The sequence below is a fragment of the Microbacterium sp. LWH11-1.2 genome (assembly GCF_038397745.1).
GTDB lineage: Bacteria > Actinomycetota > Actinomycetes > Actinomycetales > Microbacteriaceae > Microbacterium.
Map to the genome: position 1 here is coordinate 2459221 of NZ_CP151636.1, position 225199 is coordinate 2684419.

Here is a 225199-nt window from a genome sequence, read left to right on the forward strand (position 1 = left end):
CGACGGACCGTGCTGCGGATGCTCGTGATCGCCGGTGTGCTCCCTCCGGTGATCGGCGCGCATCCCGGGATCGCATCGGCGGCGGCCACGGAGATCACGACGGTCGGCGGCGTCTATCCGGACGCACTGCGTCGGCTGGACAAGCCGAACCTCGCCTTCGCCCAGGTCGCGCAGCTGGAGGGCGAGAACCACCGGATGACGTTCTTCCAGGCCACCTGGGACGGCGGAGCCACCATCGTCCGAGACCTCGAGGTGAGACACGACGGAGGCTGGCTGCCGCTCACCGATCCCGAGCACCGCTTCGACGAGCAGTGGGTCGTCTTCGAGGGGACGCTGCCATCCGGGAGCGCACCGGAGCTCTACGGTCCCCTGGCTCCGAGCTGGCTGGGGTTCACCTCCTTCCAGGTGCTCGGCCCGCAGGCGATCGAGCTGTCCACCAGCACCGACGACGTCGACCTGGTCGTGCGCTGGCGGCTCGAAGGGGCCAATCCGGAGGCTCATCACGTGCTGACGGCCAAGACCGCCGGCGACTACATCGTCGGCTATCAGAGCCAGGACGCCAAGTCCCTCGACGAGATGGCCGAGGTGCTGTGCGGCTCCTACCAGCACGCGCTCTCGGTGCTGGACGGATCGGCACCGCTCGGTGCATGGGAGCTCTTCGCACCGATGGCTCTCACGCAGTACGCCGTCGGCGACCTCGCGGTCACTTCGGGCGTGTACCTGCCCGCCGAGGTGGCCGAGTTCGCACACGAGCGTCAGCTGATGTCGGATCGGCAGCCGTACGGGATGAGCCTGCGCAGCGACAGCCTCGACATCGTGCCCTGCATGTACTCGCCGCAGCCCGGGCTCCGCACGGTCATGGCGGTCGGAGAGCAGCGCGGCTTCGCGTTCGGCGTCGCTGCCCGCGTCGACACGCTCTACGGCACCTACGCGCACCTGTGCCGGAGCGAGTACGGTCTCGCCGCCTATCGGCAGAACGTCTACGACCGTTCGCTCACGGATGCCGTGCATGCGATGGCGGCGCTGATCGCCGTGGAGCCGGACGGCGACGACTCGGTCGACTACATCCCGTCGTTCTCGGGCTGGTGGAACCGGGCCAAGGGCTTCGTCGACGTGGAGAACGAGGATGCCGTGCGCGCGGCCGCCAGCGGCGTCGTGCTCGCCGCCCACTATCTGACCGGAACGGGCGACAGCACGCTCTACGACAGACGTGCGCGTCCCCTCATCGAGTACCAGCTCTCCCGGAAGGGCATCGGGCACTCGCCCGTCATCGGCAGTCCGGTGTACAACGACACGACGCAGTACCGGATCGGCAGGATACCGACGGATGCCGTGAACCTCACGTCCCTGTATCAGCTCACGCACGGTCGCAACGCGGGGATCCAGCGTCTCGCGCTGCAGGCCACCAAGGCCGGCGTCGTCGGTCAGAGCCGTGCCCCCTTCTCGAACGCGCTGGCGACGTATCGGGCGACGGACGATCCGGCCTATCTGGCCGAGGCGACGCTGATCGCCCGGCGCTACGTGCAGGAGCAGATCCTCACGCCGTATCGTGGCAACGGCCAGCCGCCCGGCGGGTTCGCCTACAGCTTCTCGAAGTACTGGGTCGACCTTCTCGAGATGTTCGAGGCGACGGGGGAGGCGGAGTTCCTCGCAGGCGCCTATCGCGAGGTGCAGCGATTCATCACGCAGACGGCGGTCCGCCCTGTGCCCGATCAGACGGTCACCGTTCCCGAGGGGCACATCATCACCCAGCAGTACGACTGGGAGTCGCGCAGCTCGCTGCCGTCCTATCCCACCACCGACGTCCCGACCGAGACGGTGCCGGCCTGGTACGTCTCGCCCTCGGGTCTCACGTTCGAGGCGCTGTCCTCGTTCAAGCTCGGGGTCAGCACGCTGACGGACCCCGGCGGCGGCTACGTGTTCAACCCCTGCTGGGCGGGCGCGCTCCTGCGGCTGGCGCATCACACCGGCGACGCGCTGCTGGCCGACGTGGCGCACAACATGGTCATCGGCCGATTCGCCACGTATCCCGGCTACTACGGTCGCCAGTTCCAGGTGGCCCACATGAAGCCGGACTTCGCCACGAGCGGTCCGGTGGGGATCACCGGGTACTACTTCCATCACGCGCCCGCCCAGCTCGGCCTCGCGATGGACTATCTGATCAGCGAGAGCTTCTACCGGAGCGGGGGCAGCATCGATTTCCCGCACGTGTTCGAGGCGGACTTCGCCTACTTCAAGTTCTTCGCCTACGGCCACGCTCCCGGCACGTTCTTCGGCGAGGACGGTGTCTGGCCGTACTTCCCTGCGGGGCTGATCGCGCTCGACAACCCGCTGGTCAACTGGATCGCCGGCGTCGGCAACGACTCGCTCTACATCAGTCTCACCAACTCGGCGGGTACCGACCAGCAGGTCGTCGTCGATCTCGCCACTGAACTGACCGGCGCGCACCGCGCGGCGGCGCTTCCCGTCGAGGTCATCGCCGCCGACGGAAGCCGTTCGAACCGGGCGGCGCGAAGAGGGCAGATCGCCGTGACCGTGCCTGCTCGCGGACTCGTCGCCCTCGTGGTGCGGACCCTCGCCGTGCAGCGGCCCGCTCTGCCATCCGATGACATCGTCGACCACGGAGCCGACAGCTTCCATGAGGTGGACGCGGATCCCGCCACCGAGTACGGCATCGCGCGAGGTCTGCTGCTGGTGCGTCCTGGCGGTCAGGGATACGACGCCTACGTGCAGATCGATACCGAGCAGCCGGCGACCCTGTCCTACCGGATCGGCGACGGGGCAGCACAGCAGGCTCCGGCGAAGGAGTTCCCCTACGAGTGGACCATCGGCGTCGACGACATCGAGCAGACGTTCCGCTACACGATCTCGTTCGGCGGCGCGACGACGGAGGAGGTCACGCTCCGCCTCCCGGCGAGGATCACCGGCGCCAACCCCGGAGTGGCGGGAGACGTGGTCGCCCAGGCGAGCGGAACCGCCGGCGACCGGGTGCCGCTCACGATCGAGGTGCGGAACGCGACCGACGATCCGGTCACCGGCGATGTGGCCGTGACGCTGCCGAGCGGCTGGCAGCTCGAGGGCGCCGTGCCCGCGATCACCGTGCCGGCAGAGGGCGTCGCGCGCGTGGAGGCGGCGGCCGTCATCGCCGCCTCCGCCGCCCTCGGCGAGGTGAAGGTCACGGCGAAGCTGTCGATCGCCGGCGAGGACCCCGTGACGCTCCGCCCTGCCACGATCGAGGTCATCGACCGACGCCGGCTGGTGTCGCTGACGACCGACACCGACATCATCAGCGGACCCGGCGCGGTGGTCCAGCTGACCGCGCTCGTCATCAACACCGGGGTGACGCCGATGCAGGGCACGCTCTCGCTGTACGGGACCTCCGGATGGAGCATCGGGCAACGGGACGCGGTCGTCACCGTGCCGCCGCGTTCCGATCTGACGCACACCTGGACCGTCACCGCCGGTTCGGGCATCGCGCCGGGGTCGTCGACCCGGTTCGAGGCGCGGCTCGATCAGAACCTGCGCCGCGGCGTGCTGGTCCGGGTCGCCGACGAAGGCGTGATCGCGCACACCCAGTCGCCCTGGCCCGGATACCTGGAGGCGGGCACGTGGTACCCGAGCGGCCTCTCCGGGTGGAACGGCACCAGGACGCGATACAGCGACTCCGACTCGGTGGGCAGCACGGTCACCTGGAACGTGTCCCTTCCGCAGGCCGGGCTCTATCGGGTGTCGGTCTGGTATCCCACGAATCCGACGACCACGACGTCGGCCGCCTACGTAGTCGAGCATCAGGGCGGGAGCTCGGAGGTCATCGTCGATCAGACGCAGGGCGCCGCGGCCTGGCGCTCGCTGGGCACGTTCCGATACGACGCGGGCGCGACGGGAGTGGTGCGGCTCGAAGTCCGCAACACCAGCATCCACCGGGTCAGCGCCGCGCAGTTCGTCCGCGTCGGGGACTGACGCGGAACGGGTGGGTGGGGCCAGAGTGAAGACTCCGGCCCCACCCACCCGTTCTGTCGTCGTGGGCGGTGCGGCGCGCTCAGTGCCGCACGTACTCCTGGATGGCCGCTTCGTCGACGGTCACGCCGAGGCCAGGGCCGGTCGGGACGAGGAATCCGCCGTCCGGGCGCACCTCGAGCGGGCTGGTGAGCAGACGGTTGGCGACCGGCAGGGTGAACGGCTGGTACTCGAACGCGAGCAGCGAGGCCGCGCTCGCCGCGACGTGCACGCCTGCGGCCATCGCGATGCCGAAGGCCGCGGAGTGGTGCGGCGCCACCGGCACGTGGAAGGCATCGGCGACGGCGGTGATCGCGAGTCCCTCCGTGATGCCCGTGCGACCGATGTCGGGCTGGGCGACGCCGAGGGCGCGGCGGGCGAGCCAGTCCGTGAACTCGAAGCGGCTGCGCATGGCCTCGCCGACGGCGATCGGCGTGGCGAGAGCGACGGCGAGGTCTCGGTGCCCCTCGACGTCCTCGGGCGCCAGGGGTGCCTCGAAGAACCAGGCCCTCCGGTCATCCAGCTCCCGACCGAGCGCGCGCGCCTCGCCGAGACGGTACGTCCAGTGCGCGTCGAGCGCGACGTCGAGGTCGGGATGCACGGCGCGGATCGCGTCGAAGGTCGCGAGATCGGTGCGGATGTCGACGCCGAGGTGCAGCTTGATCCGTCGGACGCCGCCTTCGACCAGCTCGGCGGCCTTCTCGGCGCGCTCGACGTCATCGACGCCGCGGATGCCGGACACGTAGGCGGGCAGGACCTCGTGGAAGCGTCCTCCCGCGAGCTCGGACATCGAGAGCCCGGTCGCGTGACCCCAGAGGTCCCAGAGTGCGATGTCGACGGCGGCCATCGCGTCGGCCTGGTGGCCGGTGAGGTGTCCGCGCTCGCGCATCGACTCCGACATGCGGTGCCAGAGGGTGCGGACGGAGCGCGGGTCCTCTCCGAGGATGAGCGGCGTGAGCAGATTGTCGACGATGGCGGCGGCGACGACCGGGGCGACGGGGGCGAGGGCCTCGCCCCAGCCGACGAGACCGTCATCGGTCTCGATCTTGACCAGCAGCGTCTCGTATCCGGGGGAGTAGAGGCTCCGCCACGGCGGACGGATGACGTAGCCGCGATGCTCCACGCCCGTGTCGCCGGCGTAGGAGTTGTTCGCATCCTCCTTGGAGAGGTAGAGCGGGAAGGTTTGGACGCGCGTGATTCTCACAGGGGTCTCCAAAGACATCGATGGGCGAGAAGCCGGCGGCGTGTGCCGCGGCAGAAGGATCGGGGTGCCGCGGTCCGCCGCGGCGGGGGCTCAGAGCGTCGCGAACGCGGTGGCGGTGCGGGAGGGGCTGTAGCCGAGGGCGACGGAGATCTCGTCCGCGGCCTCGATGAGCTGCAGGGCCAGCTCCTGGTGCGGGGCGTGGAGATCCAGCACCGAGAGCGGGCCGCTGGCGGAGAGGCCGGCGACGATCTCCCCTGCGCGGTTGTGGATGGGGGCGGCGATGCACGCGCGGCCGAAGGCGAGCTCCTCGATCTCGGTCGCGTAGCCGCGGCTGCGGGTCTCGTCGAGCGCGACCTGCATGGCGTCGCGGTCGACGATCGTGTGCGGGGTGAATCGCTGGGGGGTCTGAGCGAAGTACTCGTCCACCTTGTCGGAAGTCATCCCGGACAGCAGGGCCTTGCCGAGGCCCGTGGCGTGCAGCGGACCGGTGCGGCCCGCCATGGCGAACGACTTGGGGGCGAGGGCGCCCTCGAAGTTGCAGAGGTAGGTGAACGTGAAGCCGCTGAGCTCGGCGACGTTCACGCCGATCTCGATCTTGCGGGCCAGGTTCTGCGCGATCTGCCGCGAGGCGCGGAAGATCGGCGAGCCGTTCAGGGCGATCGTGCCGAGCGAGACGGCTGCGGGGCCGAGTCGGTAGAGTCCCGTGCGGCCGTCCTGGACCACGAACTTCATCCGGTCGAGCGCGGACATCATGCGCGAGACGGTGGACTGACCGAGCCCGGTGAGCGTGCACAGCTCCGAGACCCTCAGCTCACCCGACTCCTCGGTGAAGCAGGCGAGCAAGGACATCGCCCGTTCGACGGTCTGGGTGCCGCCCACCGATTCCGATGCCATCGTGACTCCTCCTCCATACGGTCGCCGCTCCGCGACGCTGCGGCTCGTCACCGCTGCCAGTCATCCTAATGAGAGAAATGGCGGCGAGCAACACAAATGTGGGTGTCTTATGCATTTTGTGGATTTCGCATCCGCAATGTGGTTGACTTGCGGCACGTCGACGTCGACGACTGTGACGACGACGCGCAGGGCCCCATCCGGGGTCGTCCCTACTGGAAAGCGACTGCAATGCAACAAGCCATCCTCGAGCGGCCCGCGAAGAGCGAGCAGGCCGAGCCACGTTCCGGGCGGCGCTCCACGCTGGGCGCGAAGGACCGCACCTTCGGTTTCATGATCGCACTTCCCGCGGTCCTCCTGTTCCTCGTGATCGCGATCTTCCCGCTCGTGTCGAGCATCGGCACCAGCCTCTACGATCAGTCGCTGCTGCGCCCGGAGCGCACCTTCGTGGGGCTCGGCAACTACGCCGCGATCTGGGACGAGTTCTTCGCCCGCCTCGGCACGACGCTGATCTTCGCCTCGCTGTCCACCGTCTTCCCGCTCGTGCTCGGCGTCGCCCTCGCCCTGCTGCTGAACGCACGACTGCGCGGACGGAACATCCTGCGCGGCGCCCTGATGCTGCCGTGGCTGCTCCCCGGCGTCGTCGTCTCCTTCCTCTGGGCGTGGATCTTCAACGACAGCTACGGCGTCGTCAACCACGTGCTCGCGATCTTCGGGATGCCGGAGGTCAGCATGCTCGGCAACCCGGTCGGTGCGATGGCCGCGGTGGTCATCGCCAAGACCTGGCACTCGTTCCCCTGGATCATGGTCGTCGCACTCGCGGTGCTCCAGACGCTGCCGAGCGAGCAGATCGAGGCCGCCACCATCGACGGCGCGACACGAGCGCAGCGCTTCCGCTACATCTCCCTGCCGCACATCGCCGGCCCGGTCACGCTCGTCGCCGTGCTGGAGTTCATCTACAACTTCGGCAACTTCGACACGATCTTCGTCATGACCGGCGGCGGCCCGGGTAACTCGACCACGACCCTCGCGGTCAGCCTCTACCACCTGGCCTTCGGCAGCTACGAGCTCGGGAAGGCCTCAGCGATGGGCGCCCTCTGGCTCGTGCTCCTCGCCATCATCTCGAGCGGATACCTGCTCCTCAACCGACGACTGGAGAAGTGATGCGCCGTTCCCGCGACATCGGCGAGTCGATCATCCGCCCCCACCTTTCCATCCCCGGGCGCGTCCTGCTCCTGCTGCTCGCCCTGTTCGGGCTGCTGCCGATCTACTGGCTCACGGCGACCGCGTTCACGAAGAAGGAGGATGTCTTCGCAGTGGATCGGCCGTTCTTCCCGGTCGATCCCACGCTCGAGAACTTCATCGGCTTCTTCCAGAACGACGCGCTGCTGAAGAACCTCCTGAACAGCGTCATCGTCTCGACCGGAACCGCGGTCCTCGCGGTCCTGGTCGGCGGGCTCATGGCGTACTCGCTGTCGAAGTTCCGCTACCGCGGACGCAACGCGATCATGTTCATGTTCCTGATCGGGCAGCTGATCCCCGGCGCCCTCCTGCTCATCTCGCTGTACCTGATGCTGAGCTCGGCCGGACTGCTGTACACGTACACCGCCCTGATCATCTCGTTCACGACGTTCACGCTGCCGCTCGCGGTGTTCCTGCTGAAGGGCATCATCGACGGTCTCCCCGACGACATCCTCGAGGCGGCGAAGGTCGACGGACTCTCCCGCACGGGCACCATGTTCCGCATCGTGTTCCCGCTCGTCGTGCCGGGACTCATCACGGCGGCGATGTTCGCGTTCATGCGGGGCTGGAGCGATCTGCTGTTCGCGCTCACGCTCGCCGGACCCGACAAGCAGACGCTCCCCGCGGGCCTCACCCAGGCGTTCATCCGCGAGGGCACCGCCGACTGGCCGGCCCTCATGGCCGCGTCGCTCGTGACGTCCCTGCCGCTCGTCCTCATCTTCATCCTCCTGCAGCGCTACTTCGTCTCCGGTCTCGCGGCCGGTGCGGTCAAGGGGTAGCCATGCACCGCCGAACAGCTCGACCCCCACACCTCGAAGAAGGAGCAGTCACCATGAACATCTCGAACTCGCAGCTGAGCCGTCGCGCCTTCCTCGGCGGCGGCACGGCACTTGCCGCCTTCGGCGCGCTCGCCCTCGCGGGCTGCGCGACGCCCGCGGCCCCCGGCACCGGCGCCGGGAGCACCGCGAATGCGGCGACCAAGGCCAAGACCATCAACTTCTACGGCAACTCGCTCGGCGAGGAGGCGCTGAAGCCCGCGTGGCAGGGCATCCTCGACGGCTTCGCCAAGGACTCCGGCGCGACCGTCGCACCCGTGATCTACCCCTACGACCAGGCCGCCACCCAGCTCGCCCTGACCGGCCGCTCCGGCAAGCTCCTGGGCGTCGGGCAGTCCGGCGGGTGGCAGGTGCTCACGCCCATGGACGTGCTCGCCGACCTGACGGACCTCGCGAAGGGCCTCGGCATCCCGCAGGGCGTCCTCGACTCGTACACGATGGACGGGAAGCTCCTCGTGCTTCCGCTGACAGCCGCAGGCATCGGCATCATCACGAACGGCGAGATCGCGAAGAGCGTCGGGATCAAATCGGGCATGACGGTCGAGCAGTTCGCGACCGCACTCGAGAAGATCAAGGCGCAGGACGCCTCGCTCATCCCGTACGCCGCGGTGACCAAGAACCCCGATCTGAAGGATGCCGTGCACTGGATGTGGGGTTTCGGCAGCGAGGTCGTCACCGACGACTTCACCTGCACGATCGGCGACGCCGAGAGCGTCAAGGCCATGACCTGGTACAAGTCGCTCCAGGATGAGGGCCTCACGCAGACGAACGTCGCCCGGAGCGACGCGCGCATCCTGTTCGCGAGCGGCCGGGCCGCGCTGTACGACGATGCTCCGCTCGCCTCGACCTTCGTCAAGACGAACGGCGCGCCGCAGAACATCATCGACAACATCGGTGCCATCGCCCGCCCGACCTCGGGCAAGAACAAGTCCTACAACCGCGCCTGGGGCTCCGGCCTCTTCGCGAGCGCGGGCGAGGGCGAGCTCACCAGCCGCGACTTCATCACGTACGCGGCGACCAACGTGAAGGCGGCGACGGCCCTGTACGAGCGCTCGGCGGTGGCTCCGGCGGCGAAGTCGGTCGCGGACCAGATCCCCGCGCTCGCGGCGGACAAGTTCCAGACCGCCTTCCGCACGGAGGTCTCCGAGCACGCGCGCGGTGCCGCCTGGGACCGGGTCGCCGTGACGGCGCAGATCGATGCCGCGATCGGCGGCGGAGTCGCGACCATCCTCGCCGGACAGGTCGACGTGCAGGCGGGCCTCAACGCCCTGAAGAAGGAAGTGCAGGGTCTGCTCGACGCCAACTCCTGAGCGTCGCCCCTCTGCACGCGATCGCCGTACCCGGTCCTCGGGTGCGGCGATCGCGTGCGTCCGGTCGCTGTGGCGGCGAGAGAGAGCCCAGAGGCACCGGGTGAGACGCCACTGGCCCCGAGGCGTCGTGGACGACGGCTCAGGGCCAGGTGTGGTCGCTGTCGGGTGTGTGTCAGAGCCAGCGTTCGCGCAACGCGGGCTTGAGCCAGGCGGCCGGCGACGAGATCGACAGGCCGCCGTCGACCGCGATCGACGTGCCGGTCACGAACGAGGCGGCATCGGAGGCGAGGAACGCCACGACGGCGGCGACCTCCTCCGGACGCCCGATGCGGCCGAGGGGGTAGCCCTCGCTCTCGCCGGTGTCGGTCGCGGAGATGCTCCCCGGCTGCACGGCGTTGACGCGGATGCCGCGCGGGCCGTAGTCGAGCGCCAGCTGCCGCACGAGCCCGTCGACCCCGGCCTTGGCGGCGGCGTACGCGGGGAGCGCGGGAGCGGCGAGCGAGGAGTTCACCGAGGTCACCGCGACGATCGATGAGCCCGGTGCGAGACGGGGGAGCGCGGCGCGGGCCACGAAGAACGCCGAGTCCAGCGTCGCGCCGATGGCGCCGCGCCAGTCCTCGTCGCTCGTCGCGTCCGCCCGGCCGATCGGCATGCGAGCGGCGGCGAGCACGACGACGTCGATGCGGCCCAGGGCCGCCTCGGCATCCGCGACGGCGAGATCCGCGGCATCCGGTCGGCTGCAGTCGGCGACGAGGTACTGCTCGAAGACGGGGTCCGTCGAGTGCTCGAGTCCGACGCCGACGACCGCATCCCCGCTCTCCGTGAAGGCGCGGGCGATCGCGAGCCCGATGTCGGAGCCGCCGCCGATCAGCAGCACGCCACGGCGGCTCACACGCGCACCGTGGTCGGCACCGGCGGGAGGTCCAGTTCCTCGATCACGAGCTTGACCGCCGCGCGGCTGCCGGCGTCGAGGCGCGAGGCGGGGTAGCGCACCGTGGCGTGCTCGATCACGCCGCGCGCGACGAGCACCTCCTTGTGCACCGCCCACGCGATGCCGCCCTGCAGACCGATGAGCACGAGAGGGAGCATACGACGGAAGTCCGCCCGCGCCTCCTCGACGCGCCCCTCGACGAACTGCGCGAGCACGGGAGCGAGGAGGTCGGGGAACTCACATGCGGGCATCGTGCCGACCGCGCCGCGGGCATACTCCTCGAGGCAGAACTGCGCGTTCTGCCCGCCCAGCACCGCGAAGCGGCTGTCGCCGATAGCATCGACGACAGCGCCGACCTTGGGGGCCGTCGGGGGCGCTTCGACCTTCACGGAGTCGACGCCGTCGAGACGGGCCAGCTCCGCGATCAGCGCGGGTGTCATGGCGACTCCGGTGACGCCGGGGGCGTCCTGCACCATGACCGACAGCGAGGTGGCGGCGGCGACGTCGCCGTAGAAGTCGACGAGGGTTCCGGCGGGAGGCTTGACCATGAACGGCGGCAGCACCATCAGCGCGTCGGCGCCGCCCTCTTCGGCCAGGAGCGCCTGCTCGATCGAGGTGGCCGTGGAGGTGCCGTTGACGCCGGCGATCACGGGGACGCGTCCGTCGACGAGCTGCACGACGTCGTCGAGGATGGCTCGGCGCTCCTCCGTCGTGAGGGCGAACCCTTCGCTCGCCATCCCGAAGACGGCGACGCCGTCGACTCCGGAGGCGAGCTGGAACTCGACCAGGCGGCGCAGGCCGGCGCGGTCGAGGGCGCCCGTCTCGTCGAACGGCGTCGCCAGGATGGGCATCAGGCCCTGGAGTGTCGGAGCCATCGGCTTCTTCCCCGCTTCTTCATCGTGTGCGCAATTCTCGCAAGTGTTATGCATATTGTGAGATAGTCTGCCACATAACGGTTATGACCTACCACTGAAAGATGACACGGATGTCACGTTCCCCGCTCTCCCGCACCGTCGAGATCCTCTCCGACGCGAGATACGTCCAGGCCGAGTCGCCGCGCTGGGACGGCCGCGACGGCGGCCTCGCCTGGATCGACATGGCAACCGGCGCGTTCCACCGCGGCCGCCTCGAGCAGGGGAGAGTCGTCCCGGAATCCGCCGTGCGCGTGGGGGACCAGATCGGTGCGCCCGTCCCGCTCGCCGCGCCGGGGACCGGCTGGGCGGTCGCGGTCGACCGGGGCGTCGTCCACGTGAGCGATGCCGGCGTCGTCTCGCCGCTCGTGACGGATGTCGCGGCTCCCGGCCACTACATGAACGACGGCGGTGCAGATCCCTCCGGCCGGTTCTGGGTCGGCAGCCAGTCCATGCCGCGTGCACCGCACTGCGCGCTCTGGAGCCTCGAGCCCGACGGGACCATGACAGAGCGCCTCGCCGGGGTGACGGTCTCGAACGGGCTCGCGTTCGATCGGACAGGATCGACCCTCTACTACATCGACACGCTCCCGCACCGGAGTATCGAGGCGTTCGACGTCGCACCCGACGGGCGTCTCTCGCGTCGTCGCACCGTCTGCGAGGTCGACGGCGGCAACCCCGACGGCATGACGATCGACGACGAGGGCATGCTGTGGGTGGCGGTGTGGGATGCCGGCGAGGTGCGACGCTACTCGCCGACCGGGCTGCTGCTCGAGACGGTCGCTCTTCCCGCGCGTCGACCGACGGCTGTCGCGCTCGTCGATCGCCTGCTGGTGATCACGACGGCGAGCATCGGGCTGTCGCAGCCCACCGACGCGGATGGTGCGCTGCTCGGCGTCGAAGTCGAGGTCGGCGGTTCGCCGGCGTCGCCGTGGAGCGGGGAGCCGGTGCGATGAGTGTGGTCGACAACCAGCAGCTGCGGGAGCGGATCGATGCGGAGCGCATCGTCGCGATCCTCCGGGGGACCGATGTCGATGCCACGGTCGACGCGGCGCTGACGCTGATCGACGCCGGCATCCTCACCCTGGAGATCGCCCTCACCCTGGAGGGTGCGGAAGAGGCGATCGCCCAGGTCGTGCAGACTGCTCGGCCGGAAGCGCTCATCGGCGCGGGCACGGTCCTCACCGAGGCGGACGCAGATCGCGCGCTGTCGGCCGGCGCGCAGTTCCTCGTCACGCCCACGCTCGCCGCGTCGGTGGAGTACGCCGTCCGGCAGGGCGTCGGCGTCCTGCCCGGTGTCTACACGCCGACCGAGATCCAGCGCGGCCTGGACCTGGGCGCTGCGGCGGTGAAGCTCTTCCCGGCCTCGGCTCTCGGGCCGGGGTTCATCCGCGCGGTCCGCGACCCGTTCCCGGAAGCCCGGATCATCCCCGTCGGCGGAGTGGGCGTCGACACCATAGGCGGGTACTTCGCCGCAGGAGCCTTCGCGGTCGGCGTCGGGGGACCGCTCGTCGGCGACGCGGCGACTCCCGGGGGAGATCGGATCGCGCTCGCCGCGAGAGCGCGGGAGTTCGTCGCGGCCGTCCGCAGATGAGAGAAGGGCCGGGCACCCGCAGGTGCCCGGCCCTTCCCGATCGGATGCCGATCAGTGCGTGTCTTCCGCCTCGATCTCGGTGCGGTCGCCCGACCACTGCGTGTGGAAGGTGCCCGGCTTGTCGATGCGCTTGTAGGTGTGCGCGCCGAAGAAGTCGCGCTGGCCCTGCACGAGGGCAGCGGGGAGGCGGTCGGCGCGGATGCCGTCGTAGTACGACAGCGACGACGAGAACGCCGGGGCCGGGATGCCGGCCTGCGCGGCCGCGACGACCACGCGACGCCACGGCGCCTGAGCACGCGTGATCGCTTCGGTGAAGTACGGAGCGGTCAGCAGCACGGGCAGGCCGGGTTCTGCGGCGTAGGCGTCGGCGATGCGGTTCAGGAACTGGGCGCGGATGATGCAGCCGCCGCGCCAGATCTTCGAGATCGCGCCGAGGTCGATGTTCCAGCCGTACTCGGCGGCGCCGGCACGGATCTCGTCGAAGCCCTGCGAGTACGCGACGATCTTCGACGCGTACAGCGCCAGGCGGACGTCCTCGATGAACGCGGCCTCGTCGGAGACGACGAACTCCTCGTCGGGGCCGGGCAGGGCCGTGGCGACCTCGCGCTGCTCCGGGTGCGAGGAGAGCGAACGGGCGAAGGTGGCCTCCGCGATGCCCGAGACGGGCACACCGAGGGACAGGGCGGTCTGCACGGTCCACGCGCCGGTGCCCTTGGCGCCGGCCTGGTCGAGGATGACGTCGACGAGCGGCTTGCCGGTCTCGGCGTCGACCTGGCGGAGCACCTCGGCGGTGATCTCGATCAGGTACGACTCCAGCTCGCCCCGGTTCCACTCGGCGAAGATGTCGGCGATCTCGGCGGGGGTCTTGCCCGTGCCGCGGCGGATGAGGTCGTAGGCCTCGGCGATGAGCTGCATGTCGGCGTACTCGATGCCGTTGTGCACCATCTTGACGAAGTGTCCTGCGCCGTCGTGGCCGACGTGCGTGACGCACGGCTCGCCCTCGGCGACCGCGGCGATGGACTTCAGGATCGGGCCGAGCGTGACCCACGACTCGTCCGAGCCGCCGGGCATGATCGAGGGACCCGTGAGGGCGCCCTCCTCGCCACCGGAGATCCCGGCGCCGACGAAGTTGATGCCGGTCTCGCGGACCGCCTTCTCGCGGCGGATCGTGTCGGGGAAGTAGGCGTTGCCACCGTCGACGATGATGTCGCCCGGTTCGAAGACCTCGACCAGCGAGTCGATCACGGCATCCGTCGGGCCGCCGGCCTTGACCATGATGATCGCGGTCCGCGGCTTCTGCAGCGAATCGGCGAACTCCTGATAGGTCTGCGCGGGGACGAACCCGGCTTCCGGGTGCTCGTCGAGGAGCGTGCGGGTCTTCTCATAGCTGCGGTTGAAGATCGCCACGGTGTTGCCCTCGCGGCTGGCGAGGTTGCGGGCGAGATTCGAACCCATGACGGCGAGTCCGACGACTCCGATGTTCGCTGATGCTTCGGGCACAGAAGGCTCCTCGATCGTGAAGAAGGGGTCCTTTTAGCGTATCGCTGTGTCACGGGTCGTTGCGCCCTGTGACATCCGCCCGCGCACGGCCCCTACGCTGGTCGGATCGAGACGTTCCGAGGAGGATCAGCGTGGGAGAGACCGAGACCAGACTGCGAGCGGTCGTGGCGGTGCCGCTGCCGGAGGAGCTGTGCGTGCTCATCGAGGAGCTCGAGCCGCGCCTGGAGGTCATCCGCGATCATTCGCTGACGCATCCCGCGCGGTGGGCCGCCGACTGGTCCGGCGACCCGGAGCACACGCGCACACCGGCCGAGCAGCAGGCCTTCGACGCGATGGTCGACTCGGCCGACGTCCTCTTCGGTGCTCCCGACGTCGACGCCGACGCGCTCGCGCGCACGATCGCGGCGAACCCGAGACTGCGCTGGGTCATGACGACGGCGGCGGGCGGCGGGAGCACCGTGAAGGCCGCGGGTCTCTCTCGCGCCGACCTCGACCGGGTCGTCTTCAGCACGAGTGCCGGCGTGCACGGCGGAACGCTCGCCGAGTTCTCCGTCTTCGCGGTGCTGGCCGGCGCGAAGGGGCTTCCCCGTCTGCTGGCCGACCAGCGCAGCCGGACCTGGCCCGACCGATGGCAGATGCGGCAGCTCGACGAGATGACGGTGCTGATCGTGGGGCTCGGCGGCATCGGAGCGGAGTGCGCGCGACGCTTCCACGCCCTCGGTGCTCGGGTCTGGGGGACGACGCGCTCGGGCGAGCCCGTCGACGGCGTGGACAGGCTCGTCCCGCTCGACCGGCTCACGGACGCGGTCGGCGAGGTCGACGCGATCGTCGTGACGCTCCCCGGTACGGCGCAGACACATCACCTCATCGGGGAGGAGGTCCTCGCCGCCGTGAAGCCCGGCATGATCCTCACGAACGTGGGTCGGGGCACGGTCGTCGACGAGGTCGCCCTGCTCGAGGCGCTCGACGACGGCAGGGTGGCGTTCGCCGGTCTCGACGTGTTCGAGAACGAACCCCTCGACGCCGCATCCCCGCTGTGGGATCACCCTGGCGTGCTCGTGAGTCCGCACACGGCGGCGATCAACTCGAACGAGGAGGAGCGCATCGCGCGTCGGTTCGCCGAGAACGCCACGCGACTTCTCGACGGCCTGCCGCTGCGCGCCGTGGTCGACACGGTCGAGTTCTACTGAGAGGGCGCCGAGGCGCCCGAGGGCTCAGTCCTTGCGGTAGCCGGAACGGCCGAGAGAGAACAGGGCGGCGAAGCTGCCGACGACGGCGCACACGCTCATCGCACCGATCAGCCACAGGAGTACGTGCGAGAGGAAGGCGCCGTCGAGCATGGGGTTCTCCGTGATCTGCAGATAAGGACCGGTGTCATCAGCCTATCGGGTGATCCGGTACCATTGATCTCGTACCTCGGCGAGGGATGCTTCTGCGCGTGCGCTGGCATCCGTTATCGACGCGGCGAAGCAAGCCCGGTGGCTTTCCTCACGCGTCTGCGTTCGAGCTCACAATTCCAAGACCACCGCGCGGCGCCTTCGCTGCGTTTCCTGAAGGAGAACCGCATGTCTGAAGACACCAAGGTCCACGCCGAGCTCCGCGAGAGCTTCGGCAAGGGCTTCGCCCGTCGCCTCCGCGCCGCCGGCAAGATCCCCGCCGTCATCTACGGCCACGGCACCGAGCCGGTGCACGTCGCACTGCCGGGCCACCAGGTCTCGCTCATCATCCGCCGCGCCAACGCGCTGCTGGAGCTCGACATCGAGGGCAAGGAGCAGCTCGCCCTGGTCAAGGACGTCCAGAAGGACCCCGTGCACCAGATCATCGAGCACATCGACCTGCTCGTGGTGAAGAAGGGCGAGAAGGTCACGATCGACGTCCCCGTCATCGTCACCGGCGAGTCCGCTCCCGGCACGATCGTCAACCAGGACGCCAACACCCTGTCGATCGAGGCCGAGGCCACGCACATCCCGCAGAACCTCGAGGTCTCCGTCGAGGGGCTCGAGGAGGGCGCGCACATCACCGCCGCCGACGTGAAGCTCCCCAAGGGCTCGACCCTGCTCGCCGACCCCGAGGTCCTCGTCGTCGCGATCTCCGTGCCGGCTGAGCAGGACCTGGGCGAGGACGACGCCGCCGCCGAGAGCACCGAGGGTGCTGCCGAGGGCGAAGCAGCAGCCGAGGAGGCCGCTGCGGAGTGATCTCCGACAGTTTCAGGACAGAGGGGACGCGATCGGATCGCGTCCCCTCTGTCGTATCCTGACCGGGCCCCGCACAGGACCCGGCGCGAAAGGACGAGGACATGTCATCCACGTGGCTGGTGGTGGGGCTCGGCAATCCGGGCCCGCGCTACGAGGCGACCCGGCACAACATCGGTCAGATGGTCGTCGACGAGCTCGCGGCACGTCGCAGCGAAGCCTTCCGCGAGCACAAGGGCGGCGCACGCGTCGTCGAGACGTGGCTCAAGCCGGGCGCCGACAAGCTGGTCCTCGCCAAGCCGAACACGTTCATGAACGTGTCGGGGACCCCCGTCGCGGCACTCGCGCGCTTCTATTCGGTGCCGGTCGAGCAGGTCGTCGTCGTGCACGACGAGCTGGACATCTCCTTCGACACGGTGAAGCTCAAGACCGGTGGGGGGCACGGCGGGCACAACGGAGTGCGCGATGTCGCGCGCGCTCTCGGGACCGCCGACTTCCCGCGCGTGCGGGTGGGCATCGGCCGGCCGGCGGGACGCCAGGATCCGGCCGACTGGGTGCTCGCGCCCTTCGGCAAGGAGGAACGGCCGAACCTGCCGATCCTCATCTCGGACGCGGCGGACGCGGTCGAACTGCTCGTGGCTGAAGGCCTTCTGGCCGCCCAGCAGAAGCATCACGCCCCGCGCTGAGCCGCTGCACGGGGGCGAGGCGAGCGTCAGCTCGCGAAGTCGATGAACCCGGCTGCGCTGCCCGCGGAGAACGCGAAGAGCAGCACGACGAAGAAGATCATCGGGGCGATCACTGCGACGACCAGCGCGCCGATGCCCGCGCCGCGTCCCTGCTTCTTGCGGATGGCGATGATGCCGATCACGATCGCCGCGATGCCGAGGATCGTGCCGGTCCAGAACGACAGCTCTGCCCACAGCACCTGGTCGCGGGCGGGGGAGAGCGCGCTCAGGACGTCGTCGGTCGTCGTGGAGACGCCTTCGGGCAGACGGCGCCCGATCTCGAATCCGGCGACGCCGACGACGATCGGCGTGACGACGGCGGCGACGACCGCGAAGATCAGCGCGAGGATGCCGAGGAAGCCGGATGCGCGCGGGGCCGCGTCGGGGACCGTGTAGGCCCCGGTCGGGACGGCGTAGCCGCCGACGGGCACCTGGTAGGCCCCCGGAGGCGCCGCCTGGGGAGCGGGTGCCACGGGGTAGGCCGGAGCGGTCTGGTAGGCGGGCGGTGCCGGAGGAATGACCGGGGCCTGATACGCCGGCGGTGCCGGAGGAGCTGCCGCCGGTGCCGGCGGCGCCGCGGGGAACGCCGGGGGAGGCGGGGGGACCGCACCGAACGGCGCAGGCGGAACGGGAGGAACGGCGCCGGACGGAGGTGGCAGCTGCGGATCGGTCACGACCCCCATCCTAGAGGCGTGCTCAGACGCGGCGGAGCAGACCCACCCGGTCGTAGACGTCGGACAGGGTCGCGTCGGCGACGGCATCCGCTCGTCCGGCGTTGTCCGCCAGGATGCGGTCGAGCTCGGCGGGGTCGTCGAGGAGCTCGAGGGCGCGGGCGCGCACCGGCTCGAACTCGTTCACCACGACCTCGGCGAGGCCCTTCTTGAAGTCGCCGTACCCGCGGCCGGCGTAATCGTCCTCGATCGCGGCGACCTGACGGCCCGTGAGGGCCGCGTAGATCGTCAGCAGGTTCGAGACGCCCGGCTTGTTCTCGCGGTCGAAGCGCACGGATCCTTCGTTGTCGGTCACGGCGCGCATGATCTTCTTCGCGGACTTCGCCGGGTCGTCGAGCATCCACAGCACGCCCGCGTCGCTCTCCGCCGACTTCGACATCTTCGACGTCGGGTTCTGCAGATCGTAGATCCGCGCCGTCTCCTTCTGGATCACCGGCATCGGCACCGTGAACGTGGCCCCGAAGCGGGAGTTGAATCGCTCGGCGAGGTCGCGCGTCAGCTCGACGTGCTGCTTCTGGTCGTCGCCCACCGGCACCACATCGGTCTGGTACAGCAGGATGTCGGCCGCCATGAGGACCGGGTACGTGAACAGGCCGACGCTGGTCGCGTCCTGTCCGTATCGGGCCGACTTGTCCTTGAACTGGGTCATCCGGCCGGCCTCGCCGAAACCCGTGATGGTGCTGAGGATCCACGCCAGCTCGGCGTGCGCGCGCACGTGCGACTGCACGTACAGCGTCGACAGCGACGGCTCGATGCCCGCCGCGATGTACTGGGCTGCGGTGCGTCGGGTCTTCTCGCGCAGCTCCTTCGGGTCCTGTGCGACGGTGAGCGCGTGCAGGTCGACGACCGAGAAGTAGGCGTCATAGGACGTCTGCAGGTCCCGCCACTGGAGGAGCGCGCCGATGTAGTTGCCGATCTGGAGGGAGTCGGCGGAGGGCTGCATTCCGGAGTACAGGCGAGGTTTCGTCACGACATCAATCCTATGGGGATGCCGGTGGCCGATCTGCGCGTCGGGGCGTTCTACGCTGTGGGCATGATGTTCGCCGCTCTTCGGACCTCCCGCACCCCGCGACGGCAAGACCGCGCCGTCTACGTCGAGATCCTCATCGACGCGCCGATCGAGACGATCTGGGACCTCACCCAGACGCCCGAGCAGCATGCGCGGTGGGACGGACGGTTCTCCGCCATCATCCCGACGCGGGAGCGGGCGAACGGTGCGCAGGAGTTCCGCTACGAGCTCGATCTCGGGATCCACACGATCCGCGGCACCGGCGTCTCGCTCGGCGACCGACGAGGGAAGGCGGGTGAGCGCACGTCGGCCCTCGCCTTCGACACGTCCGACCGGCTGTCCCCGCTCGGAGCTGGTCGCGGGTACTGGCGATACGTGCCGACGCCCGAGGGCGTCCGGTTCCTCACCGGCTACGACTACGCGCCGGGATGGGGGCTCATCGGCCGCGTGCTCGACCCGCTCGTCACCCGCCGCTTCGTCTGGTGGCTCACGGCGTGGAGCTTCGATCGCCTTCGTCTGTGGGCCGAGGACGGCGTCCCACCGGAGGAGACCGGCTGGTGGCGCTCGCTCCGACCAGGACGGCGCCCGCGCGCCCGCGCCCGCCGGTGCCGGAAGCGCCCTGCCCGGACGGGCGGCAGGACCATCATGCAGAACGCGCCGGCGACGTTGACGGAGATCGCCGCATGAGCGCGCAGGGCGTGTTCGAACGCGCTCTCGGCGACGACTTCGCGCGCCTGCACCCGCAGATGAGGAAGCGCTTCGGCGTCGGGGTCGGTGCCGGCTACGGCTGCATCGGCCGCGGGGTGATGACCGAGGTCCGGCGCGGGCCCTGGTGGACGCTTCCCTTCCTCATGATCGGGACGATGCGCAACATCATGTTCCCCGAGCGGGGTCGCGACATCCCCTTCCAGATCGACAATCACGCCTACATCGACAGCCTCGGCAGGGAGACCGTCACCTTCGTGCGGACGATGACGATCCGGCCGGGCAGGCGACGCCGGTTCGACGCGACGATGATCTTCAGCGAGAAGCGGGGGAGGATCGTCGACTATCTCGGCACGCATCAGCACCTCGCCGTCGACCTCGACCTCGCCGTCACCGACGAGGGGGGCCTCCGGCTGTCGTCGGGTCCCCAGCGCTTCTATGAGGGCCCCCTCGCCTTCCGCTTCCCGATGCTCTTCAGCGGACGAGCGCACTTGGCCGAGCGCTTCGACGACGAGCGGGGGTGTTTCGTGATCGACCTCGAGGTGCGCAACGACCTGCTGGGGTTCCTCTTCGGCTATCGCGGCACCTTCGTCTGCGAGTTCCCGGAGGGCGCGGAGGTGCCCGAGACGGTGAAGCCCACCCGCGAGGAGGTGCGCGAGTGACCGCCAGGGGCGAGGTCTTCCTCGCGGCGCTGGGACCGGATGCCGAGCGCCTGCACCCGGAGATCCTCGCGCAGATGCGGGCCCCGGCGGCGGTCGACCGCGCAGAGGGCGTGTTCACGGTCGCGGGCAGCCGCTTCGGGCGGCTCGGCATCCTCGCTCTGCCGGTGGTGGGACCGCGGATGCTGGTCACCCGCTTCGGGCGGGATGTGCCCTTCTCGCTCCGGACGCGTGCCGGTCGCACGTCGTCCGGGCGCGCGACACTCGACACGACCAGGGAGTTCCGCTTCCCCGGCACGACGCAGTTCATCTCCGACAGGCTCACCGTGAGCGTGGTGCCCGGCCTCGTGCGCAATCTGCTGGGCGCGCGGGAGCGCGTCGAGCTCATCGAGGAGTGCAGTGTGACGGCGCAGGGCGCGCTGCGGATGCGGACGCGCCGGATCGCCCTGCGCCTGTGGGGCCGTCGCTTCGCTCTGCGCGGCATCCTCGGCATCTCGGTCGATCTCGAGGACGGCTGGGACGAGGCGCAGAAGCGGCGCACGATCGAGATGCGCGCTACGAACCCGCTGGTGGGGACCATCCTCGAGTACCGCGGCTGGTACCGGCACCGCGACGAAGATCAGCCGACCCCGCAATAGGAGAAGACGGTGGTGGTCGGGTGCGCCGACTGCGAGACTTCCTGCATGTCCTCCACGCAGAGCCCTGCCGTCGGAGGCGGTGTGCGGATCGTCGGCATCGTCCTGACCGTCCTCGTCGGCGTGCCCTTCCTCTTCTTCGCCTGGATCGCACTGAGCAGCCGATTCGCGTCGGGCAGCGCGGATCCGCACGGATACGCACTCATCTTCGGCACGTTCCTGGCACTCGTCGCGGGAATCGCGCTCGCGCTCGTCGTCCCGCTGATGTTCCGCTCCGGACAGCGCGGTTCCGCCTACCTCGGGAGCCTGATCGTCTACGTGCTCGTCGCGGCCGCGCTGATCATCTCTCTGATCACGGCCTGACGCGCGGCGGTCGGAGTCGACCGGATCGCGGTCAGAAGGTGTAGTCGACGACCACCGGCGCGTGGTCGCTCCAGCGCTGGTCGTAGGCGGCGGCCCGAGCGACGTGGTACGTCTGCACGCGCTCCGCCAGTGCCGGCGTCGCGAGGTGGTAGTCGATGCGCCACCCGGAGTCGTTGTCGAACGCCTGGCCCCGCATCGACCACCACGTGTACGGGCCGTCGACCTCGCCGTGGAAGCGACGTCCGACGTCGACCCAGCCGAGGCCGGTGCCCACCGAGCCGTCGACGCCCGTCACCTGTGCGCCGGCCTCACCCAGGAAGCGGTCGAAGTAGGCCCGCTCGCGGGGGAGGAAGCCCGCCTTCTTGCGGTTGCCGCGCCAGTTCTTGATGTCGAGCTCGCGGTGCCCCACGTTGAGGTCGCCGGTCACCAGCGCCAACGCGCGGTCGGCACCCAGCTCGGCGAGACGAGTGCCGAAGGCGTCGAGGAACTTCCACTTCTCCTCCTGCTTCGGGGTGTCGGCCTCGCCCGAGTGCACGTATGCGCTCACGACGGTGATCGGACGATCACCGATGCGGAAGTCGGCTTCGATCCAGCGCCCCTTCGAGTCGAAGTCGTCGGGACCGAGCGTGGTGCGCGAGGCGAGGGCCGGCGTGCGGCTGGCGATCGCGACGCCCGCGCGACCCTTGGCGGTGGCCTCGTCGTGCACGAAGGACCAGCCCGGCAGTGCGGCCTCGAGATGCTCGTCCTGTCCGCGGACCTCCTGCAGCGTGAGGATGTCGATGTCGGCGGCGTCGAGCCACGAGCTCATGCCGTTTCGAGCGGCCGCTCGGATTCCGTTGACGTTGACCGAGGCGATACGCAGATGGGGCATGGACACAAGCCTAACGAGCGCCGCCGACATCCCGAGACGGCCGGTGCAGGTCCGTCAGGAGGCGCTGAGCGAGCGGCGTCGGCTCCGGCGAGGGAGGCGCAGACGCCTCGAGCGCCGCGAGCTCCGCCTCGGCATCCCGCACCGCTCGTCCCGCCTGCCAGGCGCGGTACCAGGGCGCGCCGTCACGAGCGACCTCCGCCTCGCGCAGGCGGATGCGCGCGGCCGACACCAGCGTCCGATGCTCCGCGGCGCGTCGTTCCGCCTCGGTCTGCGACAGCAGCGGGAGATCGCGGTCCAGCGCGGTGACCGCGATCCAGGAGGACGCCACCAGCATCACCACGCCGTTCACGCGGAACCACAGCAGGAGGCCGATGAAGATCGCGAAGGTGGCGAGCAGCGGATTCGACGGCGTGTAGCTCAGCAGGAACCCCGCACCGTACTGGAGGATCGTCATCGCGCCGCCGCCGAGGAGAGCGCCCGGCCAGATGACGCGCCAGTCCAGCGACGTCCCGGTGAGGAACCGCACCATGGCGGCCAGGGCCGAGGAGAGCAACGCGAACGAGACGAGCACGGTGCCGAGGCGGATGCTGATGTTGATGCCGTCGGAACCGGAGTCCCAGTCGAGCAGGCTGAGCGCCCAGCTCAGGGCCGCAGCGCTCGCGGAGCTGAGGATCGAGCCGACGATGAGGGCGACTCCGAACAGGAGCGCCGCCAGCAGGTCGCGCGCCTTGAGGAGCACGTAGCTGCGCAGGTCCGGCGGCAGGCCGAAGATGTCCCTGGTCGCGCGCCGCGAGAACGTCACCCATCCGATGGCCGTCCAGATCACGGTGCCGAGGGCGATCAGACCCGTGACGCTGAGCACCCCGGTCGTGCTCGCGGCGATCTCCTTCACCTGCTCGGGGGTGAACACTCCGCCCTGCTCCTCGATCAGGTGGGGGATGTAGCTGTTGATGATCTCGATCATGCCGTCGACGGCCTCGGTGCTTCCCCCGAGCCAGAGACCCGCGATGGCGAAGGCGAGATAGATCGCCGCGAAGATCGCGAACAGGGCCTGATAGCTCACGCCCGCCGCGAGGAGGAAGCCGTTGTGCTGGAGGAAGTGACGCCACACCCGCACGGGGAACAGGCCGAGCGTCCGCTGCGTCAGCGCCGTCGCGCGCTCGACGGCGGCATCGAGGCGACCGGGCTCGGCTGCGGCGCGATCGGGATCAGACACGCTCTCACCCTATCCACACAGCGAGAACGGGCGGGCTCCCGAAGGAGTCCGCCCGTTCTCGTCCGACGATGCGCCGCGTCAGGGGCGGCCGCGGAGCACGGCCTGCTTGACCTCGGCGATGGCCTTGGTGACCTCGATGCCACGAGGGCAGGCCTCGGAGCAGTTGAAGGTCGTGCGGCAGCGCCAGACGCCTTCCTTGTCGTTGAGGATGTCGAGACGCACGGCGGCGTTGTCGTCGCGCGAGTCGAAGATGAAGCGGTGGGCGTTCACGATCGCCGCCGGGCCGAAGTACTGTCCGTCGGTCCAGAACACCGGGCACGACGAGGTGCACGCGGCGCACAGGATGCACTTGGTGGTGTCGTCGAAGATCTCGCGGTCGGCGATGGTCTGGACGCGCTCCTTGCCCTTCTCCGGCACGGAGCTCGCGACGAGGAACGGCTGCACCTCGCGGTACGACGCGAAGAAAGGCTCCATGTCGACGACGAGGTCCTTCTCCAGCGGCAGTCCCTTGATCGCCTCGACGTAGATCGGCTTCGAGATGTCGAGGTCCTTGATCAGGGTCTTGCAGGCGAGGCGGTTGCGTCCGTTGATGCGCATGGCGTCGGAACCGCAGATGCCGTGGGCGCAGGAGCGGCGGAACGTGAGCGACCCGTCGACCTCCCACTTGATCTTGTGCAGGGCGTCGAGCACGCGGTCGGTGGAGTAGAGCTCCACGTCGTAGTCGACCCAGTGCGGCTCGGCGTCGACCTCGGGGTCGAACCGGCGGATGTTGAACGTGACGATGAAGGACTGGATGCCGGTCTCTTCGGTCGTGCTCGCGGGGGATTCTGCGATGGCGGTGGACATGCTCAGTACTTCCTCTCCATCGGCGGGTAGTTGAACTCGCCCTGCTCGTTCTTCGTGAACACGACGGGCTTCCAGTCCAGCTTGATGTGGTCGCTCGGCGTCGAGGAGTGCGGGTCTCCCGTCAGATACGCCATCGTGTGCTTCATGTACTTCTCGTCGTCGCGCTTCGGGAAGTCGTCGCGCATGTGGCCGCCGCGGCTCTCCTGGCGGTTCTGGGCGGCGTAGACGACGACCTCGGCGATGTCGAGGAGGAAGCCCAGCTCGACGGCCTCGAGCAGGTCGGTGTTGAACCGCTGGCCCTTGTCGTCGACGTGCACGTTCATGTAGCGGTCGCGCAGCTCCTTGATGACGCCCAGCACGTGCTCGAGGGACTCGTGCGTGCGGAAGACCTGCGCGCCCTTGTCCATCTCGTCCTGCAGGGCCTTGCGGAGCACGGCGATGCGTTCGGTGCCCTGGTTGTTGCGCAGGCCCTCGAGCATGCCGGAGACGAAGGCCGCCGGGTTCTCGGGGAGCGGTACGAACTCGGCCGTCTTGACGTACTCGACGGCCTTGCGGCCGGCGCGCTTGCCGAACACGTTGATGTCGAGCAGCGAGTTGGTGCCCAGTCGGTTGGCGCCGTGCACCGAGACGCAGGCGCACTCGCCGGCGGCGTACAGGCCCGGCACGACGGTGTCGTTGTCGGCCAGCACCTCGGCGTCGTTGTTGGTGGGGATGCCGCCCATCGCGTAGTGCGCGGTCGGCATCACCGGCACCGGTTCGACGACCGGGTCGACACCCAGGTACGTGCGGGCGAACTCCGTGATGTCCGGGAGCTTGGTCTCGAGCACCTCGGCACCCAGGTGGGTGCAGTCGAGGAGCACGTAGTCCTTGTGGGGACCGGCGCCGCGGCCTTCCGCGACCTCCTGGACCATGCAGCGGGCGACGATGTCACGCGGGGCGAGGTCCTTGATCGTGGGGGCGTACCGCTCCATGAAGCGCTCGCCCGAGGCGTTGCGGAGGATCGCGCCCTCGCCTCGCGCGCCCTCGGTGAGGAGGATGCCGAGTCCGGCGAGTCCGGTCGGATGGAACTGGAAGAACTCGAGGTCCTCGAGGGGGAGGCCCTTGCGCCAGACGATGCCGACGCCGTCCCCGGTCAGGGTGTGCGCGTTCGAGGTCGTCTTGAAGATCTTGCCGAATCCGCCGGTCGCGAAGATCACGGCCTTCGCCTGGAAGACGTGCAGCTCGCCGGTGGCGAGGTCGTAGGCGACGACGCCGGAGACCTGCGTCTTGCCGTCGGCATCCTTCACCGTCAGCAGGTCGAGCACGTAGTACTCGTTGAAGAAGTTGATGCCGAGCTTGACGCAGTTCTGGAAGAGCGTCTGCAGGATCATGTGGCCCGTGCGGTCGGCGGCGTAGCAGGCGCGGCGGACCGGGGTCTTGCCGTGCTCGGCGGTGTGGCCGCCGAATCGGCGCTGGTCGATCTTGCCCTCGGGGGTGCGGTTGAACGGCAGACCCATGTTCTCGAGGTCGATGACCGCGTCGATGGCCTCCTTCGCGAGGATCTCGGCCGCGTCCTGGTCGACGAGGTAGTCGCCGCCCTTGACGGTGTCGAAGGTGTGCCACTCCCAGGAGTCCTCCTCGACGTTCGCGAGCGCCGCCGCCATACCGCCCTGCGCCGCACCGGTGTGCGAACGGGTGGGGTAGAGCTTGGAGATCACCGCGGTCTTCGCGCCGGGTCCGGCCTCGATCGCCGCACGCATGCCGGCGCCGCCGGCGCCCACGATCACGATGTCGAACTGGTGGTAGTGCACCCCGTCGCGCACGACGGAATCCTGGGTCTCGGTAGTCACTTCTTCTTCAGCCTTCTTCTCAGTTCCCGACCAGCGCGGCGCATTCGGTCCAGAGGGTGCTGTCCTCTGTGACGCCCAGGCACGGGTCGAACGTGAACACGACGAGCGTGCCGAGGATGATCAGGAGGCCGGCGGCGAGGCCGAGCGCCCAGATCAGCGCCTTGCGGGCAGTGTTGTTCGTGACGTAGTCGTTGACGATCGTGCGCATGCCGTTCGCGCCGTGGATCAGCGCCAGCCACAGCATCAGCACGTCCCACCACTGCCAGAACGGCGTGGCGAACTTGCCGGCGATGAAGGCGAAGTCGAGGGCGTGGATGCCCTCGCCGACCATGAGGTTGATGAAGAGGTGGCCGAAGATCAGCACGACGAGCACGATGCCCGAGAGCCGCATGAAGAGCCAGCCCCACTTCTCGAGGTTGAATCCGCGCTGACGGCGGACGGGGGCGGCGACGGTCTGCGTGGCCATCAGTGACCCCCTCCGAACCCGGCGAACGCGAGCATCAGGTGGCGCGGCACGAAGCCGGCCATGATGACGACCCACACCGCGAGCACACCCCAGAACAGCTGACGCTGGTACTTGGCGCCCTTCGACCAGAAGTCGACCGCGATGATGCGCAGGCCGTTCATGGCGTGGAACACGATGCCGGCGACCAGCACGACCTCGCCGAGCGCCATGATCGGGTTCTTGTATGTGCCGATGACGGCGTTGTACGCCTCCGGCGACACCCTGATCAGCGCCGTGTCGAGCACGTGCACCAACAGGAAGAAGAAGATGGCGACTCCGGTGATGCGATGAAGCACCCACGACCACATGCCTTCGCGACCCCGGTAGAGGGTGCCGCGGGGGGTCTTGGACGTGGTTTCCGAAATCGACGGTGTCAAGCGAGCGCTTGTGGACACGGTCGTCCTCCCTGGATCGATGTGACTCGGTCGCGTGCTGCGCAAGTGTCAGGCACGCCCGATCGGTGTCCATCCTATTCCCGTCTGCAGCGGGGGAGCGACGAAGGGGAGCCTAAGTATCTCGATGTCGAGAGAGCCGGCCGTGGGCGATCAGCCGATCTGACTCATCCCGTTCCAGCCGCTGCCGATGGTCCTGGTCGCGAGGAATCCTCCGCGGCCGTTGCCGCCGTAGAGGAGGAGCGCGCCGGCCGACGTCCGGGCGACGATGTCCTGCGTGCCGCTGCCGTCGAAGTCGCCCGCGCCGAACACGGCGGTGAGAGACGCCCACCCCACGCCGATCTGCGACGGCGAGCCCCAGCTGCCGCGTCCTGTCGTCGGGTAGATCCAGAGGGTTCCGTCGAGCCTGCGGGCGATGATGTCGCCGCGCGCATCGCCGTTGAAGTCGCCGGCGTGGAACATCGTGTCCATCGTCTGCCAGCCGTTGCCGATCCTCGTGCCGCCGGCGAGCCAGCCGCTTCGTCCGTTGCCCGGATAGAGGAAGAGGTCGCCGCCGGGCGTTCTGCCGATGACGTCGGGGATCTGATCGCCGGAGAAGTCGATGCCGCCGATGAGCTGCGAGAACATCGTCCAGCCGTTGCCGATCTGCACGGGGGCGAGGAAGCCGCCCCTTCCGTTCCCGGCGTGGAGCATGAGTCTGCCGTCGGCCTCGGTGCGCGCGGTGTCCGGGATGCCGTCGCCGGAGAAGTCCCCGAGCGTCGTGAACGGGCGGTCTCCCCACCCCGCGGCGGCGGTGACCGGGCCCTGGAACCCGCCCGCCCCGTTGCCGGGGTAGATGAGGAGGTCTCCGGTCGCCGTGCGGGCGAGGATGTCGGCGGCCCGGTCGCCGGTGAGGTCGCCCGCCCCGCCGGAGAGACGCTTCACCGGGGTGCCGATGCCGAAGATCTGCACCCAGTAGGTCCGGTAGCAGGTGCCGGTCGCGTAGCCGACGCCGAGGCCCGTGTACCGCGAGTCGAGGATGTTGGCGCGGTGGCCGCTGGAGTTCATCCAGCCGCTGACCACGGCGGCGGCATCCGGCTGACCTGCCGCGATGTTCTCGCCCGTCGAGACCCACCCGAAGGCGGCGACCCGCGAGCTCCGCCATGTCGAGCTGCTGTGCTCGAAGGTGCACGTCGACGCCAGATGCTGTGCCCACTCCGCAGCGGCCGCGTCGAGCGCGGCATCCGACACGAGCGCGGGGAGTCCGGCCTGGGTGCGCTGGGCGTTCGTCAGCGTGAACACCTCGCCGGCGGGTCCGCCGGCCGCGGACGCGGCGGCGGGGGCGAGGACAGCGGCCCCGATCATCACGGCGATCGCCGCGGCGATCGCGCGGCCGGTGCGGACGAGCTTTCGACGGGGGGACGGGCGCATGGCGTCACCATAGTGGCTGTGCTGCACGCCGCGCAGAATATCGGAGCGGGGCAGGCTGCCGGGTTCCACACGACGGGCCCCGATACGCTGACACGATGACCTCGCCCATCCAGGACTTCTACGCGGTGATCCCCGCCGGCGGCATCGGCAGCAGGCTGTGGCCGCTCTCGCGCGCCGACGCCCCCAAGTTCCTCCACGACCTCACCGGGTCCGGGCACTCTCTGCTGCGCGACACCTGGGATCGGCTGGTCCCTCTCACAGGCCCTGACCGCATCGCGGTCGTCACCGGCCGCGCGCATCGTGCCGCAGTCGAGGCGGAGCTGCCCGGCATCGCCGATCTCAACGTCTTCCTGGAGTCGGAGCCGCGCGAATCCGCCGCCGCGATCGGGCTGGCCGCAGCGATCCTGCACCGCCGCGACCCCGATGTGATCATCGGCTCGTTCAGCGCCGACCACGTGATCCGCGGCACCCGCGTGTTCGAGTTCGCCGTCCGCGACGCCGTCGAGGTCGCCCGCGAGGGGTACATCTGCACGATCGGCATCGCGCCCACCGAGCCGGCGATCGGATTCGGCTATATCAAGAAGGGGCCGGAGCTCGTCGTCGAGCGCGCCCGCGAGGCGGCTCTCGTCGAGAGCTTCGTCGAGAAGCCGGACCTGGAGACCGCGAAGGCCTATCTCGCCGATCGCGGCTATCTCTGGAACGCCGGCATGTTCATCGCCAAGGCCAGCGTGCTGCTGGAGGAGCTCGCAGCCAACGAGCCCGAGCTGCACGCCGGACTGCTCGAGCTCGCCGAGGCCTGGGACGACCGCGACCGGCGCGGACCCGCCGTCGACCGGATCTGGCCGCGCCTGAAGAAGATCGCGATCGACTACGCGGTCGCGGAGCCTGCCGCCCGCCGCGGGCGCCTGGCGGTCGTGCCGGGACACTTCGACTGGGACGACGTCGGCGACTTCGCCTCCCTCACCAAGCTCATCACGAATGGCCGGAAGAACGATCTGGCCGTCCTCGGGCCGAACGCCCGGGTGCTCTCGGACGCCGCGAGCGGCATCCTCGTCAGCCAGACGTCCCGGGTGATCAGCCTGGTCGGCGTCCAGGACATCGTCGTCGTCGACACCCCCGATGCCCTGCTGGTCACGACCGTCCAGCACGCGCAGCGGGTGAAGGGCGTCGTGGAGTCGCTCAAGCTGAACGGGCAGGGCGACGTGCTCTGATGAGCGCCGCCGGATGCTCATCGGCTGGGTTGGTTTCAGCTTTGTAACCTTTCGCCAGCACGTGCGGGGCGAGTGTGCACAAAAGGTGAAACAGTAGGTAACTTTGATCGATCCGCGATGGCCGCGGTTTCGTTGAGGGAGGCATCAGTTGACCATCTCCACCACCAAGAAGCTGCTCGGCGCGACAGTCGCCGCGGGCGTCATCTTCGCACTCGCCGGTTGCGGCCAGGCCCCGACCGACGAGGCCGGCTCGGAGGGCCCTGCGGACTCCGACTTCCTCCCCTGCCTCGTCTCCGACGCGGGCGGGTGGAACGACAAGTCGTTCAACCAGTCGGCGAAGGAAGGCATGGACGCCGCTGCGGAGGAGCTCGACGTCAAGCCGCTCGAGTTCGAGTCCGCGAACGACAACGACTACGCGCCGAACCTCGAGACCGCGGTCTCGGAAGGCTGCTCGCTGATCGTCGCCGTCGGCTTCAAGCTGGCCGCCGCGACGGTCGAGTCGGCGCTCGCGAACCCCGAGATCGACTACGCGATCATCGATGACTACGCCGACACCGACTTCGACGGCACCACCGATGCTCCGAACATCAAGCCGCTCGTCTTCGACACGGCTCAGGCCGCCTACCTCGGCGGCTACGCCGCGGCCGGTTGGTCCGCACAGAGCGGCGTGAACAAGGTCGGCACCTTCGGCGGAATGCAGATCCCGTCCGTCGCCGTGTTCATGGACGGCTTCTCGCTCGGCGTCGACAAGTACAACGAGGACAAGTCGGCCGCCGTCCAGGTGTTCGGCTGGGACGTCGCCACGCAGGAAGGCTCCTTCACGGGCGGCTTCGACGCGAACGACACCGCCAAGCAGACCGCTCAGGGCGTGCTCGACCAGGGCGTCGACGTCATTCTTCCCGTCGGTGGCCCGGTCTACCAGAGCGCTGCGGCGGCGATCGCCGACAGCGGCAAGGACACGCTCATGATCGGTGTCGACAGCGACCTCGCGGTTGCCGACCCGAGCGTCGCGGGCGTCACGATGTTCTCGATCATGAAGGCGATCAACGTCGCCGTGAAGGACGCGACCATCGCAGCAGCCGCGGGCGATTTCGACCCGGCTCCGTACGTCGGAACGCTCGAGAACGAGGGCGTCAAGCTCTCCGGCTTCGGCGACTTCGAGGCCGAGCTCCCGGACGGGCTCCTCGACGAGATCGCGGCGCTCCAGGAGCAGATCATCGCCGGTGACATCACGGTGGAGTCGAAGAACTCCCCGTAAGTCGCAGCCGGTCCAAGTGCGGGGCGAGTGGTGTGCAGGATGCCACTCGCCCCGCACTGTGATCGGACGAAGATCCTTCTGGACGACTCTTCTGGATAAGGTGCAGATATGAAGCTCGAACTTCGCGGCATCACCAAGCGATTCGGTACTCTCGTCGCCAACGACCACATCGATCTGGTGGTCGAACCGGGGCAGATCCACGCGCTGCTCGGTGAGAACGGCGCAGGCAAGTCCACGCTGATGAACGTCCTCTACGGCCTCTATCAGGCCGACGAGGGCGAGATCCTCCTCGACGATGTCGTGCAGCGCTTCCGCGGCCCCGGTGACGCGATGGCGGCGGGGATCGGCATGGTGCACCAGCACTTCATGCTCGTCCCGGTCTTCACGGTCGCCGAGAACGTGATGCTCGGCCACGAGCAGACCAAGGCCCTCGGCACGCTCGACATCGCGAAGGCGCGAGAGCACGTGCGATCCGTGGCAGCGCGGTTCGGCTTCGACATCGACCCCGACGCGCTCGTCGGCGACCTCCCGGTGGGCGTCCAGCAGCGCGTCGAGATCATCAAGGCGCTCTCCCGCGATGCCAAGGTGCTCGTCTTCGACGAGCCGACGGCCGTGCTCACCCCGCAGGAGACGGACGAGCTCATGGGCATCATGCGCCAGCTCCGCGACGAGGGCACGGCGATCGTCTTCATCACCCACAAGCTGCGCGAGGTGCGCGAAGTCGCCGACAAGATCACGATCGTCCGTCTCGGACGCGTCGTCGGCGAGGCATCGCCTTCGGCGACGAACGCCGAGCTCGCTTCGCTCATGGTCGGACGCGCCGTCGAGCTCACGGTGCACAAGGACGCGCCCCGTGTCGGCGACGGCGGGCTGGAGATCTCCGGGCTGCGGGTGCTCACACCCGGCGGTGCGATCGTCGTCGACGGCATCGACTTCGCGGTGCGCCCCGGTGAGGTCCTCGCGATCGCCGGCGTGCAGGGGAACGGCCAGACGGAGCTGGTGGAGGCCATCGTCGGCCTCGCCGCGCGCGTGGAGGGGAGCATCACGCTCGACGGGACCGAACTCGTCGGCAAGAGCGTGCGCGCGATCCTCGATGCCGGCGTGGGCTTCGTCCCCGAGGACCGGACCGAAGACGGATTGGTCGCCGGTTTCTCCGTCGCGGAGAACCTCATCCTCGACCGCACCGACGACCGCACCTTCAGCCGCGGGGGAACCATCCTGCGGGGTGTGCTCGACGCCTTCGCCAAGGAGCGCATTCGCGAGTACGACATCCGCACGCAGGGGCCGGACACTCCGGCGGGCACGCTCTCCGGCGGCAACCAGCAGAAGGTCGTCATCGCGCGCGAGATGAGCCGTGAGCTGCGGCTGCTGGTCGCCGCCCAGCCGACCCGCGGCGTCGACGTCGGCTCGATCGAGTTCATCCACAAGCGGATCATCGAGACGCGCGACTCGGGCGTCCCGGTGATCGTCGTCTCCACCGAGCTCGACGAGGTCGCCGCCCTCGCCGACCGGATCGCGGTCATGTACCGCGGAGCGATCGTCGGCATCGTGCCGGGCGACACGCCCAGAGAGACACTCGGACTCATGATGGCCGGAGCGGCCGAAGGAGAGGTGGCGGCGTGAGCGGATCGACGCCCGGCGCGGGAGACGTGACCAAGGGCATCCCCCCGGAGCAGCTCGGCACGCCGACCGGCACGGTGCCCCGCGACTCCGCCGACGTGCCGCCGCCGCCCCGCGGCAACATCATCCTCAAGGAGATGCTGCGCGGCAGCGCCGTCACGACGATCCTCGCGATCGTCCTGGCGCTCATCGTCGGCGGCATCCTGATCGCCTCCACCAACGAAGACGTGCAGGAGGCGTCCGGCTACTTCTTCGCGAAGCCCGGCGACACGTTCGCCGCCGCCTGGAACGCGGTCTACAACGGGTACGAGGCGCTGTTCCGCGGTGCCATCTTCAACGCCCGTGGCGCCGATTTCGCGGCGCAGATCCGTCCGCTCACCAACACCCTCGGTTTCGCCGCGCCCCTGATCGCTGCCGGCCTCGGCGTCGCACTCGCGTTCCGGGTGGGACTGTTCAACATCGGTGCACGCGGCCAGATGCTCATCGGTGTCGCGGTCGCCGCCCTGCTGACCTTCTCGCTCGACCTGCCGCTCTGGCTGCACATCCCCGTGACGCTGATCGCCGGTATCGCGGGCGGCGCGCTCTGGGGTGCCATCGCCGGCCTCATCAAGGCGCGCACCGGTGCCCACGAGGTGATCCTCACGATCATGCTCAACTACATCGCGTACTACCTGCTGCTCTGGATGATCCGTACACCGGGCCTGCTGCAGAAGCCGGGGACGAACCAGGCACTGGGTTCGGCCACGCCGGAGAGCGCGCAGTTCCCGACGCTGCTCGGGCCGCAGTTCCCCCTGCTCGATCTCGGATTCGTGATCGTGGTCGTGGCCACGCTGTTCGTCTGGTGGCTCATCGAGCGGTCGTCGCTCGGCATGCGGATGCGCGCCGTCGGCGAGAACCCGCACGCGGCGCGCGCCGCGGGCATCAGCGTGCAGCGGGTCTACGTCTACGCGATGCTGTTCGCCGGAGGCCTCGCGGGTCTCGCGGGCATGAACCAGATCCAGGGAGCCGTCACGACCGGCGTCACCGAGACGATCGACGCCGGCATCGGATTCGATGCGATCACCGTCGCGCTCCTCGGACGCAGCCGCGCCTGGGGCACCTTCGCCGCCGGCATCCTGTTCGGCGCTCTCAAGGCGGGGTCGTTCTCGATGCAGGCCCAGGACATCCCGGTCGACATCGTCCTGGTCGTGCAGTCCCTGGTCGTGCTCTTCATCGCCGCACCGCCGCTGCTGCGCGCGGTGTTCTTCCTGCCCAAGACCGACATCGAGAAGGCGGCCAGGCTCCGAGCCAAGGCCGCGAAGAAGGCGGTGGCGGCATGATGTCCCTCGTGCAGACCGAGGCAGCCGACGGCACGGTGCAGCTCGCGACCGTGAAGCAGCGGCACCTCAAGGCGCCGATCGTGCTGGCTGTCGCCGCTGCGCTCCTCGCGCTCCTGTTCGTGTTCGTGCCGCGCGACGGCACCAGCACCTTCCGCCTCTCCGACCAGTCGTCGGCGCTCGCGCTGCCCGACGTCGCCCTGCCGACGGCCTCGACCTTCTGGGTCGTGTTCGGCATCCTCGTCGTCCTGACGGTCGGAGCGTTCCTGCGTGCCTGGACGTATCGCAAGCCGTCGCTGTGGCTGGTCGTGGCCTTCAGCACGCTCGCCGTCTTCGCGTTCCTCGTCTGGGCATCCGCCGGGGGACTCGTCCCCGTCACGAGCCTGCTGTTCGGTGCCGTGTCGCTCTCGGTGCCGCTGGTGTTCGGTGCCCTGGGCGGTGTCATCGGCGAACGCGCCGGCGTCGTGAACGTCGCGATCGAAGGGCAGCTGCTGCTCGGCGCCTTCTCCGCCGCGCTGCTCTCCAGCATCACCGGCAACCCGTTCGTCGGACTGGTCGGAGCGATGATCGGCGGCGTCCTCGTGGCCAGCGTGCTCGCCGCGTTCGCGATCAAGTACCTCGTCGAGCAGGTCATCGTCGGTGTCGTGCTCAATGTGCTCGTCACCGGTCTCACCGGCTTCCTCTACGGCGCACTTCTCGCACCGAACGAGGCGACGCTGAACACCCCGGTGCGCTTCCCGCGCATCGAGATCCCCGTGCTGAGCGACATCCCGATCATCGGCCCGGTGCTCTTCAATCAGACGTTCATCGGCTACCTGATGTTCCTCACCGTCGCCGTGGTGGCCTGGGGCCTGTACCGGACCCGGTGGGGTCTGCGTCTCCGCGCCGTGGGCGAGCACCCGCAGGCCGCCGACACCGTGGGCATCAAGGTCAACCCGACCCGGTTCTGGAACGTGCTCCTGGCCGGCGCAATCGCCGGCATGGGCGGTGCGTACTTCACGCTCGTCTCGGTGCCGCAGTTCGGCAAGGACATGACGGCGGGCCTCGGCTTCATCGCCCTCGCCGCCGTGATCTTCGGCCGGTGGGACCCGATCCGTGCGACGCTCGCCGCGCTGCTCTTCGGCTTCGCGACGAACCTGCAGAACCTGCTCTCGATCCTGAAGACGCCGATCCCCGGCGAGTTCATGCTGATGCTGCCGTATCTGGTGACGCTGCTGGCGGTCGCCGGATTCGCCGGACAGATCAAGGCGCCCGCGGCAGACGGCAAGCCGTACATCAAGTCCTAGCCGAGTCCGGAAGAAGGAAGCTCCACAATGACTGACATCGACTGGGACGAGCTCCGTCAGGTCGCGACCGATGCCATGACGAAGGCCTACGCGCCGTACTCGCGGTATCGCGTCGGTGCCGCGGCGCTCGTCGGCGACGGACGGATCGTCGCCGGCTGCAACGTCGAGAACGCCTCCTACGGCGTGACGCTGTGCGCCGAGTGCGCGCTCGTCGGCGACCTGCACATGTCCGGCGGCGGTCAGCTGGTCGCCTTCGTCTGCGTCAACAACGACGGGCAGACGATCATGCCCTGCGGTCGCTGCCGCCAGCTGCTCTTCGAGCACGCCATGCCCGGGATGCTGCTGGAGACCGTCTCCGGCATCCGCACGATCGACGAGGTGCTGCCGGATGCGTTCGGCCCCCGAGACCTGGAGGACGCCCGATGAGCATCGAGCCTTTCGACGCGGTGGATGTCATCCGCGCCAAGCGAGACGGCGGCGCCGTGCCGGAGAAGGCGCTGCGGTGGATGGTCGACGCCTACACCCGCGGCTACGTCTCGGATGCGCAGATGGCGTCGTTCGCGATGGCGATCTTCCAGCGCGGCATGGAGCGCGACGAGATCCGCGTCCTGACGGACGCGATGATCGCGTCGGGGGAGCGGATGAGCTTCGCCGCGCTCGGCAAGAAGACCGTCGACAAGCACTCCACGGGTGGCGTCGGAGACAAGATCACGCTTCCCCTTGCTCCGCTGGTCGCCTCGTTCGGCGTGGCCGTGCCGCAACTCAGTGGACGTGGCCTCGGCCACACGGGCGGCACGCTCGACAAGCTCGAATCCATCCCCGGCTGGCGCGCCGCGCTCAGCAATGAGGAGATGTTCGCGCAGATGCAGGGCGACGTCGGGGCCGTCATCTGCGCGGCGGGCTCAGGACTCGCTCCCGCCGACAAGAAGCTCTACGCACTGCGCGACGTGACCGGCACGGTCGAGGCGATCCCGCTGATCGCATCGAGCATCATGTCGAAGAAGATCGCGGAGGGCACGGATGCGCTCGTCCTCGACGTCAAGTTCGGCTCCGGCGCCTTCATGCAGGACATCGACCGCGCCCGTGAGCTCGCCCGCACGATGGTCGCGCTCGGCACCGACTCCGGTGTCGCGACGACCGCGCTGCTCACCGACATGAACGTCCCGCTGGGCTTCGCGATCGGCAACGCCAACGAGGTCCGCGAATCCGTGGAGATCCTCGCCGGCGGCGGCCCCTCCGACGTGCGGGAGCTGACGATCGCGCTCGCGCAGGAGATGCTCGCCCTCGCGGGGAAGCCGGATGCCGACGTGGAGGCCGCCCTCGACGACGGCCGCGCGATGGACAGCTGGAAGGCGATGATCCGCGCCCAGGGCGGCGATCCGGATGCCGAGCTGCCGACCGCTCGCGAGACGCATGTCGTGACGGCTCCGACCGACGGCGTCGTCACCCGCATGGACGCGCTGCCGTTCGGCATCGCGGCCTGGCGACTCGGCGCGGGCCGCGCCAGGGCCGAGGATCCCGTGGTCTTCGAGGCCGGCATCGATCTGCACGCCAAGCCGGGCGATCGTGTCGACGCCGGACAGCCGCTGTTCACGCTGTCCGCAGCCGATGCGGCGCGGTTCCCGCGTGCGCTCGAGGCGCTCGAGGGCTCGTGGGCGCTCGGGGACAAGGCTCCGGCCGCCGGTCCCATCGTGCGCGAGCGCATCACGGCCTGACGGGACCGCTAACCTGAACTGAGCATTTCCGCCACCGAGAGGATCACCATGTCGATCGATGCGAACGGCGACGTCACCATCCAGGGGATCTCCCTCCGCGGCCTGCCCAAGGTCTCGCTGCACGACCACCTCGACGGCGCCCTGCGTCCGGCCACGATCATCGAGCTGGCGGACGAGATCGGTCTCGACGTGCCGGAGTCCGATCCCGCCGCTCTCGGCCGCTGGTTCGCGAAGCAGAGCGACTCCGGCTCGCTCGTCGAGTACCTGAAGACCTTCGACCTGACGACCGCCGTGATGCAGACCCAGGAGGGACTCACGCGTGTCGCGCGAGAGTTCGTCCAGGACCTGGCAGCGGACGGCGTGATCTACGGCGAGGTGCGCTGGGCTCCGGAGCAGCATCTCACGCGCGGACTCACGCTCGAACAGACCGTCGAGGCCGTTCAGCAGGGCATCGAGGAGGGCGAGGACGCGGCGGACCGCGACGGGCGGAGCATCCGCGTCGGCCAGCTGATCACGGCGATGCGCCATACGGATCGGGCGCTCGAGATCGCCGAGCTCGCGGTCGATTTCCGCGGTCGTGGTGCCGTGGGCTTCGACATCGCCGGGCCCGAGGACGGCTTCCCGCCCTCGAACCACCGCAAGGCGTTCGACTACCTCGCCGAGAACTTCTTCCCCGTGACCGTGCACGCCGGCGAAGCCGCAGGTCCCGCGTCGATCCGTTCGGCGCTGCTCGACGGCCGTGCGCTGCGTCTCGGCCACGGCGTGCGCATCGCGGAGGATCTCCAGGTCGTGACCCAGGAGGGTGACGAGGTGCAGGTGCAGTTCGGAGAACTGGCCCGCTGGGTGCGCGATCGCGAGATCCCGCTGGAACTCTCCCCGTCGTCGAACCTGCAGACCGGCGCGATCGCCGCGTGGGGCACGACGATGGCCGACCACCCGTTCGATTTGCTGTATCAGCTCGGCTTCGCGGTGACGGTCAACGTGGACAACCGCACGATGAGCGCCACCTCGCTCACGCGCGAGCTCGCCCTGCTCGTCGAGGCCTTCGAGTACGACCTCGACGACCTCGAGACGTTCCAGTTCAATGCGGCCGCGGCCGCCTTCCTCCCGGTCGAGGAGCGCGAAGAGCTCGTCGAGATGATCGCCGAAGGATTCAACGACTGACATGTCCCAGAAGAGTCGACGCCGGGTGAGCGTTCTCGCCGTGATCGTGAGCGCCGCCGTCGTCCTCCTGGGCGGGGGTGCGGTCGCCGCATTCGTCTGGACGAACGGCACGCCGAACGGCCAGAAGCCGGCGGCGACCGAGACGGAGAAGCCGCTCCCGACACCGGAATCCGAGCCGGAACCCCTCTCACCGGCCGAGCAGCTGCTCGCCGACGCCGACAATCCGCTGGCCTGCGCGGTGTCGTTCGCCGGTGACGGCGTCGTGCAGGACCCGATGCTGCAGTGGCAGAACGGCCTCTATCAGTCGCTGCCGATCCCTGCGGCGGACGGGCGCGTGTTCGCCGGCTGGTATGCGACCGCGGACGATGCTGCGGCGTTCAGCCCGGAGGCCCGTATCAACGGCGCCGATCCGGTGACGTGCACCGACCAGCAGATCGAGCTCCACGGAGCCTGGAAGACGCCGGAGGAGAACGTCGCGGCGAACACGCAGGTCCCGATCCTGATGTACCACCAGTTCACGACGAACCCCGACGGCGAGTCCGGCTGGCTGCGCGGCAACTACGCCTACATCGGCGACTTCGACGCGCAGATGAACCACATCGCCACCACCGGCTTCTATCTGCCGACGTGGGACGAGCTGAGCGCGTTCATCGACGGGCGGCTGTTCCTGCCCCCGCGTTCGGTGATCATCACGGATGACGATGCCGATCAGACCTGGTTCGACCTCGCGGCGCCGCTCGTGGAGAAGTACGAGCTGCTCACGACCTCGTTCATGGTCACGGCGTACCGCTCCGACCCGCCCCCGTCCATCTACGTCCTGCGCCGTTCGCACACGCACGACATGCACCAGGCCGGAGCCAACGGCCAGGGACGCATCGTCAACTGGACGCCGGACGAGGTCGCCGCCGACCTCAACATGTCGGGTGACATCCTCGGCGTGCGCGAGGTCATCGCGTACCCCTTCGGACACTACAACGACACAGCCAAGCAGGGTGTGCTGCAGGCGGGCTACGAGATGGCGCGCACGATCGAGCCCGGCTATGTCGTGATCGGCACCGACAAGCTCGCTCTCCCCGTCGTGCGCATCGACTACGGGATGGGGCTGGACGCGCTGATCAAGCGCATCGGCTGAGACCCGACGAGCGGGCAGGATGGTCGCATGCCTGCTTCCGTCCTCATCGTCGGCCCTGCCTCGTGGAACACCATCGTCGTCCTCGACCGGCTCCCCGAGCCTGTCCCGCACATGCAGTTCGCCGAGGACACGTGGGAGACGGTCGGCGGGACGAGTGCAGGGAAGGCTCTCAGCCTCACGGCGCTCGGGCGCGCGACGACGCTGTGCGCGCAGGCGGGTGACGATGAGCACGGTGCCAGGCTCCGCGACGCGCTGCGCGCGGCCGGCGTGCACGCGCGGTGGGCGGAGGGCCTGACGGAGCGGCACCTCAACCTGATGACCCGCCGCGGCGAGCGGGTCTCGCTGTACCTCGCCGCACCGCGACCGACAGGGGGCGAGCAGGATGAGTCCCTGCGGGCGGCGATGGCGGCGGCCGACGCGGTCGTGCTGGACCTCGGAGCCGAGTCCGAGCGGCTGCTGCCGCTCGCGCGTGAGGTCGGAACGCCGATCTGGGTCGACGTGCACGACTACGACGGGGAGTCCGATTTCCACCGGCCGTTCCTTGCGGTGGCGGATGCCGTCTTCTGCAACGCCGATCGCCTCGACGACCCGGTGGCCTTCCTCCGCGGATGCATCGGGGGCGGAGCACGCCTCGCCGTCTGCACCCTCGGGGCGGAGGGAGCGGTGGCGATCGACGAGGACGGTGCGGAGCATCGGGTGGCGGCGGTGCCGGTCGACGTCACCGACACGAACGGCGCGGGGGACGCGTTCCTCGCCGGTGTGCTCGACGCCCGGCTGTCGGGGGCAGCTGTCGGTGACGCGCTCGCCGCGGGTGCGACGTCGGCGTCCGCCGTGCTGCGCACGCGGCACCTGCATCCGCTGCTGGATGCCGTGCTGCCGCTGCCGCGGTGAGCAGCGCTCAGTTCAGGAGCACGGCGCGGCTCAGCGGGGGAGAGCCTCGAGGAAGGCGCCTGCTCGCTCCGTGACCTCGGCGTGCATGTCCTCCGTCGAGATCGTGGGGGTGCCGTCGCCCGCCTGCGGGCCGTAGTCGCCGAAGGAGGCGTGGGCTGCGCCCTCGATCTCGACCATCTCCGCATCGGCGGGGAGCTGATCTCGCGCGGCATCGATCTTCTCCGGAGTGGAGAGCCCGTCATCGCTGCCGGCGAGACTGAGCACAGGCAGGCCGCTCGCCGAGAGGTCCGTCGCGCAGTAGGACCCGAAGAGGATGAGGGCATCCGCATCGGCCGCGAGCTGACAGGCGCGCACGCCGCCGAGCGAGTGACCGCCGACGCCCCAGACCTCGACATCGGGCGCAGCCGACGTGAAGGAGCCGAGTCCGCGCGGATCGAAGAAGGCGAGGTTCAGCCAGGGACGCGTGATCACGACCGTCACGCCCTCCTCGGCGAGCCCCTGCAGGATCGCGGCGTACGCCCAGGGGTCGACCTTGGCGCCGGGGACGAACACCAGCCCGAGCTCGGACTCGCCGTCGGCCGGAGCGAGGACGATCCCCTGCTCGGCATCCTCCACGGTGATGGCGGCGTTCTCGCGGACGCCGGCCAGGGGAGCCGGCTCGGCGGGCATGACGCCGATCTGACTCCAGGCGACGATCCCGCCGACGCCGAGGAGCAGCAGGATCGCGAGACTCCCGAGCACCCGCTTCAGGACGCGACGACCCCGTTTCCTCTGCACACGTCAACGCTACTCCGTCGCCCGGCCCCTTCCCTGAGCGGCGCCGACCGACGGGTGGGTGGCGAGGTACTCCTCGAACGCCTCGCGCGTGGTGCGCGTCGGGACGAAGCCGAACTCCTCCTTGAGCCGCGTGTTCGCCAGGACCGGTCGATAGCGCAGGAAGGGCACCTTCTCCGGTCCGTGCTCCGTGAGGCGCAGCATCCGTCCGATCCGCAGCGCGGCGGCGAGCGCCCAGGCGGGGAGCACGAGCTGGCGTCTGCCCAGCCGCTCCGCGATCTCGGGCACCGTCATCCGGCCGTCTCCCGCGACGTTGAAGACTCCGGCCGGACCGTCGGTCGCCGCCCGCACCATTGCGGCGGCGACATCGTCCACCCACACGAAGACGAAGGGGGAGTCGGAGCCGGCGATGCGGAGGATCCGGCGGCCGTCCCAGAGCGCGGTGATCTGATTCCGGACCGAAGGCCCTAGGATCGTGCCGATGCGGAACACCACCTGCTCCAGGTCCGGATGCGTCGCGCGGTGCTCGGCGAGCATCTCCTCGACGAGGCGCTTGTGCCGTGAGTACGGGAAGGCGTCGTTGCCGCGGAGCGGCTGGTCCTCGTCGATCCATTCCGGATTGTCGGCGTGGTAGCCGTAGGCGGCGCCGGAGCTGGACACCACGATCCGGCGCACCCCCGTCGCGACGCACGCCGCGAGCACGTTCGCCGACCCGTCGACGTCGACCCGGTACTCCCGATCGACGTCGCGCCCCGGATTGACGATCGCAGCGAGGTGCACGACGGTGTCGATGCGGTGTTCGCGAAGGAGGGGAGCGATCACTGCCGCGTCCTGCACGTCGAGCACGACGTCGAGGATCCCGGGCCGTGCGGTGCCGGTGCGCACATCCGCGGAGACCACGAGCTCGACGTCGTCTCGGGCTGCCAGCGCCTGCGCGACGTGCGAGCCGAGGAACCCGCCGCCCCCGGTGATGAGCACCCGCGTCACGGCGACGCCTCGGTCACCGTGCGCCCGCTGGCATCGCCGCTCGCCGAGCCCGTGCGTCTCTTCGTGTGCCGCGCCCAGAGCCCTGCCAGGATCAGGCCCGCGATGATGTCCCAGATGCCCCACCACCCGGCGACGATCGCCATGCCGCCGAGGCCGTCGAAGAACAGGAAGACCAGGCCGAGACCGAGGCCGGCGTTGCGGATGCCGACCTCGAAGGTCATCGCCTTGCGCTCGCGGGTGCCGAGGCCGCCGACGACCGCGGTTCCGTAGCCGAGAGCCAGCGCCACGGCGTCGTGCACCGTGACGACGATCAGGATCACGCCGAGGACCTGCACGAAGACCGCCCAGTTGCCGACGAGCGCGGCGATGATGAAGCCGAGCAGGGCGATGAGGCTGAACCACTTCACGAACGGCTGCACGCGGGCGGCGAATCCGGGTGTCTTCGCCCGCAGCAGGAGGCCGAGCGCGAAGGGCAGTCCGACGATGAGCAGGATCTCCAGCAGCATCCGCCACGGGTCGAGAGCGACCTCGCGGAGCAGCGTGCGGGCGGTGGGATGCAGCGAGCCCCAGAACGTGATGCTCAGCGGCATGGCGACGATGTAGAGGAGATTGCCGACCGCGGTCAGCGACACCGAGAGCGCGACATTCCCGCCGGCCCGGTGTGTGAGCACCTGGGAGATGTTGCCGGGCGGACAGCAGGCGACCAGCAGCATGCCGAGCGCCATCGACGGCGGGACAGGGAGCACCAGCGTCAGCAGGAACGTCGCGATCGGCAGCAGGAGCAGCTGGGCGAGGAGGGCGATGACGAAGGGCTTCGGATGCTTCGCCACGACACGGAAGTCGCTCGGGGCCGTGTCGAGGGCGATCCCGAACATGATCAGGCCCAGCACCACGTTCAGGATCGTCAGCGTGCCGGGCGTGAACGAGAGGACGACGTCGTCGACGTTCATGCCGACGCCTCCAGCGCGCTCTTCTCGCGGCGGACGGCGCCGCGGTAGGCGTCCTTGTTCACGTAGTACGCCATCCGGTCCAGCCCGAGGTAGTGGTATCCGCCGGTCAGGTCCGGCCAGGGCGCGGCCGTGACGCGGTCGCGGAATCGGGCAGCGCGCGACGCATCGTGCTCGACGGCGTCGAGATAGGCGGCGAGGAGGTCGGCCTGCTCGGCGCGGCCCTGCCAGCCGATGCCGGAGGCCTCGATCATGCCCATGACGTACAGCCCGTTGAACGACGCGGGGAAGAGGTTGAGGAACAGGCGCGGCGAGGCGCCCTGCCAGTGAAGGTGCTCCCGGTCGACGAAGGGATAGTCGAGGGTGTATCCGGTGGCCAGGAGCACGAGGTCGTAGTCGTCTGCGCTGCCGTCGCGGAAGCGCACGGTGCTGCCGTCGAAGCGTTCGACGTCGGCGCGGATGCGCAGGTCTCCCTGGCCGAGGTGGTTGAGGATCATGGTGTTCACGATGGGATGGGACTCGTAGATGCGGTACCGGGGCTTCGGGAAGCCGAAGCGCACGGGATCGCCCGTGAAGGCCCGCAGCACCCGGCTGTCGACCGCCTGCTTGATCCTCGCGGGCAGCGGGCGCCCCTGGTTGAGCGTGTCGCTCGGCCTGCCGAACAGGTAGCGGGGCACGAAGTAGTACCCGCGCCGCACGCTCATGTCGACGGAAGCCGCGTGGTGCACGGCATCCACCGCGATGTCGCAGCCGGAGTTGCCCGCACCGATCAGGAGCACCCTCTTGCCCGAGAGCTGCTCGGCCGTCTTGTAGGCGCTGGTGTGCAGCACCTCGCCGGAGAAGCTGCCGGGGAAGGTCGGGATGTTCGGCTCCGCGAGCGTCCCGTTCGCGAGCACGACACCGGCGTACCATCGCGTCTGCGTGCCCTCGGAGCCGTCGCTCGTGAGATCCCATCCGCCGTCTCGCGGTTCGAGACGCGTGACCCTCGTGTCGAACCGGAAGAGCTCGGCGAGACCGAAGTGGTCCGCGTAGTCCCGGAAGTACTCCCGCATCACCCGGTGGCCCGGATAGTCGACCGTGGAGCGCATCGGGAACTCCGTGAACTCCGTCGTCGTGCGCGACGAGATCAGGTGCGCCGACTCGTACATCGTGCTGCGCGGATTGGCGATGTCCCAGAGGCCGCCGACGCCGTGGGAGGCCTCGTACCCGTCCACCGCGATGCCGCGCTTCTGCAGCGCGCGGGCCGTGGCCAGCCCCGACGGGCCCGCGCCGATCACGGCGTATCTGTTCATGCTGCTCCCTGCACGTCACTGTGCGCGAAAAGGCGATGCTCGAAAAGGCGGTGCTCGAAAGGGGCGCTCGCGAAAGCGCCCCCGCTCCCGATCGTATCGGGTGGGCGAGGGCGCTCCGGCACGGCGCGGGATCAGGCCTCGCGGAGCGTCTGCTGCCGCTCCTCGACGGCCTCGCGGACAGCGGCGAACAGCGGATGCTCCGGATCGAGTCCGGTGACGAGGGCGGTCAGCGCCCTCGCGTCCTCCGAGCGCAGCAGCCGCTGGAGCTCGACCGACTGCTCGTCGTCGGCGTCGTCGAACTCGAGCGCCGCGGCGACGGCCGCGACCAGGGCATCGGCGGGCAGGCCGCGCTCGGCGGCCATGGCCGCGGGGCCGATGAACCGCTCGTGCCGCGAGATCTTGCGCAGCGGCTGACGTCCGACGCGCTGCACCGTGTCGATCAGCGCCGGGTTGCGGAACCGCTCGAGGATCGTCGCGCGATACGACGCGAGGTCGGCGGGATCCAGCCCGTGTTCGGCCACCAGCACCGCGGACGTCTCCTCGAGTGCCGCCGACACGCGCGCGGCGATGTCGGGGTCGGCCAAGGCGTCCGAGATGCGCTCGACTCCGGCGCGGGCGCCGAAGTAGGCGGTGGCCGCGTGTCCCGTGTTCACCGTGAAGAGCTTGCGCTCGATGAACGGGGCGAGGTCCTCGACGAAGTGCGCTCCCGGGATGCTCGGGAGGTCGTCGCCGAACGGGCCGGCTTCGATCGCCCACTCGAAGTACGGCTCGACCGTGACGTCCACCCCTCCGTCGGCGGGCTGGGCCGGCACGATGCGGTCGACCGCGGTGTTCGCGAACACCGCGCGCGACAGCAGGTCTCCGGCATCCGCCCCGGCGGCCGCCTGGATCTCCGAACGGAGCAGGTCCGTCGCGCCGATCGCGTTCTCGCACGCCATCACCTGCAGAGGTGCGGCGTCGGGGGAGCGCTGCGCGAGACCCGCGACGATCGCCGGTGCGACGAAGCGCAGCACGGTGGGACCGACCGCGGTCGTGACGACATCCGCCGTCGCGATCTCGCGGGTGAGGGCCTCCGGGTCGGTGCGACTGTTGACCGCGCGGAACCCGGTGACGACGTGGTCGACGCCCCCGGGTCCCGCCTCGTGCACGGTGTACTCGTCGACCGCGTTGATGGCGTCCACGAGGGCGTCGGCGACATCGGAGAACACGACCTCGTACCCGCCCTCGTGCAGCAGCAGGCCCACGAAGCCGCGCCCGATGTTGCCGGCGCCGAAGTGGACGGCCTTCATCCCTCGTCCACCACCCATCACTCGTTGACCGCGGAGAGCAGCGCGAACAGCTCGTCCGGTGTCTGCGCCGCGTTGAGCTTCTCGACGTCGTCCTCGTCGGAGAAGAGGATCGCGATCTGCGACAGGATCTCCAGGTGCTCGTCACCGCGACCGGCGATGCCGATCACGAACGTCGCCTGCTCGCCCGCCCAGTCGACGCCGCCGTCGTAGCGGACCACCGAGAGGGCGGAGCCGAGGATCGCGTCCTTGGTCTCGTTCGTGCCGTGCGGGATCGCGAGACCGTTGCCCATGTAGGTCGAGACCGTCTCCTCGCGCTGACGCATCGCGTCGACGTACGCGGGTGTGACGGCGCCGGCGGACACGAGGATGTCGGTGGCCTCCTGAAGGGCGGCCTCCTGCGTGCTGCTGCCCGAGTGGATGCGGACCTGGCCGATGGTCAGAACGCTCATGGTGTTTCCTCTCGCTGGTCGCGGACCATCTCGACGACCTCTTCGTACTTCGGGGAGTTCATGAAGTTGTCGACGGAGACGTGGATCGAGTTCGGCGACTGGGCCTTCGCGCGATCCGTCAGCTGCTGCTGGGTGATCACGAGGTCGGCCGTGCCGTCGAGGTTCGCGATGGCCTGGTTCGTGACCGTGACGCCCTCGACTCCCGCCTTCTTGAACTTGTTGCGCAGCACGCTCGCGCCCATGGCAGACGATCCCATCCCGGCGTCGCACGCGAACACGACGCTCTCGATGCGGCGATCCGTCGCGACGCCGCCCGCCGCGCCGGCGGCCGCAGCACCCGAGGAGGCGCGCAGGGCGTCCATGGCTGCGGACGACTTGCCCTTGTTGGCCTCGGTCTGTGCGATCGCGGCGCCGAAGCTGTCGCCCTCGGCGGCGAGGTCGCGCTTGCGCGAGGCCCGCAGGATGACGCCCGTGATCAGGAAGGTGACCACGGCGGCGATGACCACCGAGAGGTACACGACGAGGAGGTTGCCGACGCCGCCGCCGACGGCGGCCGCCGTCACGGCGATGATGCTGCCCGGAGCTGCCGGGAAGCCGAGGCCGCCGCCGAGCACCATGTTCGTCGTGACGCCCGCTGCACCACCGGCGATCAGAGCGAGGATCGTGGTGGGCTTGCTCAGCGCGTACGGGAAGTAGATCTCGTGGATGCCGCCGAAGAACTGGATGATCGCCGCACCCGGAGCCGAGGCCTTGGCCGCGCCGACGCCGAAGAAGGTGAACGCGAGCAGCAGCCCGAGGCCGGGGCCGGGGTTCGCCTCGATGAGGAAGAGGATCGACTTGCCGGTCTCGGCGGCCTGCTCGATGCCGAGCGGCGTGAACACTCCGTGGTTGATGGCGTTGTTCAGGAACAGCACCTTCGCCGGCTCGACGATGATCGACACCAGCGGCAGGAGGTTCAGCGACACCAGCCAGTCGACCGCTGCGCCGAGGACGGCGCTGATGCCCAGCATGACGGGGCCGAAGGCGAAGAAGCCGACGATCGCGAGGATCATGCCGAGGATGCCGGCCGAGAAGTTGTTGACGAGCATCTCGAAGCCGGGGCGGATCCTGCCGTCCCACAGCCGGTCCATCTGCTTCGTGATCCATGCGGCGAGCGGCCCCATGATCATGGCCCCGAGGAACATCGGGATGTTGGTGCCGACGATGACACCCATCGTGGCGATCGTCGCGACGACACCGCCGCGCTCGCCGTAGACCATGCGGCCGGCGGTGTTGGCGATGAGCAGCGGGAGCAGGTAGGTCACCATCGGCCCGACGAGACCGACGTACGCGAAGAAGTTCCCGCCTTCGCCTTCGGCCAGCGCCGTCATCGCGCCCTGCCAGCCGATGGTGGCGGAGTCGCCTCCGCCGCCGATGATCTCGGCGACCGGGGCCCAGTGCCAGCCGAAGGGGCTGTCCGCGCCGAAGAATCCGGCCGGGATGAACAGCATGGTGATGAAGCCCCACGCGATGAAGGCCGCGATGTTGGGCATGATCATTCCGGACAGGAACGTGCCGAAGCGCTGCACGCCTGTTCGGAGGCCGCCCGTTCTCTGGGCGGCGGGTGACGTCGTCGTCATGATGTCGTCTCTTTCTGGTGAGGGGAGAGGGCGGCTGTGGCGTCGGCCACGGCCTTGCGGGCACCGGCGGCGTCGTCCGCCGCCAGCGCGACCTGTGCGAGGCTGCGGGCCTCGTCGAGGGTGCGTTCGGAAAGGGTGTGCCTGACGTCGGCCAGGGCGGAGGGAGCCATCGACAGGCTCGTCGCGCCGAGGCCGACGAGGACGACGGCGAGGAGCGGATCAGCAGCGGCCTCGCCGCAGATCCCGACCGGCTTGCCGAGTCGCGATCCGGCATCCCCGACCTCGCGCACCAGACGGAGCACGGCGGGGTGCCAGGGATCCTGCAGCCCGGCCACCGAGCCGAGCATCCGGTCGGCGGCCATCGTGTACTGCGTGAGGTCGTTGGTGCCGATCGAGGCGAAGTCGGCGTGCGCCAGCACACGATCCGCCAGCAGGGCGCTCGCCGGGACCTCGACCATGACACCGGCGGTCTTCAGCCCGTAGTCGCGGGCGAGCGCCGTGAAGTACACGGTCTCCTCGACGGTCGCCACCATCGGCGCCATGACCCACAGGTCGGCATCGGTCTCGGCATCCGCCTCGGCGAGAGCGGTCAGCTGCTCGCGGAGGATGTCCTCGCTGGCGCGCAGGGCCCGGATGCCGCGGAGTCCCAGTGCGGGATTCTCCTCGTGCGCGTCGTTGAGGAACGCGAGCGGCTTGTCGGCTCCGGCGTCGAGCATCCGCACGACGACCTTCTTGCCGGGGAATGCCTCGAGCAGCTCGCGATACGACTCGCGCTGCTGTGCGATCGTCGGCGCCTGCGATGACGACAGGAACAGGAACTCGGTGCGGAAGAGCCCGACGCCCTCGGCCCCCCGTTCGACCGCATCGGCCGCGTCCGCGGGTTTCCCCAGGTTCGCCAGCAGCGCGATCGGCGTGCCGTCGGCGAGGGCGCCGGGTGTCAGAGGAGCGCTGTCGGCCGACCGGCGGGCAGCGGCGCGCTGTGCGGCGCGATCCTTCTCGTCCGCCGTCGGGTCGACCGTCACGACGCCGGCGGCCGCGTCCACGATCACCGTGTCGCCGTTCGCCAGCGAGAAACCGTCGGCGACGCCGACGATCGCGACGATGCCCTTCTCGCGGGCGAGGATCGCCGTGTGCGAGGTCGGCCCGCCGTCGACGGTGATCAGCGCGAGCACCTTGTCCAGGTCGAGCAGCGCGGTGTCTGCCGGAGCGAGGTCGCGCGCGACGAGGACGAACGGATGCCCGGGGTCGGGGACGCCGGGGGCGTCGACGCCGCGCAGCCGGGCGAGCACCCGCTGGGCGATGTCGTCGAGGTCGGCGGCGCGCTCGCCGAGGTAGCCCCCGACGGCCTCGAGCGTCGCGCGGAAGCCGGCGAAGGCGTCGTGCACGGCCCGCTCGGCGGTCGATCCCGCGTCGATCCGTCCGTCGACCTCGTCCTGCAGTGTCGGGTCCTCCGCGATCATGGCCTGCGCCTCGAGCACCTCCTGCGCCGAGCCGCCCGCGGTCTCGCCGCGCGCGGTCAGCTCCTGGGCGACGATCGAGATGGCGTCGCGGACCCTGGCGCGCTCCGCCTCGGCGCCGATGCTGCTCGGGGTGTCGTCGGGCGCGGGCAGGGCCTCGGTCATCCGGACGACGGGGCCCTGGGCGACACCGAGGCCGATCCCCACGCCGCGCAGCTCGCTCATCCGGCGGCGTCCTGGTCGTGGTCGGTCGTGAGCAGCTCGGTGAGGGTGTCGAGCACGCCCTCTGCGCCGTCTCCGTCTGCGGTCAGGGTCACGTAGTCGCCGTACTCGACGGCGAGGGAGATGACGCCCAGGATGCTGGCGGCGTTCACCGGCTTGCCGGAGTCCTTGGCGATGGTGACGGCCAGGCCGGACTCCTTCGCCGCCTGGGCGAAGAGCTTCGCAGGACGGGCGTGCAGGCCGTGGGAGGAGCCGATCCGAACGGTGCGTGTGGCGGTCATGATGTTCCTTTCGGGGAGTTCCTGAGCTCGGTGAGGAAGTCGCGGACGAGCGCGAGGGTGGATGACCCGTCGCGGTCGGCGAACACGTCGTCGGGAAGGACGACCACGGGCGAATGCGCGTGATCGCGGATGGCGTCGAGGCGATCGGCCAGATGCGGCCCCACCAGGATGAGGTCGTGGTCGCTGGCGGCGACGGAGTGCTCCATCCCGGCTGACGCGTCCCAGTCGAGTCCGGCGTTGGTCGCCGCCCGACGGAGTCGCTGAGCGACGAACGTGCTCGACGCGCCGGCGCCGCACACCACGAGGATCTTCATCGATGCCACCTTCCTGAGAACAGTCTGTGAACGCGGGCCCCGGTCGCGCCAACACGTTCCTTTCCGCCCCCGCGGAACAGCGGCTTCCGCGCGCGGGTCTCCGGTAGCTGACATCATGGAGGTCACGCCAGGACAGTGCAGTCAGCACGTGGGGAAGTCGGAGGGATCATGTCGCGCCAGCGTCAGGACCAGCTCCTCTCCACCCTGCTCCGGCAGGAGGGGTGGGCGACCGCGGCGAGTCTCGCCGACGTTCTCGGCGTCACACCGCGCAGCATCCGCTCCTATGTCGCCGCGCTGAACGCCCGCACGCCGGGAGCCGGCGTCATCGAATCGGGGCCGGCGGGATATCGCGCGGGCCCCGGCGCCCGCGGCGCCATCCGGATGCGGCAGACGGGGGAGTCGGCACCGCGCGACCGGCTGCATGCGCTCGTGCGGACTCTGCTGGATCTGCCCTCCGGCATCGACGTGTTCGACACGGCCGACGAGCTGCACGTCAGCGAGGCCACCCTGGAGGCGGATCTCGTGCGCGTGCGTGGGCTGCTCGACGGCACGGAGCTCGCACTGGAGCGCGACCGTGAGACAGTGCGGCTGCGGGGGAACGAGGCCGCGCAGCGACGGCTGCTCAGCAGGCTGGCGCACGACGAGATGGACGACGCGTCGTTCCACCCGGAGACCTTCCGCCGCGCGCTCTCCGGCAGCGCCGTCGCCGCGCACGCCGTCGGGCCGTTCAAGACCGCGCTGGTGCGCGAGCTGGGCGAGCTCGGCTACTACGTGAACGAGCTGGCGATCGCCGACGTGCTGCTGCACATCGCGATCGCCGCCGAACGCGTGGCGGCGGGTCACGCGCTCGACTCCTCGCCTGCGGGCGCCAGGGAGGAGATCCCCCGGGTGGGAGCCGTCATCGCCCGTCTGGCGTCCGAGCACTTCGATGTCGCACTCGGCGAGGGCGACAGCGGCCACCTCGCCTCGCTGGTACTCACGCGCATCGTCGCCCCCGGCGAGGATGCCGCCCGCGATGTCGCGCGCAGCGGCGTGGATCCCGCGGTGGAGGCCGCCGTGCGGGCCGAGATCACCCGGGCCGCCGAGGACTACCAGGTCGACCTCGTCGACGAGACCTTCGTCCTGCGCCTCGCGCTGCACGTGCAGAACCTGCTGCGTCGCGCCGAGGAGAGCGCGCTGACGCGCAACCCGCTCACGCGCTCGCTCAAGACGTCGTACCCGATGATCTTCGAGGTCGCCGTCTCGATCGCGAGCGGGCTGCACGATCGGGTCGGCACTCCGATCCACGACGACGAGATCGCGTACATCGCCATGCACGTGGGTGGCCGCCTCGAGCGCAGCAGGAAGGCGGAGTCGATCCTGACCGCGACGATCGTCTGCCCCGGCTACTACGAGCTGCACGAGCTGCTGCGCTCCAGCGTCGACCGGTCGCTCGGGTCGGCCATCGAGGTCACCAGCGTCGTCACCAACGTCGATCCCGACTGGGCGTCGTTCGACACCGATCTGGTGCTCAGCACGATCGAGCCGGGATCGGCGGGTGACCGCTTCGTGCGCATCCAGCCGTTCCTCACCGACGCCGACGTCGACCGCATCCAGCAGGCGGCCGCCCGTCTCCGCCGCGGTCGCCGCCTCACGCGGCTCCGCGGCGAGCTCGCCCGTTACTTCGACGCGGACGCCTACGTCTTCCCCCTCCCCGACGAGGGCGAGGAGGCGATCATCCGGCGGCTCGGCGGCCTGCTCGTCACGGCGGGCCTGATCGGCGAGGACTACGTCGAGAACACGATCGCCCGTGAGCGGATGTCCTCGACCGCCTTCACGGATGCACTGGCGGTGCCGCACGCCCTGCAGATGACGGCGACTCGCACGGCCATCGCGATCGGGGTCACCGACGGCTCGGCCGCGTGGGGCGGCGGTCGCGTGCAGGTGGTCGCTCTCGCAGCGTTCAGTGAGAGCGACCGCGCGGCGTTCCAGACCGTCTTCGAGCAGCTCGTCGAGGTGTTCAGCGAACGTGAGAGCGTGCAGCGCATCGTGCGGCGCGGGACGACGTTCGAGGCGTTCCTCGACGAGCTCGTCGCCGTCATCGACGGCTGAGCGCGGCGATCAGGAGCGCGGGGCCAGCACCTCCGCGAGCTGATCCAGCACCGCGTCGGCGGACGCCGAATCCGCCGTCTCCAGCACCACCGCGTCGCCGGGGCCGATCGCGAGGTCCATCACCGCGAGCACGCTGCTCAGGTCCACGATCGAGCCGTCGGCGGTGCGCAGCGTGATCGTCGAGCCGTGCGACTGCGCGAGGCGCACGAGCTCGGCGACCGGACGCGCGTGCACGCCGTTGTGGGTGCTGACGATGATCCGCCGGGTCGGCATGGTCAGGAGCGCTCGTCGAGCAGCGCGCGCACGCCCGCCTCGATCTCGGTCACGGCCTCGGCAGCGCCCTCGGCGGAGTCGGCGCGCGCATCGATGTAGATCTTGAGCTTGGGCTCGGTGCCGCTCGGACGCACGATGACCCGCGACCCGTCGGTGAGACGGTACCGGAGCACATCGCCCGACGGCTGGCCGTCGCGGCCCTGCAGCAGATCCTCGGCCGAGACGATCGAGCGCCCGGCGATCTGCGTCGGCGGCAGGGTGCGCAGGGCGAGCATCACGTTGCCGATTACGGCGAGATCCTCGACGCGCACCGAGACCTGCCCGCTGGCGAAGTGGCCGTAGGTGTCGCCCAGCTCGCGGAGCAGGTCGGCGAGGGTGGCACCGCGTCCGTGGGCCTCGGCGGCGAGTCCGAGGATGGCGATCGCTGCCGAGATGCCGTCCTTGTCGCGGACGGTCTCCGGGTTCACGAGGTACCCGAGGGCCTCCTCGAATCCGAACACGATGCCGGGTGCCCGCGAGATCCACTTGAAGCCGGTCAGCGTCTCGTGGAAGTCCAGGCCGTGGTGCGCGGCGACCGCGGCGAGGCCGGGTGAGGAGACCAGGGAGCAGGCGAGCGATGCGCCGGGTGTGCCGGCGGCTGCCCGGGCGGCCCTGGCGCCGAGCAGGAGGCCGACCTCGTTGCCCGTCAGGCGACGCCAGCCGTCGGCTGCCGCCTCGTCGGGGATCGCGAGGGCCAGGCGGTCGGCATCCGGGTCGTTCGCCAGGATGAAGTCGGCCTTGGCCCGCCGCGCCGTCGCGAATGAGAGATCCATCGCCCCCGGCTCCTCCGGGTTCGGGAACGAGACCGTGCGGAACGTGGCATCGGGCGCCAGCTGCTCATCCACGACCGAGGGCTGCGGGTAGCCGGCCGCTCGGAGGATACGCGACAGCGTCTCCCACCCGACCCCGTGCATCGCCGTGTACACCCAGCGGAGGTCCGACGCGCCCTCGGGGGCCGGGGCCACGGCCGCGGTCGCCGCGATGTAGGCCTCGACGATGTCCTCGCCGGCCGTCTCGTAGGCGGTGGAGCGGGGGAGGGCTGCCGCATCGGCGGCATCCGCGATCCGCTGGATGTGCGCGGCGATCTCGGCATCCGCCGGCGCCACGATCTGCGATCCCTGGTCCGCCCCGCCGAGGTACACCTTGTAGCCGTTGTCGTTCGGCGGGTTGTGGCTCGCGGTCACCATCACGCCGGCGTCTGCGCCGAGCTGGCGCACGGCGAAGGCGAGCACGGGCGTCGGCAGCAGCCGCGGGAGCAGGATCGCCCGGAGCCCTGCCCCGGCGAACAGCTCGGCGGAGTCGGTGGCGAAGACCCGCGAGTTGCGACGACCGTCGTAGCCGATCACGACGGTCGGCGTGCCGCCTCCCGCCTTCTCGCGGAGATAGGCGGCGAAACCGGCGGCCGCCTGTGCGACGAGCACGCGGTTCATCCGGTTGCTGCCGGCGCCGAGCTCACCGCGCAGACCGGCGGTGCCGAACGCGAGTCGCGTGCGGAACCGGTCGTCGAGGTCGGCGATCGCGGCGGGGTCGCCCCCGCCTGCCCGGGTGATCAGGCCCGCGAGCTCATCCCGGGTCTCGTGGTCGGGGTCCTGCCGCAGCCAGGCGCGCGCCTCTGCGAGCCGCTCGTCGCTCACAGGGCCTCGACCACCCTGGCGAGGAGGGCGGAGATCACCGGCTCCGCCTCGCGTCCCGCCTCGATGACCTCGGCGTGGCTGAGGGGGGTCTGCTGGATGCCGGCGGCGAGGTTCGTGATGAGCGAGAAGCCGAGGATCTCCATGCCGGCCTCGCGCGCCGCGATGGCCTCGAGGGCGGTCGACATGCCGACGATGTGGCCGCCGATCACCTTCGCCATCTGCACCTCGGCAGGGGTCTCGTAGTGCGGACCGCGGAACTGCGTGTACACGCCCTCGTCGAGGCTCGGATCGATCGTGCGCGCGATGTCGCGCAGGCGCTTCGCATAGAGGTCGGTGAGATCGATGAACGTCGCCCCTTCGAGCGGCGAATCGGCCGTGAGGTTGATGTGGTCGCTGATCAGCACCGGCTGGCCCGGCTTCCAGGTCTCGCGGATGCCGCCGGCGCCGTTGGTGAGCACCATGATCTTCGCCCCCGTGGCGGCGGCGGTGCGGACGCTGTGCACGACGCGGCGCACGCCGTGGTCCTCGTAGTAGTGGGTGCGGGCGCCGATCACGAGCACGTTCTTCCCACCGGGGGTGCGGATGCTGCGGAGCGTGCCGACGTGGCCCTCCAGCGCGGGCTTCGAGAACCCGGTCACCTCGGTGGCGGGGATGGTCGCGACGGTCTCGCCGATGATGTCGGCGGCCTTGCCCCAGCCGCTGCCGAGCGTGAGGGCGATGTCGTGGTTCTCGACGCCGGTCAGGCGCGCGATGTCGGCGGCGGCCTGCGCGGCCACCTCGAACGGGTTCGCGGTCGGGTCGTCGAGGGGGTTGCTGTGGTTTTCGGGCATGGATCCACTCTAGGAAGGTGCAGGCTCGGGGGCCAGGATTGCGGAAGAATGGATTCCATGACTTCCACCCCTTTCGAGCGCACTCAGCGCGTCGCCGTCCTCGGCGGCGGTCCCGGCGGATACGAGGCGGCCCTGGCGGCCGCTCAGCTCGGAGCCGAGGTGACGCTGATCGAGCGCGTGGGCGTCGGCGGTGCCGCCGTCCTGACGGATGTCGTGCCGTCGAAGAGCCTCATCGCCACGGCGGACGCCGCCGTCGCGATCTCCGAGGCGAGCGACCTCGGCGTGAACTTCTACGCGAAGGGCGACCACGGGAAGCCGCTCAAGCCCGAGATCGCGATCAACCTCGCCGCGGTGAACAAGCGTCTCCTCGCTCTCGCCGGCCAGCAGTCGGAGGACATGCGCACCACCCTGCTCGAGGCGGGCGTGCGGATGCTCTCGGGACACGGCCGGCTCGAAGGAGCCAACGCCATCATCGTGTCCACCGGCCAGGGCGGCACCGACTTCGACCGCGTCGAGGCCGACACGATCATCGTGGCCGTCGGCGCCGCGCCGCGCGAGCTGGATTCCGCGAAGCCGGACGGCAAGCGCATCCTGACCTGGACCCAGCTGTACGACATGAAGGCGCTCCCCGAGCACCTGATCGTGGTCGGGTCGGGCGTCACGGGCGCCGAGTTCGCCTCCGCCTACATGAACCTCGGCGCCAAGGTCACACTCGTCTCGAGCCGTGACCAGGTGCTCCCCGGCGAGGACAAGGATGCGGCGAGCGTGCTCGAGAAGGTCTTCAAGCGCGGCGGGATGACCGTGCTGTCGAAGTCCCGTGCCGACAGGGTCGAGGCCACGAAGGACGGCGTCACCGTCACCCTGTCCGACGGACGCACCGTCGAGGGAAGCCACTGCCTGATGGCGGTCGGCTCGATCCCGAACACCGCGGGCATCGGTCTCGAGGAGGCGGGCGTGGAGCTCAACGAATCGGGCCACGTCCGCGTGAACAAGGTCGCGCGCACGTCGGTGCCGAACGTGTACGCCGTCGGCGACTGCACGAACTTCTTCCCGCTCGCCTCCGTCGCGTCCATGCAGGGGCGCACGGCCGTCTTCCACGCGCTGGGCGACATCGTGATCCCGCTCGAGCTGATCAAGATCACCTCGAACATCTTCACCGCCCCCGAGATCGCCACGGTCGGCTACTCGGAGAAGGACGTCGAGGACGGCGTCGCCGACGGACTCGTCTACAAGCTGCCGCTCGCCGCCAACCCCCGCGCGAAGATGATGGGGATCAAGGACGGCTTCGTGAAGATCATCGCCCGCAAGGGCTCGGGCACCGTGATCGGCGGCGTCATCGTGGCGCCGAAGGCCTCGGAGCTCATCTACCCGATCGCGGTCGCCGTCGAACGTCGGCTCACGGTCGATCAGGTCTCCCGGGTCTTCGCCGCGTACCCGTCGCTGTCGAGCAGCATCACCGACGCGAGCCGCGCGATGCACCTCGGCTACATCTCCTGACGGCCCTTCGACAGGCTCAGGGACCCAGGTGCGTGGGTCGCTGAGCCTGTCGAAGCGTCGCCGCGTGGGTCGCTGAGCCCGTCGAAACGCGCGGTCAGCTGATGGTGAGCAGCTGATGCCCCGCCGAGACCGTGGTCCCGGCATCCGCGTTGATGTTGCCCACGACGCCGTCCTTGTGCGCCTGCAGAGGCTGCTCCATCTTCATCGCCTCGAGCACGACGACCAGGTCGCCCTTGACGACCTGCTGGCCTTCCTCGACCGCGATCTTGACGATCGTCGCCTGCATGGGCGACTTCACGGCGTCGCCCGACGCGCCGGCGTTGACCGTCGTGGCGTGGCTGCGACGCGACGGCGGCACCGCCGCCGGACGACCGGCCGTGCCTGCGGCGACGGCCACGCGGTCGGGGAGACTGACCTCGAGGCGCTTGCCCGCGACCTCGACGACCACGGTGTGGCGGGAGCCGGCCGACGTCGGCGATTCGAGCTCGCCGTCCCACGCGGGGATGTCGTTCACGAACTCGGTCTCGATCCACCGGGTGAAGATCCCGAACTCGCCGTTCTCGGCTGTGAAGGCGGGGTCGCGCACGACCTTGCGGTGGAAGGGGAGGACGGTCGGCATGCCGGCGACCTCGAACTCGTCGAGCGCGCGGCGTGAGCGCTCGAGGGCCTCTGCGCGGTCCTTGCCGGTCACGATGATCTTCGCGAGCAGCGAGTCGAATGCGCCGGAGACCGAGTCGCCGGCGGTCACGCCGGAGTCGAGACGGATGCCGGGGCCGCCGAAGGTCTTGAAGACGTGGATCGGGCCGGGCTGGGGGAGGAACCCGCGGCCCGGGTCCTCGCCGTTGATGCGGAACTCGATCGAGTGCCCCTGCGGCGTCGGGTCCTCGTAGTCGATGATGCCGCCGGCGGCGATGCGGAACTGCTCGCGCACCAGGTCGATGCCCGTGACCTCTTCGGAGACGGGGTGCTCCACCTGCAGGCGCGTGTTCACCTCGAGGAACGAGACGGTGCCGTCGGCGCCGATCAGGAACTCGCAGGTGCCGGCGCCGACGTAGCCGACCTCCTTCAGGATCGCCTTGGACGCCGAGTAGAGCAGATCGTTCTGCTCAGCCGTGAGGAAGGGCGCCGGGGCCTCCTCGACGAGCTTCTGGTGGCGACGCTGCAGCGAGCAGTCGCGCGTCGAGATCACGACGACGTTGCCCTCGGCATCCGCCAGGCACTGGGTCTCGACGTGTCGCGGCTTGTCCAGGTACTTCTCGACGAAGCACTCGCCGCGACCGAAGGCTGCGACGGCCTCGCGCGTGGCGGATTCGAAGAGCTCGGCGACCTCGTCGAGCTCGCGGGCGACCTTGAGTCCGCGACCGCCGCCGCCGTAGGCCGCCTTGATGGCGATCGGCAGGCCGAACTCCTCGGCGAATGCGACGACCTCGTCGGCGGTCTCGACCGGACCGGGGGTGCCGGGGGCCAGCGGCGCACCGACCTTCTCGGCCACGTGACGGGCCGTCACCTTGTCGCCGAGAGCCTCGATGGCGGCGGGCGACGGGCCGATCCAGATCATGCCGGCGTCGATCACGGCGCGGGCGAACTCGGCGTTCTCCGCGAGGAAGCCGTACCCCGGGTGCACGGCGTCGGCACCGCTGCGTCGGGCCACCGAGAGGATCTTCTCGATCTGGAGATAGGTCTCGGCGCTGGTCGCGCCGCCGAGCGCGTACGCCTCGTCGGCGAGCCGCGTGTGCAGAGCGTCACGATCCTGATCGGCGTAGACGGCGACCGAGGCGATTCCCGAGTCTCGAGCGGCACGGATGATGCGGACGGCGATCTCGCCGCGGTTGGCGATGAGCACCTTGGCGATAGCAGGCATGGTTGCCAGCCTAGCGAGAAGCCCCTCGATCCATTTGACGACCCTCCACAAGAAAGCGGCGAAAACGTCGACGAGAGTCTACGACCAGAGATCGGTCCAACGGATGCCGAGGTCGCCGGCCAGGCGACGGATCGTCGACAGGGACATGCCCACCACGGTGGAGGGGTCCCCGTCCACCCGGGTGATGAACGCGCCGCCGAGACTGTCGACCGTGAAGGCGCCGGCCACATGCAGCGGCTCTCCCGAGGCGACGTAGGCAGCGATCTCCTCGTCGCCGATGTCCTCCGCGAAGGTCACGGCTGCGGCCGCGACCGCCGTGGCCTCGACGGGAGCGGCGCCGGGGGAGACCAGGAAGATGGAGTGCCCGGAGTGCAGGATGCCGGTGGCACCGCGCATCTCCTGCCAGCGCCGGGTCGCCTCCTCGGGGGTGTAGGGCTTGCCGTAGACGCGGCCGCCGAGCGCGAACATCGAGTCGCCGCCGATGACTAGACCGTGGAATTCCCCTTCCTCGGACAGTCGTCGTGCGACGTCCGCGGCCTTGGCGCGCGCGAGCAGCAGCACGAGATCCTCGGGAGGGAGGTCGGCTCCCCGTTCCGCTGCCGCCGCGGCGGCGACGGCATCCTCGTCGACGTCGGGTGACAGGGTGAGAGGCTCGATGCCGGCCTGTCGCAGCAGCATCAGGCGGGCGGGAGAGGTCGAGGCGAGGCAGACGCGCATGTTCACCACCGTATCCTCGAAGGATGACTTCCTCCCCAGCCGACGTGCTCGAGCTCGACATCACCGGGATCGCGCACGGTGGCACGTTCATCGCCCGCCATGAAGGTCGGGTGGTGTTCGTGTCGGACGCGGTCCCGGGGGAGCGCGTGCGTGCGCGGCTCCTCGAGCCGCAGGAGGGCGGGGATGCGTCGACCCGCAGCTTCTGGCGTGCCGAGACCGTCGAGGTCCTCGAGGTCTCACCGCATCGCCGCCCGCACATCTGGCCGGCGGCGGACATCGCGCGCGACCCGGCTGACCGGCCCGGCGGCGCCGACCTCGGTCACATCGACCTGAGCCACCAGCGCACCCTGAAGCGTCAGGTGCTCACCGAGGCGCTCGACCGCTTCGCGGGCGCCGGACTCGAGGCGCCGGAGATCGAGGCCGTCGAGTCCGGCGACGGCACGGGCTGGCGCACCCGCGTCACCCTGCACGTCGATGACGCCGGCGAGGTGGGGCCGTTCGCGGCCCGCAGCCACCGCGTCATCCCCGTCACCTCCTACCCGCTCTCGCGTCCGGCCATCGCCGAGGCCGCGCTCGCGCTGCACGGCGAGGCCCCCGGCCGCATCGAGCTCGTCGAGCCCGCCGACGGGCAGGTGCGCATCATCCGGCGTGAGGAGACGGAGCGCCCCGCCCGCGTCGCACGCGGCTTCCGGCGCCGCCCCGCTCCCGAGGTGATCCAGGAGGTCGTCGGCGATCGACGCTTCCAGGTCGACTCGACGGGGTTCTGGCAGATCCACCCGCGGGCGGCATCCGTGCTCGACGCCGCGGTGTACGGCATCCTCGACGGCCACGTCGACGAGGACAGGACGCACTACGACCTCTACGGCGGAGTCGGACTGTTCGCCGCGACCCTGGCCGACCTCGGCGGTACCGACATCGTCACGGTCGAGTCGAGCGCACGCGCCACCGCGCACGCGGCCGCGAACCTCGCCTCCCTCGGCGCGACCGCGGTGACCGCGCGCGTCGACGGCTTCCTCTCCTCTCGCAAGAGCGCCGGCCGCACCGGAGCCGTCATCCTCGATCCGCCGCGTGCAGGTGCCGGACGCCAGGTGGTCGACGCGGTGCACGCCCTCGCGCCGGAGGCGATCGCCTACGTGGCCTGCGATCCGGTCGCGCTGGCCCGCGACCTCGGAACCTTCCGGACTCTGGGCTGGAACGTCGACCGCCTCCGCGGATTCGATCTCTTCCCCCATTCGCACCACTTCGAGGTCGTCGCGCTGCTCACCCGGTGACCCGCTCGCGGGCCCTCGCCCGTGGACTCACTAGGCTGGGCGGATGAGCACGGTCGCACTCATCGACGATCACGAGTCCGTTCGCCTCGGCCTCGAAGCCGCCTGCGCGCGCGATGGGCAGACGGTGGTGTTCTCCGGGAGCACCGTCGGCTCGTACCTCGAGTGGCGGCGCGCGACCGGTGCGCCCCCGGCGGATGTCGTCGTGCTGGACCTCACCCTCGGCGACGGGACCACCGTCACCGAGAACGTGCGTGCGCTCGTCGGCGATGGCGCGAGCGTCGTGATCCACAGCGTCGCCGACCGTCCTGCCGCCGTGCGCGAGGCGCTGTCCGCGGGTGCCGCGGGAGTGGTCAGCAAGTCGTCCGCGCTCGACGACGTGCTCGACGCGATCCGCACGGTCGCGCAGGGCGAGGCTCTGAACAACGTCGAGTGGGCGAGCGCCGTCGACGGCGACCGCGCCTTCGCCGACGCGCAGCTCTCGACGCGGGAGCGCGAGGTGCTCCGGCTGTACGCCACCGGCCTGCCCCTGAAGGCGGTCGCGGAGCGTCTCGGCGTCGCGTACTCCACGGCGAAGGAGAACATCACGCGGATCCGGGTGAAGTACGTCGAGGTGGGCCGCCCCGCTCCGACGAAGGTCGACCTCCTCCGCCGGGCGATAGAGGACGGCATCGTCGCCGCCGACGGGGCCACGAGTGCCCGTTGACCCGCTCAGCATCCGCGACGCCTGGAGCAAGATCCCCTCTCCCGGCGCGGCGGAGACCGAGTTCGAGCGCTTCACGGGCAAGCGCATGGAGCGGATCCTCGCGATCGTCGTCGCGATCGGATCCGCGGCGCTCGGCGCGCAGGCGCTGATCGCGGCCATCGGCACGCTGTCCGCCGCCGACGTCGCGCACGTCGCCGCCGTCGTGGCGGTGTTCGCGCCGCTGGCCCTGATGCTCCTCGCGTGCGTGATCGGGCGCGGCGTCCGCATCGCGTCCGGAGTCTTCGCCATCGTCTACGTGCTCGCGCTCGCCGCCTGGCCACTGGTCGTCGACCCCTTCGACAAGGTCGCGGACGACCAGCCGTGGATCTTCTTCCTCGTCAACGTCGGCGTCGTCGCCGCCATGCTCGCGTTCCCGGTGCGCATCCAGTTCGCCTGGGCCTTCGGGATGCCGTTCGTCTACGGATACGTGCGCCTCGTGCAGGGAGAGTTCTCCCGCGAGTTCTGGGTGACCACGGCGTTCGACGTGTCGTTCACCCTCATCCTCGGAGTCGTCATCATCTCGCTCGGGTGGATGTTCCGCTCGGTCGCCGCCGGTGTCGACGAGGCGCGGGGACAGGCCGTCGCCTCCTATGCGGCCGCAGCTGCGGCCGCGGCCGCCGAGGAGGAGCGGGTCGCGATGTCGGCCCTCATGCACGACAGCGTGCTGGCGGCCCTGATCGCCGGGGAGCGCGCGGAGGGCGAGCGCGCGCGCGAACTCGCGGTGGCGATGGCGCGCGAGGCGCTCACCCGTCTCGCCAACACCGAGGGCGCCGTGGCGCAGGAGGGGAGCGACGAGCCGGTCGGCACCGCGCAGATCGTCGTCGAGCTGCGGCGCTCGCTCTCCGAGCTCGGCGCCGACGCGATCGTGGAGGAACGCGGCGGCATCGGCCTGATCCCGGGCCGTGCCGCTCGCGCACTCGTGCTGGCCGCCCGGCAGGCGATCGGCAATGCGGTGTCGCACGCCGGCGGACGCGGGCTGCACATCGTCGCCGAGGGGCATGGCGACGAGGGCATCCGCGTGACGATCTCGGACGCCGGACCGGGATTCGACATCGACGAGATCGGCGCCGACCGCCTCGGCATCCGCGCCTCGATCTTCGCGCGGATGGCCGGCGTCGCCGGCACAGCGGGCATCGACTCCGGCGAGCACGGGACGACCGTGACCCTCGGATGGGAGCGCTCGTGAACCGCACCGTCCGCAGCGTCGCCACCTCTCTCGCCGTCGGCTTCGCCATGTACTTCGTGGCCCGCGGCGTGTGGTGGATAGAGCAGCCCACCGCGCCGCTGCTGATGGTGCTGGCGATCGGGCTGTATCTCGCCGTCGTGAACATCGCGATCCTGGCGGATTCGGTGTCGGTGCGGATGCCGCTGTGGGCGGCGGTGCTCGCGGCGGTCTCCAGCATCCTGATCCCGGTGCTGGTCACCTTCTCGCTCGATCCCGCTGATCGCACCGAGCCGTTCGCCACCTGGTACATCGGCGGCCTGGGGCTGCTCGGCGTGGTGTGCGTCGTCCGCCGCCGGTTCCTGATCGGGTGGCTCACGCTGGCGATGCTGATCGCGACCTCGTCGGCGTACCTGGGGCTCGTCGTCTCGCTGAACCTCGGGCTGGTCGGCTCGATCATGTGGGTCGTCATCGCTCAGCTGCTCGTGATGTTCTGGGACCGCGCCGTCCGAGACACCGAGCGGCTCGCCGAGATCCAGCAGGCCGTGTCCGCATGGCATGCGACGCAGCTGGTCCGTCAGCGCGAACGACGACTGCGCACGCAGTTCGCGCTGGCCGTCGCCGGCCCCGTGCTGAGCCGCGTCGTCGCCTCTCGAGGCGCCCTCGACGAGCACGAGCGGCTGGAGGCGCGGCTCGCCGAGGGACGGCTGCGCGATGAGCTGCGTGGCGCGGATCTGCTCAACGACGCGGTCCGCGACGCGATCGAGTCCGCGCGTCGGCGCGGCGTCGTCGTCACCGTGTTCGACGAGGGCGGTCTCGACGGCGTGGAGGAGCAGCGTCGGATCGAGATCCGCGACGAGCTCGCCGCGACGCTGGCCCATGCCGAGGCGGGCCGCCTCATCATCCGCTCCGCGAGGGATCCGCGGGTCGCCGTCACCGTCGTCGGCCGGCCGGGCGGGCGATCCTCCGGTGATGACGACTCCGTCGAGCTCTGGCACGAGATCCTGCGATGACGGCAGGAGAGGAGTGGGCGAGGGGCGGCGGCCGTGCCGCCTGCCCCTCGCCGTGCGGACAGTTACCCGAAAACCATCCGCCGGTGGCTGATCAGCGTCTGTCTACCCTGGGACAGAGAGACCAGCCGAACGCGAAGCGTCTCCCTCAGTCTGGTCGGTCGTCAAGAACTTGTCTGTAGGTATTTTGGGGGACACGAATTCGGCGGCGATGAGGGATCATAAGACGATGGGAATGCGTCGCGGAACCAATCTCCCGCGGATGGGCGATTTCAATCAGTCCGTGATCCTGGAGGCCATCCGGCGCTCCGGAGAGGGATTGAGTCGGATCGAGCTCGTCGAGGCGACGGGCCTGTCCGCTCAGACCGTCACGAACATCACGCGCCGACTCCTCGATGACGGATTCATCCGCGAAGCCGGGCGCACGATCAACGGCCCGGGAAAGCCGCGGGTGACGCTGCGCCTCGTGGCGGAGAGCCGGTTCTCGGTCGGCGTGCACCTCGATCCCGCCGTCATGACCTTCGTGCTCCTCGATCTGTCCGGAGCCGTCGTGCGCCGGATGGCGGTGCGCACCCCGAAGAAGGATCCGCGTCGGATCGTGGAGGCCATGGCGTCCACGATCGACTCCCTGATCACCGCAGCCGGGGTGGACCGCTCGCGCATCGAGGGGGTGGGGGTCGCCGCCCCCGGTCCGCTGGATCCGGCCAAGGGGACCGTGATCGATCCGCCGAAGCTGCTCGGCTGGCACCGCGTGCCGCTGCGCTCCGTCCTGGCCGAGGCGACGGGATTCCCGGTGACCCTCGAGAAGGACACGACGGCGGCCGCCGTGGGAGAGCTCTGGACCCGTCACGGCTCGTCCGACGACTCGTTCGTCTTCGTCTACCTCGGGACCGGGATCGGCGCCGCGCTCGCCAGGAGCGGCGACGTGGTGCGCGGAAGCACGCAGAACCTCGGCGAGATCGGGCACATCGTCGTCGATCCTGACGGTCCCGCCTGCCTGTGCGGATCGCGCGGCTGTGTCGAGGTCGTCTGCACGCCGCAGGCGATCGTCGAGCAGGCCGAGCATGCCGGTGTGTTCCCTGACGACCGCGAGGCGAGCGACGTCGAGGCCGTCGAGGCGCGCTTCACGCAGCTGTGCGAGCGCGCGGCGGCCGGTGAGGCCCCTGCCGCGCGCGTGCTCCGTCAGGCAGCCGGTCACATGGCGGTGCTGACCGCGGTGCTGACCAACCTGCTCGACGTGGACCGGGTCGTGTACGGCGGTCCGTTCTGGCCGCGCCTGTCCGAGGTGTACCTGGGCGAGATCCCCGGACGGCTCGAGCGGCTGAGCGCCACGCGCGCGGTGCGGGCGCTTCCGGTCGCCGGCACGGTCGTCGGCGTCGACGTCGGCGCCGTGGGGGCCGGCTGCGTGGTCCTCGACTCGGTGCTGACGCCGCGCACGACGCATCTGCTGCTGGAGGACTGAGCGCCGGACATGAGTCGTCCGGGATCTCCGCGCGGGCTCTTGTCGGATTAACTCCAATCGATGTACTATCTGTGATCACCCCCAGCGATCGGATCACCGATGCATGACAACTCGGCCCTCGTCGAAGCGCGCATCCAGCGCTTCGTGCAGGAGCGTCTCCACCCCGCCGTGTACGCGCGGGCGCAGGAGCTGAAGCTCCGGTCGTGGACCGCCCCGGGGGAGCCCGTGTCGTTCGACCACGCCGTGGCGCAGGCTTTCGAGCCCTTCTCCGTCGGCGGTCCGTGGGGCCGCGCCTGGAGCACGATGTGGCTGCACGTGACCGGTGTCGTCCCGCAGGTCGCCGACGGGCAGCGGGCCGAGCTGGTGTTCGACCTCGGGTTCAACGACGCGGAGCCGGGTTTCCAGGCCGAGGGCACCGTGTACCGGCCGGACGGATCCATCGTGAAGGCCGTCGAGCCGAGGAACGCCCACGTGCCCCTGGAGGGGGCCGCGGGCGACCCGATCGATCTCTACCTCGAGGCGGCTGCGAATCCCGACGTCGCCGCGGCGTGGACCTTCGCGCCGACGCCCCTCGGGCAGTGGGAATCCGCGGGGGAGGATCCGCTCTACGTGCTCCGCCGGGCGGAGATCGCGATCCTCGATGTCACGGTCTGGGAGCTGCTGCAGGATGTGGCGGTGCTGCGAGGGCTGATGGGCGCCCTGCCGACGGAGTCGCCGCGCCGCGCCGAGATCCTCCGCGCGCTGGAGCGGATGATCGACGTGACCGACCCGGAGGACGTCGCAGGCACCGCCGCCGAGGCGCGGGCGGAACTCGTCGGGGTCCTCGCGCGCCCGGCATCCGCCTCCGCTCATTCCCTGCACGCCGTGGGGCATGCGCACATCGACTCCGCCTGGCTGTGGCCCGTCCGCGAGACGCAGCGCAAGGTGGCCAGGACGTTCTCGAACGTCCTGGCGCTGCAGCAGGAGGACCCCGACTTCGCCTTCGCCGCGTCTTCCGCCCAGCAGTACGCCTGGATGAAGCGGTTCCAGCCCGAGCTGTTCGCGCGCATGCGCGACGCGGTCGCCGCAGGGCGCTTCGTGCCGGCCGGCGGCATGTGGGTCGAATCCGACACGAACATGCCGGGTGGTGAGGCGCTGGCGAGGCAGTTCGTGCGCGGCAAGCGTTTCTTCCTGGAGGAGTTCGGCGTCGAACCGCTCGACGTCTGGCTCCCGGATTCCTTCGGCTATTCCGCGGCGCTCCCGCAGATCGCGAAGGCCGCCGGATCGCGGTGGATGCTGACGCAGAAGATGTCATGGAACGAGACCAACGTCATGCCGCACCACACATTCCTGTGGGAGGGCATCGACGGCACGCGGATCTTCACCCATTTCCCGCCGGTCGACACCTACAACGCGCAGCTCACCGGCGAGGAGCTGGCCCGCGCGGAGCGCCAGTACGCCGAGAAGGGCGCCGCGAACACCTCGCTCGTCCCGTTCGGCTACGGCGACGGAGGGGGCGGTCCGAATCGGGAGATGGTCGCGGCGGCGGCGCGGCTGCGGTCTCTCGAGGGCTCGCCGACCGTCACCCTGTCGACGCCGCGTCGCTTCTTCGAGGCGGCAGAGGCGGAGTACACGTCCCCGCCGGTGTGGTCAGGGGAGATGTACCTCGAGTTCCACCGGGGGACCTACACCTCGCAGTCCCGCACGAAGCGCGGGAACCGCCGCAGCGAGCATGCGCTGCGCGAGGCCGAGTTCTGGGCCACCTCCGCCGCGCTGCGCGGCGCGGACTACCCGTACGACGAGCTGGATGCCGCGTGGGAGACCGTGCTGCTGCAGCAGTTCCATGACATCCTCCCCGGCAGCTCGATCAGCTGGGTGCACCGGGAGGCCGAACGACGCTACGCCGAGGTGCTCGCCTCGACGGAGCGCATCATCGCAGGGTCGCTGGCCGTCGTGGCCGGCTCGGGAGACACCGAGCTGGTCGCCGACGCCGGGCCCTACGCAAGGGAGGGAACGGCGGCGATGGGGATCACCGCCGTGCAGGGTGCTGGGGTCCCTGCGGCGGTCGCGCGGACGACGGGCGGCTTCGTGCTGGAGAACGAGCACCTCACGGTCTCGATCGACGACGCGGGCCTGGTGACGTCACTCGTCACCCGCGCGACCGGGAGGGATGCGATTGCGGCGGGGGAGCGGGGGAACCTCCTCCAGCTGCATCGCGATACGCCCAGCCGATGGGATGCCTGGGATATCGACGAGCACTACCGCCGTCACGTCATCGACGTGACGGACGTGGTCTCGATCGACATCGTCCCGCATCCGTCGGCGGCGATCGTCTGCGTGGTCCGTGCGCTGGGGGGCTCACGGATCACGCAGGCTCTGACCCTCGCCTCCGGCGGGCGCGCTCTCGACATCGAGACGACGGTCGACTGGCACGAGCGCCAGAAGCTCCTGAAGCTCGCCTTCCCGTTCGACGTGCACACCGATCGCGCGACGTCGGAGATCCAGTTCGGGCACGTGCACCGCCCGACGCACACGAACACGTCCTGGGATGCGGCGCGGTTCGAGACCGTGGCGCATCGCTGGGTGCATGTGGGCGAGCCCGGCTTCGGCGTCGCCGTGGCCAATGACGCCACCTACGGCCATGACATCACGCGGACATCGCGCAGCGGCGGCGGCACCGCGACGACCGTGCGTCTGTCGCTGCTCCGCGCACCGCTCTTCCCCGATCCCGATGCGGATCAGGGGGAGCACACCTTCCGGGTGAGCGTGCGCCCGGATGCGTCCATCGCCGATGCGGTCCGCGAGGGCTACCGACTGAACCTGCCCGTGCGGGCGCTCTCCGGTGCGGGACCCGTGGCGCCGCTGCTGAGCGTGTCGTCCGACGCCGTCGTCGTCGAAGCGGTCAAGCTCGCCGAGGATCGCAGCGGAGACGTGATCGTGCGCCTGTACGAGGCGCACGGCGGGCGGGCCGCGGCGACCCTCTCGACGGCCTTCGCGTTCGGCACGGTCGTGGAGACCGACCTTCTCGAGCGCGAGGTGGATGCCGCGGCGGTCCGAGCGATCGACGGAAGCGCTGTCGACCTGGAGCTTCGCGCGTTCCAGCTCGTGACGCTCCGCTTCCGCGAGGCCGCGCTCGCGACGGCTCAGCCGGAGTAGCGTCCCCAGGGGATGTCGCGGCGCAGCGGCGTGCGGAGCGGGCGCTGCGTGCGGGTCCATGCCGAGACGCTCGGCTCGGCGGCCACGGCATCCGCGGCCTCCGACGCATACGCATCGCTGATCACGGCGATGAGAGCGGCCAGCTCCTCCTCGGTCGCGGCGCCCTGCGTGATCTCGAGAGTCGGCGGCAGCTCGTCCGGCGTCTCCGCGTGAGTGGTCGGCTCGGTCACAGCGGGATGTTCCCGTGCTTCTTCGGCGGCAGCTCGGCGCGCTTGCCGCGCAGGGCGCGCAGCGCCTTCGCGATCGAGACGCGGGTCGTCGCCGGCTCGATGATGCCGTCGAGCTCACCGCGCTCCGCAGCGAGGAACGGAGAGGCGACGTTGTACGTGTACTCGTTGGCGAGGCGCGTGCGGACCGCGGCCACGTCTTCGCCGGCCTCCTCCGCCTTCTTGATCTCGCCGCGGTAGAGGATGTTGACCGCGCCCTGTCCGCCCATGACCGCGATCTCGGCCGTCGGCCAGGCGAGGTTGACGTCGGCGCCGAGCTGCTTGGAGCCCATGACGATGTACGCGCCGCCGTAGGCCTTGCGCAGGATCACGGTGACGAGGGGCACGGTCGCCTCGGCGTAGGCGTAGAGGAGCTTCGCACCGCGGCGGATGACGCCGGTCCACTCCTGGTCGGTGCCGGGGAGGTAGCCGGGAACGTCGACGAGCGTCACGATCGGGATGGAGAAGGCGTCGCAGAACCGCACGAAGCGACTGGCCTTCTCGCCCGCCTCGATGTTCAGCGTGCCGGCCATCTGCGACGGCTGGTTCGCGATGATGCCGACCGAGCGGCCCTCGATACGGCCGAAGCCGATGACGATGTTGGGCGCGAAGAGCGGCTGGACCTCGAGGAAGTCGCCCTGGTCGACGACGTGCTCGATGACGGTCTTGATGTCGTACGGCTGGTTCGCCGAGTCCGGGACGATCGTGTTCAGCGTGCGATCGGCATCCGTCGTCTCGAACTCGAAAGCGCTCTCGTACGACGGCAGCTCGGCCATGTTGTTGTCCGGGAGGAAGCCGAGGAGCGTGCGCGCGTAGTCGATCGCGTCGTCCTCGTCCTCGGCGAGGTAGTGCGCCACGCCCGAGCGCGTGTTGTGGGTGTACGCCCCGCCGAGCTCCTCCATGCCGACGTCCTCGCCGGTCACGGTCTTGATCACGTCCGGGCCGGTGACGAACATCTGGCTGGTCTTGTCGACCATGATGACGAAGTCCGTGAGGGCGGGGGAGTACACCGCTCCACCCGCGGCCGGGCCCATGATGATCGAGATCTGCGGGATCACGCCGGATGCGCGGGTGTTCAGTCGGAAGATCTCGCCGTACTTGCCGAGAGCGACGACGCCCTCCTGGATTCGCGCGCCACCCGAGTCGAGGATGCCGATGCACGGCATGCCGCCGGCCAGCGCGAACTCCATGATCTTGATGATCTTCTCGCCGGCGACCTCGCCGAGCGAGCCGCCGAAGGTCGAGAAGTCCTGCGAGTACACGGCGACGGTGCGGCCGTGGATGGTGCCGACGCCCGTGACGACCGAGTCGCCGTAGGGACGGGACCGGTCCATCCCGAACGCGGTCGTGCGGTGGCGCACGTACTCGTCGAACTCGACGAAGCTCCCCGGGTCGACGAGGAGCTCGATGCGCTCGCGGGCCGTCATCTTGCCCTTGGCGTGCTGCTTCTCCTTCGCCTTCTCCTCGGCGTCGACGACGGCCTCGGTGTAGCGAGCGCGAAGATCCGCGATCTTGCCGGCAGTGGTAAAGAGGTCGGGCTTGTCCGTCACGGATTCCACCCTAGCGCCGGGTCGGCCCCGTCCGTTGGATGCTCGGCACAACGGGCCGCCCGATCCTTTGGCGCTCTTCTGAGTGTCGAGCCGGATGAACCTTTCCCTGCTCGATCGCGTCACTCCTCATGACCGGACTCGCCGAGGCCGGCGACCAGAATCAGGAGGACCACCATGAAGCGCACGATCGCTCTCGCCCTTTCCACCGTCTCCCTCGCCGCCGGCGCCGTGGCGCTCGGTGCCCTTCCGGCACAGGCCGACACCGGCTGCGACGCCGGCGCCGTGTGCTACGTGCTGGACGGCGTCATCCAGGCCGAGGTCCGCCCCGGTGTCAAGCCGTCGTCATCGTTCGACCAGGTCATCAACAACTCGTCGTCGAGCGTGCGCATCAGCTGGGCCGGCTTCGGCGAGAGCTCGTTCATCGAGGGGTACACCGTCTCCACCATGTCCAACGACCTCGTGCGACCCGGCTCGACCCTCGACCTCGGTGCCGCCACCGCGACGACGGTCTACAGCATCCGGATCATCCGCTGATCGTGTGTCTCGGCCGGGCGCCGCGTGACAGCTCGACCCGGTCGAGACCGCGGGCGGGATCCTCAGCCGGTGGGGGTACCTGAGGAGGAGTCGAGCCCGGAGAGATCGTGACCGCCACGCGCTCCCTCGTCTCCGCCGCGCTCGAGTTCCGGTGCGTCGTGTCGGTGACCGCGTCGCGTCGTCACCTCACCGACCTTGCGGCCGGCCCAGCCGACCCCGCGCACAGCGGTGCCGGCGGCACCCGCGACGGCGCTCCCGGCGAACCGCGCACCGCGCAGCATGCGAAGCTCGAGCTTCTCGGCGCCCTCGACCGGTTCGAGCTCGAGAGGCAGGTCGACGGGAGCAGCGCCGAACGCCTTGTGCGATGTCGTGAGCACGCGACGGCCGAGGATGTGGTTGCCCGTGCCGCCGATCGCGGCACCGATCCCGAACGGGAGCGCCTTGCCGATGACCGAAGCTCCTCCCTTCGCCGCGAACTGCTTGACGAACATGCTCTTGAGCCGGTCGACCAGCGGGCCGACGGCAGCGCGCGGGAGCGACTTGGTCACCAGTTCGCCCCAGTAGGACGATCGGCTTCCGCCGCGGCCGGCGACCTGACCGGCGAGCTGGCCGACGAGTTCCACGCCCTCCTTGCCCAGCATCAGGGTCATCACCAGGGCGCGGGCGCGATCGGGATTCGCGATCGCGATGCCGTGCACCTCGGCGACGGACTGGGCGAACAGCGCCGTCGATTCGACGAAGCCGACCGTCTCGACGCCCGAGAGTGCGAGCGTGACCCCGGTGCCGATGCCCGGGACGACCGCCGTCGCGCCGACCGCCGCGCCACCCGTCGTGACGGCGGCGAGGTACCGCCGCTCGAGGATGCGGATGATCTCGGCCGGTGTCGCGTGCGGGTTGCGGAGGCGGATGCTGCGGATGTGGGCGAGCACGAGGGGGCGCTGGATGGAGAGCACACGATCGAGCCCGCGCACCATCATCGGATGCTCGGGGGATCCGGCCGGTGGCACGCCCTTGTCCCAGGGAGAGTCATCCGGCAAGGAGTGGATCTTGTGCACCTTGGGGGCCATGACCTGATCCTACGAAGTCAGACCGCGAAAACGCCGAACGCCCGGATCCTGGTGGGGATACGGGCGTTCGGGAGAGGCGATCAGACGAAGAGGTTCGCCCGCTCGAGGTCTTCCGCGAAGTCGATCTCGACCGCGTAGAGGTCGGAGACGTCCATCGGCTCGAGGAGCAGGCCGTCTTCGGCGATCGCGAGTTCGAGACCGCGCTCGAAGTAGTCCTGGTCCTCGACGCGCTGAAGCTGGCGCATGAACGCCTTCTTGTTCGCCGCGGAGATGTAGTTGATGCCGACGGCTTCACCGAGTCCGCCCTTGACGGTCTTGGACAGCTCGTTGATGAAGCCTTCCGCCGTGACGGTGTACTTCACCTCTTCGTCGCTGACCTTCGAGGTGTTGACCGTGACGAACGACTGGTCGCGCTCGATGTACGCGGCCGCACGGCCGAGGATCATCGGGTCGAAGACCACGTCGCCGTTCATCCACAGCACGCCGTTCTTGCCGGTGGCGGCAAGCGCACGGAGCAGGCTCTTCGAGGTGTTGGTCTCGTCGTAGCGCTCGTTGTGGACGTAGTTGACGGTCGGGAAAGCCTCGATGATCGTCTCGGCACGGTATCCGACGACCGTGGTGATGCGTGCGTCGGAGCCGAAGGCGGCCCGGATGTTGTCGTGCTGCTGGCGCATGATCGTGCGGCCGTCGCTCAGCTCGGTCAGCGGCTTCGGCAGCGCGCGACCCAGGCGTGAGCCCATGCCTGCTGCGAGAATGACGGTTTGAAGAGTCACGAGTGCTCCTAAGGGGAAGTTGTGTTCACGGCCGGTTCACCGGCCAGACACCTCATCGTGCCGCGTTCATGGTATCGATTCCGGCTGGGAAGCCCCGGGGATCGATGGCCCCGTTGTCATTTCGTGATCGACTACACACGCAACACTCAGGGTAGACGAACACGCCCGATGTGCGCGGAATCTGCGAGATCCGAGCGCGGATTGTGTCGCTGCGCCATCGGCGGAGGGCAACCCATTGATACCGTAGGACGGTGACTCCTTCCCCTGACGACCGCACCGACCAGGTGGACGATTCCGAGACCCCGCCGAAGAAGGCATCATCGGCGCGTGCGTCGACGGCGAAGCCGGGCGCCGCGGGTCGCCCCGCGACCAAGAAGGCGCCGGCCAAGAAGGCGCCGGCCGCGCGGACTCCTGCCAGGAAGACGACGCCGCGGACGCCGGCGAAGGCCTCGGCGGAGACCGCTGCCCCGACCGGCGAGGTCGTGATCGAACCCGCCGTCAAGCTGGTGGTCGATGCACCGACGCAGACCGCCGCGGCGGCGCGCACCACCGCCGCTGCCCGCGCGGCGGCAGCGAAGAACACCGCGGCCAGGTCAGCCGCGGCGAAGTCCACCAAGCCCGCGGCGCGCGCGGCCACGGCGAGGGCCGCGGCCACGAAGCCGGCGGTCTCAGGTGCCAAGGCGCCGGCAGCCAAGGCACCGACCGCCAAGCAGACGAGTGCGAAGACCTCCGCGGCCAAGACCGTCGCCGCGAAGTCCGCCGCGGCGAAGTCGGCGGCGGCCAAGACGACCGCTCGCACGGCATCGGCACGCTCGGCCTCGGCGAAGACAGCCGCGGCGAAGGCGGCGGCAGCCAAGGCGACCGCGGCCAAGGCTGCGGCGGCCGAGAAGGCGGCAGAGGAGAAGGCTGCAGCAGACGAGCTCGATTCGAGCCTGTCTCCGGTCGTCGAGGGCGCTCCGTCCGTCGACGATGCGACGTCCGCTCCCGAACCCGCTCGTGCTGAGGAGGCGCCGACGCCGCAGGAGCTGGTCGTCGAGGCGTCGGCCCCGGCCGAGCCTGTGGTCGAGGAGCCTGTCGCAGCCGCATCGGACGTCGAGGATCCCGCCGCCGAGCCCGCGGTCGAGGAGCTCGTGGTCGAAGAGCCGTCCGTAGAGGAGGCGGAGCTGGAAGAGGCGCTCGCCGATGCCTCCGTCGCGGACGAGGCCGTCGTCGAGACACCGGCCGACGCCGTCTCCGGAGCGGACGCGGAGTCCGACGACGCGGCATCCGACGCCGTGGGCCCGTTCGGCGAGGCGGCCGCCACCGTCGCGATCAGCATCCGCGGACTCGTCAAGCAGTTCGGCGACAACCACGCCGTCGACGGGATCGACCTCACGGTTCCCGCCGGCTCGTTCTACGGGATCGTCGGTCCGAACGGTGCGGGCAAGACCACGACCCTGTCCATCGTCGCCGGCCTCCTGCGTCCGGACGCGGGCAGCGTGGTGATCTGCGGCATCGACCAGGCCAGGCAGCCGCTCGCGGCGAAGCGGGTGATGGGTGTCCTGCCGGATCGGCTCCGCACGTTCGACCGGCTCACGGGCCGTCAGCTCCTCTACTACTACGGCCTTCTGCGCGGCCTGGCCGCGGACGTCATCGAGAAGCGTGCCGCCGACCTCGCACGCGCCTTCGACCTCGGCGATGCCCTGAGCCGTGTCGTCTCCGACTACTCGGCGGGCATGACGAAGAAGATCATGCTCGCAGGGGCCATGATCCACTCGCCGCGCGTCCTGGTGCTCGACGAGCCGTTCGAGTCGGTCGACCCCGTCTCCTCGGCGGTCATCCTCGACATCCTCCGCGCCTACGTGTCGCACGGCGGCACCGTGATCCTCTCCAGCCACGGGATGGATCTCGTCGAGCGCGTGTGCTCCCGGGTCGCGATCATCGTCGGCGGTGAGGTGCTCGCCGAGGGCACGATCGACGAGGTGCGGGCCGGGCAGACGCTCGAGTCGCGCTTCGTCGAGCTCGCCGGCTCCAGCGGAGAGGTGGAGGGGCTCGAGTGGCTGCACACGTTCTCCGACTGAGGTTCGCACTTCTGATCGGATCGCTGCGCGGAGAACGTCGGGTGCGCACCCTCGTCACCTTCGCCGCGGTCGTCGCGGTCACGGTGGCCGTGTGCCTCGCCGTCTTCAGCCTCGCCGACGCTCCGGTGCCGGTCGCCCGCGCCGTCACCGTGCTCGGGGGAGCAGCGCTCCTGCTCGGCTTCCTCGTCGGACCGATCCTCGTCGGCGCGGTGGACCAGCTCGATCCGCGCCGGTTCGCCGTCTTCGGCGTCGACGAGCGACGGATGCCCTGGGTCCTCACCCTCGCCGCCTTCGTGAGCGTGCCGAGCCTGGCGCTCCTCGCCGTGTACATCAGCGTCTGCATCGTCGCCATCGAACTGGGCGCCCCGTGGCCGCTGGCCGTGCTCATGACGATCGTCGGCGTGGTCACCACGGTGCTCACGGCTCGCGTCGGCATGGCGATCAACGCGCTGCTGCTCCCGGAGCGCCGTTCCCGCGAGCTCACCGCACTGTTCGCGCTCGCTCTCATCGTGATCGCCTTCCCCGTGGCGGTCTTCTTCGCCTCACTGCGCTGGGACGGACACGTTCCGGCATCGCTAGCAGCGCTGACCACCAGTGTCGGATTCACTCCGCTCGCCGCGTCGCCCGGCTTCCTCTTCGCGGTCGCCGCCGACGCCTCGGCGATGGCCTGGATCAGTGGGCTCGTCGCCGTGGCGACCGCGATTCTGCTGTGGGTCGTGTGGGCCTGGCTCGTCCGCCGTCTCCTGACGACCACCGAACGTCCCGTGGCATCCCGCGAGCGGACCGGTCTCGGCTGGTTCGGGCTTCTCCCTTCGAACGCCTTCGGCGCGATCGCCGCACGCAGCCTCGTCTACTGGCTGCGTGACCGCCGATACATCATGAACACCATCGTGGTCCCCGTGGCGGGCGTGCTGACGATCCTCCCGCTGATCGTCGCCGGCGTTCCTCTCGAGATCGCCGCGCTCGTCCCGGTCCCCGTGATGGCGCTGTTCTTCGGATGGCTGCCGCACAACGACGTCGCCTACGACTCCACCGCGCTGTGGACGCATGTCGCCAGCGGCATCCGCGGCCTCCCGGATCGGCTCGGCCGACTCGTGCCGGTGCTGCTGGTGGCCATCCCCGTGCTCGCGATCGCCATCCCGCTCACGCTGCTGCTGATCGGGGACTGGCGTCTGCTGCTGCCGCTCACCGGTCTCGCCGGCAGCCTGCTGTTCTCCGCGCTCGGCATCTCGAGCATCGTCTCCGTCGTCGCTCCCTACGCCGTGTCGCGACCGGGCGACAGCCCGTTCCAGCAGCCGCAGCGGCCGACCTCGCGCGGCATCTACGGCCCGGCGGCCGCCTTCCTCGGCGCGATCGTGCTGAGCCTGCCGACCGCCTGGCTGTTCGCTCTGACGATCGCCGAGGGCTCGTCGTACGCGCCGGCCGCTTTCTGGGTCGGGCTGCTGTCGGGCCTGGTCGTGCTCTGGCTCGGCGCCGTCATCGGCGGACGCATCTTCGAGCGCAGCGGGGAGCGGTTGATGGAGTTCGTCGAGACCGCGTGACGACCGCCCGCAGGCGACTCGACGCGGCTAGACTCACGGGATGAGTACTCCGCTGGACAGCCCCGATCAGGGCGGCGTGGCAACGCTTGATCGCGAACTGGAAGAGCTTCTCCGCGAGGAGAACCTCGAACCGGGCGACCATGAGCGCTTCTCGCATTATGTGAAGAAGGACAAGATCCTCGAGTCGGCGATCACCGGCAAGCCGGTGCGCGCCCTGTGCGGCAAGAAGTGGACGCCGGGTCGTGACCCGGAGAAGTTCCCGATCTGCCCCACGTGCAAGGAGATCTACGAGTCGATGGTCGGCTGAGCCGACCCGATTCAGCGCGCCTCGACGTAGACCGTCGGGATCGCCGGGTCCGACTTGCTGAGGGCGAGAGCCCGCACCGGGAGCTCCTCGCGCACGCGCAGATGATGCGCGCGCGCCGCAGCGGTACCGGCCACGCCCTCGTGAGCGGTGTCGATGTCGCCCGCCTCGACGAACGTCACCTGCAGCGGACGACCGTCCGGATGCTCGGCAGGCGTGTCCAGCTCTTCGAATCCATCGGAGACGACCACGGTCTCCGCAGAGGCGACGCCGTCGGCGAGGGTGCGGAACGCCGCCTTCCGTCCGCCATACGAGGCCTTGTCGGCCGAGGCCTTCGCCACCCCGATCCAGGCGCCGGTGGAGTCCTGCCTGGCCACGAGCTTGTAGACCATGCTCGCGGTCGGGTAGCCCGAGCCCGTCACGACGGAGGTACCCACGCCGTAGGCGTCGACAGGCGAGGCCGCGAGGGCCGCGATCGCGTACTCGTCGAGATCGCTGGTCACGGTGATGCGCGTGTTCGTGGCGCCGAGCTCGTCGAGCTGCGCGCGGACCTCTCCGGCCACGATCGGAAGGTCGCCGGAGTCGATGCGCACACCGCCCAGGTCGGTGCCCGCGATGCGGATCGCGGTCTCGACGCCCGTGCGGATGTCGTAGGTGTCGACGAGGAGAGTCGTGCCTACGCCCATGCTCTCGACCTGCGCGCGGAAGGCGTCCTCCTCGGAGTCGTGCAGCAGAGTCCAGGAGTGCGCGGCGGTGCCCATCGTGGGGATGCCCCAGCTGCGGCCGGCCTCGAGGTTGCTGGTCGCACCGAAGCCGGCGATGTAGGCGGCACGCGCCGCGGCGACGGCGGACCGCTCGGCGGCGCGACGGGAACCCATCTCGGCCAGCGGGCGCTCTCCGGCGGCGATGCTCATGCGCGCGGCGGCGGTCGCCACGGCGGAGTCGTGGTTGAGCACGCTCAAGGCGAGGGTCTCGAGGATCACGGCGTCGGCGAAGGTGCCCTCGACGGTGAGGATCGGCGACCCGGGGAAGTAGAGCTCGCCCTCGCGGTAGCCGCTGATCGACCCCGTGAAGCGGTAGTCCTCGAGGTGCTTCAGCGACGCGGCATCCACGACCTCCTCGTCGCGCAGGAACCGCAGCTCGTCGTCGCCGAAGCGGAACTCACGGAGCAGTCCGAGCAGGCGCCCGGTTCCGGCCACCACACCGAAGCGGCGGCCGCCGGAGAGGCGGCGGGAGAACAGCTCGAAGACGCTCGGACGGAAGGCCGTCCCGTCCCGGAGCGAGGCCGCGAGCATCGTGAGCTCATAGCGATCGGTGAGCAGCGCCGTCGACGTGGTCATGCGCTCAGCATAGTGAGGCCCGGTAGGCTGGGGAGTCATGAACGACGCGCCGATCGGAATCTTCGACTCCGGTGTCGGCGGGCTCACGGTGGCCAGAGCCATCCGCGCCCAGCTGCCCCGTGAATCGTTCGTGTACATCGGCGACACGGCGCACTCGCCGTACGGCCCGAAGCCCATCGCCGACGTGCGCCGCTACGCTCTCGAGGTGCTCGACACGCTCGTCGATCAGGGCGTGAAGATGCTCGTGATCGCCTGCAACACGGCATCCGCCGCCATGCTGCGCGATGCTCGCGAGCGCTACGACATCCCCGTCGTCGAGGTGATCGGCCCGGCGGTGCGCCGCGCGGTGTCGACGACGCGCAACGGGCGCGTCGGAGTGATCGGTACCGTCGGCACGATCGGTTCGCGCGCGTACCAGGACATGCTCGAGGTGAACGAGCGCTTGGAGGTGTTCACGGCGGCATGCCCGCGGTTCGTCGAGTTCGTCGAGGCCGGGATCACGGGAACCCCTGAGGTGCTCGCCGTCGCCGAGGAGTATCTCGCGCCGCTGCGGGACGCCGGTGTCGACACGCTTGTGCTCGGCTGCACCCACTACCCGTTCCTGCGTGGGGCGATCAGCTACGTCATGGGCGAGGGCGTCACGCTCGTCTCGAGCGACGACGAGACGGCGGGGGATGTCTACCGGCAGCTGGTCCGCGGCGACCTGCTGGCCTCGCCGGATGCGGCCTCGACCTACGTCTACGAGGCGACCGGAGCGTCCGCCGACGACTTCACCGCCCTGGCGAACCGACTGATGGGCCGCGAGGTCCGCGACGTGCAGCTCGTGCAGACCGGCGTGATCACTCTTCCCGAGTCCGTCTCCGAATCCCTCTGATCCGGCTCGACCACCCCTACCCGAAAGAAGCACATGACCGACATCGTCCGGGCCGACGGCCGCTCCACCGACCAGCTCCGCGAGATCACGATCGAGCGCGGCTGGAGCGCGCACGCCGAAGGCTCCGCACTGATCAGCTTCGGCGGCACGAAGGTGCTGTGCACGGCATCCTTCACCAACGGCGTGCCGCGCTGGCTCACCGGCAAGGGCAAGGGCTGGGTCACGGCCGAGTACTCGATGCTGCCGCGCGCCACGAACAGCCGCAACGACCGCGAGAGCGTGAAGGGCCGCATCGGCGGACGCACGCACGAGATCTCCCGGCTCATCGGCCGGGCCCTGCGCGCGGTCGTCGACACCAAGGCGCTCGGCGAGAACACGATCGTCATCGACTGCGATGTGCTGCAGGCCGACGGCGGCACCCGGACCGCGGCGATCACCGGCGCCTACGTCGCCCTCGCGGACGCGATCGAGTGGGGTCGCGAGAAGAAGTTCATCGGCAAGAACTCGACCCCTCTGCTCGACTCCGTCGCTGCGGTGTCCGTCGGCATCATCGACGGCGAGCCGATGCTCGATCTGGCCTATGTCGAAGACGTGCGCGCCGAGACCGACATGAACGTGGTCGTCACCGGCCGCGGTCTCTTCGTCGAGGTGCAGGGCACGGCCGAGGGCGCTCCCTTCGACAAGCGCGAGCTGGATGCGCTGCTCGAGCTCGGCCTCGCCGGCTGCGCCGACCTGAAGGATCACCAGCTGACGGCGCTGGCCGCCGCGGCAGGCGAATGACGATGAAGGTCGTCCTCGCGACCCACAACCCGCACAAGGTCGCGGAGTTCCAGCAGATCGTCGCGCAGACGCGTCCGGATCTCGAGATCGTCGGCTACGACGGTCCCGAGCCGGTCGAAGACGGCGTGACGTTCGCCGCGAACGCGCTGATCAAGGCGCGCGCCGCGGCAGCCCACACCGGCCTCGCCGCGCTGGCCGACGACTCCGGGATCTGCGTCGATGTGCTCGGCGGATCTCCCGGCGTGTTCTCCGCGTACTGGGCGGGGCAGAAGAAGGATGCCGCGGCGAACCTGGAGCTGCTCCTGGACCAGCTGCGCGACGTCGCCGATCCGCACCGCACTGCGCACTTCACGTCGACCATCGCCCTCGTCACGCCCGACGGTCGCGAGGAGGTCGTCGAAGGCCTCTGGCCGGGGCGGCTCGCGCACTCCGCGTCCGGCGGCGGAGGGTTCGGCTACGACCCGATCTTCGTCCCCGACGGCCAGCCTGAGGGGAAGGAGCGCACGGTGGGCGATTTCACGGCGGAGGAGAAGCAGGCGCAGTCGCACCGCGCACGGGCATTCGCCGAGCTGATGCCGCTGCTGGAGGGGCTCTGAGGGGAGCGAGCTCCTGCTGAGACTGGTTCTCGTTACCCTTCCCGACTAGGCGGAATCGCCCTCTGGGCCCTCTCTGCCGGTCTAGCCTGGGGGCATGCACGATCACGCACCCGCCGCCGGCGGCATCCGCTCGGCGAGCAGCAGACGCCTCCTGGCGATCTCGCTGTCGCTGACCGCGACCGTCATGATCGTGCAGGTCGTCGGAGCGATCCTCACCGGCTCCCTCGCGCTGCTCGCCGACGCGGCGCACATGTTCACGGATGCTTCGGCGCTCGTGATCGCGCTCATCGCGGCATCCGTCGCCGCGCGTCCGGCCGATGACCGGCGCACGTTCGGCTATCAGCGGGCCGAGGTCTTCGGCGCTCTGATCAACGCCGTGATCCTGATCGCCCTGGCGGCCTGGGTCGCCGTCGAGGGCATCGGGCGCCTCATCGATCCGAGCGAGGTCGAGGTCGCCGGCGGGCTCATGCTCGTCGTCGCCGTCGTGGGTCTGATCGCCAACGCGATCTCGATGTGGCTGCTGAGCCGCGCCCAGCGCACCAGCATCAACGTGCGCGGCGCGTACCTGGAGGTCATGGGCGACCTGATCGGCTCTGCCGCGGTCATCGTGGCCGCGGTGATCATCCTGACCACGGGATGGATGGCGGCGGACGCCATCGCCTCGCTGTTCATCGCCGCGATGATCATCCCTCGGGCGATCGCGCTGCTACGCGAGGTGTTCTCGGTGCTCGCCGAGTCCGCGCCGAAAGGCACGGCGGTGAGCGAGATCCGCACGCACCTGCTCGCGTACGAGGGCGTCACCGGCGTGCACGACGTGCACGTCTGGCAGCTCACCCGTGGCGCCCCGGTGTTCACGGCGCACGTCAGCGTGGATCCGGCGCTCCTGGCCGATGGGCGCTCGGCGAAGCTGCTCTCCGAGATGCAGGCCTGCCTCGCGGATCATTTCGACGTGGAGCATTCGACGTTCCAGATCGAACCGGCCGAGCAGTCCGACTGCGAGCCGCACCACGCCTGACCGTCGTCAGGGTTCGACGACGATCTCGTCGGCTGTCTTGTCGGGCCGCAGACCTCGCCACCGCGCGTGCCGGAGAACGCCGTCGGGCGTCCAGTTCGCGAACTCGACTTCCCCGACGAGCTCCGGCCGCACCCACAGTGCATCGGAGGCATCGGGCGCCGGCACCCCGTCGAGCGGGGCAGAGGGCACGCGCAGCGGTTCGAGGCGGGTGAGGAGATCGCGCAGGATGCGCTCGGTGAACCCCGTGCCCACGCGTCCGACGTAGCGCAGCTCGCGACCGTTCGCTGGGTCCGGCACCGCGAGCAGCAGCGAGCCGAGCGTGCTCTCCCTGTCGCCCTTGCCGGGACGGATGCCGACGATCACGGCCTCCTGCATGCGCGTGTGCTTGAGCTTCAGCCAGGAGGGCGATCGCAGTCCCGGCCGGTACCGCGATGCCGGGTCCTTCGCGACGACACCCTCGAGACCGAACTGCTCACTGGCCGCGAGGGCGGCGTCGACGTCGTCGAAGACCGGCGGGACCTGGATCGGCGCGTCCAGGTCGGCGACGAGGTCCTCCAGCAGGGTGCGGCGCTGGTGCAGCGGCATCGACGTCAGGTCGTGCCCGTCGAGGCGCAGCAGGTCGAACAGCATGTAGACGATCGGCGTGCGCACCACCTCCCGCTCGATCTCGCGCAGTCGCGTGAGGTGCATCCGGTTCTGCAGCAGGGAGAAGCTCGGCCGGCACTGAGCGTCGAAGGCGACGATCTCACCGTCGACCAGGGCGTCCGTGGCAGGGAAGAACGGAGCGCCATCGGCGGTGAGTTCGGGGTAGCGCGCCGTGATGTCGGTTCCGCGGCGCGCGTGCAGCAGCATCCGTCCGTCCGCCCACGTTCCCATCGCGCGGATGCCGTCCCATTTGACCTCGACCCACGACGGGTCGCTGAGTGCGCGGGCGAGCGCGGGGGTGCCGTTCTCGGCGAGCATGGGCGCGAGAGTGGCGGTGGTCGTCCCGGACGCCGGTGCGGCGGCGATCCGCGGATGTCGCGAGGACCGTCGGGGAACGGCGGGCGCCGCCGCCGGAGCGGATGCCGGGGGAGAGGCCGGGACCACGGGCTCCGGCCGTAACGCCGCCAGCGGGTCGATGCCGTCCGCGGCGCGGGAGAGCACCTCGTCGATGTCGAGCTGCGCCAGGTCGGGATCGTCGAGCTCGTCCCAGGTGCGTGGGGCGGCGACCCACGGCTGCGCGCGGCCGCGCAGCGAATAGGGCGAGATCGTCGTCTTCTTGCCGTTGTTCTGGCTCCAGTCGAGGAACACCTTTCCGCCGCGGACCGCCTTCGACATGACGCTCGTCGCGAGGTCGGGGTGCTCGTTCTCGATGAGCCGCGCGAGCTCCTTCACCACGGCCGAGATCTCGTGGCTGGTCTGCTCGCCGGGAAGGGCGGCGTACAGGTGGATGCCCTTGCTGCCGCTCGTGACGGGAAGAGGGTCGAGCCCCATGTCGGAGAGGATGCCGCGGGCGATGCGGGCGACCTCGGCGCACTGCGCGAGACCCACGCCCGGCCCCGGATCGAGGTCGAGCACGAGTCGGTCGGGACGTCCGGGGAGGCCATCGGGGGCGAAGCGCCATTGGGGAACGTGCAGCTCGATCGCGGCGACCTGCGCGAGCCACACCAGAGTCGGCACGTCTTCGACGAGCGGATACTCCTTGGGTCCGTCGGAGTGCTGGATCGCCTGCCGCGGGATCCACTCCGGGGCTCCCGGCTCGAGCTGCTTCGTGAAGAACGCGTCGGCCGGAGCATCCGCCGTTCCGACCCCCTCCACCCACCGCTTGCGCGTGACCGGGCGGCCGTCGAGGAGGGGGAGCAGAAGCGGAGCGATCGCGGAGTAGTACGCGATGACCTCGCCCTTGGTGGTGCCGGTCTCGGGGTAGACGACCTTGTCGAGATTGGTCACGCGCAGACGGCGGCCGTCGACCTGCACCACCTGCGCTTCTCCGACCATGGAGCAAGCGTAGCCAGCCGCCGTCGTCAAGGGCTGGCCGTGACGGGTGTGGCTGGTGTTCACTGGGGGAATGAGGACGATCTGGAAGGGCGCGTTGACGTTCGGGCTCGTGAACGTGCCGGTGAAGGTGTATTCGGCGACGGAGGACCACGACGTGCCGCTGCATCAGGTGCACGAGAAGGACGGCGGGCGCATCCGCTACCAGCGCACGTGCGAGGTGTGCGGAGAGACCGTCGCCTACGCCGACATCGACAAGGCGTATGTCGAGGAGGGGCAGACGGTCGTGCTCACCAAGGACGACCTCGCCGCGCTGCCGGCGGAGAAGAGCCGCGAGATCGACGTCGTCGAGTTCGTGCCCTCCGATCAGGTCGATCTGCTGACGCTCGACAAGCCGTACTACCTCGAGCCCGACTCGAAGTCGGCGAAGGCCTACGTGCTGCTGCGCAAGACGCTCGAGCAGACCGACCGGACCGCGATCGTGCGCTTCACGCTGCGGCAGAAGACCCGGCTCGCGGCCCTGCGCGTGCGCGGAAAGGTGCTCGTGCTGCAGACCCTGCTCTGGGCTGACGAGGTGCGCGAGGCCGAGTTCCCCGCGCTCGACGAGGACGTGCGGATCTCGAAGAAGGAGCTCGAGATGTCGGCCGCCCTGGTCGACAGCTACTCGGCCGACTTCGATCCCGAAGCCTTCGTCGACGAGTACCAGAAGGAGCTGCGCACCCTCATCGACGCGAAGATCGAGGCAGGCGAGAGCTTCGAGATCGCCGACAGCTTCGGCGAAGCGGATGCCGACAGCAAGGGCGGCGAGGTCATCGACCTCATGGAGGCGCTGCGCGAGAGCGTCGCGCGATCCAAGGAGAAGCGCGCGAGCGAGAAGCCGGCGAAGGCGAAGAAGCCGGCGAAGAAGACCGGCTGACCGCGCCGGCGGGCCTCAGTGCTTGCCGTCGCCGTCCAGGTCGGGAGCCCGCTCGAACACCTCGGGGTTCAGGGCGAGTTCCTCGGCCTCCCCGGCATCCGTCGTGACGTCTTCGCCCGCCGCCGCAGCCTTCTTGGCCTTGTGGCGCTCGGAGAAGTAGTGCCAGAGCGTGACCAGTGCCGTACCGCCGACCGCTGCGAGCAGGATCAGGTCGATGTAGCTCTCGACGAACGTCGCCACCGGCGGGATGAAGCCGATGAGGTATCCGAACATCGTCAGACCGAAGCCCCAGAGGATCGCGCCGATGAGGTTGTAGAGCGTGTACTTGCGCCACGGCATGTGACCGACGCCCGCCGCGACCGGCGCGAACGTGCGCACGATCGGCACGAAGCGGGCGAGGATGACGGTGATGCCGCCGAAGCGCTCGAAGAACGCGTTGGTGCGCTCGACGTTCTTCTTGCTGAAGAGACCGGATTCCTTGCGCTCGAAGACCGCGGGTCCGCCCTTGTGGCCGATGACGTAGCCGACCTCTCCACCCACGAAGGCCGCGAGGCCGATCAGCAGGGCGACGATCCAGACGTTGACGCCGAAGACACCGTGCTCCGAGCCGGCGATCGGGTGCGAGAGCAGCCCCGAGATCACGAGCAGCGTGTCGCCCGGCAGCAGGAAGCCCACGAGGAGGCCGGTCTCGGCGAAGACGATGAAGCACACCACGAGGAGCGCCCAGGGACCTGCGGTACCGATGATCGTCGCGGGGTCGAGCCAGGGGATGAGGGCGTTGGGTGCGTGCAGCATGGTTTCGAGCACTGGGAGTCCCGTCGGTCGTTATTGGTCGGCGGTGTAACGGTGAGGATGCAGAAGCAGCCGTCGTGCGGAAGGTGGGACTTGAACCCACACGCCCTAGGGCACAGGAACCTAAATCCTGCGTGTCTGCCAATTTCACCACTCCCGCGCGGTGGAATCAGTCTACTGATCGGACAAACACGGATTCTGGAGATCAGCCCGCAGTTCCGGAGCGCTTCCGTTCTCCCTCTGTCGGGGTCTCTTCCACGTCGAGGAGCCAGCCGACGCAAGATCGTCGCGGGCGGTCGGTTGGCGCACCGTCGAGTTCCGCGCGCCGCGCGACGACCCGGTCGACGGGCAGCCGCACACCGGCGACCGCCTGGAGTCGAGTCGTGTCGGGAACGGGCTCGAACGTCACCGACTCGTGCGGGCATCCCGGCCTCGATGAGACCTGGATCGTCCGCTCCACGACCTCGTGCGTCACCTCCTGCACCGCGGCGACCCTGCCGCGCACACGGTCCGCGTACTCGTGCTCATGGTGCGATTCCAGAGCGTCCACGGACGACGCCAGTTCGGTGCCGAGCGCGTCGACCAGAAGCACGGACTCGCGCGACCGGATGCCGAAGTCGACCTCGTCTCCGACCGCGAACGGGTCGCCGCAGCAGGCCCACTCCCACGGCGTCAACCACACACGCGTCATGCAGCGAGACTAACGCCGGTCTATCGGATCGCGTGCGACCACGTCGCGTCAGGCCAACGGGCCGGAGCCGGGGATGAGCGGCTCCTCCGGGTTCGGTGCCAGAGGCTCCTCCGGATGCGGGGCGAGCGGCTCCTGCGGCGTCGGGGTCAGCGGTTCGTTCGGGTGGGTCGGCGACGGCTCGTCGGGGAACGCGGGCGACGGCTGCGAGGGCGAGGGGACGGCGGGTCCGGGCGGGGTCTGTCCAGGGTCGGCGGGGCCGGGGCCGGTCGGCTGCTCGCCGGGCACAGAGGGGACGGGCGGGCCGGGAACAGGGGAGGAGTCGGTCATGACGGTTCCTTTCGCTGAGGTGATGCTCACGTTCCGGTCAGTCCACCACCGCGGGTCCGAGAGGTCTGGCCCCTTGCGCTTCGCGGTGCGATGTGCGGGTCGTCGATCGCTCTGTGGATAACTTCCGAGGTGCACGCACGATTCTTGGCATGATGCCCGGGTGAGTCATCCGTCTGCCCTCGTCGCCGAACGCGTGCGATCGCGGTTGCGGGTCGAGGGTGTGGATCCGTCGATCGATCCGGATACAGCTCGACGCATCGCCCAGGCGGAGGTGCGTCGTCATGACGACCATGCACTGGCCCGCGGCGAGGCCTTGATCGACGACGAGGTCGCCTGCGTGCGCGATGTGCTCGCGGCGGTGAGCGGGATCGGACCCCTGCAGCCGTTCCTGGACGACGCAGAGATCGAGGAGATCTGGGTGAACGGCGACGGTCACGTGCACGTCGCGCGCGGCGGAGTGACGGAGCGCACCGGACTGCGGCTCGCCGACACGACGGTGCGCGATCTGGTGGAGCGGATGCTGCAGCCCACCGGGCGCCGGGTGGACATCAGCCAGCCCTTCGTCGACGCCTCCCTGCCTGACGGCTCGCGACTGCACGTCGCGATCGCGGATGTCGTTCGAGGCTCCTGGGTGGTGAACATCCGCAAGTTCCTGCCTCGATACCGCACCCTGGACGCGCTGACGGCACAGGGCGCGATGCCGGTCGCGATCGCCGACCTGCTGCGTGACGCGATGCGGGGCGGTCGCAGCGTGATCGTGTCCGGCGCGACACACGCCGGCAAGACGACACTGCTCGGTGCGCTTCTGGCCTCCTGCGCGGACTCCCAGCGCATCATCACTGTCGAGGAGACCTTCGAGCTCGCTGTCGAGGGGACCGATCTCGTCGCTCTTCAGGGACGGCAGGCCGGCCTCGAAGGCACCGGGGAGATCACTCTGCGGCGGCTCGTGAAAGAGGCGCTGCGCATGCGCCCGGACCGGCTGGTCGTCGGCGAGGTGCGCGATGCGGAGGCGCTCGACCTCGTCCTCGCACTCAACACCGGGGTTCCCGGGGCGGGAACCGTGCACGCGAACTCGGCAACGGAAGCCTTGGAGAAGCTCGCGATCCTGCCGTTGCTCGCCGGACGGAACATCGATCGCACCTTCATCGCACCCGCGCTCGCCGCGGCGATCGACCTGGTCGTGCACTGTGCACGTGACGCGTCCGGACAGCGCCGCGTGCAGGAGATCGTCGCTCCGACCGGTGAGGTCGTCGAGGGAAGGATCAGGACTCGCACGCTCTATGACGCGGCGCGTCGAAGCGGGGTCGCGTCGTGACCGTCCTCATGGGCGCGCTGCTCGCCGCGGGCGTCCTGCTGAGCCTGTCGCCGTGGATGTGGCCCGTGCACGACCGGGAGATGCACGCCGTCCGGAAGGGCCGTCTCGCGCGCCTGCTGGAAGAGGCCGGTGCGGATGCCGTGGCCCCGCGGGTCCTGATCGCCGTGATGCTCGCGGCAGCCCTGCTGGTCGCATCCGCCGTCTGGCTCGTCACCGGCATCGCCGTCCTGGCGGCCCTCGCCGGTGCGGCCGCGGGTGCGGCGCCTGTGATGTGGCTGCGAGGGCGCCGGCTGAGGCTGCGCCGCCTGCGTCGGCAGCTGTGGCCGGATGTCTGCGACCTGCTCATCGCCGCGATCCGCGTCGGTCTCTCCCTGCCTGACGCGGTGGCGGGGCTGGCGGAGTCGTCGCCGGCGATGCTTCGTCCCGCCTTCGTGGTGTTCGCGCGCGACCTGCGCGCCACGGGACGATTCGAGACCAGCCTCGACCGGTTGAAGACGTCGCTGGCAGACCCGATCGGCGACCGGATCGTGGAGACGCTGCGCATGGCGCGACAGGTCGGCGGCACCGAGCTCATCTCCGTGCTGCGCGCGCTCTCCTCGTCGGTGCGAGCGGATGCCGCGCTGCGGGGAGAGGTGGAGGCGCGCCAGTCCTGGATCCGCGGTGCTGCGGTGCTGGGGGCGATCGCACCGTGGGTCGTGCTCGGTCTCCTCGTCATGAGGCCCGAGGGTGCCTCGGCCTACGGCACGCCAGAGGGCGTCATCGTGATCTGTGTCGGCGCCGCCGTCTCGGTCCTCGCCTTCCGGATCATGATCCGGATCGGCAGGCTGCCGGAGCCTCGGAGATGGTTCGGATGAGCGGACTCTCGGTTCTCGCGAGCGCGGTGCTGATCGGCGGAACCCTCGCGGCGGGGCTGCTGTGCATCCTGGCGGCGCTGCCACGGTGGCGGGCTGTCTCGCTGACCGTGCGCATCGCGCCGTATGTGCGCGACGTCGTCGCCGACGAGGACATGCCCCGTGGTCTGCTGCGGGGCGCGGGGATGCTTCCGGCAGGGAACCGGGGGCTCTGGCAGCGCGCGCAGCAGGGATTCGACCGGATGCTGGGTGGCGGGGAGATCCTCCGGCTTCGGCTGGCCCAGGCCGGGCTGTCCGCGGACCCTGTCGCGTTCCGGGGTCGACAGCTGGGATGGCTGCTCGCCGGAATCAGCGTAGGAGCGCTCGCCGTGATCGCGCTGGCCGTCGCCGGCAGGATGTCCGCGCCGGTCGTCGCGATCCCGATCCTCGCCGGGGCGACAGCCGCGGTCGGCTACGACATGCAGCTCTCGGTGCGGGCCAAGGCCCGCCGCGGTCGGCTCACCGACGAGCTCCCGACGACGCTCGAGTTCCTGGCCCTCTGTCTGTCGGCGGGTGAGGGCTTCCTCGATTCGCTGCGGCGGGTCGCCGCCGTCGGCTCCGGGGAACTCAGCGCAGAGCTGCGACAAGTCGTCCTCGCCGCGGGAACGGGTTCTCCTCTCGCGGATGCGCTGAGCGAGATGGCGACGCGCCTGCAGCTCCCCGGACTCGCGCGCGCCGTGGATCAGGTCATCTCCGCGCTCGAGCACGGTGCGCCACTCGCCGGCGTGCTGCACGCACAGGCAGGCGATGCTCGCGAAGACGCGAAGCGCACCCTCATCGAGCAGGCGGGGCGCAAGGAGATCCTGATGCTCCTGCCGCTGGTGTTCCTCATCCTCCCGCTGTCGGTGCTCTTCGCGATCTACCCGGGACTCTTCATCCTCCGGCTCGGCATCGGCTGACCGTTCACGAAAGGACGACCATGACGATACGCACGCACGACCTCCGGCGAGGGGATCACCACACGCGCTGGTGGTGCGGAACACGCGGCTGGTTTCGCGACCTCGCCCGGGATGAGCGCGGGGACGTCCCCGGCTGGGTGCTGGTCACACTGATGACCGCAGGACTGGTCGTGCTGATCTGGGCGGTCGCGGGGCCCGCGCTCACCGCGCTGTTCGAGCAGGCGATCCAGCGGGTGTCCGGTCTCTGAGATGTGTGGCCCTCGGGTGCTGCACGACGAGCGAGGTTCGAGCCCGGTCGAGTTCGTGCTGGTCGGCACGCTCCTCACCGTGCTCACGCTGGCGGTGCTGCAGCTGGCGCTGGCCGTATACGTGCGCAACGTCGTCCATGATGCGGCCGTCGAAGGGGCGTATCACGCCGCACTCGCCGACACGAGCCTGGAAGAGGGCGCGGAGCGGTCGCGGTCGGTGATCACCCGGGCGGTCGGCGCAGCGTATGCGGGGGACGTCATCGTCGGCACCTCGGAGGAACTCGGCCACGAGACCGTCGATGTGCGCATCCGCACGTCTCTCCCCGTGCTCGGGCTCATCGGAGTCCCCTACGCGCTGGAGGTGGAAGCGCATGCACCGGTGGAGAGCCTGGGCGAGGAATGACGAGGGGTCTGCGGCGCTTGAGTTCATCACCGTCGGCGTCATCCTGCTCGTCCCGCTCGTCTACCTGGTGATCGCGCTGGGCGCGATCCAGGAGCAGACGCTCGGCGCGGAGGCGGCCGCACGCCACACGGCACGCGCGATCGCGATGGCGCCCGATGCCGCCGCGGCCGCGGCGAACGGAGAGGCCGTTCTGGCGGGGATCATCGCGGAGTACGGGCTCGACCCGGAAGCGGTCGACGTCTCGCTCTCCTGCTCGCCCGCGGGCGTCGGCTGTCCGTCGGCGGGGGCGACGCTCATCGTGACCGTCGCCGCTCGCGTGCGACTGCCGCTGGTGCCCCCGATCTTCGGCCTCGACCGCGCGGCTTCCGTCACCGTGCAGGCAGCAGCCGCGCAGAAGGTGTCCCGGCTGTGGGGTGTGGGATGACCGCAGATCGCGCTCGCCGTGAGGGTGAGGAGGGGAGCGTCCTGCTCCTCACCCTCGGTTACGTGCTCCTGGCGGTAGCGGTCGTCTTCGTCTGCGTGTGCGCCACCGACCTGTACATCGCTCAGAAGCGGCTGGACGCGCTCGCCGACGCGGCCGCGCTCGCCGGAGCCGACGGCTTCACCCTGCAGGTGAGCGGTGACGACGTGCGCGCCGAGCTGACGGGTGCCGGTGTGCGCGAGCAGGCTTCGGCCCTGATGGACGCGCTCCCCGGTGACGCCGCGCTCGCCGCCGCCAGCACTCCCGACGGCGTCTCGGCTCGCGTCACGCTCACGACGACCTGGCATCCGCCGTTGCTCTCGCCCTTCGTGCCCGAAGGCGTGGAGTTGGCGTCGACGGCGACGAGCCGCACGGCGCTCGAATGATCACCGCAGGCTAGCGCTGCGATCGCAACCGTTCGAGAAGTCCCGCCAGCCGCGGCTCGAGCTGCGGCGGCACCTCGGCCGGCAGTGCGTCGACAGGCCACCAGCGAACATCCTCGGACTCGTCGCTCACGCTCAGCGCGAGCTGCGGGTCGACGATCACCGTGATCCCGATGTCGAGGTGCGAGGCGCAGCGGCCGAACCGGGACGAGAGCCCGTGGTGGTCCAGGTCGTAGGCCAGGGGAGAGGTCGGCACGGCCGTCTCGATGCCGGTCTCCTCGCGCAGCTCGCGCAGCGCGGCCTCCATGATCGACGCGTCTCCGTCTTCCGCGTGCCCTCCCGGTTGCACCCAGAACTGACCCTTGCCGTGGAAGACGAGCAGCGTCTGCGTGAGCGTCTCGTCGAACACGACGCACGAGGCGGTGGCGTGGTCGGGGCCGGAGTCCCGCCGCACGGGCCCGGTATCGTCGGCGAAGAACGAGGCGAAGTCCTCCTGCGCCGCGCGCTCCCGCTCCGACCTCGGCAGGTACTCGGTGACCAGCCGATGCACGTCGGCGGACAGCATCCGGCTCATTCGTTCTCCTTCTCCGGCCGCGCGCGCGGCACGAACTTCGGGATCCAGCGCAGGAATCCCGCAGCGCCGAGAAGGCTCACGACGCCCATCGCGGCAGCCGCGAACGGCAGCGCCGACACCGCGGTGATCGCGGCGACCAGGAGCGGAGCGATCGCTCCACCGGCATCCGTCAGAGTCCGCCAGGAGCCGAGGAACGCCGCCGGCTCGCGCTTCGGCGCGACATCGGCTCCGAGGGTCAGCAGGATCCCGCTCGATAGTCCGTTCCCGACGCCCAGCACTCCCGCGAACAGGCCGAACCAGAGCACCGACGCCTCGAGGTCGTGCGTGAACGACATCGCGAGGAACCCCGCGCCCATCAGCACCATCGCCGGCATCGCCGCCCACAGGCGGCCGAAGCGGTCCATCACCTGGCCGCTCGCGTAGAAGAGGGCGAAGTCGATCGCGCCGGAGACGCCGACCACGATCGCGATCGTCGAGGCGTCCAGCCCGAGCGACAGCCCCCACAGAGGGAGCACGACCTGCCGTGCCGACCGCACCGCCGACAGCGAGGCCGCAGCCAGCCCGAGACGCCCGAGCACGGCGCGCTGCCGCCACATGGTCTGGAAGATGCCGGCGCGCTCGATCGTGGGGATCGATCCGCTCACCGCCTCACCGGAATCCTCCGCGTAGCGCACGGGTGTCGTCGTCGTGACCGGCGGGATCGTCTTCTCGGGGTCGGGACCGAGCAGCACGAGCAGCACCATCGCGACCAGGCAGCCCAGGAAGAACCAGATCGCCGCCTGCTCGCTGCCGAAGAGCTGCAGGAGGCCGGCGGCCACGAACGGGCCGATGAAGATGCCCAGACGGAAGCTCCCGCCCAACAGCGAGAGCGAACGCGCCCGGAATGCCACGGGCACGCGCGTGGTCATGAAGGCGTGCCGCGCGAGACCGAACGCCGCAGCGCACATGCCCAGCACGAAGACGGATGCTGCGAGCACGCCGAGCGACGGGGCGAGCACCATGCCGACAGCGGCGAGGATCGAGATGACCCCGGCGATCACCATCGTGAACCTCTCGCCGATGCGGCCGACCGCCCAGCCGGCGGGGAGATTGCCACACAGCTGCCCGATCACGAGGGCGGACGCGACGAGCGCCGCGAAGGCGACATCCGCTCCCATCGAGACGGCGATCACCGGGATGAGCGGGATGACCGCGCCTTCGCCGAGCGCGAAGAGGATCGTCGGCAGGTACACCATCGGCCCGAACTGTCGAAGGACGGTCGATGCACTGCTCACGCACTCACGCTACCCCCGTCCGCGGACGCTCGAGATGCGGCGTCCCCGCGCGAGCAGGCGGCACGTTAGGCTGAGGTGTCATGCTCGAACTAGATCTCTCCGCCGAAATCCAGGCGCTCAGGCACACCTTCGGCGACATCAGCGAGGTCGTCGATGTCTCCCACCTCCGCGACGAGATCGCGAGGCTCAGCGAGGAAGCCGGCGCACCCGACCTCTGGGACGACACCGAGCGCGCGCAGAAGGTGACCAGCGCCCTCAGCCACCGCCAGTCGGAGCTCGCCCGGATCACCGGCATCGCGTCGCGGCTCGACGACCTCGAGGTGCTCGTCGGCCTCGCGAATGAGATGGGTGACGAGGAGTCGGCGCAGGAGGCTCGCACCGAGCTCGCCGCGCTCACCGACGTCATCAACCAGCTCGAGGTGCAGACACTGCTCGACGGCGAGTACGACGAGCGCTCCGCGATCATCACGATCCGCTCGGGTGCCGGCGGCGACGACGCCACCGACTTCGCCGAGATGCTGATGCGCATGTACCTGCGCTGGGCCGAGCGCCACAAGTACCCCGTCAAGGTGATGGACACCTCCTACGCCGAGGGTGCGGGCATCAAGTCGGCGACCTTCGAGATCGATGCGCCCTACGCGTTCGGCACCGTGTCGGTCGAGGCCGGCACGCACCGTCTCGCCCGCATCAGCCCCTTCGGCTCCGCCGACAAGCGCCAGACGTCGTTCGCCGCCGTCGAGGTCATCCCGCTCATGGAGGAGGCGACCGAGGTCGACATCCCCGAGAACGACATCCGGGTCGACGTCTTCCGCTCCTCGGGCCCCGGTGGCCAGTCCGTCAACACGACCGACTCCGCCGTGCGCCTGACCCACCTCCCGACCGGCATCGTCGTGTCGATGCAGAACGAGAAGTCGCAGATCCAGAACCGCGCGGCCGCCATGCGCGTGCTGCAGACGCGCCTCCTGCTGCTGCAGAAGGAGCAGGAAGCGGCGAAGAAGAAGGAGCTCGCGGGCAACATCACCGCAAGCTGGGGCGACCAGATGCGCTCGTACTTCCTCTACGGCCAGCAGCTCGTCAAGGACCTGCGCACCGGGCACGAGTCGGGCAACCCCGCAGCCGTGTTCGACGGCGACCTCGATGGCTTCATCTCGGCCGGCATCCGCTGGCGCAAGCGTCCGGACCAGGACTGAGTATCGGCGACTGAGCCGATGAAGAAAGGCCCCGGAGGATTCCGGGGCCTTTCTTCATGAAACTGATGCTCTCAGCGCGCCGTGCCCCGGAGCGAAGTGGTCACGTCTTCGTAGCTGTAGATGATGCAGTGGACGGTGCGGTCGTCCATCCGGGTCCACGACGCCTTGGTCGGCGTGTAGTTGTAGATGTCGAACTCGGACTCCTCATAGGGAAGCCCGACGAACCCCTCGAACTGCGCGGCGCAGCCGTCCCAGGCGAGCTCGTAGATCGCGTCATCGCCGGGATAGTCGCCGTCGTCGAGCTGGTAGATGAAGTAGACCTCGTCGGTGTGCGGCTGATCGCAGGGCACGACCGGCACCTCGAAGATCTCCTCCTCCGGGTCGTACTCCACGAGGGGTATGCAGTCGCCGACGGCGAGGTCCGCGAAGGGGACCATCTCGGCGCCCTCGATCTCGGAGGGGTCGGTCGTCCCCTCCGTCGAATCATCGACCGGAGGCCGCTCGCTCGGGGTGGCGATCGGGACCGGATCCGCCTCCACGGTCGAGTCGATCCCGAGAGTGAGGAGAGCCACCCCGAGCGCCAGCACCGTGCCGAAGACGGTCACGCCCATGCCGGTGATACCCGGCCACTTCGCGCCGCGGAGGAACAGCGAGACGAGCGAGGTGACGAAGCCGATACCGAGCACGACCCAGCCGATGACCGCGATCGGCGGAACACAGGCGAGGACGACGCCCAGCACCGCGACGGCGAGGCCGATGATCCCGAGGACGGAGACCTTGCGAGCGGGTGCCGGTGACGGCAGGTGCGTGGCCGCGCCGGGATACCCGGGCACGGATGCCGCCGGGTACGTCGGAGCGGATGCCGCACCGGGATACCCGACCTGCGCGGGTATGGCGTAGGGCGGCACGAACGGCTGCGGTTCGGCAGCGACGGGGCTCGGCGTCACCGCCTCGACGGGCGCGACCGGTTCCGCGGCGACCGGTGCGATGGACTCCGGTGCGACCTGCGCGGTCGTCTCCTGCGGAGTCGGTTCCTTCGCGGGCGGCTCTGGTGCGGCCGCTTCCGCAGGCGCACTCGGCTGCGGCTCTGTGCGCACGTGCGCGGTCCACTGCTGCCCGTCCCACCACCGCAGCGTTCCGGAACCGTCGTCGTACCAGCCGGCAGGTGTCGTCATCGATCTTTCCTGTTGTCTTCTCTGTGGTCGGCGGTCAGCCGGCCGAGGGCTCCACCGTCACCCGTGCGACCTCCTGAAGGAGCTCATCCGTGATGATGATGACGTACGAACCGCTCTGCGCGACGTCGAACGAGACCGTTCCCTGTGTCGTCTGCCCGGCGGGAAGCTCGCTGGACTCGAGGGTCGCGTCGCCGAAGATGTCGTAGTCGCCCGCCGCGCCCTCGGCGGTCTCGATCGAGAAGTAGAGCGGGTTCACGTAGGTCGTGCCGTCGAGCGTCTTCCACGTCAGGTCGACGAGCAGGTAGCCGCCGTTGGTGGGGTCGAAGCCGGAGTCATTCGTCGGGCTCCAGGTCGCGGAGTTCACCGTCAGCTCTCCGGTGCCGGACATCTGCTGCACGGTGACGGGTTCACCCATGCTGCCCTCGGCGACATCGGCGGGCGGTGCGCTCTCGTCGGTGCCGTCATCGGTTCCTGAGTCGGAGGTGGGGATCGGATCCGGGATCGCGTCCTCGATCTCGTTCGCGAGAGCGAAGAGGAAGACGAAGCCCATGATGAAGGCGACGATGGCGCCGACGATGGAGACGCCGAGACCCGTGAAGCCCGGCCACTTCTTTCCCTTGAGGAACAGGGAGATGAGCGACACGATGAAGCCCGCGGCGAGCAGGACCCACGCGAACGGCAGCGTGAACGGGATGAAGGCGAGAATCAGGCCGAGCGCGGCGAGGCCGAGTCCGACGAGTCCGAGGATCGACATCTTCTGCGGTCCCGTCGGAGCGGGGGCCGCATACGGAGCCGATGCCGGGTACCCGCCCGCGGCGTATGCGCCGGCCGCGGGATAGCCGCCGCCGGTGGCCGGGTAGACGCCGGGAGCAGCAGGGTATGCCGGAGCCGTGGCGCCGGGGTACACCGGTGCGCCGCCCTGGGGGACAGGGGGGACGGGCGGGACGACCGGGGTCGATCCCGGGTACCCCGCGGCTCCGTACGGAGCCGCGGCGGCCGCGGGGGCAGCGGGAGCGGCCCAGTCCTGCGGGGCCTCGGGAGCGACGACCGTTTCCTCGACGGCATGCGGAGCGGACTCCACGGCCGCATCGTCGGGGGTGATCGGGGTCTCCGCGGGAACGACGACATCCGCTGCCGGGGTCTCGTCGACAGCAGGAAGCTGCTCGACGACCGGGGTCTCGGCGACGGGCGTCTCGGCGACGGGCGTCTCGGTAGCAGCCGGCGCCTCGGTTGCAGCGGGAACCTCCGGAACACCGGCGACCTCAGGAGCGGCCGGGGCCTCGGGGGCGAAGTGCTCCGTCCACTGCTGGCCGTCCCACCAGCGCTGGCGTCCGGATCCGTCGTCGTACCAACCGGCAGGTGTCGTCATGGTGTCCCCCTCGAAGTTCTCGGCGCGCGGAATCGCGTGTGTCGCCACTCCATGTATAGCAGTGGAGTGCGACGCCGATCAGGTCCATATCGTCGGGACGATCGCCCATGGCGGCGTGCGCCGCGCGGGGTGTCGCTCGCGGCATGACGAGAGGCGGCGCTTAGGCTCGTAGCGCCATGATTCGGTTCGAGAACGTCACGAAACGCTACCGCGGAACGTCGAAGCCCGCGCTGTCCGGTGTCGACTTCGAAGTGCAGCGCGGGGAGTTCGTCTTCCTCGTCGGCGCTTCGGGTTCCGGCAAGTCCTCCTGTCTGCGGTTGATCCTGCGCGAGGACGTGCCCACATCGGGCCGCGTCGCCGTGCTCGGGCGCGACCTGCGCTCCCTCGCCAACGGGAAGGTGCCGTACTTCCGTCGCCACATCGGCTCGGTGTTCCAGGACTTCCGGCTCCTGCCGTCGAAGACGGTGTACCAGAACGTGGCCTTCACGCTCCAGGTGACCGGATCGTCCCGTGGGTTCATCCAGCAGGCGGTCCCCGAGGCACTCGCCCTCGTGGGGCTCGACGGCAAGCAGAAGCGGATGCCGCACGAGCTGTCCGGCGGTGAGCAGCAGCGTGTCGCCATCGCCCGCGCCCTGGTCAACCGTCCGCAGGTGCTGCTCGCCGACGAACCGACCGGAAACCTCGACCCCGGGACCTCGGTCGACATCATGCAGCTGCTCGCCCGCATCAACGCCGGAGGCACCACTGTGCTGATGGCGACGCACGAGGCCGGCTTCGTCGACGCCATGCAGCGTCGCGTGATCGAGCTCAGCGACGGCGAGATGGTGCGCGACGAGGTGCACGGCGGTTACGGCGATACATCGAACATCCCGCGGCTCGTGCCGGAGGAGGTGCGCGGCGCCGCAGCGGCCGCCGCACTGACGGCCGTGCAGGAGGTGCAGCGGCAGACCGCCGACCTCTCCGTGGTGCGAGCCGCTCTCGCCGAGGAGCTCGACGCGCAGCGCAAGGCCGCGGCATCCGCTCCCGCCCCCGTCGCGCAGACGGCACCCGCCTTCACCCGGCCGACGGAGCCCGGAGCGCAGAAGGCGGATGCCGCTGCCCCCAGTGCACCGAGCGAGGCTCGGCGCGAACCCGTCGAGGAGCAGGCGCCGGCCGCTGTCGGTCCGCGCACGCACCCGATCGTCCTCCCGCAGGTCGACGTCGCGGAGCTCGGCGTCGCCGATCGCCTCGGCCTGTCCGACGACGATGCCGAGGAAGTGGGCCCGACCTCATGAGAATCGGACTGATCCTCACCGAGGCCCTGGGTGGCCTTCGACGCAACATCTCGATGGTGATCTCCGTCGTGCTCGTCACGTTCGTGTCGCTGACCTTCGTCGGCGCGGCGATCCTGATGCAGTCGCAGATCGGCGTCATGCGCGGCTACTGGGCCGAGCGCGCCCAGGTCGCGGTGTACATGTGCTCGGCGGTCTCCGAGGCGGAGACATGCATCGACGGGACGGCGAGCGAGGAGCAGGTCGAGGCCGTCCGCGCGCAGCTGGAAGGCGAGGCTCTCGCTCCGCTGATCAGCTCGATGACCTTCGACACGAGGGAAGAGACGTACCAGAAGCTCGTCGACCAGCTCGGCGCGGATCAGGCGAGCGTGCTGACGCCCGACCAGGCGTTCGAGGTGTTCTTCGTGACGATGAAGGATCCGGGTCAGTCGCAGGTGCTCGCCGAGGCCTTCAGCGGACAGGCCGGTGTCGAGCAGGTGCAGGACCAGCTCCAGTACCTCGAACCGCTCTTCTCCGCGTTGACCGTCGCGACCTACATCGCGGTCGGCATCGCCGTGCTGATGCTCATCGCGGCGACGCTGCTGATCGGCACGACCATCCGATTGTCGGCGTACGCACGGCGGAAGGAGATCGGCATCATGCGCCTCGTCGGCGCCTCGAACCGATTCATCCAGACGCCCTTCGTGCTGGAGGGCGTGTTCGCCGCGTTCCTCGGCTCCGCCCTGGCCAGCGCGGCCGTGGTCGCAGGTGTGCACTTCGGCGTGAACGGCTATCTGCGCGGGCGCGTCCCCTTCATCACGACGTGGATCACGATGGGGGACGCCGCTCTGGTGGTGCCCGTCCTCATCGGCATCGGCGTGATCCTGGCCGCCCTCTCGGCCGGCTTCGCGATCCGTCGCTGGCTGCGCACCTGATCCGGCCTCGCACCTGATGTAGGCTGGTGGGCTGGCCACAACAGAGAGCAGGAGCACCATGCCCAGGGAACGCGGGGAGAAGGTCGTCGCGACCAATCGTCGCGCCCGTCACGACTACAACATCGAGAAGTCGTACGAGGCGGGAATGGTGCTCACCGGCACCGAGGTCAAGTCGCTGCGCCAGGGGCGCGCCAACCTCAGCGACGGCTATGCGTTCGTCAAGGGCAACGAAGTGTTCCTCGACTCCGTGCACATCCCGGAGTACTCGCAGGGACACTGGACCAACCATTCTGCGAAGCGCATCCGCAAGCTTCTGCTGCACCGCGCGGAGATCGAGAAGATCGCGCACGCCGTCTCGGCCGGCGGCTACACGCTGATCCCGCTGAAGCTGTACTTCTCCGACGGCAGGGCCAAGGTCGAGATCGCCCTCGCGAAGGGCAAGCGCGAGTACGACAAGCGGCAGACCCTCCGAGAGCGCCAGGACACCCGCGAGGCCGACCGCGCCATGCGTCTGCGCAACCGCGTCGGCGAGTAGTCGCCGTCTCAGAGCGGCAGATCGAGGACGCGGCTTGCGGTGTCCGTCCATGCTGCGACGAAAGCGGAGCGCGTGAGGTCCCCCGGAGTCTTCTTGAGAAGAGCCTGGAGGATCGGCCATTGAGTCAAAGCGCTCATCAGAACCGCGGCGACGGCGTCGGGATCTGACACGCTGATCGTTCCTTCCGTCACCTGCCTCCTGATCCAGTGGGCCAACTCCGTGTAGACGTCGGCCATCACGCCCTTCCAGAGTCGTTCGGCGAGTTCCGGGTGCTGATCGAGGTCCCGGAGCAGGACTCGAAGCATCGTTTCGTCCGCCGTCATCGAGTCGATCACGCTGGATGCGATGACGTGCAACGCCTCTCGGGGATCGGCCGGCAGATCATCGACTGTCGAGCGGCTGTTCTGGTTCAGGGTCTCGAGGTAGGTGTCCACCCCGGCTTCGAGGACAGCCGCCTTGCTGGCGAAGTGCTTGTAGAGGGCGCCGGATCCACCCGTCAGTCCTGCGGATACCTGGATGTCCGCGACCGAGGTTCCGTCATAGCCTCGCTCGGCGAAGAGCTTCATAGCGGCGGCGACTAGCGCATCTCGTCTGGCTCCCATAATGTGAGAGAGTAATCACTCTCTTCGTATCGTGCAAGAAAGGACCGTCATGCAGAGGAGCGCGCTCATCCTCACTCTGGCTGTGCTCGGTGCGGTGGCGGTCGCCTCGGGCCTGTACGCGATCATCTTCGGCCCGACTTCCGTGCCGGGCGGGTCGCCGACGTCCTCGAGCGTCGACAGCGAGTACCGCTTCGTCAACGTGTTCTGGCTCGCAGCCGGCGTCGCTGTGTGGTGGTCGCTCTTCCGCCTGCGTGAACGAGCGACGGTGCTGCGCACCATGCTCGTGCTGGCTTTCATCGGTGGCCTTGCCAGGGTCCTCTCCGCCGTGGTCACCGGATGGCCTCACCCGGTGTTCATCGCGAGCACCGTCCTGGAGCTGGTCGTCGTTCCCCTTGTGCTCTGGTGGCACGTCCGCTTCGTCGGTCTCAGAGGCTCGGAGTGAAGCCGAACACCCGCCCCAGGAAGGCCAGTTCGCGTTCCAGGGCGTTCACGATCGTCGTCCCGCTGCGGAAGCCGTGACCCTCGCCGGGGTAGACGACGTACTCGTGCTCGACGCCGCTCGCCGCCAGAGCATCGCGGATGGCCTCCGACTGCGACGGCGGCACGACTCGGTCCTCGGCACCCTGCATCAGCAGCACGGGCACATCTATCCGTTCCGCATGCGTCAGCGGTGAACGCTCGATGTAAAGGCCCTCGGCCTCCGGGAGCGGTCCGACGAGCCCGGTGATGTAGTGCTCCTCGAAGCCGTGCGAGTGCTCCGCCAGCATCCGGAGGTCCGCGACGCCGTAGCGGCTGATCCCGGCGGCGAAGGTGCCGCCGCGCACCAGCGCCGAGAGCACGGTCCAGCCCCCTGCCGAGCTTCCGCGGATCGCGATGCGCGAGGCATCGGCGAGACCCGCGTCAGCGAGGCCGCGCGCGGCGGCGATCACGTCGTCGACGTCGACGATTCCCCATTGCCCGTGCAGGCGGTCGCGGTAGGCGCGACCGTACCCGGTGGAGCCGCCGTAGTTGACATCGAGCACGCCGATGCCCCGGCTGGTGTAGAACGCGATGGCGGCGGATGCCGCGCCGGTGACGTGTGCGGTGGGGCCGCCGTGGACGAAGACCACGTACGGAGGCAGCTCGCCTTCCGGCGCTGCGGCTTCGGGGTTGGCCGGAGCATAGGCGAACGCATGCACCGAGCCTTGGCCTCCGTCCACGAGGATCGCGGTGGTGGGCGGCATCCAGGCGGTGTCGACCGGTTCGCCGCCGGCGACCGTGATCGTCTCGCCGGAATCGAGGTCGACGCACCAGACACCGGGTGCGCTCGTCGAGCTGCCGCCGGAGAGCAGCACGCGAGAGCCGGACACGTCGTCGACGCTCACGTGGCCGTCGCAGGGGACGTCGAGGGTGCGGGTCGAGCCGTTGGCGGCGATCTCGACGACGTCGTCGCGGCCGTTGGTGCGCACTGCGACGATGCGGCCGTCTGCGAGGGGCTGGTACCAGCGGTTGCCCAGCACCCAGAGTCCATACCCCGTGTCGGCGTCGCTCGAGGTGATCGCCTCCGGAGCGCCGTCACGTGTGCCGGGGACCAGCGACAGGCGCTGGAGCTGCCAGCGGCCGGTCGGGTCGTCGGCGTAGAGCAGCTCGGTGTCGCTCACCCATTCGGGCTGGAGGGCGGCGCGCGTGGCGACCCAGGGGCCCGCCTCGCCTTCCGCGCCTTCGTCGTCTGCTTCGTCGATCTCGGAGATGACCAGTGTCGCGCTCTCCCACGGCATCCGCGCGCCGTCCCACGCGACCCAGGCGATGCGCGAGCCGTCGGGCGAGAGCGCGGGATGTGCGACGAAGGCGTCGTCCTGCGTGAAAGCACGGATCGCGGCGTCATCCGCTGCCGCTGAACCGTCGGTCGGGATCTCCACGATCCCTCGGATCTGCGCTTCTCCGCGGAGGTCCTCCCGCACGGCGAGGAGCCGCCCCTGCTGCAGACGGAGTCCGCCGTGCGAAGGACCTGCGGGGGTGAGCGGGACCGGACCTGCATCGGGTGAGAGCCGGTACACGCGCTGGTCTCCCGCGTCGACGAAGTACAGCGTGCCGTCGGCATCCGCGGTCCAGGCGCCGCCGCCGTACTCGTGCACGCGCGACCGCGCGCTCCACGGCGCGGGGAGGATCACCGCGCCGCTCGAGCTGCGGACCGTCACGCGCCCTCCCTCGGACGGCACCGACTCGCCCCACCAGATCTCCGAGCCGACGAATCGCGCCCCATCGATCCGAGGGGCGGAGGCCGCGACCGAGGCGGCGGAGAAGGGCGATGGCCAGGAACCGTACGGGGACGACATGGTTCGAGCCTAGGCGGCCGTCGAAGCACGGCCTCCCGAAACCGGGAGGACGGCTCTCATGCCGGCGGACGGCGGATGCCGAAGGGGCGCGGTCAGACCGCGCGGAGCACCGCCACGACCTTGCCGAGCACCGTGGCCTCGTCGCCGAGGATGGGCTCGAAGGCGGAGTTGCGCGGGAGCAGCCAGGTGTGGCCGTCGCGGCGGCGGAATGTCTTCACGGTGGCCTCGTCGTCGAGCATCGCTGCGACGATCTCGCCGTTCTCCGCGCTGTTCTGCGAACGGATGACGACCCAGTCGCCATCGCAGATCGCCGCATCGATCATCGACTCCCCGGACACCTTGAGCATGAACAGATCGCCCTTGCCGACCAGCTGGCGGGGGAGCGGGAAGATCTCCTCGACCTGCTGCTCCGCCGTGATGGGCACCCCGGCCGCGATCCGGCCGACGAGCGGTACGAGAGCGGCATCGCCGACCGGTGTGGCCACGTCTGCCGGGTTCTCGCCGCTCGTACCGGGAAGGTCGATCAGCACCTCCATCGCGCGGGTCTTGCCCGGATCGCGGCGCAGGTAGCCGCTCAGCTCGAGCTGTCCGAGCTGGTGGGTCACGCTCGAGAGCGACTTGAGTCCGACCGCATCGCCGATCTCGCGCATGCTCGGCGGGTAGCCGTGGTGGGCGATGGAGGTCTGGATGACCTCGAGGATCGCCATCTGCTTCGGGCTGAGGCTCTTCCGACGGCGCGTCCGAGGGGCCTCCTGCTCCGGGGCTGAGTTCTCGCTCATGGTGCTCCTTCAGTACGCGATCCGACGTTCCTCTTCGAATGTCGGAGGCCCGTGGTGGGGTGTTCTTATCGAAACCGTATCCGAGAATCGGCCTGATCTGGAAGATCTGTTCGAGCGTGTCGGAAGATTCGGGGGTCCGATTTCGAAGAACAGTTGACAGATGTTCGAACTCGAAGATATCTTCGGAACGTAGCTTCGCATTCACGGCTCCCGGCCGAGACGCGAATGCGAACGCTACGCCAACTTCACCGCCGGCCTCGCCGACGGGGACAGGGTAAGGAGCCCGACATGAGCAGCATCAGCATCAGCACCGCAGCGGTCATCCCGGCACGCCCGGCGACCCGGTCGCGACTGCGACTGACGGCTCGTGGTCGTGGTGTGCTGCTCGCCCTCTCCGCGGTTCCGCTCGCGGTCGGCATCGCCTTCGCGGCGATCAGCGGAGGCAGCGCCATCGCCGCGGGCGACGACACTGCCAGCAGCTTCAGCAGCGCGGACTTCCAGACCGTGACGGTTCTCCCCGGTGACACGCTCTGGTCGATCGCCAACACGGTCGCCCCCACCGCCGACCCGCGCGACGTGATCGGCGAGATCAGCCGTCTCAACATGCTGCGCGGCGGGGCCCTGCAGATCGGCCAGGAGCTCGCGATCCCTGCGCAGTACTCGAACTGACCCTTCGGCAGGCTCAGTCCTTCGACGGGCTCAGGAACCCATTCTTCGGCAGGCTCAGGAACCCATCCTTCGGCAGGCTCAGGAACCCATCCTTCGGCAGGCTCAGGAACCCAAGGGGAGGGGTGCGTCACGCGGAGGGCGCGCGGCCTAGCATGGAAGGGTGACTTCCTCACTCGATGCCCTCCCGCTCCGTGACGATCTTCGCGGGCTCACCCCGTACGGTGCGCCGCAGGCGCCGCTCCCCATCGCGTTGAATGTCAACGAGAACACGCATCCCGTGCCCGATGCGGTCGCGAGCGACATCCTCGACGACATCGCCGTCGCGCTGCGCGATGTGAACCGGTACCCGGATCGTGAGTTCACGACACTGCGCGAGGGATTCGCCGAGTATCTCGGTCACGGCCTCACATCGGATCAGATCTGGGCGGGCAACGGCTCGAACGAGGTCCTCCAGCACATCCTGCAGGCGTTCGGCGGCCCTGGGCGCACGGCGTTCGGCTTCGCGCCGACGTACTCCATGTACCCGCTCATCTCGCAGGGAACGGGGGCGCGCTGGGTCGCGGGCACCCGTCAGCCCGACTACACGATCACGCCCGACGAAGCGGCGGAGCAGGTCCGTGCGGTCGATCCCGACGTGATCCTGCTCTGCTCGCCGAACAACCCGACGGGCACCCCGCTCGGACTCGACGTCGTCGAAGCGGTGTACGAAGAGGCGCGCGGCATCGTGGTCGTGGACGAGGCGTATCAGGAGTTCGCGCCGCGCGACGCGGCATCCGCTCTGACACTCCTCGAAGGACGCCCGCGTCTGGCCGTCTCCCGCACCATGAGCAAGGCGTTCGCCTTCGCCGGCGCGCGCGTGGGCTACCTCGCTGCGGATCCCGCCTTCATCGACGCGCTGCGCCTGGTGCGGCTGCCGTACCACCTCAGCGCCCTCACCCAGGCGGCGGCGGTCGCCGCGCTGCGCAACTCCGACGTCATGCTCGGCATGGTCGAGGAGATCGTCGAGCAGCGCGACCGCATCTCGGCGACGCTCGAGGCGCTGGGATACACGCCCCACGAATCCTGGTCGAACTTCGTCCTCTTCGGCGGCGTCGCCGACCCGCGCGCGACGTGGCAGCAGCTGTACGAACGCGGCGTGCTCATCCGCGACGTCGGCATCCCGGGTCACCTCCGCGTGACGGCGGGCACCGAGGCCGAGACCACCGCATTCCTCGATGCCCTGGCCTCGATAGGATCGGCATCATGAGCACTCTCGCCCAGAACCCGCGCACCGCGAGCCGTGTGCGCAGCACGTCGGAGTCCACCGTCGAACTCGAGCTGAACCTCGACGGCACCGGAGCCTCGCGCATCGACACCTCCGTGCCGTTCTTCGACCACATGCTCACCGCCTTCGCGAAACACTCGCTGACCGATCTCACCGTCCGCGCATCGGGCGACACGAACATCGACGCGCACCACACCGTCGAAGACGTCTCGATCGTGCTCGGTCAGGCGATCCTGCAGGCGCTCGGCGACAAGTCGGGCATCTCGCGCTACGGCGACGCACTCGTGCCGCTCGACGAAGCTCTCGCGCAGGCCGTCGTCGACATCTCCGGACGCCCGTACCTCGTGCACGAGGGGGAGCCCGCAGGGTTCGAGCACCACCTCATCGGAGGACACTTCACGGGTTCGCTCGTGCGGCACGTGTTCGAGGCCATCGCCTTCAACGCGGCGCTGACGGTGCACGTGCGCGTGCTCGGTGGTCGCGATCCGCACCACATCGCCGAGGCGGAGTTCAAGGCCTTCGCCCGTGCGTTCCGCCAGGCCAAGGCCCTCGACCCGCTGGTCGACGGCGTGCCGTCCACCAAGGGCGCGCTGTGAGCCGAGCGCCCAGGGTCGCCGTCTTCGACTACGAGTCGGGCAACGTCCACTCGGCGGTCAAGGCGCTCGTCGCGGCCGGTGCAGACGCCATCCTCACGCGCGACCGCAAGGAGGCGCTCGAGGCCGACGGTCTGCTCGTGCCCGGCGTCGGCGCGTTCCAGGCCGTGCGCGACGCGCTGCATGCGCACGGCGGAGACGAGATCATCGACCGTCGCCTCGCCGGCGGTCGCCCGGTGCTCGGCATCTGCGTCGGCATGCAGGTGCTGTTCGCGCACGGAGTCGAGCGGGGTCACGACACCGAGGGCCTCGGGGAGTGGCCGGGCGCCGTCACCGAGCTCAACGCGCCCGTGCTGCCGCACATGGGCTGGAACACGGTCGAGCCCGGCGTCGACAGCGTCCTGTTCCGCGGGATCGAGCAGGAGCGCTTCTACTTCGTGCATTCGTACGCCGCCCAGTCCTGGGAACTCGACGTCATCCCGCCGTTCCCGCAGCCCGTGCTCACGTGGTCGACGTACGGCGATCCCTTCCTCGCCGCCGTGGAGAACGGGCCCCTGTCGGCCACGCAGTTCCACCCCGAGAAGTCGGGCGAGGCCGGAATCCAGCTGCTGCGGAACTGGGTCGAGAGCCTCTGACGCCTACGGCTCAGAACCCTCGGGCGACCGACGCTCCGGCGGCCAGCCAGGCGCGCTGCGTGCGCTTCGCGAGCGCTCCGTAACGCAGGTGCCCGTCGACCATCTCGTGGTCGAACGGGATGCTGACGACATCGCGGGCCAGCGACTGGTAGCCGCTCACGACGTGCTCGACCTCGGTCGGGGTCGCCTTGGGGTCGGCTTGGGAGACCACGACGACCGAGCTCCTCGCGAGCCGTGCGGAGCGCTCGTCGCGATCCTCGAGAGCCTCGAGGAGCAGTGCGCCGGCCTCGGCGTGATCGGCGCGCGTCGTCGTCGCGACCACCAGCTGGTCGGCATGATCGATCATGCGCAGCCACATGGGGTCGGATTCGTCGTTGCCCGAGTCGATGATGATGAGCCGGTAGAACTTCGCGGCGACCGCGTGGATCGCGTCCACGTCGGCGGGGCTCAGACGGTTCTCATGCGCGAGCCGGATCGGCTTCGAGCGCAGCACGTCGTACTTCTCCCGCGGCTGGTGGTGCATGAAGTGCGCGAGGTCGGCGGACTGGGCGCCGGTTCCGAGCAGCCGCTCGACGTCGGGGAGCAGCTCGAGCAGTGTGCGGTCGTGCGGTCCCGTGTCGGTCCGCCAGCCGAGAGTGCCCCGGGTCTGATTGTTGTCCCAGGCCAGCACGCCCGCGCCGCCGTACCGTGCGAACACGGCGGAGAGCAGGATCGTCGTCGGGGTCTTACCGGCGCCGCCCTTGCCGTTCACGACGGCGATCGTGCGGGGGCCCGGCCAGTGCTGGCTCACGGCGAGCTCGTCGTCGCGTGCCGACTGCTCCTGGGCGGAGGGGCGCACGCGGAAGCCGATCCGGTTCAGGACACCGCGCGCTCCATCGCGTGCCGGCTCCTCCGGACGCTCCGTCTGCAGGAAGGAGTTCCGCTCGCGCAGCTCGCGACGGGATGCCGGCTCGACGGCGGCAGGCGCACCAGGCGTCGGAGCGAAGACAGGGTGCGGGGTGGCCGGGGGCACGGCGAAGGCGGGTGGCGGACCGGCGGGTGCGGGTGAGACAGGCGTGGAGGAGACGGGCGACGACGCGACGACCGGAGGCGCGGCAGGTGCCGACGGGGCGACCGCAGGTGATGACGGCGGAGGCGGCGCGGATGCCGGGACCGCCGGCTGCTCGGGCGCGGATGCCGCACGCGACGGACTCGCAGGAGTGGGCGCGGCCGCGGCCGGCCTCGGCACGGTGTCCTCGGGGAACTGGTCGTCGCGGTCCTCCGCCATCCGCACTTCGCGGGCCTCGGCTCGCGTGCGCCGATAAGGCGGCTGCGGCGCGGACGCGGTCGTCGGCAGCGGCGGCACCGGGGGGACATCCGCGGGGAAGAGCGGGACCGACTCGACGAGCGGCGGCTGGTCCCCGTGCGCGGGCGGGGCCGCGGAGGGTGTGGCGTCTTCGTGCGGTCCGGACATGATCCCTCAGCCTAGCTCCTGCATTTCGCGTGCATTTCTCGCGCATTTGGAGGCCGCCCACGGGAGCGGTACCCTCAGTTCTCGTGCGTCCGAGACGGGTGTGCCGGACCACGGATCTGATATTCCGAGCTTAGGAACCCATGAACGACTTCGCGCAGTCCCCCTCGCTCACGCTCCTCCCCGCGGTCGATGTCGCCGGCGGCAAGGCCGTTCGTCTGACTCAGGGCGAGGCCGGCACGGAGACGAGCTACGGCGACCCTCTGGACGCGGCAGGGGAGTGGGTGTCGCAGGGCGCGCAGTGGATCCACCTCGTCGATCTCGACGCGGCCTTCGGCCGTGGCAGCAACGCGCCGATCCTCCGCAAGGTCATCAAGCAGTTCAAGCAGGTCAACGTCGAGCTGTCCGGCGGCATCCGCGACGACGCGACCCTGGAGGCGGCCCTGGAGAGCGGTGCGACCCGCATCAACCTCGGCACCGCCGCGCTGGAGAACCCGGAGTGGGCCGCCGACGTGATCGGCCGCTACGGCGAGGCGATCGCGGTCGGCCTGGACGTGCGTGGCACGACGCTCGCCGCCCGCGGCTGGACGAAGGAGGGCGGTGACCTCTGGGAGGTGCTCGACCGCCTCGAGGATGCCGGATGCAGCCGCTACGTCGTCACCGATGTGACCAAGGACGGCACGCTGCGCGGCCCGAACCTGGAGCTGCTGCGCGAGGTCGCCTCGCGCACTCCCAAGCCCGTCGTCGCCTCGGGCGGCATCTCGAACCTCGATGACATCGCCGCGCTCCGCGAGCTCGTGCCGCTCGGCATCGAAGGCGCGATCGTCGGCAAGGCGCTGTATGCCGGGGCGTTCACGCTGGCTGAGGCGCTGGATGTCGCAGGGGACTGACGACGCCTGCGGGCATGGCGACGGCGCCGCCCGCGCGGAAAACCGTGCCGACTCCGCCGGCGTGCCCTGGGAGGGGCGCAGCTTCGAGTCGAATCCGCACACAGACGACGACGGCTCCGCAGATCCGGCGCTGCTCGATGCGCTGCTGCGCTTCCGCTCCGGCGACGGGTCGCAGGTCGAGGTCGTCGACGCGTTCCGCTCCGCACGCGTCCTGATCCCCTTGGTCGCCGAGAAGGGCGACGACGGCGTCGGCCCCACCGGCCTCACGGTCGACAAGACCCAAGAGCTCTCGATCGTCACGGTCGCAGCCCCCGACGGTCGCCGGGTGCAGCCGGTCTTCTCCTCGGTCGAGTCGATGCAGCGCTGGGATGCCGCGGCGCGTCCGATCCCCGTGGAGGCCACGAGAGCCGCTCTCGCGGCATCCGCGGATGACACCGACCTCATCGTGCTCGATCCGACATCCGACACCGAGTTCGTCATCCGTCGACCCGCGGTGTGGGCGATCGCGCAAGGGCACGCGTGGGAGCCGAGCTTCCTCTCGCCCGAGGTGTTCGGCGCCCTCCAGGCGAGTGTGGCGCACGAACTCGCCGTGATCGACGTCGCGGTCGCCGCCGGCGATCCCGACGCGCGCCTGCGCGGACCGGAACTGATCGTCATCCTCGAGCTCGTCGACGGCATGGAGCGCGAGGTGCTCGATGCGGTCCTCGCACGTCTCGCGCAGCGCTGGGCATCCGACGACCGCATCGCCGTGCTCGCCGACTCGCTCACGGTGAAGCTCCGCCGCAGCGTCTGATCAGGTTCGTTAGGGTGGCCGCATGCGCAGAGCGGCGACCACGATCCTGACGGCAGCGCTTCTGCTTCCGGCTCTGACCGGCTGTGCGATGAACGCCTGCCCGGCGATCGGCTACGTCAGCGTCCTGACGGTGGATGCCGGCGCCTACGGTGACGACGTCTGGGTGCAGCTGTGCGTGCCCGGCGGCTGTTCCGTCGGCCCCGACGGCCAGGAGACTCCGTCCACCGATCCGACCGTCCCGTTCGTGGGGGAGGAGCCCGGCGAGTTCCTCTTCCTGGCCGTTCCCGACGCCGTCACCGCGCACGTCTTCGCCGCCGACGGCACCCTCCTCGCCGAGCAGGAGCACGCCATCACCTGGACTCACTCCACGGAGCAGTGCGGCGGCCCCTCGACGACCCCGCCCCTCGTCCTGGAACCCTGACCCCGCGAAGGCGCACGTACTTCCCCGTCGCCCTCAACGAATCCGCGTCATTGCTCCGAGACCTGCGGGCGCAGCGATCCCGCCGGGAGCGAGCATCGGGAGGGGCCCGCGCAGCGGGAGGGCCCCCGCTCTGCGAGCGAAGGCGGGATCGCTGCGCCCGCCCCGCAGATTCTGCCTACCCCACCACGAGAACTAGTTGACCGGCCCCGTCCACTTCTCCCCGGGCCCCTTGCCGATCGGGTCGGGGATGGAGGAGGCCTCGCGGAAGGCGAGCTGGAGGGAGCGAAGCCCGTCGCGCAGGGAGCGCGCGTGCATGTCGCTGATCTCGGGGGCGCCGGCGGTGATGAGCCCGGCGAGGGCGTTGATGAGCTTGCGGGCCTCGTCGAGGTCGAGCTGTGCGCCCGCGGCGGGGTCATCGGCGAGGCCGAGCTTCACGGCTGCCGCGCTCATGAGATGCACGGCCGCGGTGGTGATCACCTCGACGGCCGGGACGTCCGCGATGTCCCGGGTGGCGGATGACGCTGCCTCCTCCTGTCGTGCCCAGCGCTCTTCGCGCTCGCGTGCAGCCTCGTCCGGTGCCTGGTTCGTCACTTCGCCTTGCCTTCTGTTAGACTTTGGCGGGCTCCGGAGCGTCATGCTCCGGTACGAAAGAGGATTCACTTCCCACCCGCGCTTGCCGTTCAAGGCTACCGGGTCCAGCACTCCGCCGGCTCCGATCGTGAGATCGAGCCGGTAGCAGGGTGCGAGCCGGCGTCTGAATGCCGGTGGGTGGGGGACGATTCCGAATTCGCCTGTGATGCATCCAGCGTCGCGGTGGCCGAATCACATCGTCTAAGGAGCACCTATCAGCGATCCCCGCACCAATGAGCGCATCCGCGTCCCCGAGGTCCGCCTCGTCGGCCCCGCGGGTGAGCAGATCGGCGTCGTCCGCATCGAGGCGGCGCTGCGCCTTGCGCAGGAAGCCGACCTCGACCTCGTCGAGGTCGCGCCCAACTCGAAGCCGCCCGTGGTCAAGATCATGGACTACGGCAAGTTCAAGTACGAGGCCGCGCAGAAGGCGAAGGAAGCTCGTCGCAACCAGGCGAACACGATCCTCAAGGAAGTCCGCTTCCGTCTGAAGATCGAAGCTCACGACTACACGACCAAGCTCAAGCGCGCCGAGGGCTTCCTCAAGGCCGGTGACAAGGTCAAGGCCATGATCCTGTTCCGCGGTCGCGAGCAGTCGCGCCCCGAGCAGGGTGTCCGTCTCCTCCGCAAGTTCGCCGAGGACGTCGCCGAACTCGGCACGGTCGAGTCGAACCCGACGATCGACGGTCGCAACATGGTCATGGTGGTCGCACCGCTGAAGAACAAGTCCGAGGCCAAGGCGGAGCAGAACGCCGTCCGCGACGCGCAGCGCGCCGCGAACAAGCAGGCCTCGCGCGAAGCCAAGAGCGAGTCGGAAGCTCCGGCTGCCGCTCCGGCGGAGTGACATCCGCCCCCAGAACTCCCGCACCGCGGGTTGACACCGTCGCCTGAGAAGGCGCCATACGAAGGAAGAGAAGATGCCGAAGCAGAAGACCCACTCGGGTGCTAAGAAGCGCTTCAAGATCACCGGCAGCGGCAAGCTGAAGAAGCAGCAGGCCGGGATGCGCCACAACCTCGAGCACAAGTCGAGCCGTCGCACCCGTCGTCTGAACCAGGACCAGGTGCTCTCGAAGGCTGACACCAAGGTCGCGAAGAAGCTTCTCGGCCGCTGACGCGCCGAACGCACGAATAGGAACCCAGGAAAATGGCAAGAGTCAAGCGGGCAGTAAACGCCCACAAGAAGCGCCGCGTCATCCTCGAGCGCGCGTCCGGATACCGTGGACAGCGTTCGCGCCTGTACCGGAAGGCCAAGGAGCAGGTCATCCACTCCCTGGTCTACTCGTACCGGGACCGTCGCAAGCGCAAGGGCGACTTCCGTCGTCTCTGGATCCAGCGCATCAACGCTGCGGCACGCCAGAACGGCATCACGTACAACCGCTTCATCCAGGGCCTCGGCCTCGCGGGTGTCACGGTCGACCGTCGCATGCTCGCCGACCTCGCGGTCAACGACGCAGCGACGTTCACGACGCTGGTCGAGACGGCGAAGAAGGCTCTGCCCTCCGACGTCAACGCACCGAAGTCGGCTGCGTAAGCACCTCTTCAGACAGGGCGCTCTCCTTCGGGAGGGCGCCCTTCGTCGTTCTCGGATGCGGCGCCGACGCGGATTCGCGTGATGGCGATGTCGATGACGGATGCCGCGGCGACGGCCGTCGCGTAGACGACGATGTCCCGTGCGTCGAAGCCGGATCCGAGGACGAGCTCGATCGGCGGGAACACCGACGCCGCTTCGCGCGGGAGCGCGGTGAGCTGCAGCAGTTCGACGGCGGTGCATACCGCGAACGCGAACGCCGCGACCAGCGGACGAGGCGCCCGCGGTGCGACGAGGGCTGTGAGCAGGTAGATGAGCACGGCGTAGAGGGCGTCGCCGGAGATGTCGCCGACCGTTCCGCCGACGCTGCGATGGATGAACAGTCCGAGACCGATCGTCGTCGCGGCGAGGACGGCGAGTGCGGTCCGCCGGCGGGCACGGGTCGCCGGGGGATCGTTCGCCATGGACGCACCTTATCCCGATGGTGCGGGAAGCGGCCGTGCGCCTCCTAGACTGTGATCGTGCTGGAGAACCCCCGCTCCCCCCGAGTCCGCGCCGTGGCGAAGCTGACCAAACGCAGTGCTCGCACCGAGACGGGCCTGTTCCTTCTCGAAGGTCCGCAGGCCGTCCGTGAAGCGCTCACCTACCGTCCCGAGGCGATCGTCGAGCTCTTCGCGACCCCGAACGGCTGGGAGAAGCATCCGGACATCCGCGCGAAGGCCGGAGAGGCCGACATCGACGTCGAGTACGTGACGGAATACGTGCTCAACGCCATGGCAGACACGGTCACCCCGCAGGGCCTCGTCGCGGTCGTCCATCAGACGCCGACGTCGGTGCGCGACATCTTCGCCGCGTCCCCTCGTCTGGTCGCGATCTGCGAGGAGGTGCGGGATCCCGGGAACCTCGGCACGATCATCCGCGCCGCGGATGCCGCGGGTGCGGATGCCGTCGTGCTGACCGGACGCACTGTCGATCCGTACAACCCGAAGGTCGTCCGCGCCACGACCGGATCGCTCTTCCACCTGCCGGTCTCGGTGGCGGGAGACCTCGCCGATGTGGTGAAGCGCGCGCATGACGCGGGTCTGCGCATCCTGGCCGCCGACGTGAAGGGCGACGACCTGCTCGAGGCGCGAGCGCAGGGCCTCCTGGCCGAGCCCACAGGCTGGCTGTTCGGCAACGAGGCCCGTGGTCTGGAAGACGACGCTCTCGCCCTCGCGGACCGGGTCCTCAAGCTGCCCATCTTCGGCCGCGCCGAATCGCTGAACCTCGCGACCGCTGCCAGCGTGTGCCTCTACGAGAGCGCCTTCGCCCAGCGGGCTTCGTCGCCGGGCTGACGCGGTGGGCTGATGCGGGATCGCGGGGAGCAGAGTCGATGCGGATTCTGATCGTGGAGGACGACGAGCGGGTCGCTGCTGCGCTCGAGGCGTTCCTGGCGCGCTCCGGCTACGCCACCGTCCGCGCGTCCGACGGCGCCGCGGCGCTCGACCTGCTCGGCGTCGACACCGAGGTCGTGCTGCTCGACCTCGGTCTGCCGGACGTCGACGGGATCGACCTGTGCCGTCGCATCCGGGGCAGGTCGGATGTGCCGATCGTGATCGTCACGGCCCGCAATCAGGTCACCGAACGCATCAAGGGGCTCCGCGCCGGCGCCGACGACTTCGTCGTGAAGCCGTATGACGTGCACGAGCTCCTGGCGCGGATCGAGGCGGTGACGCGGCGCTCGCGACCGATGCGCGCCGAGTCGGAGGCACGGGTGCTGCTCGACGGGGGCGACGTGCAGATCGACCTCGTGGCCCGTCAGGTGCTCGTCGAGGGCGGTCCGATCGACCTCACCCGCAAGGAGTTCGACATCGTGGCCGTGCTCGCGCGGTATCCCGGCGTCGCCGTGCCGAAGGAGCGTCTGATCCGCGAGGTGTGGAACACCGACTGGCGGGGCTTCGGGCACTCGCTGGAGGTCCACGTCGGCGCGATCCGCCGGAAGACCGGGGACCGTCGCCTCATCGAGACAGTGCGCGGCGTCGGCTACCGGCTCGCGGGGTCCTGAGCGATGCGCCGACGCCTGGTCATCGTGTTCCTCGTGCCTCTGGTCGCGATCCTGCTCACGCTCGGCGGTGCCGCCGGGTGGGGTGCCGCGCGCAGCATCCAGCAGGCGTTCTATGCCGAGCAGCTCGGCGACCTCGGCTACTTCGTCACGAGCGCCCGCCAGTCGCTCCGCTCCGGCAGCTCTGCGGTGGTCGACGCCGAGGTCCTGAGGTTCCAGGAGGTCTACGGCATCGACGTGATGGTGTTCGACCTCGCCGGCAGCGTGTGGGCGGGGGAGCACGACGGAGCGGTGCTCTCCGACGCTGACGCGGAGCGCGTGCGGCTGGCGCTGTCGGGTCGACGGGCCGAGCCGCCGGGGACGGTCTTCCCGTGGGTCGTCGCCGACGCGGCGCTCGTCGAGCCCGTGTTCGACGACGGCGATGTCATCGGAGCGGTGCTGGTGTCGGCCGACGTCGCCGCGCCGCGCGCCGCGATCCTGCAGCAGGCCATCGTGCTGTCGGTGATCGCCGTGGCGCTGATCGGACTGGGTGTGCTCCTGGTCTTCCGACTCGCCCGCTGGGTGCTCTCGCCGGTGCGCCGCCTCGACGAGGCGATGGTGGCGATCGAGCGCGGGGAGATGGACACCCGCGTCGCCGAGGACACCGGCCCGCCGGAGCTGCGGCGCATGACGAGGGTGTTCAACGGCATGGCCGATGAGATCGAGCGGGTGATGACGCGGCAGCAGGAGTTCGCGCTGAACGCCTCGCACGAGCTGCGCAATCCGCTGAACGCCCTGCTCCTGCGCGTCGAGCATCTCGCCACCGGTCTCGGCGCCGAGTGGCGGGACGACGTCGAGGAGACCAGGGAGGAGGGGCGCAGGATGGTCCGCATCCTCGAGACCCTGCTCGGTCTCGCTCGAGGAGGGCGCAGCGATTCGACGATCTCCGCGGTCGACCTCGCGACGCTGGCCGCCCGACGGACCGAGGCGTGGCGCGATGTCGCCGGTCAGCGCGGCATCGCGCTGCAGAGGGTCGGACAGAGCGCGGTGATGAGCGTCACCGACCGGACCATCGTGGAGAGCGCGCTGGATGCGGTCATCGACAACGCGGTGAAGTTCTCGCCGTCCGGCTCCACGGTCGAGATCGGCGCGGGACGCGAGGGCGAGATGTGCCGGATCACGGTGCGCGACCAGGGGCCGGGGCTGACCGAGGAGCAGGTGGCATCGGCGGCCGACAGGTTCTGGCGCAGCGACGACAGTCGGAGCGTGCCCGGCTCGGGCCTCGGGCTCGCGATCGCGACCGACCTGCTGGCCTCGGTCGGCGGCGAGCTGGCCGTCACGTCGACCGAGGGGGACGGACTGACCGTCTCCCTTCTGATCCGCGACGGAGCGGACTCATGATCCCGCGCCGCCGCCGTGCCGTCGCCGTTCTCGCCGTGCTCGCGCTGCTCGGAGGGTTGACCGGCTGCACGTCGCGGGCAAGCGAATGGACGGGCGAGGAGTACGCGATCGCGGGCGGCGGGTCGACAGGTGTCTACTTCGACTACGGCGGACACCTCGCCGCGGAGCTTTCACAGTCCCTGGACATCCGGATGTCGGTCGACGAGACCGCCGGATCCGTCGACAACCTCCTGCGCGTGAGCGCGGGAGAGGCGCTGATCGGCTTCGCACAGGGAGATGCGGCAGCCGACGCCGTGGCTGGAGCAGGAGCGTTCCCCGAACCTCTGGACATCGAGGCCGTCGCGCGGCTGTACGACGAGTACCTGCACGTTGTCGTGCGCGGGGACTCCGAGATCGAGGGGATCGCCGATCTGGCCGGGCGGGACGTCTCCCTGGGGGCGGAGAACTCCGGGGTCAACGTCATCGCGGGGAGGGTCCTGGATGCCGCGGGCGTCGTAGCGGCATCCGTCCGCAACCCGCAGCTCGACCTGAGCGGATCGATCGAGGCGATGGAGAACGGAGAGATCGACGGCTTCTTCTGGGTGGGTGGGCTGCCGACCCCCGGAATCGCGGAGCTGTCCGAGCGGATGCCGGTGCGCCTGCTCCCGATCGAGCAGGACTGGGTCATTGAGGTGAACGAGCAGTACTCGCACGCGTACCGCCCGGCGGACGTCCCGGAGGGCATGTACGGCCTCGAGGAGGGGGCGCCCACCATGGCGGTGCCCAACTATCTCGTCACCTCGGCCGCCACTCCGGACGGCATCGTCCGCGACGTGCTGTCCGGTCTCTTCGACGCGCGTCCGCGGATCGCGGAGCAGGTTCCGGCGGCGGCGCTGCTCGATCGGCGTCAGGCGATCTTCACCGGTCCCGTCGCGCTGCATCCCGGGGCCGTCGAGTACTATCGCGACCTGCGCGACTGAGCCGTCGAGCGAGTCTCAAGAAATCCTCAAGAACTCTGACAGCGGATCGGCGCTCTGCCAATCTGAGGTCGATCGTGCACGATCGACGGTCCCGCTGCTCGCAGTCGTCGGGCGGGAGCGCAGCGGCAGGACCCGATCCACGGCCCGCGGGGGCGGGCCGTGGATCACCCGCGCAGAGACGCCGGGTGGGCACGGTCCCGTGTCACGAACGTGTAAATACTGTCCCGGTGCCTGGAGCCCCGCGAACGACCTGGCTAGCTTGGAGAAATGATGACCTCTGATACACCCCTCGTCGTGGTCGACAACGTCCAGAAGCACTACGGCGACTTCCAGGCGCTGACCGACATCGATCTGACCGTCAACTCGGGTGAGGTCGTCGTGGTGATCGGTCCGTCCGGCTCCGGCAAGTCGACGCTGTGCCGCACGATCAACCGTCTCGAGACGATCACCAGCGGTAGCATCAGCATCGACGGCAAGGCGCTCCCCGCCGAGGGCAAGGGGCTCGCGCACCTCCGCGCCGACGTCGGCATGGTGTTCCAGTCGTTCAACCTCTTCGCCCACCTCACGATCCTCGAGAACATCACGCTCGGTCCGATCAAGGTCCGCGGGCTGAAGAAGGCGGATGCCGAGAAGGAGGCCATGGCCCTCCTCGAGCGCGTGGGCGTGGCCCAGCAGGCGTCCAAGCTCCCTGCGCAGCTCTCCGGCGGTCAGCAGCAGCGTGTGGCCATCGCCCGAGCGCTGGCGATGCACCCGAAGGTCATGCTCTTCGACGAGCCCACCAGCGCGCTCGACCCCGAGATGATCAACGAGGTCCTCGACGTGATGGTCGAGCTCGCCCAGGAGGGCATGACGATGATCGTCGTGACCCACGAGATGGGCTTCGCGCGGAAGGCCGCCGACCGCGTGGTCTTCATGGCCGACGGCCGGATCGTGGAGGAGGCGACTCCGGAGGAGTTCTTCACGAACCCGAAGAGCGATCGCGCCAAGGACTTCCTCTCGAAGCTCCTCACCCACTGAGCTTCTTTACCAGAAACCACCACAGACCCTGCACACACAGCAACTGAAGGAGACGCACATGCGACGCACACGGACACTGGCAGGCATCGGAATCGCGGCGGTGGCCCTGCTGGCGCTCACGGCCTGCAACAGCGGCAGCCCGTCCGACCCCGGCGCCGGCACCGGCGACGAGGGCGGCGAGGAGTCGACCTGGTTCGAGGTCGCCACCGATGTCGAGCTCGAGGGCAGCCCGACGTTCGACGCCATCAAGGAGCGCGACAAGGTCGTCATCGGCGTCAAGGAGGACCAGCCCGGTCTCGGCTACCTCGATGTGACGACGAACGAGCGCACCGGCTTCGACGTCGACATCGCCCGCTGGATCGCCGCCTCCCTCGGCTACGACGAGGACAAGATCGAGTTCAAGCCGATCGCCTCCGCCAACCGCGAGCAGGCGCTCGTGAACGGCGACGTCGACTACTACGTCGGCACGTACTCGATCACCGACAAGCGCAAGGAGCAGATCGCCTTCGCCGGTCCGTACTTCATCACCGGTCAGGGCCTGCTGGTCGCGGCCGACAACGAGGACATCAAGAGCGAAGCCGACCTGTCGGCCGACACCACGGTGTGCTCGGCGACCGGCTCGACGCCGATCCAGAACATCCGGACCAACTTCCCGGAGGTCCCCACCAAGGAGTTCGACCTGTACTCGGCCTGCGTCGAGGCGCTGCTCTCCGGTGAGGTCCAGGCGGTCACGACCGACCAGGCCATCCTCATCGGCTACGCGGCTCAGGACCCCGACAACCTGAAGGTCGTCGGCGAGCCCTTCACCGAGGAGCGCTACGGCGTCGGCCTGGCCAAGGACGACGCGGCTCTCCAGGAGCACATCAACACGCTGTTCACCGACGGCGGTGACATCTGGCAGGCGATCTTCGACAAGAACCTCGGTTCGTCGGGCATCGAAGTCTCCCAGCCCACCGTCGACTGATCGGCTCGAGGGGGCGGCCGTCCGCGGCCGCCCCCTCCTCGGAACCGGAAGGGGAGGGCGGCGTGGACGTCATCTTCGGAAACCTCGATCTCTGGGGAACAGCGGTGCGCAACACGCTGCTGATCTTCTTCGGCGGCGGTGTGCTCGCACTCGTCCTCGGGATCATCGTCGGAGCGGCGCGCGTCGCGCCCGTGCCGATCGCCCGCGCTGTCGGCACGGTGTACGTGAACCTCATCCGCAACACCCCGCTGACCCTCGTCTTCTTCTTCTTCATCTTCGGCTACCCCCAGCTCGGGCTGCCGAAACTGAGCACCACGGTGCTCGGCATCCTCGCCATCGGCATCTACACGGCGACGTACGTCGCCGAGGTGATCCGCGCGGGCATCAACACCGTTCCGGTCGGCCAGGCCGAAGCAGCTCGCGCCATCGGCCTGCCGTTCGGCCAGGTGATGTCGCTCGTCATCCTGCCGCAGGCCTTCCGCTCGGTCGTCCCGCCCATGATGAGCGTCTTCATCGCTCTCCTGAAGAACACCACGGTCGCCGCCGGATTCTCGGTGGTCGAGCTCGGAGCCATCCGCTCCTACCTCAGCGAGCGCGGGGAGAACGCGCTCGTCGTGCTGCTCTGGGTCGCCCTCATCTTCGTCGCCCTGGTCATGCTGCTCAGCTGGCTTCAGCGCTATCTCGAGAACAAGTGGAGGATCGCGCGATGACTTCCGTCCTGTACGACGTCCCCGGTCCCCGGGCGATCCTGCGGAACCGCCTGATCGGTGTCGGCACCGTCGTGGTGGTGCTCGCGCTGCTCGCCTTCATCGGCTACCGCTTCTACGAGAGCGGCCAGTTCGACGCCTCACGCTGGTACGTGTTCACGTTCAGCGCCGTCTGGACGCAGATCTTCGGAGCCCTGGGCCGCACCCTCGCCGCCTTCGCGCTGGCCGGCATCCTCGCGATCATCCTCGGTTTCGTCCTGGCGATCGGTCGGCTCTCCGACCACGCCTGGATCCGCGTCCCGGTGACCGTCGTCACCGAGTTCTTCCGCGCGGTTCCGGTGCTCGTCTTCATGATGCTGCTCTACTACGGCCTGCCCGTGCTCGGCATCAAGATGGAGCCGTACTGGGCCGTGGTCCTCGCGCTCATGGTCTACAACGGCTCCGTGCTGGCCGAGGTCCTCCGCGCCGGTGTGGAATCGCTGCCGCGCGGTCAGAGCGAGGCCGGCTACGCGATCGGCCTGCGCAAGAGCGGCGTCATGCGGCTGATCCTCATGCCGCAGGCGATCAGGGCGATGCTCCCGGTCATCGTCGCCCAGCTGGTCGTGACCCTCAAGGACACGGCGCTCGGGTTCATCATCACCTACCCCGAGCTGCTCTACTTCGCGAAGCAGCTCACGTCTCAGCAGGGCCGACCGGTCCTGCAGTCGGCCTTCGTCATCGGCGGCATCTACATCATCATGTGCCTGATCCTCTCCGGCGTCGCGAAGTGGCTGGAGATCCGCACTCGTCGTTCTCCGCGGCTGCAGGGCGGCACGCCGGTGGGCGGCGGGGACGATCCGCGTCTCCACGGCGGAGGCACGGACACCGAGCTCATCGCCATGCAGGGCGGCGCGGGTAAATTCCACCTCGGCAACAGCTCAGGCGGCGTCTGAGCCCGAAGGCGTGCACGAGACGTCCCGTCTGGCAGGCTTGACCTCGTGCACGTCGAACCGGTCCCGACTCATCCTCCTGCGAGCAGCCGGACCCTCTCGGAGTGGTTGGATCCGGAACTCGCTGAGCGATACGGCGTCGAGTCGCGCACCCGGTTGCGTGAGATCGCCGCGGCGCGGGCGATGCGCCGCGGTATGTGGGGGGCCTTCGTGTCGCTCGGCGCATCGTCGACGATCGTCGGGATCGGCATCCTCACCCTCGGCGTGGCGCCGTCCGCATCGGTGCCGTGGGTGATCGCCGGCGTCCTCGTCGTCGTCGCCGCCGCGCTGTTCCTGCGGCGCGAACGCGACTGGATCCCGAGACCGGGCAAGTCCTACACGACTCGTGGTGCGGGGGACCTGCGCGGCGGTGCCATCGCCGCGCTGAGCATCTTCCTCGTCTTCAACGTCTTCCTCGTCCCTGCGATGATGTCGGGCGCCGATCCGATGCCGCTCCTCGTGCTCGACGGCGCCTTCGCCCTGCTGCTCGTCTCCGGGTTCGTCGTCCCGGCCGCGATCCTCGGCCGGGGGAGGGAGACGCTGCGTCGGCAGGCGTTCCGCGACCCGCGACTCGCAGCCGCGCTGGAGGCCGAGCGCCTCACCTGGATCGCCGGCACAGCGGTGCCGATGTTCGGCCCGCTCTGACACCGCCACCGGTGAGAGACCGCCGCGCGACCCCCGGTAGACTCGTCTCTCGTGTCTGAGTCTCCTGAAATCACCCCGGAAGCGGTCGAAGCAGCCGTCGCGGCGGCGCTTGCCGCGATCTCCGCAGCCGCCGACACCGCCGAGCTGAAGGCCGCCCGTGCGGCCCATGTGGCGGAGGGCTCGCCGCTCGCCGTCCTCAACGCCTCGATGCGCCAGGTCGCCCCCGAGAACAAGGCCGCGTTCGGCAAGCTCGTCGGCCAGGGCCGTGGTCAGGTGACGCAGGCCCTCGCGGCCAAGGAGTCCGAGCTCGCGGCCGCCGAGGTCGCCGCGCGCCTCGAGGCGGAGCGGGTCGACATCACCGCCGTCCCCTCGCGCACGCGTGTCGGCGCACGGCATCCGCTCACGCTGCTCCAGGACCAGGTCTCCGACATCTTCGTCGGCATGGGGTGGGAGATCGCGGAGGGCCCGGAGCTCGAGCACGAGTGGTTCAACTTCGATGCCCTGAACTTCGACGTGGACCACCCCGCCCGTCAGGAGCAGGACACCTTCTACGTCGACCCGACCTCGCGTCACCTCGTCATGCGCACGCACACGAGCCCGGTGCAGGTGCGATCGATGCTCGACCGCGAGGTGCCGATCTACGTGCTGTGCCCCGGCCGGGTCTACCGCACCGACGAGTTCGACGCCACGCACCTGCCGGTGTTCACGCAGTTCGAGGGTCTCGTGATCGACAAGGGCATCACGATGGCGCACCTCAAGGGCACGCTCGACCACTTCGCGAAGCAGCTCTTCGGGCCCGAGGCCAAGATGCGCTTCCGCACCAACTACTTCCCCTTCACCGAGCCGTCCGCCGAGCTCGACCTGTGGCACCCGACCTTCAAGGGCGGCGCGCGCTGGATCGAGTGGGGCGGCTGCGGCATGGTCAACCCGAACGTGCTGCGTGCGGCCGGGATCGACCCCGAGGTGTACAGCGGCTTCGCGTTCGGCATGGGCATCGAGCGGGGACTGATGTTCCGCAGCGATGTGCAGGACATGCGCGACATGGCCGAGGGTGATGTCCGTTTCAGCGAGCAGTACGGGATGGTGGTGTGATGCGCGTCCCGCTTTCGTGGTTGCGTGAGTACGTCGATCTGGCAGCGGATGCCACGCCCGAGGATGTCCTCGCGGCGCTGGTGACCGTCGGCTTCGAAGAGGAGGACGTGCACCGGTTCGAGATCTCGGGCCCCGTCGTCGTCGGACAGGTCGTCTCGCTCGAGGCCGAGCCGCAGTCGAACGGCAAGACGATCAACTGGTGCCAGGTCGACGTGGGCGAGGCGCATGGCGGCGTCCGTGGGATCGTCTGCGGCGCGCACAACTTCGTCGCCGGCGACAAGGTCGTGGTCACGCTTCCCGGTGCCGTGCTGCCCGGTCCGTTCCCGATCGCGGCGCGCAAGACCTACGGCCATGTCTCGGACGGGATGATCGCCTCGGCGCGCGAACTCGGACTGGGCGACGAGCACAACGGCATCGTGGTGCTCTCGGATCTCGGCATCGACGCACCCGTCGGCACCGACGCGATCGCGCTGCTCGGACTCGACGACGTCGCCGTCGAGATCAACGTCACGCCCGACCGCGGCTACGCGTTCTCGCTGCGCGGCGTGGCTCGCGAGTACTCGCACGCGACCGGTGCGGACTTCCGCGACCCGGCTGAGCGCGACTTCGCCGAGCTCCAGCCCGGCGCCGGACACACGGCCGTCGTCGACGACCAGGCGCCGGTGCGCGGCCGCGTCGGTGCGAGCGAGTTCGTCACACGCGTCGTGCGCGGCGTCGATCCTTCGCGTCCGACACCGCCGTGGATGATCGCGCGGCTCAGCCTCGCCGGCATGCGCTCGCTCGGCGTACTGATCGACATCACCAACTACGTGATGCTCGAACTCGGCCAGCCGCTGCACGGCTACGACCTCGACAAGCTCGCCGGTGGCATCACGGTCCGCCGCGCGACGCCGGGGGAGAAGATGAAGACCCTCGACGGCGTCGAGCGCGCCCTGCACGTCGAAGACCTCCTCATCACCGACGACTCCGGTCCGATCGGCCTCGCCGGCGTCATGGGCGGCGGCACGACCGAGATGAGCGAGACCACGCGCAACGTGCTCATCGAGGCCGCGATCTTCGACCCGACGACCATCGCCCGCTCGGCCCGCCGTCACAAGCTGCCCAGCGAGGCGTCCAAGCGCTTCGAGCGCGGCGTCGACCCGCTCGTCCCGTTCGTCGCGGCCCGCCGCGTCGCCGACCTCATGGTCGAGCTCGCCGGTGGCGCGCTCACGGAAGAGGGCGGCGCGCTGTTCACCGAGGTCTTCGTCTCGGAGATCGAGCTTCCCGCCGGTTTCGTGCAGGGCCTGATCGGCGTCGACTACACGGATGCCGAGATCACCGGCGCGTTGACCACGATCGGCGCGGAAGTGTCCCCTTCGACGGGCTCAGGGACCGAGGGGGCCGGCTGGACGGTCATCCCGCCCACCTGGCGGCCCGACCTCACCGACAAGTGGACGCTGGCCGAGGAAGTGGCCCGCATCCACGGACTCGACCGCATCCCGTCGGTGCTGCCCACGCCGCCGTCGGGTCGCGGACTCACGGCTCACCAGCAGGGCCGGCGTCGCGTGGCCGACGCGCTGGCCGCCGCCGGTCTCGTCGAGACGCCGGCATTCCCGTTCACGACCGAGGCGCAGAACGACCTCCACGGGTCGGCTGGGGGGGAGCACCTCCCGAGCATCCGCCTGGCGAACGCGCTCGACGGCCAGGCGCCGTACCTGCGCCGTTCCCTCATCCCCGGCCTGCTGCAGACCGCGCACCGCAATATCGCGCGCGGGCTCACCGACCTGGCGATCTTCGAGACCGGTGTCGTGTTCCTCCCCGAGCCCGGTGTGGAGTACGGCACCGACGACGTGCCGCCGCTGGGTGCCCGTCCATCCGATGAGAAGCTCGCAGAGCTGAACGCCTCGATCCCTCCGCAGCATCGGCACGTCGCGGCCCTCCTGACCGGCAACGTCTCACCGCGTCAGCCAGGACGGGCCGCCGAGCTCGCCGGACTCGCCGAGGCGCTGGACGCGGTGCGCGTGATCGCCGCCGCTGCGGGCGTCGACATCGACGTCGTCCAGTCCGAGCGCGCCGCGCTGCATCCGGGTCGCACGGGCGCTCTCCGCGTCGGCGGAGAGGACGTCGGCTACGTGGGTGAGCTGCATCCCGCCGTGGCGGAGGACGCTGATCTGCCCGGTCGTGCGACCGTGCTCGAACTCGACCTCGATCGCGTCCTCGCGCTCGCGGGCGGACGCATCGTCGCGGAGTCGCTCTCGACCTTCACCGCTGCCACGCAGGACGTCTCGCTCACCGTCGCCGCGGATGTTCCCGCCGGCGACGTTCGCGCGGCGCTGGTCGAGGGAGCGGGCGCCCTGCTCGAATCGGTGCGACTCGTCGACGACTACCGCGGTGAGGGCGTGCCCGAGGGATCGAAGAGCCTGACCTTCGCGCTGCGCTTCCGCGCCGACGACCGCACGCTCACCGCGGCCGAGGCCACCGAGGCCAAGCTCGCGGGAGTCGCGGTCGCCGCCGAGCGCTTCGGCGCCGCGCTGCGGGACTGAGCGCAGGTTCCGCCGGACGGTGGCGGGGCCGGAGTACCGTGGCGGGATGAGCATCCTCCCCCAGGGCACTCCGGCCGCCGTCCCCGACGGCGCGCGACCGCTCGGCGAAGGGCCCTTCCTTCCCCCGGGCGCGCAGATCGACTGGCATTACCGCAAGCCCGGGTGGCAGCCGGGGGAGCCGTCGACGATCTCGCCGATGCGCGTGGTGCGCGATGACGAGCACGGTCTGGTCGCGTGGCTCGCGCCGGGGACGCTGCAGGAGTCGCAGGGAGCGCCCGACGGGCAGCGTGTACGCACCGTGCCGCTCGAGCGCCGCTGGCTGGAGGAGCGCACGCGCATCGTGGAGGAGTGGTGGGGCAACGGCGTGCTGCGCATCGCTCCGGCCGGGCTCCCGTGGTCGGTGTGGCTGTTCTGGAGCGAGACGACCGGGCCGGAGTGGACGTTCGCCGGGTGGTATGTGAACCTCGAGAACGCGCATCTGCGCACCGATCACGACACCTACTCGTCGGATCACATCCTCGACGTCGAGATCGACCCCGACGGCATGATCCACCTCAAGGACGAGGACGAACTGGCGGCGGCGATCGAACAGGGGCGGCTCAGCCCCGAGCAGGCCGCGCAGATCGAACGCCACGCGGATGCGGCGATCGCCTCGTTCGAGGCAGGTGACTGGCCCTTCGACGCCGAGTGGCGCCGTTGGCGGCCGGATCCGGCGTGGACGACCCCGGAGCTGGCCGGGCTCGGGGAGCTGCGCCGCTGAGAGACAGGATCCACGTTCCCCTGATGAGCGATTCGAGCTAGAATTCTGTACATGACAACTCTTTCGGTCGCCTCTGCTCGGGCCAGCTTCTCCAAGCTCGTGGATTCAGCGGCCTCGACGCATGAGCGTTTCGAGGTCACTCGCAACGGCGAACGTGTTGCTGTCCTCCTGGGCGCCGACGACTTCGATGCGATGCAGGAGACGATCGCCGTGCTGTCCGACGCCGAGGTGCTGAACGACATCCGTGACGCGGCCGATGGTGAGCGGTTCACGGTCGATGACGTTCGGCAGGCCATGGAGCAGCGTCGGTCCCCGGGCGCTGCGTGAGCGAACCGCACCGCGTCGTCTTCACCCGGGCTGCGAGGCGCGCACTCAGTGAGACCCTGCGGGAGAGCGTCGCGGCCGCCGCATTCGAATTCATCACCACGGCGCTCGCGGAGAATCCGCGGCGGGTGGGCAAGCCGCTTCGCGAGCCTCTCGCGCCGCTCTATTCGGCGAGACGCGGAGAGTACCGCGTGATCTACCGCATCCTGGATGAGCAGGCCGTCGTCGAGATCGTCTCCATCGCTCACCGTCGCGACGTCTATCACCGATGACCTGCCTTCTCTGAGCGGAGACACCTTCCCACCGGAGCCGGATGCTGGTGACATGGACCCATGACGAACGTGCTGATCCTGGGTGGGACGGGCTGGCTCTCGGGGCGCATCGCCCGACGATGGCTGGATGCCGGTGCGGCGGTGACCTGTCTCGCGCGCGGTGAGAGGGCTGCGCCGGATGGTGCGGCGCTCGTACGGGGTGATCGCGATGATCCCGTGGTCTACGCAGCCCTCGCCGCACGGGACTGGGATCAGGTGGTCGACATCTCCTCGCGGGCCGTGCATGTCGCCGGTGCGGTGGATGTGCTCGGCGATCGCGCCGCACGCTGGACGTACGTCTCGTCGATGTCGGTGTACTCCGACGACGAGACCGTCGGGGCGGACGAGTCCGCGCCGCAGCATCCGCCCGCTCAGCGCGGCGACGAGTACGAGTACGGCGCACAGAAGGCCGCAGCGGAGGACGCCGTCGCGACGCTCGGGCCGCGCGCGCTCATCGTGCGGCCCGGCCTCATCGTCGGCGAGGGAGACCCGAGCGACCGGTTCGGATACTGGGCGGCGGCCTTCACCCGTGCCGGTGCGGAGCCCGTGCTGCTCCCGCCGACGGACGGCCGCGCGACGCAGGTGATCGATGTCGACGACCTCGCCGACTATGTGGTCACGACGTCGGCGACCGGCCCGGTCAACACGATCGGGGACGTGCATCCGCTGGCCGAGGTGCTGGACGCCGTTCGTACCGCCGCGGGGCATACGGGAGACACGGTCGTCGCGACCGAGGACTGGCTCGTCGGGCAGGGCGTCGAGTACTGGATGGGGGAGCGCTCGCTGCCGCTCTGGCTCCCCGCGGAGATGACCGGATTCATGACGCGGTCGAACGCGCGATTCCATGCGACCGGCGGATCGCTCCGGCCGCTCGTCGAGACGATCGCCGATGTCGTCGCCGACGAGCGGGCTCGCGGGATCGACCGCGTCCGCCGTGCCGGACTCACCAGGGCGGAGGAGCGCGCGCTGCGGGCCGAGCTCGGTCGCTAGACTTCGAGCAGTGACACGGGGTGCCGCATCCGCGGCTGAGAACAGACCCGTCGAACCTGATCTAGTTCGTACTAGCGAAGGGATGTCGCCCATGAGCGATCGTCTGCGTCCTGATTCCACCATCGACCTCGCGGCTTCGGCCGGGACACTGCTGGGGGTGCTGCGCGAGGCTCCGCCGCTGACGCACTGCATCACGAACGCCGTCGTCACCGGCTTCACGGCGAACGTGCTGCTCGCCGTGGGGGCGGCTCCCGCCATGGTCGACATCGTCAACGAGGCCGGCATGTTCGCCGGTGTGGCCTCCGGTCTGCTGGTGAACCTCGGCACTCCGACGCCCGAACAGCGCGCGGCGAGCGTCGAGGCGGTCACGGGCGCCGTCGTCGCAGGAACACCCTGGGTGCTCGACCCGGTCGCGATCGGCGCGTTGCCGGTGCGCACGGCGCTCGCACACCAACTGGTCGCGCAGTGCCCCACCGCGATCCGCGGCAACGCCTCGGAGATCCTCGCGCTCGCGGGTCTCAGCGCGGGTGGACGCGGCGTGGATGCGACGGACACCACGGATGCCGCGGCCGACGCGGCCGTGTCGCTCGCCACGCGCTTCGGGAGCGTGGTGGCCGTCTCCGGCCCCGTCGACCTGATCACCGACGGACAGCGTGTGCTGCGCATTGCGAACGGCGATGAACTGCTCACGAGAGTCACCGGCGGCGGCTGCGCGCTCGGCGCGGTGATGGCCGCGTTCCTCGGAGCGGCCAGGCCCGCAGGCGTCGACGCGCTCACCGCCGTCGCCTCGGCCAGCCTCGTCTACACGATCGCGGCGGAGCAGGCCGCGCTCCGGTCGACGGGGCCGGGCAGCTTCGCCGTCGCGCTGCTCGACGCGCTCGCCGCGGTGGATCCCGCGGACCTCATCGCCGGCGCCCGTGTCGAGAGCGGTGTCCTGTGAACGCCGATCTCTCGCTCTACCTCGTCACCGATCCCGAGCTCTGCGGTCCGCGGGGAGTCGTCGAGACGGTGCGTCAGGCGGTCGACGGAGGCGTGCGCATCGTGCAGCTGCGCGACAAGTCGGCGACCGATGCCGAGATCGTCGAGCAGCTGGTCGAACTCTCGCACGTGATCGCCGGGCGCGCGCGCCTCGTCGTGAACGACCGCCTCGACGCCGCCCTCGTGGCGCGCGAACGCGGAGCCCGGGTGGATGGGGTGCACCTGGGGCAGGGTGACGCCTCCGTCCTCCGGGCCCGCGAGGCGCTCGGACCCGATGCGCTCATCGGCCTGACGGCGAACAGCGCCGCGCACCTGGATGCCGTGCGCGCGCTGCCGCCCGGCACCGTCGATCACCTCGGCGTCGGCGTCATCCGCCCCACCCTCACGAAACCCGACCACCCGCCGGCTCTCGGCATCGACGGCTTCCGTGTCTTTGCGGCGGCGAGCCCCCTCCCGTGCGTGGCGATCGGGGGCGTCGGGATCGACGACACCGAGGCGCTGCGAGAGGCGGGCGCGGCCGGCCTCGCCGTCGTGTCGGCGCTGTGCGCGGCTGACGACCCCGGCCGGGTCGCCGCGGAGTTCCGACGGCGCTGGCACTCCGGCACGGCCCCGCGCATCCTCAGCATCGCCGGCAGCGACCCGTCGGGAGGGGCGGGGATCCAGGCCGATCTGAAGTCGATCGCCGCGAACGGCGGCTACGGAATGGCCGCGATCACGGCCCTGACGGCCCAGAACACCGAGGGCGTCCGCGGCGTGCACGTGCCTCCGACGGACTTCCTGCGGGCTCAGCTGGAGGCGCTGTCGGACGATGTCACGATCGATGCGGTGAAGATCGGGATGCTGGCCGACGCCGAGGTCATCCGCACCGTGGGAACCTGGCTCGACGCCGTGCGGCCGCCCATCGTCGTCCTCGACCCCGTGATGGTCGCGACCTCGGGAGACCGTCTGCTCGATCCCGAGGCGGAGGGCGAGCTGCATCGGCTTCTCCGTCACGCCCACCTCATCACGCCGAACCTCGCGGAGCTCGCCGTGCTGGTCGGCCGCGTGCCCGCCGACTGGCCGGACGCCCTCGCCGCAGCCGAGGAGCTGTCGTCCGAGGTCGGCGCGATGGTGCTCGTGAAGGGCGGGCACCTGCCAGGGGAAGAGGCGCCGGATGCGCTGATCGACGCGCGGCGAGGGCTCCGGGAGGAGTTCACCGGCCCGCGGATCGCCACCCGGAACACGCACGGCACCGGGTGCTCCCTGTCATCGGCGCTCGCCACCCGGCTCGCGCAGGGAGAGGATGCGACCACGGCCGTGGCCGGCGCGCGCGCCTGGCTCCGCGAGTCGCTGCGCGAAGGGGAGTCGCTGCGCGTCGGGCGAGGGCAGGGGCCGATCAGCCACTTCGCCGGCCTCTGGACGCGCGGCGGTCTGGAGACCCGACCGGCGGCCGCAGAGATCGAGGCGGACTGGTGGCGGCAGATCGCCGACACCCGTGCGGCGATCGACGAGCAGCCGTTCATCCGCGCACTCGCGGACGGGACACTCGCGCGCGAGCCGTTCCTGTTCTACCTGGCGCAGGACGCCCTCTACCTGCGGGACTACGCGCGCGTGCTCGCCGAGGCGGCACGGCTCGCGCCCACCTCCGCGGAGCAGGCGTTCTGGGCGAACTCCGCGCACGGCTCGATCGTGGGCGAGCTCGAGCTGCACGCCGCATGGCTGTCGCCGTCGCAGGGCGTGGGGGCGGCGACCTTCATCGCCGAACCCGCACCCGCGACGATCGCCTACCTCGACCATCTGCGCTCGGTCGCCTTCGGCGGCGACTACCGTGAGCTCATCGCCGCGCTCCTCCCGTGCTTCTGGCTCTACACCGACCTCGGGCAGCGGCTGCACGCGGGGGAATTCGGTGCGCACGCGCGCGACCCGCGGCATCCGTACGCATCCTGGCTCGCGACGTATGCCGACCCCGCCTTCGAAGAGGCGACGCGTCGAGCGATCGAGGTCGTGGCCGCCGCGGCTGCGGCGGCGGAGCCTGCGACGAGGGCGCGGATGCTCCGAGCGTTCGAGACGTCGAGTGCGCACGAACTCGCCTTCTTCGCCGCGCCGACGGAGGTGCATCCGGTCGTGTGACGGCGCGGATTTGCGGATGCCGCGCCGCCCGCGCTACTGTCGCGACATGCCTTCGGCCGTCCTCGCTCCCGCTACGCGGTTCCTGAGCGAGCGCAGCGAGACGAAGGGTGTCACGGGCGTCATCGTCGTGCGCCGACGCCGCGGCGGCCGCCGACTCTAGGCGACCCCGGATTCCTGCCTGCGCACGCGCGGCGGTCGAGTGCCGGTGTCGCCGCTCCGGCCCCGACCATGGTCCCCGATTCCTCGAGGGCCCGACCGTTAAGGTAGAAGCATGACGTATACCGTCGCCGTCTCCGGCGCATCCGGCTACGCAGGCGGCGAGATTCTGCGCCTCCTGGCCGATCATCCCGACATCGAGATCCGCACAGTGACGGCTCACTCGAACGCCGGCCAGCCGCTCATCGACCATCAGCCGCACCTGCGCTCGCTGGCCCACCTCACCCTTCAGGACACGACGCCGCAGATCCTCGCCGGTCACGACATCGTGTTCCTCGCGCTGCCGCACGGGCAGTCCGGCCAGTACACGGATGCGCTCGGCGACGTGCCGCTCGTGATCGACGCCGGTGCCGACCACCGGCTCACGTCGCCGTCCGCGTGGGACGCCTTCTACGGCGGCACGTTCCACGACGCCTGGACCTACGGCGTGCCGGAACTCCTCGTCGACGGCGTGAAGCAGCGCGAGCACCTGCGCGGAGCGAGCCGTATCGCGGCGCCGGGGTGCAACGCGTCCACGGTGAGCCTCAGCCTCGCGCCGGGTATCGCCGCCGGGGTCATCGACCCGTCCGACATCGTCTCGGTCCTCGCGGTAGGCCCCTCGGGCGCGGGCAAGAGCCTCAAGAGCAATCTGCTCGCCAGTGAGATCCTCGGCACCGCCAACCCCTACGCGGTCGGGGGCACGCACCGGCACATCCCCGAGATCCGGCAGGCGCTCGCCGCGGCGATCCCCTCGACAGGCTCAGGAACCCAGGGCGGCGACGTCCGCATCTCGTTCACCCCGGTGCTGGTGCCGATGTCCCGCGGAATCCTCGCCACCTCCACCGCACCGATCGTCGAAGGAGCCTCCGACGCGCAGATCCGCGACGCGTGGGAGAGCGCCTACGCCGGCGAGACCTTCGTGCAGCTCCTCCCGGAGGGACGCTTCCCGCGCACCGCCGACGTGCTCGGGGCCAACACCGCCCTGATCGGCCTCGCGATCGACCGTGCCGCGAACCGCGTCACGGTCGTCACCGCGGTCGACAACCTCGTCAAGGGCACGGCGGGCGCCGCCATCCAGTCCATGAACCTCGCGCTCGGCCTCCCCGAAGGCCGCGCCCTCTCAGTGAACGGAGTCGCGCCGTGAGCGTCACCGCCCCCGCAGGATTCGAGGCGGCCGGTGTCGCCGCAGGGCTCAAGTCCACCGGCAAGCCCGACGTCGCCGTCGTCGTCAACCGCGGACCGCGCAAGGTCGGAGCCGCGGTGTTCACGAGCAACCGCGCCAAGGCCAACCCGATCATCTGGTCGCAGCAGGCGGTCGCCGACCGCGTCGTCGAGGCGGTCGTGCTCAACTCCGGCGGTGCGAACTGCTTCACCGGCGCCTTCGGATTCCAGACCACGCATCAGACCGCCGAGAAGGCCGCCGAGCTCCTCGGCGTCAGCGCCGGCGACGTCCTGATCTGCTCCACCGGCCTGATCGGCGTCGGCGACGAGGTGTTCCGCGCCAAGGTGCTCGACGGCACCGCGCAGGCGATCGCCGAGCTCAGCGCCGACGGGGGACAGGCAGCTGCCGAGGCGATCATGACCACCGACTCCGTGTCGAAGACGGCGGTCGTCTCCCGGGACGGCTGGACGATCGGCGGCATGGCGAAGGGCGCGGGGATGCTGGCGCCCGGGCTCGCCACGATGCTCGTGGTGATCACCACCGATGCGGTCGTCGAGCCGCTCGACGCCGACGCGGCCCTCCGCCGTGCGACCGGGCAGACCTTCGACCGGCTCGACTCGGACGGCTGCATGTCGACCAATGATCAGGTGACGCTGCTCGCCAACGGCGCCTCGGGGATCGTCCCCGACCTCGACGACTTCGCCGCCGCGCTGACCGAGCTCTCCCAGCAGCTCGCGGTGAAGCTGCAGGGCGACGCCGAGGGCGCGAGCCACGACATCACGATCGAAGTGCAGCACGCGGCATCCGAGCAGGAGGCCGTCGAGGTCGGCCGCTCCGTCGCCCGCAACAACCTCTTCAAGGCGGCGATCTTCGGCAACGACCCCAACTGGGGTCGGGTGCTCGCGGCGATCGGCACCACGAACGCCCAGTTCGACCCCTACGACGTCGACGTCTGGATGAACGGCGTGCGGGTGTGCAGCCAGGGTGGTCCGGATCGCCCCCGCGAGGAGGTCGACCTGACCCCGCGCGCCACGCACCTCGTGATCGACCTGAAGTCGGGCGACGCGACGGCGACGATCCTCACCAACGACCTCACCCACGACTACGTGCACGAGAACAGCGCCTACGCCTCATGACCGACATCCAGGACACCCCCGCCGAGGTCGCCGCGCAGAAGGCGACGACCCTCATCGAGTCGCTGCCGTGGCTGAAGAAGTTCCGCGACCAGATCGTCGTCATCAAGTACGGCGGCAACGCCATGGTGTCGGACGAGCTGCAGGATGCCTTCGCGCAGGACATCGCCTATCTCCGCAACGTCGGCGTGCAGCCGGTGGTCGTGCACGGCGGCGGTCCCCAGATCTCCGACATGCTGCAGCGGCTCGAGATCCCCAGCGAGTTCAAGGGCGGCTACCGCGTCACCAACACCGAGGCGATCAGCGTCGTGCGGATGGTGCTCACCGGTCAGGTGAACCCGCAGCTGGTCTCGAAGATCAACTCGCACGGACCCATCGCGACCGGACTCAGCGGTGAGGATGCCGGACTCTTCGGCGGACGCCGCCGCGGCGTGGTCATCGACGGGCTCGAGGTCGATCTCGGTCGCGTCGGCGACGTCGTCGAGGTCGACCCGACTCCCGTGCTCGACCACCTCGCGGCGGGTCGCGTGCCGGTGGTCTCGAGCATCGCCCCGGATCTCGATCACCCCGGCCAGTCGCTCAACGTCAACGCGGATGCCGCGGCGGCGGCACTCGCCGTCGCCCTCAAGGCCCGCAAGCTCGTCGTGCTGACCGACGTTCCGGGGCTCTACGCGGACTGGCCCAATCGGGACTCGCTCGTGTCGCATCTGACATCGGAGGATCTCATCCGGATGCTTCCGACGCTCGAGTCCGGGATGATCCCCAAGATGCGCGCCTGTCTCGACGCCGTCGAGGGCGGCGTCGACGCAGCGGCCATCATCGACGGACGGGTGCCGCACTCGGTGCTCGTCGAGCTCTTCACCAGCAAGGGAATCGGAACCGAAGTGGTTCTGGGAAAGACGGAGGTGACGGCATGACCGTCTGGCAGGACGATGTGGCGCGCGATCTCGTGCAGAACGCCGGAGCCCGGCTTGCTCTGCTCACCAGGGGTGAGGGCTCGTACCTCTGGGATGCCGATGACCGACGCTATCTGGACTTCCTGGCCGGCATCGCCGTGACTTCGCTCGGCCACGCGCACCCCGTGTTCGTCGAGGCGATTTCGAAGCAGGCCGCGACGCTCGCACACGTGTCGAACTACTTCGCGACCCCGCCGCAGCTGGCACTCGCCGCCCGCCTCAAGCGTCTCGCCGGCGCGGGCATCGACGGACGGGTGTACTTCTCGAACTCCGGGGCCGAGGCGAACGAGGCGGCGTTCAAGCTCGCCCGCCTGCACGGCGGCACCGAGCGTCCGCGGATCATCGCCCTCGAGAACGGCTTCCACGGCCGCACGATGGGGTCGCTCGCCATGACGGCGAAGGCGTCGATGCGTGCCCCGTTCGAGCCGATGCCGGGCGGGGTCGAGCACATCCCCGCGACGATCGAAGCGCTCGAGGCGGCCATGGATGACCGCGTCGCCGCGGTCATCGTCGAGCCCATCCAGGGCGAGGCCGGTGTGGTCGAGCTGCCGGAGGGCTACCTGGCCGCCGCCCGCTCGCTGACGCTGGCGCACGGCGCCCTGCTGATCGTGGACGAGATCCAGACCGGGGCCGGACGCACCGGCGCCTGGTTCGGTTTCAGCCACGAGGGGATCACCCCCGACGCGATCACCCTCGCGAAGGGCATCGGCGGCGGCTTCCCGATCGGCGCCCTGGTCACCTACGGTGCGGCCAGCGATCTGTTCACGCCCGGGTCCCACGGTTCCACCTTCGGCGGCAACCCGCTCGCGACCGCGGTGGCCGATGCGGTGCTGACCGAGATCGAGCGCGCCGGACTCGTCGAGAACGCCGCACGCCGCGGGGAGGAGCTGCGCGAGCTGATCCTCGGCCTCGACTCGCCGCTGATCTCCGCCGTGCGCGGCCGCGGCCTCCTGATCGGTGTCGCGCTGAGCGCACCGGTCGCCGGCGACGTCGTCGCCGCGGCGCAGGAGCGCGGCCTCATCGTGAACGCCGCGAACCCCGAGACCGTGCGCATCGCACCCGCCCTCACGATCGGCGACGACGAGCTCGCCGAGTTCCGCGAGCTGTTCGCCGCTGCTCTCGCCGATGTCTCGGCATCCGTCTCTGGAAAGGTTCCCGCATGACCCGCCACCTGCTGCGTGACGACGACCTCACGCCCGCCGAGCAGGCGGAGATCCTCGATCTCGCCATCGAGCTGAAGAAGGACCGCTGGGCCGACAAGAGCCTGGCCGGTCCGCAGACCGTCGCCGTGATCTTCGACAAGTCCTCGACCCGCACCCGGGTGTCGTTCGCGGTGGGCATCGCGGACCTCGGCGGCTCGCCGCTCATCATCTCGACGGCGAACAGCCAGCTGGGCGGCAAGGAGACGCCGTCCGACACGGCGCGCGTGCTCGAGCGGCAGGTCGCGGCGATCGTGTGGCGCACCTATGCGCAGGCCGGGCTCGAGGAGATGGCGGAGGGCACGCGTGTCCCCGTGATCAACGCGCTCTCGGACGACTTCCACCCCTGCCAGCTGCTGGCGGACCTGCTCACGATCCGCGAGCACAAGGGAGAGCTCAAGGGTCTCACCCTCACGTTCTTCGGCGACGGCCAGAGCAACATGGCGCACTCCTACGCGCTGGCCTGCGTCACCGCCGGCATGCACGTGCGCATCGCCTCCCCGGCCGACTACGCGCCGCGTGCCGACGTGATCGAGGCGGCGGACCGCCGTGCCGCGGAGACCGGGGGATCGATCGCGCTCTACACCGACCCGGTCGAGGCCGCCGCGGGCGCCGACGTCGTGGTCACCGACACGTGGGTGTCCATGGGCAAGGAAGAGGAGAAGATCGCGCGCATCCGCGATCTCGGCGGCTACAAGGTGACGCCGGAGACGATGGAGCTCGCCGACTCCGAGGCGATCTTCATCCACTGCCTCCCGGCCGACCGCGGCTACGAGGTCGACTCGACCGTGATCGACGGACCGCAGAGCGTCGTGTGGGACGAAGCCGAGAACCGCCTGCACGCGCAGAAGGCCCTGCTGGTCTGGCTGCTCGGCAAGAAGGACGCGTGATGACCGACTCGACGCACGAAGGCACCAACGAGGGAGCACTCTGGGGCGCCCGGTTCGCGACGGGCCCGTCGCCCGAGCTGGTGGAGCTCAGCCGCTCGACGCACTTCGACTGGATCCTCGCGCCCTACGACATCGCCGGCTCGCACGCGCACGCGACGGCGCTCGCCGCCGCCGGGTATCTCGAGCCGGACGAGGCCGAGCGGATGCACGCCGGGCTGGATGCCGTGGCGCGCAAGGTCGCGGACGGCACGCTGCTCCCGGTGCCGACGGACGAGGACGTGCACGGCGCGCTCGAGCAGGCGCTCATCGTGGAGCTCGGCCCCGAGCTCGGCGGACGGCTCCGGGCGGGCCGAAGCCGCAACGACCAGATCGCGACCCTCGTGCGCATGTACCTGATCGATCACGCGCGGGTGATCGCCCGCGACATCCTGCGGGTCATCGACGCCCTCGTCGCACAGGCCGAGGCGCACCCCGACGCGATCCTCCCCGGACGCACGCACCTGCAGCACGCGCAGCCCGTGCTGCTCGCCCATCACCTCCAGGCGCACGGCTGGCCGCTGGTGCGCGAGCTCGAACGGCTCGTGGACTGGCGTCGTCGCGCCGGGGTCTCGCCCTACGGCGGGGGAGCGCTGGCCGGCTCGACGCTCGGTCTCGACCCGGCGCTCGTGGCGACCGAGCTCGGGCTCGACCGCCCGGCCGAGAACTCGCTCGACGGCACCGCGGCACGCGACGTCGTGGCGGAGTTCGCCTTCATCACCGCCATGACCGGAGTCGACATCTCCCGCCTGGCGGAGGAGATCATCCTCTGGAACACCCGCGAGTTCGGCTTCGTCACGCTCGACGACGGCTACTCGACCGGCTCCAGCATCATGCCGCAGAAGAAGAACCCCGACATCGCCGAGCTCGCACGCGGCAAGTCCGGTCGGCTCATCGGCAACCTGTCCGGCCTGCTGGCGACCTTGAAGGGATTGCCGCTCGCGTACAACCGCGACCTGCAGGAGGACAAGGAGCCGGTGTTCGACTCGGTGCAGACCCTCGAGGTGCTGCTCCCTGCCTTCGCGGGCATGATCGCCACGCTGCGCTTCGACACCGAGCGGATGGCTGAGCTCGCACCGCAGGGCTTCTCGCTCGCGACCGATGTGGCCGAGTGGCTCGTGAAGCAGCGGGTCCCGTTCCGTGACGCCCATGAGATCTCCGGCGCGCTCGTGCGCGCGTGCGAAGAGCAAGGGATCGGTCTCGAGGACGCGTCAGACGAGCTGCTGCTGTCGGTCTCGCCGCATCTGGTCCCGGCAGTGCGCGAGGTCCTCACGATCGAGGGCTCCGTGGCGTCGCGGACCGGTGCCGGCGGCACCGCTCCGGTACGGGTGACCGAGCAGCGCGCGGAACTCGTCGCCCGGGCGCAGGCCGCGGCTCACGCCCTCGGTCTGTAGCCGACGCCGCGTCAGCGCACGCCCGTTCAGTGCAGGTCGGTGTCGGCCTCGGAACGGGTCCAGCGGGTGAACCGCACGGTGAAACCGGCACGGGTCGGGGAGGCGAGGAGGGGACCGGCGGATGCCGTGGCCGCGCCGTCGAACGGAGCGACCCGCACGAGTCGCCACGGGCCGTCGTCGGCGCGAGCGCGGACGATCAGGGCATCCGCCCACCGGCTCACCCGCACCGTGATCTCGCTCTCGAGCCATTCGTCGACATGGCCGACCGACCAGTCCGAGCCGCCCGCCGTGACGACCGCGCCGAGTCCCAGGTGGTCGTCGGCGTACTCGACACCGGCTTTCATCCAGTGCTCGGCGTCGATCCGGACGAAGACGCCGGCCTGATCGAACTGCCCGTCCCACGGCGCGCGGAAGGCGACCTCCATCGCCTCTCCCACGCCCAAGGGGGCGAGGAGGGCATGCTCGGTGTCGTGGACGAAGCCGTAGGCGGTGTGCCGCCAGGCGTCGCTGCCCTCGACGGCGGTGACCTCGAGCTCGTCGGTCTCGATCGCTGTCTGCGGGGCGGTGGTCCAGGTTCCGGCGTTCCACGGGATGATGTGCGATTCAGGCATGTTCTCAATATATAGCCATTGAAGGCATAAAGTGAAGTTATGCGTGTTATGGTTATGTCATGGTCATCGCCGTACTCGCCGACATCGTGGGCTCTCGCAAGCTCGACGATCGCACCGCCGCACAGCAGGTGCTGGACGAGACGATCGCGCGGGTCGAAGCCGACCTCCCGCTCGCCGCTCAGCCGCTCACGCCCACGGTGGGCGACGAGCAGCAGGGCGTCTATCGCGACCTCGGCGAGGCCCTGATCTCGCTGCTGATGATCCAGCTGCGGCTGCCCGACGGGATCGGCTTCCGCTTCGGCATCGGGGTGGGGGAGGTGTCCGCCGTCGAATCCGTCCACGGCGAGCTGGCCGACGGCCCGGGGTGGTACGCCGCGCGAGCGGCGATCGACACCGTGCACGCCCGCGAAGGACGCGCCATCCCGCGCGCGCGCACCTGGATTGTCGGAGCCCCGGGGCAGGATGAGGTCATGGAGAGCACGATCGCGGCGTCGAACGCCTACCTGCTCGTACGCGACGAGCTGGTCGGCGCGATGAGCGAACGCGAACGCCGCCTGACCTACGGCCGCCTGATCGGCAGGTCGCAGCATGAGCTCGCCGAAGAAGAGGGCATCTCGCAGCCGAGCGTCTCGAAGTCGCTGCGCAGCGCAGGGGCCGCGGCGCTCCTCGAGGGAGTCTCCGTCCTGCGAGGAGGGTCCGCATGATCATCGCCGGATTCGTCCTCCTCGCCGTCGGCGCCGTCGACCTCGTCCGCCAGTTCGCTCCGCGACGCTGGATCGGGTACCTGACCGTGGCCGTGCTGCTCCTGCTCCTCGGCAGCGTCAGCGATGCGCTGCTGCCGATGATCGCCGCCCTCGTGGTGGGTGCGCTCTGGGTCTGGTCCATGCCTGACGAACGGCGGGCTCCGCTGGGCTTCTGGCCTGCCGTCCTTCTCGGCGTCCTGAGCGTCGGCGCCGTCGTGTCGCTCGGCGCGCGGGCGGATGCCGGACTCATCGGCGCTGTCTGGAGCCTGCGCTCGCCCTTCGGCGATGTCTCGTTCGATCTCGCGATGCTCGTCCTCGGCGCGGGCGTCTTCCTGCTGGAGTCCGCGAACCTCGTGGTGCGGGCGGCGCTCGACGGCGAACACACCTGGCGACCCGCCGAGGCGGAGCAGTCCGCGCCCGAGCCTGTCGCGTCCGAACTCGCCGCGCCCGAAGCCGCCGTCCTCGAGCCCGACGCCGCCCCCGCGACGCCGGCAGTCGCGGCCACGACCATGCCCGCCGACGGTCGCGGCGGCTTCAAGGGCGGTCGCCTGATCGGCCCGCTGGAGCGCACGATCGTGATGATCCTCACCCTTGCGGCGGCCTACCCGGTCCTCGCTGCGATGCTCGCGGCGAAGGGCATCGTCCGCTTCCCGGAGATCTCCCGCGACGGCGAGACCGGCGCCCGCGCCGAGTACTTCCTCGTCGGCAGCCTCGTCAGCTGGGTGATCGCGTTGAGCGCGGCCTTCCTGGTCTGGTGGGCGGCCCACAGCTGACCGCGCCGGCCGAGGATCAGCCGAGCTGCGTGCGGTACCAGGCGAGCTTCTCGGCAAGGCGCTGCTGCTGCGCCAGCACCTCCGCGAGCTGACGCTCCACGGTCTCGGCGTGCTCTTCGAGCAGTGCGATCCGCTCCGGGACGGAGTCGTCCCTCTGGCACAGCTGGCCGTAGCGACGCAGCCGCTCCACCGGCATCCCGGTCTCGCGCAGGCATTTGAGGAACTCGAGCAGCCCGAGCTCGACATCCGTGTACGCCCGGTGTCCGCCGGAGGTGCGTCGGACTCCGGGAAGGATTCCCTCGCGCTCGTAGTACCGCAGAGTGTCGATGCTGAACCCGGAACGGGCCGCGGTCTCCGCGGGTGTGTACGTCGTCATGCGCTCGATCCTAGAGCTTGACCTGGAGTGCGCTCCAGGTTGCACAGTGGGCTCATGACACATCTCGACACCCCTGTCTCCCCGATCGTCCTCGGTGCGATGTCGTTCGGCACCCTCGTCGACGAGGACACCTCCTTCGCGCTGCTCGACCGCTTCGTCGAGCGCGGCGGCGTGTGGATCGACACCGCCGACTGCTACAGCTTCTGGGCCAGTGAGAGCGGGCACGGCGGTGCATCCGAGGCGGTGCTCGGCCGATGGTTCGCCGCGCGGCCCGGCGTGCGCGACCGGATCCGCCTCTCGACGAAGGTCGGTGCGGAACCGCTGTGGCCGGGATCCTGGCCCGAGCACCGCGCCGGTCTCTCGCCGCGCGCGATCCACGACGCCGTGAGTGGCAGCCTCGATCGCCTCGGCATCGACACGATCGATCTGCTCTGGCTGCACCAGGAGGACCGTGCCGTTCCGATCGAGGAGACGGTCGACGGCCTGGCCGTCCTCACCGGCGACGGCATCGTGCGCCGCGTCGGCGCCTCCAACCACCCCGCCTGGCGCATCGAGCGCGCCAGGGCGCACGCCCGCACGATCGGCAGCATCCCGATCGACGCCTTCCAGCTCAACAGCACCTACCTGCGGGTTCGTCCCGGCACGCGCCCGCCCGGCGTCATCCATCGTTTCGGTGTGATGAGCGACGAGCAGCACGACTACGCGGTCGAGAACGGACTGGAGACCTGGGCCTACACCCCGCTGCTCTCCGGCGCCTACGACAACGACGCGAAGCCCGTCCCCGAGGAGTACGACCACCCCGGGAGCGATCGGCGCCTGCGGGTGCTCACCGAGATCGCGGCGGATCGCGGTCTCGAGCGCGGGCAGGTCGTGCTGGCGTGGCAGCTGGCCCGCGGCATCCGTCCCATCCTCGGCGGGAGCAGGCTCTCGCAGCTGGACACGGCGATGGATGCGGCATCCGTGATCCTGACGGAGGACGAGCGCTCCCGTCTCGACGCGGCCGTGTGACGCGCGGAGCGGGAGTGCGCGCGCTGATAGCCTGGAGCGCGTGTCAACTCCCGCTCTGACGACCGCGACTCCGGCGATCGACCCCACGTTCGAGAACGTGTGGGACGAACTGCTGTGGCGCGGGCTCGTCCACGTGTCCACCGACCAGGAGGCGCTCCGCGCCCTTCTCGCGGGAGACCCGATCACGTATTACTGCGGGTTCGATCCGACGGCGCCGAGCCTGCACCTCGGGAACCTCGTGCAGCTGCTGACGATGCGGCGCCTCCAGCTGGCGGGTCACAAGCCGCTGGGGCTCGTCGGCGGGTCCACCGGTCTCATCGGTGACCCGCGGCCCACGGCGGAGCGCACGTTGAACACGCGCGAGACCGTCGCCGAGTGGGTCGACAGGCTGCGCACGCAGGTGGAGCGGTACCTCAGCTTCGACGGCGACAATGCCGCGCGCATGGTGAACAACCTCGACTGGACGGCGCCGATGTCGGCGATCGACTTCCTGCGCGAGATCGGCAAGCACTACCGCGTCGGCACGATGCTGAAGAAGGATGCCGTCGCTGCGCGCCTCGCGTCCGACGAGGGCATCAGCTACACCGAGTTCAGCTACCAGATCCTGCAGGGCATGGACTACCTCGAGCTGTACCGCCAGTACGACTGCGTGCTGCAGACCGGCGGCTCGGACCAGTGGGGCAACCTCACGAGCGGCACCGACCTCATCCGTCGTGCGGAAGGCGTGTCCGCCCACGCGATCGGCACGCCGCTGATCACGAACAGCGACGGCACGAAGTTCGGCAAGAGCGAGGGCAACGCGATCTGGCTCGACGCCGAGATGTGCAGCCCGTACCGGATGTACCAGTTCTGGTTGAGCACGGCCGACGCCGACGTGATCGAGCGACTGAAGGTGTTCACCTTCCTCAGCCGCGCCGAGATCGATGAGTACGCCGCGCTGGTCGAGACGGAGCCGTTCCGCCGTGCCGCGCAGAAGCGTCTCGCCCTCGAGGTCGTCGCCACGGTGCACGGGATCGATGCGACCGCCGCCGTGATCGCGGCATCCGAGGCGCTGTTCGGGCAGGGCGACCTGACCGCACTGGATGCATCGACGCTGCGCACCGCGCTCGAAGAACTCCCGAACGCGACGGTGGCCGCCGGCACGCCGGTGGTCGAAGCCCTGGTCGCGACCGAGCTCGTGACGAGCCTGGGCGAGGCCCGGCGCGCGATCGCCCAGGGCGGTGTCTCGCTCGACGGTGAACGCGTCGAAGACGAGGCGGCCACGGTCCAGGGTTCTCTCCCCGGGGGAGTCTCCGTGCTCCGCCGCGGCAAGAAGACCCTCGCGGGCGTCTTCATCGGCTGAGCAGCGGATGCCGTTCACGCCGAGCCACGCGGTCGTCGCGCTGCCGTTCATCCGCACGCCGCTGGTGCCGGCGGCGATCGCGATCGGTGCGATGACCCCTGATCTCCCGCTGTTCGTGCGCGGCATCGGGCTGGACTACTCGTTCACCCATACCTTCGCGAACATCGTGTGGACGGCGGTCGTGGCCTTCGTGCTGTTCCTCGTGTGGCGCGCGGTGCTGCGTCCCGCCGTCCCGGAGCTCGCTCCGCGGTGGCTCGCGCGACGCCTGCCCGAGGAGTGGAACGTCGGTGCCGTCGAGGCGGCCGGACGAGCGGTGGGCGTGGGGGAGAAGCGCGTCTATCCGCTGCTGCTCGGCGTCTCGCTCATCCTCGGAGTGCTCTCGCACATCGTCTGGGACCTGTTCACGCACGAGGGGCGATGGGGCGTGCAGGTTCTCCCGGCCCTCGACGAGATGTGGGGCCCGCTCACCGGATTCAAGTGGCTGCAGCACGGGTCGAGCGTGCTCGGACTCGTGATCATCGGCGTGTGGGGACTGCTCTGGCTGCGTCGCCAGGATCCGCGTCCCGAGTTCTCGCAGCGGCTGCCGCACGGTGTCCGCGTGACGTGGTGGCTGTCGCTGCCGGTGGTCCTGGTCGCGGCATGGCTCGTGGGCCTGGCCGTTCTCGGGCCGCTCGACGCGGAGTTCACCGTGCAGCACCTCGCGTATCGGGTGCTTCCGCCGGCGTGCGCGCTGTGGGGCGCCGTCACCCTGGTGCTGTGCATAGTCCTGTCGGTGGGGCGACGATCTCACCAGCGGGGCTGATCCGCTCCCCAGGGGTGAGGCGCCGCGAACTCGAAGCCCGGGAGCGCGGGCCGCGCCGTCACCAGCTCGGTGTCGCCGACGGGGAACCGCGCGACGTGCGGCGCCGGGTCGAGCGCGACCTCGTCGTCCGGCTCGGCACGGCGAGGCATGCCGAGAAGCTCGGCGGCGACGCGTCTCAACGAGGTCTGCACCCACCACGAGCCGCCTTCGCGGGCGCGGCGGCGCCGCAGCATCGTGACCGCGGCGGCCAGCAGATACCCCGCGCTGTGGTCGAGCGCCTGAGCGGGGAGTGCTCCGGGTCGCTCCCCGTCGGGAGATTCGATGAGCGCGATCCCCGACTCGGCCTGCACGAGGCTGTCGAAGCCCGCCCGCTGCGGGTGATCCATGCCCCAGGCGCTGAGCTGGGCGACGATCAGTCCGGGATGCCGCCGCGCGAGTGACGGCGGATCGAGTCCGAGGCGGGCGAGTGCGGCGGGCCGGTATCCGAGAACCACCACGTCCGCGCCGGCGAGCAGCTCCTCGAATCGCGCGGAGCGCGCGTCCAGCAGGGTCGAGCGCTTCCCGTGGCCGGTGTCCAGGTGCTGCCACTCCGGCTCGGGCAGCCCCGGCGGGTCGACGCGCAGCACGTCGGCGCCGAGCAGCGCGAGTGTGCGGGTGCAGACCGGGCCGGCGATCACCCGCGTGAGATCGAGGACGCGGATGCCGGTGAGCGGATGCGACGACGATCCGGAGAGGACCTCGCGCCGAGGGTCTGCGGTGCCGATCGGACGGATGTCGAGGAGCGGCGTCTGCCGGAGCCGCGCATCGGCGGCCGGATCCTCGTTCGACACCGCGACGGCGAGGCCGCCTGCGGCGCTGATCGACTCGATGGCCTCCGCGGATGTCCGTCCGGCGAGGGCATCGCGCACGTCGGCGGCGTCGGCTGTGCTGCCGAGCCGGAGCCCCGCGCGCAGGCCGGTGGCGTGATGGGGGTAGTTCCCGTGGGTGCGGATCCATCCGTCTGCTGTCCGCCAGAACCCGGAGAGCGCGGCCCAGACCGGGGGAGCGGTGCCGTCGATCGTCAGGACACGATCGCTCCGGTACGCCATGGCGATGCGGGCCGGATCCATCGCCGACGGATGCCGGCCTGCCGCGAGCGTCGCCAGACCGACGCTCGCCCAGGCGAGGTCGCCGGTGGCGACTCGAGAAGGGAGCGGGACTTCGCCGGTGCCCGAGGCGAGCTCGCCGAGGATGCGGGGGTCGCCGCCGAGCTCGGTCCAGACACGGGAGAGGAGGGCGAGGCCGGCACTCATCCGGCGTCCTCGTCGGAGCATCGGCGGGCACTGCGGACGGACGGGATGAGCATGGCGCGATCGTACTCCTGGCGTCTCCGCAGACGGAAAACCGCCCTGATCCGGGTAAACCGCCGGAGGACGACGGACGACACGCCCGGGCGTACCGCCTCGATTTGCCAGAACCCCGGAATCCACGTAACTTATTACTTGTTCGCCCCACAGGGAAGCGGAGAAGCCCAGAGCTTCACCCCCCTCAAGCGGAGAACCACTCCCGATCCTCTCTCTTGAGAGATCAGACGCTTGCGTCTAGGATGGGAGGTCCACCCCTTCTGCAGCTGGAATCGGCTGCGCAGCGGATCTTCGATCCGCGCCGCGCGCTGATTTGACAAGCGAGTCGGGATGGCTAAGATAGAGAAGTTGCCCTTCGGGCCTGGCTGTGATGGCTGGGTCGTGGGAGCATCCGATCCTTGAGAACTCAACAGCGTGCACTTGTCAAATGCCAAATTATCCTCGTTCAGTCGTTTTTCGGCTGGGTGAGAATTCCTTTGGATCAAAGACCAGCCCCTTGGGGGTTGGCATTCGGATGAAGTCAGCAATGAATTTGTCTCTTTGGTCAGCATCAAACTCGCTGCGTCATCGTTTTCCCGATGGGGTATGCATTTCTTTTTTACGGAGAGTTTGATCCTGGCTCAGGATGAACGCTGGCGGCGTGCTTAACACATGCAAGTCGAACGGTGAACACGGAGCTTGCTCTGTGGGATCAGTGGCGAACGGGTGAGTAACACGTGAGCAACCTGCCCCTGACTCTGGGATAAGCGCTGGAAACGGCGTCTAATACTGGATATGTGACGTGACCGCATGGTCTGCGTCTGGAAAGAATTTCGGTTGGGGATGGGCTCGCGGCCTATCAGCTTGTTGGTGAGGTAATGGCTCACCAAGGCGTCGACGGGTAGCCGGCCTGAGAGGGTGACCGGCCACACTGGGACTGAGACACGGCCCAGACTCCTACGGGAGGCAGCAGTGGGGAATATTGCACAATGGGCGCAAGCCTGATGCAGCAACGCCGCGTGAGGGATGACGGCCTTCGGGTTGTAAACCTCTTTTAGCAGGGAAGAAGCGAAAGTGACGGTACCTGCAGAAAAAGCGCCGGCTAACTACGTGCCAGCAGCCGCGGTAATACGTAGGGCGCAAGCGTTATCCGGAATTATTGGGCGTAAAGAGCTCGTAGGCGGTTTGTCGCGTCTGCTGTGAAATCCCGAGGCTCAACCTCGGGCCTGCAGTGGGTACGGGCAGACTAGAGTGCGGTAGGGGAGATTGGAATTCCTGGTGTAGCGGTGGAATGCGCAGATATCAGGAGGAACACCGATGGCGAAGGCAGATCTCTGGGCCGTAACTGACGCTGAGGAGCGAAAGGGTGGGGAGCAAACAGGCTTAGATACCCTGGTAGTCCACCCCGTAAACGTTGGGAACTAGTTGTGGGGTCCATTCCACGGATTCCGTGACGCAGCTAACGCATTAAGTTCCCCGCCTGGGGAGTACGGCCGCAAGGCTAAAACTCAAAGGAATTGACGGGGACCCGCACAAGCGGCGGAGCATGCGGATTAATTCGATGCAACGCGAAGAACCTTACCAAGGCTTGACATATACGAGAACGGGCCAGAAATGGTCAACTCTTTGGACACTCGTAAACAGGTGGTGCATGGTTGTCGTCAGCTCGTGTCGTGAGATGTTGGGTTAAGTCCCGCAACGAGCGCAACCCTCGTTCTATGTTGCCAGCACGTAATGGTGGGAACTCATGGGATACTGCCGGGGTCAACTCGGAGGAAGGTGGGGATGACGTCAAATCATCATGCCCCTTATGTCTTGGGCTTCACGCATGCTACAATGGCCGGTACAAAGGGCTGCAATACCGCGAGGTGGAGCGAATCCCAAAAAGCCGGTCCCAGTTCGGATTGAGGTCTGCAACTCGACCTCATGAAGTCGGAGTCGCTAGTAATCGCAGATCAGCAACGCTGCGGTGAATACGTTCCCGGGTCTTGTACACACCGCCCGTCAAGTCATGAAAGTCGGTAACACCTGAAGCCGGTGGCCTAACCCTTGTGGAGGGAGCCGTCGAAGGTGGGATCGGTAATTAGGACTAAGTCGTAACAAGGTAGCCGTACCGGAAGGTGCGGCTGGATCACCTCCTTTCTAAGGAGCATCTGACACCTTCGGGTGTCCAGAACCCAGATCGAAGGCGTACGTTCTTCGCTGGGAGCTCATGGGTGGAACATTTGACATGACATCGAGATCTGATCTCGGAGCTAGTACGCCGCTTGCGGTTGGAAGGTTCTGGGTGAGGGGGTCGGTGTCTGCACGCTGTTGGGTCCTGAGGGACCGGATGCGCACTGGCCTTTGGGTCGAGTGCACAGTCGGTTACTCTGGGCCTTTTGTCGTTTCCCCGGTTGGGGTTGCGTCAAGGGGCACCGCCCGTACTTTGAGAACTACACAGTGGACGCGAGCATCTTGCAACGGCCTTCGGGTTGTTGCACAAGATGATCTTAAAGATCATTAGTCAATTTCAGATTCCATCTTCGGATGGGGTCGAGTTTTTGATTCAAACTCATGTGATTTCAAGTCTTTAAGAGCAAACGGTGGATGCCTTGGCATCTGGAGCCGAAGAAGGACGTAGCAATCTGCGATAAGCCTCGGGGAACTGATAAGCAAGTTTTGATCCGAGGGTGTCCGAATGGGGAAACCCCGCTGGGCGGCGTGCCGACCTAGTGACTCCCGCCTGAATATATAGGGCGGGTAGAGGGAACGTGGGGAAGTGAAACATCTCAGTACCCACAGGAAGAGAAAGCAACCGCGATTCCGTTAGTAGTGGCGAGCGAAACCGGAACAGGCTAAACCTAGCGTGTGTGATAGCCGGCAGGCGTTGCACGTTGGGGGTTGTGGGACTTTTCAGTCATCTCTGCCGAGGTGGCGGCGTTACAAGAAGGTATAGACGAACGGTCTTGAAAGGCCGGTCATAGAGGGTGCCAACCCCGTAGTCGAAATGCCTTGCTTGGCGCGAAGAGTATCCCAAGTAGCACGGGGCCCGTGAAATCCCGTGTGAATCTGTCAGGACCACCTGATAAGCCTAAATACTCCCAGATGACCGATAGCGGACAAGTACCGTGAGGGAAAGGTGAAAAGTACCCCGGGAGGGGAGTGAAATAGTACCTGAAACCGTTTGCTTACAAACCGTTGGAGCCTCCTTAGTAGGGGTGACAGCGTGCCTTTTGAAGAATGAGCCTGCGAGTTAGCGATATGTGGCGAGGTTAACCCGTGTGGGGTAGCCGTAGCGAAAGCGAGTCTGAATAGGGCGATTCAGTCGCATGTCCTAGACCCGAAGCGAAGTGATCTATCCATGGCCAGGTTGAAGCGACGGTAAGACGTCGTGGAGGACCGAACCCACTTAGGTTGAAAACTGAGGGGATGAGCTGTGGATAGGGGTGAAAGGCCAATCAAACTTCGTGATAGCTGGTTCTCTCCGAAATGCATTTAGGTGCAGCGTTGCGTGTTTCTTGCCGGAGGTAGAGCTACTGGATGGCCGATGGGCCCTACAAGGTTACTGACGTCAGCCAAACTCCGAATGCCGGTAAGTGAGAGCGCAGCAGTGAGACTGTGGGGGATAAGCTTCATAGTCGAGAGGGAAACAACCCAGACCACCAACTAAGGTCCCAAAGCGCGTGCTAAGTGGGAAAGGATGTGGAGTTGCCTTGACAACCAGGAGGTTGGCTTAGAAGCAGCCACCCTTGAAAGAGTGCGTAATAGCTCACTGGTCAAGTGATTCCGCGCCGACAATGTAACGGGGCTCAAGCACGCCACCGAAGTTGTGGCATTGACATTATTGGTAGGCCTTCGTGGTCCAGCCGTGTTGATGGGTAGGAGAGCGTCGTGTGGCCAGCGAAGCGGCGGTGTAAACCAGCCGTGGAGGCTACACGAGTGAGAATGCAGGCATGAGTAGCGAATGACGTGTGAGAAACACGTCCTCCGAAAGACCAAGGGTTCCAGGGTCAAGCTAATCTTCCCTGGGTAAGTCGGGACCTAAGGCGAGGCCGACAGGCGTAGTCGATGGACAACGGGTTGATATTCCCGTACCGGCGAAGAACCGCCCAAGCTAATCCAGTAGTGCTAAGTGTCTGAATCCCAGTGACTGATCCCTTCGGGGTGACGCTCTGGGCCTAGCGCACGACCCCATTCTGGTGCGGTTAGCGTATTAACAGGTGTGACGCAGGAAGGTAGTCCAAGCCAGGCGATGGTTGTCCTGGTGCAAGTGCGTAGGCCGAACGGTAGGCAAATCCGCCGTTCACATAGGCTGAGACACGATGCGGATAAAAAGTGGATGATCCTATGCTGCCAAGAAAAGCATCGACGCGAGGTTCTAGCCGCCCGTACCCCAAACCGACTCAGGTGGTCAGGTAGAGAATACCAAGGAGATCGAGAGAATCGTGGTTAAGGAACTCGGCAAAATGCCCCCGTAACTTCGGGAGAAGGGGGGCCATCCACTTATACGGACTTGCTCCGAAAAGGGTGTGGTGGCCGCAGAGACTAGTGGGTAGCGACTGTTTACTAAAAACACAGGTCCGTGCCAAGTCGCAAGACGATGTATACGGACTGACGCCTGCCCGGTGCTGGAAGGTTAAGAGGACCGGTTAGCCGCAAGGCGAAGCTGAGAATTTAAGCCCCAGTAAACGGCGGTGGTAACTATAACCATCCTAAGGTAGCGAAATTCCTTGTCGGGTAAGTTCCGACCTGCACGAATGGCGTAACGACTTCCCAACTGTCTCAACCGCGAACTCGGCGAAATTGCATTACGAGTAAAGATGCTCGTTACGCGCAGCAGGACGGAAAGACCCCGTGACCTTTACTACAGCTTGGTATTGGTGTTCGGTGTGGCTTGTGTAGGATAGGTGGGAGACTTTGAAGCATGGACGCCAGTTCGTGTGGAGTCATTGTTGAAATACCACTCTGGTCACTCTGGATATCTAACTTCGAACCGTAATCCGGTTCAGGGACAGTGCCTGGTGGGTAGTTTAACTGGGGCGGTTGCCTCCCAAAAAGTAACGGAGGCGCCCAAAGGTTCCCTCAACCTGGTTGGCAATCAGGTGTCGAGTGTAAGTGCACAAGGGAGCTTGACTGTGAGACTGACAGGTCGAGCAGGGACGAAAGTCGGGACTAGTGATCCGGCAGTGGCTTGTGGAAGCGCTGTCGCTCAACGGATAAAAGGTACCTCGGGGATAACAGGCTGATCTTGCCCAAGAGTCCATATCGACGGCATGGTTTGGCACCTCGATGTCGGCTCGTCGCATCCTGGGGCTGGAGTAGGTCCCAAGGGTTGGGCTGTTCGCCCATTAAAGCGGTACGCGAGCTGGGTTTAGAACGTCGTGAGACAGTTCGGTCCCTATCCGCTGCGCGCGTAGGAAATTTGAGAGGATCTGACCCTAGTACGAGAGGACCGGGTTGGACGAACCTCTGGTGTGTCAGTTGTTCCGCCAGGAGCACCGCTGATTAGCTACGTTCGGGATGGATAACCGCTGAAAGCATCTAAGCGGGAAGCCGGCCTCAAGATGAGATTTCCATACCTTCGGGTGAGAGGCTCCCAGCCAGACTACTGGGTTGATAGGCCAGATGTGGAAGTGCAGCAATGCATGCAGCTGACTGGTACTAATAAGCCGATGACTTGATAACACACCGTTTGTTGGTGCTACGCGTCCACTGAGTGGTTCTCGATGTACGGTCGAGAACCGCATGACAATGACTTTGTTATGTGTTTGATTGAAACATCAATAGTGTTTCGGCGGCCATAGCGTGAGGGAAACGCCCGGTTACATTCCGAACCCGGAAGCTAAGCCTCACAGCGCCGATGGTACTGCAGGGGGGACCCTGTGGGAGAGTAGGACACCGCCGGACTTCTTTTAAGCAAATGGCCACCCATCGATGGGTGGCCATTTTGCGTTTACAACGAAAACAGGGAGCATCATGCCGGAAGACGAAGAGCGCCGTCCGCGTCGCGACAACGACAGTGGATCGCGCAACCAGCGTCCTTCCGGAGGCCGTCCCGCACAGAATCGCGATGGCGCCCCTCGTCGCGATGGCGACAACCGCTCCGGCGACCGCGCACCGCGTCGCGAGGGTGGCGGCTACAACCGTGACTCTGCTCCGCGTCGCGAGGGTGGTTACAACCGTGATTCTGCTCCTCGTCGTGAGGGCGGCGGTTACAACCGCGATTCCGCTCCGCGTCGCGAGGGTGGCGGTTACAACCGCGATTCCGCTCCGCGTCGCGAGGGCGGTTACAACCGTGACTCCGCTCCGCGTCGCGAGGGCGGTTACAACCGCGACTCCGCGCCTCGCCGCGATGGCGACAACCGCACCGGCGACCGCGCTCCTCGTCGTGAGGGTGGTTACAACCGCGATTCTGCTCCGCGTCGTGAGGGTGGTTACAACCGCGATTCTGCTCCTCGTCGCGAGGGCGGTTACAACCGCGACTCCGCTCCGCGTCGCGAGGGCGGTTACAACCGCGACTCCGCGCCTCGCCGCGATGGCGACAACCGCACCGGCGACCGAGGTCCCCGTCGTGAGGGTGGCGGGTACAACCGGGACTCCGCACCGCGTCGTGAGGGTGGCGGGTACAACCGGGACTCCGCTCCGCGTCGTGAGGGTGGCGGGTACAACCGGGACTCCGCACCGCGTCGTGAGGGTGGCGGGTACAACCGGGACTCCGCTCCGCGTCGTGAGGGTGGCGGGTACAACCGGGACTCCGCACCGCGTCGTGAGGGTGGCGGGTACAACCGGGACTCCGCACCGCGTCGTGAGGGTGGCGGGTACAACCGCGATTCCGCTCCGCGTCGTGAGGGTGGCGGCTACAACCGCGACTCCGCGCCTCGCCGCGATGGCGACCGCACCGGTGACCGCGCCCCGCGTCGCGAGGGCGGTTACAACCGCGACTCCGCACCGCGTCGCGACTCCGGCTCCGACCGTGACCGCGGTCGTTCGTTCCCGCAGCGCGGGGGCTCGGGGCGCGAGCGTCCGATCCAGGCTGCCGACGAGCGTCCGCGCTTCAACGACCCGCACATCCCGGACGAGATCACGGCTCGCGACCTCCACACCTCGGCGCGCAATGAGCTCAAGACGCTGAGCAAGGAGAACGCGGACCTCGTGGCCCGTCATCTCGCGATGGCCTCGCAGCTCATCGATGAGGACCCGGCGCTGGCTCACGAGCACGCGCTGGCGGCGTCGCGTCGTGCGGGTCGTATCGCGATCGTCCGCGAGACCCTCGGCATCACGGCGTACGCGACCGAGGACTTCGCTCTCGCGCTGCGCGAGCTGCGGACGTACCGCCGCATCTCCGGCAAGGACGATCAGATCGCCCTCATGGTCGACAGCGAACGCGGCATCGGGCGTCCGGACCGCGCGCTCGAGACCGGTCGCGCCGTCGACCGCAGCGCGCTCACAACCCCGGTGCGGGTCGCACTCGCGATCGCGATGTCCGGGGCCCGCCTCGATCAGGGCGACCTCGAGCTCGCGCTGGGTGAGCTCGAGATCCCTGAACTCGACCCCGATCGCGCCTTCGAGTGGAGCCCGGCGCTGTTCGCCGCTCGTGCCGCGGTGCTGGAGGATCTCGGACGCGAGGAGGAAGCGGCCTTCTGGGCGCATCGCGCTGATGTCGCGGCCGAAGCCCTCGGCGTCGATGAAGCCGGCGATGAGGAGCTCATCGTCGAAGACGGTCTCATCGAAGGCGACTTCGACGATGACGAGATCGCCACGACCGCTGATGTCGATGCTGCCGCTGAGTCCGCAGCTGACGAGTCCGCCGCAGAAGACTCTGCGGAAGACTCTGCAGAAGACTCCGCCGTCGACGAGCCTGCGGCCGATGAGCCCGCAACCGACGAGCCGACCGTCGAGGACGAGGTCCGCGAACTCCTGGGAGAGGACGACGCTGCTGACGGCTCTGACGCCGCCGCCCCCGCCGACGACAAGGCTCAGGGCTCGGAGCAGGAGGCGTAGTGGCGCTGTTCTCCCGGAAGCGACCGGTCGCGTCCACTCCGCTCGACGGCGTCGACACCGTGCTGGCCGATCTGGACGGCGTGGTCTACGCCGGCCCGGGCGCGCTGCCGTTCGCGGTCGACAGCCTGAACCGGGCGGGGGAGTCCGCACGACTCGGCTACATCACCAACAACGCCGCCCGCACCGATGCGTCCGTCGCGGCTCACCTGAGCAGCCTCGGCCTCGAGGTGGCGGCATCCGACGTCGTGACGAGTCCGCAGGCTGCGATGCGCCTGCTCGCGGGTATCCTCCCGGCACCCGCCACGATCCTCGTGGTCGGCGGCGACGGTCTGGTCGACGAGGTCACGAAGGCCGGCTACACGGTCACCCGCAGCGCCGAGGACTCGCCTGCCGCGGTCGTGCAGGGCTTCGCTCCCGACGTCGCCTGGACGGACCTTGCAGAGGCCGCGTTCGCCCTCAAGCTTCCGGAAGAAGAGGGCGGCATCCCCTGGATCGCCACGAACACCGACTGGACGATTCCGCGAGAGCGCGGTGTCGCCCCCGGTAACGGCACCCTGGTGTCCGCCGTGCACACCGCGATCGGACGCCTGGCGACCGTCGCGGGCAAGCCGGAGGCTCCGATCTTCGAAGAGGCCCTCGCGCGTTTCGGCGCGCAGAAGGCGCTGTTCATCGGCGACCGCCTCGACACCGACATCATGGGAGCGAGCCGTGTCGGCATCGACTCGGTGCTGGTGCTCACCGGCATCGATCGTCCGAAGCACGTGCTGGCAGCGCCCGAAGGCTCGCGTCCCACCTACATCCTCGGCGACCTGCGGGAGCTGCATGAGCCGTACCCCGAGGCGATCGAGAAGGACGGCGTCTTCCAGGTGAACGGAGCCGCTGTGCGGGTCTCGGGAGCCGACGTCGAGATCGTCGCCGACTCGGGCGTGCAGATCGACCTGCTCCGCGCAGGTGCCGCAGCGATCTGGGCATCCGGTACACCGGTGTTCGTCCTCCGCGTGCCGGAGCGCCTCTACGACGATCCGTTCCACCGACCCTGATCGACGGACGCCGTGGCTCCGTCGTCCGTCCGCCGTGCCGCGTACAGTAGGACCGTGAGCGATGAGACGACGAGCGCGCCGACCGACGGTCTGTGGAGTCGCCTGCGCCTGATCGAGGGGCAGCCGCTGCCCGCGCGTGCGGATGCCTATTCGGCCCTGCACGACGAGCTGTCACGCCGTCTCGAGACCGGCGCGAAGCTCGACCAACGGGAGACCCCGGGATCCCGATGACGCGACTCGACGCCGCCCTCGCCGCCCGAGGACTCGCCCGTTCGCGCAGCCACGCCGCCACCCTCATCTCCGAGGGGCTCGTGAGCGTCGATGGCCGACCGGTCGTGAAGTCCTCGACGCCGGTGCCGGACACCGCCGAGATCACGATCGCCGGCTCGGATCACTACGTGGGTCGCGCCGCGCACAAGCTCATCGCCGGCCTCGACGGCTTCGCGGTCCCCGTCGAGGGGAGGCTGGCGCTCGACATGGGCGCCTCGACCGGCGGATTCACCCAGGTGCTGCGTGAGCGCGGCGCCCGACGAGTGCTCGCGGTCGACGTGGGGCACGGCCAGCTGGCGCCGTCGATCGCGGCCGACGACGGCGTGGTGGCGGTCGAGGGATACAACGTTCGCCACATGACGCCCGAGAACCTCGCCGAGACGACGGGCGAGCGCGATCTCCCGGAGCTCCTCGTCGGCGACCTCTCCTTCATCTCCCTCGAGCTCGTGCTGCCGGCGGTCGCCGGCGTGGCCGCACCGGGGTCCGACATCCTGCTCCTCGTGAAGCCGCAGTTCGAGGTCGGCCGCACCGCCGTGCGCGGCGGTCTGGTGACCGACCCCGCCACCCGCGCGGATGCCGTCGCACGCACCGTATGGAGTGCCTGGGACGTCGGTCTCGGCATGCTCGGCATCCTTCCCTCCCCGATCCTCGGCACGCACGGCAACGCGGAATATCTCGTGCACCTCGCGCCGGGACGCGGCAGCAATCCGACAGAATGGTTGGACAGCATCAATCGACTGGCAGGGGGACGATGAACGAGCGCAGGATCCTGGTCGTCGCCCATGCCGGCCGCGTCGAGACCGTGGAGGCCGCCCGTCGCGTGATCGACGCGCTGCGCGGGGCAGGAGCCCGACCGTTCCTCGCGGCTGACGACCACGCCGCGCTGACCGCGGTCGACGGGTTCTTCGCCGACGTCGACGTGCTCGACGGGTCGTCGGAGTCCGCCGACCTCGAGCTCGCGATCGTGTTGGGCGGCGACGGAACGATCCTGCGGGCAGCTGAGCTCGTCCGCGACAGCGGTGCGCCGGTGCTCGGCATCAACATGGGCCACGTCGGCTTCCTCGCCGAGATCGATCGCGATGACATGGATGACGCGGTGCGCCGCGTGATCGACCGCGACTACGAGGTCGAGGAGCGTCTCGCCCTGTCGGTGCGGGTGAAGGACGCGGCGGGCGCCGTCGTCTACGACACCTGGGCGCTGAACGAGGCGACGGTCGAGAAGGCCAGCCGAGAGCGGATGATCGAGGTCGTGCTCGAGATCGACGGTCGCCCGCTGTCGAGCTTCGCGTGCGACGGCATGGTGGTCTCGACGCCGACCGGATCCACCGCCTACAACTTCTCCGCCGGCGGGCCGGTGATCTGGCCGAGCGTCGAGGCGATCGCCGTCGTGCCCCTGTCGGCGCACGCGCTGTTCGCCAAGCCGCTGGTCGTCAGCCCCGACGCCGCTGTCGCGATCGAGATGCTGGAGCGCACCGACGGCTCCGGCATCCTGTGGTGCGACGGCCGGCGTTCGCACGATCTGCCTCCGGGTGCCCGCGTCGTCGTCCGTCGGTCTTCGCGTCCGGTTCGCCTGGCACGCCTGCACCACGCAGCCTTCACCGATCGGCTCGTGCGCAAGTTCCGTCTGCCCGTCGAAGGATGGCGCGGGCAGGAGCCGGGGAAGACGCCATGATCGAGGAGATGCGGATGCAGGGCCTCGGCGTGATCGCCGATGCCGTACTGCCCCTCGGCCCCGGCTTCACAGCCATCACGGGCGAGACGGGCGCCGGCAAGACGATGGTGGTCACCGGCCTCGGACTGCTGCTCGGTCAGCGTGCCGATTCCGGTGCCGTGCGCGCCGGCGCCGCGCAGGCCTCGGTCGCCGGAGTCTGGATCGTTCCCGAGAAGGGCGACGTCGCCGACATCGTGACGGATGCCGGAGGCGAGCTCGAACCCGCCGGCGCCGACCTCGCGGAACTCTACGTGTCCCGCACCCTGAGCGCCGAGGGTCGCAGCCGCGCCAGCGTCGGTGGTCGTGCGGCCCCCGCGGGAGTGCTGTCGGCTCTCGCCGAAGAGCTCGTGGTCGTTCACGGACAGTCCGAGCAGCTCCGCCTGCGCTCGGCCGCCGCGCAGCGCGACGCCCTCGACCGCTTCGGTGGCGCCCCCGTCGCGACGGCTCTCGCGGCGTACTCGGCATCCTTCTCCCGCTGGCGGACTCTCGACGCCGAGATCACCGAGATCTCCGAGAACCGCGATCGCCGCGCCGAGGAGGCCGCGCGCCTCCGCGAGGCCCTCGCCCTCATCGAGGCCACGGCCCCGGAGCCGGGGGAGGACCAGGAGCTGAGCGAACGCGCCGAACGCCTCGCCAACTCCGAGGAGCTGCGCCTCGCGGCATCCCTCGCGCACGGCGCGCTGTCGAGCGAGGAGGGTGAGCCGGATGCCTCCGGCCTCGTCGCCGAGGCCCGCCGGCTGCTCGAGCGCGTCTCCGACTCGAAGCTCACCCAGATCGCCGAGGGCATCGCCGACATCGGCTATCGGATCGCGGATGCGGCCGGCCAGCTCTCCGCGTACCTCGCGGATCTCGACGAGTCGGGTCCGCACGAACTCGCCGCGGTCGAGGAACGTCGTGCCGCCCTGGGAACGCTGGTCCGCGCGCACGGCTCGCTCGACGAGGCCCTCGAGGTCTGGCGGACCGGGTCCGCCCGTCTCGCCGAGCTCGACGACGACGGCGAGCGGATCGAGCGGCTCACCGAGGAACGGGATGCGGTGCGTGCCGAGCTCGATGCGCATGCCGCCGCGCTGACCACGGAGCGTGCGTCTGCCGCGACGCGTCTGGGCGCCGCGGTCACGGAGGAGCTGCATGCCCTCGCGATGCCGGATGCTCGTCTCGAGGTGGCCGTCACGGAAGGTGCAGAGAGCACGCACGGCCGCGACGACGTCGCGATCCTGCTCGCGCCGCATCCGGGTGCCGAACCCCGCTCGGTGGGAAAGGGCGCCTCCGGGGGAGAACTCTCCCGCGTGATGCTGGCGATCGAGGTCGTCATCGCCGGGACCGACCCGGTGCCGACCTTCGTGTTCGACGAGGTCGACGCGGGCATCGGTGGCGCAGCCGCGATCGAGGTGGGTCGACGACTCGCCCGGCTTGCAGAGAAGTCGCAGGTCATCGCGGTCACGCATCTCGCGCAGGTCGCGGCCTTCGCGAACAATCACCTGTCCGTCGTGAAGTCCAACGACGGAGCCGTCACCGCCTCCAGCGTGCGGCTTCTGGAGGGCGAGGAGCGGGAGGCCGAGATGGCCCGCCTGCTGTCGGGACTCGCCGATTCGGACGCCGCTCTGACCCACGCCCGAGAACTTCTCAGCCTCGGCGCCCCTGCTGCCTGATAGGATCGAAGCCCGTGATGAACTCTTCTTCTGCGGGGCCCAAGAACGACACGACCAAGCACATCTTTGTGACAGGTGGTGTCGTTTCGTCTTTGGGCAAGGGGCTCACGGCTGCCAGCCTGGGCAACCTCCTCACCGCTCGCGGACTGCGCGTCGTGATGCAGAAGCTCGACCCGTACCTGAACGTCGATCCGGGCACGATGAACCCCTTCCAGCACGGCGAGGTCTTCGTGACCGACGACGGCGCCGAGACCGACCTCGACATCGGCCACTACGAGCGGTTCCTCGACATCAACCTGTCGCAGGCAGCCAACGTGACGACGGGCCAGATCTACTCGCAGGTCATCGCGCGCGAGCGCCGGGGCGAGTACCTCGGCGACACCGTGCAGGTCATCCCGCACATCACCGACGAGATCAAGCGCCGCATGCGCCTGCAGGCTCACGAGGAGCCGCGTCCTGACGTGATCATCACCGAGGTCGGCGGCACGGTCGGCGACATCGAGTCGCAGCCGTTCCTCGAGGCCGCCCGCCAGCTCCGTCACGAGCTCGGCCGCGACAGCGTGTTCTTCGTGCACGTCTCGCTGGTGCCCTTCATGGGGGCGTCGGGGGAGCAGAAGACCAAGCCCACCCAGCACTCGGTCGCGGCCCTCCGCCAGGTCGGCATCCAGCCGGACGCCCTGGTGCTCCGCAGCGACCGTCCGGTCAGCGCGAGCAACCGCAACAAGATCGCGCTCATGTGCGACGTCGACGTCGAGGGCGTCATCAACACCGTCGACCTGCCGAGCATCTACGACATCCCGTCGACGCTCAACGACCAGGGGCTGGACTCGTACATCGTGCGTCGTCTCGGTCTCGACCAGAAGGCCGCGGAAGAGGTCGACTGGACGCGCTGGAGCAAGGTGCTGCACGCTGTGCACAACCCCAAGCACGAGGTCACGATCGGCCTCGTCGGCAAGTACATCGACCTGCCTGACGCCTACCTCTCGGTCACCGAAGCCCTCAAGGCGGGTGGATTCGCGCAGGAGACCAAGGTCAACATCCGCTGGATCCCCTCGGACCTCTGCGAGACGCCCGAGGGCGCCCAGGAGCAGCTGGCACAGGTCGACGGCATCTGCGTGCCCGGCGGCTTCGGCATCCGTGGCATCGAAGGCAAGCTGGGGGCGCTGAAGTTCGCCCGCGAACAGGGCATCCCGACGCTCGGCCTCTGCCTCGGCCTGCAGTGCATGGTGATCGAGTACGCACGCGACGTGGCCGGCATCGCCGGAGCATCGTCGAGCGAGTTCGACCCGGAGACCACGGAGCCCGTGATCGCGACGATGGCCGAGCAGATCGAGATCCTCGACGGCGGCGACCTGGGCGGCACGATGCGCCTCGGCCTGTACCAGGCGGCCCTCGCCGATGGTTCACTCGCCCGTGAGCTCTACGGTGCCCCTGAGGCCTCGGAGCGGCACCGTCACCGCTACGAGGTGAACAACGCGTACCGCGACCGTCTCTCCGACGCGGGTCTGGTGTTCTCCGGCCTCAACCCGGAACTCGACCTCGTCGAGTACGTCGAGCTGCCGCGCGACGTGCACCCGTACTACATCGCGACGCAGGCGCACCCCGAGCTGCGCTCGCGTCCGACCGACCCGCACCCGCTGTTCCGCGGACTGGTGGGCGCCGCGATCGAGCGTCACCGCGCCAGCGAGCTGTTCGACGTCAGCGCCGATGACTGATTCGGCGCCGATGACTGACGCGACCGGAGAGCTCCGCGACGAGCCGTTCTCTCCGGAGGTGCTCACGAGCGACCTCGTCTACGAGGGCAGGGTCTGGGACGTGCGCTCCGACCGCGTGCGGTACGGCGACGGCGAGATGGTGCGGCAGTACGTCGCGCACACGGGTGCCGTGGCGATCCTCGCGCTGGACGACGAGGGCCGCGTCCTGCTGATCCAGCAGTACCGGCATCCGATCCGTCACCGTGACTGGGAGCTGCCGGCCGGCCTTCTCGACGTCGCCGGCGAGGAGCCGCTCGAGGCCGCGAAGCGCGAGCTCGCCGAGGAGGCCGACCTGGTCGCGGCGCACTGGGAACCGCTCGTGTCGTCGTGGACCACGCCGGGCGGCAACGACGAGATGATCCACATCTTCCTCGCGACGGGTATCTCGGCCGCCGAGTCCGCGCACGACCGCGAGGACGAAGAGGCCGACATCCGCGTCGAGTGGGTGCCCCTCTCGGACGCGGTCGACGCCGTCCTCGCCGGGCGCATGCGCAACGGCATCCTCTCGATCGGAGTGCTCGCGGCGGCGCAGAGGCTGCGCGATCGGCTCTGAGGATGCTGCTTCCTCGCGCTCTCGACCTCTACCTGCGACACGTCACGATCGAGCGCGGTCTGAGTGCGCACACCATCGCGGCCTACCGACGAGACCTGGACGGGTACCGGGAATGGCTGGAGGCCGACGGCATCGGCGACACCGCCGACATCACCCCGGCCGTGATCGGCCGCTTCATCACGGAGCGATCGTCGGCTGAGCCGCCGCCCGCGTCGACCAGCCTCGCCCGGCTGCAGTCGTCGGTGCGGGGCTGGCATCGCTTTCTCGCGAGGGAGGGCATCGAGGCCGATGACCCGAGCGGGAGGCTCCGTCCTCCGAAGGCTCCGCGTCGGCTTCCGAAGGCGCTGACGATCGACCAGGTCGAGCGCCTGCTCGCCGCGCCGTCGCCGGAGGATCCCGTCGGCATCCGGGACCGCGCCCTTCTCGAGCTCCTGTACGCGACCGGCGCCCGCGTGTCGGAGGCGATCGGGCTCGACGTCGACGACCTCGCCCACGGCGATGTGCTGCGGCTGCGCGGCAAGGGGTCGAAGGAGCGGATCGTGCCGATCGGGTCGTTCGCGCGCGACGCTGCGGACGCCTACCTGACCAGGGTGCGCCCGGGGCTCGCCGCCAAGGGACGGGCGTCGTCGCGCCTGTTCCTCGGTGCGCGAGGGGCGCCCCTGTCCCGACAGAGCGCGTGGCTGATCATCCGTGCCGCCGCCGAGGCCGCCCAGATCACGAGCGAGGTCTCACCGCACACGCTGCGGCACTCCTTCGCGACGCACCTGCTGCAGGGCGGCGCCGACGTGCGCGTGGTGCAGGAGCTCCTCGGGCACGCGTCGGTCGCGACGACGCAGATCTACACCCACGTGTCGGTCGACACGCTGCGCGACATCTACGCGACCTCTCATCCCCGGGCCCGCTGAGGCGCTGTGCCGCGTGCCGGGAGGCCGCAGAACAGGGCGGCCGCTAGAATCGACCAAGCACGAAGGAGCAGGAGAACCGGTGGTTGAGAAAGCGGCGAAGTCCAGGGCGAAGGCACAGAAGGCCGACGAGACCCCCATGGGACCCACCGGCCGTCCGTATCACGGGTTCGCCACGCCCGAGCCGCTGAAGTCGCACGGTCCGGCGCGCATCATCGCACTGTGCAATCAGAAGGGCGGCGTCGGCAAGACGACGACCACCATCAACCTCGCCGCGGCTCTCGCCGAGTACGGTCGCAAGGTGCTCGCGGTCGACTTCGATCCGCAGGGCGCGCTCTCGGCCGGTCTCGGCATCCAGACGCACGACGTCCCCACGATCTACGACCTGCTGCTCGACACGAAGCGCGATGCGCACGACGCGATCGTCCACTCGGGCGTCGAGGGTCTCGACGTCATGCCGGCGAACATCGACCTCTCTGCTGCCGAGGTGCATCTCGTCAACGAGGTGGCTCGCGAGACGATCCTCGCCCGAGTGCTCCGCCAGGTCGCGGGGGAGTACGACGTCATCCTCATCGACTGCCAGCCGTCTCTCGGACTGCTCACCGTGAACGCGCTCACGGCGGCGCACGGTGTGATCATCCCGCTCGAGTGCGAGTTCTTCGCCCTGCGCGGGGTCGCGCTGCTGATCGAGACCATCGACAAGGTCCGTGACCGCCTGAACCCGTCGATCACGATGGACGGGCTCCTGGCGACGATGTACGACGCCCGCACGCTGCACTCCCGCGAGGTGCTCGAGCGCGTCGTGGAGACGTTCGGCGACGACGTGCTGGAGACCGTGATCGGCCGCACCGTGAAGTTCCCGGATGCCTCGGTCTCAGGTGTGCCCATCACCGAGTTCGCTCCGGAGCACGCCGCCGCCCAGGCGTACCTGCGGCTGGCCCGGGAGCTGGTCGCCCGTGGCGCCGTCGCCTGACGAGAGCTCTGACCGGGCGGACGAGATCGCGGATCCCGCCGAGGGATTCCGTGTCTCGCTGTCGAACTTCGACGGCCCCTTCGATCTGCTGCTGAACCTCATCTCCAAGCACGAGATGGACATCACCGAGGTGTCGCTGAGCGCGGTCACCAACGAGTTCATCGCCTACCTGAGCCAGCTCGACGACGACGAGGAGCTCGATCAGGCATCCGAATTCCTGGTGGTCGCCGCCACGCTGCTCGACATGAAGGTCGCCGGCCTCCTGCCGCAGGGCGAACTGGTCGATGCCGAGGCGGTGGCGCTGCTCGAGGCGCGCGACCTGCTGTTCGCCCGCCTGCTGCAGTACCGGGCCTTCAAGGAGGTCTCGACATGGTTCTCCCGCTGCCTGCAGCGCGAGGACCGCCGGCATGTGCGCGCGGTGCGCCTCGACGAGAAGCACCGCCGTCAGACACCCGAGCTCGTGTGGTCGCTCACGGTCGACGACTTCGCCGCCCTCGCGCTCCTGGCCTTCGCGCCGAAGGAGATCCCGCACGTCGGACTCGATCATCTGCACGCGCCGCTGATCAGCATCCGCGAGCAGGCGGCGATCGTCGTGACGCTGCTGCGCGGCACGGAGTCGGTCAGCTTCCGCGAGCTCGTCGCCGGAGTCACCGAGCCGGGCATCGTCGTCGCGCGCTTCATCTCCGTGCTGGAGCTGTACCGCCATGCGGCTCTGTCCTTCGAACAACTGGAACCGCTCGGCGAGCTCACGCTCCGCTGGGCAGCCGACGCCTGGTCGGATGAGACGCTGGCGACCCTGGGAGCCGACTATGACCGATGACACCTCCACGACGGACTCCGCGGTCGAGGAGACCGTCCGCGACACCCCGCTCTCCGAGCGCATCGAGGCGATCCTGCTGATCGTGGACGAGCCGATCGGCCTGATGGCGCTGGCCGCCGCCGTCGGATCACCGGTGCCCGCCGTCCGGCAGACGCTCGAGACGCTCGTCGACGACTACGACGGGCGAGGGCACGGCCCGCGCCGCGGATTCGAGCTGCGCGAGGTCGGCGGAGGCTGGCGGCTCTACGTGCGCGAGGACCATGACGGCCTCGTCGCCGAGTTCATCGGCGGGCAGGCGCCGGCCCGTCTGTCGCAGGCGGCGCTCGAGACCCTCGCCGTGATCGCCTACAAGCAGCCCGTGACGCGCAGCCAGGTCGCCTCGATCCGCGCGGTGAACGTGGACTCCGTGGTGCGCACCCTGCTCGCCCGCGGTCTCATCACCGAGCTGTTCGCCGACTCCGAGACCGGAGCGATCAACTACGGCACCTCCGACGCGCTCCTGCAGCACCTGGGCATCAACTCGCTCGACGAGCTGCCCCCGATCTCTCCGCTGCTCGACGACGGCGCTGACGGCTTCGACGAAGGGACCATCCGATGACGGACATCACCAACGAAGGCGCGCCGGAGGGGGTGCGCCTGCAGAAGGTGCTCGCCGCGGCCGGAGTGGCCTCGCGCCGCGTCGTCGAGAACTACATCACCGAGGGGCGCATCCGCGTCAACGGTGTGGTCGTCGAAGAGCTCGGCCGGAGGATCGACCCGGAGCACGATCTGGTCGACGTCGACGGCACCGCGATCCAGCTCGACGTCTCCAAGCGGTACGTCATGCTCAACAAGCCGACCGGCGTCGTCAGCAGCATGAAGGACGAGAACGGCCGTCCCGACCTCCGTCGTTTCACCGCCGACTACGAGGAGCGCCTGTACAACGTCGGCCGGCTCGACGCCGAGACGAGCGGTCTGCTCATTCTCACCAACGACGGCGGGCTGGCGCATGTGCTGGCCCACCCGTCGTTCGGCGTGACGAAGGTGTACATCGCCAAGGTCGAGGGGACGGTCCTGCCGCAGACGATCTCGAAGCTCACGAAGGGGATCGAGCTCGACGACGGTCCTATCGCGGCCGACAAGGCGCGCCTGCTCGACACGTCGCGCGGTTCGAGCCTGGTCGAGCTCACCCTCCACTCCGGTCGCAACCGCATCGTGCGTCGGATGCTGGCCGCGGTCGGTCACCCGGTCACCGAACTCGTCCGCCGCCAGTTCGGGCCGCTCCACCTGGGAACCCTCCCGGCGGGGAAGACGCGGGAACTGAGTAAAATCGAACTCGGCGCGCTTCTGACCTTGTCGCGCCAGGATTCCGGTGTCGCCGAGGCGCCAGGCGAGCAGCAGGAGAACGAGTGACCGATACGACGAGTGCGCCCACGGCGCGGAAGGCCGGCGTCGTCGCGCCTCGGCTCTCCGGCACCGTCCGCATCGTCGGTGCCGGTCTGCTCGGCGCGAGCGTCGGGCACGCCCTCCGGGCGAAGGGAATCGACGTCGTCCTCACCGACGCCTCACCGGCGCAGCTGCGTCTCGCGGTCGACTACGGCGCCGGTCGTCTCGCCGCCGATGACGACGCGCCTTCCCTCATCGTCGTGGCCGTGCCGCCGGACGTCACCGCCGACGTGATCGAGGCCGAGCTCGCTCGATACCCCGATGCCGTCGTGACGGACGTCGCGAGCGTGAAGCTCGAGCCGTTCCGCACGCTCCAGGCTCGCGGTGTCGACCTCACCCGTTACATCGGCTCGCATCCGCTCGCCGGTCGCGAGCGCGGCGGAGCGATCTCCGCCCGTGCCGACCTCTTCATCGGACGTCCCTGGGTCGTCTGCCGCGATGAGGACACGAAGGCCGCCGATCTCGCGCTCGTCGAGGCGCTCGCGCTGGACGTCGGCGCGATGCCGCTGGAGATGACACCGGAGGAGCATGACCGCTCGGTCGCGCTGACCTCGCACGTGCCCCAGGTCGTCGCCAGTCTTCTCGCCGCCCGCCTCGCCGGTGCCGAAGAGGGAGCTCTGCGCCTTGCCGGCCAGGGCGTCCGCGACACGACCCGCATCGCGGCATCCGCTCCCGAGCTCTGGGTGCAGATCCTCGGCGCGAACGCCGGACCGGTGGTCGAGATCCTCGATGCGCTGGCCGCCGACCTCGGTGAGATCTCCGATGCCCTGCGTGAGCCCGGTGCGCCGGGTGCGCGCCGCGTCGTCGCGGAGACGATCCGCCAGGGCAACGACGGCGTCGACCGGCTCCCCGGCAAGCACGGCCAGAACCGGCGTTTCGAGTCGCTCATCGTGATGATCGACGACACCCCCGGTCAGCTCGGACGCCTCTTCGGCGAACTCGGGGAGCTCGGTGTCAACGTCGAGGACCTGCGTCTCGAGCACTCGCCGGGCGCACAGTTCGGCCTGGCGGAGATCAGCGTCGAGCCGGCGACCCTGCACGGGGCGATCACGGGACTCGAGGAACGCGGATGGCGGATTGCAGGGAATACGAATGACTGACACCTCGCTCTCCTCCACGGACGCCACCAAGTTCATCGCGATCGACGGCCCCGCGGGGTCCGGCAAGTCCAGCGTGTCGAAGGCTGTCGCGCGCAGGCTCGGCTTCGGCTACCTCGATACGGGGTCCGCCTACCGTGCACTCGCCTGGCACGTGCTCGACCGCGGAGCGGACACCTCGGATGCCGACGCGGTGCGAGCCGCGGCATCCGATTTCCCGGTCGCGCTCGGGCTCGACCCCGACGACCGGACCGTGCGGGTCGGCGACGTCGAGGTGACCGAGGCGATCCGCGATCCGCGGGTCTCCGGCGCCGTCAGCGGTGTGGCCAGGGTCGCGGAGGTGCGCGCCCAGGTGAACGAGCTGTTCCGTGCCCTCGTCGCAGACGCCGCGTATCCGGCTGTGGTCGTCGAGGGCCGTGACATCACGACCGTGGTCGCGCCCGACGCCCCCGTGCGGATCCTTCTGACCGCGGCCCCCGAAGTGCGGGCCGCCCGACGTGCCGGCGAACTCGCCGGCGAGAACGCGGATGCCGTCGCCGCAGCGCTGCACAAGCGCGACGCATCCGACAGCGCCGTCGTCGACTTCCTGAACGCCGCAGACGGCGTCGAGGTCGTCGACTCGACGGACCTTGATTTTTCCCAGACCATCGACGCCGTTCTCTCGGTGATCGAGCAACACCGAGGAGCACACCGTGGCTGACGACGAATACGAAGGCGGCCCCGACCAGCTCGCCGAGAAGATGGAGCTGATCGACGAGGAGCTCGCCGAGCAGCGCGCCGAGACGCTCCGCGCAGGTCTGGCGGACTACGAGCTCGACGATGAGGATGCCGCGCTCCTCGCCGGCATCACCATGGGCGAGGACGGGATCATGTTCAGCCCGGCTCTGCCGGTGGTGGCGATCGTCGGTCGACCGAACGTGGGCAAGTCCGCGCTCGTCAACCGCATCCTCGGCCGTCGCGAGGCTGTCGTGGAGGACACCCCCGGTGTCACCCGCGACCGCGTGACCTACAAGGCCGAATGGGCCGACCGCCGGTTCTCGCTCGTCGACACGGGCGGATGGGAGCCGGATGCCCGCGGCATCGACCGCTCGGTGGCCATGCAGGCCGAGGTCGCGATCGACCTCGCCGACATGGTGCTGTTCGTGGTCGACGCGATGGTCGGTGCGACGTCGACCGACGAGCACGTGGTGAAGCTGCTCCGCAAGAGCGGCAAGCCCGTGTTCCTGGTGGCGAACAAGATCGACGACACCCGCCAGGAGCCGGAAGCGGCCGCACTCTGGGCGCTGGGTCTCGGCGAGCCCTACCCGGTGTCGGCCATCCACGGCCGTGGCGTCGCGGACCTTCTCGACGCCGTGCTGAAGAAGCTCCCCGAGATCTCGGCCGTCGCGAAGCAGGAGATCGGAGGACCGCGCCGCGTCGCGATCCTCGGTCGACCGAACGTCGGGAAGTCGTCGCTGCTGAACAAGGCGGCCGGTGAAGAGCGCGTCGTCGTGAACGAGCTGGCCGGAACGACGCGCGACCCCGTCGACGAGGTCGTCGAGCTCGGCGGCAAGATGTGGCGCCTGGTCGACACCGCCGGCATCCGTCGTCGCGTGCACATGGCGCAGGGCGCGGACTTCTACGCGTCGCTGCGCACCTCTGCCGCGCTGGAGAAGGCGGAGGTCGCGGTCGTCGTGCTCGACGTGTCGGAGACGATCAGCGAGCAGGACGTGCGCATCATCGACCTCGTGCTGGAGTCGGGCCGTGCGCTGGTGCTCGCCTTCAACAAATGGGATCGCCTAAACGACGACGACCTCGAGAACGCCGACCGCCGTCGCTATCTCGAGCGCGAGATCGAGCAGGACCTGGCGCATGTCGCTTGGGCACCGCGCGTGAACATCTCGGCGAAGACGGGCCGTCACCTCGACAAGCTCGTCCCCGCGCTGGAGACGGCGCTCGAGAACTGGGATCGTCGCATCCCGACCGGCAAGTTCAACGCCTTCCTCGCCGAGCTCGTCGCCGAGCACCCGCACCCGCTGCGTGGTGGCAAGCAGCCGCGCATCCTGTTCGGCACGCAGGCATCGACGCGTCCGCCGACGTTCGTGCTGTTCACCACGGGCTTCCTCGACCCGGGCTACCGCCGGTTCATCCAGCGTCGCCTGCGCGAGCTGTACTCGTTCGAGGGAACGCCGATCGTCGTCAACATGCGCGTGCGCGAGAAGCGTCAGCGCTGAGCTGTTCCCGCCTGTTGCGCCAGGTGGTGCCGATGCCCGGATGCTGTGAAAGGCTGAGGGGGTGACTGTCGTACCTCCTGCCACCGGTGAGCCGCGTCGCCCCGACGGGCCGCGGAACCCGGGCGATGCCTGGGTGATCGCGGAGTCGGGGGAGAAGTACTGGGGGCGGTTCGGAGCTGCCGGGCTGCTCGCCTTCGATCCCGCCCGCGGCATCCTGCTGCAGCATCGTGTCTCGTGGAGCCACTTCGGCGGCACGTGGGGTCTCCCCGGCGGGGCGCTGCACGAGGGTGAGACGGCGATCGTCGGCGCGATCCGCGAGGCGCAGGAGGAAGCGGGCGTGCCTGATGGCGCGGTCAGGGCCCGATTCATCAGCGTGCTCGATCTGGAGATCTGGTCGTACACCACGGTCATCGCGGATGTGCAGGTGCCCTTCGATCCGGTGATCAGCGACCCGGAGAGTGTGGCTCTCGAGTGGGTGCCGGTCGATGAGGTTGCGACGCGACCGCTGCATCCCGGATTCGGTGCCGCGTGGCCGGCACTGCGGGCGCTGCTCGAGGTTCGTCCTGCCGTCGTCGTGGACGGCGCGAACGTTGTCGGTTCTGTGCCGAACGGATGGTGGAAGGATCGCGCCGGCGCGGCGTCCCGGCTGCGGTCGCGGCTGGAGGGGCTGGCTGTCCCCGCGTCGGATCTCGGCGTGGAGGGCGACCTGTGGTTCCCCGAGGTGTCATTGGTCGTGGAAGGCCAGGCACGCGGAATCGCCTCGGGTCTGGATGCCGGCTCGGTCTCGGTCGTGAACGCGGACGCCTCGGGTGACGACGCGATCGTCGCCGAGGTCGAGCGGCGAGTCGCGGCAGGCGAGACGGTGCTGGCGGTGACCAGCGACCGGGCGCTCCGCGAACGCGTCGAGCACGCGGGTGCCGTCAGGGTGCTTTCGGCAGGTTGGCTTGTGGATCTGCTGGCACAGGCAGACCGCGCGAAGAAGTAGTTCGCGGGTCGCAGGCTCTCGTGCCGTCGCATGGTCTCGTGCGGTCGCATGGTCTCGTGCGGTGGCATGCTCATCCGCTCGAGTCTTAGACGAACATGACGCGGTGGGTGGGGCGGTCGGTGTAGGTGCGGCCGAGTGGGCTGTGCCAGGTGATGGTGCCGTCGCGTTCTTGTCGGGCTGTCCAGCGGTGCGTGTCCGAGACATCGGGATGTTTGAGGGTGTGGTGGGCGCGGCAGAGGTGGGCGAGGTTGTCGATCCGGGTCTTGCCGCCTCGGGCGTGGTCGTGGTTGTGGTCGATGTCGCACCGGTGCACGGGCATCCGGCAGCCGGGGAATCGGCAGTGCTGGTCCCGGGCGCGCAGGAACCGCCGCATCCCCTCCGTCGGGGTGTATGTGTCGGTCTCGCGGACCATGCCGTCGGGGTCGAGGAACAGGCGTGACCACCCGGTGTTCCTCCCGGCGAGGTCGCGGGCGATGTCGGGTGGAGGGGACCGTATCCGTCGAGGTCCGCCGGCCGCTCATCCTCGCCGGCGAGGGTGGTCCCGGCGATCGTCACCTGGATGCGGCCCTGGATATTGTCCAGCCCGTCGCCGTGGATGGCGCTCGGGTCGGCGGTGAGCAGCAGGTCGGCGAGCAGGTCCGCCTGCACCTGGTCCCAGGTGCGCGTGTCCGCGGCGACATCCTCGGCACCCGCGCCTGTGTCCGTGTCTGTGTCCGTGTCTGTGTCTGTGTCTGTGTCTGTGTCTGTGTCGGGGTCGGTGGCGAACGTGTCGTCGCTGAAGATCACGCTTCCGGAGTCGCAGGCAGGGCCGGAGCCGGAGCCGGAGGCGGAGGCGGAGTCGCGGGCATGAGCGCGGTTGCGGATCACCTGCCGGGTCATCTGCGCCAACCGGTCCGCGATCGCGACAGCGAGCCACTCCGGCAACACGGCCGTCAACAACGCGAGCCCGTCACCGACGGAGCGCACCTTCACGCACCGCTCCGAGGCCGCCCGCTTGTGCCGGTCCGTGACCGTCTCCCCGACCAGAGCCGCCGCGACCTGCGCCGCATGCGCCTTCGTCCGCGCGGCCGTCTCCCGTTCGGCGAACACCAGCACCGCCGCCTCATACAACGCCATCACGCCGGCATCCACCCGCTTGTTGCGGATCGCTTCGGAAACCAGGGCACTCGCGCGACAGATCTCTCGCACATGAGAAGCGCTGATCCGACCCGTCGCGAATGCCTCCCGCACCGCGGGCAACTCGCCACTCACCGTGCGGGCGTCGGTGAACGCGAACTCGATCGACCCCTGAGGGACCCGGCCCGCGGCGGAGAACTCCGCGATCATCGACCGGTAGACCGCATCCCGATGGAACCCGTTCCCCGCGACATCCGCATCGTGGAACCCGATCTGCTCGACCATCAGTTCCAGCGCCTCGCACTCGAGTACCGCGATCTGCCGCTTCTTCTCCACCCACGCATCCAGCACACGACGACGCCCCTCGAGATCGAGGTGGAAGTCCGTCCGCTGCTGTGCCATACCCCCAGAGTAGAACATATGTTCGAATATGGCAGCATACTAGTCGAGGAAGAACTCGTCCCGTCCGCGGAGCTTGTCGATGTCTCGACGCTCGCGCTTGGTCGGCCTTCCGGCGCCCCGATCGCGGAGTCCGAGAGCGGCCTGCGGCTCGCGCTCCGGCGTGCGATCCTCGTATGCCAGAGCGGCGACGGGGGCGCCGACGCGCTTCACGAGGATCTGCCGCACGGCGAGGATCCGGTCGAATCCGGAGATCCGGATGCGGATCTCGTCGCCGATGCGCACGGCCTGAGCAGCCTTCACTTTCTCGCCGTTGACGCGTACATGCCCCGCGCGGCATGCGGTCGTCGCGGCCGAGCGCGTCTTGTAGACGCGGACGGCCCAGAGCCAGCTGTCGACCCGCGCAGCATCCGCCATCATGAGCTCCTCGTTCGCAGGGCGACCAGGGCGCCGGCCACGATGAGGCCCTGGCCGATCGTGTAGGTGAGCATGATGGCCGGGCTGCTCCAGGCCGGGAGCGCGTCGGGGAGGAACAGTCGAAACGCGAGGATCGTGTCGCTCGCGAGGAAGAAGGCGCCACCGACGGCGATCAGGGCATGGCAGCGTGCGGAGAAAGCGGCGGTTCCGCCCAGGACGAGTCCGTAGACGGCCACGGCGATGAGCAAGCTGCCGGTATGCGGACCGAGGAAGGCGAGCATCGCGACCCACCACACCGCATAGATGAGTGCCCACCACGGCATCCGTCTGCTTCCCAGATGGCGGACGAACAGGGCGATGTATGCCAGATGCGCGATGCCGAAGAAGAGCAGCATCAGCGGCAGCTCGGGCGCGGTCGGGAAGAATGCGCCGACGCTGTCTCCGAGCCACGAGAACAGCAGAGCGGTCAGAAGCAGGAGCAAAGCCGAAACCGGTGCGATGCGTCGGGCGGAGAGCAGCACCGGCGCTGCCAGGAGTGGCATCAGCAGCAGCTTCGTCGGTCCGGCGGCCGGGCTCTCGACGGCCAGGAGCACGACGTGCAGGGCCGAGACCGCGACGAAGGGGACGAATGCCCACATGATCGTCGGGCTCAGAGTGCGGCGCTGCATCTCCCCATCGTATTCTCGACGCTCCACCGATCCCGTCGGATCAGGACTCGACGGTGACCTGTTCGACATCGCCGCCCGTGCCGAGATGTACGGCAGGCCAGTACCCCTCGGGAAAGTGCTCACCGCAGCTGTCGACCAGGTGCAGGATGATCGTGCCGTCGGACGCGGCCTCGATCGTCTCGAGCATGAGGTCGGATGCCGCATCTTCGAGTTCGTGGGGTTCGGGTTCGCCGTTGCTGAAGTTCGTGACCACGGCATCCGAGGCGATCCGTCGCAGGGACGCGAGATCGGCGACCGTCTCGCGCACGCGGGGGAGCAGGGGAGTGACGTCCTGCGGATTCGTGCCCTCGAGCATGAGTTCGAGCTCCGCGCCGTCGATGACGACGGTGCCGCTGTACCAGTCGTGAGTGAGCACGCTGCCGTCTGTCAGCTCGGTCGTCGCACGCGTGAGAGGGCCCAGTTCAGGATCGTCGATGGTCGGATGCTTGTCGCTCATGACTTCACGCTAGTGCCCGGTCAGGGCGCCAGCATCCGGCCGTCCCGTTCGAGGTGCTCGCGGAGGATGCGGATCGCCTTCGGCCCCACGCCATGGATCGCGAGCAGCTCTTTTTCTGATGCGGCGTCGAGCTGATCGAGGCGCGTCCACCCGTGGATGGCGAGTTCCCGGCGCGCCACCTTACCCATCGCGGCGGGGAGATGCGATTCGTCGCTCATGAGCGGAGATCCAGCGTCACGAGCGTGCGCCCCGGCTTGAGCTCGGTGGTCTCGGAGAATCCGGCGGCGAGGAAAGTGCCGAGCGTGCCGTGGAACAGGTCGTTCGCGCGCTGTTTCTCGCCCCGTGTGTCGACGGGGTAGCCCTCGATCAGCCGAGCGCCCGATTTCCGCGCGTAGTCGACCGCGGCGTGCAGCAACTCGAGGTTGAGACCTGTGCCGCGATGCTCTCGCCGCACGACGAAGCACGTCACGGCCCAGACTGACTCGTCGTCGAATGGCTCGGTCGATGCGGCGGCAATGATGCGTGTGCGCGGGACACGCGCCTGCTTCGTTCGCGGACCGATGCGGATCCACCCCGCCGCCTCGCCGTCGACGTAGGCGATGATCCCGGGCGGAGGCCCGTCATCGATCTCGGCGCGGAACATCTCGGTGCGCTGCGGAGTGGTCGTCTCGTTCCAGTCCTTGTTGCTCAGCACCGGCCAGATGCACTGACAGCTCGCGCCGTCTCCACCTCCGGTGAGTGCGTGCTGAACGTCATCCCAGCGGGCGGTGGTCGCCACCTCGGTCGTGATCGTCGCCATGGACCGCACGCTACGCCGAGCCTCCGACACCCGCAATGCGCCAGTTCGCGGAGCGCCGTCCGGTCAGGCTAAGATAGGGGAGTTGCCCGCGCGGAAGTGCGGAACAACGGGCTGTGGCGCAGCTTGGTAGCGCACTTGACTGGGGGTCAAGGGGTCGCAGGTTCAAATCCTGTCAGCCCGACCATTAAGCCCCGGAGAACCGCGGAAACACGCGGATCTCCGGGGCTTTTTCTCGTTCCAGGCTCAGACCAAGACACGGCGGCGATTGGTTTTCGAGGGCTCACTGTCCTCGAGCCATCGGCTGCTTGACGGGTCCGCCAGAGACTGTTGCACGTTTCTCGTCATGGCGTAGTGGATGCGGGCACGGCGTAGGTGGTTTCCTCGACGTTGCGCCCGTCCGTTGTCAGCGCCGTCGCGACCAGAGTCATGCCCAACCGCTCGCACAGCGCACGTGAGGACGCGTTGAGGGCGTCGGTCTTCGCAATCACTCGCGCGAAACCCCAGTCGTTGCGAGCCGCCGTCAGGACAGCACCCACGGCCTCTGTCGCGAGGCCCTTCCCGCCGAAGCGTGGATTGAAGACATATCCGATCTCGGCGTCTTCGTCGCGGAGCCAGACCAGCCCCACTTCTCCCACTACGTCGCCGGTCTCGAGAATCTCGACGACCAGTACCAGTTCGTCACCAGGGCCAGCGAATCGGGCGGTGGCGTACGAAGCGAGTTCACTCACCGTGTGTTCGCGCGTCCACGGGCCGGCGCGCAGGTACCGGGCCACATCAGGGCTCGACCGATAGGCGAAGACCGCATCGACGTCGGCCTCGCGCGGCCGCCGCAGATGGAGTCGGGATGTATCGATCACACCAGGATCGTAACCGGAAGACCGCTCCGCCGAGCGCTCCCGGTGTCCGACCGGGGCACGGGGGAGTTGCGTGTGAGCGTGCATCACGTAGGCTCCCGAAGCGCCGTCGATAAACTGCTCCGGTGGGAACCGTCGAATACCGTGATGCGCTGAGAGCCGTGCTCGACCAGGCATCCAAGTCCACCGCGGCTCGACTCTCCGTTCTCCATCGCGCAGCGACCGCTGGCGTGGATGGGGTGCTGATCGACGTGTTCGTCGACCAGGATGCCGAGGGGTCGTTCGGCGTGTGGGCGCGTTTCGAGGGTGCCGACTCGTTCGGCCTCGACCGGCAACTCGGCGATGAACGGGAGCTGTTCGGCGTGATCTGGGGTGAGGAAGGCTGGGAGCCCGCGGTTCCGAGCCGACCCCGGGAATGGTCTCGAGCACAACTCGAAGACGCCATCGTCGAAGTCGTGGCCGAATGGATCGACCCGCTCATCCCGCTCGGAACGCCGGATCTGCGTTGGGAGGTCGTGACGCCAGACGGCGCCACAGACCCGATCCAGGTGGGGCGTCAGGATGACTGATCCCATCGCGTTCCTCATCGACGAAGAGGCTACCCCCGCGAGCTAGTGGTCTGGCGTCGCACCGGGGAAGCTGGTGGCATCGAACAGCAATCTGTCGACGACGTGATCGAGTCGGGCCGGCCGCGCGATGATGTGCCTCAGCAGATCCTCGAAGTGCGAGAAAACGACATCCACCTCTTCGAACTCCGGCTCCGTTCCGTGGACGACTGCTCCATCGTCTCGCACTGCGAGGTACTCGTAGCCGTTGCGCACGGAAAGCAGGATGGGCAAGTGGTGCTTCCAGAAACGGGAGACCGCTTCCGCCTCAGCATCCGTTATCGCAGCCTGGATGCTCAACTGTTCCCACTCGTTCCAGGCGAACGCACCCTCCGCACCGGTCGAGTAGTCGTCACGGGATAAGAACCACACCGTCTCGTCTGAGTTCGACAGGAGTGAGAACGAGGACACCCAGCGGATCACCGGTTCGGATGCCGTGCGCAGCGCGGAAGGAACGTCCTCTTCCGTGGGCGCAGGAGGCTCGCACGTCCACCCGGCTTCCTGCAGGGATTCGGCCGCACGCTGGAAGAGTTCCGTCGAGCGCTGAAGCGGTTGCCCGTGACCGGCGGCGTCAGCGTTCGCGCGCGTCATCGGTCGTGAAGCCCTCGCGTGCCGCGCGCTCCTCGAGCGTCTCCAGTTCCTGGAAGAACGTCACCTGCCAGCCGGCCGGCCCCTGCACGCGGGCGTTGAGGCTCTGGAACGGCGTCTTGACCGGCGGGGAGATCAGCTCGGCGCCGCCGGCTCGCGCCGCGGCGACGGCCTGCTCGGTGTCATCGACCTCCAACGCGATCCGCAGGGCGCCCGGCGTGCGCGGTGCACCTTCGACGTCGTCGATGTTCCGGGCGTGCGTCGGCGTGGCCAGCTCGATCGTCGCGACGCCGACGTGCAGGATCGCCACGCGATCATCGTCTTCGGTCGCGTAGGCCAGCTGCTCCGGCATCCCGAGCACGTCCCGATAGAACCGCAGGGCGGTGTCGAAGTCGTCGGTCTCGATGATCAGACGCAGCTGCGTGGGGGAAGGTGTGGTCGATGTCATGCCCTACATCTTGCACGCACATCGGCGGCAGCGCCTCAGGTCGGCAACGCCGCAATCGCCACCCGCAGCGCCCCGGCCTTCAGGCCCAGCGCCCATTCCGCGACATCCGCGACCACCCGCGTGTGCGCCGGATGCTCGATCGGCGCCGACGAGTTCACGTACGAGCCGCCGCCGTCGAGGGCGATGAGGATGCGGATGCAGGCGGCCTCGGCATCCGCGCCGGGGAAGTCGCCCGAGGCCACGCCGTCGTCGAGCATCGCCGTCAGGCGCTCGCGGTCGAGCGCGTCCTGGATCTGCAGCTCGGCGTCGAGCGTCGGGCTGAATCGCGAGAGGTGCCGGGCGTTGAGCCAGAGTCTGGCGAGGGGAAGCGAGCGGCCGCGCTCGACGTGATCCACGAAGCGCGCCAGGCGCTGCAGGGGAGTGCCGCCGGTGGTGAAGAACTGCTCGCGCTCGATCACCGCGGCGCGCGCGAAGGCGGCGACCACGAGGTCTTCCGCGACGGGGAAATAGTGCGTGATCAGGCCCGGGCGCACGCCCAGCCGCGCGGCGACCGCACGCAGCGTGATGCGTTCGAGTCCCTCCTCGATCGCGATCGCGGCGGCGCAGGCGAGGATGTCCTCCCGCCGCTCCTCGGGGAGCTTGCGGGTGCGCGCAGCGGCGGTGGGAGAAGAAGTGCTTGACGTCACCCCACCCATGCTATTGAATGAGTGACCAATAGTCAATTGGGCATGTGACCAATAGCAATGGCGCTCTCCTCCCGAAAGGAACTCCATGACCCGGATACCCACCGTCGAGACCGACGGCCTCGACGCGGCCTCCCGCCCCGAGACCCGCGGCATCGAGCTCATCGACGACGCCGAACGGCACGGCAGGGCGCGCGATCTCTTCCTGATCTGGGCGGCCCCCAGCGTCAGCATCCTGAACCTCACGATCGGCGCCTCGCTCATCCTGCTCGGCCTCGAGATCTGGCAGGCGATCGCCGTCATCGTCGCCGCGTCGCTGCTCTGGATCCTGCCGGGCGTCATCGCCGGCAGCGGCCCGGCATCCGGCACGTCGGGTTCGGTCGTCACGAGGGCGATGTACGGCATCCTCGGCAACCGGCTCTTCGTCGCGGTGGTCGGATGGTTCATCGGCGCGGTCTTCCTCTCGCTGACCTGGCTCGCCTCGTCGTTCCTCGGCGCCGACCTGCTGCGCCGCATCGGGGTCGACGACCCGATCTGGGTGCCGATCGGCGTGACCCTCGTGGTCTCCGCCGTCACGATCCTGGTCGCGATCTTCGGTCACGGACTGATCCTGCGCGCCTACCCGTACATGGCCGGAGCGCTCTTCGTGATCTTCCTGGCCGTCGCCGGCTTCATCCTGCCCACCGTCGACTGGCAGTACTCGGCGCCCGAGACGCTCAGCGGTCCCACCCTGTGGTCCGCGATCTCGATCGGCTTCACGATCCTCGCGTCGACACCGCTGTCGTTCATGAACAGCCCCGACATCGCCCGCTACCTCCCGCGCGAGACGACGCCGTCGCATATCGCGGCCGCCACCGCCCTCGGCGGTGCCATCCCGTTCATCGTCTTCACGACCGTCGGCGTGCTGCTCGCGACAGGTCTGAGCGAGGCCGCCTTCGCGACCGGCATCGATGTCGCGCTGATCGACCTCCTTCCCTCCTGGCTCGGGCCGGTCCTCGTGCTCGGCGTCGTGATCAACACGATCGCGCTGAACGCCATGACGGCATACACCTCGAGCATGGCGCTGCAGGCGATCGGCTTCCGCCTTCGCCGCATCCCCGCGGCGATCATCGTCGGTGTCGTCGGCACGGCGCTGACGATCTACCTCGTCCTGTCGTCGAGCCTGCTGGAAGCCGCGAACCTCATGCTCCAGTTCCTCGTCATCGTCTCGGGACCGGCCATGGCGATCTTCGTCGTCGACGTCGTCCTGCGTCGCTACGCCTACGACGGCATCGATCTCTTCCACGACCGACCCGGCGGCCGGTTCTGGTACTCGGCAGGATGGAGCATCCCTGGAATCACCGCGCTGTTCCTGGGCGGCATCGCCACCGCGCTGTGCCTGTCGACGAGCGTCTGGAGCGGTCCCGTCGCCGAGCTCACCGGCTACATCGACCTCTCCGTGCCGGTCGGGATGCTCGTCGCCGCGGTGCTCTACGCCGGACTGCTGCGCACGCCCCTCGGAAAGGACGGTCGACCGTGACCACTCGCTATCTCAACGGACGCATCTTCACGGCCGATCCCGACCCCACGAAGGCCTGGGGCGAGGCCTTCACGGTCGATGGCGACGCGATCACATATGTCGGATCCACCGACGGTGCCCCCGACGCGGACGAGACCGTCGACCTGGAGGGCCGGCTCGTCCTGCCCGGCTTCACCGATGCGCACACCCACCTGCTGATGGCCGGTGCGGCGCTCGGCCAGGTGCCGCTCACCGCCGCCCGCTCGCTCGACGACATCCAGGCGCTGCTGCGCGATGCGAGGGCGACGGATCCGAGTGCCACCGTGCTGCGCGGGAGGGGCTGGCTCTTCGACTCGATCCCGGGCAGCGCGCCGACGGCCGCCATGATCGACGACGTCGTCGCCGACATCCCCGTGTACCTCGATGCCAACGACTACCACTCCTGCTGGGTCAACACCGCGGCCCTCGCCGAGCTCGGCATCACCCGTGAGACCCCGGATCCGATCGGCGGCCACTTCGCACGGGACGCCTCGGGGGAGCCGACCGGACTGCTGTACGAGACCGCGGCGACGCAGTACGCCTGGGCGCACCGGGACGCGACCACCAACGACGCCAATCGGGATGCCGACGCGGACCGGGTGATCGACGCCTACCTCGCCGCCGGGGTGACTGGGGCGGTCGACATGGCGTTCGACGAGTTCGGGCTCGCCGCCCTCCGGCGCGCGCAGGAGCGCCGCGGGGGAGAGCTGCCGATCCGCGTCGCCGCGCACTGGCTCATCACCAACACGGGCGACGACAGCGAGAACCTCGCGCAGGTCGCGCGTGCGGCCGAGCTCGCCCGCGACGCATCCTCGCCGTGGTTCCGCGTCGTCGGCATCAAGCTGATCCTCGACGGCGTGATCGACGCGTGCACCGCGGCGATGCGGCATCCGTACGCCGACGGCACGAATGCTGCGCCCATCTGGCCGGTCGCGCAGCTGAACCCGGTCGTCGCTGCGGCGGATGCCGCGGGCCTGCAGGTCGCACAGCACGCGATCGGCGACTACGCGAGCGAGATCGCCCTCGATGCCATCGAGCACGCGATCGCCGTCAACGGCGACCGGCCGCGTCGCCACCGCATCGAGCATCTCGAGTACGCGGCCCCCGGCACGGCGGAGCGGATGGCGCGGCTCGGGGTCACCGCCTCGATGCAACCGGTGCACAGCGACCCGGCCATCTTCGCCAACTGGGCCGAGATGCTGGGCGACGAACGCGTCGACCGTGCGTTCCCGTGGCCGGAGTACGAGGACGCCGGAGCGCTGCTCGCGTTCTCGACGGATGCGCCGACCGCCCCGCACGAGGCGCTGGCGAACATGTACGTCGCGTCGACCCGCGCATCCGCGCTCGACCGCTCGGTCGCCGCCGTGCATCCGCAGTACGCCCTGCCTCTCGCGGCGGCGATCGGTCACGCGACGCGCGACGCCGCGGCATCCGTCGGCGACGGCGACTGGCGAGGCCGCATCGTGCCGGGGTTCGCCGCCGACGTCATCGTCCTCGACACCGATCCGTTCGTCGACGGACCGGCATCGCTGCTCGATGCGCGGGTGATCGAGACCATCGTCGCCGGGCGGTCGCGTTACCGGTCCCAGGGCTGACGCGGGATCACGCCCCCGTTCAGATGCCGAGAGCGCGTTCGATCTCGCGGGCGCCACGGGCTGCGGCCGCAGACACGTCTTCCGCGGGAACCCTGCTGTAGCTGGTGGCGATGTACGGCACGGTCAGGGCGGCGACCGCCTCGTCGAGGCCGCTGCGCAGGATCGGGTGCACGATGTCGGTGATGCCCGGCTGGGCGGAGTCGGGGCGGACGAGCAGGCGGTCGCGGCGGATGTCCGCGAGCACGCTCTCGGGGACATCCGTGTGCGCGACCGAGCTGAACGCGGCGAGCACGTTCCCGCTGGCGGTGCCGTCGAGGGGGAACAGTGCCCCGACCCGCACATGGAAGCCGAAGTCGTCGGGGCTCTCGACCTGCGCGATGATCCGCACGCGGCCCTCGTCGATCACGCCGAGGTTGCAGGACTGCCGTGTCGCATCGGCGACCCGCCGCATGGCCGGCATCGCGGCGGCGATGAGCGACCGGGTCGGCTCGTGGCGATGCGCGAGATCGAACAGGCGCATCGACAGCTGGTACAGACCGCTCTGCGGGTCGCGATGGAGGTACCCGCGCTTCTCGAGCCGCAGCAGCACCCGGAAGATCTGGCCGGGCGAGCGGTCGACCGCCTTCGCGATGTCGAGCTGGCTGAGTCCGTCCGCCGCGGCGGCGAGCGTCTCGAGGATGTCGAGAGCCTTGTCCACGGCGGGCGCCGCATAGTCGGGCTGCTGTTCGACCAAGGGCGTCTCTCCGTCGTCAGGATGAGGAATCGAGGACTGCCAGGATACGCCGGGCGATCGTGCGATCGATGTCGTCGGGTACGGGCTGGGGGCCTGGGGAGAGAGCAGAACGGTCGGTGACGACGCGCACGAGCGACAGGGTCTGCAGGAGGAATCCCAGATCCATCGACTCGATCGAGTTCCCCTTGGGCGCGGTGCCTGCGAGGTTGAACATGCGCCCGTTCGCCAGCAGGATGACATGCCCGCCGTGCGGGAGGTCGATGCGGTCGAGAGCGGAGCCGAGCGAGGTGGTCGACGTCGCTCTGGCGCGCAGTGTCTCGACGTCGATCTCCCAGGGGAAGTGGCCGACGTTGCCGATGATGGCGCCGTCGTGCATCTGCTCGATGATCTCGTAGGGGAGCACGCCGGGGCGGCCCGTCGCCGTGATGAACACGTCTCCCCAGGCGGCGAAGTCGGCTGCGCCTCCGACGCGGAAGCCGTCGAGGGCCGCCTCGAAGGCCTTCAGCTCGTCGGTGTCGACCACGGCGACACGACCGCCGAGGGCCCGGAGGTACTGCGCGACGCCGCGGCCGCACCAGCCGTAGCCGAAGACCACGAAGCGGCGCCCTGGGACCATCGCGTTCGTGATACGCATGAAGCTCTCGACCGCCGACTGTCCGACCGCGTGCTTGTTCTCGCCGATGGCCTTCAGGAGGCTGTCGTTGATCACGATGACCGGGAACGGCACCGCGCCGGCGAGCTCGCCGCGAAGGCGGTCGCCGCCGCTGGTGGTCTCCTCGGTCCCGCCGATCACCGTGTCGGTCGTGCCGCGTGCGACGAGTCCGGCGACGAGATCGGCACCGTTGTCGAGGATGATGTCGGGGGCGCCGTCGAGCACGGCGGCGATGTTGGCCTCGTGCTGCGCCAGCGTGTCATCGCGACGGCCGTGGATCGTGATGCCGGGCAGGGAGTTCAGATACTCGACGACGTCGTCCTGCGTCGATCCGAAGTTGCCGGTGCCGATGAGCTCGGCGCCGCCGGCCGCGAGCGTTTCGACCAGGACCGCGGTCTTCGGCTCCACGTGCAGGGACATGCCGATGCGGTGGCCGGCGAAGGGTCGCGTGCGCGCGAGGTCCTGTCGCACGTCGGCCAGCAGCGCCATGCGGGAGCGGATCCACTCGACCCGGGAATTGTCCTGTGTCGCGATCTCGGAAGCGGTCATGCGCTCCAGTTTACAGATGTGAAATCAGAATGCATATACAAATCCTTTGTCTCCTGACCTAGGCTGATCCCGCACCAGCAAGGGCGAGCGCGATCCGGCATCCGTCGCGAGATCCGAGCCCCTTCGGAAAGGCCACAGTCATGCACCCTGTCGGTTTCGTCGGGACGGGCTTCCATGCGCGGACGAACCTCCTGCCCGCGGCGTCGCTCGCGGGGGTCGCGATCATCGGTCTGGCGAGCCGTGACGCCGAGCGTTCCGCGGTGACCCTCGCGCGTGCCGGCTTCGAGGCCGCGCGCCCGTACGGCAGCGTCCGCGACCTGGTGGCCGACCTTCCTCACCTCGATCGGGTGATCGTCTGCGCCCAGCCGTCCGATCAGCCCGGGATCGTCGACCAGCTGATCGAGGCGGGCATGCACGTGCTCGCCGAGAAGCCGCTCGGCCTCGATGCCGGCGAGGCGAAGGTGCTCGCCGATCACGCGGCGAGCCGAGGGGTCGCGCTCCGAGTGGCGTTCATGAAGCGCTACGCCCCTGCGGTGCGCGCCCTCGACGAGCTGCTGACCGCCGCAGAGCTGGGAGAGCTGCTCTCCTTCGAGGTGCGCTTCGGTGCGGATGCCGGCGGGTTCGCACCGACCCCTGCGGACTTCATCCGACTCGCGGCGATCCATCACGTCGACCTCGCGCGCCACCTCTTCGGCGACGTCGAGCGCGTCGACGTCGCGTTCTCCGGAACCGCCGTGGCCTGCACGGTGCTCGTGACCCTGCGCATGCGGTCCGGTGCCGTCGGCACCCTCCACCTGTCCGACGGCCCGGGGCACACGAGCGAGCTCGACGTCGCGACGATCACCTGTGAGCGCGGCACGGTGACGATGACCGACACGCGAGAGCTGGTCGTGCATCGTGGAGCAGCCGGCGGCACCGACTGGCGTCGTCCGCTCGAACAGCGCACGGTGATGGAGCCGGCCGTGAGCACGATGTCGGGCGGCGCGCAGGATCTGGTGCTGCGCGGTTTCGTCGATGAGATCGAGTCCTTCGCCGCCGATGACCTGAACGGCGAGGACCCGAGTGCGCAGGAGAACGTGCGCACGATGGAGCTGGTCGACGCGATCATCAGGCAGCTGCCCTCGGACCGCACGGCCGGCGCGACAGCGGGCGCTGCCTGACCGTCAGACGCTCCAGAAGTCGGCGAGCCGTGCCGCCAGCCCGCGTCCCTGCGCGTGGCCGCCGCGCGCGGCGGGAAGGCGTGTCGAAGGATCCAGGGCGTTGGCATCGAAGACGTCGCCCGAGCCGGCATCCGGGAAGACGGTCTCGACGATGCTTCCGCCGGATCGCAGCTCGTCGACCTGTGCGGCGAGGTCCATTCCCCAGGTGAGCGGCTGACGCGACCTCCCGCCGAACGGCTCGAGGATCAGGACCCGGTCGTACCCTGTGGCGAGGTCGGCGTTCGAGCTGCGCCGGTATCCGCCGTTCAGGTACCGGCTCTCTCCGACCCGGTAGGGCGTCATCGCCGAGGTGCTGGCGGCGACGGCATCCACCAGGCCGACGTCGCTGTCCCGGTCGAACACCACGGGCTCGCCGGTCAGCGCGTCGACGGCGGGGATGAGCACGCGCTGCTCCGGCCATTCGTGGCGGGGGAGCCGCCGCGCCACGATCTCCCGCCAGCGCGCGGCATCCGCGCCGTCGGAGGTGTCACGCGCGAGAGCGGCAGCACCGATCCGGCGGCGCATGTCGGCGGCATCCGCAGAAGACGCGATGATCTCGTCCGACCAGTGCATGTAGGCCGGGCCCGAGATCATCGGACGTCGTGCCGCACCTGCCGCGGGGCGTGGAGGCTCGGCGAGGATGGCGGCGTGGAGGTCAGCCGGTCGGATGCCGCTGGTGATCTGCGCGGCGACGGTCGATCCGGCCGAGGTGCCGACGATGAGATCGGCATCGACGAGCTCGATGCCGGCTTCGGAGAGACCGGCGATGAGCCCGAGCTGCCAGGCGTTGCCGGCTGCTCCGGCGCCGGCCAGGACGAGAGCCCGAGAGACAGGGCGGGGAGAAGAGGAAGAGGAATGCATGGGAGTGCCCTTCGCGATGTGCGAGCGGGCGCTCCCTCGGGCGACGGTATCAGTCGCGCGATCGTGGACTGTCGGAGGGAGCGCCCACGGTGGTTCTTGCGTACATGGGTCACACCTCCTCTCATCGGAACACGATCGCCGAACGGTAGCACGAGGCGAGGACGGCGGGCAAGAAAGCGGCGGCCGAGCGAAGCGCGGGGGAGGTTTGCCCTCCCGACTGACCCGTCCCCAGACGATCTCGTCGAGAGGGCCACCGCCCTACCCGGACGGTTGGGGAGGCGGCGAAGATATCGCTGCACTCATCGGCTGATTCCCCAGTCCTCAGCCTCGTAGCCCCCGCTACATATAGCAGAGTACATCGATTCTGTCTTGTCCACCATTTGGGGGACAAAGAAAGTTACGAAAGTTCTCTGGACGATGAGCCGGTTGTCTTCCTGCAGGGGTTTCGTAGGGTGTAATCATGGACAGATTGCTCGTCATCACCGCGCAGGTCGCCATCGCCCACGGCCACCGGGTCGAGGTGATCGAGCAGATCGATCCCCTCACCGAGGAGCCCGTCGTCCAGGCTGTCGTCGACCTCGACACCGGCATCCGCTACCGACGCGCGGACGACGTGCGCGGCGAGTTCTCCCGCTGGATCGGGCGGGTGCTCGAGTGCACGGTGACGATCGGCGGTGCGGGGCGCACGGTGCTGCGCGTCGACCCGATCGGACCGGGGGCGACCGGGGCGAAGCGGGCGCTGCACGGTGCCGATGCGGCCGCGGATGCCGCGAAGGCCGAGGCCGACCGCTGGGGTGGCACGGACCGTCCGCCCATGGAGGAGCCGGAACGCTTCTGGTGAGCTTCTCTCCGCTGCGCATCAGCGGAAGTCCCTGGACCGGTGCGTGAGCCCGGTGCGGAGATCTTCGAAGGCATCGGCGAGCACGTTCACGACCCCCTCTTCCGAGCGCTCCAGGATGCCGCGGATGATGAGCGCCGGAGAGTCGCGGGCCACACGCCGATAGCGGTTCCACACGCCGGTCGAGCAGACGACGTTCACCAGTCCGCTCTCGTCCTCGAGGTTCATGAACGTGATGCCTGAGGCCGTGGCCGGTCGCTGGCGGTGCGTGACGAGCCCGGCGACCTCGATGCGACGGCCGGACTCGTGTGCGCGCAGATCGGCGGCGGTCAGGACGCCTCTGTCGTGCAGCGCGCCGCGGAAGTGGGCCATCGGGTGGTCGTCGGTCGACACCCCGGTCGCCCAGAGGTCGGCGGAGAGCCGCTCATAGCTGGTCTGGTCGGCGAACAGGGGCGGCTGCACGGCGACGGAGGTGCCGGGAAGGAACCGCGACCGGTCGTCGGCCGCCGCACCCGCGAGCCAGATCGCCTCGCGCCGCTCCAGGCCGAGGCAGGCGAACGCGCCGGCGGTGGCGAGAGCCTCCAGCTGTGCGGCCGTGGCGTCTGTGCGCCGCACCAGGTCGTGCAGGTCGCGGTAGAGCCCGTTCGCCTCGCGCTCGGCGACGATCTTCTCGGCCAGGGGCACGCCGATCCCACGGATGCCGCTGAGCCCCAGTCGCACGGCGTGACCGCCGTCTCGGCGATGGGAGGCCGACTCGTCGGGGGCGTCTCTGTCGAAGCGGAGCGTCGGGGGCTGCGGGACGGCGAGGCAGTCGTCCCTGCCGGTCGGGCGCCGGGTGGGCTCGGCGAGCGGCTCCAGTGTCTCGGTGGCACCCGAGAGGTGCAGATCGGGGCGACGGACCTCCACGCCGTGCCGTCGCGCATCGGCGGTCAGGGTCGCCCCGGAGTAGAAGCCCATGGGCTGCGAACGCAGCAGCCCGGCGAGGAAGGCGGCGGGATAGTGCAGCTTCAGCCAGGAACTCGCATACACGAGCAGCGCGAACGACAGCGAATGGGACTCCGCGAAGCCGAAGTTCGAGAACGCCTGGATCTGCGCGTAGATGCGATCGGAGGCGTCGATGTCGAGCCCTCTCCTCGCCATTCCCGCGTAGAGCTTCTCGCGCACTCGCTCGATCTTCTCCAGGCCGCGCTTGGACCCCATGGCCCGACGCAGCAGATCGGCCTCGTCGGCCGTGCAGTCGCCGACCGCGGTGGCCATCTGGATGAGCTGCTCCTGGAAGATCGGGATCCCCAGGGTGCGTTTCAGGATCGGTTCGAGATCGCTGTGCGGGTAGGGGATCTCGAGGTCCACCGGCTCCTCGCCGCGGGCGGTCCGCTCCCGGTTCTCCTCGTCGAGGCGGTCCTTCGCCATCTTGCGCCGGACGAACGGATGCACGGCGCCGCCCTGGATGGGGCCGGGACGGATGAGGGCGATCTGGATGGTGAGGTCGTAGAAGCTCCGCGGCTGCAGGCGGGGGAGCAGCCCGATCTGGGCACGCGACTCGACCTGGAACACCCCGATCGAATCCGCTCGGCACAGCATGTCGTAGACCGCCGGCTCCTCCTTGGGGAGTGTCTCCAGCGTCCACCGCTCGCCGGTGGCCTCGAGGATCATGTCGAAGCAGTGCTGGAGCGCGGCGAGCATCCCGAGACCCAGCAGGTCGAACTTCACCAGCCCCATGAAGGCGGCGTCGTCCTTGTCCCACTGGATCACGGTACGGTCCTCCATGCGGGCATGCTCGACCGGCACGACCTCGCCGACGGGTCGTGCCGTGAGCACCATGCCGCCGGAGTGGATGCCGAGGTGACGCGGAGCCTTCAGCAGCTCGCCCGCGTAGGCGAGCACGTTCTCGGGGATGTCGTGCCCCTCGGAGGGCTCCAACCCCGTGCTCCAGCCGTCGACCTGGCGGGACCAGGCATCCTGCTGCCCCGGCGAGTGGCCGAGCGCCCTCGCCATGTCGCGCACCGCGTTCTTCGGTCGGTACTGGATGACGTTCGCCACCTGGGCCGCGCGCTCCCTGCCGTACTCCCCGTACACCCACTGGATGATCTCCTCGCGGCGGCGGGAGTCGAAGTCCACGTCGATGTCGGGCTCCTCGGTGCGGGTGGTGGCGAGGAACCTCTCGAAGGGGAGTCCGTAGAGGATCGGGTCGACGGCGGTGATGCCCAGCAGGTAGCAGACCGCGCTCGCCGCAGCCGATCCTCGCCCCTGGCAGAGGATGCCGCGCCGGCGAGCCTCGGCGACGATGCCGTGCACGATGAGGAAGTACCCGGGGAAGTCCTTCTCCTCGATGACGTCGAGCTCCCGCTCGATCCGGCGATGCTCCTCGTCCTTCAGCCGGGGGTACTTCGACGGCACGGCATCCCACACGAGCTGTCGCAGCCAACTCATCGGCGTGTGCCCCTCCGGCACCTTCTGCTTCGGCAGCGCCGGCCGGGCGAGCCGCAGCGGGAAGGCGGATGCCGAGGCCAGCTCCAAGCCGTACGAGATCGCCCCCGGGTAGCGCTGGAAGCGGGCCGACATCTCCGCACCGCTGCGCAGGTGCGCGCCGCCGTGCGCGGGCAGCCATCCGTCGAGCTCGTCCATGCTGCGCACGGCGCGGACGGCGGCCACGGCTTCGGCGAGCGGCGCCTGTGCGGGGCTGGCGTAGTGCACGTTGTTCGTCGCCACCACGGGCAGGCGCATCCGCCGGGCGAGATCGGCGAGAGCGTCGTTGCGGCGGGTGTCCTGCGGGTCTCCATGGTCGAAGAGCTCGACGGCGACGTGCTCGGCGCCGAACAGGTCGACGAGGCTCCGGAGCGGGGTCGCGGCATCGCCTGCCTCGAGTCCTCGGCGCACCGCGCCCTTGCGGCATCCGGTCAGGATCGTCCAGTGCCCGCCCGCGCTCGCCGCGAGCTCGTCGAGGTCGTACACCGGGCGCCCCTTCTCGCCCCCGCGCAGCTGGGCGGCGGTGATCGCGCCCGAGAGACGGTGATAGCCCTCCATCCCCCGGGCGAGGACCAGCAGATGCTCGCCCGCCGGATCGGGGCTGCCCCGCTGCGGGGCGGGAAGGTCGAGTGACAGCTCCGCGCCGTACACCGTCTGCAGCGGCGTCTTCATGAGCTCGGCCTGATCGGCGAAGCGCGCGGCGCCGTAGAAGCCGTCGTGGTCGGTGAGGGCGAGTGCGGTGAGACCGAGGCGCTCGGCCTCGGCGAGGAGGTCTTCCGGGGCGGAGGCGCCGTCGAGGAACGAGTACGAGGAGTGCGCATGCAGCTCGGCGTAGGGCACCGCATCGGCCGGCCGCGATATGCCGGTGACCGGCGTGCGCTGCCGCCGTCTGCTCACCGGCCCGGGGTCGGGTCGCGAGGCGGGCGGCTCGACACTCTGCCGCGGGGGCGGCTCCTCGCCGCTGAGGGTGCGCTCGAGCTCGCTCCAGGTCTGCGGGGGATTGTGCCAGCCCATCAGCGATACCTCCCCTCGACCCACCAGCGTTCACCGGTGCGGAAGACGAGCCAGGCGTGGTCGTGGTCGTCGACGATCTGGAGCCGGTGTCCTCGCCTGCCTCCGTCGGATGCCCATCGGCGCTCGTGCACGGGCCAGGGGCCGGCCCAGGCCTGCACGGCGACGCCGTCGATGCGCGCGGGGTCCTGGGAGAGGGCTCCCCGGTCGTCGATGCTGATCGCGGCGCCGTCGGCGGCGAGCACGCCGATGGGACGCGGCGGCAGGAAGACCTCGGCGGGGAGAGGGTCGGGCAGGCTTCCCGGCCAGGGGGAGCCGGGATCGCGCGGCGGGACCGGCCGCTCGCCCCAGGGTGTGAGGACCTGACGATCGGCGAGCCAGCGGCCTCCCGCGAGGGCGGCCGTGACCACGCCCTGATGGCCCAGCATGGTCTGCACACGGGAGACCGCGTGGTGCAGCCGCTCATCGGTGCCGGAGCCGAAGAGCCCGGGCTGGTGGTGGGCGGCGTCGTCCACGGCGACCGGGACGATCCGCACCGCCACGATGCCGCCGAACGCCCGTGCCTCGTCGACGGGCTCCTTCGCCGACTGCGCGGCCAGCGCCTCCAGCTGCCACCGCACGCGGTCGACGAGGTCGGAGGCGTCGAAGCAGGTCGGATGCAGCCAGGTGCGGGAGAAGACCGTGCCGTTGTCGTCCGTCATGTCGATCCGCACCTCCGTGCAGACGACAGAGGCGTCTCCGAGCGCGAGCAGCACGGCATCCGCCGTCTGCCGCACGGCGAAGGCCACCTGATCGGTTCCGCCCAGCGGGGATTCGAACTCGATGCCCCGCACCAGCTCGGGGTCGGGAGGGCGAGGGGTCAGCGGTCGGGAATCGGCGCCGGCGGCGAGGGCATGCAGGCGGGCGCCGTGCTCTCCGAAGCGGTCGCGCACGTCGAGCGGGGCGAGGGCGGTGAACTCGCCGAGAGTGCGCACACCGAGACGGACGAGGAGGCCGGCGATCTGCTCGTCCCGCAGCACCTGCACGGGGTAGGGCGCGAGGAACTCCTGGGAGCGCCCCGGCGGGACGACGGTGCAGGCGTCGCGGCCCCGGGCGGCGATCTCGGCGGTGAAGGGGCCGTCGGCCACGCCGATGCGCACCTCGGGCAGCCCCGCTTCCGTGAGCACGGACGTGAGAGCCCCGGCCGCCTCGGCCTCGCCGCCGTGATAGCGGGAGATGCCCCTGGCGCGCAGGATCGCGAGCCCCGGACGCAGCAGGGTCACACCGGGGGCGTGCTTCTCGATGAGGTGCAGCACGGGGAGGAAGGCGCGCTCGTCTCGTGCCGGGTCGTGCGGAAGCACCCGCAGCGAGGAGAGATGCCCCTGCGCGACGCGGCGGCGCTGACCGGTGCGCACGCCGTGCTCCCTGGCCGAGGCCGTGCAGGCGACGATCGTGTTCGCCTGCACCAGCGCGGTGGGCGGATGGGGAGGCGGACCGCCCAGAGCGGCGCGCAGCGGCCAGTCCGGGAACCACAGCACGAGGACGCGGAGCGGGGCGTTCATCCGGCCTCCGCCCAGTGCAGGAGCTCGGTCGGAGCCGCGTCGTCGACCGAGCTCCTGCCGGACGCCGTCTCGGCGGCGAGCGACGGCAGCGCGGTGAGCTCTGCCGCGGCCGCCTCGACGGCGCCGTGTCCGCCGGGCAGCTGCACGCGCACGCTCGAGGGCCGGGGGCTGTGCCGGGTCAGGGCCGTCACCGTCACGGTGCAGTCGGAGAGCAGCCCCCAGCCCGCGCCGAGACCGTGCCAGTGCGGGTCGTGCAGGCGGATCGTCCCCTCGCTCTGCGGCCATCGCTCCACGGCGGGGGACTCCGTGACCAGGAGCGTGCATCCGCGATCACGGAGCCGCGCGCTGAGACGGGACACGTCGGCGTCCCGTGCCCGCGACTGCGGATTCACCACGATGAGGGGGACGACCTCGGCCAGTGCCGACGTCGCCGCGAGCCAGCGCTCGCCGGGTTCGGGGACGAGGATCAACCGCGTGAGGTCGATGCCGAACGCGGCAGCAGCCTCGACGCCGAGCGTCGGCATGCCGACCACCGCGCACCAATGCCCCTTCCGCGACGCCGCGCTGAGCAGGGCGAGCACGAGGCTCGGCGACGGGGAGACGCTGTAGGCGGTGCCGGTCTGCAGCCCCTCCTCCGGCAGCAGAGCGGCGAGCGAGGGGTCGAGCGGGAGCAGCGCGTGCTCGCTGCGCCGCCGCTGCATCCTGCTGATCTCGCGGCGCAGACGCAGCACCTCTCCGGCGCGAGAATCGCTGGTCGGAGAGAGCGCGGTCACCGCATCGAGCCCGATCCCCATGCATCCATCCTCGAAGATATGTACGAATAAAGCAAGTGGCACTGGCGACGCTAGTTCGTACATCGGACATCCGGAATCGACGCCGGGAATCGGTTATCCACACCGACGGAGCGCGACATCCGCCGATCTCCTAACCTGCCGGGATGGACCCCCGGCTCGCACTCGTCGCCCTCGTGCACGGCGCCCTGCTGGGCATCGGCGGGTGGCTGATCATGATCGACATCCGCACGCATCGGCTGCCGGATCGGATCGTGCTGCCGACCCTCGCGTCGCTGATCCTCCTCGTCGTGATCGATGCCGCGGTCGCGGGGCAGAGCGCTCCGACGATCCGTGCGCTCCTCGGCATGCTCGTCCTCGGCGGGTTCTACGCCCTGCTGCGACTGATCAGCCGGTCGGGGATGGGCGGAGGCGATGTCAAGCTCGCCGCGGTCATCGGACTCGTCCTGGGATGGCACGGCTGGCAGCAGCTCGCGATCGGCGCGGCATCCGCCTTCGTGCTGGGCGCGCTCTTCGCCCTCGCGCTGATCCTCCTGCGTCGGGCGGACGGCACCACCCGCATCGCGTTCGGCCCGTGGATGATCGCGGGCGCGCTCCTCGGCGTCCTCGTCGGATGAAGGGTCTACTCTGAGGTCATGGCACTCGCACGACTTCACGGCGGCCCGCTCGACGGGCAGATCATCCCCCTCGGCGACGCGGACGACAAGCTGATCGTCCCCTACAGCGAGACGCAGGTGGTCTACAACCGCCGTGGCGAGCCGCAGAACACCGGACCCGAAGACGGTCCCACCGAGATCGACTACTGGTTCGACGAAGCCCTCGAGGATCTCACTCTCAACGATGACGACTGAGCCGTCCCGCACGGTCGAGGTCGAGCGCAAGTACGACGTCGACATCGACACACCGCTGCCCCGCTGGGGTGACATCCCCGGCGTCGACGCCGTCACAGCGGGGGAGGCGCGGGCGCTGGACGCCCGCTACTTCGACACCGCAGACGGCACTCTCGCGCGCTCCGGAGTCGCGCTCCGGCGGCGCACCGGCGGCCCGGACGAGGGCTGGCACGTGAAGGGGCCGAGGCAGGGCGACGGACGGCTCGAGCTCGGCTGGCCGCTCGGCGAGGGCGACGCGCTGCCCGACGACGTCACCGCGACCGTCTCCACCTGGACCACCGCGCCGCTCGCGCCGCTCGCCCGGATCGAGAACGACCGCACCGCGTACCTGCTCACCGGTCCCGACGGGGTCGTGGCGGAGTTCGTCGACGATCGGGTCCGCGCCACCGACCTCCGCGGAGGCGTGCAGCGGGAATGGCGGGAGTGGGAGATGGAGCTCGGCCCCGCGGCCCCCGCCGACGCGGCAGGACGCGAGGTGTTCTTCGCCGCGGTCGAGCGAGCCGTCAGGGCCGCCGGCGGCCGCGATTCCGCATCCGGATCCAAGCTCGCCCGCGCGCTGGGGTTCTAGCCCGATGACGGCGCCGCACGCAACCCCTTCCCGGGAGCGCTCGGCGCGTGCTTGAGTGACTGCATGAGCCGACCGCCTGTGCTTCGATCGCTGCAGACGATCGTCCCCGACACCGTCCTCCACCAGGATGAGGTGCGCGATGTCTTCGCCGCGCAGCCCGATCTCGGGCGGCTGGCGCAGCGGATCGTGTCGACGTCGTTCACCGTGTCCGGAATCGACACCCGTCACACCGTGATCGACGAGCTGTCCCTCGACTCCGACGTGGAGGATCCGATCTTCTTCGACCGCCGGTCGGGGGCGCTGCTCGCACCGGGGACGAAGGCGCGCAACGAGGTCTACACGCGTGAAGCGGCCAGACTCTTCGTCGATGTGGCGCGGCGGGCGCTCGATGCCGACCCCGACATCGAGCCGGCCGATGTGACGCACGTCATCACCGTCTCGTGCACGGGCTTCCATGCGCCCGGACCGGAATACGAGATCGTTCGGGCACTCGGCCTGTCCGACAGCGTGCAGCGCTATCACCTCGGATTCATGGGCTGCTATGCGTCGATGCCGGCGCTCCGCGCGGCGAGTCAGTTCTGCACCGCGGACGAGAACGCCGTGGTCCTGGTGGTCAGCGTCGAGCTGTGCACCCTGCACCTGCGGTCCTCCGAGGATCCCGACACGATCGTGGCGTCCTCGCTGTTCGCCGACGGTGCGGCGGCCGGGATCGTGACGGCACGGGCTCTCCCGTCGGGGGTCACCGGCCTCCGTCTCGACCGCTTCCACACCGCGATCGCGCCCGAGGGCGAGAAGGCGATGGCCTGGACGATCGGCGACACCGGGTTCGAGATGATCCTGGCCACGACCGTGCCGCAGATCATCGGCGAGACGATCATCGGCGCCCTGCGGCCGCTGTACGCGCCGGAGGACGACCTGGTCGCCGCCTTCGACCGGGATGCCGTCGGCGGAGAGGTCGCGCACTGGGCGATCCATCCCGGCGGGCGCAGCATCCTGGATCGCATCCAGGAGAAGCTGCACCTCAGCGACGCGCAGCTGCACCCGGCCAGGGAGGTCCTGCGCGAGAACGGCAACATGTCGAGCGCGACCGTGCTGTTCGTGCTCAAGCGCATCCTCGAGCAGGAGGGTGCACGGGTCGGCGATCGCGTCTCGGCGATGGCGTTCGGGCCGGGCCTCACGGCCGAGAGCGCCCTGATGACCGTGACCGCCGCCGCGGACGCATGAGCGCGGGTCTCTCGACCAGGGACGTCGGCATCCGGGAGCTGATGGACGATCCGGAGGCGGACGAGCGGATGCTGGCGCGCACGTACGGGCGATTCGGCTTCGTGAACGCGGTCGTCTCCCGGCCCGGTCTGCTCTATCGGCGCGACATCCGCCCGAGAGCCGGCGGTGCGCCGCTGCGGATCCTCGACATCGGGGCCGGCGGCGGCGATCTGTGCCGGTTCCTCGCCGGACGGCTGCGCCACGACGGGCTCGCCGCGGAGATCACCGCCCTCGACACCGATGAGCGCGCGATCCGATGGGCTTCCGCGCACGATCGCGGAGCCGGGGTGCGCTACCGCCGTGCGCTGTCGACCGAGCTGGTCGACGAGGGGGAGGCATTCGACGTCGTGCTCTCCAACCACGTGCTGCATCACCTCGACGATGCAGAGCTGCAGACCGTGCTCGAGGACTCCCGGCGGCTCCTCGCGCCCGGCGGGCTGGCCGCGCACCACGACATCGCCCGCGGCCGCGCCGCCTATGCGCTCTTCGCGACGGCCACCTGGCCGCTCTCCGGGAACCTCCTCGCCGATTCGTTCATCCGCGAGGACGGACTCCTCAGCATCCGCCGCTCCCACACGGTGGCGGAGCTCCGGGCGATGGTCCCGCACGGCTGGCGAGTCCGCGGAGGCGTGCCGTCCCGGCTGGAGGTGCGGTGGGAGGACGATCGTGCCCGACCATGACGCGCTCGTCGTCGGGGCGGGCCCGGTGGGGCTGCTGCTGGCGTGCCTGCTGACGCAGGACGGACTGCGGGTGGCTGTCTGCGAACGTCGGACGGATGCCGACACGCGCACCCGCGCGATCGGCATCCACCGGCCGGGGCTCGAGGCGCTGGAGGCCGCCGGTCTCGGAGACGAGGTCCTGGCCGAGGCGCTGCGCCTCGACGGGGGAGAGGTGCGCAGCCGCCGGAGGACTCTGGCGTCGCTCGCGTTCCCGCCCGAGCGCCCCGTCCTGATCCTTCCGCAGCCGCGCACCGATGCGCTGCTCAGAGCGCGACTGCGGTCGCTCGTTCCCGATGCCCTGCGCGACGGATGGACCGTGCGCTCGGTCGATCCCGCGGACGACGTCGTGCGCGTCTCGGTCGATACTCCGGACATCGCCCGCGAGCTGACCGCCCGTTGCGTCGTGGTGGCCGACGGGGTGCGGAGCAGCCTGCGCGCGGATCTCGGACTCGGGTGGAGCCGCCGGAGCGGGCGCGCGAGCTACGCGATGGTCGATGTCGCCGAGGCGGAGGCAGACGCCCGCGCCGTGCTGCACTGCGAGCCGTCCGGCCTCGTCGAGTCGTTCCCGCTGCCCGGCGGACGGCGCCGGTGGGTGGCGCGCCAGGGGGCAGGCGAGCAGCTGGGCGCCGCGGACGCCTTCCGGGGCGCGGTCGAGGCGCGGACCGGCATCCGGCTGGATCTCGCGGATGATGTGCAGCCGACCGTGTTCGAGGCCGCGCAGCACATCGCCCGGCGCATCGTGCGCGGCCGCGTGGTCCTGCTCGGCGACGCGGCGCACGAGATCAGCCCGATCGGCGGCCAGGGGATGAATCTGGGCTGGACGGATGCCGTGCGACTGGCGCGGGAGCTCGTGCGCGCGCTCCCCGAGCGGATGCCGGACCTCGCCGGCTACGAGCGTGATCTGCGACGCAGGACGCGCATCGTCCAGAGCCGGTCGGCGTTCTACATGGCGATGGGTGCTCCGGCGCCGATCGGCGTGGCGGTCCCGCGGGAACTCGTCATCCGCACGCTGGGGACGCGGCCGCTGCGCCGCTGGTCCGCCGGGCTCATCACGATGCAGGGGCTCTGACGCACGAAGGCCCCGGTTCCCTCGTGAGGGGACCGGGGCCTTCGCGCTTCGCGTGCGGGGTTTCGACTCGCTTCGCTCACTCAACCTTGACGCGTCGCGTCAGAAGTTGATCATGTGCCCTGCGAGGCCGTGGAAGCCCTCCTGCAGCGCCTCCGACAGCGTCGGGTGGGTGTGCACGTTGCGGGCCAGCTCGAGCGCGGTGAGGTCCCACTTCTGCGCGAGGGTCAGCTCGGGCAGGAGCTCGGCGACGTCCGGTCCGATCATGTGCGCGCCGATGAGCTCGAGGTGCTCGGCGTCCGCGATGAGCTTGACGAAGCCGACGGGCTCGCCGAGGCCGTGCGCCTTGCCGTTGGCCATGAACGGGAAGCTGACGACCTTGATGTCGCGCCCCTCGTCCTTCGCCTGCTGCTCGGTGAGGCCGAACGAGGCGACCTGGGGGGAGCAGAACGTCGCACGCGGCATCATGCGGTAGTCGCCGAGCGTCATGGTCTCGGCCTTGCCGATGGTCTCGGCCGCGACGACGCCCTGCGCCTCGGCCACGTGGGCGAGCTGCAGCTTGGCGGTCACGTCGCCGATCGCGTAGATGCCCTCGACGTTCGTACGCATGTGGTCGTCGATGTCGATCGCACCGCGCTCGGTGAGCTTCACACCGGTCGCCTCGAGGCCGAAGCCCTCGGTGTTCGGGGCGAAGCCGACCGACATGAGCACCTTGTCGGCCTCGATCGACGACTGCTGGCCGTCCTTGGCCGTGTAGGTCACGGTGACGGAGGAGCCGTTGTCGACGACCGTCTCGACCTTGGTCGAGGTGAGGATGTCGACGCCGTAGTTCTTGTACTGCTTCGTGATCTCCTTCGACACGTCGGCGTCCTCGTTGGGGAGGGCGCGGTCGAGGAACTCGATGATGGTGACCTTCACGCCGTAGTTCGTCATGACGTAGGCGAACTCCATGCCGATGGCGCCGGCGCCCACGATGACGATCGACTTCGGCAGCTCGCGGCTGAGGATCTGCTCCTCGTAGGTCACGACGTTGTCGCTCAGCTGGACGCCGGGGAGCAGGCGCACCTTCGAGCCGGTGGCGATGATCGCGTTGTCGAAGGTCACCTCTTCGGTGGAGCCGTCGGCCTTGGCGACCGAGATCGCCTTCGGGCCGGTGAAGGTGCCGCGACCGTCGTACTCGGTCACCTTGTTCTTCTTCATCAGGAAGTGGATGCCCTTGACGCGGCCGTCGGCGACCACGCGGCTGCGGTCGAACGCCTTGCCGTAGTCGATCGTGAACTCACCCGAGATGCCGAAGAAGTCGGCCTTGTGGTTCAGGGTGTGCGCGAGCTCCGCGTTCTTGAGAAGAGCCTTGGAGGGGATGCAGCCCACGTTGAGGCAGACACCGCCCCAGTACTTCTCTTCGATGATGGCCGTGGAGAGGCCGAGCTGTGCGCTGCGGACGGCGGCGACGTATCCACCAGGACCGGCACCGAGGATGACGACATCGTAATGGGGCATGCGTTAAGCCTATCGCTCCGAAGAGGGCTCGGAACCGGGCTCGGCGCCTCCTCGGCGGCCGCGCACGGACAGCCAGACGGCGACTCCGACGGCGACCAGGATGCCGACGATCGAGATCACCCAGATCCACACGGTCGAACCCGAACCGTCGTCTGCGTCGGGTGCCGGAGTGAGCGTCCCCTCCGGCGTTGCGGATGCCGCTTCGCTCGGGGCCGCGGTCGTCGGCGCGGCGCTGGGCTGCTCGGTCGGCGTCGGGGAGGAACCGGTCGTCACGGTGAAGAAGAACTCGTCGGAGGTCGGGTGCCCGTCGCTCGAGACGACCTTCCAGATCACGTGGTATTCGCCTGCCGGGGCGGAGGACACCAGCGGCTGCGTCACCACGGCGCCGTCGACCGTCGCGGGTCCATCCGTGACCGCGTTGCCCGCGGAGTCCGTGACGACGACCTCGGTGGCGCCCTCGCCGTCGATCAGCTTGGCGCTGAAGGTGAGCGTCAGCTCGGCGGGGAGCGTCTCGACTTCGCTGTCGGCTGCCGGGTTCGACGACGTGAGCGCGTCGTGCGCGGATGCCGAGAGCGGGGAGGCGAGCACGAGGAAGGCGGCGAGGAGCGTCGCGGCGAGAGCGACGGGGGCGGCGGAGAGGCGCAGGGCTTTGGTCTTCACAGGTCCACCCTATGAAGAGCCGGTATGTGACGGCTGAGTATGCATGCGGCCTCCCGCGAGCCCCTCGGCATCCGTTAGTCTGGACAGCCTAGGAGGGCACAGTGACTGACAGCGACAGCCGACCGGCCGGAGAAGCCGCGATCCACCGCTCTGGTGAACAGAAGCACGACGTGACGCAGACGTTCGGACACGATTCGGACCTGTCCTTCGTGCCGTTCGGCGTGGAACTCACCGACGTCGAGCAGACCGCCATCGCGGCGCTGCCGTCGGGATCGGCCCTGTTGCTGGTGCGCTCGGGCGCCCTCGCCGGTGCCCGCTACCTCCTCGACACCGATGTGACGACGGTCGGACGCCACCCCGAGGCCGACATCTTCTTCGATGACGTGACCGTCTCTCGCCGTCACGCGGAGATCACGCGCACCGGCACGACGTTCGAGATCATCGACCAGCGCTCGCTCAACGGGACGTACGTCAACGGCGAGCGGGTCGACCGCAGTGCGCTGGTCGACGGCTCCGAACTGCGCGTCGGCAAGTTCCGACTGAACTTCTTCGCCTCTCCGCACGACCGCCAGGCGGCGAACGCCTGATGGCGGCCACTCCCGCCCGCGAACGCTCTGCGTCCGCGGGCCTGCTGAGTATCGGTCAGGTGCTCGCGCGTCTCACTCCGGAGTTCCCCGATCTGACCTCCAGCAAGCTGCGTTTCCTCGAGGTGCAGGGCATCGTCAGCCCCTCGCGCACCGAGTCCGGCTACCGCAAGTTCTCGACGGCCGACATCGAGCGGCTCCGGCTCGGACTCACCCTCCAGCGGGATCACTACCTGCCGCTGAGCGTGATCCGCGAGCAGCTGGACAGCTCTGCGGGGGAGGCCTCGCTCGCGCCGCCTCCGTCGATCACGCCGGCGCCGCGTCGCTATCGTCGGGCAGAGCTCCTCGCGGCGGCCGGAGCAGGACCCCAGCTGCTGAACGACGCGATCAGCACCGGTGTCATCACCGCCCAGGAGAACTACCCCGAGGCGACGGTGACGCTCCTGCGCGGACTCGTCGCGCTGGATCGCCACGGGATCGAGCCCCGGCACCTGCGCTCCCTCCGTCAGGGGGCCGAGCGCGAGGTCGCTCTCATCGAGTCGGCGATGTCGTCGCTGCTGCGACGGACGGATGCCGCCTCCCGCGCGAAGGCCAGCGAACTCGCTCCCGAGCTGGCGACGAAGATCGACGAAGTGCGCTCGCTCTTCGTCAAGGACGCGCTGTCGCGTGTGCTTTCGTAACGAACTGATTGCGACACACCTTCGACGTCCCACGGATGTCATTGCCGGTGCCCGAGCACTGCTCTACCGTGGAGATAACCGTTCCAGGGAGGATTTCAGATGAATGCGGATGAGCTCACAGGCGACCCGCGGTTCGTACCCGAACTCCTCTTCACGGACGGTCTCCCCGCCATGGACGACGAGGTCGGCTACCGCGGTGCCGTCGCCGCTCGTGCCGCCGGCATCACCTACCGTCAGCTGGATTACTGGGCCCGCACCGAGCTGGTCGAGCCCACCGTCCGCGGCGCGAGCGGCTCCGGCTCGCAGCGTCTCTACGGCTTCCGCGACATCCTGGTCCTGAAGCTCGTCAAGAGCCTCCTCGACACCGGCATCTCGCTGCAGCAGATCCGTACCGCTGTCGAAGAGCTGCGACGTGCCGGCATCCGCGATCTCGCCGGCACCACGCTGATGAGCGATGGTGCCTCCGTCTACCTGTGCACGTCGAACGACGAGGTCATCGACCTCGTCAGCCGCGGCCAGGGCGTGTTCGGCATCGCCGTGGGCAAGGTGCTCCGCGAGGTCGAGTCGACGCTCGTCGCCTTCGACCCGACCGCACCGGACCCCGTCGACGAGCTCTCCGCGCGCCGCTCGAAGCGCTCCGCCTGATCCACCCTTCGACAGGCTCAGGGACCCACCCTTCGACAGGCTCAGGGACCCACCCTTCGACAGGCTCAGGGACCCGAGGGGGAGCTCTGCGCTCCTTGTCGGGTCGTAGAGCTTGCCGAAGCGTCAGGCGTTCTCGGGAAGCGCGATGCGCCCGGTGCGGATGATCCGGTCGAGCAGCTGATCGAAGTCGGCGGCGAGCTCCTGCGCGGAGTCTCCCGGCCAGATGTGCAGCGGCTTCGCCGCGCCCTGCGCCTGCTGCAGCGAGGTGCGCTCGGGCAGCTGGGGAGCGAGCACGAGAGGCCCGAACATGTCGCGGAGCTCCTTGATACGGAACTGGTGCTCGATGGACTGCGGGCGCACGCGGTTCACGACGATGCCGAGCGGCTGAAGACGAGGCGAGAGGCCGCGGCGGATCTCCTCGATCGCGCGGAGGGCGCGGTCCGCGGCGGCGACCGAGAACAGGCCGGGCTCGGTGACCACCATGACGCGGTCGCTGGCGGCCCAGGCCGTGCGGGTGAGCGCGTTCAGCGACGGCGCGCAGTCGATGAGCACGAGGTCGTAGTCGGCTTCGACGGCCGCGAGTGCCTCTTCGAGCTTCCAGACGTCGCGGACGCTCGGGTGCGGCCCGTCGAAGTTGATGGCGGAGGGGCTCCCGATGAGCACGTCGATCGTGCCGGGGTGCACTTTCGCCCATCCGCTGGAGGTGATCGCCTGACGGACGACCTTCTCCTTCGGGTTCGCCAGGACATCGGCGATGTTGAGTCGTCCGGCCACCTGGATGTCCATCCCGGTGGAGACGTCGGACTGCGGGTCGAGGTCGACGACGAGAGTCCGGACTCCTCGGGCGAAAGCCGCTGAGGCCAGCCCGAGTGTCACGGTCGTCTTGCCGACGCCCCCCTTGAGAGAGCTGACGCTGAGTACGTGCACGAACACCACGTTACCTTCCCCTAGGCTGAGGGAACACTCAGCCCCGCCCCTGCACGCCGAAAACGCCGTGCATCGAGCTCTCAGAGGTGTGCATGTTCCAGAAGATCCTTGTGGCCAACCGCGGCGAGATCGCGATCCGGGCCTTCCGAGCGGCGTACGAGGTGGGGGCGCGCACCGTCGCGGTCTTCCCCCATGAGGACCGCGGGTCCGTCCATCGACTCAAGGCCGATGAGGCCTACGAGATCGGCGAACGCGGTCACCCCGTCCGCGCGTACCTGAACGTCGACGAGATCATCCGCGTCGCGCTGGAGGCGGGAGCGGATGCGATCTACCCCGGATACGGCTTCCTGTCGGAGAACCCGGAGCTCGCGGAGAAGGCGGCGGCCAACGGCATCGTCTTCATCGGCCCGCCGGCGAAGGTGCTCGAGATGGCGGGCAACAAGGTCGAGGCGAAGCGGCACGCGATCGAGGCCGGAGTGCCGGTGCTGCGTTCGACCGAGGCATCCGACGACGTCGAGGCGCTCGTCGCCCAGGCGGAGGACATCGGCTTCCCGCTCTTCGCCAAGGCGGTGGCGGGCGGCGGCGGCCGCGGCATGCGTCGCGTCGAGACCGCGGGTGATCTCGCACCGGCTCTGGCCGAGGCGATGCGGGAGGCTGCGAGCGCCTTCGGCGACGCCCGGATGTTCCTGGAGCAGGCCGTGGTGCGCCCCCGGCACATCGAGGTGCAGATCCTCGCCGACAAGACCGGCGAGACCGTGCACCTGTTCGAGCGCGACTGCTCGGTGCAGCGGCGCCACCAGAAGGTCGTCGAGATCGCTCCGGCGCCGAATCTGGACGACAGCATCCGCACCGCACTCCACGGCTACGCGGTCGCCTTCGCCCGCTCGATCGGCTACGAGAACGCCGGTACCGTCGAGTTCCTGCTGGAGACGGCGGGCGAGCGCACGGGCGAGGTCGTCTTCATCGAGATGAACCCGCGCATCCAGGTCGAGCACACCGTGACCGAGGAGGTCACCGACGTCGACCTCGTGCAGAGTCAGATGCGGATCGCCGCGGGCCAGACTCTCGCGGAGCTGGGACTGCAGCAGCAGAACCTGCACCTGCGGGGGGCTGCGCTGCAGTGCCGCATCACCACCGAGGACCCGACGCAGGGCTTCCGCCCCGACACCGGCAAGATCACGACCTACCGCTCACCCGGCGGCGCCGGCATCCGCCTCGACGGAGGCACGGTGCATCAGGGGGCGCAGATCAGCCCGCACTTCGACTCGATGCTGGCGAAGCTGACCTGCCGCGGTCGCGACTTCCCCGCGGCCGTCGCGCGTGCCCGGCGCGCGCTGGCGGAGTTCCGCATCCGCGGCGTCTCGACGAACATCCCCTTCCTCCAGGCCCTGCTCGACGACGACGCCTTCATCGCGGGCGACGTGAGCACCTCCTTCATCGACGAGCGGCCGGAGCTCCTGCGCGGTCGGGTCTCGAAGGACCGCGGCACGAAGCTCCTGAACTGGCTGGTCGACGTCACCGTCAACAAGCCCCACGGCGCGCACCCCGGTGTCATCGACCCGGTCGCGAAGCTCCCCGTCGTCGATCTCTCGACCGAGCCGATCGCCGGGTCGCGTCAGCGGCTGCTCGAGCTCGGTCCGGAGGGCTTCGCCCGGAGCCTCCGCGAGCAGACGGCACTCGCGATCACCGACACCACCTTCCGCGACGCGCACCAGTCGCTGCTGGCCACGCGCGTGCGCACCAAGGACCTCGTCGCGGCTGCTCCGTACCTGGCGCGGCTCACGCCGGGCCTGCTGTCCGTCGAGGCTTGGGGCGGGGCGACATACGACGTCGCGCTGCGCTTCCTCGGCGAGGACCCCTGGGAGCGACTCGACAAACTGCGCGCCGCGCTGCCGAACGTCGCGATCCAGATGCTGCTGCGCGGACGCAACACGGTCGGCTACACGCCGTACCCGACGGCGGTCACCGAGGCGTTCGTCGCCGAGGCAGCCGCGAGCGGGGTCGACATCTTCCGGATCTTCGACGCCCTCAACGACGTGGAGCAGATGCGCCCCGCCATCGAGGCCGTGCGCAACACCGGCACCGCGGTCGCCGAGGTGGCCCTCTGCTACACCGGCGACCTCCTCGACCCGGCCGAGAACCTCTACACGCTCGACTACTACCTCGGTCTCGCCGACCAGATCGTCGCGGCCGGGGCGCACATCATCGCGATCAAGGACATGGCGGGGCTCCTGAGGCCCGCGGCTGCAGCGAAGCTCGTCGCAGCGCTGCGCGAGCGCTTCGACCTCCCTGTCCACCTGCACACGCACGACACGCCGGGCGGCCAGCTGGCTACGCTCCTCGCAGCCAGCGCGGTCGGAGTGGATGCCGTGGATGCCGCGTCGGCACCGCTCTCCGGAACCACCAGCCAGCCGTCGCTGTCCTCGCTCGTCGCGGCGCTCGCGCACACCGATCGGGACAGCGGCATCTCCCTCGACGCGGTGTCCGATCTCGAGCCGTACTGGGAGGCGGTGCGCCGGCAGTACGCGCCGTTCGAGTCGGGGCTTCCCGGACCCACGGGCCGCGTGTACCACCACGAGATCCCCGGCGGGCAGCTGTCGAACCTCCGCCAGCAGGCGAAGGCCCTCGGTCTCGCGGATGACTTCGAGCTCATCGAGGACATGTACGCCGCGGCCGACCGCATCCTCGGGCGCGTTCCGAAGGTGACGCCGTCATCGAAGGTCGTCGGCGACCTCGCGCTGCATCTCGCCGCCGTGAAGGCGGATCCTGCGGACTTCGAGGCGAACCCGGAGAAGTACGACGTGCCGGACTCGGTCGTCGGATTCATGGCGGGCGAGCTGGGCGACCTCCCCGGAGGATGGCCGGAGCCGTTCCGCACCAAGGTCCTCGCCGGACGCTCGGTGCGCACCGGGCTCACGCAGATCAGCGCGGAGGACGAGGCCGCTCTCGCCGGTTCCAGCGCCGAGCGGCGTGCGCGGCTCAACTCCCTGCTGTTCCCTGCGCCCACCGCGGAGTACACCGAGCGGCGCGAGCTCTTCGGCGACCTCTCCGTCCTCGACACGAGCGACTACCTCTTCGGACTCGTGCAGGGACAGGAGCATCGCATCGAGATCGACCGCGGCGTGCAGCTGTTCATCGGTCTGGAGGCCATCGGCGACGCCGACGACAAGGGCATGCGGACCGTGATGACGACTCTGAACGGGCAGCTCCGACCTGTCTTCGTGCGAGACAGGTCCGTCGCGGTGGACGCGCACGAGGCCGAGCGGGCGGACACCAACGTCCCCGGCCAGGTCGCCGCTCCGTTCTCCGGTGTCGTCACGCTCAAGGCCGAGGTCGGTGCTGCCGTCCGGGCCGGCGAGCCGATCGCCTCGATCGAGGCGATGAAGATGGAAGCGGCCATCACCGCGCCCGTCGACGGCGTGATCGAGCGTCACGCGATCGCCGAGACGCAGCAGGTGGATGCCGGAGATCTTTTGGTCGTCATCCGTCCCGCGCACTAATCTTGTGCGGGCGAGGGCCGCGCACCGTGTGCGCACCCGAGGCCCGCGCAGGCTTGGAGTGACATCGTGACCCCGAAGAACACCGCAGAACCCGAGGAGAACCCGCTGGGGGTGCTCGATGACGCCGCGTCCGTGGACACGGCCGTCATCGGCATCCTCGGCGGAACGGCGCAGGTGAGCGTGTCGCTGCCGAAGGACGATGACGACGACCTCGATGACGAGGGCGTCGTCGAGGGAGAAGTCGTCGGCGACCTCATCGTCGACGAACTGCCCATCGTCACGGCTTCGCAGGTCGCATCCGCGGCGAAGGCCGTGCCCGCCGCCGTGACTCCGGCGGTGCTGAAGTCCCGGTCTCCGGGAGACGACAAGGTTGCCAAGGCCGCCAAGGCCGACCCGTCGCCGAAGGAGGTCCCGGGCATCATCATCGGGCCCATCGTGATCGACGAACCGGTGGCCGCCACCCCGTCGGCGGAAGAGGCCGCGCCCGAGGAGACCATCCAGGAAGCGGAACTGGAGCCGGACGTCGAGGAGCCGATCGACCAGGAGCCGGATGCCGAGGAGCCGGAATCGGCGACGATCGTCGAGGAGCCGGAGCCGGAGCCGGAGCCGGAGCCTGAGCCTGAGCCTGAGCCTGAGCCTGAGCCTGAGCCGGGGCCTGAGCCTGAGCCTGAGCCTGAGCCTGAGCCTGAGCCTGAGCCCGTACCTGAGCCTGAGCCCGTACCTGAGCCTGAGCCGGAGCCTGAGCCGGAGCCTGAGCCCGTACCCGAGCCGGAACCCGACCCCGAGCCGGTCCCCGTCGCGAACGAGCCGGCCGCCGCGGCGACGCACGCCGAAGAGGCGGCCGTCGCAGCCCGATTCCTGGCGAGGGCGACCGTCGATTCGGCTGCGGCTCCCGTCGCAGCCACCGCCGCGGGAGTGCCCGCCGTGAAGGAGACCGCCGCCGTGTCCACTCCCGACGAGAAGTCCGTCGTTCCGCAGCCAACGCGCGCGGCCGCCCGCGCCGACGTGACGCTCACCTCGAAGCGCCTGGACGATCTGGGTGATTCCTCGCGGGAGTCGGCCGATCTGCTCACCGCCGATCGCCTGCTCGACCCGCATCGCCTCACGAAGCCCGAGCCCGAAGGCGCGTGGAGTCATTTCCTCTACACCGTGTCGGGACGCCGCATCAACATCGGCGACGGTCGGCGGGCCCGGGAGCGGAAGGCGCTCAGCGCTCGCATCGCCGCACCTCTCCCCGGAGGGGCGCGGTTCGTGCCCGTGCTCTCTCGCAAGGGCGGCGTCGGCAAGACGACGATCACCGCCCTGCTCGGCATGGCGCTGGCCGACGCGCGTGACGACCGCGTGATCGCCGTCGATGCCAATCCGGATCGAGGAACCCTCGCGGAACGCATCGTCCGTCCGGCTCACAACAAGTCGGTGCGCGATCTGGTCCGCATCCACGACGACGTCCGGGGTTATCACGACATCTCCGCCATCGTGGCGCGCGATGCCACCCGCCTCGACGTTCTCGCCTCCGATTCCGATCCCCGCATCGCCGAGGCCTTCAGCGACAGCGACTACAGGGACGTCGCCGGTGTCGCCGCGCACTACTACTCGCTCGTGCTGACGGACACGGGGACGGGCATCGTGCACTCCGTGATGTCGGCGACCCTCGACCTGGCCGACCAGATCATCATCGTGTCGGGGCTGAGCGTCGACGAAGCGCGACTGGCCTCGGAGACTCTCACCTGGCTCGAGACGAACGGGTACGCCGAGCAGGCTCGAGAGGCTATCGTCGTGCTGAACCAGTCGACACCGGGCGCGCCCCTCGTGCGCCTGAACGAGCTGCAGAGTCACTTCGCCACGCGCGCGAAGAGCGTGATCCGGATGCCGTACGATCCGCAGATCGCCGGGGGAGGGACCATCGTGTTCGCGAACCTGCTGCCCGAGACACGTGTCGCCGCGCGTCGACTCGCCGCGCTCCTGGTCGAGGGCCTGCGGGCGAAGGGCGCCTGATGGCCGTCCGCGAGATCCGCATCTTCGGCGACCCCGTCCTGCGTACCGTGTGCGCCCCGATCGATGACATCGACGACGGCGTCCGCGCACTGGTGGCCGACCTCGTCGAGACGGTCGAGCTGCCTGGCCGAGCCGGAGTGGCCGCCCCGCAGATCGGCGTGGCGTTGCGCGCCTTCAGCTACAACATCGACGGTGACATCGGCTACGTGCTCAACCCGGTGCTCGTGGAGGTGCGGGGCGAACCCGAGCCGACCGGAGAGGGCTGCCTGTCCGTTCCCGGGCTCTGGCACGATGCGCAGCGGCACCCGTGGGCGCGCGTCGAGGGGATCGACCTCGACGGGAATCCTGTGGTGCTCGAGGGCGACGGTCTCCTCGCCCAGGCGCTTCAGCACGAGACGGATCACCTCGACGGGAAGCTGTTCCTGTCGCGTCTCGATCCGGAGACCCGCAAACAGGCGATGCGCGAGGTGCGCGAGAGCGCCTGGTTCTAGCCGCCGAGCGCCCCCTTCTCACCGAACGGCCCCCTTGCGCGTGTGCGCGAGGGGGCCGTTCGTCGGGAAGGGGGTGGGTCGACCTGCCGGGTCAGCCGCCGATCGCGACGTTGGTCGTCGAGACCGGCTCGTCGTAGATCGCGGAGATCTCGTCGGCGAAGTCGTTCATGATGACGTTGCGCTTGATGGAGAGCTTCGGCGTCAGGTGGCCCGAGGCCTCGGTCCACTCCGAATCGAGGATCGTGAACTTGCGGATCGACTCGGCGCGCGACACGCGGGCGTTCGCGCCGTCGACGGCGCGTTGGACCTCGGCCCGGACGGCGTCGTTGCGGGAAGCCTCCACCAGCGTCATCTTGGCGTCGAGGCCGTTGTTCGCGAGCCACGTCGGCAGCATCTCGGGATCGAGCGTCACCAGGGCCGAGATGAACGGGCGCTGATCGCCGACCACGACGACCTGGCCGATGATCGGGTTCGCCCGGATCGGGTCCTCGAGCGCTGCGGGGGCGACGTTCTTGCCTCCGGCCGTGACGATGATCTCCTTCTTGCGACCGGTGATCGTGAGGAAGCCCTCGGAGTCGAAGCTGCCGATGTCGCCGGTGCGGAACCAGCCGCCGTCGCTGAACGCCTCGGCCGTGGCCTCGGGGTTGTTCCAGTACTCCTTGAAGACGTTGATGCCGCGTACCTCGATCTCGCCATCCTCGCCGAGGCGCACGCCGACGCCGGGGAGCGCGGGACCGACCGTGCCGATCTTCGACTTGTCGGCCAGGTTCACCGTGGCGGGAGCCGTCGTCTCGGTCAATCCGTAGCCCTCGAGGATCACGACGCCGAGGCTGTGGAAGAAGTGACCGAGTCGCGGGCCCAGGGGAGCGGAGCCGGACACGGCGTAGACCACGTTCCCGCCCATCGCGGCGCGGAGCTTGCTGTAGACGAGCTTGTTGAAGAGGGCGAACTTCAGCTTCATCCCGAAGGGGATCTTCTTGCCTTCTTCGAGCAGCTTCGAGTGCTCGATGGCGACATCCGCCGCGGCGCGGAAGATCTTGCCCTTCCCACCGGCCTCCGCCTTCTGCTCGGCGGAGTTGTACACCTTCTCGAACACGCGAGGGACGGCGAGGAGGAAGGTCGGCTTGAACGAGCCCAGGGCGGGCAGGAGCTGTCGCGTGTCGGGCTGGTGACCGGTGCGGACGCCCGCGTGGATGTCGAGGATCGAGATGAAGCGCGCGAAGACGTGAGCCGTCGTGATGAACAGGAGGGTCGAGGCGCCCGGCGTCTGCACGACCGCGTCGAGGGCCTTCGCGGAGTTGCGGGTGAGCTCGACGAAGTTGCTGTGCGTGAGCACGCAGCCCTTCGGGCGACCGGTGGAGCCCGAGGTGTAGATGAGGGTGGCGATGTCGGAGCCGACGGCGAGGTTGCGGCGACGCTCGATCTCCTCGTCGGTGACCGCTGCGCCCTGCGCCGTGAGCGTGTCGATGGCGCCGAGGTGCAGCTGCCAGACCTCGCGGATCAGGGGAAGGTCGCCGCGCACCTCGTCGACGCGGGCGAAGTGCTCCGGAGATTCGACCACGAGGGCGATCGCCCCGGAGTCCTCGAGGATCCACTGGATCTGAGAGGGGGAGCTGGTCTCGTAGATCGGGACCATCACGGCGCCGGCGTAGAAGAGCGCGAAATCGACCAGCGTCCACTCGTACGTCGTGCGCGCGAGGAAGCCGACCTTCTCGCCCGGCTGGATGCCTGCGGCGGCGAATCCCTTCGCCAGGGCGATCACGGCCGTCTGGAAGTCGGCGGCGGAGATGTCGCGCCAGCCTTCGCCCTCGGGCACCGAGAACAGCGCGCGGTCGGGGGTGGCCTTGACGCGCTGGAACAAGAGGTCCGAGACGTTTGCGTCGGGGTCGGCGGGGACGATCGCGGGGACTTCAAACTGGACCACGGCAGCTCCTTCGGTACCGGTCGGGCACGTGTGTGGTCTTGAGTCTAGGGCATGACACCCCGTCGCACCTCGTGTGGAACTGAGTCGCGATCGCGCATCCCGATCGAAGATCGCCGAAGCGGATGCCGGACGCGGCGCTAGACTTCACCTCGATGTTCTACTGGCTGATGAAGTACGTCGTGATCGGCCCCGTGGTCAAGGCGATCTTCCGTCCCTGGATCGTGGGCCGCAAGAACGTGCCCGCGAACGGGGCGGCGATCCTCGCCAGCAACCATCTCTCGTTCGCGGACTCCATCTTCCTGCCGCTGGTGATCGATCGCCCGATGTCCTTCCTCGCCAAGAGCGACTACTTCACGGGCCGCGGCCTGAAGGGCTTCGCGACCAAGTTCTTCATGAAGGCCACGGGGCAGATCCCGATCGACCGATCCGGAGGCAAGGCCTCGGAGGCTTCTCTGAACACCGGTCTGCAGGTGCTCGGCGGCGGCGACCTGCTCGGCATCTACCCGGAGGGCACGCGAAGCCCCGACGGCAAGCTGTACCGCGGACGCACCGGCATCGCACGGATGGCGCTCGAGGCCAAGGTCCCCGTCGTCCCCGTGATCATGGTCGACACCGACACGGCCATGCCGATCGGCCAGCGGCTTCCCCGCATCATGCGCGTCGGGATCGTCATCGGAGAGCCGCTCGACTTCTCCCGCTACGCCGGGATGGAGAACGACAGGTACATCCTGCGCTCCGTCACCGACGAGATCATGGTGGCCCTGCATCGTCTCGGTCAGCAGGAGTACGAGGACGTCTACGCCTCGACCGTGAAGGACCGTCTTCCCTCCCGTGTCACACGGCGCTAGCGGAGCGTCCAGGGTGCACGTCGACCACTAGGCTTGAGGCATGCTCCCGCACCACATCGACGCCCTTGATGCATGGCGCTCGCTTCCCATCAAGCAGCAGCCGCAGTGGCCCGACGCGGACCGCGTCGCCGACGTCTCCCGCCAGATCGCCGCTCTCCCGCCGCTGGTCTTCGCGGGTGAGGTCGACAACCTCCGTGATCGCCTCGCGCGCGCAGCATCCGGAAAGGCCTTCCTGCTCCAGGGCGGCGACTGCGCCGAGACCTTCGCCGGCGCGACCGCCGAGCAGATCCGCAACCGCATCAAGACGGTGCTGCAGATGGCCGTCGTGCTCACCTACGGCGCCTCGATGCCCATCGTCAAGATGGGGCGCATGGCCGGACAGTTCGCCAAGCCCCGCTCGAGCGACAGCGAGACCCGCGGTGACGTCACGCTTCCGGCGTACCGCGGCGACATCGTCAACGGCTACGACTTCACCGAGGGCTCCCGTCAGGCCGATCCCGGTCGCCTGCTGCAGGGGTACCACACGGCTGTCTCCACCCTGAACCTCATCCGCGCCTTCACCCAGGGCGGCTTCGCCGACCTCCGCGAGGTGCACTCGTGGAACAAGGGCTTCGCGCAGAACCCCGCCAACCAGCGCTACGAGCGCATGGCCGCCGAGATCGACCGCGCCATCAAGTTCATGGAGGCCGCGGGCGCCGACTTCGACGAGCTGAAGCGCGTCGAGTTCTTCACCGGCCACGAGGGTCTGCTGATGGACTACGAGCGCCCGATGACGCGCATCGACTCGCGCACGGACACGCCGTACAACACCTCGGCGCACTTCCTGTGGATCGGTGAGCGCACCCGCGAGCTCGACGGCGCGCACGTCGACTACTTCTCGAAGATCCGCAACCCCATCGGTGTGAAGCTCGGCCCGACGACCACGCCGGAGACCGCGCTCGCGCTGATCGACAAGCTCGACCCCGAGCGCGAGCCCGGCCGACTGACCTTCATCACGCGCATGGGTGCGGGGAAGATCCGCGACGCCCTGCCCCCGCTGCTGGAGGCCGTGCGCGACTCCGGCGCGCAGCCGCTGTGGGTGACGGATCCGATGCACGGCAACGGCATCACGACCCCGACCGGCTACAAGACCCGTCGCTTCGACGACGTCGTCGACGAGGTGCGCGGCTTCTTCGAGGCGCATCGCGCGGTGGGCACGTTCCCCGGCGGCATCCACGTCGAGCTCACGGGAGACGATGTCACCGAGTGCCTCGGCGGATCCGAGCAGATCGACGAGGCAGCACTCGCCACGCGCTACGAGAGCCTGTGCGACCCGCGCCTGAACCACATGCAGTCGCTCGAGCTGGCGTTCCTCGTCGCGGAGGAGCTCGAGAAGCGCTGAGTCGACGGCTTTCGTCGAACGCAGAGAACCCGCCCCCCGGATGATCGGGAGGGCGGGTTCTCTGCGTCTGTCGTTTTTCGGGCGAGGGGCGTCGGCGACATCACCCCGCGGCGAAGACGCGCACCTCCGTCCCGCGTACGCGGGACTCTCCGGCCTTCGGGTCGGTGCGCGTCGCGGTGAAGATGTCCCAGACGAGTTCCGGCGCCGCAGTGACCGGCTTGAATCCGGCGTCCTGCAGCTGCTTGACGGCATCGCGGATCGAGATGCCGGACACGTCGGGGATCTCGATGGGCTCGGGCCCCAGGGAGACGATCAGCCGCATGTCGTCACCGGGACGCCAGTTGCCCGACTCGGAGCGGTCGGCGTAGCCGATGACCCGGCCCTCGGCGATCGTGTCGCTGTACTGCTCGACGCGTTCGTCGAGCACGTTCAGGCCCTTGTCGGTGAGCGCCTGGGTCGCCTGCTGCACGGAGGTGTCGGAGACGTCGGGCAGCGATCCCAGCGAGACGAAGAGGTCGACGGTGTCGGCTTCGAAGAGGTCGCATCCCTCGCCGCACTCGTAGGCGTCGCCGCCGGCACGCGGCGTCACGTACGCGTTGATGACGATCCCCTCGTCGGCATCCGAGAACAGTTCCAGGGTCTCGTCGGGGACCGTGACGTTCAGCTCGTCCAGATAGGCGCGCGCCTCGTCCTCGGTCTTGCCGTTGAGGGTCTCGATCGAGTGCGGCTCAGGCCCGAGCGAGATCAGCACGGTCACCTCGCCGTTCTTCTCCAGTCGGTCGCCGGCCTGCGGATCGGTGCGGATCGCCAGATCCTTCTCGACGTCGACCGAGTACTCCTCGCCCCGCAAGGGGGTGAGTCCTTCCGCGGTGAGCGCCTCGGCGGCCTGCTCGTAGGTCGAGCCGGCGACATCCGGCACGGCGATCAGTGACCCGGGCCCTGAGCCGAACCACCAGCCGACTCCACCGGCGAGAACGGCGAGGAGCAGGACGAGCGTGAGCAGGAACGCGCCACGTGCGCGTCGACGCGACGCGCGACGGCGAAGGACCGTCGCGTTGTCGATCGGCGCGGGCGCCGGTGCCGTCGGGTCGGCGATCACCATCGTGCCGGGCAGAACCTTGGTGAGGTCGCCCGAGTCGCCCTGGCTGCGCTGCGACATCGTCGCGGCGGCGACCGCCGGAGCGATGCCCAGCTCGCGCTCGATCTCCCGCAGACGGTCGAGCATCTGCTGGGCGTCATCCGGTCGTTCGTCCGGGGACTTCTCGGTCGCCCAGAGGACGAGCTCGTCGAGGGGCTCGGGTACGGCCGGATTGCGCACGCTCGGACGGGGGACCGACTCGGTGGCGTGCTGGAACGCGATCTGCATCGGCTGCTCGCCCTTGTATGGCTGCTCGCCGACCAGCATCTCGTAGAGCATGATGCCGAGCGCGTAGATGTCGCTCCGCGCGTCGGCGGTGCCGCGGGTCACGAGCTCGGGGGCCAGGTAGGCGATCGTGCCGAGCAGCTGCTGCCCGGTCGCCGTGTTCGCCGTCGTGGCCCTGGCGAGGCCGAAGTCACCGATCTTGATACGGCCGTCCTCCGCGAGGAGCACGTTCTCCGGCTTCACGTCGCGATGCACGATCCCGGCACGGTGCGCGGCGGAGAGACCGGCGAGGATCGCGTCCATGATCGTGATCGTCTGGGGGATCGTGAGGCGCTTCTGCTCGCGCAGCAGCTCGCGGAGGGTGATACCGGGAAGGTACTCCATCACGAGGTAGGCGAGTTCGCCGTCCTGGCCCTGGTCGAACACGTTGACCACGTGCGGATCGGCGAGCCGGGCGGCGGCTCGCGCCTCCTGGATGAACCGGCTCTGGAAGGCGGAGTCATCGCTGAGGTGCGCGTGCATGACCTTGAGGGCGATGCGGCGCTCGAGGCGGAGGTCCGTCGCGACGTAGACCGTGGCCATCCCACCGCGGGCGATGCGCGCCCGTACACGGTAGCGGCCGTCGACAAGCCGCCCGATGAGGGGGTCGGCCTGATGATTGGTCGTCACGTCAGAATTCTATGGAGAACTGCCTGAAAGACAGGGGAGCGGCTCACCCCTGAGGGCTGTGGGTTTTCCGAACGGCGCTCAGCCATGCAGGGCGAGCCAGGTGTATGCCTGCGCTTCCCACTGGCCGTACTTGTCCGGATAGGCCGAGATCTGCACGGCCTGGGCTGCATCCGTGAAGGCCATGCCCTCCCATCCGGGGATGTCGAGCAGTCCGCGGGTCGTGAGGCCGTTCGGGTCGCTCGGGCCTCCGTAGAACACCCGGGTGCTGCGATCCGCGTCCATGATCTGCTCGGGCGAACCCCACCCCGTGCTCGGGCGCTGCTGGAAGATGCCGAGAGAGTCGCGGTCGCCCCAGTCGAGATTGCGCAGCCCCGACTCGACCATCCCGGTCGCGAGGGCGATCGCGACCGCCCGGTCCGAGACGCCGAGCTCTCGTCCGATACGGATGATGAGCGCCGCGTTCGCGGCCTGCTCGGCCGTGAGGGCCGTCGCTTCCGGAGTGACGGCCGCCGCCGCCGCGGGGGCCGGTGCACCCTGCACGGCGAGCGTCTGCCCCGGGTAGATGATCGAGGATGAATCGAGCCCGTTCAGCGCGAACAGCGTCTGGGTGGTCGTGCCGTAGGCCTGTGCGATGCCGAAGACGGTGTCGCCGGCGACGACGACGTGCGTCGCGGCCGGTGCGACCGAGGTCGCGGGTGCTGCTGCGGGCGCCGCAGCAGGTGCAGCGGCACCGGACACGACGAGAGCCTGACCCGGATAGATGACGGAGTCGCGGGTCAGGCCGTTCGCACCCAGCACGGCGTCGACGGTGGTGCCGTACTGCGCCGCGATCGCGTACACGGTGTCGCCGGAGACGACGGTGTGGGCGGTCGATGCGGGTCCGACGGCCTCCACGACCGCCGGGGCGGCGACCACCACGGCCGGAGCCTGCAGTGTCAGCGTCTGCCCGGGGTAGATCACCGAACGCCAGGAGAGGCCGTTCCAGGTCAGGACGTCGACCGTCGCGAGCCCGAATCGGCCCGCGACCGCGGAGACGGTGTCACCGGGCTGCACGACGTAGGCGGCCGGAGGGGCCTCGGCGGGGACCAACCCGAGCGGTGCGGAGCGCTGTCGCTCGACACTGGGTGACGGGGCGGCCTCCGCCGGCGCCGCGACGAGGGTTCCGGCCAGGGCGCCGATGACGGCGGCCGGCATGCCGAGCTGAAGATATCGCGTGCGACGCGTGGCGGTGTTCTGTCTCAAGGGTCCCCCTTTTCGAGCACTTCACGCTGACACGGATGTAAACAGAAGTCAACAGAAGTGACGCAAGTGAAAGATGTGACTGGAGTGCCGACATGCGGCATCCGATGGGAGGTGAGATAGTGGGCAACGTGTCTGAGAACGTTGTGGAGAACCCTGCTGTCGAGTGGCTGACCATGCCCGACCTCGTCGAGGTGCTGGATGAGCCGCTCGGCCGCGTCCGTCGCCTGATCGACGAGCACTACCTCGTCGGCTCGCGACGCGGCGGCGTGTTCGCGGTGCCCTCGATCTTCATCGTCGACGGGCATCCGCTGAGCTCCCTGCGCGGGACCATCATCGTGCTGCAGGACGCGGGCTTCACCGACGACGAGCTGATCGACTGGCTGCTCGAGGACGAGGAGAGCCTCGGCCGGTCGCCGATCGCCGCCCTCCTCGCGGGTCACAAGAGCGCGGTCCGTCGACTCGCTCGCACGCTCGCCTGACGGACGATCGGCTTCAGGCCGACCGCACGGTCGCCGCGCGGGCGAGATCGCGCAGCTCGCCGACCGCCGCGTTGTCCAGGCGCGCACCCGAGAGGGCGCGGTCGGCTTCACGGGCGTAGTCGGAGATCATCGTCTCGACGCGTTCGAGCGCTCCGGATTCCGCGATCGTCGCCTGCAGGAACGACACCTGCTGCGCGGTGAGCTCCGGGTCGCCGAGCATCTCGTCGAGGAGGTTCCTCGCCGAGGCGTCCAGCGCCTGCCTCGTGAGCGCGACGAGGACCGTCCGCTTGCCCTCGCGCAGATCGTCGCCGGCGGGCTTGCCGGTCACGGAGGAATCGCCGAAGACGCCGAGGATGTCGTCGCGCAGCTGGAAGGCCATGCCGATCGGGTGTCCGAAGCTCCGCAGCGCCGCCATCTGATCGTCCTCCGCGCCGGCGAGGGCTCCGCCGAGCACGAGGGGCTGCTCGATGCTGTAGCGGGCGGACTTGAGCGAGACCACACGCAGCGCGCGATCGGCGTGCAGCCCGCCGTCGTTGACGCTCCAGGCCGATTCCTCCGCGATGTCGAGGAACTGCCCGGTCGTCACATCGCGGCGCATGCGCGCGTACTCGCCCCGCACGGCGCGAGCGTGGGCGTGACCGTCCAGAGCGGACTCCAGCAGGTCGTCGCTCCACGCCACGAGGAGGTCCCCGAGCAGCACGGCGGAGGCGCGGCCGAAGGCCTCCGCGTCACCCGACCATCCCGCGTCACGGTGCGACGCCTCCAGGGCCCTGTGCGCGGCCGGCCGACCGCGGCGCGTGTCGGAGTTGTCGATCAGGTCGTCGTGGACGAGCGCGGCCGATTGGAAGATCTCCAGGGCGGCGCACGTGTCCCAGAGCACGTCGGACTCCGTGGCGTCGCGGTCCCGGAATCGGGCGACGGCTCGCCAGCCGGCATGGCAGAAACGCGCGCGGAGCCGCTTGCCGCCGACGAGGGTCGCGGCGGCTGCGTCGAGGAACCCCGCCGCCTCCGAGCCGTACTCGAGGGATTCGGTGCGCATCAGCGCGAGGAAGCGGTCCAGGCGAGCGGCGACGGCGTCGGGTACGGAGGAGGGGGACGGCACGACTCCCAGCATACGTAAAGCAAGGAGGGGGCGATCGGCTAGCCTCGGACGCCTCCTCGCGCGTAGAATGGAAGGCACGATACCCGAGGGGGACGAAATGCCACTCTCCGAACAGGAGCAGCGTCTGCTCGATGAGATGGAACGCCATCTCCTTCACAACGACGCCGACGTCGTGAGCGCGCCATCAGGCGATCGCACACTGAGCTATCGCAACCTCGTGTACGGCGCCCTTCTGCTGCTGGCAGGCGTCGGCGGCCTCGTCGCCGGAGTCATCATCGGTGACGTCTGGGGCATCGTCGTGGGTGTCATCGGCTTCGCAGCGATGCTGGCCGGAGTCATGATCGCCGTGACGCCCGTGCGCCGGACGACCCCGGCCGCCCCTCGTGAGCGATCGGCCTCGAAGCAGCCGAGTTCGGCCTCCTTCATGGATCGCATGAACGATCGTTGGGATCGCCGCCAAGACGGACGCTGACCTCTCCTCCCTCTCTCGAAAGCCCGGATGCTGAGCATCCGGGCTTTTCTGCGTCCGGGGCCGCCCGCGGGGTATCAGGGGTAGGCCTGCCCTCCACTGGCCCTCCACCTGCCCTCCACCGTCCTTCACCGCGTAATTCCGCGGTTCTAGGGCGACCCCGATCGTATCGAACCGGCGAATCGGCGTATTCGCCGTAGGTTTGTGGAGGAAAGTGGAGTAAAGTGGGGCGCACCTCGAGTTGGCCGGACGCAGAGGGGGTGATGGCCGATGTTGCTGGGAACGCATTCTCCGAAGCTGGACGACAAGGGACGGGTCATCCTTCCTGCGAAGTTCCGCGAAGATCTCGGCGGCGGCATCGTCGTCACGCGTGGCCAGGAACGCTGCCTCTACGTCTTCAGCACGGCCGAGTTCGAGGCGATGCACGAGCGGATCCGTCAGGCGCCGCTCGCCAACAAGCAGGCGCGTGACTTCATGCGTCTGTTCCTCTCCGGTGCGAGTGCGGAGATGCCCGACAGTCAGAACCGCATCACCATCCCCGTCCACCTGCGCCAGTACGCAGGCCTGCAGAAGGAACTCATCGTCACCGGAGTCGGCGCCCACGCCGAGATCTGGGATGCCGAGAGCTGGAACGCCTACCTCGCCGCCGGTGAGGAGACCTACTCCGATCTCGAGCAGGAGGTGATTCCGGGACTCTTCTGACCACGGCTGTGATGCCCCGCCGCTCCCGCCCCGACACACTTCCCCGGTGCCGGGTCGCGAAGCGGAGGGGGATCAGAGCCGAAGGTCACCCCGAGAAAGATCATGAACCTCCGCGACATACACACCCCCGTGCTCCTCGACCGCTGCGTCGAGCTGCTGGCTCCCGCCCTCCAGGCCGACGGAGCCGTCCTCGTCGACGCCACGCTCGGGATGGGCGGGCATTCCGAGGCCCTGCTCGAGCGCTTCCCCCGCATCCGGCTCGTCGGACTCGATCGCGACACGGATGCGCTCCGCATCGCGGGGGAGCGGCTGGCCCGCTTCCGCGATCGCGTGACCCTCGTGCACACGGTGTACGACGAGATCGGGCTCCACGCTCAGGGTGCCGCCGGCATCCTCTTCGACCTCGGCGTCTCCTCGCTCCAGCTCGACGAGGCCGAGCGCGGCTTCGCCTACTCCAAGGATGCGCCGCTCGACATGCGGATGGACCAGACCAGCGGCATCACCGCCGCCGATGTCATCGCGACGTACAGCGAGGGCAACCTCCGCCGCATCTTCGAGCGCTACGGCGAGGAGAAGCTCGCCGGTCGTTACGCGCGCTTCATCATCGAGGCGCGGCAGAAGCAGCCGATCACGCGTTCGGCGGAGCTCGTCGAGATCCTCATCGCCGCGACCCCGGCGGCCGCTCAGCGCGCCGGGCACCCGGCGAAGCGCGTCTTCCAGGCGCTGCGGATCGAGGTCAACACCGAGCTGAACGTGCTCGCCGACGCGATCCCGTCCGCCATGGACGCGCTGAGCGTCGGCGGCCGCATCGTGGTGATGTCCTACCAGTCCCTGGAGGACCGCCTCGTGAAGCAGGCGTTCGCGGCAGCATCCGCCTCGACCGCACCCGCCGGGCTCCCGGTGGAGCTCCCCGAGCACGCCCCGCGGTTCCGCATCCTCACCAAGGGCGCAGAACTCGCCGACGACGACGAGCGCGCGCGCAATCCGCGCGCGATCCCGGTGCGGCTCCGCGCCGCCGAGAAGCTGCGGGAGAGCGCATGAGCCTGAATGCCACGGTCCGCCAGCCGGCGCTGCCGATCGAGCCGACACGCGCACCGCAGCGGCGCCTGCAGCCCGTCACCCGTCCGGCCACCCGCCGCAAGCCCAAGCTCGCCTACGCACTGATCGCCCTCGGCGGCGCTCTGGCCATCGGCGCCGCGCAGATCGCTCTGTCCCTGGCGATCACGCAGGACTCCTTCTCGCTGGCCGCACTCTCCTCGCAGCAGAACGAGCTGAATCTGCGGACCCATGCTCTGCAGGAGGAGCTGACCGGTCTGAGCTCCCCGCAGGTGCTCGCGAGCGGTGCCGCCGGTCTGGGGATGGTGGTCGCCGGATCGCCGTCGTATCTCCGTCTGAGCGACGGCGCCGTCTTCGGCACGGGCACCGGCGCCGATTGGAACTCGACCGTCGACCCGCAGGGGGCCGGCGCCGTCGGCAACGTGCTGGTCACCTCGCCTCCCGTCGACACCCCGGTCACGGAGGACACGACAGCCGATCAGACGACGCAGGAGCTCCCTCCCGCGATCACCGACGGGCTCCCGAGCCCCACCACGCATTGACTTCCCCCGACCGCCCCTGATCCGACGGAGAGATCGCATGACGACCAGAGCCACGCGCGGACCGCGGCGACGCACGGTCGTCGCCCTCGCCGTCATCCTGACGGTGCTGGCGACCTTCGTCGTGCGCCTCGTCGACATCCAGGTCGTGAGCGCCGACGAGCACGTCGCCGACTCGCTCACGCACATCGGCGCCGGCTCGACGATCCCAGGCCAGCGCGGCTCGATCGTCGACGCGGGGGGAACGGTGCTGGCCTCCAGCGTTCTGGTCTACGACGCGCAGCTCAGCCCCCAGGTGATCATGCTCCTCGAGGACGACGATCCGGAGCTGCCGTGGGCCGAGGCATCCGAGAAGATCGCCGCGGTGACGGGGCAGACCGGCGACGAGGTCCGGACGATCGTCTCCGACGCCCTCGCCGTCGACGCCGAGAGCCAGTACGCACCGCTCAAGAAGTCGCTGACGACCGAGCAGTACATCGAGCTCCGCGACCTGAAGCTCAAGTACCTGCACTTCGAGGCCAGGGAGACCAGGGTCTACCCGAACGGGGCCGTGGCGGGGAACATCCTCGGCTTCCTCGACAACACCGGCACCGCACAGGCCGGGATCGAGGAGATGGAGGAGAGCTGCCTCGCGCCCGTCGACGGCGAGGAGTCCTACCGCACCGGCAAGGACGGCATCGTCATCCCGGGCAGCGAGCGCACCGTGGATGCGGTGAACGGCGGGACCGTGCAGCTGACCATCAACAGCGACCTCAACTGGTACCTGCAGCAGATGATCGCCGAGGAGGCGCAGGACCAGGGCGCCAAGGGCGGCACGGTGACCGTCGTCGAGGTGAAGACCGGCAAGATCCGCGCCGCGGCCGAATGGCCGGCGATGGACCCCAACGATCTGGACTCCTCGACCCCGGAGACCCGATACAGCCAGATCTTCCACAAGGACTTCGAGCCCGGCTCCACGTTCAAGGCCATCACCGCGGCGGCCGCGATCGAGGGAGCGGGTCTCACCCCGTTCAGCACGGCGCCCGCCTCGTCACGCGAGACGTTCCCCAACGGCGCCGTGATCAACGACTCGTTCACGCACCCGGAGTTCAACTACACGCTCGCGGGTGCCCTTATCGACTCCTCGAACGTGGCGCTGTCGAAGTTCGGCACCACGGTCAGCCCCGAGGTGCGCTACGACTACCTGCAGCGCTTCGGCGTCGGCGAGAAGACGCTCGGATTCCCCTCCGAGGTCGCCGGTCTGCTGCACCCGGTCAGCGAGTGGGACAACCAGTCGCTGTACACGACCACCTTCGGCCAGTACTTCTCCGTCACCGCACCGCAGCTCGCCGGGGCCTACCAGGCGATCGCGAACGGCGGCGAGAAGATCGACCTCTCGCTGATCGAGTCGTGCACCGCGGTGGACGGCAGCGTCGTCACCCCCGACGCACCGGGGCATGAGCAGGTCGTGACCGAGCAGACGGCGGCGCAGCTGACGCAGATGCTCGAGAACGTCGCCGTGCAGGGCGGCAACGCCGATCGGATCCAGGTTCCCGGCTACCGGGTGACCAGCAAGACCGGTACGGCGCAGGTCTCCGACGGCAGCGGCGGCTACAAGGAGGGCGTGTACTACACCAGCATGGTGGGGTTCGCGCCCGTCGATGACCCGCAGTACGTCGTCGTGGTGACCCTCGACGAGCCGACTAAGGTTGTATCGTCCGCGGCCACCGCATCCGCCTTCCAGAAGGCGATGACCCAGGTGATGAAGACCTATCGCGTGATGCCGTCCACTGTTCCCATGGACGAGCTGCTTCCCAAATTCGGATAGACGGCGAGAGCCGCGCCTGGAGATGACATGATCGCCCTGACGCTCGCTGAGATCGCTGCCGCTGTCGGCGGTGATCTGCGCGTCGCCGGAGACGACACGGCGGAGACGGTCGTCGACGGCATCGTCGACACCGACTCGCGCACGATGGAACCCGGCTCGATCTTCGTGGCCAAGCCCGGCGCCGAGACCGACGGCCATCGGTTCGTAGGGGCCGCCGTGGCGGCCGGAGCCGCGCTGGCGATCGTCGAGCACGTGGTCGACGCTCCGGTGTCCCAGATCGTGGTCCCCGACGCCGTCGCCGCACTCGGCGACCTCGCGAGGGAGGTGGTCGCCCGCGTGCGCGCCGGCGGCGGTCTCCGCATCGTGGGCATCACCGGCTCCAACGGCAAGACGACGACCAAGAACTTCCTCGCGCGCATCCTCGAGGACGAGGGCGAGACCGTCGCGCCCGTCAAGTCGTTCAACAACGAGGTCGGCGCCCCCGTGACGATGCTGCGCGTGACGCACGGCACCCGTTTTCTGGTGAGCGAGTTCGGAGCCGCCGCCCCGGGCAGCATCGCCCACCTCGCAGGGCTGGTCGAGCCCGACATCGCCGTCGTCCTGATGGTGGGCATGGCGCACGCCGGCGGATTCGGCGGCATCGAGGCGACCGCGAAGGCGAAGTCCGAACTGGTGGCTGCGGCCAGGGCCTCCGGCACCGCCGTGCTGAACGTCGACGATTCCCGCGTCGCGGCCATGCAGGAGCTCGCGCGATCGCGCGGCATGCGCGTGGTCGGCTTCGGACAGGGCGCGGCGGCCGACGTGCGTGCGCACGACATCCAGGTGACGGCATCCGGCACCTCGTGCGAGATCGAGTCGGCCGGCGAGCGGATGCCGCTGCGCCTGCAGGTCCTCGGAGCGCACCACATCACGAACGCGCTGGCCGCGATCGCCGCGGCGGGCGTGCTCGGCGTCCCCCTCGCCGACGCCGTCGCGCGCCTCGAGACGGTGGAGATCGCGGAGCGCTGGCGGATGCAGCCCCTGGGCGGGGACCGCGTGCGCATCATCAACGACGCCTACAACGCCAGCCCCGACTCGATGTCCGCCGCGCTGCGCACTCTCGCACAGATCACCGGACCCGACGAACGCACCGTCGCGGTGCTCGGCGCCATGAGCGAACTCGGCGAGAGCGCGGGGGAGGAGCACGATCGGATCGGGCTCCTCGCCGTGCGGCTGAACATCCAGCGGATCGTCGTCGTCGGACCCGAGGCCAGGAGGCTCTATCTCGCCGCCGTCGGCGAGGGCTCCTGGAACAGCGAGGCCGTGCATCTGCCCGACCAGGACGCGGCGTTCGAATATCTGCGCACCGAACTCCGTGACGGAGACCGCGTGCTCGTGAAGTCATCCAATTCCGTGGGCCTCCGGCATCTCGGCGATCGTCTGGGAGAATTGTTCTCGTGAGGTCTCTCATCATGGCGGCGGCGATCTCGCTCGCCTTCACCCTGTTCCTGACTCCCGTGTTCCTCCGGCTCTTCCGGAAGTGGGGGTGGGGGCAGGTCATCCGCACCCCCGAAGAGGCCGAGAACCCGAGCCACGAGGCGAAGCGCGGTACCCCGACGATGGGCGGCGTCATCTTCATCGCCGGCTCGATCGTCGGATACTTCACCGGTGTCTTCGTCAGCGGAGAGGTCCCGGCGCTCTCCGCGCTCCTGGTGATCTGGCTCATGGTCGGCTTCGGCGTCGTCGGCTTCATCGACGACTACATGAAGGTGCGCAGTCAGCGCAGCCTCGGCCTGTCCGGATGGCGCAAGATCATCGGCCAGCTGCTGGTCATCATCCCGTTCGGCATCGTGGCCCTGAACTTCCCGAACCGGTTCGGGCAGACGCCGGCCAGCGGAGCGATCTCGCTGTTCCGCGACTTCACGTGGCTGGATCTCTTCGCCTTCGGGGTCATCCTCGGCTGGATCCTGTACCTCGCCTGGATCTCGATCATCGGCGTCGCGACGTCGAACAGCGTCAACCTGACGGACGGCCTCGACGGTCTGGCCGCGGGTGCGGGCGTGATCGTGGTCGGCGCCTACAGCCTGATCGCATTCTGGCAGTTCAAGCAGCCCTGCATCGGCGGGGACCCCGACGCCCTGGGCGGGTGCTACGAGGTGCGCGATCCGTTCAACCTCGCGATCATCTCCGCGTCGTTCGCTGCCGGACTGATCGGCTTCCTGTGGTGGAACGCCCCGAAGGCCAAGGTCTTCATGGGCGACGTCGGGTCGATGGCGATCGGCGGCGTGATCACGGCGATGGCGATCCTGACCCGCACGGAGCTCCTGCTCCTCGTGATCGCCGGCGTGTTCGTCCTCGCCTCCGGCTCCGTCATCCTGCAGCGGACCTACTTCAAGATCACGCGCGGCAAGCGGCTGTTCCTGATGAGCCCCTTCCATCACCACCTCGAGATGCGCGGCTGGTCGGAGATCACGATCGTCGTGCGCATGTGGATCATCGCGGGTCTGCTCGCCGTGTCTGCTGTCGGCCTGTTCTACGTCGAATGGCTGACGCGTGTCGGCTGATCGGCTCAGCGCCCTCACGAGCTGGAACGCCGAGTGGACCGGGCTCCGTGCGGCGGTCCTCGGCCTGTCCATGACCGGGTTCTCGGTGGCGGACACGCTCGCCGAGCTCGGTGCCGAGGTTCTCGTGCTCAGCGAGTCCGCCGAGGAGGAGTACGAGCGGCTGCTCCCTGTGATCGGCGCGGAACTCGAACTGGGTTCCCTCGCCCAGGTGCCGGCCGCGCTCGTCGACTTCCGCCCTGACGTCGTGATCGCCTCGCCGGGGTTCGCGCCGTCGCACCCGGTGATCCGGTGGGCCCAGGATGCCGGCATCGCGATCTGGGGCGACGTGGAGCTCGCATGGCGGGTGCGCGACAAGGTCCTCCGCGACGACGGCACTCCGGCCGACTGGGTGCTGATCACGGGGACGAACGGCAAGACGACGACGACGCAGCTCACCGCGTCGCTGCTCGTCGAGGGAGGACTCCGTGCCGCGCCGTGCGGCAACATCGGCGTCCCCGTGCTCGACGCCGTGCGCGACCCCGGTGGCTTCGACGTGCTGGTCGTCGAGCTGTCCAGCCACCAGCTCTGGTACCTCGGCCAGTCGCAGCCCGAGGGCGAGCTGTATCCCTACGCCGCGGTCTGCCTCAACCTCGCCGACGACCATCTCGTCTGGCACGGGAGCGCGGCGGCGTACCGGGATGCGAAGGCCGTCGTCTACCGCAACACCCGCGTGGCCTGCGTCTACAACAAGGCGGATGCCGCCACCCGCCGCATGGTCGAGGAGGCGGAGGTGGTCGAGGGCGCCCGTGCGATCGGCTTCGACCTCGGCATCCCCGGTCCGAGCGACCTGGGCGTGGTGGAGGGACTGATCGTCGATCGTGCGTTCCTCGACGACCGTGCCCGCAGCGCGCTCGAGCTGACGACGATCGCCGCCCTCGACAGCGCGGGCCTCGCCGCCCCGCACATCGTGCAGAACATCCTCGCCGCGAGCGCCCTCGCGCGGTCCCTGGGAACGGAGCCCGAGGCGATCCACGCGGCCCTGCAGCGCTTCCAGCTCGACGCGCATCGGATCCAGGTCATCGCCCGGCACAGGGGCGTGGTGTGGGTCGACGACTCGAAGGCCACGAACCCGCATGCGGCGGCATCCTCCCTGCGGGCGTACCCCGGTGCGGTCTGGATCGTCGGCGGAGATCTGAAGGGCGTCGACATCGCCGAACTCGTCGCGGACGTGGGTTCCACGGCTCGCGCGGCGGTCGTGATCGGGGTCGAGCGCACCGACGTCGTCGCGGCATTCCGACGACACGCGCCCGTGGTCCCGGTGTTCGAGGTCGATGCTCGCGAGACTGGTCAGGTCATGAACCGTGTCGTGGAGATCGCGGCGGGGATCGTCGGCGACGAGGGCACGGTTCTGCTGGCCCCGGCGGCGGCGTCCTTCGACCAGTTCTCCAGCTACGCGGACCGTGGCCACCGCTTCGCCGAGGCGGTGCGGGACTGGATCGACCGGGGGAGCGCCGATGACGCAGGTATCCCGCCCTCCGCGTTCTGAGTCCGGCGGACTCGCGGCCCGGGTCTCCCTCGGGCGCCGGTTCACACCGGTGTCGACCGAGTTCCTGCTCATCGCCTCGACCGCGCTGCTGCTGACCCTCTTCGGACTGGTGATGGTGCTGTCCGCCACCAGTGCGACCGCGGTCGCGGACGGTGCGAACCCGATGGACGGCGCGCTGCGCCAGGGCGTGTTCGCCCTGCTCGGCATCCCGTTGATGTTCCTGATCAGCCGCCTGCCGATCGCCTTCCTGAAGAAGATGGCCTGGCCCGCGCTCTTCGGCGCCGTCGCCCTCCAGATGCTCGTGTTCACGCCCCTCGGCATCGCCGACGGCGGAAACCGGAACTGGATCATGATCGCCGGCTTCACGCTCCAGCCGTCGGAGTTCCTCAAGCTTGCTCTCGCGCTGTGGATCGCCGCCGTGCTGCTGCGCAAGCGCACGATGCTCGGCACCTGGCACCACGTGTTCATCCCGGTCATCCCGGTCGGCGCTCTCGCGATCGGCACCGTCCTCGCCGGCAAGGACCTCGGGACCGCGATGGTGCTCGTGCTCATCCTGCTCGGCTGCCTGTTCTTCTCCGGGGTGAAGCTCCGGCTGTTCATCATCCCGGTGGTCCTCGGCGTGGTCGCCGTGCTGGCGTACGCCCTCTCCAGCGAGGACCGGATGCGTCGCATCACGGCCACGTGCGACGACATGTCGCTGTACTACACCGACTGCTACCAGTCCATCCACGGAATCTGGGGAATGGCGTCCGGCGGCATCTTCGGGCTCGGGCTCGGCAACTCGCAGGAGAAGTACGGCTGGCTTCCGGCGGCCGGCAACGACTTCATCTTCGCGATCGTCGGCGAGGAGCTGGGCCTCATCGGATGCATCGTCGTGCTGGCCCTCTTCACGTTCTTCACGGTCGGCGCGTTCCACATCATCCGCAAGACCGATGATCCGTTCATCCGCGTCGCGGCGGGCGGCATCACGGTGTGGATCGTCGGCCAGGCCGTGCTGAACATCGGCGTCGTCATCGGCGTCTTCCCCGTCATGGGAGTCCCGCTCCCGTTCATGTCCCAGGGCGGCACGGCCCTGCTCGCCGTGCTGATCGCGTGCGGCGTGCTGCTCGCGTTCGCGCGCACCCTCCCCGCGGAGGAGAAGCCCTCAGCCGCAGCGGGTAGGGTCACGAGGTGACTTCGTACCTCCTCGCCGGCGGTGGCACCGCCGGCCATGTGAACCCCCTGCTCGCCGTCGCCGATGCGCTGCGGGAGCGGGACGCCGACGCATCGGTCCTCGTCCTCGGAACATCCGAGGGGCTGGAGTCACGGCTCGTCCCTGAGCGCGGCTACGAGCTGCTCATCGTCGACAAGGTCCCCTTCCCGCGTCGACCGAACCGCCAGGCGGCGGCGTTCCCCTCCCGGTTCCGCCGCGCGATCGCCCAGGTGCGCTCCCACATCCGCACGCACGGTATCGATGTCGTCGTCGGCTTCGGCGGGTACGCGTCGGCTCCCGCCTACGTCGCCGCGCGGAGGGAGGGCGTGCCCTTCGTCGTGCACGAGGCCAACGCGAAGCCGGGGCTCGCGAACGTCCTCGGGGCCCGTCGAGCGGCCGGCGTCGGCGTGGCCTTCGCCGGGACTCCGCTCCGCGGCAGCGAGGTCGTCGGGATGCCGCTGCGTCTCGAGGTCATCGCCCTCGACCGCACGGCGACGCGCGACGAGGCTGCGGCGCACTTCGGACTCGATGCCGATCGTCCCGTCCTCCTCGTCTTCGGAGGCTCCCTCGGCGCCCAGCGACTGAACGAGGCGATGGCCGACTCCTGGGGCGACGTGCTCGCGGCGGGATGGCAGCTGCTCCACGTCACCGGTGAGCGCAGCGAGATGGTCGATCCTGAGGTGCCCGGCTACGCCCTGCGGCGCTACGTCGATCGCATGGACCTCGCCTTCGCCCTCGCCGACCTGATCGTGTCGCGGTCCGGATCGGCGACCGTGAGCGAGGTGAGTGCCCTCGGCATCCCCGCGCTGTACGTGCCCTACTCGGTCGGCAACGGCGAGCAGCGCCTCAATGCCGCATCGGCCGTGGCCGCCGGCGCCGCGCAGCTGCTCGATGACGCGACCTTCGACGGCGACGCGGTGCGCCGCATCGTCGTCCCGCTGCTCGGCGACCGCGAGCGCATCGGCCGGATGGCCGCGGCCGCGGAGAAGGTCGGCACCCGCAACGGGACCGAGAACGTGATCGCCCTTATCGATCGTGCGCTCGGCGCCGCCTGAGACGGTCGAGACGACCGAGGAAAAGTAGACTGAACACGACATGATCAGACCCGACCTCTCCCTCCCGATCCCCGAGACGATCACCTCCGCGCACTTCATCGGCATCGGCGGCTCCGGCATGAGCGGCCTCGCGAGGATGTTCCTCGACGCCGGCATCCGCGTCTCCGGCACCGACCGCGCCGACAGCGACAACCTGCGCGCCCTCGCGGCTGCCGGCGCCACCGTGCACGTCGGCCACGACGCGGCGTATCTCGGCGACGCCGACACGGTCGTGCACACGGGCGCGATCTGGCCCGAGAACCCCGAGTTCGTCACGGCCAAGGAGCGCGGGCTGCACGTCATCCACCGCTCCCAGGCGCTGCACTGGCTGATCGGATCCCGCCGCCTCGTCTCGGTCGCCGGAGCCCACGGCAAGACCACGTCGACCGGCATGATCGTCACGGCTCTGCGCGAGCTCGGCACCGACCCGCACTTCGTGAACGGCGGCGTGATCGAGCAGCTCGGCACATCGAGCGCGACCGGCACGGGCGACTTGTTCGTGATCGAGGCCGACGAGTCGGACGGCACCTTCCTGCTGTACGACACGGCGGTCGCGCTGATCACCAACGTCGATCCCGACCACCTGGACCACTACGGCTCGGACGAGGCGTTCCACGACGCGTTCGTGCGATTCGCGGATGCCGCCTCCGAGGCGGTCGTGATCTCGAGCGACGACCCCGGGGCGCTGCGCGTCAGCGCGGGGCTCTCGCACGACAACGTCATCACCTTCGGCCAGGCCGAGGGAGCCGATCTCCGCGTCACCGACATCGTCGCCGCAGGTCCCGTCGCCGCGACGCTGACGCACGAGGGGGAGAGCGCGCGCATGCAGCTCGCCGTCCCCGGCGTGCACAACGCGATCAACGCGGCAGGAGCCGTCGCGGTGCTGCGTGCGCTGGGCCACCCGCTGGCCGACGCGGTGCGCGCCGTCGAGGGCTTCGCCGGCACCGTGCGCCGACTCGAGCAGCACGGCGTCGAGCGCGGGGTCACCGTGTATGACGACTACTCGCACCATCCCACCGAGGTCCGCGCGGCGCTCGAGGCCATGCGGAGCATCTCGGGCTCCGGCCGGATCATCGCGATCCAGCAGCCGCACACCTATTCGCGCACGCAGCACATGTACCAGGAGTTCGCCGACGTCCTCGAGGAGTTCGCAGACCACACGGTGATGCTCGACGTCTACGGAGCCCGTGAGGATCCGGTTCCCGGGGTCACCGGTGCGCTGGTCAGCGACGCGTTCCGCGACCAGGGGCACGTGCACTACGTCGCCGACTGGCAGCAGGCCGCGGACTACACGGCCACCGTGGCTCGGGACGGGGATTTCGTTATCACGCTCGGGTGCGGGAACGTCTACCAGATCATCCCGCAGGTGCTGGAGTCGCTCCGCCGGACCGACGAGGCGTAGCCATGCGCCGGCCCGCACCGCTTCCGACCGCCCCGGAGGGCAAGGGGCAGAAGGATGCCGCGTCGGAAGCGGAGACCCGCCCGCGCCGCCGTGAGCGTGCCGAGGCGGCAGCCGTCGTCGACATCGAGTCGGGACAGCCGGCGGCGCCCGCCGACGAGGCGCCGCAGCCGACCTCTACCGGGGACGTGTGGCGTGCCGCGCGGGCGCGGCGCAAGGCGCTCCGCGCGGAGATCCGCCGGTTCACCCAGCGCTCTCGCCGGCGGAGGATCATCTGGCTCAGCAGCATCGGCGCCGTCCTCCTGCTGATCGGGGGGAGCGTCGCCGCGGCGTACAGTCCGCTCTTCGCCGTCGAGAAGATCACGGTGGCCGGGGCCACGACGCTCGACCCCGCGGTGATCGAGGCGGCCCTCGCCGACCAGATCGGCACCCCGCTGGCGCTGGTCGACACGAGCGAGGTGAAGGCGGCGCTGCTCGCGTTCCCGCTCATCGAGACCTACGCACTCGAGGCGAAGCCGCCGCATGATCTGACCGTGCGCATCGTGGAGCGCACACCGGTGGGCGTCATCCGCTCGGATGCGGGATATACGCTCGTGGATGCCGCCGGCGTCGCACTCGCCACCACGTCGGATCAGCCCGCGGGGCAGCCGATCATCGAGGTCGAGGGCGGTGTCGACTCGACGGCGTTCGAGAGCGCCGGGCTGGTCGTCCGATCGCTTCCGGCAGGCATCAGGGGCGCGCTCACCGGCGTGAGCGCCTCGACGGCCGACGACGTGACGCTGACCCTCAGCACCGGCCTGACGGTCGTGTGGGGGAGCGCGGAGGAGTCCGGGCTGAAGGCGCTCACGCTCTCTGCCGCGCTGAACGCGAACCCCGGCGCGACGTCGATCGACGTCACTTCGCCGAAGGTCGCGGTCGTCGGCTGACGGCTTTCGACGGGAATGGCGCGACACGCCCGTGTCGCTGCGCTTCCGCGGGCACGCGGCGCTTACCTTCGATCTCAGGGAACGCAATACCGGGAAATACTTTACACCTCTAGTTGAGGTTTAAGGTTCAGCCCCGCACTCTCTCGACAACGAACGCAAGGCTCGACTAATCGGAGGCCGGCCATGAGCCAGAACCAGAACTACCTCGCCGTGATCAAGGTCGTCGGCGTCGGCGGTGGCGGCGTCAACGCCGTGAACCGTATGATCGACCTCGGCCTTCGCGGAGTCGAGTTCATCGCCGTGAACACCGACGCCCAGGCGCTGCTGATGAGCGACGCCGACGTCAAGCTCGACGTGGGCCGCGAGCTCACCCGCGGACTCGGAGCCGGAGCAGACCCCGAGGTGGGTCGTCGTGCCGCCGAGGACCACGCCGAGGAGATCGAGCAGGCGCTGACCGGGGCCGACATGGTCTTCGTCACCGCCGGCGAGGGCGGTGGCACCGGAACCGGTGGCGCTCCCGTCGTCGCGCGCATCGCGAAGTCGATCGGCGCCCTCACGATCGGTGTCGTCACCAAGCCGTTCTCCTTCGAGGGCCGCCGCCGGCAGAGCCAGGCCGAGGCCGGCGTCGCGAAGCTCAAGGAAGAGGTCGACACCCTCATCGTGGTGCCGAACGACCGTCTTCTCGAGATCAGCGACCGCGGCATCTCGATGATCGAGGCCTTCGCGACCGCCGACCAGGTGCTCCTCGCCGGTGTGCAGGGGATCACCGACCTGATCACGACCCCCGGACTCATCAACCTCGACTTCGCCGACGTGAAGTCGGTCATGCAGGGTGCGGGATCCGCCCTCATGGGCATCGGATCCGCGCGCGGCGCCGACCGGGCGATCAAGGCCGCCGAGCTGGCGGTCGAGTCGCCGCTGCTCGAGGCCAGCATCGAGGGCGCGCACGGCGTGCTCCTCTCGATCCAGGGTGGATCGAACCTCGGCATCTTCGAGATCCATGACGCCGCGGACCTCGTCAAGGAGGCCGCGCACCCCGAGGCCAACATCATCTTCGGTACGGTCATCGACGACACGCTCGGCGACGAGGTGCGCGTGACGGTGATCGCCGCCGGGTTCGACGGGGGAGAGCCGTCGCTGCGGCTCGACCCGATGGTCGTGTCCCGTCCCGCCACCACGACGCTGCCCGAGGTCGCGCTCA

The 225199-nt window shown here is 69.4% G+C and carries 215 protein-coding genes, 2 tRNA genes, 3 rRNA genes, 1 pseudogene and 1 riboswitch (2 of these 222 running past the window's edge); of the genes and pseudogenes, 144 read left to right on the forward strand and 77 right to left on the reverse strand.

The window, feature by feature from the left end; genetic code table 11:
• A protein-coding gene (locus MRBLWH11_RS11865) for a hypothetical protein (protein WP_341945021.1) crosses the window boundary here: on the forward strand, positions 1 to 3960 show its 3' portion. Its footprint begins 51 nt before the window's first position; only the last 3960 of its 4011 coding nucleotides appear in the window; its start codon lies beyond the left edge, outside the window; the stop codon is at positions 3958 to 3960.
• A gap of 79 nt (positions 3961 to 4039) precedes the next feature.
• Here MRBLWH11_RS11865 and MRBLWH11_RS11870 read toward each other — a convergent pair whose 3' ends face one another.
• Together MRBLWH11_RS11870 and MRBLWH11_RS11875 are read right to left on the reverse strand one after the other, a co-directional pair.
• The gene (locus tag MRBLWH11_RS11870; protein ID WP_341945022.1) at positions 4040 to 5200 is read right to left on the reverse strand and encodes a mandelate racemase/muconate lactonizing enzyme family protein; all 1161 of its coding nucleotides are present in this window, start codon (positions 5198 to 5200) and stop codon (positions 4040 to 4042) included.
• Positions 5201 to 5290: 90 nt separating this feature from the next.
• Positions 5291 to 6094 carry an IclR family transcriptional regulator gene (locus MRBLWH11_RS11875; RefSeq protein ID WP_116636430.1) on the reverse strand — a complete coding sequence of 268 codons (804 nt, stop codon included), beginning with the start codon at positions 6092 to 6094 and terminating at the stop codon, positions 5291 to 5293.
• 228 nt (positions 6095 to 6322) lie between these two features.
• On the opposite strand from MRBLWH11_RS11875, the gene MRBLWH11_RS11880 reads away from it, so the two are divergent.
• From MRBLWH11_RS11880 to MRBLWH11_RS11890, 3 genes are read left to right on the forward strand one after another with little or no spacing between them, the layout of a single operon-like run.
• A complete protein-coding gene (locus tag MRBLWH11_RS11880; protein ID WP_116636429.1) occupies positions 6323 to 7255 on the forward strand; it encodes a sugar ABC transporter permease in 933 nt (310 codons plus the stop codon).
• Positions 7255 to 8112 carry a carbohydrate ABC transporter permease gene (locus MRBLWH11_RS11885; RefSeq protein WP_116636428.1) on the forward strand — a complete coding sequence of 286 codons (858 nt, stop codon included), beginning with the start codon at positions 7255 to 7257 and terminating at the stop codon, positions 8110 to 8112. The genes MRBLWH11_RS11880 and MRBLWH11_RS11885 overlap by 1 nt, the downstream gene beginning before the upstream one ends.
• A 53-nt stretch (positions 8113 to 8165) precedes the next feature.
• A complete protein-coding gene (locus MRBLWH11_RS11890) occupies positions 8166 to 9479 on the forward strand; it encodes a hypothetical protein (RefSeq protein ID WP_341945024.1) in 1314 nt (437 codons plus the stop codon).
• Positions 9480 to 9651: 172 nt separating this feature from the next.
• Here the strand turns inward: MRBLWH11_RS11890 and MRBLWH11_RS11895 are convergent, their stop codons facing one another.
• Positions 9652 to 10371 (reverse strand): SDR family oxidoreductase, encoded by a 720-nt coding sequence (locus MRBLWH11_RS11895; protein ID WP_116636426.1) that lies wholly within the window; start codon positions 10369 to 10371, stop codon positions 9652 to 9654.
• Complete coding sequence (locus MRBLWH11_RS11900) at positions 10368 to 11285, reverse strand: dihydrodipicolinate synthase family protein (protein ID WP_116636425.1); 918 nt, start codon at positions 11283 to 11285, stop codon at positions 10368 to 10370. Before MRBLWH11_RS11900 ends, MRBLWH11_RS11895 begins: the two co-directional genes overlap by 4 nt.
• A 110-nt stretch (positions 11286 to 11395) precedes the next feature.
• Here MRBLWH11_RS11900 and MRBLWH11_RS11905 point away from each other — a divergent pair, with 110 nt between their 5' ends.
• Entirely contained in the window at positions 11396 to 12277 is an 882-nt protein-coding gene (locus MRBLWH11_RS11905) for an SMP-30/gluconolactonase/LRE family protein (protein WP_341945025.1), read from the forward strand.
• Entirely contained in the window at positions 12274 to 12915 is a 642-nt protein-coding gene (locus MRBLWH11_RS11910; RefSeq protein WP_341945026.1) for a bifunctional 4-hydroxy-2-oxoglutarate aldolase/2-dehydro-3-deoxy-phosphogluconate aldolase, read from the forward strand. The genes MRBLWH11_RS11905 and MRBLWH11_RS11910 overlap by 4 nt, the downstream gene beginning before the upstream one ends.
• A 51-nt stretch (positions 12916 to 12966) precedes the next feature.
• On the opposite strand, the gene gndA is transcribed toward MRBLWH11_RS11910, so the two are convergent.
• Positions 12967 to 14415: an NADP-dependent phosphogluconate dehydrogenase gene (gene gndA / locus MRBLWH11_RS11915; RefSeq protein WP_341945027.1), complete on the reverse strand. Its 1449-nt coding sequence runs from the start codon at positions 14413 to 14415 to the stop codon at positions 12967 to 12969.
• A gap of 131 nt (positions 14416 to 14546) precedes the next feature.
• On the opposite strand from gndA, the gene MRBLWH11_RS11920 reads away from it, so the two are divergent.
• The gene (locus tag MRBLWH11_RS11920) at positions 14547 to 15605 is read left to right on the forward strand and encodes a D-2-hydroxyacid dehydrogenase (RefSeq protein WP_341945028.1); all 1059 of its coding nucleotides are present in this window, start codon (positions 14547 to 14549) and stop codon (positions 15603 to 15605) included.
• Positions 15606 to 15629: 24 nt separating this feature from the next.
• Here MRBLWH11_RS11920 and MRBLWH11_RS11925 read toward each other — a convergent pair whose 3' ends face one another.
• A complete protein-coding gene (locus tag MRBLWH11_RS11925) occupies positions 15630 to 15755 on the reverse strand; it encodes a hypothetical protein (protein WP_279303217.1) in 126 nt (41 codons plus the stop codon).
• A 225-nt stretch (positions 15756 to 15980) separates the two neighbouring features.
• Here MRBLWH11_RS11925 and MRBLWH11_RS11930 point away from each other — a divergent pair, with 225 nt between their 5' ends.
• Complete coding sequence (locus MRBLWH11_RS11930) at positions 15981 to 16610, forward strand: 50S ribosomal protein L25/general stress protein Ctc (protein ID WP_341945029.1); 630 nt, start codon at positions 15981 to 15983, stop codon at positions 16608 to 16610.
• 101 nt (positions 16611 to 16711) lie between these two features.
• Positions 16712 to 17293: an aminoacyl-tRNA hydrolase gene (gene pth / locus MRBLWH11_RS11935; RefSeq protein WP_341945030.1), complete on the forward strand. Its 582-nt coding sequence runs from the start codon at positions 16712 to 16714 to the stop codon at positions 17291 to 17293.
• A gap of 26 nt (positions 17294 to 17319) precedes the next feature.
• Here pth and MRBLWH11_RS11940 read toward each other — a convergent pair whose 3' ends face one another.
• Both MRBLWH11_RS11940 and trpS read right to left on the reverse strand, forming a co-directional pair.
• Positions 17320 to 18006, reverse strand: coding sequence for a hypothetical protein (locus MRBLWH11_RS11940; protein WP_341945031.1), 687 nt, complete (start codon positions 18004 to 18006; stop codon positions 17320 to 17322).
• Between the two features lie 22 nt (positions 18007 to 18028).
• Positions 18029 to 19033, reverse strand: a complete 1005-nt coding sequence (trpS, locus tag MRBLWH11_RS11945) for a tryptophan--tRNA ligase (RefSeq protein ID WP_341945032.1) — start codon at positions 19031 to 19033, stop codon at positions 18029 to 18031.
• Positions 19034 to 19051: 18 nt separating this feature from the next.
• On the opposite strand from trpS, the gene MRBLWH11_RS11950 reads away from it, so the two are divergent.
• From MRBLWH11_RS11950 to MRBLWH11_RS11965, 4 genes are read left to right on the forward strand one after another with little or no spacing between them, the layout of a single operon-like run.
• Positions 19052 to 19759 (forward strand): SRPBCC family protein, encoded by a 708-nt coding sequence (locus MRBLWH11_RS11950; RefSeq protein ID WP_341945033.1) that lies wholly within the window; start codon positions 19052 to 19054, stop codon positions 19757 to 19759.
• A complete protein-coding gene (locus MRBLWH11_RS11955; protein WP_341945034.1) occupies positions 19756 to 20439 on the forward strand; it encodes a DUF4166 domain-containing protein in 684 nt (227 codons plus the stop codon). Before MRBLWH11_RS11950 ends, MRBLWH11_RS11955 begins: the two co-directional genes overlap by 4 nt.
• Entirely contained in the window at positions 20436 to 21074 is a 639-nt protein-coding gene (locus MRBLWH11_RS11960) for a DUF4166 domain-containing protein (RefSeq protein WP_341945035.1), read from the forward strand. Before MRBLWH11_RS11955 ends, MRBLWH11_RS11960 begins: the two co-directional genes overlap by 4 nt.
• Before the next feature lie 45 nt (positions 21075 to 21119).
• On the forward strand, positions 21120 to 21434 hold the full coding sequence (locus tag MRBLWH11_RS11965) for a hypothetical protein (RefSeq protein WP_165808107.1): 315 nt from the start codon (positions 21120 to 21122) through the stop codon (positions 21432 to 21434).
• A gap of 31 nt (positions 21435 to 21465) precedes the next feature.
• Here the strand turns inward: MRBLWH11_RS11965 and MRBLWH11_RS11970 are convergent, their stop codons facing one another.
• The 7 genes from MRBLWH11_RS11970 to MRBLWH11_RS12000 form a co-directional block, all read right to left on the reverse strand.
• On the reverse strand, positions 21466 to 22305 hold the full coding sequence (locus MRBLWH11_RS11970) for an exodeoxyribonuclease III (RefSeq protein WP_341945036.1): 840 nt from the start codon (positions 22303 to 22305) through the stop codon (positions 21466 to 21468).
• 10 nt (positions 22306 to 22315) lie between these two features.
• Positions 22316 to 23521 (reverse strand): YihY/virulence factor BrkB family protein, encoded by a 1206-nt coding sequence (locus tag MRBLWH11_RS11975; RefSeq protein WP_116636413.1) that lies wholly within the window; start codon positions 23519 to 23521, stop codon positions 22316 to 22318.
• A 78-nt stretch (positions 23522 to 23599) separates the two neighbouring features.
• Positions 23600 to 24367, reverse strand: coding sequence for a succinate dehydrogenase iron-sulfur subunit (locus tag MRBLWH11_RS11980; protein ID WP_116636412.1), 768 nt, complete (start codon positions 24365 to 24367; stop codon positions 23600 to 23602).
• Between the two features lie 2 nt (positions 24368 to 24369).
• Positions 24370 to 26196, reverse strand: coding sequence for a succinate dehydrogenase flavoprotein subunit (gene sdhA / locus MRBLWH11_RS11985; protein ID WP_116636411.1), 1827 nt, complete (start codon positions 26194 to 26196; stop codon positions 24370 to 24372).
• A 19-nt stretch (positions 26197 to 26215) separates the two neighbouring features.
• On the reverse strand, positions 26216 to 26662 hold the full coding sequence (locus MRBLWH11_RS11990; protein WP_116636410.1) for a succinate dehydrogenase hydrophobic membrane anchor subunit: 447 nt from the start codon (positions 26660 to 26662) through the stop codon (positions 26216 to 26218).
• Complete coding sequence (sdhC, locus tag MRBLWH11_RS11995) at positions 26662 to 27096, reverse strand: succinate dehydrogenase, cytochrome b556 subunit (RefSeq protein WP_116636409.1); 435 nt, start codon at positions 27094 to 27096, stop codon at positions 26662 to 26664. The genes MRBLWH11_RS11990 and sdhC overlap by 1 nt, the downstream gene beginning before the upstream one ends.
• Before the next feature lie 150 nt (positions 27097 to 27246).
• Positions 27247 to 28503: a CAP domain-containing protein gene (locus MRBLWH11_RS12000; protein WP_341945037.1), complete on the reverse strand. Its 1257-nt coding sequence runs from the start codon at positions 28501 to 28503 to the stop codon at positions 27247 to 27249.
• A 95-nt stretch (positions 28504 to 28598) separates the two neighbouring features.
• Here MRBLWH11_RS12000 and MRBLWH11_RS12005 point away from each other — a divergent pair, with 95 nt between their 5' ends.
• The 10 genes from MRBLWH11_RS12005 to MRBLWH11_RS12050 all read left to right on the forward strand — a co-directional run bounded on the left by MRBLWH11_RS12005 (position 28599) and on the right by MRBLWH11_RS12050 (position 40096).
• Entirely contained in the window at positions 28599 to 29714 is a 1116-nt protein-coding gene (locus tag MRBLWH11_RS12005; protein WP_116636407.1) for a mannose-1-phosphate guanylyltransferase, read from the forward strand.
• 148 nt (positions 29715 to 29862) lie between these two features.
• Positions 29863 to 30972: a BMP family ABC transporter substrate-binding protein gene (locus MRBLWH11_RS12010; protein WP_341945038.1), complete on the forward strand. Its 1110-nt coding sequence runs from the start codon at positions 29863 to 29865 to the stop codon at positions 30970 to 30972.
• Positions 30973 to 31080: 108 nt separating this feature from the next.
• Positions 31081 to 32595: an ABC transporter ATP-binding protein gene (locus MRBLWH11_RS12015; RefSeq protein WP_341945040.1), complete on the forward strand. Its 1515-nt coding sequence runs from the start codon at positions 31081 to 31083 to the stop codon at positions 32593 to 32595.
• A complete protein-coding gene (locus MRBLWH11_RS12020; protein WP_116636404.1) occupies positions 32592 to 33911 on the forward strand; it encodes an ABC transporter permease in 1320 nt (439 codons plus the stop codon). The genes MRBLWH11_RS12015 and MRBLWH11_RS12020 overlap by 4 nt, the downstream gene beginning before the upstream one ends.
• Positions 33908 to 35194, forward strand: coding sequence for an ABC transporter permease (locus MRBLWH11_RS12025; RefSeq protein ID WP_116636403.1), 1287 nt, complete (start codon positions 33908 to 33910; stop codon positions 35192 to 35194). Before MRBLWH11_RS12020 ends, MRBLWH11_RS12025 begins: the two co-directional genes overlap by 4 nt.
• A gap of 27 nt (positions 35195 to 35221) precedes the next feature.
• Entirely contained in the window at positions 35222 to 35620 is a 399-nt protein-coding gene (locus MRBLWH11_RS12030; RefSeq protein WP_046012982.1) for a cytidine deaminase, read from the forward strand.
• Positions 35617 to 36909, forward strand: coding sequence for a thymidine phosphorylase (locus tag MRBLWH11_RS12035; RefSeq protein ID WP_341945041.1), 1293 nt, complete (start codon positions 35617 to 35619; stop codon positions 36907 to 36909). The genes MRBLWH11_RS12030 and MRBLWH11_RS12035 overlap by 4 nt, the downstream gene beginning before the upstream one ends.
• 48 nt (positions 36910 to 36957) lie before the next feature.
• On the forward strand, positions 36958 to 38073 hold the full coding sequence (locus MRBLWH11_RS12040; RefSeq protein WP_341945042.1) for an adenosine deaminase: 1116 nt from the start codon (positions 36958 to 36960) through the stop codon (positions 38071 to 38073).
• A gap of 1 nt (position 38074) precedes the next feature.
• Positions 38075 to 39205: a polysaccharide deacetylase family protein gene (locus MRBLWH11_RS12045; RefSeq protein ID WP_341945043.1), complete on the forward strand. Its 1131-nt coding sequence runs from the start codon at positions 38075 to 38077 to the stop codon at positions 39203 to 39205.
• A gap of 27 nt (positions 39206 to 39232) precedes the next feature.
• Complete coding sequence (locus MRBLWH11_RS12050; RefSeq protein WP_341945044.1) at positions 39233 to 40096, forward strand: carbohydrate kinase family protein; 864 nt, start codon at positions 39233 to 39235, stop codon at positions 40094 to 40096.
• Positions 40097 to 40126: 30 nt separating this feature from the next.
• Here the strand turns inward: MRBLWH11_RS12050 and MRBLWH11_RS12055 are convergent, their stop codons facing one another.
• The 10 genes from MRBLWH11_RS12055 to MRBLWH11_RS12100 form a co-directional block, all read right to left on the reverse strand.
• Positions 40127 to 40873 (reverse strand): alpha/beta hydrolase, encoded by a 747-nt coding sequence (locus tag MRBLWH11_RS12055; RefSeq protein ID WP_341945046.1) that lies wholly within the window; start codon positions 40871 to 40873, stop codon positions 40127 to 40129.
• Positions 40874 to 40882: 9 nt separating this feature from the next.
• Positions 40883 to 41857: an SDR family oxidoreductase gene (locus MRBLWH11_RS12060; protein WP_341945047.1), complete on the reverse strand. Its 975-nt coding sequence runs from the start codon at positions 41855 to 41857 to the stop codon at positions 40883 to 40885.
• Positions 41854 to 42807, reverse strand: coding sequence for a bile acid:sodium symporter family protein (locus MRBLWH11_RS12065; protein ID WP_116636397.1), 954 nt, complete (start codon positions 42805 to 42807; stop codon positions 41854 to 41856). Before MRBLWH11_RS12065 ends, MRBLWH11_RS12060 begins: the two co-directional genes overlap by 4 nt.
• A complete protein-coding gene (locus MRBLWH11_RS12070) occupies positions 42804 to 44096 on the reverse strand; it encodes an NAD(P)/FAD-dependent oxidoreductase (RefSeq protein WP_341945048.1) in 1293 nt (430 codons plus the stop codon). The genes MRBLWH11_RS12065 and MRBLWH11_RS12070 overlap by 4 nt, the downstream gene beginning before the upstream one ends.
• Positions 44097 to 44227: 131 nt before the next feature.
• A complete protein-coding gene (locus tag MRBLWH11_RS12075; RefSeq protein WP_116636395.1) occupies positions 44228 to 45385 on the reverse strand; it encodes a mannitol-1-phosphate 5-dehydrogenase in 1158 nt (385 codons plus the stop codon).
• Between the two features lie 17 nt (positions 45386 to 45402).
• Positions 45403 to 45834, reverse strand: a complete 432-nt coding sequence (locus MRBLWH11_RS12080) for a PTS sugar transporter subunit IIA (protein WP_341945049.1) — start codon at positions 45832 to 45834, stop codon at positions 45403 to 45405.
• Complete coding sequence (locus tag MRBLWH11_RS12085) at positions 45831 to 47453, reverse strand: PTS mannitol transporter subunit IICB (protein WP_341945050.1); 1623 nt, start codon at positions 47451 to 47453, stop codon at positions 45831 to 45833. Before MRBLWH11_RS12085 ends, MRBLWH11_RS12080 begins: the two co-directional genes overlap by 4 nt.
• On the reverse strand, positions 47450 to 49135 hold the full coding sequence (gene ptsP / locus MRBLWH11_RS12090) for a phosphoenolpyruvate--protein phosphotransferase (protein WP_341945051.1): 1686 nt from the start codon (positions 49133 to 49135) through the stop codon (positions 47450 to 47452). The genes MRBLWH11_RS12085 and ptsP overlap by 4 nt, the downstream gene beginning before the upstream one ends.
• Entirely contained in the window at positions 49132 to 49413 is a 282-nt protein-coding gene (locus MRBLWH11_RS12095; protein WP_116636391.1) for an HPr family phosphocarrier protein, read from the reverse strand. The genes ptsP and MRBLWH11_RS12095 overlap by 4 nt, the downstream gene beginning before the upstream one ends.
• Positions 49410 to 49727, reverse strand: a complete 318-nt coding sequence (locus MRBLWH11_RS12100; protein WP_116636390.1) for a hypothetical protein — start codon at positions 49725 to 49727, stop codon at positions 49410 to 49412. The genes MRBLWH11_RS12095 and MRBLWH11_RS12100 overlap by 4 nt, the downstream gene beginning before the upstream one ends.
• Before the next feature lie 168 nt (positions 49728 to 49895).
• Here MRBLWH11_RS12100 and MRBLWH11_RS12105 point away from each other — a divergent pair, with 168 nt between their 5' ends.
• A complete protein-coding gene (locus MRBLWH11_RS12105) occupies positions 49896 to 51818 on the forward strand; it encodes a PRD domain-containing protein (RefSeq protein WP_341945052.1) in 1923 nt (640 codons plus the stop codon).
• A 9-nt stretch (positions 51819 to 51827) separates the two neighbouring features.
• On the opposite strand, the gene MRBLWH11_RS12110 is transcribed toward MRBLWH11_RS12105, so the two are convergent.
• From MRBLWH11_RS12110 to MRBLWH11_RS12120, 3 genes are read right to left on the reverse strand one after another with little or no spacing between them, the layout of a single operon-like run.
• Positions 51828 to 52091: an HPr family phosphocarrier protein gene (locus MRBLWH11_RS12110; RefSeq protein WP_116636388.1), complete on the reverse strand. Its 264-nt coding sequence runs from the start codon at positions 52089 to 52091 to the stop codon at positions 51828 to 51830.
• A 2-nt stretch (positions 52092 to 52093) separates the two neighbouring features.
• Entirely contained in the window at positions 52094 to 53764 is a 1671-nt protein-coding gene (locus MRBLWH11_RS12115) for a phospho-sugar mutase (RefSeq protein ID WP_341945053.1), read from the reverse strand.
• Positions 53761 to 54594 carry a purine-nucleoside phosphorylase gene (locus MRBLWH11_RS12120; protein ID WP_116636386.1) on the reverse strand — a complete coding sequence of 278 codons (834 nt, stop codon included), beginning with the start codon at positions 54592 to 54594 and terminating at the stop codon, positions 53761 to 53763. The genes MRBLWH11_RS12115 and MRBLWH11_RS12120 overlap by 4 nt, the downstream gene beginning before the upstream one ends.
• Before the next feature lie 48 nt (positions 54595 to 54642).
• On the opposite strand from MRBLWH11_RS12120, the gene MRBLWH11_RS12125 reads away from it, so the two are divergent.
• Complete coding sequence (locus MRBLWH11_RS12125) at positions 54643 to 56091, forward strand: NAD(P)H-quinone dehydrogenase (RefSeq protein WP_341945054.1); 1449 nt, start codon at positions 54643 to 54645, stop codon at positions 56089 to 56091.
• 94 nt (positions 56092 to 56185) lie between these two features.
• Here MRBLWH11_RS12125 and MRBLWH11_RS12130 read toward each other — a convergent pair whose 3' ends face one another.
• Together MRBLWH11_RS12130 and MRBLWH11_RS12135 are read right to left on the reverse strand one after the other, a co-directional pair.
• Entirely contained in the window at positions 56186 to 57952 is a 1767-nt protein-coding gene (locus MRBLWH11_RS12130) for a biotin carboxylase N-terminal domain-containing protein (RefSeq protein WP_116636385.1), read from the reverse strand.
• Positions 57953 to 58030: 78 nt separating this feature from the next.
• Positions 58031 to 58669, reverse strand: a complete 639-nt coding sequence (locus MRBLWH11_RS12135) for a nucleoside triphosphate pyrophosphatase (protein WP_341947825.1) — start codon at positions 58667 to 58669, stop codon at positions 58031 to 58033.
• Between the two features lie 23 nt (positions 58670 to 58692).
• On the opposite strand from MRBLWH11_RS12135, the gene MRBLWH11_RS12140 reads away from it, so the two are divergent.
• From MRBLWH11_RS12140 to MRBLWH11_RS12165, 6 genes are all read left to right on the forward strand, one after another.
• A complete protein-coding gene (locus MRBLWH11_RS12140; protein ID WP_341945055.1) occupies positions 58693 to 59940 on the forward strand; it encodes a TRAM domain-containing protein in 1248 nt (415 codons plus the stop codon).
• A gap of 43 nt (positions 59941 to 59983) precedes the next feature.
• Positions 59984 to 60643: a response regulator transcription factor gene (locus MRBLWH11_RS12145; RefSeq protein ID WP_341945056.1), complete on the forward strand. Its 660-nt coding sequence runs from the start codon at positions 59984 to 59986 to the stop codon at positions 60641 to 60643.
• Positions 60633 to 61868 (forward strand): ATP-binding protein, encoded by a 1236-nt coding sequence (locus MRBLWH11_RS12150; RefSeq protein ID WP_116636382.1) that lies wholly within the window; start codon positions 60633 to 60635, stop codon positions 61866 to 61868. The genes MRBLWH11_RS12145 and MRBLWH11_RS12150 overlap by 11 nt, the downstream gene beginning before the upstream one ends.
• Complete coding sequence (locus MRBLWH11_RS12155; RefSeq protein WP_341945057.1) at positions 61865 to 62857, forward strand: hypothetical protein; 993 nt, start codon at positions 61865 to 61867, stop codon at positions 62855 to 62857. Before MRBLWH11_RS12150 ends, MRBLWH11_RS12155 begins: the two co-directional genes overlap by 4 nt.
• 259 nt (positions 62858 to 63116) lie before the next feature.
• Complete coding sequence (locus MRBLWH11_RS12160) at positions 63117 to 64316, forward strand: ROK family transcriptional regulator (RefSeq protein ID WP_341945058.1); 1200 nt, start codon at positions 63117 to 63119, stop codon at positions 64314 to 64316.
• 99 nt (positions 64317 to 64415) lie between these two features.
• Complete coding sequence (locus MRBLWH11_RS12165; RefSeq protein ID WP_341945059.1) at positions 64416 to 67451, forward strand: glycoside hydrolase family 38 C-terminal domain-containing protein; 3036 nt, start codon at positions 64416 to 64418, stop codon at positions 67449 to 67451.
• Here the strand turns inward: MRBLWH11_RS12165 and MRBLWH11_RS12170 are convergent.
• Both MRBLWH11_RS12170 and MRBLWH11_RS12175 read right to left on the reverse strand, forming a co-directional pair.
• The gene (locus MRBLWH11_RS12170; protein ID WP_116636378.1) at positions 67439 to 67681 is read right to left on the reverse strand and encodes an acyl-CoA carboxylase subunit epsilon; all 243 of its coding nucleotides are present in this window, start codon (positions 67679 to 67681) and stop codon (positions 67439 to 67441) included. The genes MRBLWH11_RS12165 and MRBLWH11_RS12170 overlap by 13 nt on opposite strands.
• A complete protein-coding gene (locus MRBLWH11_RS12175) occupies positions 67678 to 69276 on the reverse strand; it encodes an acyl-CoA carboxylase subunit beta (protein WP_116636377.1) in 1599 nt (532 codons plus the stop codon). Before MRBLWH11_RS12175 ends, MRBLWH11_RS12170 begins: the two co-directional genes overlap by 4 nt.
• A gap of 165 nt (positions 69277 to 69441) precedes the next feature.
• Here MRBLWH11_RS12175 and MRBLWH11_RS12180 point away from each other — a divergent pair, with 165 nt between their 5' ends.
• Positions 69442 to 69801, forward strand: a complete 360-nt coding sequence (locus MRBLWH11_RS12180; protein WP_341945060.1) for a hypothetical protein — start codon at positions 69442 to 69444, stop codon at positions 69799 to 69801.
• Positions 69802 to 69863: 62 nt separating this feature from the next.
• Here MRBLWH11_RS12180 and MRBLWH11_RS12185 read toward each other — a convergent pair whose 3' ends face one another.
• Together MRBLWH11_RS12185 and MRBLWH11_RS12190 are read right to left on the reverse strand one after the other, a co-directional pair.
• On the reverse strand, positions 69864 to 70868 hold the full coding sequence (locus MRBLWH11_RS12185; RefSeq protein WP_341945061.1) for a hypothetical protein: 1005 nt from the start codon (positions 70866 to 70868) through the stop codon (positions 69864 to 69866).
• Between the two features lie 80 nt (positions 70869 to 70948).
• Complete coding sequence (locus MRBLWH11_RS12190) at positions 70949 to 71641, reverse strand: phosphocholine cytidylyltransferase family protein (protein ID WP_116636375.1); 693 nt, start codon at positions 71639 to 71641, stop codon at positions 70949 to 70951.
• Between the two features lie 251 nt (positions 71642 to 71892).
• On the opposite strand from MRBLWH11_RS12190, the gene MRBLWH11_RS12195 reads away from it, so the two are divergent.
• The 3 genes from MRBLWH11_RS12195 to MRBLWH11_RS12205 are packed head-to-tail and all read left to right on the forward strand — an operon-like array spanning position 71893 to position 75549.
• Positions 71893 to 73701: an ATP-binding cassette domain-containing protein gene (locus MRBLWH11_RS12195; RefSeq protein ID WP_341945062.1), complete on the forward strand. Its 1809-nt coding sequence runs from the start codon at positions 71893 to 71895 to the stop codon at positions 73699 to 73701.
• Between the two features lie 41 nt (positions 73702 to 73742).
• On the forward strand, positions 73743 to 75242 hold the full coding sequence (locus tag MRBLWH11_RS12200) for a hypothetical protein (RefSeq protein WP_341945064.1): 1500 nt from the start codon (positions 73743 to 73745) through the stop codon (positions 75240 to 75242).
• 40 nt (positions 75243 to 75282) lie between these two features.
• Positions 75283 to 75549 carry a DUF3039 domain-containing protein gene (locus tag MRBLWH11_RS12205; RefSeq protein ID WP_028503536.1) on the forward strand — a complete coding sequence of 89 codons (267 nt, stop codon included), beginning with the start codon at positions 75283 to 75285 and terminating at the stop codon, positions 75547 to 75549.
• An 11-nt stretch (positions 75550 to 75560) separates the two neighbouring features.
• Here the strand turns inward: MRBLWH11_RS12205 and MRBLWH11_RS12210 are convergent, their stop codons facing one another.
• Complete coding sequence (locus MRBLWH11_RS12210; protein WP_341945065.1) at positions 75561 to 76886, reverse strand: nicotinate phosphoribosyltransferase; 1326 nt, start codon at positions 76884 to 76886, stop codon at positions 75561 to 75563.
• A 37-nt stretch (positions 76887 to 76923) separates the two neighbouring features.
• On the opposite strand from MRBLWH11_RS12210, the gene murI reads away from it, so the two are divergent.
• The 4 genes from murI to MRBLWH11_RS12230 all read left to right on the forward strand — a co-directional run bounded on the left by murI (position 76924) and on the right by MRBLWH11_RS12230 (position 80151).
• Positions 76924 to 77760 carry a glutamate racemase gene (gene murI / locus MRBLWH11_RS12215; protein WP_116636372.1) on the forward strand — a complete coding sequence of 279 codons (837 nt, stop codon included), beginning with the start codon at positions 76924 to 76926 and terminating at the stop codon, positions 77758 to 77760.
• Positions 77761 to 77793: 33 nt separating this feature from the next.
• Positions 77794 to 78540, forward strand: coding sequence for a ribonuclease PH (rph, locus tag MRBLWH11_RS12220; RefSeq protein ID WP_116636371.1), 747 nt, complete (start codon positions 77794 to 77796; stop codon positions 78538 to 78540).
• Complete coding sequence (gene rdgB / locus MRBLWH11_RS12225; protein ID WP_341945066.1) at positions 78537 to 79136, forward strand: RdgB/HAM1 family non-canonical purine NTP pyrophosphatase; 600 nt, start codon at positions 78537 to 78539, stop codon at positions 79134 to 79136. Before rph ends, rdgB begins: the two co-directional genes overlap by 4 nt.
• A gap of 94 nt (positions 79137 to 79230) precedes the next feature.
• Entirely contained in the window at positions 79231 to 80151 is a 921-nt protein-coding gene (locus MRBLWH11_RS12230) for a cation diffusion facilitator family transporter (protein WP_341945067.1), read from the forward strand.
• A 6-nt stretch (positions 80152 to 80157) separates the two neighbouring features.
• Here the strand turns inward: MRBLWH11_RS12230 and ligD are convergent, their stop codons facing one another.
• Positions 80158 to 82131 (reverse strand): non-homologous end-joining DNA ligase, encoded by a 1974-nt coding sequence (gene ligD / locus MRBLWH11_RS12235; protein ID WP_341945068.1) that lies wholly within the window; start codon positions 82129 to 82131, stop codon positions 80158 to 80160.
• A gap of 70 nt (positions 82132 to 82201) precedes the next feature.
• On the opposite strand from ligD, the gene MRBLWH11_RS12240 reads away from it, so the two are divergent.
• Positions 82202 to 83044 (forward strand): Ku protein, encoded by an 843-nt coding sequence (locus MRBLWH11_RS12240; RefSeq protein WP_341945070.1) that lies wholly within the window; start codon positions 82202 to 82204, stop codon positions 83042 to 83044.
• Between the two features lie 15 nt (positions 83045 to 83059).
• On the opposite strand, the gene MRBLWH11_RS12245 is transcribed toward MRBLWH11_RS12240, so the two are convergent.
• The 4 genes from MRBLWH11_RS12245 to MRBLWH11_RS12260 form a co-directional block, all read right to left on the reverse strand.
• A complete protein-coding gene (locus MRBLWH11_RS12245) occupies positions 83060 to 83839 on the reverse strand; it encodes a VTT domain-containing protein (RefSeq protein ID WP_341945071.1) in 780 nt (259 codons plus the stop codon).
• A gap of 75 nt (positions 83840 to 83914) precedes the next feature.
• Positions 83915 to 83996, reverse strand: a tRNA-Leu gene (locus tag MRBLWH11_RS12250).
• A gap of 45 nt (positions 83997 to 84041) precedes the next feature.
• On the reverse strand, positions 84042 to 84527 hold the full coding sequence (locus tag MRBLWH11_RS12255; protein WP_341945072.1) for a DUF6578 domain-containing protein: 486 nt from the start codon (positions 84525 to 84527) through the stop codon (positions 84042 to 84044).
• Positions 84528 to 84575: 48 nt separating this feature from the next.
• Positions 84576 to 84854 carry a hypothetical protein gene (locus MRBLWH11_RS12260; protein WP_165808104.1) on the reverse strand — a complete coding sequence of 93 codons (279 nt, stop codon included), beginning with the start codon at positions 84852 to 84854 and terminating at the stop codon, positions 84576 to 84578.
• 160 nt (positions 84855 to 85014) lie between these two features.
• Between MRBLWH11_RS12260 and MRBLWH11_RS12265 the strand changes: the two genes are divergently transcribed.
• The 7 genes from MRBLWH11_RS12265 to MRBLWH11_RS12295 are packed head-to-tail and all read left to right on the forward strand — an operon-like array spanning position 85015 to position 89455.
• A complete protein-coding gene (locus MRBLWH11_RS12265) occupies positions 85015 to 86169 on the forward strand; it encodes an ATPase, T2SS/T4P/T4SS family (protein ID WP_341945074.1) in 1155 nt (384 codons plus the stop codon).
• A complete protein-coding gene (locus tag MRBLWH11_RS12270; protein WP_341945075.1) occupies positions 86166 to 87023 on the forward strand; it encodes a type II secretion system F family protein in 858 nt (285 codons plus the stop codon). Before MRBLWH11_RS12265 ends, MRBLWH11_RS12270 begins: the two co-directional genes overlap by 4 nt.
• The gene (locus MRBLWH11_RS12275) at positions 87020 to 87958 is read left to right on the forward strand and encodes a type II secretion system F family protein (RefSeq protein ID WP_341945076.1); all 939 of its coding nucleotides are present in this window, start codon (positions 87020 to 87022) and stop codon (positions 87956 to 87958) included. The genes MRBLWH11_RS12270 and MRBLWH11_RS12275 overlap by 4 nt, the downstream gene beginning before the upstream one ends.
• A gap of 20 nt (positions 87959 to 87978) precedes the next feature.
• Complete coding sequence (locus MRBLWH11_RS12280) at positions 87979 to 88206, forward strand: hypothetical protein (RefSeq protein ID WP_341945077.1); 228 nt, start codon at positions 87979 to 87981, stop codon at positions 88204 to 88206.
• A 1-nt stretch (position 88207) separates the two neighbouring features.
• Positions 88208 to 88609, forward strand: coding sequence for a TadE/TadG family type IV pilus assembly protein (locus MRBLWH11_RS12285; RefSeq protein ID WP_116636360.1), 402 nt, complete (start codon positions 88208 to 88210; stop codon positions 88607 to 88609).
• Complete coding sequence (locus MRBLWH11_RS12290; protein WP_116636359.1) at positions 88578 to 89033, forward strand: TadE family protein; 456 nt, start codon at positions 88578 to 88580, stop codon at positions 89031 to 89033. Before MRBLWH11_RS12285 ends, MRBLWH11_RS12290 begins: the two co-directional genes overlap by 32 nt.
• Positions 89030 to 89455 (forward strand): pilus assembly protein TadG-related protein, encoded by a 426-nt coding sequence (locus tag MRBLWH11_RS12295; RefSeq protein ID WP_341945078.1) that lies wholly within the window; start codon positions 89030 to 89032, stop codon positions 89453 to 89455. Before MRBLWH11_RS12290 ends, MRBLWH11_RS12295 begins: the two co-directional genes overlap by 4 nt.
• 10 nt (positions 89456 to 89465) lie before the next feature.
• Here MRBLWH11_RS12295 and MRBLWH11_RS12300 read toward each other — a convergent pair whose 3' ends face one another.
• Entirely contained in the window at positions 89466 to 90026 is a 561-nt protein-coding gene (locus MRBLWH11_RS12300) for an NUDIX domain-containing protein (RefSeq protein ID WP_341945079.1), read from the reverse strand.
• A complete protein-coding gene (locus MRBLWH11_RS12305; RefSeq protein WP_341947826.1) occupies positions 90023 to 91261 on the reverse strand; it encodes an MFS transporter in 1239 nt (412 codons plus the stop codon). Before MRBLWH11_RS12305 ends, MRBLWH11_RS12300 begins: the two co-directional genes overlap by 4 nt.
• 119 nt (positions 91262 to 91380) lie before the next feature.
• Between MRBLWH11_RS12305 and prfB the strand changes: the two genes are divergently transcribed.
• Positions 91381 to 92490, forward strand: coding sequence for a peptide chain release factor 2 (prfB, locus tag MRBLWH11_RS12310; protein ID WP_116636354.1), 1110 nt, complete (start codon positions 91381 to 91383; stop codon positions 92488 to 92490).
• 71 nt (positions 92491 to 92561) lie between these two features.
• Here the strand turns inward: prfB and MRBLWH11_RS12315 are convergent, their stop codons facing one another.
• The gene (locus MRBLWH11_RS12315; RefSeq protein ID WP_341945080.1) at positions 92562 to 93665 is read right to left on the reverse strand and encodes a DUF2510 domain-containing protein; all 1104 of its coding nucleotides are present in this window, start codon (positions 93663 to 93665) and stop codon (positions 92562 to 92564) included.
• Positions 93666 to 93699: 34 nt separating this feature from the next.
• Positions 93700 to 95034 (reverse strand): DUF2510 domain-containing protein, encoded by a 1335-nt coding sequence (locus MRBLWH11_RS12320; RefSeq protein WP_341945081.1) that lies wholly within the window; start codon positions 95032 to 95034, stop codon positions 93700 to 93702.
• 176 nt (positions 95035 to 95210) lie between these two features.
• Here MRBLWH11_RS12320 and ftsE point away from each other — a divergent pair, with 176 nt between their 5' ends.
• Genes ftsE through smpB form a run of 3 tightly spaced genes read left to right on the forward strand, consistent with a single transcriptional unit; the run spans position 95211 to position 97754 of the window.
• Positions 95211 to 96308 carry a cell division ATP-binding protein FtsE gene (ftsE, locus tag MRBLWH11_RS12325; protein ID WP_341945082.1) on the forward strand — a complete coding sequence of 366 codons (1098 nt, stop codon included), beginning with the start codon at positions 95211 to 95213 and terminating at the stop codon, positions 96306 to 96308.
• On the forward strand, positions 96305 to 97219 hold the full coding sequence (gene ftsX / locus MRBLWH11_RS12330; protein ID WP_116636350.1) for a permease-like cell division protein FtsX: 915 nt from the start codon (positions 96305 to 96307) through the stop codon (positions 97217 to 97219). Before ftsE ends, ftsX begins: the two co-directional genes overlap by 4 nt.
• 58 nt (positions 97220 to 97277) lie before the next feature.
• A complete protein-coding gene (smpB, locus tag MRBLWH11_RS12335; RefSeq protein ID WP_116636349.1) occupies positions 97278 to 97754 on the forward strand; it encodes an SsrA-binding protein SmpB in 477 nt (158 codons plus the stop codon).
• An 8-nt stretch (positions 97755 to 97762) separates the two neighbouring features.
• On the opposite strand, the gene MRBLWH11_RS12340 is transcribed toward smpB, so the two are convergent.
• Positions 97763 to 98356, reverse strand: a complete 594-nt coding sequence (locus MRBLWH11_RS12340) for a TetR/AcrR family transcriptional regulator (RefSeq protein ID WP_341945083.1) — start codon at positions 98354 to 98356, stop codon at positions 97763 to 97765.
• Positions 98357 to 98405: 49 nt separating this feature from the next.
• Here MRBLWH11_RS12340 and MRBLWH11_RS12345 point away from each other — a divergent pair, with 49 nt between their 5' ends.
• Positions 98406 to 98798 (forward strand): DUF4345 domain-containing protein, encoded by a 393-nt coding sequence (locus tag MRBLWH11_RS12345; RefSeq protein WP_341945084.1) that lies wholly within the window; start codon positions 98406 to 98408, stop codon positions 98796 to 98798.
• On the opposite strand, the gene MRBLWH11_RS12350 is transcribed toward MRBLWH11_RS12345, so the two are convergent.
• Positions 98782 to 100671, reverse strand: a complete 1890-nt coding sequence (locus tag MRBLWH11_RS12350) for a prolyl oligopeptidase family serine peptidase (protein ID WP_341945085.1) — start codon at positions 100669 to 100671, stop codon at positions 98782 to 98784. The genes MRBLWH11_RS12345 and MRBLWH11_RS12350 overlap by 17 nt on opposite strands.
• Positions 100672 to 100763: 92 nt before the next feature.
• Entirely contained in the window at positions 100764 to 101450 is a 687-nt protein-coding gene (gene lexA / locus MRBLWH11_RS12355) for a transcriptional repressor LexA (protein WP_116636347.1), read from the reverse strand.
• 288 nt (positions 101451 to 101738) lie between these two features.
• Here lexA and MRBLWH11_RS12360 point away from each other — a divergent pair, with 288 nt between their 5' ends.
• From MRBLWH11_RS12360 to hisH, 4 genes are all read left to right on the forward strand, one after another.
• Positions 101739 to 102119, forward strand: a complete 381-nt coding sequence (locus MRBLWH11_RS12360) for a LysM peptidoglycan-binding domain-containing protein (protein ID WP_341945086.1) — start codon at positions 101739 to 101741, stop codon at positions 102117 to 102119.
• A 160-nt stretch (positions 102120 to 102279) separates the two neighbouring features.
• Positions 102280 to 103365 (forward strand): histidinol-phosphate transaminase, encoded by a 1086-nt coding sequence (locus MRBLWH11_RS12365; protein WP_341945087.1) that lies wholly within the window; start codon positions 102280 to 102282, stop codon positions 103363 to 103365.
• Positions 103362 to 103979 carry an imidazoleglycerol-phosphate dehydratase HisB gene (gene hisB / locus MRBLWH11_RS12370; RefSeq protein WP_116636477.1) on the forward strand — a complete coding sequence of 206 codons (618 nt, stop codon included), beginning with the start codon at positions 103362 to 103364 and terminating at the stop codon, positions 103977 to 103979. Before MRBLWH11_RS12365 ends, hisB begins: the two co-directional genes overlap by 4 nt.
• On the forward strand, positions 103976 to 104611 hold the full coding sequence (hisH, locus tag MRBLWH11_RS12375) for an imidazole glycerol phosphate synthase subunit HisH (RefSeq protein ID WP_341945088.1): 636 nt from the start codon (positions 103976 to 103978) through the stop codon (positions 104609 to 104611). Before hisB ends, hisH begins: the two co-directional genes overlap by 4 nt.
• 10 nt (positions 104612 to 104621) lie before the next feature.
• On the opposite strand, the gene MRBLWH11_RS12380 is transcribed toward hisH, so the two are convergent.
• A complete protein-coding gene (locus MRBLWH11_RS12380; RefSeq protein WP_341945089.1) occupies positions 104622 to 106064 on the reverse strand; it encodes an AAA family ATPase in 1443 nt (480 codons plus the stop codon).
• Between the two features lie 140 nt (positions 106065 to 106204).
• Here MRBLWH11_RS12380 and priA point away from each other — a divergent pair, with 140 nt between their 5' ends.
• Genes priA through MRBLWH11_RS12395 form a run of 3 tightly spaced genes read left to right on the forward strand, consistent with a single transcriptional unit; the run spans position 106205 to position 108165 of the window.
• Entirely contained in the window at positions 106205 to 106951 is a 747-nt protein-coding gene (priA, locus tag MRBLWH11_RS12385) for a bifunctional 1-(5-phosphoribosyl)-5-((5-phosphoribosylamino)methylideneamino)imidazole-4-carboxamide isomerase/phosphoribosylanthranilate isomerase PriA (RefSeq protein ID WP_116636343.1), read from the forward strand.
• On the forward strand, positions 106935 to 107744 hold the full coding sequence (locus MRBLWH11_RS12390; RefSeq protein WP_341945090.1) for an SseB family protein: 810 nt from the start codon (positions 106935 to 106937) through the stop codon (positions 107742 to 107744). Before priA ends, MRBLWH11_RS12390 begins: the two co-directional genes overlap by 17 nt.
• A gap of 22 nt (positions 107745 to 107766) precedes the next feature.
• Entirely contained in the window at positions 107767 to 108165 is a 399-nt protein-coding gene (locus MRBLWH11_RS12395; RefSeq protein ID WP_341945091.1) for a hypothetical protein, read from the forward strand.
• Between the two features lie 192 nt (positions 108166 to 108357).
• Here MRBLWH11_RS12395 and MRBLWH11_RS12400 read toward each other — a convergent pair whose 3' ends face one another.
• Positions 108358 to 108756: a DUF1844 domain-containing protein gene (locus MRBLWH11_RS12400; RefSeq protein WP_341945092.1), complete on the reverse strand. Its 399-nt coding sequence runs from the start codon at positions 108754 to 108756 to the stop codon at positions 108358 to 108360.
• A 253-nt stretch (positions 108757 to 109009) separates the two neighbouring features.
• Between MRBLWH11_RS12400 and infC the strand changes: the two genes are divergently transcribed.
• The 3 genes from infC (at position 109010) to rplT (ending at position 110323) form a co-directional block, all read left to right on the forward strand.
• A complete protein-coding gene (infC, locus tag MRBLWH11_RS12405; RefSeq protein ID WP_116636339.1) occupies positions 109010 to 109636 on the forward strand; it encodes a translation initiation factor IF-3 in 627 nt (208 codons plus the stop codon).
• A gap of 73 nt (positions 109637 to 109709) precedes the next feature.
• Positions 109710 to 109904: a 50S ribosomal protein L35 gene (gene rpmI / locus MRBLWH11_RS12410; protein WP_017828564.1), complete on the forward strand. Its 195-nt coding sequence runs from the start codon at positions 109710 to 109712 to the stop codon at positions 109902 to 109904.
• A gap of 32 nt (positions 109905 to 109936) precedes the next feature.
• The gene (rplT, locus tag MRBLWH11_RS12415; protein WP_045252681.1) at positions 109937 to 110323 is read left to right on the forward strand and encodes a 50S ribosomal protein L20; all 387 of its coding nucleotides are present in this window, start codon (positions 109937 to 109939) and stop codon (positions 110321 to 110323) included.
• Between the two features lie 8 nt (positions 110324 to 110331).
• On the opposite strand, the gene MRBLWH11_RS12420 is transcribed toward rplT, so the two are convergent.
• Positions 110332 to 110784 carry a DUF2809 domain-containing protein gene (locus tag MRBLWH11_RS12420; protein WP_341945093.1) on the reverse strand — a complete coding sequence of 151 codons (453 nt, stop codon included), beginning with the start codon at positions 110782 to 110784 and terminating at the stop codon, positions 110332 to 110334.
• Between the two features lie 57 nt (positions 110785 to 110841).
• Here MRBLWH11_RS12420 and MRBLWH11_RS12425 point away from each other — a divergent pair, with 57 nt between their 5' ends.
• The 23 genes from MRBLWH11_RS12425 to argH all read left to right on the forward strand — a co-directional run bounded on the left by MRBLWH11_RS12425 (position 110842) and on the right by argH (position 135052).
• Positions 110842 to 111654: an RNA methyltransferase gene (locus tag MRBLWH11_RS12425; RefSeq protein WP_341945094.1), complete on the forward strand. Its 813-nt coding sequence runs from the start codon at positions 110842 to 110844 to the stop codon at positions 111652 to 111654.
• Positions 111655 to 111692: 38 nt separating this feature from the next.
• Positions 111693 to 112364, forward strand: coding sequence for a response regulator transcription factor (locus tag MRBLWH11_RS12430; RefSeq protein WP_116636336.1), 672 nt, complete (start codon positions 111693 to 111695; stop codon positions 112362 to 112364).
• A 3-nt stretch (positions 112365 to 112367) separates the two neighbouring features.
• On the forward strand, positions 112368 to 113741 hold the full coding sequence (locus MRBLWH11_RS12435) for a HAMP domain-containing sensor histidine kinase (protein WP_341945095.1): 1374 nt from the start codon (positions 112368 to 112370) through the stop codon (positions 113739 to 113741).
• Positions 113738 to 114700, forward strand: coding sequence for a TAXI family TRAP transporter solute-binding subunit (locus MRBLWH11_RS12440; RefSeq protein WP_341945096.1), 963 nt, complete (start codon positions 113738 to 113740; stop codon positions 114698 to 114700). Before MRBLWH11_RS12435 ends, MRBLWH11_RS12440 begins: the two co-directional genes overlap by 4 nt.
• Positions 114701 to 114970: 270 nt before the next feature.
• Positions 114971 to 115717: an amino acid ABC transporter ATP-binding protein gene (locus MRBLWH11_RS12445; RefSeq protein WP_341947827.1), complete on the forward strand. Its 747-nt coding sequence runs from the start codon at positions 114971 to 114973 to the stop codon at positions 115715 to 115717.
• 58 nt (positions 115718 to 115775) lie between these two features.
• On the forward strand, positions 115776 to 116681 hold the full coding sequence (locus tag MRBLWH11_RS12450) for a glutamate ABC transporter substrate-binding protein (protein WP_341945097.1): 906 nt from the start codon (positions 115776 to 115778) through the stop codon (positions 116679 to 116681).
• Positions 116682 to 116743: 62 nt separating this feature from the next.
• Entirely contained in the window at positions 116744 to 117391 is a 648-nt protein-coding gene (locus tag MRBLWH11_RS12455; protein WP_116636332.1) for an amino acid ABC transporter permease, read from the forward strand.
• Positions 117388 to 118320 carry an amino acid ABC transporter permease gene (locus MRBLWH11_RS12460; protein ID WP_341945098.1) on the forward strand — a complete coding sequence of 311 codons (933 nt, stop codon included), beginning with the start codon at positions 117388 to 117390 and terminating at the stop codon, positions 118318 to 118320. Before MRBLWH11_RS12455 ends, MRBLWH11_RS12460 begins: the two co-directional genes overlap by 4 nt.
• Before the next feature lie 45 nt (positions 118321 to 118365).
• Positions 118366 to 119001 carry a hypothetical protein gene (locus MRBLWH11_RS12465; RefSeq protein WP_341945100.1) on the forward strand — a complete coding sequence of 212 codons (636 nt, stop codon included), beginning with the start codon at positions 118366 to 118368 and terminating at the stop codon, positions 118999 to 119001.
• 51 nt (positions 119002 to 119052) lie between these two features.
• Positions 119053 to 120093 (forward strand): phenylalanine--tRNA ligase subunit alpha, encoded by a 1041-nt coding sequence (gene pheS, locus MRBLWH11_RS12470; RefSeq protein WP_341945102.1) that lies wholly within the window; start codon positions 119053 to 119055, stop codon positions 120091 to 120093.
• Entirely contained in the window at positions 120093 to 122615 is a 2523-nt protein-coding gene (gene pheT, locus MRBLWH11_RS12475) for a phenylalanine--tRNA ligase subunit beta (protein ID WP_341945103.1), read from the forward strand. The genes pheS and pheT overlap by 1 nt, the downstream gene beginning before the upstream one ends.
• 46 nt (positions 122616 to 122661) lie before the next feature.
• Positions 122662 to 123375: a DUF402 domain-containing protein gene (locus MRBLWH11_RS12480; protein WP_341945104.1), complete on the forward strand. Its 714-nt coding sequence runs from the start codon at positions 122662 to 122664 to the stop codon at positions 123373 to 123375.
• 51 nt (positions 123376 to 123426) lie between these two features.
• Positions 123427 to 123702 carry a type II toxin-antitoxin system Phd/YefM family antitoxin gene (locus MRBLWH11_RS12485; protein WP_341945106.1) on the forward strand — a complete coding sequence of 92 codons (276 nt, stop codon included), beginning with the start codon at positions 123427 to 123429 and terminating at the stop codon, positions 123700 to 123702.
• Positions 123699 to 123971, forward strand: coding sequence for a type II toxin-antitoxin system RelE/ParE family toxin (locus MRBLWH11_RS12490; protein ID WP_341945107.1), 273 nt, complete (start codon positions 123699 to 123701; stop codon positions 123969 to 123971). Before MRBLWH11_RS12485 ends, MRBLWH11_RS12490 begins: the two co-directional genes overlap by 4 nt.
• Before the next feature lie 60 nt (positions 123972 to 124031).
• Entirely contained in the window at positions 124032 to 125000 is a 969-nt protein-coding gene (locus tag MRBLWH11_RS12495) for an NAD-dependent epimerase/dehydratase family protein (RefSeq protein ID WP_341945108.1), read from the forward strand.
• 6 nt (positions 125001 to 125006) lie between these two features.
• A riboswitch (TPP riboswitch) is annotated at positions 125007 to 125100 on the forward strand.
• Positions 125092 to 125940, forward strand: a complete 849-nt coding sequence (thiM, locus tag MRBLWH11_RS12500; RefSeq protein ID WP_341945109.1) for a hydroxyethylthiazole kinase — start codon at positions 125092 to 125094, stop codon at positions 125938 to 125940. (Overlaps the previous riboswitch by 9 nt.)
• Complete coding sequence (locus MRBLWH11_RS12505) at positions 125937 to 128087, forward strand: bifunctional hydroxymethylpyrimidine kinase/phosphomethylpyrimidine kinase (protein ID WP_341945110.1); 2151 nt, start codon at positions 125937 to 125939, stop codon at positions 128085 to 128087. The genes thiM and MRBLWH11_RS12505 overlap by 4 nt, the downstream gene beginning before the upstream one ends.
• Before the next feature lie 271 nt (positions 128088 to 128358).
• Complete coding sequence (gene argC, locus MRBLWH11_RS12510; protein ID WP_116636321.1) at positions 128359 to 129426, forward strand: N-acetyl-gamma-glutamyl-phosphate reductase; 1068 nt, start codon at positions 128359 to 128361, stop codon at positions 129424 to 129426.
• Positions 129423 to 130580: a bifunctional glutamate N-acetyltransferase/amino-acid acetyltransferase ArgJ gene (gene argJ / locus MRBLWH11_RS12515; RefSeq protein ID WP_341945111.1), complete on the forward strand. Its 1158-nt coding sequence runs from the start codon at positions 129423 to 129425 to the stop codon at positions 130578 to 130580. The genes argC and argJ overlap by 4 nt, the downstream gene beginning before the upstream one ends.
• On the forward strand, positions 130577 to 131494 hold the full coding sequence (gene argB / locus MRBLWH11_RS12520) for an acetylglutamate kinase (RefSeq protein WP_116636319.1): 918 nt from the start codon (positions 130577 to 130579) through the stop codon (positions 131492 to 131494). The genes argJ and argB overlap by 4 nt, the downstream gene beginning before the upstream one ends.
• Positions 131491 to 132696 (forward strand): acetylornithine transaminase, encoded by a 1206-nt coding sequence (locus tag MRBLWH11_RS12525; protein ID WP_341945112.1) that lies wholly within the window; start codon positions 131491 to 131493, stop codon positions 132694 to 132696. The genes argB and MRBLWH11_RS12525 overlap by 4 nt, the downstream gene beginning before the upstream one ends.
• On the forward strand, positions 132693 to 133622 hold the full coding sequence (gene argF / locus MRBLWH11_RS12530) for an ornithine carbamoyltransferase (RefSeq protein ID WP_116636317.1): 930 nt from the start codon (positions 132693 to 132695) through the stop codon (positions 133620 to 133622). The genes MRBLWH11_RS12525 and argF overlap by 4 nt, the downstream gene beginning before the upstream one ends.
• Positions 133622 to 135052: an argininosuccinate lyase gene (gene argH / locus MRBLWH11_RS12535; RefSeq protein WP_341945113.1), complete on the forward strand. Its 1431-nt coding sequence runs from the start codon at positions 133622 to 133624 to the stop codon at positions 135050 to 135052. Before argF ends, argH begins: the two co-directional genes overlap by 1 nt.
• A 26-nt stretch (positions 135053 to 135078) precedes the next feature.
• Here the strand turns inward: argH and MRBLWH11_RS12540 are convergent, their stop codons facing one another.
• Positions 135079 to 135663, reverse strand: a complete 585-nt coding sequence (locus MRBLWH11_RS12540; protein ID WP_341945114.1) for a DUF1349 domain-containing protein — start codon at positions 135661 to 135663, stop codon at positions 135079 to 135081.
• Positions 135664 to 135722: 59 nt separating this feature from the next.
• Here MRBLWH11_RS12540 and MRBLWH11_RS12545 point away from each other — a divergent pair, with 59 nt between their 5' ends.
• A complete protein-coding gene (locus tag MRBLWH11_RS12545; RefSeq protein WP_116636314.1) occupies positions 135723 to 136367 on the forward strand; it encodes a SatD family protein in 645 nt (214 codons plus the stop codon).
• Entirely contained in the window at positions 136364 to 137179 is an 816-nt protein-coding gene (locus MRBLWH11_RS12550; RefSeq protein ID WP_341945115.1) for a hypothetical protein, read from the forward strand. The genes MRBLWH11_RS12545 and MRBLWH11_RS12550 overlap by 4 nt, the downstream gene beginning before the upstream one ends.
• A gap of 16 nt (positions 137180 to 137195) precedes the next feature.
• Here the strand turns inward: MRBLWH11_RS12550 and MRBLWH11_RS12555 are convergent, their stop codons facing one another.
• Positions 137196 to 137555 carry a MerR family transcriptional regulator gene (locus MRBLWH11_RS12555; RefSeq protein ID WP_341945116.1) on the reverse strand — a complete coding sequence of 120 codons (360 nt, stop codon included), beginning with the start codon at positions 137553 to 137555 and terminating at the stop codon, positions 137196 to 137198.
• 54 nt (positions 137556 to 137609) lie between these two features.
• On the opposite strand from MRBLWH11_RS12555, the gene MRBLWH11_RS12560 reads away from it, so the two are divergent.
• The 3 genes from MRBLWH11_RS12560 to MRBLWH11_RS12570 are packed head-to-tail and all read left to right on the forward strand — an operon-like array spanning position 137610 to position 140707.
• Positions 137610 to 138563, forward strand: a complete 954-nt coding sequence (locus tag MRBLWH11_RS12560; RefSeq protein WP_341945117.1) for an aldo/keto reductase — start codon at positions 137610 to 137612, stop codon at positions 138561 to 138563.
• A gap of 40 nt (positions 138564 to 138603) precedes the next feature.
• Positions 138604 to 139905, forward strand: coding sequence for a tyrosine--tRNA ligase (gene tyrS, locus MRBLWH11_RS12565; RefSeq protein ID WP_116636310.1), 1302 nt, complete (start codon positions 138604 to 138606; stop codon positions 139903 to 139905).
• Between the two features lie 7 nt (positions 139906 to 139912).
• The gene (locus tag MRBLWH11_RS12570; RefSeq protein ID WP_341945118.1) at positions 139913 to 140707 is read left to right on the forward strand and encodes a DUF4184 family protein; all 795 of its coding nucleotides are present in this window, start codon (positions 139913 to 139915) and stop codon (positions 140705 to 140707) included.
• On the opposite strand, the gene MRBLWH11_RS12575 is transcribed toward MRBLWH11_RS12570, so the two are convergent.
• Complete coding sequence (locus MRBLWH11_RS12575) at positions 140692 to 141999, reverse strand: CoA transferase (protein WP_341945119.1); 1308 nt, start codon at positions 141997 to 141999, stop codon at positions 140692 to 140694. The genes MRBLWH11_RS12570 and MRBLWH11_RS12575 overlap by 16 nt on opposite strands.
• A gap of 648 nt (positions 142000 to 142647) precedes the next feature.
• On the opposite strand from MRBLWH11_RS12575, the gene MRBLWH11_RS12580 reads away from it, so the two are divergent.
• The 20 genes from MRBLWH11_RS12580 (at position 142648) to MRBLWH11_RS12675 (ending at position 165404) form a co-directional block, all read left to right on the forward strand.
• A 16S ribosomal RNA gene (locus MRBLWH11_RS12580) occupies positions 142648 to 144171 on the forward strand.
• Positions 144172 to 144591: 420 nt separating this feature from the next.
• Positions 144592 to 147696 (forward strand): 23S ribosomal RNA (locus tag MRBLWH11_RS12585).
• Between the two features lie 105 nt (positions 147697 to 147801).
• A 5S ribosomal RNA gene (rrf, locus tag MRBLWH11_RS12590) occupies positions 147802 to 147918 on the forward strand.
• Together the 16S, 23S and 5S rRNA genes form the textbook arrangement of a ribosomal RNA operon.
• A gap of 69 nt (positions 147919 to 147987) precedes the next feature.
• On the forward strand, positions 147988 to 150012 hold the full coding sequence (locus MRBLWH11_RS12595; protein WP_341945120.1) for a primosomal protein: 2025 nt from the start codon (positions 147988 to 147990) through the stop codon (positions 150010 to 150012).
• Positions 150012 to 151052: an HAD-IIA family hydrolase gene (locus MRBLWH11_RS12600; protein WP_341945121.1), complete on the forward strand. Its 1041-nt coding sequence runs from the start codon at positions 150012 to 150014 to the stop codon at positions 151050 to 151052. Before MRBLWH11_RS12595 ends, MRBLWH11_RS12600 begins: the two co-directional genes overlap by 1 nt.
• Before the next feature lie 54 nt (positions 151053 to 151106).
• Complete coding sequence (locus MRBLWH11_RS12605; protein ID WP_165808129.1) at positions 151107 to 151283, forward strand: hypothetical protein; 177 nt, start codon at positions 151107 to 151109, stop codon at positions 151281 to 151283.
• Positions 151280 to 152077 (forward strand): TlyA family RNA methyltransferase, encoded by a 798-nt coding sequence (locus tag MRBLWH11_RS12610; protein ID WP_341945122.1) that lies wholly within the window; start codon positions 151280 to 151282, stop codon positions 152075 to 152077. Before MRBLWH11_RS12605 ends, MRBLWH11_RS12610 begins: the two co-directional genes overlap by 4 nt.
• Positions 152074 to 152994, forward strand: a complete 921-nt coding sequence (locus MRBLWH11_RS12615; RefSeq protein ID WP_341945123.1) for an NAD kinase — start codon at positions 152074 to 152076, stop codon at positions 152992 to 152994. Before MRBLWH11_RS12610 ends, MRBLWH11_RS12615 begins: the two co-directional genes overlap by 4 nt.
• Positions 152991 to 154682, forward strand: a complete 1692-nt coding sequence (gene recN, locus MRBLWH11_RS12620; protein WP_341945124.1) for a DNA repair protein RecN — start codon at positions 152991 to 152993, stop codon at positions 154680 to 154682. Before MRBLWH11_RS12615 ends, recN begins: the two co-directional genes overlap by 4 nt.
• Positions 154683 to 154699: 17 nt before the next feature.
• Positions 154700 to 156397 carry a CTP synthase gene (locus MRBLWH11_RS12625; RefSeq protein ID WP_116636761.1) on the forward strand — a complete coding sequence of 566 codons (1698 nt, stop codon included), beginning with the start codon at positions 154700 to 154702 and terminating at the stop codon, positions 156395 to 156397.
• A 10-nt stretch (positions 156398 to 156407) separates the two neighbouring features.
• A complete protein-coding gene (locus MRBLWH11_RS12630; RefSeq protein ID WP_116636762.1) occupies positions 156408 to 156989 on the forward strand; it encodes an NUDIX hydrolase in 582 nt (193 codons plus the stop codon).
• A 2-nt stretch (positions 156990 to 156991) separates the two neighbouring features.
• Positions 156992 to 157894: a site-specific tyrosine recombinase XerD gene (gene xerD, locus MRBLWH11_RS12635; protein WP_341945125.1), complete on the forward strand. Its 903-nt coding sequence runs from the start codon at positions 156992 to 156994 to the stop codon at positions 157892 to 157894.
• A gap of 136 nt (positions 157895 to 158030) precedes the next feature.
• Positions 158031 to 158864 (forward strand): ParA family protein, encoded by an 834-nt coding sequence (locus tag MRBLWH11_RS12640; RefSeq protein WP_341947828.1) that lies wholly within the window; start codon positions 158031 to 158033, stop codon positions 158862 to 158864.
• A complete protein-coding gene (locus MRBLWH11_RS12645; protein WP_341945126.1) occupies positions 158848 to 159684 on the forward strand; it encodes a ScpA family protein in 837 nt (278 codons plus the stop codon). The genes MRBLWH11_RS12640 and MRBLWH11_RS12645 overlap by 17 nt, the downstream gene beginning before the upstream one ends.
• Positions 159674 to 160282, forward strand: a complete 609-nt coding sequence (gene scpB, locus MRBLWH11_RS12650) for an SMC-Scp complex subunit ScpB (protein ID WP_116636766.1) — start codon at positions 159674 to 159676, stop codon at positions 160280 to 160282. The genes MRBLWH11_RS12645 and scpB overlap by 11 nt, the downstream gene beginning before the upstream one ends.
• A complete protein-coding gene (locus tag MRBLWH11_RS12655) occupies positions 160279 to 161076 on the forward strand; it encodes a pseudouridine synthase (protein WP_341945127.1) in 798 nt (265 codons plus the stop codon). The genes scpB and MRBLWH11_RS12655 overlap by 4 nt, the downstream gene beginning before the upstream one ends.
• Positions 161073 to 162209, forward strand: coding sequence for a prephenate dehydrogenase (locus MRBLWH11_RS12660; RefSeq protein ID WP_116636768.1), 1137 nt, complete (start codon positions 161073 to 161075; stop codon positions 162207 to 162209). Before MRBLWH11_RS12655 ends, MRBLWH11_RS12660 begins: the two co-directional genes overlap by 4 nt.
• Positions 162202 to 162906 carry a (d)CMP kinase gene (gene cmk, locus MRBLWH11_RS12665; protein WP_341945128.1) on the forward strand — a complete coding sequence of 235 codons (705 nt, stop codon included), beginning with the start codon at positions 162202 to 162204 and terminating at the stop codon, positions 162904 to 162906. Before MRBLWH11_RS12660 ends, cmk begins: the two co-directional genes overlap by 8 nt.
• Positions 162907 to 162946: 40 nt before the next feature.
• Positions 162947 to 164419 carry a ribosome biogenesis GTPase Der gene (der, locus tag MRBLWH11_RS12670; protein WP_243409014.1) on the forward strand — a complete coding sequence of 491 codons (1473 nt, stop codon included), beginning with the start codon at positions 162947 to 162949 and terminating at the stop codon, positions 164417 to 164419.
• A gap of 61 nt (positions 164420 to 164480) precedes the next feature.
• On the forward strand, positions 164481 to 165404 hold the full coding sequence (locus tag MRBLWH11_RS12675) for an NUDIX hydrolase (RefSeq protein ID WP_341945129.1): 924 nt from the start codon (positions 164481 to 164483) through the stop codon (positions 165402 to 165404).
• 85 nt (positions 165405 to 165489) lie between these two features.
• Here the strand turns inward: MRBLWH11_RS12675 and MRBLWH11_RS12680 are convergent, their stop codons facing one another.
• The 7 genes and pseudogenes from MRBLWH11_RS12680 to MRBLWH11_RS12710 all read right to left on the reverse strand — a co-directional run bounded on the left by MRBLWH11_RS12680 (position 165490) and on the right by MRBLWH11_RS12710 (position 169299).
• Positions 165490 to 165816, reverse strand: coding sequence for an HNH endonuclease signature motif containing protein (locus MRBLWH11_RS12680; RefSeq protein WP_341947880.1), 327 nt, complete (start codon positions 165814 to 165816; stop codon positions 165490 to 165492).
• 224 nt (positions 165817 to 166040) lie between these two features.
• A pseudogene (locus MRBLWH11_RS12685) lies at positions 166041 to 166940 on the reverse strand (DUF222 domain-containing protein); the annotation flags it as partial.
• Between the two features lie 21 nt (positions 166941 to 166961).
• The gene (locus MRBLWH11_RS12690; protein ID WP_341945130.1) at positions 166962 to 167336 is read right to left on the reverse strand and encodes an RNA-binding S4 domain-containing protein; all 375 of its coding nucleotides are present in this window, start codon (positions 167334 to 167336) and stop codon (positions 166962 to 166964) included.
• Complete coding sequence (locus MRBLWH11_RS12695) at positions 167336 to 168004, reverse strand: lysoplasmalogenase family protein (protein WP_341945131.1); 669 nt, start codon at positions 168002 to 168004, stop codon at positions 167336 to 167338. Before MRBLWH11_RS12695 ends, MRBLWH11_RS12690 begins: the two co-directional genes overlap by 1 nt.
• Positions 168005 to 168044: 40 nt before the next feature.
• Entirely contained in the window at positions 168045 to 168500 is a 456-nt protein-coding gene (locus MRBLWH11_RS12700) for a hypothetical protein (RefSeq protein ID WP_341945132.1), read from the reverse strand.
• 20 nt (positions 168501 to 168520) lie between these two features.
• Positions 168521 to 168718 carry a hypothetical protein gene (locus tag MRBLWH11_RS12705; protein WP_341945133.1) on the reverse strand — a complete coding sequence of 66 codons (198 nt, stop codon included), beginning with the start codon at positions 168716 to 168718 and terminating at the stop codon, positions 168521 to 168523.
• Positions 168715 to 169299: a GNAT family N-acetyltransferase gene (locus MRBLWH11_RS12710; protein ID WP_341945134.1), complete on the reverse strand. Its 585-nt coding sequence runs from the start codon at positions 169297 to 169299 to the stop codon at positions 168715 to 168717. The genes MRBLWH11_RS12705 and MRBLWH11_RS12710 overlap by 4 nt, the downstream gene beginning before the upstream one ends.
• 107 nt (positions 169300 to 169406) lie before the next feature.
• Between MRBLWH11_RS12710 and MRBLWH11_RS12715 the strand changes: the two genes are divergently transcribed.
• Positions 169407 to 169483: transfer RNA gene (locus MRBLWH11_RS12715), tRNA-Pro, on the forward strand.
• A gap of 157 nt (positions 169484 to 169640) precedes the next feature.
• On the opposite strand, the gene MRBLWH11_RS12720 is transcribed toward MRBLWH11_RS12715, so the two are convergent.
• Entirely contained in the window at positions 169641 to 170156 is a 516-nt protein-coding gene (locus MRBLWH11_RS12720) for a GNAT family N-acetyltransferase (protein WP_341945135.1), read from the reverse strand.
• A gap of 122 nt (positions 170157 to 170278) precedes the next feature.
• On the opposite strand from MRBLWH11_RS12720, the gene MRBLWH11_RS12725 reads away from it, so the two are divergent.
• Positions 170279 to 170722: a DUF6389 family protein gene (locus MRBLWH11_RS12725; RefSeq protein WP_341945136.1), complete on the forward strand. Its 444-nt coding sequence runs from the start codon at positions 170279 to 170281 to the stop codon at positions 170720 to 170722.
• A 42-nt stretch (positions 170723 to 170764) separates the two neighbouring features.
• Here MRBLWH11_RS12725 and MRBLWH11_RS12730 read toward each other — a convergent pair whose 3' ends face one another.
• The 3 genes from MRBLWH11_RS12730 to MRBLWH11_RS12740 are packed head-to-tail and all read right to left on the reverse strand — an operon-like array spanning position 170765 to position 172489.
• Complete coding sequence (locus tag MRBLWH11_RS12730) at positions 170765 to 171349, reverse strand: hypothetical protein (protein ID WP_341945137.1); 585 nt, start codon at positions 171347 to 171349, stop codon at positions 170765 to 170767.
• Positions 171330 to 171794, reverse strand: coding sequence for a VOC family protein (locus MRBLWH11_RS12735; RefSeq protein ID WP_341945138.1), 465 nt, complete (start codon positions 171792 to 171794; stop codon positions 171330 to 171332). Before MRBLWH11_RS12735 ends, MRBLWH11_RS12730 begins: the two co-directional genes overlap by 20 nt.
• A gap of 35 nt (positions 171795 to 171829) precedes the next feature.
• A complete protein-coding gene (locus tag MRBLWH11_RS12740) occupies positions 171830 to 172489 on the reverse strand; it encodes a TetR/AcrR family transcriptional regulator (protein ID WP_341945139.1) in 660 nt (219 codons plus the stop codon).
• A gap of 76 nt (positions 172490 to 172565) precedes the next feature.
• Between MRBLWH11_RS12740 and MRBLWH11_RS12745 the strand changes: the two genes are divergently transcribed.
• Positions 172566 to 173996 (forward strand): cytosine permease, encoded by a 1431-nt coding sequence (locus tag MRBLWH11_RS12745; protein WP_341945140.1) that lies wholly within the window; start codon positions 172566 to 172568, stop codon positions 173994 to 173996.
• Positions 173993 to 175609 (forward strand): amidohydrolase, encoded by a 1617-nt coding sequence (locus MRBLWH11_RS12750; protein WP_341945141.1) that lies wholly within the window; start codon positions 173993 to 173995, stop codon positions 175607 to 175609. Before MRBLWH11_RS12745 ends, MRBLWH11_RS12750 begins: the two co-directional genes overlap by 4 nt.
• A gap of 19 nt (positions 175610 to 175628) precedes the next feature.
• Here the strand turns inward: MRBLWH11_RS12750 and MRBLWH11_RS12755 are convergent, their stop codons facing one another.
• Positions 175629 to 176342, reverse strand: a complete 714-nt coding sequence (locus MRBLWH11_RS12755; protein WP_341945142.1) for a helix-turn-helix domain-containing protein — start codon at positions 176340 to 176342, stop codon at positions 175629 to 175631.
• A 16-nt stretch (positions 176343 to 176358) separates the two neighbouring features.
• Entirely contained in the window at positions 176359 to 177543 is a 1185-nt protein-coding gene (locus tag MRBLWH11_RS12760) for an adenosylhomocysteinase (protein WP_341945143.1), read from the reverse strand.
• A gap of 140 nt (positions 177544 to 177683) precedes the next feature.
• On the opposite strand from MRBLWH11_RS12760, the gene MRBLWH11_RS12765 reads away from it, so the two are divergent.
• The gene (locus MRBLWH11_RS12765) at positions 177684 to 178703 is read left to right on the forward strand and encodes a Gfo/Idh/MocA family oxidoreductase (protein WP_341945144.1); all 1020 of its coding nucleotides are present in this window, start codon (positions 177684 to 177686) and stop codon (positions 178701 to 178703) included.
• A gap of 3 nt (positions 178704 to 178706) precedes the next feature.
• Here the strand turns inward: MRBLWH11_RS12765 and MRBLWH11_RS12770 are convergent, their stop codons facing one another.
• Positions 178707 to 179603: a patatin-like phospholipase family protein gene (locus MRBLWH11_RS12770; protein ID WP_341945145.1), complete on the reverse strand. Its 897-nt coding sequence runs from the start codon at positions 179601 to 179603 to the stop codon at positions 178707 to 178709.
• 460 nt (positions 179604 to 180063) lie between these two features.
• Between MRBLWH11_RS12770 and MRBLWH11_RS12775 the strand changes: the two genes are divergently transcribed.
• The gene (locus MRBLWH11_RS12775) at positions 180064 to 180444 is read left to right on the forward strand and encodes a hypothetical protein (protein ID WP_116636786.1); all 381 of its coding nucleotides are present in this window, start codon (positions 180064 to 180066) and stop codon (positions 180442 to 180444) included.
• A gap of 18 nt (positions 180445 to 180462) precedes the next feature.
• Here MRBLWH11_RS12775 and MRBLWH11_RS12780 read toward each other — a convergent pair whose 3' ends face one another.
• From MRBLWH11_RS12780 to MRBLWH11_RS12790, 3 genes are read right to left on the reverse strand one after another with little or no spacing between them, the layout of a single operon-like run.
• Positions 180463 to 183921, reverse strand: a complete 3459-nt coding sequence (locus MRBLWH11_RS12780) for an error-prone DNA polymerase (protein ID WP_341945146.1) — start codon at positions 183919 to 183921, stop codon at positions 180463 to 180465.
• Positions 183921 to 185459 (reverse strand): DNA polymerase Y family protein, encoded by a 1539-nt coding sequence (locus MRBLWH11_RS12785; RefSeq protein ID WP_341945147.1) that lies wholly within the window; start codon positions 185457 to 185459, stop codon positions 183921 to 183923. Before MRBLWH11_RS12785 ends, MRBLWH11_RS12780 begins: the two co-directional genes overlap by 1 nt.
• Positions 185456 to 186253, reverse strand: a complete 798-nt coding sequence (locus MRBLWH11_RS12790; RefSeq protein ID WP_341945148.1) for a hypothetical protein — start codon at positions 186251 to 186253, stop codon at positions 185456 to 185458. Before MRBLWH11_RS12790 ends, MRBLWH11_RS12785 begins: the two co-directional genes overlap by 4 nt.
• Positions 186254 to 186396: 143 nt before the next feature.
• Between MRBLWH11_RS12790 and MRBLWH11_RS12795 the strand changes: the two genes are divergently transcribed.
• From MRBLWH11_RS12795 to MRBLWH11_RS12820, 6 genes are all read left to right on the forward strand, one after another.
• Positions 186397 to 186867 carry an A24 family peptidase gene (locus MRBLWH11_RS12795; protein ID WP_341945149.1) on the forward strand — a complete coding sequence of 157 codons (471 nt, stop codon included), beginning with the start codon at positions 186397 to 186399 and terminating at the stop codon, positions 186865 to 186867.
• Positions 186868 to 186885: 18 nt separating this feature from the next.
• Entirely contained in the window at positions 186886 to 187101 is a 216-nt protein-coding gene (locus MRBLWH11_RS12800) for a response regulator (protein WP_116636791.1), read from the forward strand.
• Positions 187091 to 187708 (forward strand): CYTH domain-containing protein, encoded by a 618-nt coding sequence (locus MRBLWH11_RS12805; protein ID WP_341945150.1) that lies wholly within the window; start codon positions 187091 to 187093, stop codon positions 187706 to 187708. Before MRBLWH11_RS12800 ends, MRBLWH11_RS12805 begins: the two co-directional genes overlap by 11 nt.
• A gap of 63 nt (positions 187709 to 187771) precedes the next feature.
• Positions 187772 to 188932: a type III polyketide synthase gene (locus tag MRBLWH11_RS12810; RefSeq protein WP_341945151.1), complete on the forward strand. Its 1161-nt coding sequence runs from the start codon at positions 187772 to 187774 to the stop codon at positions 188930 to 188932.
• Complete coding sequence (locus MRBLWH11_RS12815) at positions 188929 to 189651, forward strand: methyltransferase domain-containing protein (protein ID WP_341945152.1); 723 nt, start codon at positions 188929 to 188931, stop codon at positions 189649 to 189651. Before MRBLWH11_RS12810 ends, MRBLWH11_RS12815 begins: the two co-directional genes overlap by 4 nt.
• A complete protein-coding gene (locus tag MRBLWH11_RS12820; protein WP_341945153.1) occupies positions 189638 to 190759 on the forward strand; it encodes an NAD(P)/FAD-dependent oxidoreductase in 1122 nt (373 codons plus the stop codon). The genes MRBLWH11_RS12815 and MRBLWH11_RS12820 overlap by 14 nt, the downstream gene beginning before the upstream one ends.
• Positions 190760 to 190858: 99 nt before the next feature.
• On the opposite strand, the gene lpdA is transcribed toward MRBLWH11_RS12820, so the two are convergent.
• Together lpdA and MRBLWH11_RS12830 are read right to left on the reverse strand one after the other, a co-directional pair.
• Positions 190859 to 192256 (reverse strand): dihydrolipoyl dehydrogenase, encoded by a 1398-nt coding sequence (lpdA, locus tag MRBLWH11_RS12825; RefSeq protein WP_116636796.1) that lies wholly within the window; start codon positions 192254 to 192256, stop codon positions 190859 to 190861.
• A 9-nt stretch (positions 192257 to 192265) separates the two neighbouring features.
• On the reverse strand, positions 192266 to 192916 hold the full coding sequence (locus tag MRBLWH11_RS12830; RefSeq protein ID WP_341945154.1) for a copper resistance protein CopC: 651 nt from the start codon (positions 192914 to 192916) through the stop codon (positions 192266 to 192268).
• A 101-nt stretch (positions 192917 to 193017) separates the two neighbouring features.
• Here MRBLWH11_RS12830 and MRBLWH11_RS12835 point away from each other — a divergent pair, with 101 nt between their 5' ends.
• From MRBLWH11_RS12835 to MRBLWH11_RS12845, 3 genes are all read left to right on the forward strand, one after another.
• Positions 193018 to 193503: an FHA domain-containing protein gene (locus tag MRBLWH11_RS12835; RefSeq protein WP_116636798.1), complete on the forward strand. Its 486-nt coding sequence runs from the start codon at positions 193018 to 193020 to the stop codon at positions 193501 to 193503.
• Positions 193503 to 194180 carry a MerR family transcriptional regulator gene (locus MRBLWH11_RS12840; RefSeq protein WP_116636799.1) on the forward strand — a complete coding sequence of 226 codons (678 nt, stop codon included), beginning with the start codon at positions 193503 to 193505 and terminating at the stop codon, positions 194178 to 194180. Before MRBLWH11_RS12835 ends, MRBLWH11_RS12840 begins: the two co-directional genes overlap by 1 nt.
• 99 nt (positions 194181 to 194279) lie before the next feature.
• Complete coding sequence (locus tag MRBLWH11_RS12845; RefSeq protein ID WP_116636800.1) at positions 194280 to 194825, forward strand: MerR family transcriptional regulator; 546 nt, start codon at positions 194280 to 194282, stop codon at positions 194823 to 194825.
• Between the two features lie 123 nt (positions 194826 to 194948).
• On the opposite strand, the gene MRBLWH11_RS12850 is transcribed toward MRBLWH11_RS12845, so the two are convergent.
• Entirely contained in the window at positions 194949 to 195752 is an 804-nt protein-coding gene (locus MRBLWH11_RS12850; protein WP_116636869.1) for a ParA family protein, read from the reverse strand.
• 92 nt (positions 195753 to 195844) lie between these two features.
• Between MRBLWH11_RS12850 and MRBLWH11_RS12855 the strand changes: the two genes are divergently transcribed.
• From MRBLWH11_RS12855 to def, 3 genes are all read left to right on the forward strand, one after another.
• A complete protein-coding gene (locus MRBLWH11_RS12855; protein ID WP_341945156.1) occupies positions 195845 to 199252 on the forward strand; it encodes a pyruvate carboxylase in 3408 nt (1135 codons plus the stop codon).
• Positions 199253 to 199318: 66 nt separating this feature from the next.
• On the forward strand, positions 199319 to 201247 hold the full coding sequence (locus MRBLWH11_RS12860) for a MinD/ParA family protein (protein WP_341945158.1): 1929 nt from the start codon (positions 199319 to 199321) through the stop codon (positions 201245 to 201247).
• Positions 201247 to 201738, forward strand: a complete 492-nt coding sequence (def, locus tag MRBLWH11_RS12865) for a peptide deformylase (RefSeq protein ID WP_116636802.1) — start codon at positions 201247 to 201249, stop codon at positions 201736 to 201738. The genes MRBLWH11_RS12860 and def overlap by 1 nt, the downstream gene beginning before the upstream one ends.
• Positions 201739 to 201829: 91 nt before the next feature.
• Here the strand turns inward: def and MRBLWH11_RS12870 are convergent, their stop codons facing one another.
• Positions 201830 to 203662 carry an AMP-dependent synthetase/ligase gene (locus MRBLWH11_RS12870; protein ID WP_116636803.1) on the reverse strand — a complete coding sequence of 611 codons (1833 nt, stop codon included), beginning with the start codon at positions 203660 to 203662 and terminating at the stop codon, positions 201830 to 201832.
• 152 nt (positions 203663 to 203814) lie between these two features.
• Between MRBLWH11_RS12870 and MRBLWH11_RS12875 the strand changes: the two genes are divergently transcribed.
• Both MRBLWH11_RS12875 and MRBLWH11_RS12880 read left to right on the forward strand, forming a co-directional pair.
• Complete coding sequence (locus MRBLWH11_RS12875; protein ID WP_116636871.1) at positions 203815 to 204510, forward strand: lysophospholipid acyltransferase family protein; 696 nt, start codon at positions 203815 to 203817, stop codon at positions 204508 to 204510.
• A gap of 40 nt (positions 204511 to 204550) precedes the next feature.
• Positions 204551 to 205891: a 3-deoxy-7-phosphoheptulonate synthase class II gene (locus tag MRBLWH11_RS12880; RefSeq protein ID WP_116636804.1), complete on the forward strand. Its 1341-nt coding sequence runs from the start codon at positions 204551 to 204553 to the stop codon at positions 205889 to 205891.
• A gap of 100 nt (positions 205892 to 205991) precedes the next feature.
• Here MRBLWH11_RS12880 and pknB read toward each other — a convergent pair whose 3' ends face one another.
• Positions 205992 to 207923 carry a Stk1 family PASTA domain-containing Ser/Thr kinase gene (gene pknB / locus MRBLWH11_RS12885; protein WP_341945159.1) on the reverse strand — a complete coding sequence of 644 codons (1932 nt, stop codon included), beginning with the start codon at positions 207921 to 207923 and terminating at the stop codon, positions 205992 to 205994.
• A gap of 78 nt (positions 207924 to 208001) precedes the next feature.
• A complete protein-coding gene (locus MRBLWH11_RS12890; protein ID WP_341945160.1) occupies positions 208002 to 209165 on the reverse strand; it encodes a LysM peptidoglycan-binding domain-containing protein in 1164 nt (387 codons plus the stop codon).
• 104 nt (positions 209166 to 209269) lie between these two features.
• Here MRBLWH11_RS12890 and MRBLWH11_RS12895 point away from each other — a divergent pair, with 104 nt between their 5' ends.
• Entirely contained in the window at positions 209270 to 209644 is a 375-nt protein-coding gene (locus MRBLWH11_RS12895; RefSeq protein ID WP_116636872.1) for an Rv2175c family DNA-binding protein, read from the forward strand.
• A 13-nt stretch (positions 209645 to 209657) separates the two neighbouring features.
• Here MRBLWH11_RS12895 and MRBLWH11_RS12900 read toward each other — a convergent pair whose 3' ends face one another.
• Entirely contained in the window at positions 209658 to 210758 is a 1101-nt protein-coding gene (locus MRBLWH11_RS12900; RefSeq protein WP_341945161.1) for a polyprenyl synthetase family protein, read from the reverse strand.
• A gap of 85 nt (positions 210759 to 210843) precedes the next feature.
• On the opposite strand from MRBLWH11_RS12900, the gene MRBLWH11_RS12905 reads away from it, so the two are divergent.
• From MRBLWH11_RS12905 to ftsZ, 13 genes are all read left to right on the forward strand, one after another.
• Positions 210844 to 211218 (forward strand): DUF3040 domain-containing protein, encoded by a 375-nt coding sequence (locus tag MRBLWH11_RS12905; RefSeq protein ID WP_116636808.1) that lies wholly within the window; start codon positions 210844 to 210846, stop codon positions 211216 to 211218.
• A gap of 267 nt (positions 211219 to 211485) precedes the next feature.
• Positions 211486 to 211917, forward strand: coding sequence for a division/cell wall cluster transcriptional repressor MraZ (gene mraZ / locus MRBLWH11_RS12910; protein WP_028501511.1), 432 nt, complete (start codon positions 211486 to 211488; stop codon positions 211915 to 211917).
• Positions 211918 to 212019: 102 nt separating this feature from the next.
• Positions 212020 to 212958, forward strand: a complete 939-nt coding sequence (rsmH, locus tag MRBLWH11_RS12915) for a 16S rRNA (cytosine(1402)-N(4))-methyltransferase RsmH (protein ID WP_116636809.1) — start codon at positions 212020 to 212022, stop codon at positions 212956 to 212958.
• The gene (locus tag MRBLWH11_RS12920; protein ID WP_116636810.1) at positions 212955 to 213515 is read left to right on the forward strand and encodes a hypothetical protein; all 561 of its coding nucleotides are present in this window, start codon (positions 212955 to 212957) and stop codon (positions 213513 to 213515) included. Before rsmH ends, MRBLWH11_RS12920 begins: the two co-directional genes overlap by 4 nt.
• Positions 213516 to 213552: 37 nt before the next feature.
• On the forward strand, positions 213553 to 215319 hold the full coding sequence (locus tag MRBLWH11_RS12925; protein ID WP_116636811.1) for a penicillin-binding protein 2: 1767 nt from the start codon (positions 213553 to 213555) through the stop codon (positions 215317 to 215319).
• Positions 215320 to 215346: 27 nt separating this feature from the next.
• On the forward strand, positions 215347 to 216759 hold the full coding sequence (murF, locus tag MRBLWH11_RS12930; RefSeq protein WP_341945162.1) for a UDP-N-acetylmuramoyl-tripeptide--D-alanyl-D-alanine ligase: 1413 nt from the start codon (positions 215347 to 215349) through the stop codon (positions 216757 to 216759).
• Positions 216756 to 217862, forward strand: coding sequence for a phospho-N-acetylmuramoyl-pentapeptide-transferase (mraY, locus tag MRBLWH11_RS12935; protein ID WP_116636813.1), 1107 nt, complete (start codon positions 216756 to 216758; stop codon positions 217860 to 217862). The genes murF and mraY overlap by 4 nt, the downstream gene beginning before the upstream one ends.
• On the forward strand, positions 217852 to 219387 hold the full coding sequence (gene murD, locus MRBLWH11_RS12940; protein WP_341945163.1) for a UDP-N-acetylmuramoyl-L-alanine--D-glutamate ligase: 1536 nt from the start codon (positions 217852 to 217854) through the stop codon (positions 219385 to 219387). Before mraY ends, murD begins: the two co-directional genes overlap by 11 nt.
• The gene (gene ftsW / locus MRBLWH11_RS12945; protein WP_116636815.1) at positions 219356 to 220561 is read left to right on the forward strand and encodes a putative lipid II flippase FtsW; all 1206 of its coding nucleotides are present in this window, start codon (positions 219356 to 219358) and stop codon (positions 220559 to 220561) included. The genes murD and ftsW overlap by 32 nt, the downstream gene beginning before the upstream one ends.
• Complete coding sequence (locus MRBLWH11_RS12950) at positions 220558 to 221634, forward strand: UDP-N-acetylglucosamine--N-acetylmuramyl-(pentapeptide) pyrophosphoryl-undecaprenol N-acetylglucosamine transferase (protein ID WP_341945164.1); 1077 nt, start codon at positions 220558 to 220560, stop codon at positions 221632 to 221634. Before ftsW ends, MRBLWH11_RS12950 begins: the two co-directional genes overlap by 4 nt.
• 40 nt (positions 221635 to 221674) lie before the next feature.
• Positions 221675 to 223075, forward strand: a complete 1401-nt coding sequence (murC, locus tag MRBLWH11_RS12955) for a UDP-N-acetylmuramate--L-alanine ligase (protein ID WP_341945165.1) — start codon at positions 221675 to 221677, stop codon at positions 223073 to 223075.
• Positions 223076 to 223077: 2 nt separating this feature from the next.
• Positions 223078 to 223998 carry an FtsQ-type POTRA domain-containing protein gene (locus MRBLWH11_RS12960; RefSeq protein WP_341945166.1) on the forward strand — a complete coding sequence of 307 codons (921 nt, stop codon included), beginning with the start codon at positions 223078 to 223080 and terminating at the stop codon, positions 223996 to 223998.
• A gap of 183 nt (positions 223999 to 224181) precedes the next feature.
• Positions 224182 to 225199 carry the 5' portion of a cell division protein FtsZ gene (ftsZ, locus tag MRBLWH11_RS12965; RefSeq protein WP_116636819.1) on the forward strand. 128 nt of this gene lie beyond the right edge of the window, so only the first 1018 of its 1146 coding nucleotides appear in the window; it begins with the start codon at positions 224182 to 224184; the stop codon falls past the right edge of the window.

Coding starts and splice junctions, on each gene's coding strand:
- MRBLWH11_RS12540 (WP_341945114.1), bottom strand. CDS start 135,663: ATGCCTGAATCGCACATCATCCCGTGGAACGCCGGAACCTGGACCACC.
- MRBLWH11_RS12040 (WP_341945042.1), top strand. CDS start 36,958: ATGTCGATCGATGCGAACGGCGACGTCACCATCCAGGGGATCTCCCTC.
- MRBLWH11_RS12080 (WP_341945049.1), bottom strand. CDS start 45,834: ATGAGCGTTCTGACCATCGGCCAGGTCCGCATCCACTCGGGCAGCAGC.
- MRBLWH11_RS12160 (WP_341945058.1), top strand. CDS start 63,117: ATGGGCGATTTCAATCAGTCCGTGATCCTGGAGGCCATCCGGCGCTCC.
- MRBLWH11_RS12050 (WP_341945044.1), top strand. CDS start 39,233: ATGCCTGCTTCCGTCCTCATCGTCGGCCCTGCCTCGTGGAACACCATC.
- smpB (WP_116636349.1), top strand. CDS start 97,278: ATGCCCAGGGAACGCGGGGAGAAGGTCGTCGCGACCAATCGTCGCGCC.
- MRBLWH11_RS12205 (WP_028503536.1), top strand. CDS start 75,283: ATGAGTACTCCGCTGGACAGCCCCGATCAGGGCGGCGTGGCAACGCTT.
- MRBLWH11_RS12700 (WP_341945132.1), bottom strand. CDS start 168,500: ATGAGCGACAAGCATCCGACCATCGACGATCCTGAACTGGGCCCTCTC.
- recN (WP_341945124.1), top strand. CDS start 152,991: ATGATCGAGGAGATGCGGATGCAGGGCCTCGGCGTGATCGCCGATGCC.
- rpmI (WP_017828564.1), top strand. CDS start 109,710: ATGCCGAAGCAGAAGACCCACTCGGGTGCTAAGAAGCGCTTCAAGATC.
- def (WP_116636802.1), top strand. CDS start 201,247: ATGGCCGTCCGCGAGATCCGCATCTTCGGCGACCCCGTCCTGCGTACC.
- MRBLWH11_RS12120 (WP_116636386.1), bottom strand. CDS start 54,594: ATGCCCGAAAACCACAGCAACCCCCTCGACGACCCGACCGCGAACCCG.
- argH (WP_341945113.1), top strand. CDS start 133,622: ATGACCGACTCGACGCACGAAGGCACCAACGAGGGAGCACTCTGGGGC.
- MRBLWH11_RS12260 (WP_165808104.1), bottom strand. CDS start 84,854: ATGACCGACTCCTCCCCTGTTCCCGGCCCGCCCGTCCCCTCTGTGCCC.
- MRBLWH11_RS12025 (WP_116636403.1), top strand. CDS start 33,908: ATGATGTCCCTCGTGCAGACCGAGGCAGCCGACGGCACGGTGCAGCTC.
- MRBLWH11_RS12710 (WP_341945134.1), bottom strand. CDS start 169,299: ATGGCGACGATCACGACCGAGGTGGCGACCACCGCCCGCTGGGATGAC.
- lpdA (WP_116636796.1), bottom strand. CDS start 192,256: ATGCCCCATTACGATGTCGTCATCCTCGGTGCCGGTCCTGGTGGATAC.
- ftsX (WP_116636350.1), top strand. CDS start 96,305: ATGAGAATCGGACTGATCCTCACCGAGGCCCTGGGTGGCCTTCGACGC.
- MRBLWH11_RS12630 (WP_116636762.1), top strand. CDS start 156,408: ATGACTGACGCGACCGGAGAGCTCCGCGACGAGCCGTTCTCTCCGGAG.
- MRBLWH11_RS12680 (WP_341947880.1), bottom strand. CDS start 165,816: ATGGTCCGCGAGACCGACACATACACCCCGACGGAGGGGATGCGGCGG.
- MRBLWH11_RS11990 (WP_116636410.1), bottom strand. CDS start 26,662: ATGGCCACGCAGACCGTCGCCGCCCCCGTCCGCCGTCAGCGCGGATTC.
- MRBLWH11_RS11905 (WP_341945025.1), top strand. CDS start 11,396: ATGTCACGTTCCCCGCTCTCCCGCACCGTCGAGATCCTCTCCGACGCG.
- MRBLWH11_RS12785 (WP_341945147.1), bottom strand. CDS start 185,459: ATGAACGCCCCGCTCCGCGTCCTCGTGCTGTGGTTCCCGGACTGGCCG.
- MRBLWH11_RS12440 (WP_341945096.1), top strand. CDS start 113,738: ATGATCCCGCGCCGCCGCCGTGCCGTCGCCGTTCTCGCCGTGCTCGCG.
- MRBLWH11_RS11970 (WP_341945036.1), bottom strand. CDS start 22,305: ATGCCCCATCTGCGTATCGCCTCGGTCAACGTCAACGGAATCCGAGCG.
- MRBLWH11_RS12435 (WP_341945095.1), top strand. CDS start 112,368: ATGCGCCGACGCCTGGTCATCGTGTTCCTCGTGCCTCTGGTCGCGATC.
- MRBLWH11_RS12110 (WP_116636388.1), bottom strand. CDS start 52,091: ATGCCGACCCGGCGGATCATCGTCAGCACCCACAACGGCGTGCACGCG.
- MRBLWH11_RS12805 (WP_341945150.1), top strand. CDS start 187,091: ATGACGACTGAGCCGTCCCGCACGGTCGAGGTCGAGCGCAAGTACGAC.
- MRBLWH11_RS12285 (WP_116636360.1), top strand. CDS start 88,208: ATGTGTGGCCCTCGGGTGCTGCACGACGAGCGAGGTTCGAGCCCGGTC.
- MRBLWH11_RS12840 (WP_116636799.1), top strand. CDS start 193,503: ATGGCGGCCACTCCCGCCCGCGAACGCTCTGCGTCCGCGGGCCTGCTG.
- MRBLWH11_RS12295 (WP_341945078.1), top strand. CDS start 89,030: ATGACCGCAGATCGCGCTCGCCGTGAGGGTGAGGAGGGGAGCGTCCTG.
- MRBLWH11_RS12350 (WP_341945085.1), bottom strand. CDS start 100,671: ATGTCGTCCCCGTACGGTTCCTGGCCATCGCCCTTCTCCGCCGCCTCG.
- MRBLWH11_RS12760 (WP_341945143.1), bottom strand. CDS start 177,543: ATGACCGCTTCCGAGATCGCGACACAGGACAATTCCCGGGTCGAGTGG.
- MRBLWH11_RS12690 (WP_341945130.1), bottom strand. CDS start 167,336: ATGGCGGATGCTGCGCGGGTCGACAGCTGGCTCTGGGCCGTCCGCGTC.
- MRBLWH11_RS12430 (WP_116636336.1), top strand. CDS start 111,693: ATGCGGATTCTGATCGTGGAGGACGACGAGCGGGTCGCTGCTGCGCTC.
- MRBLWH11_RS12875 (WP_116636871.1), top strand. CDS start 203,815: ATGTTCTACTGGCTGATGAAGTACGTCGTGATCGGCCCCGTGGTCAAG.
- MRBLWH11_RS12240 (WP_341945070.1), top strand. CDS start 82,202: ATGAGGACGATCTGGAAGGGCGCGTTGACGTTCGGGCTCGTGAACGTG.
- pheT (WP_341945103.1), top strand. CDS start 120,093: ATGCGCGTCCCGCTTTCGTGGTTGCGTGAGTACGTCGATCTGGCAGCG.
- MRBLWH11_RS12015 (WP_341945040.1), top strand. CDS start 31,081: ATGAAGCTCGAACTTCGCGGCATCACCAAGCGATTCGGTACTCTCGTC.
- MRBLWH11_RS12925 (WP_116636811.1), top strand. CDS start 213,553: ATGACGACCAGAGCCACGCGCGGACCGCGGCGACGCACGGTCGTCGCC.
- MRBLWH11_RS12765 (WP_341945144.1), top strand. CDS start 177,684: ATGCACCCTGTCGGTTTCGTCGGGACGGGCTTCCATGCGCGGACGAAC.
- pth (WP_341945030.1), top strand. CDS start 16,712: ATGTCATCCACGTGGCTGGTGGTGGGGCTCGGCAATCCGGGCCCGCGC.
- scpB (WP_116636766.1), top strand. CDS start 159,674: ATGACCGATGACACCTCCACGACGGACTCCGCGGTCGAGGAGACCGTC.
- MRBLWH11_RS12640 (WP_341947828.1), top strand. CDS start 158,031: ATGGGACCCACCGGCCGTCCGTATCACGGGTTCGCCACGCCCGAGCCG.
- MRBLWH11_RS12390 (WP_341945090.1), top strand. CDS start 106,935: ATGTCGCAGGGGACTGACGACGCCTGCGGGCATGGCGACGGCGCCGCC.
- MRBLWH11_RS12305 (WP_341947826.1), bottom strand. CDS start 91,261: ATGGTGTACCTGCCGACGATCCTCTTCGCGCTCGGCGAAGGCGCGGTC.
- MRBLWH11_RS12030 (WP_046012982.1), top strand. CDS start 35,222: ATGACTGACATCGACTGGGACGAGCTCCGTCAGGTCGCGACCGATGCC.
- MRBLWH11_RS11950 (WP_341945033.1), top strand. CDS start 19,052: ATGCCGGTGGCCGATCTGCGCGTCGGGGCGTTCTACGCTGTGGGCATG.
- prfB (WP_116636354.1), top strand. CDS start 91,381: ATGCTCGAACTAGATCTCTCCGCCGAAATCCAGGCGCTCAGGCACACC.
- MRBLWH11_RS12775 (WP_116636786.1), top strand. CDS start 180,064: ATGGACAGATTGCTCGTCATCACCGCGCAGGTCGCCATCGCCCACGGC.
- rdgB (WP_341945066.1), top strand. CDS start 78,537: ATGACGATGAAGGTCGTCCTCGCGACCCACAACCCGCACAAGGTCGCG.
- MRBLWH11_RS12135 (WP_341947825.1), bottom strand. CDS start 58,669: ATGCGCGTCTGCCTCGCCTCGACCTCTCCCGCCCGCCTGATGCTGCTG.
- MRBLWH11_RS12145 (WP_341945056.1), top strand. CDS start 59,984: ATGAGCACGGTCGCACTCATCGACGATCACGAGTCCGTTCGCCTCGGC.
- MRBLWH11_RS12035 (WP_341945041.1), top strand. CDS start 35,617: ATGAGCATCGAGCCTTTCGACGCGGTGGATGTCATCCGCGCCAAGCGA.
- MRBLWH11_RS12610 (WP_341945122.1), top strand. CDS start 151,280: ATGACGCGACTCGACGCCGCCCTCGCCGCCCGAGGACTCGCCCGTTCG.
- MRBLWH11_RS12485 (WP_341945106.1), top strand. CDS start 123,427: ATGACAACTCTTTCGGTCGCCTCTGCTCGGGCCAGCTTCTCCAAGCTC.
- MRBLWH11_RS12320 (WP_341945081.1), bottom strand. CDS start 95,034: ATGACGACACCTGCCGGTTGGTACGACGACGGATCCGGACGCCAGCGC.
- der (WP_243409014.1), top strand. CDS start 162,947: ATGGAGCTGATCGACGAGGAGCTCGCCGAGCAGCGCGCCGAGACGCTC.
- MRBLWH11_RS11885 (WP_116636428.1), top strand. CDS start 7,255: ATGCGCCGTTCCCGCGACATCGGCGAGTCGATCATCCGCCCCCACCTT.
- MRBLWH11_RS12570 (WP_341945118.1), top strand. CDS start 139,913: ATGCCGTTCACGCCGAGCCACGCGGTCGTCGCGCTGCCGTTCATCCGC.
- MRBLWH11_RS12185 (WP_341945061.1), bottom strand. CDS start 70,868: ATGGCCCCCAAGGTGCACAAGATCCACTCCTTGCCGGATGACTCTCCC.
- MRBLWH11_RS12730 (WP_341945137.1), bottom strand. CDS start 171,349: ATGACGCGCGCGAACGCTGACGCCGCCGGTCACGGGCAACCGCTTCAG.
- MRBLWH11_RS12495 (WP_341945108.1), top strand. CDS start 124,032: ATGACGAACGTGCTGATCCTGGGTGGGACGGGCTGGCTCTCGGGGCGC.
- MRBLWH11_RS12165 (WP_341945059.1), top strand. CDS start 64,416: ATGCATGACAACTCGGCCCTCGTCGAAGCGCGCATCCAGCGCTTCGTG.
- MRBLWH11_RS12550 (WP_341945115.1), top strand. CDS start 136,364: ATGATCATCGCCGGATTCGTCCTCCTCGCCGTCGGCGCCGTCGACCTC.
- hisB (WP_116636477.1), top strand. CDS start 103,362: ATGAGCACTCTCGCCCAGAACCCGCGCACCGCGAGCCGTGTGCGCAGC.
- MRBLWH11_RS12800 (WP_116636791.1), top strand. CDS start 186,886: ATGGCACTCGCACGACTTCACGGCGGCCCGCTCGACGGGCAGATCATC.
- MRBLWH11_RS12140 (WP_341945055.1), top strand. CDS start 58,693: ATGACTTCCTCCCCAGCCGACGTGCTCGAGCTCGACATCACCGGGATC.
- ftsW (WP_116636815.1), top strand. CDS start 219,356: ATGACGCAGGTATCCCGCCCTCCGCGTTCTGAGTCCGGCGGACTCGCG.
- MRBLWH11_RS12735 (WP_341945138.1), bottom strand. CDS start 171,794: ATGACATCGACCACACCTTCCCCCACGCAGCTGCGTCTGATCATCGAG.
- MRBLWH11_RS11880 (WP_116636429.1), top strand. CDS start 6,323: ATGCAACAAGCCATCCTCGAGCGGCCCGCGAAGAGCGAGCAGGCCGAG.
- MRBLWH11_RS12210 (WP_341945065.1), bottom strand. CDS start 76,886: ATGACCACGTCGACGGCGCTGCTCACCGATCGCTATGAGCTCACGATG.
- MRBLWH11_RS12395 (WP_341945091.1), top strand. CDS start 107,767: ATGCGCAGAGCGGCGACCACGATCCTGACGGCAGCGCTTCTGCTTCCG.
- rph (WP_116636371.1), top strand. CDS start 77,794: ATGACCGACATCGTCCGGGCCGACGGCCGCTCCACCGACCAGCTCCGC.
- MRBLWH11_RS11890 (WP_341945024.1), top strand. CDS start 8,166: ATGAACATCTCGAACTCGCAGCTGAGCCGTCGCGCCTTCCTCGGCGGC.
- MRBLWH11_RS12100 (WP_116636390.1), bottom strand. CDS start 49,727: ATGAAGATCCTCGTGGTGTGCGGCGCCGGCGCGTCGAGCACGTTCGTC.
- MRBLWH11_RS12445 (WP_341947827.1), top strand. CDS start 114,971: ATGACCTCTGATACACCCCTCGTCGTGGTCGACAACGTCCAGAAGCAC.
- MRBLWH11_RS12745 (WP_341945140.1), top strand. CDS start 172,566: ATGACCCGGATACCCACCGTCGAGACCGACGGCCTCGACGCGGCCTCC.
- MRBLWH11_RS12815 (WP_341945152.1), top strand. CDS start 188,929: ATGAGCGCGGGTCTCTCGACCAGGGACGTCGGCATCCGGGAGCTGATG.
- MRBLWH11_RS12345 (WP_341945084.1), top strand. CDS start 98,406: ATGCAGAGGAGCGCGCTCATCCTCACTCTGGCTGTGCTCGGTGCGGTG.
- MRBLWH11_RS12960 (WP_341945166.1), top strand. CDS start 223,078: ATGCGCCGGCCCGCACCGCTTCCGACCGCCCCGGAGGGCAAGGGGCAG.
- MRBLWH11_RS12255 (WP_341945072.1), bottom strand. CDS start 84,527: ATGACGCGTGTGTGGTTGACGCCGTGGGAGTGGGCCTGCTGCGGCGAC.
- murC (WP_341945165.1), top strand. CDS start 221,675: ATGATCAGACCCGACCTCTCCCTCCCGATCCCCGAGACGATCACCTCC.
- MRBLWH11_RS12315 (WP_341945080.1), bottom strand. CDS start 93,665: ATGACGACACCTGCCGGCTGGTACGACGACGGTTCCGGAACGCTGCGG.
- MRBLWH11_RS12795 (WP_341945149.1), top strand. CDS start 186,397: ATGGACCCCCGGCTCGCACTCGTCGCCCTCGTGCACGGCGCCCTGCTG.
- MRBLWH11_RS11980 (WP_116636412.1), bottom strand. CDS start 24,367: ATGTCCACCGCCATCGCAGAATCCCCCGCGAGCACGACCGAAGAGACC.
- MRBLWH11_RS12695 (WP_341945131.1), bottom strand. CDS start 168,004: ATGCAGCGCCGCACTCTGAGCCCGACGATCATGTGGGCATTCGTCCCC.
- MRBLWH11_RS12245 (WP_341945071.1), bottom strand. CDS start 83,839: ATGCTGCACGCACCCAACGCCCTCATCCCCTGGCTCGACCCCGCGACG.
- MRBLWH11_RS12450 (WP_341945097.1), top strand. CDS start 115,776: ATGCGACGCACACGGACACTGGCAGGCATCGGAATCGCGGCGGTGGCC.
- MRBLWH11_RS11910 (WP_341945026.1), top strand. CDS start 12,274: ATGAGTGTGGTCGACAACCAGCAGCTGCGGGAGCGGATCGATGCGGAG.
- mraZ (WP_028501511.1), top strand. CDS start 211,486: ATGTTGCTGGGAACGCATTCTCCGAAGCTGGACGACAAGGGACGGGTC.
- MRBLWH11_RS12085 (WP_341945050.1), bottom strand. CDS start 47,453: ATGACGACGACGTCACCCGCCGCCCAGAGAACGGGCGGCCTCCGAACA.
- MRBLWH11_RS12075 (WP_116636395.1), bottom strand. CDS start 45,385: ATGAAGGCCGTCCACTTCGGCGCCGGCAACATCGGGCGCGGCTTCGTG.
- cmk (WP_341945128.1), top strand. CDS start 162,202: ATGACTGACACCTCGCTCTCCTCCACGGACGCCACCAAGTTCATCGCG.
- MRBLWH11_RS12905 (WP_116636808.1), top strand. CDS start 210,844: ATGCCACTCTCCGAACAGGAGCAGCGTCTGCTCGATGAGATGGAACGC.
- MRBLWH11_RS12900 (WP_341945161.1), bottom strand. CDS start 210,758: ATGCTGGGAGTCGTGCCGTCCCCCTCCTCCGTACCCGACGCCGTCGCC.
- MRBLWH11_RS12560 (WP_341945117.1), top strand. CDS start 137,610: ATGACACATCTCGACACCCCTGTCTCCCCGATCGTCCTCGGTGCGATG.
- MRBLWH11_RS12555 (WP_341945116.1), bottom strand. CDS start 137,555: ATGACGACGTACACACCCGCGGAGACCGCGGCCCGTTCCGGGTTCAGC.
- MRBLWH11_RS12000 (WP_341945037.1), bottom strand. CDS start 28,503: ATGCGCCCGTCCCCCCGTCGAAAGCTCGTCCGCACCGGCCGCGCGATC.
- lexA (WP_116636347.1), bottom strand. CDS start 101,450: ATGAGCGAGAACTCAGCCCCGGAGCAGGAGGCCCCTCGGACGCGCCGT.
- MRBLWH11_RS12545 (WP_116636314.1), top strand. CDS start 135,723: ATGGTCATCGCCGTACTCGCCGACATCGTGGGCTCTCGCAAGCTCGAC.
- argC (WP_116636321.1), top strand. CDS start 128,359: ATGACGTATACCGTCGCCGTCTCCGGCGCATCCGGCTACGCAGGCGGC.
- MRBLWH11_RS12290 (WP_116636359.1), top strand. CDS start 88,578: ATGCACCGGTGGAGAGCCTGGGCGAGGAATGACGAGGGGTCTGCGGCG.
- MRBLWH11_RS12655 (WP_341945127.1), top strand. CDS start 160,279: ATGACGGACATCACCAACGAAGGCGCGCCGGAGGGGGTGCGCCTGCAG.
- MRBLWH11_RS12095 (WP_116636391.1), bottom strand. CDS start 49,413: ATGACCGCCACACGCACCGTTCGGATCGGCTCCTCCCACGGCCTGCAC.
- MRBLWH11_RS12790 (WP_341945148.1), bottom strand. CDS start 186,253: ATGGGGATCGGGCTCGATGCGGTGACCGCGCTCTCTCCGACCAGCGAT.
- MRBLWH11_RS12130 (WP_116636385.1), bottom strand. CDS start 57,952: ATGCCTGCTATCGCCAAGGTGCTCATCGCCAACCGCGGCGAGATCGCC.
- MRBLWH11_RS12845 (WP_116636800.1), top strand. CDS start 194,280: ATGAATGCGGATGAGCTCACAGGCGACCCGCGGTTCGTACCCGAACTC.
- MRBLWH11_RS12380 (WP_341945089.1), bottom strand. CDS start 106,064: ATGTCCGGACCGCACGAAGACGCCACACCCTCCGCGGCCCCGCCCGCG.
- MRBLWH11_RS12920 (WP_116636810.1), top strand. CDS start 212,955: ATGAGCCTGAATGCCACGGTCCGCCAGCCGGCGCTGCCGATCGAGCCG.
- ftsE (WP_341945082.1), top strand. CDS start 95,211: ATGATTCGGTTCGAGAACGTCACGAAACGCTACCGCGGAACGTCGAAG.
- MRBLWH11_RS12420 (WP_341945093.1), bottom strand. CDS start 110,784: ATGGCGAACGATCCCCCGGCGACCCGTGCCCGCCGGCGGACCGCACTC.
- MRBLWH11_RS11965 (WP_165808107.1), top strand. CDS start 21,120: ATGTCCTCCACGCAGAGCCCTGCCGTCGGAGGCGGTGTGCGGATCGTC.
- MRBLWH11_RS12480 (WP_341945104.1), top strand. CDS start 122,662: ATGAGCATCCTCCCCCAGGGCACTCCGGCCGCCGTCCCCGACGGCGCG.
- MRBLWH11_RS12280 (WP_341945077.1), top strand. CDS start 87,979: ATGACGATACGCACGCACGACCTCCGGCGAGGGGATCACCACACGCGC.
- MRBLWH11_RS12105 (WP_341945052.1), top strand. CDS start 49,896: ATGTCGCGCCAGCGTCAGGACCAGCTCCTCTCCACCCTGCTCCGGCAG.
- MRBLWH11_RS12770 (WP_341945145.1), bottom strand. CDS start 179,603: ATGCATTCCTCTTCCTCTTCTCCCCGCCCTGTCTCTCGGGCTCTCGTC.
- argB (WP_116636319.1), top strand. CDS start 130,577: ATGACCGACATCCAGGACACCCCCGCCGAGGTCGCCGCGCAGAAGGCG.
- thiM (WP_341945109.1), top strand. CDS start 125,092: ATGAGCGATCGTCTGCGTCCTGATTCCACCATCGACCTCGCGGCTTCG.
- MRBLWH11_RS12575 (WP_341945119.1), bottom strand. CDS start 141,999: ATGAGTGCCGGCCTCGCCCTCCTCTCCCGTGTCTGGACCGAGCTCGGC.
- MRBLWH11_RS12360 (WP_341945086.1), top strand. CDS start 101,739: ATGAGCAGCATCAGCATCAGCACCGCAGCGGTCATCCCGGCACGCCCG.
- MRBLWH11_RS12230 (WP_341945067.1), top strand. CDS start 79,231: ATGCACGATCACGCACCCGCCGCCGGCGGCATCCGCTCGGCGAGCAGC.
- ligD (WP_341945068.1), bottom strand. CDS start 82,131: ATGGTCGGAGAAGCGCAGGTGGTGCAGGTCGACGGCCGCCGTCTGCGC.
- MRBLWH11_RS12780 (WP_341945146.1), bottom strand. CDS start 183,921: ATGGGCTGGCACAATCCCCCGCAGACCTGGAGCGAGCTCGAGCGCACC.
- MRBLWH11_RS12460 (WP_341945098.1), top strand. CDS start 117,388: ATGACTTCCGTCCTGTACGACGTCCCCGGTCCCCGGGCGATCCTGCGG.
- murI (WP_116636372.1), top strand. CDS start 76,924: ATGAACGACGCGCCGATCGGAATCTTCGACTCCGGTGTCGGCGGGCTC.
- MRBLWH11_RS11925 (WP_279303217.1), bottom strand. CDS start 15,755: ATGCTCGACGGCGCCTTCCTCTCGCACGTACTCCTGTGGCTGATCGGT.
- argF (WP_116636317.1), top strand. CDS start 132,693: ATGACCCGCCACCTGCTGCGTGACGACGACCTCACGCCCGCCGAGCAG.
- MRBLWH11_RS11875 (WP_116636430.1), bottom strand. CDS start 6,094: ATGGCATCGGAATCGGTGGGCGGCACCCAGACCGTCGAACGGGCGATG.
- MRBLWH11_RS12855 (WP_341945156.1), top strand. CDS start 195,845: ATGTTCCAGAAGATCCTTGTGGCCAACCGCGGCGAGATCGCGATCCGG.
- MRBLWH11_RS12070 (WP_341945048.1), bottom strand. CDS start 44,096: ATGAACAGATACGCCGTGATCGGCGCGGGCCCGTCGGGGCTGGCCACG.
- MRBLWH11_RS12595 (WP_341945120.1), top strand. CDS start 147,988: ATGCCGGAAGACGAAGAGCGCCGTCCGCGTCGCGACAACGACAGTGGA.
- MRBLWH11_RS11900 (WP_116636425.1), bottom strand. CDS start 11,285: ATGGCTCCGACACTCCAGGGCCTGATGCCCATCCTGGCGACGCCGTTC.
- xerD (WP_341945125.1), top strand. CDS start 156,992: ATGCTGCTTCCTCGCGCTCTCGACCTCTACCTGCGACACGTCACGATC.
- MRBLWH11_RS12340 (WP_341945083.1), bottom strand. CDS start 98,356: ATGGGAGCCAGACGAGATGCGCTAGTCGCCGCCGCTATGAAGCTCTTC.
- MRBLWH11_RS12005 (WP_116636407.1), top strand. CDS start 28,599: ATGACCTCGCCCATCCAGGACTTCTACGCGGTGATCCCCGCCGGCGGC.
- MRBLWH11_RS12625 (WP_116636761.1), top strand. CDS start 154,700: ATGAACTCTTCTTCTGCGGGGCCCAAGAACGACACGACCAAGCACATC.
- MRBLWH11_RS12275 (WP_341945076.1), top strand. CDS start 87,020: ATGAGCGGACTCTCGGTTCTCGCGAGCGCGGTGCTGATCGGCGGAACC.
- MRBLWH11_RS12525 (WP_341945112.1), top strand. CDS start 131,491: ATGACCGTCTGGCAGGACGATGTGGCGCGCGATCTCGTGCAGAACGCC.
- MRBLWH11_RS12895 (WP_116636872.1), top strand. CDS start 209,270: ATGGGAGGTGAGATAGTGGGCAACGTGTCTGAGAACGTTGTGGAGAAC.
- MRBLWH11_RS12880 (WP_116636804.1), top strand. CDS start 204,551: ATGCTCCCGCACCACATCGACGCCCTTGATGCATGGCGCTCGCTTCCC.
- MRBLWH11_RS12125 (WP_341945054.1), top strand. CDS start 54,643: ATGGATTCCATGACTTCCACCCCTTTCGAGCGCACTCAGCGCGTCGCC.
- MRBLWH11_RS12045 (WP_341945043.1), top strand. CDS start 38,075: ATGTCCCAGAAGAGTCGACGCCGGGTGAGCGTTCTCGCCGTGATCGTG.
- priA (WP_116636343.1), top strand. CDS start 106,205: ATGAACGACTTCGCGCAGTCCCCCTCGCTCACGCTCCTCCCCGCGGTC.
- MRBLWH11_RS12065 (WP_116636397.1), bottom strand. CDS start 42,807: ATGAACGTCGACGACGTCGTCCTCTCGTTCACGCCCGGCACGCTGACG.
- MRBLWH11_RS12810 (WP_341945151.1), top strand. CDS start 187,772: ATGAGCCGACCGCCTGTGCTTCGATCGCTGCAGACGATCGTCCCCGAC.
- murF (WP_341945162.1), top strand. CDS start 215,347: ATGATCGCCCTGACGCTCGCTGAGATCGCTGCCGCTGTCGGCGGTGAT.
- ptsP (WP_341945051.1), bottom strand. CDS start 49,135: ATGAGCGAGCTGCGCGGCGTGGGGATCGGCCTCGGTGTCGCCCAGGGC.
- MRBLWH11_RS11955 (WP_341945034.1), top strand. CDS start 19,756: ATGAGCGCGCAGGGCGTGTTCGAACGCGCTCTCGGCGACGACTTCGCG.
- MRBLWH11_RS11930 (WP_341945029.1), top strand. CDS start 15,981: ATGTCTGAAGACACCAAGGTCCACGCCGAGCTCCGCGAGAGCTTCGGC.
- rplT (WP_045252681.1), top strand. CDS start 109,937: ATGGCAAGAGTCAAGCGGGCAGTAAACGCCCACAAGAAGCGCCGCGTC.
- MRBLWH11_RS12300 (WP_341945079.1), bottom strand. CDS start 90,026: ATGAGCCGGATGCTGTCCGCCGACGTGCATCGGCTGGTCACCGAGTAC.
- MRBLWH11_RS12705 (WP_341945133.1), bottom strand. CDS start 168,718: ATGAGCGACGAATCGCATCTCCCCGCCGCGATGGGTAAGGTGGCGCGC.
- rsmH (WP_116636809.1), top strand. CDS start 212,020: ATGAACCTCCGCGACATACACACCCCCGTGCTCCTCGACCGCTGCGTC.
- MRBLWH11_RS12740 (WP_341945139.1), bottom strand. CDS start 172,489: ATGGGTGGGGTGACGTCAAGCACTTCTTCTCCCACCGCCGCTGCGCGC.
- MRBLWH11_RS12615 (WP_341945123.1), top strand. CDS start 152,074: ATGAACGAGCGCAGGATCCTGGTCGTCGCCCATGCCGGCCGCGTCGAG.
- MRBLWH11_RS12180 (WP_341945060.1), top strand. CDS start 69,442: ATGAAGCGCACGATCGCTCTCGCCCTTTCCACCGTCTCCCTCGCCGCC.